The following is a 223,617-nucleotide window of genomic DNA, read 5'->3' on the forward strand; positions in this document are numbered from 1 at the left end:
GTCATCAGGCGCCAGCGCGTCCAGATCGCGACCCTTGGCGAAGGTGTCGCCAGTTTCGCAGATCGGACCGACAATGTCATAGCGCGACTTGTCTTCACCGGGCGCGTTTTCCACCACCGGGATGATATCGTGATGAGCCTCGTACATTGCGGGGCGCACAAGGTCATTCATGGCCGCGTCGACGATCAGGAAATCCTGGCCTTCGCCTTCTTTCACATAGATGACCGAGGTGACCATGATCCCGGCATTGCCCGATACCAGACGGCCCGGCTCGATCTCGATCTCGCAGCCAAGGTGGCCCACGGTTTCCTTCACCATCTGCCCGTATTCGATCGGCAGAGGCGGCGCGTCGTTTGAGCGTTCATAGGGAATGCCCAAGCCACCGCCCAGATCAAGTCGCGTGATGTCATGGCCATCTTCGCGCAGTGCTTCAGTCAGTTCAGCGACCTTTTCATAGGCCTCGCGGAACGGTTCCAGCTCGGTCAGTTGGCTGCCGATATGTACGTCGATCCCAACAGCTTTCAAACCGGGCAGGCGGGCGATCTCCGCATAGACCTCACGCGCACGCGCAATGGGGATGCCGAACTTGTTTTCCGATTTCCCGGTCGAGATCTTGGCGTGGGTTTTCGCGTCTACATCGGGGTTCACGCGCACAGTCACAGGGGCTATCACGCCCAGCTCGGTCGCGACCTTAGACAGCACGCGCATTTCTGGCTCGCTTTCCAGATTGAACTGGCGGATGCCGTTTGTCAGGGCAAGCTGCATTTCCTCGCGCGTTTTGCCAACGCCGGAAAAGACGATACGCTCGCCCGGCACACCAGCAGCAATCGCACGACGATATTCACCGCCTGACACGACGTCCATACCTGCGCCCATCTCTCCGATCAGTTTTAGAACGGCGAGGTTCGAGTTCGACTTCACGGCAAAGCAGACCAGATGATCGGCCCAGTCCAACGCTTCGTTGAACAGTCCGATGTGACGTTGCAACGTGGCGGCCGAATAGACATAGAAGGGCGTTCCGACGTCGGCAGCGATCTGCTGAATTGACACGTCCTCGGCGTGCAACACGCCGTCGCGGTAAAGGAAATGGTCCATCTTGGGCCTCGTCTGTCTGCGCTTCAACCTGCCCTAGCCGAACTGGCAGGCGCTTTCAATCGTCATGGCGATGACAAGATGGCTGTTATCAGACGTTTTGTTGTGTCGATGTCGGCATTATGCCCAAAAAGCCCACGATGCAGCATCAGTCCGTCGATGACAGACACCAATGCGCGTGCGGTTTGCGTCGGGTCGGGCATGTTGGGGGCAAGCCGGGAAAGCTCTGCCCCAAGCGCTTCGGCCAACATGTCGAAATACGCGGCCAATGGCGTGCTGATATCCGGGTTTTTCAATTCGGCCCCAAAGATCGAGAAAAACCTGAGCAGAGTGGATTCATCGGGCGAGGATGCGGTGACCATCTGCAAGATCATCTTTTGAAACGCCTCAAGCGATGGTGCGGGCGGGGCGGCGGCCAATGGGTTCTCGGCGGATTTGAAGAACCGCGTCACAAGCGCTGCGATCAGTTCCGCCCGCGATGGGAAATACAGATAGATCGTGCCCTTCGCGACGCTGAGTTCGGCTGCGATATCAACCATTCGGACCTGCGTGATTCCATCACGGTGGAATGCGTTTTCTGCGGCGTCCAGAATTCGTTCCCGCATGGCGTCTTTATCAACAATCTTGGGCATGGAACCTCCTGATTTTCTTTTAATGACTTGACGGTCAGAAAAGCAATCTCTTAATAATGACCCGAAAGTCATTAAAGGAGAATCTCATGGCACATGTCATGATTGCGGGCGCGACCGGATATTTGGGGCGCTACTTGGTTAAGGCATTTCTTGCGCGCGGCTATCACGTGTCCGCATTGGTGCGTCCGGCGTCAAAGGCGGATTTTCCCGATGGCGTTCGCGTGATTTATGGTGAAGCGACGAAGCCCGAAACGCTTTATGGCGTGTTTGATGGGGTGGAACTGGTCGTGTCGTCACTGGGGCTGACGCGGCAGACCGATAAGTTGAGCTATGACGATGTCGATTATCAAGCGAATTTGAACCTATTGCGGGCTGCAGAAGTCGCCAATGTTCAGAAATTTGCATATGTCCATGTCTTGACGCGCACAGATGCGCGGTCTGAACTGGTGCAGGCTAAGTCGCGCTTCGTTACCGCATTGCAAGCATCGTCGATTGCCTCTCTCGTGGTGCGGCCTGGTGGCTATTTTGTGGATATCGCCGAAGTGTTTAATATGGCTCGGTCCGGCCGTGTCTGGATGGTCGGAGACGGCGCGTTGAAGATCAATCCGATCCACGGTGCCGATCTGGCCAAGGCAATTGCTGACGCCGTTGAGGCCGGAGAGGTGGATATCGAGGTTGGCGGACCCGAGATCTTGTCGATGGACGATGTTGCAAAGCTGGCTTTCGCGACGCTTCGAACGACGCCGAAGATCACCTATATCCCTGCATGGATTTTGCGTGTGGTCTTACGCGTCGTAAAACCGTTCGCGCCGCGCCATATTTGGGGACCGTTCGAGCTTTTCTTGGCGGCGGCTTCTTCGGACATGGTGGCGCCACCGCATGGGCAGCGGCGCCTTGCCGATTTCTTTGCTGAACTGGCGGCTCAGCCTTCAGCCTGAGCTGTATCTTCCGGGCTGCCCGGGCGGATGGGTTCGCCATCCGCACCGCAGGCGGCAAGCCCCAGAAGCGCAGTGATCAGAAGTGCGCGGATCATGCCGGTACCTCGTTCCTCAGAGTTTCTTTCCAGCGGGCGATCTGTTTGCGCACTTCGCTGGGCGCGGTGCCGCCATAGCTGGTGCGCGATGCGACCGAGTTGCGGACGCCCAGAACGCCAAAGACGTCTTCGGTGATTTGCGCGTTGATGGTCTGCATGTCTTCCAGCGACAGGTCGGGCAGGTCGCAGCCGCGATCTTCGGCCATCGCGACCAGAGATCCGGTCACGTGGTGGGCGTCGCGAAACGGCATGTTCAGGGCGCGCACGCACCAGTCGGCCAGATCGGTTGCAGTCGAAAAACCGGATGAGGCCGCGGCTTCGAGGCTTTCGGTGTTGGCGGTCATGTCAGAAACCATCCCGGTCATCGCCGCCAGCGCCAGCATCAGGTTGTCAGCGGCGTCAAAGACTTGTTCTTTGTCTTCCTGCATGTCCTTGGAATAGGTCAGCGGAAGTCCCTTCATAACGGTCATCAGACCGATATTCGCGCCCATGATACGGCCAATTTTGGCGCGGATCAGCTCGGCTGCGTCCGGGTTGCGCTTTTGCGGCATGATGGATGATCCGGTCGACCATTTGTCCGACATGCGCACAAAGCGGAACTGGGCTGAGGACCAGATCACCAGCTCTTCCGCGAAGCGCGACAGGTGCATGGCGCAGATGGTTGCAGATGACAGGAATTCCAGCGCGAAGTCACGGTCAGCTACGGCGTCCAACGAGTTTGCGGTCGGGCGGTCAAAGCCCAACGCCTCGGCCGTCATGTGGCGGTCGATCGGGAAAGACGTGCCAGCCAACGCGGCCGATCCAAGCGGGCTTTCGTTCATCCGGGCGCGGGCGTCGCGGAAACGGGACATGTCGCGGCCGAACATCTCGACATAGGCCATCATGTGGTGGCCCCAGGTGACGGGCTGTGCGGTTTGCAGATGTGTGAAGCCGGGCATGACCCAATCAGCGCCTGCTTCGGCCTGCCCCAGCAGCGCGCGGATCAACGCTTCAAGACCATCGATCGCGGCGTCCATCTGGTCGCGGACCCACAGGCGGAAATCGGTGGCCACCTGATCGTTACGCGAGCGTGCGGTGTGCAGACGGCCCGCTGGTTCGCCGACGATCTCTTTCAAACGCGCTTCGACATTCATGTGGATGTCTTCCAGCGCGGTCGAGAAGGCAAAGTTTCCAGCTTCGATTTCGGCCAGCACGGTCAGCAGACCTTCGCGGATGACCTTGGCGTCATCTTCGGTGATTACGCCCGTTGCGGCCAACATGGCAGCATGCGCGCGCGAGCCTTCGATGTCCTGTCGCGCCATGCGCTGGTCATAGCCGATCGAGGCGTTGATCGCCTCCATGATCGCATCGGGACCCGCCGAGAACCGGCCGCCCCACATTTCATTCGCGGATTTCGTGTCGTCGCTCATGATCTGCCTTTCAGGACATATTTCTTCTGGGGAATGCTATACGCGGCAAGGCGGGTAGGTGCAATTGCTCTGACCCAGTTGCGCGTGGCGTGGATTTGCCGATCTGGCCAGATTAACTTTGAGAAGACGCACGAGCCTTCTAGTGTTAAAGAGCACCGCGTTGCCAACAGGATCTCTGATGCCCCAAAACTCTGTATTACTAAGCCGCCGCACCGCGCTGGCCACACTAGCTGTTGTGGCCGTTATGCCGGGGCGTGTGATGGCCGACAGCGGTTTTTCAGGCTGGCTGTCGGGGTTTTCGTCCAAGGCACGGACGGCAGGTGTTGGTGATGCGGCTTTGAAAGCATTGCGGCGGGCAGAGTACTTGCCCTCGGTCATCAAGTCAGACCGCCGCCCAGCAGAAACCGCGCGTAGTTTGCAAGACTATATAGGGTCTGCGGCGTCGCCCCAACGGATCAAAGGCGGCCAGCGGATGCTGTCGCGCTATCCGACGCTGCTAAAGAAAATCGAACAGAAATACGGCGTCCCGAAAGAGGTCATCGTGGCGATCTGGGGGATGGAAAGCAGTTTTGGCGCTGTACGCGGATCGGCTTCGGTTCTGTCGACACTTGCCACGCTTGCCTATGAAGGCCGCCGCCGCGATCTGTTCGAGACCGAGCTGATGGCCGCCCTGCAGATCCTAACTTCGGGCGACGTGTCGCCGTCCCGAATGAAAGGATCATATGCCGGCGCAATGGGGCATACGCAGTTCATGCCCAGTTCGTATCTGGCTCATGCCGAAGATTTCAACCGCGACGGAGCACGCGACATCTGGTCGGATGATCCTACGGATGCGCTGGCGTCAACCGCCGCATATCTGCGGGCCAAAGGGTGGGCGAATGGTCAACCTTGGGCGATCGAGGTGCAACTGCCCAAAGGGTTTGATCTGGCCCTGACCGGCCGGGTTTACCCACGTCGTTTGCGCGACTGGGGTAAGATGGGGGTCACCGATGTGGCAGGACGTGCCGTGAAGGGGGCGGGTAGCGGTGCGTTGATCCTGCCTGCTGGCCCGACAGGTCCGGTGTTCATGATTTTCCAGAACTTCCACGTTTTGAAGACATATAACTATGCAGATAGCTATGTGATCGGTGTCGGCCATCTGTCTGATCGCCTGGCCGGGGGGCGTGCAATCCAAGCGAGCTATCCCAAGAAGCCATGGGGGATGAGCGCTAAAGAGCGGCAGGCGCTTCAAAAGCGTTTGAATGAATTGGGATTTCAGGCTGGACGCCCAGACGGTGTGATCGGAGAGAAGGGCCGCGCCGCAATCCGCGCCTATGAGAAGTCGCGCGGGATGCCCGTAACCGGCGTGCCCAGTAGGCAGCTTTTGGCGGCGCTGAACTAGACCTGATCGTGCCGGTGGCAGCTGACCAGATGGTTGTTGAATAGACCGCAAGCCTCCATCCAGGCATAGACGATGGTTGGTCCGCAAAACTTGAACCCCGCTTTTTTCAGATCCTTCGAAATCTGCGTGGATAAGGGCGAGGATGTTGGCACTTCGCTTTGTGTTTTATAGCGCCCGTTCAGCGGTTTGCTGTCCACATAGGCCCACATCATGTCGCGAAACGCATCCGCTCCGCCCAGATCCAGATAGGCCTGTGCATTGGTGATTGTCGCTTCGATCTTGCCGCGATGGCGAATGATACCTTTGTCTTGCAGCAGGCGGTTGACCTGAGGCTCGCCCCACGTGGCGATGCGTTCTGGGTCGAACCCCTCGAATGCGGCACGAAAATTGTCTCTCTTTTTAAGGATCGTGATCCAGCTTAGTCCCGCCTGAAATCCGTCAAGGATCAACTTTTCCCACAATGCGCGCCCGTCCCATTCGGGGACGCCCCACTCAAGATCATGATATTTCTGATAAATCGGCTCGGACCCGCACCAGTCGCAGCGCGGAAGATCGGGGGCGGTGGGGATTGGCGTAGTCATCAAAGGGCATCCGTTACAATTTTAGACAACTTGGCGGATTTACCGCCCGTTAGCATTGAATTGCCACCTTTGGTCGTGGGGCAGCAGAGGCGACACAATGTTTAACTTTCGAAACAAAACATCTTCGGACACGCAGATGCAAGATCCAACAAGCGGTCCGGTTGGTGATCCGCTGAGCACGGCAATTGGTATGCGTGACAAAGACGCGATCAGTCTTGTGCGCGAAGCCCTACGAAAGAAGCGGGTTCGATTAGCCTTTCAGCCTGTGGTTCAAACCACTCAGCCCGATCGGCGCGCGTTCTTCGAAGGGCTGATCCGTGTGCTGGATCGAAATGGCCGCGTGATTCCCGCAAAAGACTTCATTGATTCCGTTGAGGATCAGGAAATGGGTCGCCAGCTGGACGCACTGGCGTTGGAGAAAGGGTTGGAGGCGTTGAGAGCGGAACCCAACCTGCGCTTGTCCATCAATATGTCGGCGCGATCCATTGGATATCCGGGATGGAAGACGGTGCTAGAGCGCGGCCTTGAAGACGACCCGCATATTGGCGAACGCCTGATCCTTGAGATTACAGAGCGCACGGCGATCACCATGCCTGAACTGGTGCAGGTCTTTATGGCCGAGATGCAGGGTCATGGAATCAGCTTCGCGCTGGATGACTTCGGGGCTGGATATACCTCGTTCAAATACCTCAAGGATTTCTATTTCGACATCATCAAAATTGATGGCGAATTCATCCGCGGGATCCACGGTGATCCGGACAACCAGATCCTGACCCAAGCCCTTATTTCGGTTGCGCGGCACTTTGATATGTTCACGGTCGCCGAAAGCGTCGAAACGGCCGAGGATGCGGCCTTTCTGACCCAGATTGGGGTGGACTGCATGCAAGGGTATTACTTCGGCGTCCCAACCTTGGACCCATACTGGCGCAACGCGGCCTAGGGGCCGTTGCCGGCGCTGGGCGGTCTCGCCGCTTGATTTTCTCTGCAATGCAGCACAGGATGCGGCCAGCAATGATCTTGCGAGATGGCGCGTGTGAAAGATGTTTCTGAAAACACGGCATATCGCAGATCGTCAGTCTGAAGGAAAAGGAAGCATCATGACCAATGTCGTAATCGTATCGGCTGCTCGGACCGCAGTCGGCAGTTTCTCGGGGTCGTTTGCAAACACCCCGGCCCATGATCTGGGTGCCGCTGTTTTGGCTGAAATCGTCGCTCGCGCTGGGATCGACCCGTCCGAGGTCAGCGAAACCATCTTGGGTCAGGTGCTTCAGGCTGGTCAGGGTCAAAACCCGGCACGTCAGGCGCACATCAATGCCGGTTACGCCAAGGAAGCATCGGCTTGGGGTATCAACCAAGTTTGTGGTTCTGGTCTGCGCACCGTCGCGCTGGGCGCACAGCATGTTCAGCTGGGTGACGCGGCCATTGTTGCGGCTGGCGGGCAGGAGAATATGACCCTCAGCCCCCATGTGGCGCATCTGCGCGCGGGGCACAAAATGGGCGACATGAAGTTTATCGACTGTATGATTAGAGACGGCCTGTGGGACGCGTTCAACGGCTACCATATGGGTCAAACCGCTGAGAACGTGGCCGAGCAGTGGCAGATCACCCGCGAAATGCAGGATGAGTTTGCCGTTGCGTCGCAAAACAAGGCAGAAGCTGCTCAGAAAGCTGGAAAATTTGCCGACGAGATCGTGCCCTTTACCGTGAAAACCCGGAAGGGCGAGATCGTCGTGGACCAAGACGAATACATTCGTCACGGCGCCACCATGGAGGCCATGCAGAAACTGCGCCCGGCCTTCACCAAAGACGGTTCGGTCACCGCGGCAAACGCATCGGGCATCAACGACGGCGCGGCGGCTGTGCTGCTGATGTCAGCTGACGAAGCCGAAAAGCGTGGGCTGGAGCCATTGGCGCGCATCGCGTCCTACGCCACTGCTGGTTTGGATCCGTCGATCATGGGTGTTGGTCCGATCCACGCGTCGGGTAAGGCGCTGGATAAAGCGGGCTGGAAAGCGCAGGATCTTGATCTGGTTGAAGCCAACGAAGCCTTCGCCGCACAGGCGTGCGCAGTGAATAAAGACATGGATTGGAACCCGGATGTGGTGAACGTGAACGGCGGTGCTATTGCGATTGGCCACCCGATCGGCGCCTCGGGCTGTCGTATCCTGAACACGCTTCTGTTCGAGATGAAGCGGCGTGAGGCCAAGAAGGGTTTAGCGACCTTGTGTATCGGCGGCGGCATGGGCGTGGCCATGTGCCTCGAGCGTCCATAAGGGCCGGATATATGATAAAAGGGCGCCTTCGGGCGCCTTTTTTGTTAATCAATTTGTCGCGTTCTTGTCGCAGCTGCATCATAAACTCTGCAATGCGGCAAATTGTTTGCGCAATAATATTGCGCAAGTTAAATTGAAAATGTAACAGAGTTTCAGACCCAAGATTCGAGATGGAGGAAAACATGGCCCGAGTTGCACTTGTCACCGGAGGTTCGCGCGGAATTGGCGCATCAATTTCAAAAGCGCTGAAAGCGGAAGGCTATGAGGTTGCTGCCACATATGCTGGCAACGAGGAGAAAGCCGCTGCCTTCACCGCCGAAACCGGCATCAAGACCTATAAGTGGAACGTCGGCAGCTATGAGGAAAGCCAAGCCGGCATCGCGCAGGTCGAAGCGGATCTTGGCCCGGTTGACGTGGTGGTGGCCAACGCAGGCATCACCCGCGATGCTCCATTCCACAAAATGACCCCTGAACAGTGGCAGGAAGTCATCGATACCAACCTGACCGGCGTGTTCAACACAGTGCACCCGATCTGGCCCGGCATGCGCGAGCGCAAGTTCGGCCGCATCATCGTGATCAGCTCGATCAACGGTCAGAAGGGGCAGTTTGCTCAGGTGAATTATGCTGCAACCAAGGCTGGCGATCTGGGTATCGTCAAGTCGCTGGCGCAGGAAGGCGCACGCGCTGGCATCACTGCCAACGCCATCTGCCCCGGCTATATCGCGACCGAAATGGTTATGGCGATCCCAGAGAAAGTGCGTGACTCGATCGTTGCGGGTATTCCGGCGGGTCGTCTGGGCGAACCTGAAGAAATCGCACGCTGTGTGACCTTCCTGGCATCGGATGATGCTGGATTCATCAATGGCTCGACCATCTCGGCCAACGGCGCGCAGTTCTTCGTCTAATCACGCTGGACAATCACAACGAAGGGGCTGGTCAGTTTGGTCAGCCCCTTTTGCCTTCAGGAAAGACCGCGGCTGCGCGAAAATGCCGCCGATCCAGCGCCCCACTGCCCGAAATGCCTGCGAACGTTCGGCATGCGCGCGGTCAAAGGCAATTCGCAGCGTTGGCTGGGTGGTTGCAGTTTCCAACATGATCATGATCCTCTTAAGCCATATTTTCTTGGAAAGAATATGGGGTCTTGAATTTTTGACGACAAACGAGACTTTTCAAGGTTTCAGATAAATGATACTTAACTGAAATGAGTGACCGTCTTCCCCCATTGACTGCCCTTCGTGCCTTTGATGCCGCCGCACGCCACATGTCGTTTCAGAAAGCCGCCGCCGAGCTGAACGTGACGCCTGCGGCTTTGTCGTTTCAGATCAAATCTCTGGAAGAACATTTTGGTGCTCCGCTTTTCTTGCGGCTGAACCGCGCTGTCGAGCTGACCGAAGCAGGCCGCCTGTTGGCCCCCGGTGCGGCTGATGGGTTCGAAATGCTGGCAGGCGCATGGCGGAACGCGCGGCGTAGCCTGAACAGCAACACGTTGACTGTGACGGCTGGCCCGGCCTTTACCTCGAAATGGTTGGCACCTCGGTTGTATGCGTTTGCACAAGACCATCCCGAGATCGAATTGCGCTTTGCGGCAGGTTTGAAGTTCGTCGATTTGAACCGGGACGAAGTCGATGTTGCGATCCGGTTTGGCTATGGGCCCGACGATGGGCTGTATTCCATGCCGCTGGCGGACGAATGGTTGACCCCTGTGATGCTACCATCCCTGGCCGAGAAATATCCGACGCCTGCTGAATTGATCGATGCGCCATTGATCCACAACACATCTGACGACTTTCTAAAACCGCGATGCGACTGGTCCGCTTGGTTTCGTGTCGCCCGGGTCGATGGGGCGCCGCGAATCGCATCTGTGTTCTCGCAACCCGATCACGCGCTGGATGCGGCGATGTCAGGCGTCGGCGTCGTGCTTGGCCGTCGGGCATTCGTGGTGAAATACTTGGCCGAGGGTCGGCTGGTCGCACCATATAAATTGGCCCTGACCACCAAGGCGCGCTTCCGTTTTCTGTGCCGGTTGGGGCAAGAGAACCGCCCAGCCATCGTTGCGTTTCGCGATTGGGTGCTTGCCGAGATTAAGAAAACGGCGCAAGTCTCGGCGGGTTTGGAATTTGCGACGCCCGAGGATTCGCCATGACACGCAAAACAGCCACTTTAGTTGGGTTCATCGCAGTATTGCTGTGGTCGCTGTTGGCGCTGTTCACAGTCGGAACGGCGCCTGTGCCGCCCTTCCAACTGACCGCCATGAGTTTTCTGGTGGGCGGAACGCTGGGCGTGATCTGGATTGCTGCGACGGAAGGTCTGGGCGTTCTTCGCACCGTCAGTTGGCGTGTTTATGCATTCGGAACATTGGGCCTGTTTGGCTATCACGCGCTGTATTTTTCTGCCTTGCGCATGGCGCCCGCAGCCGAGGCTGGTTTGATCGCGTATCTATGGCCCCTGTTCATCGTTCTGTTTTCGGGGCTGCTGCCGGGCGAAAGCCTGCGTCCAATGCATGTAATCGGTGCATTGGTGTCCTTTGCGGGGGCTGCGTTGATCGTGCTGGGCGGGGCTTCGGGGTTTGACACAGCCGCACTGCCCGGCTTCGTGCTTGCCTTCCTCTGTGCGCTCACATGGTCCGGATATTCAGTTTTGTCGCGGCGGTTGGGGAACACGCCCACGGCGTCGGTTGTCGTGTTCTGTCTAGCCACTGCCGTCCTGTCGACAGGGGCGCATTTGCTGTGGGAAGACACAGTCTGGCCTAGCAGCACACTGGGATGGGCATCCGTTGCGGGGCTGGGGCTTGGCCCGGTCGGGCTGGCCTTCTATGTCTGGGATGTCGGGGTGAAGCGCGGTGATATCCAGCTTCTTGGCGTCGCAAGCTATGGCGCGCCGCTTCTGTCTACGCTGGTTTTGATCTTGGCGGGTGTTGCTCAGCCTCATTCATCCCTGTTGATCGCAGGAGTGCTGATTACAGTTGGGGCATTGATGGCAGCACGGGCCAGTGCCAGTTCGTCAAAACAGACCTGACCCATGCCTTGAAGGCGTCAGGCCGTAGCCAGGCGTTCAATCTCTTCCTTGAGCTGGAGTTTTTGCTTTTTCAGTTCGGTAATCTCGGCATCGCTGGTGCCGGGCGCGCGCTGGATTTCTTCGACTTTATCCGAGAGGACCTCGTGTTTCCTGCGCAGCTCTTCAAGATGCGAACTCATGCTCATGGGGATCCTCCTATTGGTTGATAGAACATGACAAGTGCACCACAATTTTTTCGTCTTGTCACGAAATCGTTGCAAAACGTCGCGGGGAATCGCTGACGTGGTTGCGGTACACTTAACCGAACAAGCCTATCCCCAACGTAGCGTGGCCCCGTCACGCAGGATCGCCTGTATCTCGGGCGTGTAATGTTCGCGATCCGAAGTATGCACTGCGCCCTCATGCAGCACGATAGGCGGCGCCAGCCGAAAGGCGGCGCGCCCGCCCTTGCGTGCTTGCAGCAAAAGCAACTTTGCTGCGCGTCCACGGCGTGGCGCCAGTGGCTGGACCACCAACGATCCCAGCCGGTCGTCGATGGCTGACAGAATGTCAGGAAGACGCTCGACCGCATTGATCATCGTCAACGTGCCTTTGGGGGTCAGACGACGCGTCGCCTGATCCATCCAAACCGCCAGCGGGGTCTCTTCCCCCATGGCTTGCTCGCGGGCATCATCAGGCGACATACTACCTCGCGCACGGTCAAAATACGGTGGGTTCATGATCACATGGTGAAAGTTTTGCGCCCGCAATGCCTCGGGCATCCGTGCCAAATTGCCGACATGCACATTCAGCAAAATTCCGTTTGCTTCCGCATTCTTGCGCGCAAGTTCCGCGTGATCCGCCTGCCGTTCGATCGCATGCAGTGACAGCTTGGGCACCCGGCGCCCCAGACACAGCGACGCGGCCCCGACACCGCAGCCCAGCTCTAGCACCGATTGCCCGGCGTGGGCCTGAACAGCACTGGCAAGAAACACAGGATCTACGCCAGCACGATAGCCCTTACTTGGCTGGGTCAGCACCAGCTGCCCACCCAGAAAATCATCCTGTGTCTGATCATTCCCGCTCATCACACGTCCCTAGCTTTCAAACGCGATGTCATGATCGCGTAGAATTGCACGTGCGATGAACAAATCCTGATCGCGCACCATCAAGCGGCGCGGCAAAATGCCAAGGGATCCTTCAAGCGCGCTCATATGGACGTCCATCGCAAAGCAAGCTATATCCTCGCCTGCAAGAAGGGCAGAGACGAAAGGGATCATGGTTGGATCCGTGGTTCTTAGAAGCTCTTTCATGCTTTTGGACATAAGGGCATCCCCGCCCTGATGTCGAGCCGGTTGACGGGAAGGTGAATATGCTGATCGAAGCTGCACATAAACCGCATGAACGTTTGGGCCAGCATTTGGCCGACGATCTCGATTCGGTGAACACCCTGATTCGCGAGCGGATGGCGTCAAAACACGCCCCCCGTATTCCTGAAGTGACCGCGCATTTGGTTGATGCCGGTGGCAAGCGTTTGCGCCCGATGCTGACCTTGGCTGCCGCGCGCTTGTGTGGCTATGACGGCCCCTATCACATCCATTTGGCTGCAACGGTCGAATTCATTCACACCGCGACCCTTCTGCATGATGACGTGGTGGATGAAAGCGCCCAACGACGTGGCCGCCCGACGGCGAACCTTCTGTGGGACAACAAGTCCAGCGTGCTGGTGGGTGACTACCTCTTCTCGCGGTCATTCCAGCTGATGACCGATACCGGATCGATTGATGTATTGCGCATCCTGTCCAATGCCTCGGCTACGATTGCTGAAGGCGAAGTTCTGCAGCTGACCGCCGCGCAGGATTTGTCGACGGATGAAGAGGTCTATCGCCAAGTTGTTCGGGGCAAGACGGCTGCGTTGTTCTCAGCCGCGACCGAAGTTGGTGGTGTCATCGCAGGTGCACCTGATGAACAGGTAAGGGCGCTGTTCGACTACGGCGACGCGCTGGGGATCTCGTTCCAGATCGTGGATGATCTGCTGGATTACTGGGGCGGCGATGCCACAGGTAAGAACATCGGTGACGACTTCCGCGAACGCAAACTGACCCTTCCGCTGATCAAGGCCGTGGCCAAAGCTGATGACAACGAGCGTGCCTTCTGGAAACGTACAATCGAAAAGGGCCGCCAGGAAGATGGCGATTTGGAGCACGCTTTGGTGCTGTTGACGAAACACGGTGCGCTGGAAGACACCCGGGCCGAGGCCATCGCTTGGGCAGACAAGGCAAAAGCAGCACTAACCATTCTGCCCGACGCGCCAATTCGTCATATGCTGCACGACATCGCGGATTATGTGGTCGCGCGCCTGAACTAAGCGTTTTTCTTGGTTCAAATATCCTGGGGTGAGCCCGTAAGGGCGAGGGGCAACGCCCCTTTCAGGCTCACGAAGTGAGCCACCAAAACCTTAAGACAGCTTGGCTGCTTCCACCCACCAATCAGGTTGGCTTTGCGTCAGAGCCGTTGCGCCCGCTTGCGCTGCGTCCTCGGTTTCGAACAAGGCAAAACAAGTGGCACCTGACCCTGACATTCGCGCCAGCCGCACGCCGGGAAGGTCGGATAGTGTCTTCAAAACTTCCTGTATCACCGGAGATCGCGCAATCGCGGGCGCTTCCAGATCATTGCGTTGAGTGGCCAACCAGTCGATGAAGGGTCCAGTCTTCATGCCCTGCGGAATGCGTTTGGGCAAAGGTTGGTTTTGTTTGTTTTCAAGCGCTTGGAAGACCTCTGGAGTGGGCACATCCACACCGGGATTCGCCAAGACGGCATAAAGCGGCGGCAGGCCGGGGCAGGGGGCGACGTCTTCGCCAATTCCACGCATCCGGGCCGCTTGTCGCATCAGGCAGACGCGCACATCCGCCCCCAGATCGGCCACGCCTTCGGGCAGACGGGTGTCGCCCACCATGTCCGACAGCGCCAGAATAGTCGCCGCTGCGTCCGAGCTTCCGCCCCCGATCCCCGCTGCAGCAGGCAAGTGTTTCGACAGGACGATATGGACAGGTACGCCAAACAGATTCGCTGCACGGGCGACAAGATTGGTGCCATCCGTTGGTACGCCCTTGGCACGTGGGCCGATCACCTCAAGGCGGTTCTGATCCGCAGGCATTACGGTGATCCGGTCGCCTACATCGGCGAAGACCACAAGGCTGTCCAGCAGGTGATAGCCATCACGCCGCTGCCCTGTGACATGCAGGGTCAGGTTCACCTTGGCCGGGGCGAAAACCTTTGTGATGCTCATTCTGTGGCGTTCAGGGGGGCGGCCCCTTCTTCTTCCAGCACCACGTCCAGACCGACTTCGAGCTTGCGACGAATGCGATCAGGGTCAAGCTCGGTCAGGTCTGTATCATCTGTGATGAAGCTCAGGGCGCGGCTCCATTGGAATTCGGCTTCGCGCTTGCGGCCCACGGCCCAATAGGTGTCGCCCAGATGGTCGTTCAGAATGGGTTCCACTGGCTCCAGCTCGACCGCGCGCTCCATTTGCACGACGGCTTCGTCATAGCGGCCCAAGCGGTAAAGCACCCACCCCAGACTGTCGACGATATAGCCGCGATCTGGTCGGGCGGCGACGGCGCGTTCGATCATGTCCAGCGCTTCGTCCATTTTCTCGCGTCGCTCGACCAAGGAATATCCCAGATAATTCAAGACTGTGGGTTGCTCTGGGCTGAGTTCCAATGCCTTGCGGAAGTCCGCCTCGGCAGCGGTCCAATCGTCCAGTTTGTGGGCCGCAATGGCCCGCTGGAAGTAGGTTGGCCACTGTGCGGACAGGTCAACTTCGAACTGTCCGATGGCCAGATCATAGGCGTCCCGGGCTTCGTCATAGCGATCTTGCAGCATCAGCGTGTCGCCCAAAGCAACCCGGAAACGAAGCGTATCTGGAAAGGCGTCCGCCAAAGTGCGCAGCTCGCCCGTGGCTTCGTCAAACCGTTCTGCCCGGCGCAACACATCGGTGCGGCCAAGGGCGGCATGTTGATAGGCGAAGCTGTCTTGCGGTACTTTCCCATATGTCTCGATCGCCAGATCATGATGTCTCATACCCTCAAGGATCTGAGCTGTCAGGATCAAGACGCCCGCATGGGTTGGGGCAAGATGTTCGGCAAGGCGATTGTACAGAAGGATCCCGGTTTGATCGCCTTCGGAACCCAGCGATTCCGCCACAGCGAACAGCAGCTCGGCAATCCCGTCCTGCGGGGACCGGATGATGTCAAATTCCAGTGTTTTTCCCGCTTCAAGATCCGCAATGATCTGGGCAACCTCGGGGTCGGTCATGCCGGTTTGTGCCGACGTCATCAGCTCAATCGCTTTGTCCTGCTGATCGCTTTGGCTTAGGGATTGCGCGTGGGCAAACAAACCCGACCGGTTCAGGTTCAGTGTGCCTTGCTCGCCTCCAAGGATGCGCGCTGCACCTTCAAAGTCCCCGACATAGGCCAGTGTAAGCGCTTTTTGATACAGCGTGAAACCAAGGCTTGCGCTGTCTTCGCCCAGCCCATCGAAGATGGCCAGTGCATCTGACATCTTCCCTTGGCCGATCCGGATCCAGGCCTGAATCATTTGGTCGATGACGGGCGCGATGGAAACGCGTGTCCCCACAAGCCCCGAAGCGGTGTCCCAATCATCAGTGGCAAGCGCATCGCCCAGCAGAACCAACGCCGCGATCTGATTGTCTTCGCTGGCAGATGCCAGCCGGCGCGCGTATGGCAACGCGTCATCCAGTTTTCCCAACGCAATTTGGGCGACGATCAAGCCTTCAAGAACATCCAGATTCTCGGGATCTTCGGCAATTGCACGGACACCGTATTCGACGACTTCCGGAAAGTTGCGTGTCAGATCGGCGTGGCGTACGGCAAGATAGGCTCCGGCCGCGTTGTCCGCGTAAGTGGCAGTGCCGACAGCGCATTGGGCAGCAAGAAGGGCAGGAAGGGCAAGACGGCGCAGGGTCGATGGGGTCAGGCGGAACAAGGGCATGAATTCCTTAAGTCGCAGCAGGTTCAGTTGCAAAGGAACCTAATGTGCCTTCCAATTGAAAACAATGAGGGGCGGCACATGGCCACCCCTCTTTTGTCATGTTTTTAATTCCGCACGATTACATGTTCGGATAGTTGGGTCCGTCGCCACCCTGCGGAACTGTCCAGGTGATGTTCTGGCTTGGATCCTTAATATCGCAGGTTTTGCAGTGCACACAGTTCTGGAAGTTCACAACAAAGCGCGCGTCTTTGCCGTCTTCTTCAACCACTTCATACACACCTGCCGGACAATATCGCTGTGCGGGCTCGGCGAATTGCGGAAGATTGACCGAGATCGGCAGATCTGGGTTCGTCAACTTCAGGTGGCAGGGCTGGCTTTCTTCATGGTTTGTCGCCGCGAACGAGACGTTCGTCAGGCGGTCAAAGCTCAGCTTGCCATCGGGTTTCGGGTACTCGATTTCCGGATAATCCGCGGCTTTACCGGTGGCTTCCGCATCGGTCTTGCCGTGTTTTACAGTGCCAAAAGGCGAGAATTTGAAGATCGACTGAACCCACATGTCGATGCCACCCAGCATCAGGGATGCGGTCAGGCCAAACTTCGACCACAGCGGCTTCACGTTGCGAACCTTTTTCAGGTCTTTCGCGATCTCGCCGGTGCGCAGCTCTTCTTCATAGTCGCTCAGTTCGTCGCTGGCGCGACCCGCTTTGATGGCTTTCACAGCCGCATCAGCCGCCGCGATGCCTGACAGCATGGCGTTGTGGTTGCCCTTGATGCGCGGCACGTTCACCAGACCGACCGAGCAGCCCAACAATGCGCCGCCGGGGAAAGATGCTTTCGGCATCGACTGATAGCCGCCCTCGGTGATCGCACGTGCGCCGTAAGCCACGCGTTTGCCGCCTTCCAGAAGCTTCGCAATCTCGGGGTGGTGCTTGAAGCGCTGGAATTCCATGTAGGGGTGCAAATGCGGGTTCTTATAGTTCAGGTGAACCACGAAGCCGACATACACTTGGTTGTTTTCCAAGTGATAGATGAACGAGCCGCCACCCGCATTGCTGCCCAGCGGCCAGCCCATCGTGTGGGTCACGGTGCCTTCGCGGTGCTTGGCGGGGTCGATCTCCCAGATCTCTTTCATGCCGACGCCGAATTTCTGAACGTCGCGCCCGGCCTGCAGGTCGTATTTCGCGATGATCTCTTTCGCCAGCGATCCACGCACACCTTCCGAGATGAAGACGTATTTGCCGTGCAGTTCCATGCCCGGCTCGGTATTGGGGCCATAGGATCCGTCTTCTTCCAGACCAAAGACACCGGCAACAACGCCCTTCACTTCGCCGTTCTCACCATAAACCAGCTCGGAGGCCGCCATGCCTGGGAAGATTTCAACGCCCAGCTCTTCGGCCTGCTCGGCCATCCAGCGGCAAACATTCGCCATCGAGACGATATAGTTGCCATGGTTGTTCATCAGCGGCGGCATCGGCCAGTTCGGCACGCGGATGTGGCCTGCTGGTCCAAGCACAAGGAAGTTGTCTTTCTTCACTTCCGTCTTGATCGGTGCGCCTTTTTCCTTCCAGTCGGGGATAAGTTTATCCAACCCGCAGGTGTCCAGCACTGCACCCGACAGGATATGCGCGCCGACTTCCGACCCTTTTTCCAGCACCACAACCTCTAGGTCAGGGTCCTGCTGTTTCAGACGAATGGCTGCCGAAAGGCCAGCGGGGCCTGCGCCCACGATGACCACATCGTATTCCATGCTTTCGCGTTCGATGTCGCTCATATTCTTTTCCCCGGTCGATCCGTTTCGCAAGATCGTTAGCTTGACGTACAAGGCGGGTCAATCAGGACACGACGTTACAAAGGTGTGTTTCCGACAAAATTAACAATGCTTGATGATATTTGTGCCGACTCACTTGGGTCGCACGCATTCGGCGTCATTTGACATCTGATCGGCCTGCGAACAATGACGTTGCAAATCTTGGCGGATTGCTAGATTCTCGAATTGACCGAGCCGTAATGAAAACACGTTTTGGTGCCTTGGCGCCGGGCGACGATAAGATGAACAGGTTTGATGGATAAAATACCTTTGACCCGCGCGGGCCATACCGCGCTGAATGACGAGTTGAAGCAGCTCAAGACAGTTGAGCGTCCCGAGATTATCGAGGCGATCGCCAGTGCGCGCGAGCTTGGCGACCTGAAAGAAAACGCGGAATACCACTCGGCGCGTGAAAAGCAGGGATTTATTGAAGGACGGATCAAAGAGCTGGAAGGTATCTTGTCGCTGGCCGAGGTGATTGATCCTGCCAACATGTCTGGTGCGGTCAAGTTTTCGGCCACCGTGACCATCGTTGACGAAGATACGGACGAAGAGAAGACCTATCAGATTGTGGGCGAGCCTGAAGCCGACATCGAGAACGGCAAGCTGAACATCAAGTCCCCCCTGGCCCGTGCTTTGATTGGCAAGGAAGAGGGCGACAGCGTTGAAGTGCGCACGCCGGGTGGCGAAAAGGCCTATGAAATTCTGAGCATCGACTGGATCTGATCGTGGCAGAGCGGCCCCAGATCAAGGACGTCAAGACCGCGTCAAAGGGGGCAACTCCTCAGGATGTAGTAGCTGAGGTGCCGCCTTTGAGCGTGGCCGAGGCCATCGGTCTTGCCTTATCTTTCGTCTGGTTAGCTGCGTGTGCCATGTTCTTTATGGTGATGGGCACGGGCACGACGGAAGGCGGGTTTGATCCGCTTCGATTTGTGATGACAGTCGTGGCGATTGCCATGCCGGTTGCGATGATCTGGCTGGCGGTTGCCGCGATGCGCTCGGCTCGGATCATGCGCGAGGAAAGTACGCGCTTGAAAGCAGCGATTGACGGCATGCGCACCGTCTATCTGAAACAACAGCAGGGTGTCGGTGGTCCAGCCGCTCAGGCCTCAAAGGTCGAACAGAAGCTGGAAGAAATCGCCAAAGTGTCGCGACGGACAGAAACCGCGCTGGCGACGTTTGTGTCAATCCGCCCTGGCATGCCCAGCCTAGCCAACCCGCATCCCGCGCCGATTGCACCTGCAATGGGTGCTGACGAGGCGTCGAAAGAGTTGGAGGATCAGACCACGTTGGCGCTTGGAACGCGAGCCGAGGATATGATTCCCCCTCTGTCGATCGAGGATTTCATACGTGCGATGCATTTTCCCGAACATGCGCAGGATGCCGAAGGCTTCCGTGCTTTGCGACGCGCGCTCGAGGATCGTCAGGTGGCCGGGTTGGTGCAAGCCTCGCAGGATATTCTAACGCTGATGTCACAGGATGGGATTTATATGGACGATCTGCGTCCGGACAGCACGCTGCCAGAAATCTGGCGCAAGTTCGCGGCTGGTGAACGTGGAAAAGAGATTGCTTCGTTGGGGGCGGTGCGGGATCGTTCGTCCTTGGCTTTGACCGCGGGCCGGATGCGGAAAGACCCGGTTTTCCGCGATGCGTCCCACCATTTCATGCGCCGGTTCGATCAGACCTATGCGCAGTTTGAAAAGAATGCGTCAGATGCGGATCTTTCGGCCATGGCGGAAACCCGCACAGCGCGCGCGTTCATGGTACTGGGCCGTGTGACCGGGACGTTTGATTAAGGCTTAATGTCTGTTACGTGGGCTTTCCGTCGCTGCCTAACTAAGATACTTCCATCCATATTCTAAGCTTGATGACGTGCCTTCTGATTGGGGTCTCGCGTCGCCCGGCAGGTTGGTCTTGGTGTTTAAAGATAGAGTATCTGACAAAGGATCAATCATCCCGCCCGTCGTTGACTTGCGACCGCCATACCCATGCCAATTACGGCAATCGCTCCACAGATCATGATGGCACGCAGAATGGCGCCATTGGTTGCGCCCCAAAGCATGACAGATCCCACAAAGGCCAACAGCATTGCGCCTGCGGCCAGCCCGGTCACGCGAACCGCAGGCTTGGCTGCTGGGCGTGCTCGCCCGTTCCACATTCGGCGCAAGGTGGCAAACATTTTACCGATGTCGTTTTGGATGGCGATCAGCGATGGCACGATGAGCAGCACCAGTACCATTCCGAACGCCAGACCATAGATCAGCGTGATCACGGTGGGCTTCAGAAACTGTGCTTGCCGGGATTGTTCATACAGCAACGGCATCAGCCCCAGAACTGTTGTCAAAGTGGTCAATAGAACTGCACGCAGACGGTCTGCCGCCCCGTCAACGATGGCTGGAATGATCCCGCGTTCCTTTGCGTACTCGTCGATGGTTGTCACCAGTACGATGGAATCATTGATGATAATCCCCGTCATCCCGATCAGCCCCACGACCGAGAACATGGACAAGGGAACGTCCCATTGTACATGGCCGTAAATCGCGCCGACCAGCCCGAAGGGGATGATGGACATGACGACCAAGGGGCGTGTCCAGCTTGAAAAGATCCAGGCCAGCGTCAAGAAAATCCCCAAAAGCACAAGGATCAGACCTGTACGGGCATCTGACAGAAAATCGCGTTGCTGTTCCGCTAGCCCACCAATGCGGTATTCGATTGAATGGGTCTCGGCCAGGGTTGGCAGGATTTCGGTTTCGATGGTGCGCTGGATTTCTTCGGCGCGGGCCGGGTTGTCTTCGCTGACCTCGCCCGAGACATTGACCATCCGAATACCGTTTTCGCGTTGGACCGTGGCAAAGCCCGTGCGCGTCTGGACCGACACCAGATCGGCCAAGCTGACATATGCCCCCGTCTGGGTGCGCAGTTGCATCCGTTCCAGAAAATCAGCCGAACGTTCACCATCGGGCAGTTCGATCCGAATTTCGGCTGATCGGGTGCCGTCGGGATAAGTCGCGGCTTCAACCCCGTTAAGGCGATTTCGCAACACGCGGCTTAGGTCGTTAATGGTGAACCCCAACGCCTTGCCTTGTGCAGTCAGATCCAAAATCAGCTCTTCTTTGTCATAGCTTAGGCTATCCTCAAGCGCCGAGACTTCGGGATACCGGACCAGCTGGGTTTTCAAATCCTCTGCCGCAACCTTCAGCGTTTCGGACGACGCGCCAAACAAATCGACATCCAAGCTGTCCCCACCCGGACCAAAGCGCCCGCCCCGGAAAGATAGGACCTCGAGCAGGGGGTGATTTACGATTTCTTCTTGCAGGGCGGACACGACTTCAAACGTAGAATAGGGGCGCAGATCGGCGTCGATGAGCTCGATCACGATGGACCCGAGCAAATCGGCATCTTTGTTGTCCACACCTGACAGGCCCCGCCCCGCATTGCCACCGATCTGGGCCAGCGCATGTGCCACTGGGCTGTCGCCGTGCTCGGCCTCGAACTGGGCTGCAGTTGCATCGACGGCACGCTGAACGCTGTCCAACATGGCACGGGTATCAGCGCGGGTGGCGCCCTCGGCCATGGCGAAGTTCGCGGTGATCGACGACCGTTCAGGCGGGCTGAAAAAGCGGAAGGTCAGGTCGCCGCGAATAAAGATCGACGCTTGGCTGGCCAAGATCAGAATGGTTGCTGCGATCACTGGATAGCGAGCCTTGATCACCAACATCATAAAGGGGCGAAACCCTGTGTCACGCAGCCAGCGGAACCCTTTGTTGACTTGGCGCGAGGGCCAATCATACCAATGTTCCTTTGCCGTGTGTGTCAGCGCATGCGCCATGTGGTGGGGCAGGATCAGAAAGCATTCGATCAAAGATGCCGTCAGCACCACGATGACCGTGAACGGAATGTCGGTGATCAGATCGCCAAATCGCCCGCCAATCGACGTCAGCCCAAAAAAGGCAATGACCGTGGTCAATGTGGCTGAAAAGACCGGGGGAAACATCCGTTTGGCCGCGTTCTCGGCCGCGATGTGTGGTTCTTCGCCCAGCCGTCGCGCCCGGAAATCTGCGTGCTCGCCGACCACGATCGCGTCATCCACCAGGATCCCCAATGTGATGATTAGCGCGAAGAGCGAGATCATGTTGATTGTGATCCCGGCCATATACATCAGGAAAATGGCAGCCGTCATGGCGACCGGGATCCCGGCAGCTACCCAAAAGGCCGTGCGCGCGTTCAGGAACAGAAACAGCAGCAGAACGACCAGAGCCAAACCCTGCAATCCGTTTTCCATCAACATGTCCAAACGGGCTGAGATCAGGGCCGACCGTGTACGCATCAGTTCGATCTCGACTCCTTCTGGCAGGGTTTCCAGCATCTCGGCGCGGATCTCCTCCACGATGGATTGCAGCTCGATCGCATCACCCTGCGCCGAGCGTGAGACGTTCAGCGCCATCGCCGGATCGTCGCCCACAAAGTACGAGCGGTTGCGGTCAACGCCCTCTACGCGGACGGTTGCGACGTCCCCAATGGTCAGGTTCGATCCATCCGAATTGGCCCGCAAGACCAGATCGGCGATGTCATCAGGCGTGCGTTTTGGGTCACCCGTACGCACCCGTGCCGCGCCGGACGAAACATTGCCAGCGGGGTTGGCACTGACTTCGCCTGCGATCACCTCGGCGATTTGGGCCATGGTTACATCGTTTTCGATGAGCGACAGGGATGTGACCTCGACCACCGTGCGCGGGGCGGCGAAGCCTCGGATCGAGGTACGTGTCACGCCGCGTTCGAACAGGCGGATCACCATTTCGTCGGCAAAGCGGCCCAGCTGCTCGATGGCGACGGGGCCAGAAATTACAACGTCGGTTACGCTGTCGCGCCACGCGCCGCGCCTGACTTGGGGCGTGTCGGCGTCTTCTGGCAGATCGGTGATTTCGTCCACTGCGACCTGAATGTCATCGGCAGCTTGATTGACGTCCCAACCCGGTTCGAACTCCATCACGATCCGCGCGCGGCCTTCAAAGGCGCGGGAACTGACGCTGGCGACGCCGTCCACAGCCAGAAGCGAGGGCTCCATCACCTGCACGATGGCGGTATCGACATCTTCCGCCCCTGCACCTTGCCAACTGGTCGTGACGGTAACGTTTTCAACAATGACATCGGGAAAGAACTGTGCCCGCATTTGCGGATAGCTGGCGATGCCAAGCGCCATCAGGATCACCAACAATAAGTTGGCGACTGTGGCATGGCGTGTGAAATAGGACAGGATGCTGGGGGCTGGGGTCATGAGCCGCTTCCCATACGTTTCTCAAGACGTGCAAGTGTGTCGGCAGGCAGCTCGCCTTCGTCCAGTTGTTGCAGAATTCGGTCACGTGCGCGTGCGGGCATGCGTTTGCTGCTTTCCACGAAACTGCGCAACACGGCGACGCGGGCCGGGTCCAGTGCCACCATTTCTGGCTTCGCTTCTGGGGCCAGCTTGCCGTCGCGTACGGGGCGCACGCGAATGCCTTCGCCCAGAACCGGGCTGCGCTTGGTGATCGCTTCGCGCCCGTCCAGTCCAGTGGCGCGCACCAATACGTCATCGCCTTGGCGGCGCAGCAGTGTGACCTGCGCGCTTTCCAACCGATCGTCGTCACTCAAAATCAAGATATTCCCAGACGCATCCAACGCGGTTGCGGGCAGGCGCACCACTTGATCCAGCGGCGGCTCGGACAGTTCCACGGTCACGAAATCCCCCGGGCGCAATCCGGGCGTGGCGTCCAGATTGGCAAACAGCATCCGCCCCGTTTGTCCTTCGCCCACATCTGCACTTTCGCGGTCAATGCGCCCAGTGGCAGTCAGGTTCACGCCTGTGGCTTCCAACCGGATCGTCACAGGCAAATTTGCCAATGCACCATTGTCTGCCAGAAGTCGGGCATATTGCGCGGTTGAGACACGGAATCCGACCTCAAGCTTGCCCGAGTCCACAAGACGCCCCAGTTTTTCATTTGGGGCAACAAGCCCTCCGCGCAACACCGTGACGTCGGTCAAGGTCCCCGCGAACTCGGCTCGGATGACGGTCTCGTCCAGTCGGCGCTGGGCTTCGTCGCGGGCGATGCCGCGGCGTGACAGGCTTGCTTCGGCGGTGGCGACGCGCGCTTCGGCAGTGATCACGGCCTGTCGCTTGCCCAGCACAACCTGCGCGGCCGAGGCCGCAGCCAGCGCTGCGTTCTCTACGGCGGCTTCTGTGCCGACGCCACGGCTGACCAGATCATTTTGTCGCGCCAATGCCGCGTCCCGCAAACCTGCCTGACGGCGTGCGTTTTCTAAGTCATCACGCGCCAAATCACGTGCTGCCTTCGCATCGCGCAACTCGGCCTCGGACTGGGTCAGATCCGTTTCCGCAAGCGAAAGTGTGGCTTTGTAATCCGTCGGGTCGATACGCAGCAAAAGCGCGCCTTCCTCGACTTGACCACCGTTCACGAAGGTGTCCGACATCTCGACCACCGTGCCCGAGGCGCGGGCGCGGATATCCAGCCCCCGGCGTGTGGCGAGTTCCCCGAAGGAGGATAGGATGGGCGTGATGGTCGCGGGTTCGAGTGTTACAACATTGGCCGAAAACACCCGTTCGCGGCCCGATGGGGCCGCATTGTCGCGGTCTGCGCGCGCCTTAAAGGCCGATTGCACCGTCAATGCAGCCATCGCCAGCAAGCCGATTGTTGCCGCCAGCAGGAAAAGCCCAATCAGGCTGCGTCCCAGAAATCTCATCACGTTCTCCGTCTCATCCGGTGCCATCCTGACCTGCACCACAGGCCGGGGCAAGCGGTGTGTGGTCACAGTCGCGAGGGGCAAAGCTCATATGATCCATACGGATCAAACGGATGAGTGGTTCATTTCCGTCGCTTATGTTCGTCTAAACGCGGAAAAATCTCGACGAAATTGCAAGGGTGGTGACGATAGTCCAACTGATGCACCAGAATGTCGTCCCAAGCATCCTTGCAGGCGCCGGGGCTGCCGGGCAGGGCAAAGAAATAGGTGCCGTTGGCGACGCCGCCCGTAGCGCGGCTTTGCACGGCCGAGGTGCCGATCTTCTTCATCGAGACGATGGTGAACACGGTCGCAAACGCCTCGATTTCTTTTTCATAGACATCGCGATGCGCCTCGACCGAGACATCGCGGCCTGTCAGCCCGGTGCCGCCGGTCGAGATGACAACGTCAATCTCGGGATCCAAGGACCACGCCCGCAGTTGGTCGGCAATCTCGCCGCGTTCATCACGGATGATCTTGCGGTCAGCCAGCAGATGTCCGGCCTCTTCCAGCCGTTTCACCAAGGTATCGCCCGAGCGGTCCTCGTCCATCGAGCGGCTGTCGGACACGGTCAGAACCGCGATGCGGACGGGAATGAATTCGCGTTGGTTGTCAGCGGGAACTTTGGACATGAGGTGGCCTGTGCTTCTACGGGCTATGCGCCCTCGTTCAGTTTTGCTTGGATTTCCAGCAGATCCGCCCATGCCTCGCGTTTGGCGACGGGGTTGCGCAGCAGATAGGCCGGGTGGAACATCGGCATGATCGGCTTGCCCCATTGGCTGTCCCACTGGCCACGCAGGCGGGTGATGCCGCGCTTGCCTAAGACGGCCTGACAGGGGGTGTTGCCCATCAGGACAATCAGCTCGGGCGCGACCAGTTGCACGTGACGTTCAAGGAAGGGGACCATCATGGCCATTTCCTCGGGACTTGGGTCGCGGTTCTGCGGCGGACGCCACGGCATAACATTCGTGATATAGACCGCGTCCTTCGAGAGGGGCACATCGCGCCCCATGCCAATGGCGGCGAACATCTTGTCCAGCAATTGTCCGGCGCGGCCCACAAAGGGGCGGCCTTCGATATCCTCGTCCCGGCCCGGCGCTTCGCCGATGATCATCACGCGTGCGGCGGGGTTGCCGTCTGAGATCACCGTGTTGCGCGCGCCTTTCTTCAGCTCGCATCCGTCAAAGGCTTTCATTGCGGCCTTCAGCCCGTCCAGATCCGGCGCCCCGGCTGCGGCCTGTTTGGCCAGCGCGACATAGTCGATCTTGGGCTCAACAGGCGGCGGGGTCGGAGCGGTCCGTTTCGGCAGTTCGACCGGTGCGGATGTCTGGGCTTTGGGCGCGGGTTTCGGCTCAGATGGCGCCAACGCATAGCGATCTACCGGGGCGTCGGAAATTGCATCCACTGCGCCCAGCTCGATCTGCCATTCCAAAAGCGCCTTTGCGCTGTGCCAGTCTTGTGCCGATTCCATGGGGCGCAGCTTACGGGGACGACAACGGAAGGTAAACGTACTCAAGGCAATAGGAACTACCCACTCGACTGCCGGCGCCCGACCCTCTCCATGGGAGGGCGCTTCATGCCCACCCAGGCTCGTGCGCCGCCTGCGTCCATGACGCTACGATGCAGCCACTTGCACACAAGGGATAGACGAACCTGCGCCCCAACCCTATAAGCGCGTGGAACACAGGACGGAGGCCCGCATGACATTCCGCCAACGACATCTTCTGGGGATCGAACAGCTTCACCCCGAAGAGATCAAAACCGTTCTCGATCTTGCCGACAGCTATGCCGAGATGAACCGCTCATCCGTTAAGCATTCCGATGCGCTGTCCGGCCTGACGCAGATCAACATGTTCTTCGAAAACTCCACCCGCACGCAGGCGTCGTTCGAGATCGCCGGCAAGCGTCTGGGTGCGGATGTGATGAACATGGCGATGCAGGCGTCGTCCATTAAGAAGGGCGAGACGCTGATTGATACGGCGCTGACGCTGAACGCGATGCACCCCGATCTGCTGGTTGTGCGCCATCCGCATTCGGGTGCGGTAAACCTGCTGGCCGAGAAGGTGAATTGCGCCGTTCTGAACGCAGGCGATGGCAAGCACGAACATCCCACGCAGGCGCTTCTGGATGCGCTGACCATCCGGCGCGAAAAGGGGCGACTGCACCGACTGACCGTGGCGATCTGTGGCGACATTGCGCACTCGCGCGTGGCGCGTTCGAACCTGATCCTACTGGGCAAGATGGAGAACCGCGTGCGCCTTGTCGGCCCGCCGACCCTGATGCCCAGCCAGATTGACCAATTCGGGGTCGAGGTCTATGACGACATGGAGGAAGGTCTGAAAGACGCCGACGTCGTCATGATGCTGCGCCTTCAGCGCGAGCGTATGGATGGCGGCTTTATCCCTTCGGAACGCGAATATTATCACCGATATGGTCTGGACGCCGAGAAACTGGCCCATGCCAAGGATGACGCCATCGTCATGCACCCCGGCCCGATGAACCGCGGGGTCGAGATCGACGGCACCATCGCCGACGACATCAACCGGTCGGTCATTCAGGAGCAGGTCGAAATGGGCGTCGCCGTGCGCATGGCCGCGATGGACCTTCTGGCTCGCAACCTGAAAGCGGAACGTGAGAACCGGGCCGAGGGCGTCTATGTCTGAGCAAGCGCTTGATCTGGAACCGGGTGAGGCGCTGATCGAGAGCTTCTCGGGCAACTTGCCGACCTATGTGAAAGAGCACGTGATGCTGGCCGCATTGGGCGCGGTTGTGATCTCGGGCGGGTTGATGGCGATGGGTAATCCCTATCCATGGACCGGCGTGGTGGGATCAGTTGCTGCGATTGCTGTGCGTGGGCTGTATGTTGCTAAGGAACAGCTTGGCTTCACGTGGCACCTGACCAACCGCCGCTTGATCGGACCGGATGGACGCACCATCCTGCTGTCCTCGGTCGATAAGGTGAACGTGATTTTCACGGCCGCCCAAGTGGTGACCCATTCGGGTGATAAATACATGCTGAAATACCAGGCAGACGCCAAAGCCACGCAAACTTCAATTGATCGCGCAAGGGGTGCTGCATGATGGATCAGCTGCGCGCACTCGGTTGGGGTGACTATCTGGACGAAGGTGAAGGGATCATCTGGCAGGGACGGCCAGATCAAAGCGTCGCGCTCGGGCTTGATTTTCCGGTTGTCTGGTCGATCTCGGGCGCTTTGTTCGTTTGTTTCCTTGCAGTCTTTTTGACACAAGGCTTGATAAACGCGACAACGATTTCAACGCTCATATTTTTGGCATTGGTAGTTTCGGCCTGCTTGTTGACGGACACCTACCGCAGGCGCCGGACTTGGTACACGCTGACTGACCGTCGTGCTTTCATCGCAACCGACTATCCGGTTATCGGCAAGAGTATACGAAGCTATCGGATTACCCCGCAAGTTATTGTGGAGTTCCAGCCCCGTACGCCCGCATCGATTTTCTTCGCGGAAGAAGGGCGTGACTATGGAAGAGGGCGTGAACTTGTCAAAGTCGGCTTTCGACGTCTGTTCGATGGTCAGAAGGTCTATCGCCTCATTCAAGACATCCAAATGAAAGGGGGAGCGCAATGACCACCACCTTCACCAATGCCCGTCTGATCAACCCCGAGACCGGCACGGACACGCTGGGCAGTCTGACGATCGAGGGCAGTCTGATTACAGGCGTAAACGCAAGCGAGACTGGCGAGGTCATTGATTGCGGCGGAAAATGTCTGGCACCTGGTATCGTCGATATCGGTGTGAAGATTGGCGAGCCGGGCGAGCGGCACAAGGAAAGTTTCCGCACGGCTGGGATGGCCGCTGCGGCCGGTGGCGTGACCACAATGGTCATCCGACCGGATACCACGCCCGCCGTCGATACGCCCGAGACATTGGCCTTTGTCGCCCGCCGCGCGGGCCAGGTGGCCCCGGTAAACGTGCATTCCATGGGGGCTTTGACCAAGGGCCGCGATGGGCGCGAGATGGTCGAGATGGGTTTTATGCTGGACGCGGGCGCGGTGGCGTTCACCGATTGCGATCATGTGGTGACTGACAACAAGGTCTATTCCCGCGCAATGACCTATGCGCGTTCTTTGGGTGCGTTGATCATCGGTCACCCGCAGGACCCGCAGCTGTCGAAAGGGGCGGCTGTGACTTCGGGCAAGTTCGCATCCCTGCGCGGTCTGCCTGCGGTGAACCCGCTGGCGGAACGGATGGGGCTGGAGCGTGATCTGGCGCTGGTCGAGATGACGGGCGTCGCCTATCACGCGGACAGCTTGTCCTCGGCCAAAGCTCTGCCCGTGTTGGAACGCGCGAAAGCCGCCGGGCTGGACGTGTCGGCAGGTGTGAACATCCATCACCTGACCCTGAATGAATTCGACGTGGGCGATTACCGCACCTTCTTCAAGGTGAAACCGCCTCTGCGCAGCGAAGAGGATCGGCTGGCGATGGTCGATGCTGTGGCTCGTGGCGTGATCGACATCATTTCGTCGATGCACACGCCTCAGGATGAAGAAAGCAAGCGCCTGCCGTTCGAGGAAGCAGCCTCGGGCGCGGTGGCGCTGGAAACCTTGTTACCTGCCGCGATGCGTCTGGTCCATGCAGGGCTGGTGGACCTGCCGATGCTGTGGCGCGCCATGTCCCTGAACCCGGCCCGCCGCCTTGGCCTGCCGGGCGGAGAGCTGACCGAAGGCGCGCCCGCCGATCTGGTCCTGTTCGATCCAGATGCCCCCTTCGTGCTGGACCGTTTCAAGCTGAACTCGAAATCCAAAAACACGCCGTTTGACGGCACGCGGATGGAAGGTAAGGTGCTGGGCACATGGGTTGCGGGCGAGCGCGTGTTTGGAGGTGAGAATGCCTGAACTTGTCACATCATTCCCGCTGCTTCTGCTGGTCGCCGTCGCCGGCTATCTGCTGGGCTCGATCCCCTTTGGCATCGTCATGGCGCGTCTGTTTGGTCTGGGTGATTTGCGCCAGATTGGATCGGGGAACATCGGCGCGACCAACGTTCTGCGCACAGGCAATAAGCTGGCGGCCTTTCTGACAGTGATCGGGGATGCAGGCAAAGGCGGGGCCGCCGTTCTTCTGGCCCGCGCTCTGTTCGCCGAGGATGCCGCCCAACTGGCAGGTTTTGCCGCCTTCCTTGGGCACTGCTTCCCAATTTTCCTGGGCTTCAAGGGTGGCAAAGGTGTTGCCACATGGCTTGGTACGATGCTGGCGTTGGCATTCCCGTTGGGGCTGGTGGCATGCGCAACATGGCTTGTTACCGCGCTGATCTTTCGCATGTCGTCGCTTGCGGCTTTGGTTGCCGCGGCAGTGTCGCCCGTGATGGCCCTGATCATGGGGTGGAACAGCCTTATTCTTATCTCGATTGCATTGGCGGCCTTGATATTCCACCGCCACCGGGCAAATATCGCGCGCATCAAATCCGGCGAAGAGCCACGCATTGGGCGCAAGCAAAGCCAAGATTAATAGGGAATGATCCTGATGGATTTTCAAACATCTGTAAAAACCTGCTTTCAGAAATACGTAACCTTCTCAGGTCGTGCGATACGAAGTGAATACTGGTGGTTTACCTTGTTTCTCATTGTTGCATCGATCCTTCTTGGGATTGTCGACCGTACTGTTTTCGGGTGGAGTGCTACGTTCTCACCGCTGAGCGACCTGTTCTCGCTGGCGACAATTCTGCCAAGCCTCGCCGTCACGTCGCGCCGTTTGCACGATATCGATAAATCGGCGTGGTGGATGCTGCTGATCCTTGTTCCCATCGTTGGTTGGATTGTTTTGATCTATTGGATGTGCCAGCCCGGCACGCAGGGACCGAACCAGTTTGGCGGCGATCCATTCGGGAACGATCCAATTGACCGCGATGGAGGCGACTATGCTCCTTCGTCGATCCCGAGCGCTGGCAACTGATCACGCTTTGATCTGAAAAACCTTATCTTTCGATGTCGCGCCTTGGATAAGTTCAAGGCGCGATTTTGCTGTGCCAAGCGCTTCGGCCAGCAGCTTCGCGACCGCTTTGTTTGCTTTGCCGTTTTCCGGCGCGGTTGTGGTCTGAATTCGGATTTTCCCGTCGCGCAAAGTGACCTCGTTCCGCGACGCCTTGGGCGTCACCCGCACGGAAATCCGCGCGCCCTCTTTCGACAGATATGACAACTCGCCCTTCTTCATGCGCGCAGAGTGCCGCGCAGGGCTGGACGGCGCAAGGGCTGTGGGTCACTGTGCGGTCAATCATGGAGGGCAGCATGCGCAAGACTGGGTTTTTCTGGGACGAGAAGTGCTTTTGGCATTCGGGGGGCAATTATGCGGGTAATCTTCCCGTCGGCGGGTTGGTTCAGCCGATGGCGACTGGCGGGTTGCCTGAAAACCCGGAAACCAAGCGGCGATTGAAGAATTTGCTGGATGTAACAGGGCTGTCAGAAGCACTGGTTCAACGCCGTGTAAGCGGTGCCGATCTTGAGACATTGGCGCGTGTACATCCGGCCAGCTATCTGTCCGACTTCAAAGCGGCGTCAGATGCGGGCGGAGGCGAATTGGGCCTGCGTACTCCCTTCGGTCAGGGCGGGTACGAGATTGCCGCCCTGTCGGCGGGTTTGTCCGTAGCAGCGCTTGAAGCTGTGTTGCGGAGCGAGGTCGACAATGCTTATGCGCTATCGCGCCCGCCCGGCCATCACTGCCTGCCGGATTTTCCGAATGGGTTCTGTCTTCTGGCCAACCTTGCCATCGCCATTCGCAGCGCCAAAGCCAAGGGGTTGGCCAAGCGCTTTGTGGTGTTGGATTGGGACGTGCACCATGGCAACGGGACGGAGGCCGTGTTCATCGAGGATCCCGATGTGCTGACCATCTCGATCCATCAAGAGCATAATTACCCGCTGGATACTGGTGACGCCGATATACGCGGTGATGGCAAAGGGCAGGGGGCCAATATGAACATTCCGCTGCCGCCGGGTGCGGGGCATGCGACCTATTTGGAAGCGATGGAGCGGATCATCCTGCCCGCCATTCGTGCCCATGAACCCGAAGTGATTGTGGTGGCGAACGGCTATGACGCGGCGGTGATCGACCCGCTGTCTTGCATGCTGGCCACCGCCGATACCTTCCGGCAGATGACGCGTATGGTGATGGCGCTGGCTGACGATATTTGCGACGGTCGCGTGATGATGGCGCATGAAGGTGGCTATTCCGAGGTCTACGTTCCCTTCTGCGGTCATGCCGTTCTGGAAGAGATGTCCGGTGCAGATATTCACGCCCCAGACCCGCTGGCCGAGGCCTTCACCATCCGCCAGCCCAATGCCAAGGCGCAGGCATTCTTTTCCGGCCAGCTTGCAGACCTGTCTGATTTCTTCAATGTAAAGTGACTTAACATCTTGACGTCGGGCCGTGCAGCCCCGACATATCCCCAAAGCCAGCCGCCCCGCGCGGCCAAGCAAGACATTGCTCTGACCAAGGACAACAGCATGCCTGACCGCAACCAAGCCGCGCTGGATTTTCTTTTGACCCGCCGGTCCCGCCCGGCCAAAACCCTGACCGGGCCCGCCCCGGATCGCCAAACCGTCGAAACCATTCTGACCGCCGCCGCCCGCACCCCCGATCATGGCAAGCTAGAGCCGTGGCGCTTTGTGGTGCTGGAAAAACCCGCCCTGATGCGCGCCCATAGGTTGGTCGCTGAACGTGGTGTGGCGTTGGGGCTGGATCCGGCCCAGATCGAGAAAGAGCAGATCGCCTATGACCGCAGCCCGTTGGCTGTTGTCGTGGTGGAAAGCCCGGTCGAAAGCGCGAAAGTGCCAGCAATCGAACAGACCTATTCCGCCGGCGCGGTGTGCCTGGCGCTTCTGAATGCCGCTTTGGCGTCTGGTTGGGGGGCGAATTGGTTGTCCGGCTGGGCCAGTTTTGATGCGGAATTCACGCGTGCTGCCTTCGGCGTCGACAGTCACGAAAGTGTTGCCGGTATCATTCATATCGGCACCGAGACCATCGCCCCGCCCGAACGCCCACGCCCGGACCTGACCGCAAAAACCACTTGGATCGAGACATAATGCTGAACGACTTTTTTCGCGCTCTAGAGCAGCTGAGCGACCCGCGTTTTCGCAACGTGCTGTTGAAAGGGCTTGGCCTGACGATCGGCTTGCTGGTCGCGGTGACCATCGGGATGACATGGCTGGTCGGCTTTCTTGTCCCAGACACGCTGACCCTGCCCTTCGCGGGCGAGGTCGCGTGGCTGGATGGCTTGGCACTTTGGGCGTCCGCACTGCTGATGATCGTCCTGTCGGTCGTCCTGATGGTGCCCGTCGCGGGCGCCTTCACCGGCCTGTTCTTGGACGAGGTCGCCGATGCGGTCGAGGCCAAGCATTATCCCCACCTTGCCCCTAACCCGGAACAACCCCTTTTGGCTGCCATACGTGAAAGCCTTGGATTTTTCGGCGTGATTGTGGGGGTAAACCTGATCGCACTGATCTTGTTCTTCTTCGTCGGCCCGCTCGCCCCGATCCTGTTTTATGCGGTGAACGGCTATCTTCTGGGACGCGAGTATTTCACCATGGCCGCCATGCGCCGAATGCCCCGCGCGGATGCCCACGCGCTGCGCCGCCGCCACAACGCCCAGATCTGGTTCGCCGGATGCCTGATGGCGGTGCCGCTGTCTGTCCCGCTGGTGAACCTCCTGATCCCGATTTTGGGGGCGGCGAGCTTTACGCATATGTTCCACAGGCTGGCGGGGCGCTAGAAAGAAGTAGTCTGCTGAACGAGCGTGCTCTGACAGTTGATTGGGTTCAGCACTTAACCCAAAGTTTCACTCGTAAACCTTACCCAGCAAAATGATCTCGGCTGCTTGTCTCCAGGAGTTGTGATCCGAGTAAGTACCGCCGGGTTGCCCCAGCTTGTTGTCCCGTGCTCCCGCGATTGCGGCCTCAAGAAACGCTCCAATACTTGTATTCTCCCACCCATTCATAGAGCTGAAAGAACTTGAAGGAGAGACTTTTTCCGCCTTATTCGAATCTTCCCAGTCATCCATTAGGACTTCCAAAAAAACCAAGAAACTTTCCAAGTCGTGCACCTTCTCAGCAGCTGTATGTGATGCAAATTGATCCATCTTATTCTCAAGCTTCAGCTTCTCCTCCGTCGGTAAAATAGAGTTTGCGAAGTGTTCCCTTCATACCACTCACCCAGCGTCCCTACTTTACCCACGCACGTCTTCATACCTATCAAACCAGTCGATATCCTCGATCCCGATCCAACCCGAGACGATGATCCCCGCGATGATCGCCCAAACGATGGTTCCGACGACGGTCACGATGATCAGCGTACGGCCCAGTTTGAAATTGGCAGGCGCGCCGGCATGTGTGCCGGGCACGATCTCGCCCTCGTCGCCTTGGGTGCGCAAGCGAATTGGCAGGACCACGAACATGGTCAAGAACCAGATCACCACATAAAGGACGATGGCGGCGGTGATTGACATCAGACTTGTTCCAGTTCGACCAAAGTGCCGGTGAAGTCTTTTGGGTGCAGGAACAGAACTGGTTTGCCGTGAGCGCCGATTTTTGGCTCGCCCGTGCCCAGTACGCGCGCGCCCGAGGCTTGCAGCTTGTCGCGTGCGGCGATGATGTCGTCGACCTCGTAGCAGATATGGTGAATGCCGCCTGACGGGTTCTTTTCCAAGAAGCCCGCGATGGGGGAGTTCTCGCCCAGCGGATAAAGCAGCTCGATCTTTGTGTTTGGCAGTTCGATGAAGACGACGGTGACGCCGTGATCGGGTTCGTCCTGAGGGGCGTTTACCTTTGCGCCCAGCGTGTCGCGATATTGCGCGGCGGCGGCCTCTAGGTCAGGCACGGCGATGGCTACGTGGTTCAGGCGTCCGATCATCATCTCTCTCCCAATTCGATCACTGCGATGCTTATGCACAGGCCTTCGTACATGAGCAAGCGGCACGGTGACACAGTCAGAAGTGCCGCAGCGTTTCGCGACTTAACCAGTTGTTAGGCAGTTCTGCGGCAAGGTGAATGGGAAAGGAGCCTGAAGATGAGTGACGATCTGGAAACCTTCATCATGGCACAGCCACCGACACCTGATCGCCCCTTGAACGGGATAACCGTTCTGGTGGTAGAGGACAGCCGCTTTGCTTCCGAAGCCATTCGGCTTTTGTGCCTTCGATCGGGTGCACGGATCCGTCGGGCAGACAATCTGGCCGCTGCGCATCGTCATCTTCGGGTCTATCGCCCCTCGGTCGTTATCATAGACATGGGGCTGCCGGATGGATCCGGCGCGGATCTGATTGGCGAGCTGTCGGGTGATGCGATTCGTGTTCCCGTGATCCTCGGGATGAGCGGGGATGCCGGTACACGGAATGTGGCGATCTCAGCCGGCGCAGACGGGTTTCTTGAGAAACCCGTCGAAAGCCTGGCCACCTTCCAGCGCGCCATCCTGGATGTAATTCCGTCGCAAGATAGGCCAGTTGAAACGCGCGCGCTGACCAGTGGTGTTGTCTCTCCGGATGTGCTGGCCTTGCAGGATGATTTGTCTCACATGGCGCAGATCTTGCGCGACGGTGATGATGGCGCGACACAGGATTATGTGGCGCAGTTCCTTGGCGGGCTTGCTTTAGCTGCCCATGATCAGCCCCTTGCGGCAGCGGCAAAACGTCTTGCAGCTTCCCGCAGTGCAGGGCGCGCAACCAGCGCCGATATGGCTCATGTTTCGCATTTGCTGGAGGATCGATTAAGAGAGCGACCACAACTTTAGGTGCATCACGCAACGACTTGGCACGAAATCGGCAACTACCTTCCTCATTTCCGCCCTTTTTCTGGGGCAATTTAGGATTGAGGGCGGGTATAATAGTCAATTGCGAGGTTGGTATCGTGAAAGATCTGATCAAGAAATTCGCTGATGAAGAGCTTGGCAATGCTGTCATCGACTGGACCGTTTTGATTACCGGGTCGGTCATGATGATCGCTGCCGTCGTTCTTGCAGTTGTCGAACCTAATACCCCGGTGAGCGGGGCCGTGGGTGAGGTGGTCGAAACGCAACCCTTGGCAGGTTAACTCGCCTTTATCGTAATCGTTCTGTTGTGATGAGTTTTGGGTGCGCTTGAAAAAGCGTGCCCTATTTGGTGCGATGTCGCGATCCGTAGTTGCAGCGCCGGTTTCCATCTCTGATCACAGGGCCACGAAATCTAGCACCCCAAAGCAATACTGCCCGCAACAAGTGCGGGCAGCTCTGTCCAGTTTACAGCGATGAGTTTGATCATTCCTGCGGAATGACGCGCAGATGCAGTTCGCGCAGCTGTTCGTTCATCGGCTCAGAGGGCGCGTTCATCATCAGGTCTTCGGCGCGCTGGTTCATCGGGAACATTACCACTTCGCGGATGTTGTCCTGATCGGCCAGCAGCATCACGATGCGGTCGACACCTGCGGCACAGCCACCGTGCGGCGGAGCGCCGTACTGGAACGCGTTGACCAATGCACCAAAGCGCTTCTCGACTTCGTCCTTGCCATATCCGGCCAGTTCAAAGGCTTTGAACATGATTTCCGGCTTGTGGTTCCGGATGGCACCCGACACGAGTTCGTAACCGTTACAGGCCAGATCGTACTGATAGCCCAGAACCTCAAGCGGATCGCCATTCAGCGCGTCCATCCCACCTTGCGGCATTGAGAACGGGTTGTGTTCAAAGTCGATCTTGCCGGTTTCTTCGTCGGCTTCATAGATCGGGAAGTCCACGATCCATGCAAAGGCAAAGCGGTCGTTGTCGGTCAGGCCCAGCTCGTCGCCGATGACGGCACGGGCGCGGCCTGCGACGGCCTCGAACGCTTTCGGCTTGCCGCCCAAGAAGAAGGCCGCGTCGCCCACGTCCAGACCAAGCTGTTGGCGGATCGCTTCGGTGCGCTCGGGCCCGATGTTCTTGGCCAGCGGACCAGCGGCTTCCATGCCGCCTTCGACTTCGCCGGATTTCAGTTTGGCCTGAGCTTCCTTCACAGTGATGCCCAATTCCTGTGCCACCGCGTCGGCAGTTTTCTCGCGCCAGAAAATATAGCCCATACCGGGCAGACCTTCTTGTTGGGCGAATTTGTTCATCCGGTCGCAGAACTTGCGCGAGCCGCCTTTCGGGGCGGGGATGGCGCGCACTTCAGTGCCCTCGTTCTCCAGAAGCTTGGCGAAAATCGCAAAGCCCGAGCCCGCGAAATGCTCCGACACAACTTGCATCTTGATCGGGTTGCGCAGGTCTGGCTTGTCGGTGCCATACCACAGCGCCGCGTCCTTGTAAGAAATCTGCGGCCAGTCCTGATCAACCTTGCGGCCGCCGCCGAATTCTTCGAACACGCCCTTCAAAACGGGTTCAATCGTATCGAACACGTCCTGCTGTTCAACAAAGGACATTTCCATATCCAGCTGATAGAAGTCCGTTGGCGAACGGTCAGCGCGTGGATCTTCGTCGCGGAAGCACGGTGCGATCTGGAAATACTTGTCGAAGCCAGCAACCATCATCAGCTGTTTGAACTGCTGAGGGGCTTGCGGCAGGGCATAGAACTTGCCCGGGTGCAGACGCGACGGCACCAAGAAGTCACGTGCGCCTTCGGGCGACGAGGCCGTGATGATCGGCGTCTGGTACTCGCGGAAATCCGCATCCCACATGCGTTTACGCATCGACGCCACAACGTCCGAACGCAGCTTCATGTTTTCCTGCATCACCTCGCGGCGCAGGTCCAGGAAACGGTATTTCAGGCGGGTTTCTTCCGGGTATTCCTGATCGCCAAAGACGATCAGCGGCAGCTCGCCCGCGTCGCCCAGAACCTCAAGGTCACGTACGAAGACTTCGACTTCACCCGTCGGGATCTTGTCGTTCACCAGATCGGCGTCACGCGCTTTGACGTTGCCGTCGATGCGGATACACCATTCCGAGCGCACTTTCTCCATCTCGGCAAAGACAGGGCTGTCCGGGTCACACAGAACCTGCGTCACGCCATAATGGTCGCGCAGGTCGATGAATAGAATGCCGCCATGGTCGCGGACACGATGGACCCAGCCCGACAGGCGGACGGTGTCACCGACGTTGGATTTGTTCAGTTCAGCACAGGTGTGGCTGCGATAGGCGTGCATGTCAGGCTCCCACGAGCGGTTCTATAATCTCGGGCCGATACACCTGCGTTAGCGGGCAAAGTCAAGGCACAGCAGCACCAATGGCGCAAAAGAGCCCCAATAATGCGTAATTTCCTTGGCCTTAGCCGCGCGATGACAGAGAATCCCGTCTGAGCCCACGACAATGGCGGCTTCAGCGCAAACAGGGCTTGCAGAAACCCCGCTGGTGTCTATAACCCACGACAATTTGCGCACGGTTGGGATTCCCGTGCGCCCACACTGCTGATGGGGGTCGTCATGCCTAAAAGAACCGATATCAACTCGATCATGATCATCGGCGCGGGGCCCATTATTATTGGGCAGGCCTGCGAGTTCGACTATTCCGGGGCACAGGCGTGTAAGGCGCTGCGCGAGGAAGGCTATCGCGTTATTCTGGTGAACTCGAACCCAGCGACGATCATGACTGATCCGGGACTGGCCGATGCCACCTATATCGAGCCGATCACCGCAGACGTCGTTGCCAAGATCATCGAGAAAGAGCGCCCCGACGCGCTGCTTCCCACGATGGGCGGTCAGACCGGTCTGAACACCGCGTTGGAGCTGGACGATCTGGGTGTGCTGGACAAGTTCAATGTCGAGCTAATCGGCGCCAAGCGCAACGCCATCGAAATGGCCGAGGATCGGAAGCTGTTCCGCGAGGCGATGGACCGTCTGGGGATCGAAAACCCGCGAGCAACCATTGTGACTGCGCCGACCAATGAAAAGGGTCATGCGGATCTGGATGCAGGTGTGAAAACTGCGCTGGAAACGCTGGACGAGATCGGCCTGCCCGCCATCATCCGCCCCGCCTTTACTCTTGGCGGCACCGGCGGCGGTGTGGCGTATAACCGTGAAGAATATGAACATTTCTGCCGTACCGGCATGGATGCCTCGCCGGTGAACCAGATCCTTGTGGATGAAAGCCTGCTGGGTTGGAAAGAATACGAGATGGAAGTGGTGCGTGACACTGCGGACAATGCCATCATCGTTTGTTCCATCGAAAACGTGGACCCGATGGGGGTTCACACCGGTGACTCGATCACCGTCGCGCCTGCGCTGACCCTGACCGACAAAGAATACCAGCTGATGCGCACACACTCGATCAACGTTCTGCGCGAGATTGGCGTGGAAACCGGCGGCTCGAACGTGCAGTGGGCGGTGAACCCCGCTGATGGCCGTATGGTTGTCATCGAAATGAACCCGCGCGTGTCGCGCTCGTCGGCGCTGGCGTCGAAAGCCACAGGGTTCCCGATCGCGAAGATTGCTGCGAAGCTGGCCGTCGGTTATACGCTGGACGAGCTGGACAACGACATCACCAAGGTCACGCCCGCCTCGTTCGAGCCGACCATCGACTATGTCGTCACCAAGATCCCGCGCTTTGCCTTCGAGAAGTTCCCGGGTTCGAAACCCGAGCTGACCACCGCGATGAAATCCGTGGGCGAGGTCATGTCGATTGGCCGCACTATCCACGAATCGATGCAGAAGGCGCTGGCCTCGATGGAGACCGGCCTGACCGGGTTTGACGAAATCGACATTCCCGGTGCGCCTGAGCATGCTGCGCTGATCAAGTCGATTTCGGAACAGCGCCCCGACCGTATCCTGAAAATCGCGCAAGTTATGCGTCATGGTCTAAGCAACGACGAGATCCAGCGCGTGACCGCGTTTGATCCATGGTTCCTAGATCGCATCCGCGAGATTGTGGACGCCGAAAATGCCGTGAAAGTCGATGGTCTGCCCTCGGACGCTGCCGGCCTGCGCAAGTTCAAGATGCTAGGCTTCTCAGACGCGCGTTTGGCAAAGCTGACAGGCTTCAAAGAAAGCGATGTGCGCAATTCGCGTCGTAAAGCAGGCGTGAAAGCGGTCTTCAAACGGATCGACACCTGCGCGGCCGAATTCGAAGCGCAGACACCCTATATGTACTCGACCTATGAGGCCCCGATGATGGGTGAGGTCGAATGCGAGGCGCGTCCTTCTGACCGTAAGAAAGTGGTCATTCTGGGCGGCGGCCCGAACCGGATCGGGCAGGGGATCGAGTTCGATTACTGCTGCTGTCACGCCTGTTTCGCGCTGACCGACGCGGGTTACGAGACCATCATGGTCAACTGTAACCCCGAAACCGTGTCGACCGACTATGACACTTCGGATCGTCTGTATTTCGAGCCGCTGACCTTCGAACACGTGATGGAGATCCTGTCCAAAGAGCAGGAAAACGGCACGCTGCATGGTGTTATCGTTCAGTTTGGTGGGCAGACGCCCTTGAAACTGGCGAACGCACTGGAAGCAGAGGGCATTCCGATTCTTGGCACGACGCCTGATGCGATCGACCTGGCCGAAGACCGCGAGCGGTTCCAGGCGCTGGTGAACCAGCTGGGTCTGAAGCAGCCGAAGAATGGCATCGCCTCGACCGATGCGGAAGCCGTTACGATTGCAGAAGAAATCGGCTTTCCGCTGGTTATTCGCCCGTCCTACGTTCTGGGTGGCCGCGCGATGGAGATCGTGCGCGATATGGCGCAGTTGGAACGCTATATTGCCGAGGCTGTGGTGGTCTCGGGTGATAGCCCGGTTTTGCTGGACAGCTATCTGGCCGGCGCGATCGAGGTTGATGTAGACGCGTTGTGTGACGGTGAAACCGTCCATGTCGCGGGCATCATGCAGCACATTGAAGAGGCCGGCGTCCACTCGGGCGACAGCGCGTGTTCATTGCCGCCTTACAGCCTGTCGGACGATATCATCGCCGAACTGCGTCGCCAATCACGTGAGCTGGCTTTGGCCCTTAACGTGGTTGGCCTGATGAACGTGCAGTTCGCTGTGAAAGATGGCGAGATCTATCTGATCGAAGTGAACCCCCGCGCATCGCGTACGGTGCCTTTCGTTGCCAAGGCTGTGCTGTCGCCCATCGCGTCGATTGCTGCGCGTGTGATGGCTGGCGAGAAACTGGATGTCTTCGATCTGGTTGATCCCAACATCGACACCTATGCGGTGAAAGAGGCTGTCTTGCCCTTCGCCCGCTTCCCCGGTGTCGACACGATCCTTGGCCCCGAGATGCGCTCGACCGGTGAAGTTATGGGCGCAGACAAGGACTTTGCCATGGCCTTCCTGAAGGCGCAGCTTGGGGCAGGCACCCACCTGCCGCACGAAGGCAAGGTGTTCCTGTCGATCAAGGAAAGCGACAAGACGGATCAATTGACCGAGACCGCGACGATGCTGACCGAGCTTGGCTTCTCGATTATCGCGACCCATGGCACGGCCAAGTTCCTGAAGGAAAATGGCATCGAGACCGAAGAAGTGAACAAGGTCTATGAACCGGGCCGCAATATCGTTGACCACATGAAGGATGGTGATGTGCAATTGGTAATGAACACCACCGAAGGTGCGCAGTCTGTCCATGACAGCCGCAAAATGCGCAACGTGGCGTTGATGGACAAGATCCCGTATTTCACAACGCTGGCCGCCAGCCACGCGGCAGCGCGCGCCATGAAAGCGCGGGTGGAACGCGAGATCACGGTCAAGCCGCTGCAGGACGCGTAAGCCGTTTCTCAAATCACAATAGAAGGGCGCGGCAATTCTGCGCCCTTTTTCATGTCCGCACGAAATTCTCGCCCGTTTTTTCATGCGTGTGATATGCTCTGCTCAAAATTGAAGGAGAGCAGTCATGAAACTCTTTGCCCCAGTCATTATTCCCGCAGTCGCGTTCAGCCTTGTGGCCGGGTGCGATATGGGAAAACCGACCCATACGCCCACCACAAATGTCACGGATCTGCCTTTGATGGGCGGCTATCGCACCCCGGCGGACGAGTGCGAGAAGCTGGGCGAGAATGAGCTGACCATTAATTATCTGGACCACACCGCCGATCTGGTCGGCTGTCCCGAAGGTTACGAAGGTCTGGGCGTGTTCCAGGTTGACACAGGCGGGGTCGAGGTCGCCCGTATCAACGGCTGGGTTCTGTTCAGCATCCCGCGCGGCACCTGATCCGGCGCGCGCGGGCCTATCTGGTCAGCCGTAAAGCTGCTGTGCTTGTGAGAATGACATAAGCTTTTTGCTTTTCTCGTCCCACAGGTGCAGGCGCACAGTGGCAAGGCTTTCGCGGATGGTCATCCGGTTGATTGTTGCCAGATACTCGTGGTCTTTCAGGACTTCGGTCAGGCGATAGAACGGGATGCGGCTGTGCAGGTGATGCACGTGGTGGATGCCGATATTGGCACTGAACCACTGCAGTATGGCAGGCATCACGTAATGCGAGCTGCCGTGCAGAGCGGAATCATGCAGCTGCCAGTCTTCCTCGACATTCCAGTGCGTCTCTTCAAATTGGTGTTGGATATAGAAAAGCCACACACCCGCGGTGGCTGCCAGCAGAGTGGTCGGCAGGAAGATCAGCAGTACCGGCATCAGCCCGCCGAAATACCAGATCAACAGAAGAGCGACGACAATGGCGGCATTCGTCCCCATGGCGCTTACCCAGTACCGTGCGGCATTCATCAACCCAATTGGCAGGCGGTTTTGCAGAAAGAAAAGGTATCCGGGCGCAAAGCCGAACAAAGTGATCGGGTTGCGATACATCCGGTATTGAAACTGACGTAGCGGTGACAGGGCTTTGTATTCCTGGACCGTCAGCGTCATGATGTCACCGATCCCGCGCTTGTCCAGATTTCCCGCCGAATTGTGGTGGATCGAGTGCGTGCGTTTCCAGACGTCGTAGGGCGTTAGCGTGACAACGCCAATTACCCGCCCAACCCAGTCGCTGACCGTCCGGTTTTTGAAGACCGAACCATGTCCGCAGTCATGCTGAATGGCAAATAGGCGGAGAAGGAAGGCCGCGTTGAACAACGCAATGGCCAAGCTCAGCCACGGGCTGATCGACATGCAGTACCACGCCAACGCCCAAAGCAGCATGAAGGGAACCGCGCTGATGACCAGTTCAAACGTGCTGCGCAACGTGCTTGGTTCGCGGTATTTAGCAAGTGTTCTAACCCAATCGCGTGCTGTGATCGCGTCTTGCTCGGGGTGCGGGATCTTTGAAAACTCTGTCATGGGCCTGCTTTTGTGGTGTCAGGCCATTCGGATAGACTATCGGGACAACATAGCAAGTGAATAATGGAATATGTCTTAAATTCGCCCTATGGGGGAGGGTGGCGTCGGTCAAACACTTAGGCCAATGGGGGCGATGCGATAGACGCCGTTAATGCGCCAATCCCCGTCGATCTGGATCATTTCGTAAGCGAACCAATGATCCTGACCAAGCTGGTCCTGAATGCGCAAACGTTGCAGCGTTAAGCTGCCATTCGTGATCTGGTCAACATATTCAAGCTCTGCCGGATTTCGTACCATCGGATAGCCATTTTGCACCATATCGCCAAACGCTTCAGCTGTGCCGAAAAGCTGCTGAATGCTGGGCGAGGCGTATGAGAACGCCGTGTTCACGTCCTGCGCCGAAAATGCGTCGATCTGCGACGTGATTACGCCCTCGATACTTTGGTCCTGAGCATAGGTCGGCGCACACCACAGCGTGAGTCCCAGTAAAAGAGTGATAAACCTCATACCGATTGCCTCCTTCAAGGAAGATTACGGCGTGAGGGCGGGTTTGGTTCAGATTATCCAGGTGATCGGACGACCTCGCCCCTCAGCCTGTGCCGAGGGGCGACTAGAATTAGAGCCAGCTTGCAGCGACATAGCGATAGCCGTCGCCGGCTTCCAAGAAGCGCCCAAATCCCGGGAAATGCAGATGGCTGCCCGAAATCAAAATCTGATCTGTTGCGGCACGATCCAGCAGGGCGCGACGCGATTGCACGGCGAGATTGGGATCGGTGTCAAAGCCCGCCATGACATCCGGCATCGCGGTTTGCAGATCTGCGTTCAGAAGCGAATCCGCGACCATCAGGATTTGCTGATCGCCGCCATCAATATGCACGACCGAATGTCCCATCGTATGGCCGGGGGTCAGATCAAGCCGCACGCCCGGCGCAACTTCAGCCCCGTCATTTACCAAGACCAGCCGGTCCTTATAGGCCTCAAACACCGAGCGTGCGCCGGTGAACAGCCCCTGCATTTGCTCGGGTGCCTGCGCCATGATGCCGTCGTCATTCCAGAACGTGTGTTCGTCTGCGCTGGTAACCAGTTGGGCATTTGGGAACGCAGCTGCGTTCTGCTTTAGCATCCCGCCTAAGTGATCTGGGTGGGCATGTGTCAGGATCAGGGTGTCGATCATTTCGGGGGTAACGCCTAGCTGTGATAGCGCGCTCGAGACGCGCCCGACCCCCGGACCGAAGTCAATTTCACCCAAGCCGGCATCAATCAGGATGGTGTGTTTGTCCGATTGCAGCAAGAACGCATTCACCGGCGTTGCTAGGGATGCACCGGTTTGGCCAAGCCCTGACAGGGTCGCGTCAATCTCGGCTTGATCAGGCCCAAAGAAAAGCGATTTCTCCAGCGAGATTGCCCCGTCATACAGAGCCGTAATACGATAGCTGCCCATTGGGGCTTCGAACATGGCAGGCAGATATGCAGGCTGTGAAGGTTCAGCAGCGACTGGGGATGCCGCGCCAACAGTCAGCAAAGCTGGGGTGGCCAGGGCGATCCCACCGAACGCACGGCGGGAGAGTTTAGAAGATAGGTTGGGCATTTGATGTCCTATAAGAAAGATTCGTATTACGAAATAATCGTATTAGATTAATTTGAAGTCAATGCTTTCCAAAATGCGCATTGATCCCTATGTGTTTGGGTCATGACCAAGAAGATATCGGCACAGGATACCTATTTTCAGCTCTGCTTTGAGATCAGTGGCCTGCACCGCAGTATGAGTCGGTTCTATCAGCGTGCGTTCGAGGAAACCGGGCTGACCTATGCCAAATACATCATTCTTGTTGTGCTTGAAAACTCGGGCCCGCAATCCGTGTCCGAGCTGTCCCAGCGGGCAGGTGTCGAGGCGAACACGCTCTCGCCGCTTCTGAAGAAGATGGCGGGATTTGGCACACTAACCCGCCAACGCGCCGAGGATGACGAACGCCGGGTCGAGATCGCGATCTCTGATAAAGGTCAGAAGATGCTCGACCGCGCAAAGATGGTTGTGTTTCAAGGGCTTTCTGAGCTGGATATAGACGCGGATGCGCTGGACGGTGCCATTCGTTTGTTTAGCGAAACCCGCACAAAGCTGGATGCGATTGATCCTCCCAGACTGCATTTCACAGATATGCAGGACTAACCGCTGGTTCGTTTACGGCGAAGGCACCCTAAAAAGGTGTTTTGATCGCGAATAGGTTGATCTAGCTTGGCCGAAACAAGTTTCCGGACCCGAGATGACCGATTTCCTAAAAGACGTATTCGACGCCGCCCAATCCCGCATTCGCAGCCCGTTCATCGGGTCCATTGTGATCGTGTTTCTGGCGATCAACTGGCAGCCGCTATTCAACCTGCTGTTTGGCGAGACACCAGTGCTGGATCGGTTGGCGTATTTCAGTGCGAAGACCACAGCGCAGTCTTTGTACCTTTGGCCGATTTTCGGAGGCATCGCGTTTGCGCTTGCAAGCCCGTGGCTGAAATTCGCAGGGGCATGGGCGGCAAAGGTGCCCACAGCGCGGCTTAAAAACTTGCAGGATGAAGAAGCCCATCAGCGGCAAATTGCGGACATTCGCCGGTCAACCGAGCTGGAAGAACAACGGGCCGCCGAAGAAGAGGCGCGCGAGCGACGAAAGATTGACGCTGCGAAGCGCGTGAAAGAGGCTGAGGAGGCTGGTGGGGAGGACCTTGTGGAAGAGGTGAAAGATGACCGGGCGACGGCAAAGGTCAACCCACGACTGCCGCTACTAACCAGCGAACAAAACCAACTAATGATTCAAGCGTCTCAGAGTGGGACGCTACATCTTCCGATAGAGGATCCCGCTCAGCGAAATATGCTCGCCATAGGTGACTTTGATCAGAAGGCATACGCCCTTACTTCCGAAGAAGCTCAGGCCAATAAGATCAAGAGGCAAGCCGCAGATAGACTAGTCACGATGCGGTTGTTGAAAGCGATGGAGGTTGATGGCCCATGGCGTCTGACTGATCTGGGGCGTGAATATGTACAGCGGTTGGCGCAACGGGATGGTTAAGGTGCTCGCGAAATAACTGAAGGCTAGCCCCGCCGCCCCCACAAATCATACTCCCCCGCCTCGTCAACCTCGACAGACACGATATCCCCGACCGAAAGCCCCTCAGTACCTTCATCGATGAACAGGTTCCCATCAATCTCGGGCGCGTCGGTTTTGGTGCGGCAGGTGGCGATGCCGTCTTCGTCGATGTCGTCGACGATTACGTCCATCACCTGACCGACTTTTGCCGCCAGCTTGGCCTCGGAAATCGCCTGCGCCTTCTCCATGAAGCGGTCCCAGCGGTCCTGCTTGACCTCAGCGGGGACGTGATCAGGCAGGTCGTTGGACCGCGCGCCGTCGACGTTTTCGTATTGGAAGCAGCCGACGCGATCCAGTTGCGCTTCGTCCATCCAGTCCAGAAGCGTCTGGAATTCTTCCTCGGTCTCGCCGGGATAGCCGACGATGAAGGTTGAACGCAGGGTGATGTCCGGGCAGTCCGCGCGCCATGCGGCGATCTCGTCCAGTGTTTTGGACGCGGCGGCCGGGCGGGCCATGCGCTTCAGCGTATCTGGGTGGGCGTGTTGGAAGGGGATGTCCAGATAGGGAAGGATCAGCTCATCTGCCATCAGCGGGATCAGGTTGCGCACATGCGGATAGGGATAGACATAGTGCAGGCGCACCCACAGGTCTTTACCCGCACCCAGCGCGCCAAGGTCACGCGCCAGATCGGTGATATGGGCACGATGCCCACGTTCTTCCGCGTGTTTGATGTCAACGCCATAGGCCGAGGTATCTTGCGAGATCACCAGCAGTTCTTTCACGCCCGCATCCACCAGCTTACCGGCTTCGTGGATCACCGCATGGGCCGGACGGCTGGCCAGCTTCCCGCGCATATCAGGGATGATGCAAAATTTGCATTTGTGGTTACAGCCTTCCGAGATCTTCAGATAGCTATAGTGGCGCGGGGTCAGGCTGACGCCCGTCGCGGGCAGCAGGTCGATGAACGGGTCCGGGCTGGGCGGCACGGCACCATGCACAGCGTCCAAAACCTGCTCATATTGATGCGGGCCGGTGACGGCCAACACGCTGGGATGTGTGCCGCGGATATAGTCCTCTTCTGCGCCAAGACAGCCGGTGACGATCACCTTGCCATTTTCGTTCAGCGCTTCCCCGATCGCCTCAAGGCTTTCGGCCTTGGCGGAATCCAGAAAGCCACAGGTGTTCACAATGACCGCATCCGCGCCAGAGTAGTCCGGGCTGATGGCATAGCCCTCGGCCCGTAGGCGCGTCAGGATGCGTTCGCTGTCGACCAGCGCCTTGGGGCAACCAAGGCTGACCATACCCACAGTGGGCTGGCCCTCGCGCACCGGGTCTTGGAAGCGGGCTTTCGGGGCAAGGTCGGGACGCAGATCTGGCGGATTGGCTGAATTGGTCATGGCGGGCGTATATCCAATGGCGCGGTCTATGGAAAGGGTGTGCTCCCGCCCATCCCAAACGCATTTGAAATGCGTCCGGTCCGGTTGGGGCAGGCGCGCGCAGAGCGAAGCTCTGCGCGCGCCACCCGCTCACCGCAGGTGGCAAGGCATATCATGTCGCGCAGCGTCGAAGACGCGAAGCAAAAGAAAAAGCGCGCCACATTGGACGCGCTTTACGCTTTTCAAATCCGGGCAGATTACCGTTTGCGGTCACGCCGCGAGGACATCGGCTGGAACGCCACGCCCACATGCGCCTCGCAGTATGGTTTGCCTTGCTGCACGGGCAGGCCGCAGAACCAGAAATCATCGGTGGCCGGGTCGCCCACGGGCCATTTGCACGTCTTCTCGGTCAGTTCCATCAGGTTCAGGCGCTTGGCGTCTTTCTCGACTTCGCTGACCTTGGCCAGTGCTTCGGGGCTGATTTCATTGGCCGAGGGCTGCGGGGGCAGGGGCTGGCCGGCCGGGATGATGGCTTTGCGCGCCGGCGATACCGGCTTGGCTTCCGCCGCAGGTGCATCGGCAGGCTTTGGCGCGGGCTCGGCCGCCTTCTTCGGTGCCGGTTTGGGCTTGGCCGCTGCCTTAGGCTTGGGGGCCGCTTTCGCTGTGGCTTTATCAGCGGCTGGCGCCTTGGTGCCACCGCTAGAGCGGTTCGACAGGCCCAGACGATGCACTTTGCCAATCACCGCATTGCGGGTCACACCGCCCAGCTCTTTGGCGATGACCGAGGCCGATTGACCCTCGCCCCACATCTTTTTCAGGATTTCAACGCGCTCGTCGGTCCAGGACATGCTTTTTTCCCGTCTGCTTGGGGGCATGGCGTTGATACGCAAGGCACCCCGTGAATTCACAAGCCCCTATACTAATCACCCGCGCGACGGATACAAGCGCATATGCAGCGTCAGGATCGTTGTCGCCCTTCGCGCCATGCCAAAATTGCACCACCCGCGATGATGATTGCTGCGCCAAGAACACTGGTAAGTGCTGGGCGCACGTCAAAGATGCCGAAATCGTAGAGGGCCGCGAAGATCAGAGTTGCGTACGAGAACGGCACGATGAAGCTTGCATCCGCTCGTCGCATCGCTTGAATGAAGCAGGTCTGCGCCAGTGCCATCATGAAGCCCAACGCGGCCAAAGCCGCCCATTGCGCAGCAGTTGGCGATTGCCAGACAGCGATCACTGCCAGTGACGCAATGCTCAGCCCGATCGCATTGTTGATGACAAGGATCTGCAGTGGGGCTTCGCGCCCCGTCAGGCGTTTGATGAAAATCGTCTCCAACCCCAATAACATGGCAGCCCCTAGGGCCAGTAGGGCCGCCGGGTCAAAGCTGCTTGCCCCAGGGCGGATTAGGATTACCGCGCCCAAAAGCGCCAGCGCGACGGACATCCAGCGCCATGGTCCCACCCGCTCACCCAACAGGGGTATGGCAAGAAGCATCGCGAATACGGGGTTTAGAAAACTGATCGCTGTCGCATCTGCCAGCGGGATCAGCGTGGCGGCGGCAAACATCAGTGTGACGCCTGAAAACCCGGCGGCGGACCGTGCAATATGCAGCTTCACATTTGGGCGTGTGATGCGCAGCCTGCGGATCAGGGCGAAGCTTCCGATCGCTAGAAACGCAAAGGTGAAACGCCCGTGTGTGATTTGGATGGGGTGCAGCGGTTCGCCCAGCAGGTCCTTCCCCGCCAGTTTTGCCATCAGGGTTGTGCCTGCGATGAACACAGTTGCCACCAGCATGAAGCCAACAGCAGCTAAGGGAGAGTTGCGCGTTTCCATCCTTTCCCCTTATGCGTCTTGGACGTGTTTGAAAAGACTGGACAGCCCGGACCTGATCCCCTATCCCGCCCCCATGATCAAACGCCTGCATATCGCTGAGACCCGACGCCGACGCACCCGCGCCTGACGTCCCGTTCGTTTGATCCTGCGCACAGTTTGCGCAAACCCATCCAAACCCATCTGGAAATTGTTGACTCGAAGCCCGCCATCCGGCACCCAAAGGCTTCTTTTTGAAGAGGATACCACCATGATCCCGTCGCTTCTGCCGACCTATAACCGTGTAGACCTTGCTTTCGAGCGTGGCCAGGGCAGCTGGCTCGTCACGGATGGGGGCGAGCGATATCTGGATCTGGGCGCAGGCATTGCCGTGAACGCGCTCGGCCACGCACATCCCGCGCTGGTTCAGGTACTGGCTGATCAGGGCGCGAAGCTTTGGCATGTGTCGAACCTCTATAAGATCCCACAGCAGCAGACGCTGGCGGATCAACTGGTTGATCTGACCTTCGCCGACACCGTGTTCTTCACCAACTCGGGCACCGAGGCGTGTGAGTTGGCTGTGAAAATGGCGCGAAAATACTGGTCGGACAAAGGTGAAGATCGTGCGCGGATCATTGGATTTGATGGCTCGTTTCATGGCCGCTCGTCCGCGGGGATCGCGGCCGCGGGTGGCGAAAAGCTGACCGCTGGCTTCGGTCCGCTTCTGCCCGGCTTCACGCATCTGCCGTTCGGGGATATTGATGGTCTGACCAATGAATTGGCCGAGGGCGATGTGGCCGCTGTGATCATCGAACCTGTACAGGGCGAAGGCGGCATCCGCCCTGTCGCTGATGATGAGCTGAAAGCCATCCGCGCCGCTTGTAACGACGCTGGCGCGCTTCTGATCTTCGACGAAGTGCAATGCGGCATGGGTCGAACCGGCAAGCTGTTCGCGCATGAGTTCCCGGGCGTCACGCCTGACATCATGATGGTCGCCAAAGGCATTGGCGGCGGCTTCCCCTTGGGCGCTGTTCTGGCGACCGAGGACGCAGCAAGTGGCATGGTTGCCGGCACGCACGGGTCGACCTACGGCGGCAACCCGCTGGCCTGTGCCGTCGGGTCTAAAGTGACCGAGATTGTCGCCGATCCTGAATTTCTGGCCGAAGTCAGCCGCAAAGCCGGCCTATTCCGTCAGAAGCTGGAAGGCCTTGTCGCCGAACATCCCGACGTTTTTGAAAGCGTGCGCGGGTCCGGCTTGATGCTGGGTTTGAAATGCAAAGCCGCCAACATGGACGTGCTGGCGAAATGCTATGACGCGAATGTGCTGTGCGTTCCTGCAGGCGACAACGTGCTGCGCATCCTGCCCGCGCTGACCATCGAAGACGAAGATATATCCGAGGCGATTACCCGCCTTGAAACCGCTGCCAAGGCCATGGAGGGCCAGAGCGCATGACACATTTCCTCGACATCAATGCCACGGAAACGGGCGACCTGAAAACCATCATCTCGGAGGCGCATCGGATCAAAGCCGCACGTGCGGGTCGCCCGCGTGGCGCTCTGGATGATGAGCGCCCTTTGGACGGCCACATGGTCGCGCTGATCTTTGAAAAACCCTCGACCCGGACGCGCGTCAGTTTTGACGTGGGCGTGCGTCAGATGGGTGGGCAGACGATGGTTCTGTCCGGTTCGGAAATGCAGCTTGGTCATGGTGAAACTGTTGCGGATACGGCCAAGGTTCTGTCGCGCTATGTCGATATGATCATGATCCGGACCTTCGAAGAAGCGACGCTTCTTGAGATGGCCGAATATGCAGATGTGCCTGTGATCAATGGCCTGACCAACCGCTCGCACCCCTGCCAAATCATGGCCGATATCTTGACCTATGAAGAGCACCGGGGATCGATCGAGGGCAAAAAGGTTGTTTGGGCCGGTGATGGCAACAATGTCTGTGCATCCTTCCTGCACGCCGCCGGCAAGTTCGGATTTGATCTGACCTTCACGGGGCCGGAACCGTTGGATCCGGAAATGGCATTCGTGGACGAGGCCCGCGCCAAGGGCGTGAATGTCGAAATCGTACGCGACCCGGTGAAGGCCGTCGAAGGCGCGGACCTGCTTGTGGCCGATACTTGGGTCTCGATGCACGACGCGCCATCCGCGCGCGAACGTCGCCACAATCTGTTGCGGCCCTATCAGATCAATGACGAACTGATGGCCCACGCCAAGCCTGACGCGCTGTTCATGCATTGCTTGCCTGCCCACCGGGAAGAGGAAGTCACGAACGCGGTCATGGACGGCCCGCAATCGGTGATCTTTGACGAGGCCGAGAACCGCCTGCATGCACAGAAAGCCGTGATGCGCTGGTGCTTGGGGAAGTAGGACGTCCCCTGCTGTAACAGAGCCAACAGAAAAGGGCGCCTTAGCTGGCGCCCTTGTTCGTTTGTATGTGCTAACGTTTACGCCACGATGGCGTTCAGGATGTGGAAGATCACAGCCGACATCAGTGCCGCAGCGGGGACGGTGATCACCCACGCGGCCACGATGGTCATGAAGTGCGAGCGGCGCACCAGTTTGCGGCGGCGGCGTTCCTCAGGCGCGATGCGTTTGGCTTCGGGGCGGGACGCGCGCGACATGCGCAGTCGGCGCTCCATGTGAAATTCGCGATAGAAGCCCACGCCAAAGACGCCCCCCACCGCGATGTGGGTCGAGCTGACGGGCAGGCCCAGCCAGCTGGCGACGATTACGGTGATCGCCGCTGACAGCGCGACGCAATAAGCGCGCATCGGGTTCAGTTTGGTGATCTGGCTGCCGACCATGCGGATCAGTTTCGGGCCGAACAGCATCAGGCCAAAGCTGATGCCGAACGCGCCAATCACCATGACCCATGTGGGGATCGAGACCTTCGCCGCGAAATCACCGAAGCTTTCAACATGCACGATCGCGGCCAGCGGGCCGACGGCATTCGCAACGTCGTTTGCGCCGTGGGCGAAGGACAGCAATGCGGCCGAAAAGATCAGAGGCAGAGCAAACAAGGTCTTCAGCGATTTGGTGCGGTTCTCCAGCCCTTCGGCCTGACGGGCAATAAGCGGAGCGGTGACAACATAGGCGACAGCCCCAACACCGGCACCGATCAGAAGCGCGGTGCCCAGATCAATCTTCACGATCTTCTTCAGACCTTTGATCGACAGGTAAGCGCCGAACGCGGCGGCCATAATCCCGATCAGGATTGGCACCCAGCGCTTGGCGGCAGCGATCTTGTCTTCCTGATAGACAATCTTGTGCTTGATCAGGGCCAGGAACAGGGCTGCGACGACGCCACCAAGTACCGGCGAAATCACCCAGCTTGCGGCGATTTTGCCCATGGTGGGCCAGCTAACGGCGGCAAATCCAGCAGCCGCGATGCCTGCCCCCATAACCCCCCCCACGACCGAGTGCGTAGTCGAAACCGGAGCCCCCACCCACGTGGCAAGGTTGACCCACAACGCGGACGAGATCAGCGCCGCCATCATGGCCCAGACAAAGGTGCGTGACTGTTCGAACCCAGACGGGTCGATGATGCCCTTGGAAATGGTCGACACAACGTCTCCGCCAGCCAAAAGCGCGCCTGCGCTTTCAAATAGCGCAGCAATCACGATGGCCCCGCCCATGGTCAGCGCATTTGCGCCCACCGCAGGACCCATATTGTTCGCCACATCGTTTGCGCCGATGTTCAGCGCCATATAGGCGCCAAATGCGGCAGCGATCACGACGACCAATGATGTCGGGGTTTGGCCAAAGAACACCGCAGCGCCCAAAGCGGCAACCACGATGAAGGCCAAAGCGACGCCCATGCCCACCAGAGGGCGTGCGCCCAACTGGGCTGCGTACTCTACCTGAGTGATCTTGTTCAGATCTTTGTCCAGTGTCTTCCACTGATTGCCGTTTGTATCGCTGCCCATGTCCCATCCTCGCAGGCTGTCGTCATGCGGCTGTTACACAGCCGTTACAAATTCAGCGCTCGCGCTAACTGGTCAGAGGCTGAAATGCAACAGTTATAAGCCCGCAGGGCAGGGGATCGGGGAGAACAGCAAGAATAGAGTGGCCTGAAGGCGTCAGAAGGCGCGCAAGAGCTTTCGCAAACCCTTTTCATTCACCATGGTCGCGGCTTCTTCTGTCGACACCCATTTGCGGCTGCGTTCGCTGGCTTCTGGGAAGGACTTGGTCAGTTTCTCAACCCGCAACGGAAATACCTTGGCCGAGCAACGCGCCAAGCCACCGTCATCCAATTCCTTGTCATAGCTGTATTCACCAATCGGAGCACAGTCCAACTGACCGTCTTTTACGCCAGCCTCTTCCCAGGCTTCCTGCGCGGCGGCCTCGGCGTCTTGTTTGCCATCCATCGGCCAGCCTTTCGGCAGGATCCAGCGCCCAGTGCCGCGAGACGTCACAAGAAGCACTTCCTTGTCGTCCCCATGCCCACGATAGCACAGCGCCGCAACCTGCGGACGGCTGGGGCGTTGCAGCATAGGGAATAGGACTTCGTCCCAGGCATTTTTCAAAAGCGACGACATGGTGTGACTGCGGTTTTTCTGCTCTGTTTATTCTTATTGCACTGTTAAATAGTCGTTTTCGCGTAAATTGCAAGTAAACGGGCCGTGATCACGTGTACACACCAGGCAGGCGGATTACTTTCCGCGGGGTTTCGCACGCAACGTTGGGTCAGCTACAGTTGGGTCTTCGGGCCAGGGATGTTTCGGATAGCACCCACGCATATCCTTGCGCACATCGGCATAGCTTGTGGCCCAGAAGTTTGGGATATCTGTCGTGGTTTGGACCGGACGGCGTGCCGGTGACAGAAGCGTCACTCGCAACGGGGTTTTGCCCACCGTGGGGTGGCGGGTAACGCCGAACATCTCTTGCAGGCGCAGGCTGATTTCAGGTGTTTCACCGGAATAGTCGATGGGGGTTTTGTTCCCCAACGGTGTGACGAAATGGGCGGGGGCTTCGACGTCCAGTCGTGACATCTGGTTCCAGTCCAGCATTGCACGCAGCGCGTCGAGGATATCGAACTTCTTCCAGTCGGCAGAGGTTTTCACGCCGGACAGATGCGGCAGCAGCCACGTGTCCAGCGTATCCATCAAGGCGCTCTCGGTCATCGCGGGCAGGCTGTTGCCTTCTGCCCGAACAAGTTCGACGCGCGCGATGAACCGCTTGGCGGCGTCCGAGGGGCGCAACCCCAATTCCCGCACGCCATCCAGCATGGCCTTTGCGACGATATCTGACGGGGCTTCTTTCCAGTTTCGGTCATCTAGCACCACCGCACCCAAACATTCCTGCCGCCGCGCAACCACACGCCCGTCGCGTTTCGACCACGCACAACTGTCGATCCAGCGGATTTGGTCTGCGAATATGTCGCGCACTTCGCCTTCGCCGATCTGGGTTGCCTGCCGTATGCGTGCCTCGCGCGGGTTGCCATCAGTGTCTGTGATCACCAGCAAACGCGCCCCGGCAAGAGCGTCACCTTCGTCCATGACGGCCCCTTTGCCGCCTGACATAACAAAACGGGGGGCGTCACCAGGGCGGCGCAAGGCTACGCGATCGGGATAGGCCAGAGCCGCCATTTGCGCGTGGCTGAGATCCGGTCGTGCATCGCCCGCCATCCGGCGCAGGCGTTTGGCCTCGGTTCGGATACGTTCGATGCCGCCTCGATTGGCCTGAATGCCCCGAATGGAGGTAAAACCCTTCGGGTCGCGGATCGCCTCAAGTCGCAAAGCCAGATCCATCGAGGCGCCACGGGGCAGGGGGTCGCGGTCGCCCCACAGCGCGGCGAGCTCTGCGGCGTTGGGGCCAGCGGTCAAAAGCATGTGCCCAAGGCGTGGATGCAAAGGCAGGCGCGAAAGTTTTGCACCGTGATCGGTGATCCGTCCGGTACGATCCAATGCCCCAAGCCCGCGCAGAAGCGCCTGCGCTTCGGCCAAGACGCCCGCATTGGCTGGGGTCAGAAACGCCAGCCCCGCGCCGTCCGGGCTGCCCCAACTGGCTAGCTCCAACGCCAACGGGGCAAGGTCCGCGGTCTCGATCTCGGCCGGTGCGAAGGGCGGCATTCCGCCTTCCTCGCCCTTGGTCCATAAGCGGTAACAGATGCCCGGCGCGACACGTCCCGCACGGCCACGCCGCTGCTCTGCCTCGGCTTTCGAAACGCGCTCGGTCACCAGTCGGGACATGCCTGAACCGGCATCAAACCGAGCGCGCCGCGCCCGTCCCGCATCGACGACCACGCGAATGTCCTGAATGGTCAGAGAGGTCTCGGCGATGGATGTCGCAAGCACGATCTTACGCCCATTCTTTGCGGGTAGAATGGCAGCGCGTTGGGCGGCGAAATTCATGGCGCCAAAAAGCGTATGTAGGTGACAATCGCTGGGAAGCCGCCCCTTCAAGGCACTTTCACAGCGTCGAATTTCACCTTCGCCCGGCAAGAAGACCAGAACGCCCCCATCGGTGCCGCGCAGGGCGTCCAACACCAGATCGGCAGTGGCTTCAGGTAAACGGGCACCCTTTGCCAAGGGGCGTTCCAAATGCCGCGTCTCGACCGGAAAGGCCCGCCCTTCGGAACGCACAATCGGCGCATCGTCCAGAAGCAGTGCCACAGGGTCCGCGTCCAACGTCGCCGACATCACAACCAGTTTCAGATCATCGCGCAGGGCGCCCATTGCCTCCCATGCCAGCGCCAGCCCAAGATCGGCATTCAGCGAACGTTCATGGAATTCATCAAAGATCACCGCGCCCACACCCTCTAACGCGGGGTCCGATTGCAGCATGCGCGTCAGGATGCCTTCTGTCACAACCTCGATCCGGGTCGATTTCGACACCTTCGCCTCGCCCCGAATGCGATAGCCGACGATGTCGCCAGCCCGCTCACCCAAAGTCTGCGCCATGCGCTCGGCTGCACCGCGTGCCGCCAAACGGCGGGGTTCCAGCATTATCAGCCGCCCATCGAATGCGTCCGCCTTTAGCATCTCAAGTGGCACAACTGTCGTTTTCCCTGCACCCGGAGGCGCCATCAATACCGCTCGCCCCTGATCGCTTAAAGCAGACAGAAGGGCGGGAATGGCGTCGTGAATGGGCAGATGATCCGTCATGCAGCCCTTATCCGATGCCCGCGCGACAGGGTCCAGTGTTCAATCGCGCAGGATCAGGGAGACCTTACCATGCACCGTGCCGACGCGCGCCTTGCGTGCCACCATCCCGCCTGTGCGGTTTTCATAGTGGACCGAGATTGGAAACGCTCGCGCCTCGGCCAATTCCACGGCGCTGTACCCGCGCCGCCGGGTCAATGTCCCACGACAGCGCAGCGGCCCCGCCTGCTCCAATGTCAGCACCAATTCGCGTATGCCGTCGAACACCACCGCCTGCATTGCGCAGCCTGCGGACTGATCTTTTAAGGCCAGAACGCGCATCAATGCCGACAGAGGGTCCAGCCGTGGATCATGTGCCGGGATGTCGACCTGATCCGTCCGATCACGTCGCCCGGTATGCAGCGCGGCGCGGTAGGTTGTTCCCGACCGTTTCATATCAAAACGCACCTTTGCCACAGCCCCGGCCAGCCCGGTCGTGCGAAACTGCCCGATTGCATCCGCACCTTTATCCACCAGCACCATTTTCCCGATGGTAATCCCCCAGCCCCGTACATCGAATTTCAATTCATCCGCTGCCACGGGTGATGCGATAAGCAGGGAAATCAAAACGATGAACGTGCGCATTTTAACCTCGAATGCTGCGGTCTTGCGCAGCATGGCTGCAAGATGTGACAGGCCTGCGACGCTAACATGCGCACAGCCTCTGGACAGGGACGCAGCAGCGCGGCATGAACAGGAGAATAAGGCGGGAGGCACCATGGACATTCAGGATCTGGCCCAACGGGTGATTGCAGGCGAGCGCCGTGCCTTGGCGCGTGCCATCACGCTGGTCGAGAGCGGCCGCGCCGACCACCGTGCCCAAGCAGTCGCGCTGTTAGAGGCGACTGCTCCTGAAGGGCGTCAGGCTTTGCGGATTGGTCTTTCTGGCACGCCCGGTGTGGGTAAATCCACCTTCATCGAGGCTTTCGGAATGTTCCTGATCGAACAGGGGTTGAAAGTGGCCGTGCTGGCCGTCGATCCCAGCTCGGCGCGGTCAGGTGGGTCAATTCTGGGGGATAAAACCCGGATGGAAACCCTGAGCCGCCAGAAAAACGCCTTTATCCGACCCTCGCCATCACAGGCGCAGATGGGGGGCGTCGCCCGTCGCACCCGTGAAGCCGTCACTCTGTGCGAGGCTGCCGGATTCGATGTGGTGCTGATCGAAACCGTGGGGGTTGGCCAGTCCGAAACCATGGTGGCCGAAATGGCTGATCTGTTCCTGTTGTTGCTTGCCCCCGCGGGTGGGGACGAGCTTCAGGGTGTCAAACGTGGCATCATGGAAATTGCGGATCTGATCTTGGTGAACAAGGCTGATGGCCCGTTGAAAGAAACTGCAATGCGCACCTGCGCCGACTATGCGGGTGCTTTGCGCCTTCTGCGCAAGCGGGTTTATGACCCCGAAGGCTTCCCTAAGGCGCTGATGGTGTCTGCTGTCACCCATGATGGGCTGCCCGAGGCTTGGAAGGCGATGACCGAGCTTGCCGATTGGCGTCGTGCCGAAGGGCATTGGGACAAGCGCCGCGCGGCCCAGGCGATTCATTGGTTCGAAGAGGACTTGCGTCTTGGGCTTCTGTCGGTGCTGGACACGCCCGATGCCCGCGCCCAAATCAACGCATTGGGCGCGCGTGTGTCGAATGGTACCCTTTCAGCCACCCGTGCTGCCGAAGAAATGCTGGCGCATCTGAAAATCTGACGCCAGCACCGATGTGTGCTCCAAGTGCGTTACGGGGGTGGAAAACAGCAAGAACCTCCGGTTGGGGCAATGAGGGCACAAAATGTAATGCCTTTGCGATAAGGCTGCCGCTCTCTTTTTCTTGTCAGAAATATCCTGGGNTAGATGACGTGACGGCCATATGCCGAGCCAGATCGACCAGTGCGGCCACCAGACGTTCTTACGTAAGCAAAGAGAAACCACCCGCTATGATCTAACTGGCAGCGAAACGAAGCAATGCAATCCGACCCACAGGTGCATAGAATATACTTAAATTATGCCACGTTCTGTCCAGCAAATGAGGCGTAGCTTATAATGGGCTGATCGAAGTTGCCAGGCACAGGTTTGCATCGCGGCCAATGTTTGAAATTCAAAGTGTGGCTCCATTGGTGCTCGTTACAAACTTCAGCGCTCCTGGGTTTTCCCAATGATCCCCAAGATCTGATCATGCTCAACTTTGCGGCGGTCGCGCAACCCATCCCATAGAGCTCTCCACATCAGGCGCACAAAAAGGTGTCGATCTTGTGAATAGGTCCGAATTTTCAACACCCATTTCAGAAGGATGACCGGAAGAAGGGGCCAATACAACAAGCCCGCAGCTTTTTGGTAAAGAATTAAGAGGTTCCGGTGATGATAGTACAACTTCCACAATGGTCGGAACTGACCGCTTTGCTGTCCCGCGAATGTGGCCATGTCGTGCTCGAACCGAATACGCGGCTCAAAGCACATACGTCCTCCCTTGGCTGCCAAATCAAGGGTGTAGATCCCATCGTCACCATAGATGAAAAGATCTGGATCTGGGTAACCCACCATGGCGATCCCCCTACGGGAAATAAAGAAGCCAACAAATGAGCTCATTTCGATCGGGGTAGGGGCATTAAGGTCGTAGCTCTCCGGCGTCAGGTAAAGCCATCTGTGCCCTCGGACGACTTTATGCGCAAACTCTCCTAGATGCCAAAACGGATTACGGGACGGGCGATTCATCTCGCAAATCTCACCACTGGGAAAGTACACGGCTGCGGCAATTCCATCGTACGGAGATGTATCGAGCGATTGAAAGGTAGCAAGCGCATCCGGATCGGGACGTCCATCGTCGTCAGTAACCATAATCCAGTCAGGGTCGAACCGGTCAACGGCCTCGCGCATCCCTCGGCAAAACCCACCAGCACCGCCAGTATTTATGGGCTCGTGGGTGACTGTTAGCCTAGGATCGCTCAGACCGTCGAGCCACTCACCAGTTCCATCAGTTGATGCATTATTTACCACAACCACATGCGCAAGGTCCGAGCTAGGGCTCTCGAGCAGTCGAGCGATCGTCGCCTTCAACTTAGGCAAACGATTGTATGTGACTACCACTGTCGCTAGTGTTTTGTTTGCCATGTCCGCACCTGGTCCTTTTTACAGCTCTATAGACAAAGATCTGCGTTGGTTACTGCGCCAATGGTGCCACTGCACCGTCGCGCACGAAACTCTCACTCCAGGCCGCCTAACTGGTCTTTCCAGAGACCTATTTCACGCCAAGTTTACGCAACAGATCATAATCATCTTTATAGAACTCACGATGTTGGGAAAATGCAGAATGCACATCGTCCTTACTGTGGGGGGATTCTTGGTGCTCCATGGCTCGAACATCGTCAATCTCGGTGCCATATCGCTTCGAAAGCTCAGCCCGCACCTCTCCGATTTCGGACATCGTGTAGACACGGTCCAACAGCTTCCAGTTCTTTCCAATGTACCCCGTCATTGGGTCGGTATGATGTCGAAAATCGATAAACATACTACGATATTGATGAAACAGCCCAGCACAGTGGATTGGCCCAGGCAGGGTAACCAAGTTTTGCGCAGCTTGCTGTCCCTTCGAATCGCGCCGCAACGCACCGCCGACAACGTTCTTCTGGAAGTAAGAGACAACCCGAGAAATAGGATCTCGCACAACCGAAAACTTGAAATAGTCTTTGTACCGGCTCTGCAAATCTCTTGATGTGACCCATCTGTTAAGGTGCTGATGACGAAAATGGACGAACTCCCCGAAGGTTTCACCGATGGTCAGAAAGGTGAAGTAGTTCTTGATCGTGGAAGATCCGCATTTCGGCATTGGAATATATAGGATTTTTCGATCATCATCAACGAGGGCCATGGTTCTGTCGACATTGGCGTTGATGTAATGAGAGACGTGGACACTCTTTCCCTTTATTTCCGCAAACACAGAAAAGGCTTCAGCACTGAGGGTATCACCGATATTGGTGTATACTTCGCAAAGCTGGTGAGCAGCTCGATCATCACCACACTGCATAGCTGTCTTAAGAACGGGTATGAGCGAGTGCATTTCGTTAGAGAATGCTCTAACCATTGCCACCATTTCATCAATCGAAATTTCGCCGCGTTCAAACTTGCGGATAAAGTAAGTGCTTTCCATATGTATCTCCGTCCAAAGCTGATCGCACTCACACACGACCCCTGTAGGTTTCCCTCTAATGGATGGCCCAGCTCAGTGGAAGGCCTGCCGTCCAATTACTTCAGTTACATCCGCCTTATACGGATGTCGTTCGCGCCGATACTACCGCCGCCTTATACTCCGATACAAAGGTTGTTTTCGAGTAGTGTCAGCCCCGTATAGAGCGGACTTTTTTGATCAATGGGCCTCCAGCTTTTCTGAAGAGTCAGACTTATTCTGTCGTGATTTGACGCGTTGAGCACTCGCACCTGGCGTATAGTACGACAAAAGCTGATCAATATGATCAGAGATAGATGGCATTTGAAGCCCATGTTCGGCATAGTTTTCTCGAAGATCACGATCTTTCACAAGTCGATCCAGTTTCCTCAAGAAATCCTTTGTATTCTGCGCCTCAAATACAAAGTCTTCATGGTTGGCCAGAGTTTGTTTGGCTCCCACACGATCGGATACCAATGATGGCACGCCCAGCAGCCCCAATTCTACCGTCACCTGATTGAAGGTTTCCCACCAGATTGAGGGAACGATATTTAGATCGATCTGTTTGGACAACGGAACGATCTGCGACCGGGAATATCCCGACACAACCGTAACCGACTTAAACAGTGGTCGCAGATGCGTAAGCATTTTCGTGTTCCCAAGCCGCGCTACGATTTTAAGATGTACATGCTCGCGGTAATAGGGGTCGTCAATTCCGCCAAGAGCCTCGACCAGGAATGGGAGCCCCTTCGAAGGGATGCCGTACCCCACGAAGGATAGTGTTACATCTTCAGATTTCTCGCGCGTTTTGCGCAGCGCTCGACGCTCTTCCAGTGTGGTAGTAAAATCCATCGGTAACGGAAGAGATATGACCTCTGTACCCTCAGGCAAAAAACGTTCCGCGGTATCGCGCGCCAAATCAGAAACTGCGAAGACACCATCCACGTTGTACTTTAGCGCAGCGCCGTTTGACTCGCGCCAATTTTGATAGAGGTGTCCGTTCTGCTTCGATGCCTCAATCGCGATACTGCGTGGCGCAGCCGCGCGAGACGACAAATCAATAGGCTTACTTACCAGCACAGGTTCTGCACGCTTCGGACGCCATGCCTGAAACCTAGTTCGGAAGCCATGAATCAAATCCTTGATGAAGGTCCGCGCAGTGCGTGCCAACTGCTTTAGACCAGAAAACATCCCAAATATGAAATTTCCAGCAGGTGTACCAGCCAACCCACGACCGCTGAGCGCGTTGGACATACGCTGAAACGAAATCAGATTTTTCATCTGGTTGTTGTGCCCCATACAGCTAACACATCGGTTGCCGTCAAAATAGGATTCACAAAGCGTTTTTCCTTGATATAGAAGCTCGATTTGAGGGCAGACAGGCATATAGTTATGGAACGTGTAGAACAACGATTTAACGTCTTGGCCCTTTTCAAGCGACAGCACGTTGGCACTGATACCTTCAAGATTGTGGAAGTGAAGCACATCAAATGGCCCGTGCTCATGTAAGAAACCCTGCAAAACTTCGACCGAGCGATGGTCTTGTTGCCAGACGTCAATCGAATGAAAAGCGTCATGCGCAGGTGCTTTCACCGGCGAGTTCAACATCTGAAAACTTTTGACACCAAGAGCTGAGAAAGCGTTTTCGGTGGGCTCGATACGCGTTCGCCGATCAAACATTGAATAATAGCGCCCTGCGGACAAGAAGTAGACTTCTACGTTGTCCCGCTTTGCCAATTCACGGATGATGTTGCGCAAATAGAGGCTCACGCCTCCGCCTGCCATGTGCACGTCATCGAACTGGCACCAATTATAGAGTAAAACTTTCATCGATACGCCCTCGAAATCGCCCAATTAAACAGCGGGATAAGCCAGCCAACCCTAGAATGCCTTAGTGATCCCTGGGCCCATTTGTCCTCTGAAAGCACACGGGAAATGTCTCGTCTAACGCGGAACCACCGAACTTTTTGAACCGAGCTTTCTAGGTTGGTTTCAGAATTTCCCGTATCATGCAGCAATTCACGTACAAGTGTTACAGTCTGCGACGTAGGGCAGACAAAGCTATGCAACATCTTTTCGACAATCATTGCATCAAGCCGCTCGATCGAGAGATTTGCCTTCACGGACAGGTCGTAATAGTCACGGGCAGCTGCGAGAAGCTGAGCCCTGACTGTATCCGTTTCAGGCTTATCTCTACCTTCACCAAAAACCGGATCCATGGTGCCCTTTTCCCCCCCTTGGTACCCATTGAGGCTGCCCAAAGTACGATCCAGACAGAAAGGCTCTAGCCAAGAAAAGTTGACTGACGCTGCGCGCCCCTCTTTTGTGTCTGTGTTGATCACCATACCAGGGCTGACTTGGCACTTTGGGTGCAATTGACCATAATTTCCAGAAAGGAACCGATTAGATGCGAACATGCAGAGCTCTAGACGCGCGCCGGTATTCTCAATCGGAGTATGCTGTCCAAACTCAGTGTCCGAAAAATACCGCGACAGATTTTTGAGGATCGTACCCGAATACCCGACATCGACAAAAAGGAAGGAGCGATCTGGGTTCAAAATCCCTTGCTGCTCAAGATAGCGTATAGCTTTCTGACGCTTATGGTGCAGGGCGCGGTCAAGGCCATCTCTGATATTGGGATGAGCATCAAGCTCATCCATATCCATGTCACGCACCTGTGGCGTGACAAGGCAGGATTCCACTAATCTCTGCTCGTCATCAGACAACCCTTCGACCTCTGAGGTTTGAACACCAAAAGTTTGCATAATCGTTCGCAAAGAGACTGGGGTGTTGTTAAAATAACGAACATTGTGCTCCATCCAACCTCGATCAATGATGCCTGGATATTCAAGCAACACCCCGGTGCGCCGATTAAGCGCCAAGGTTTTCAGTTTAACGTTCTGTAAAAGACCCCGCCCATGAAAGCTGCTTAGAAAGTCTTTTACGATCTCCCCATAAATCGTGCCGTCGCGGGTCAGAAAGTAAATTGCATCCACACCAGTTTGCTGCGCGCGCGCCACAACTCGGCGCACGAAAACTGCAAAGCTTGCAGCCATCAACCGCTGGGCGTCCGGTTGCGATTTCCCGAGATAGCTGGACAAAAACCGATCAAAGCGCTTCTTTTCCGTGCACTCGCCCAGTCGGTATTCCATCTCAAGTGTGCGTCTATGTGCCTCTCGCTTTGGCTGGAAGTAACGCCTGGCATCCCAACCGAATTCACGAGGGCGCGTGAAATCATTGGTAAGATTATCCCCAAGATGAATGCGTCGCTCGTTGGTGAAGCCAAGTTCACGGTCAATTTCGTTAAAGAGAAGCCCGGAATTCTTGGTAACCCCTGTCGTTGCCGACACAAAGACATGATCAAAATAGGGGCGCAGCCCCTGCGCGGTCGTGATCTCAATCAGGTCATCGCGCGACAGATACATGTCTGACGTTAGAATAATGGTCTTGCCATTATCTTTGAGGAATTTAAGCAAATCGCGAAAGTCATCATGGGTTTCTAAGACCAGCTTTTCGAGGTCAACCTCGTACCCAACCAACTCGTCCACGACTTCGGCGCGTTGCGACGCATCTGCCAGATAGGGGCGCAACACACGATCGAACAAATCACGCAAATCCACCTCATTTCGGTATCGATCATGTGCGAGAGATTCATAGTACGCCTTCAATCTCTCCTGAAACCAACGTCGGCTGTTGCTCAAAAGGTGTTCAGGGATATCATCGCTGTGGCGCGCTAACACCTTCGCACCATGCCGTGCTGTCAGATCTTGTAGCGCATTCAAGGATATGCTTCGGGAGGCAAGCGTATCAAAATAGTCAAAACTGATAACGTTGTAGCCAAGCAGAAGTGTTCGCAGCTCGTTAGCATACACAAAGTCATTTTTGCCTGATTTAACTTGCCCTACCGTTTGCCGCACGCGCCGGCGCATGAACAGGTCAGGAAGCGACTTTGCCAAGAAATTACGAGCGAGGCCGGCATTCACGTCCATTTTTCTCTCCCACAAAGTTCACACATTTACCGTTACTCCTTGATCAATAGTTACATTGGCTGTTCTTCAAGCCGACCCCTTACGCGCCCCCGGTTAAGTCACTTTCCGCAAGAATGCGACCAATCCCCGCGACATTGAAGCGCTCCCCATTGTCTTGGAAAATTGATGGTGCTTTCCACCTAAAGCCCTTAACTTGATCGGACTTGCGAGAGTTTAACCGCCTTCAACCGCCCAATTCCTCTTACTCAACAGGTAACAACTCGTTTTGGTTGATAAGCTTTTCAACATTGCCTGAGCAAGTGCTAATCGCACGAAATCAAGTCGTAACACAGAGCAAAAACTGAAGTTAACTCGTTGGCGGAAGTGGTCAATCTGGGGCAGGGCGGACTTCAGATCTTCGGCGTAAAGCAGCCGAACCCGGCCTTATGCCATCAGGATTCCATAAGGGTCTTGAAATGCCTATTTAGAAGCAACAAACCGAAAAACAGGGTGATCGCTGAAACCAGAAGAATATATGGAATACTAATATAGTCCCCGTGATAGACTGGATACAGGCCCCTTCTCATCAATCCAACCAAGTGAATTATCGGATTATACCAAAGAATATCCTGCGCCAACTTTGGCATAATATCAAAAGTGAAAAATACGCCAGACATTAGAAACATCGGTCGCGTCGCAATGCTCCACAACTGCTCATACACCGGGATTGATGTCATCAGATAGCAGTTCAGAGAACCAATTCCCATTGCAAGGAACATTCCCAGAACCGTAGACGCAACGATGTAAGGAAGGTCCATCCATACAGGCAATCCGAAGATAAACATGATGCCTAACAGAACAACTGCCAAAATGAACAAATTGGTCAATAGCGCCAAGAGAAGGCGTGCAATAATGGCGTCCATGAACGTCACGCAGGGATAGGCCATAAAGGGTCTCGAAAATCGAACTGACTGCGCAATTTTGCCGATTGTTCCGAGCGTCATCGCGAACGGCATAAATCCGCTTGCGTAAAATAGGGGGAAGTTCGTTCCAAGGCCTGGGGTGGTTAACACCATGGAGAAGATTAGAGATAAGAATGCAATGCCTGCAATTGGTTCGAGTACAGCCCATAGGTACCCACCAACGGAACGACCATAGGTCGTAGCCATCTCTCTTAACATCAAAGCACCAACGGTACGTAGCATTTGAAAACGCGGACGCTTTCGCACAGTGTGGAAATCAGAGGAGAGAGGCGATTGTGCATCACGTAGCTTCGAGGTGCTCATTCCAAACTGACCCTCTAGTGTTTTGTGTTTTCGCACTGTAACAGCTACCATTACAGGAGAACAACCGAAAGCAACTTTCAATGGCGAACGGCCTGAAAAAGGAAGTGTCTGGACCTTCCAAGGATAATACACCAACTGCCGGCGGCAAGGCCGAGAAATCAGCAGCGGGTGAAAATAAGCCACAAAACGCTGCGGCGAACAAGCCCGTGCGACCAGCAGTAGCCCCCGGCGGGGTCCCAATGCGCCATCGCGTACTGGCTCTTGTATTTCTGGTTGCTGTCATACTTCCAACACTGCTGGCTTCACTATACATGTGGACATGGGCAAAAGATCAGTACGTCTCTACTGTAAGCTTCTCGGTGCGTCAGGAAGAAGCTGGGTCGAATGTTGCCCTCATGGGGGGGCTCGCTCAGCTTGGGGTTTCGGGTACATCTGCGGCCGATACCGACATTCTTTATGACTATTTGCAAAGTGAAGACCTTGTCGCCCGACTTGATGCGTCGATCAACTTGAAGGAACGCTTCTCGTCGGCATGGCCCGAGGACTTCGTCTTCGCATATGATCCCTCTGGAACAATTGAGAACCTGGCAGACTATTGGCAGCGCCAGGTTCACGTGTTGTACGACAATCAGACTAAGTTGATCACGTTACGAGTCCAGGCGTTCACACCCGATGATGCCCTTATCATCGCGGATGCGGCATTTGACGAAAGCAGTCGTACAATTAACCGCCTGTCCGACATCGCACGTCAAGATGCAACTCGATACGCCGGAGACGAGCTTCTGAAGTCGCAACAGCGTCTGACGGAAGTGCGTCAAGCTATGACTGCATTTCGTATACGTACACAGATCGTTGACCCCGTCGCAGATCTGGCGGGCCAAATGGGCGTGCTGACAAGTCTGCAGTCACAGCTTGCGCAAGCCCTTGTTACGTTGGATACACTTCTTGTCAGCGCACAAGAAACCGACCCCCGCGTAGAGCAAGCACATAGCAAGATCGACGCAATCAAAAAGCGAATCGCGGAAGAACGTGCAAAGTTCAGCGATGCCAGTCAGGGGGATAGTGACGAAAACTATGCCCACCTGATGGCTGAGTACGAAAAGCTTGCAGCAGATCTGGAATTTGCAGAGGTAACATACAGATCTGCCCAGGCAAACTACGACCTAGCCGTTGCCGAAGGCCAAAGGCAGTCCCGCTATTTGGCGGCCCACATTACCCCACGCATGGCACAAACATCCACCGTCCCAAATCGGATTCTGGTGGTCGCAAGCGTGTTTGGTGTTCTTCTGTTGGGTTGGGCAACTATGCTTCTGATTTACTACAGCGTCCGAGATCGCCGTTAGCATGATTGCACTTGATAATTTAACGAAGGTCTTTCGCAGGAACAATCAAACCACAGTGGTTGCAGACAGCATTTCTGCCGTTTTTCCAACAGGAGAATCAGTAGCGCTGATTGGCCGAAACGGCGCTGGGAAATCGACCCTACTGCGTATGATCGCTGGAACAGCGCTTCCGACATCTGGTAACGTCCGAAGCGACGGTACGGTTTCGTGGCCCGTGGGATACGCGGGCAGTTTTCACCCAGAGCTGACCGGCGCACAAAACGTCCGCTTTGTTGCTCGTATTTATGGTATCGATAGTGATGCATTGGTCGACTATGTTCAGGAATTTTCTGAGCTTGGTCACCATTATTTTCAACGTTTCGGCTCTTACTCGTCTGGAATGCGGGCGCGGCTTGCAATGGGAACGAGTATGGGCATCGACTTTGACACATATCTTGTCGACGAAGTGACCAGCGTTGGGGATGCCGTCTTTAGGAAGAAATCCCAGGTTATCTTTGCAGACAGAATGAAGAATTCCAGCGCGATCTTTGTGAGTCACTCGATGGGGCTATTGCGCAATATGTGTACAATGGGTGCCGTATTACATGACGGCGAGTTGAATATGTTCGACGACATCGAAGACGCCATCTCGTTTCATCACAAGCTGATGGGATTGAAGAAAGAAGAAGAAGGCTAAGCTTCTCGACTGCCGGGGGATATTGGCCACGCCGATTTCTTTTCGCCTTTTGGGGCGAAAGTGTCTGACGCTGACCCAGCACTTGATCCGGGCCGTTTAGATGTAGAATCCGTTCCTGTTTCTTTCTTGTGACTAGGGTGCGGCTAAGGCCTGCAGAGCGGAGCCTTTGCGCAGCTCAAGCGAAGCAGGCCGGGTTGCACGGTTCCAGCCATCGCTGATCCCCCAGTTACGGGGCAAATCTATCCGAATGTGACATCAGAGAAGGATAGAGTCGGATCAGCCATGTCGCACCTGACGGAATAGGAGAATGAGAAAATAGGGAGCCCCGATCAACGCCGTGACCGCACCAGTCGGGGTTTCCAGTGGGTAGACAGCAACGCGGGCCACGATATCTGCCTCAGGACCAAAGAAGCTCCAATCATAGGGGTAATGGTCAGCAAAGGAGCAGCTCGTAATCCAACCATGGCTCGTGCGATACTTGGCGGAATGGGGGCGTTTGTGATTGTAGAACTCGGCCCACTTCCCGACGCCTGCTTTCGCTTCTGATCCGGTTTCCCAGGCGTGTTGATAGCCGTCAGGGTGAAGGCGCGGACTTCCCCCTCGGACAATCCGATTAGACAGGGCCGAGTTGTCGGCAACGAACCGACGGTCCCCTACGAAGCGGCACGGTCATGCACCGGCCACGTCCACGCGGTCCATAGAATTGCCACCATCGCGATAAGCTCGATGACAAGGTGGAATGTGTCATCCATATCTGTCGGCGCGGACGCAAACAGAGTCCCCGTCGTGATGATCGCTGCAAGGATTGTGACGGGACGGCCGATCTTGCGGGTCAAAAGCAGCGAAAAGAGCACCATCGAAATCGGGACTTCGACGAGGAAGCCGCCCAGCAACATGAGCTCATCGGTGACCTCAATCCCGTTGTAAACGCCTGTCAACAGCATCTCTAAATGCGACGCGAGGACGTATTGGTGAATGTCGCGAAAGATTATGTTGAGCAGAATAAATAGCCATAGAGCCGAAAGTTTGGTCCTTGTGTCGATTGTTATCATCAGAATGGGTCCTTCAGTTGCGACGGATAGGAATGGTGATCGAAATGTTCATTCGGCGGGTCGGTGAGCGACGATGAACGGGCTGGTGTGGTTCTTACCAAAGTGCTTGATTTGATCTATTTCGAACCCGGCGCGGGTCAGATGGTCGGTTAATTCGACTCGGCTTATGTTGTTCACCTTTGGCGCAATCCGCGCCGTCGTGAGCAAGCGCACCATCAGTTGCATCCCGCGGGGGGCATCCATTAGGCAAACCGTTTTGGATATAAAGTAGCCACCGGGTTTCACCTGACGGAACACCGCTTCCAACACTTCGGGTATATTATCCACGAGGTGTAGGAGGCTGAAGGCGCAAACAGCATCAAAGGGATACCCTTCGATTTCTTGCGATGCCTCGGCTTGGAAGAAATCCAATTTTCCTTTGGCGAATTCATTTGACCTTGCCCGTGCGATCCGGATCATCTCAGCAGAAATATCGGTCGCGGTGACCTGTGCTGCAACTTGCACGATCCTTCTTGCCGTACCGCCTGTCCCGCAACCAATCTCAAGAACGCGATCGGTCGGGCGAAGGAGCGCCGTGATGTGTTGCAGTTTGTCTTCATATGCGGCGGAATCGGCGATGGGTTTTTGGGCGTATTTAGGGGCTTTTCGATCCCAGAAAGCTTGGGCGGTCATGATGTTTTCCTTTGTGGGTTAAATATCCGGGGCGAGGTTGAGAGCGCATGAATCCACCACTCCGCGAATGCGATATTGATGGCAAAGCCAATCGTGATGAGACTGGTTGCGCTTTGGGGCGTAAGCGGGCCGATAGCCCCCAGCCAAATCCCGATCACCAATGCTTGTGTTGATCCAGAGACGGCCAGTGCAAATGCGCGGATCATCCACGCCCGATGCCTGACCACATCACTTCGACGAATGGCTGCAACCGCCGCGATGATAGAGACAACTAATGCAGCGGCGAACCCGACACGCACAATGTCCAGCGTGAGCGTGGCAAGCTCACCCCGCGGATAGGCAAGAATGAGCCACATGCCGCTTGCCCCAGCTATGACGCCCGCCACCATCGCGACTTTACCAGCTGTGCGATGCCATGCGCGATAGCTCGCCCATAGCTCTGGTGAAAACTGGACCGCCGCTAAGAGCAGGAATAACGACCCGCAAAGAATATGTACAACTAGTATCTCCCAGGAACCATCAAAGCGCGCAACGTTCGGATCTTGTGCAGCGTCTTGGTTGCCAATCGAGATCAATCTGCTGGCGGAGGACATGAAAGGTAAGAGGCTCAGCCCGATGAGACGTAACGGTATGCGCCAAGCGCTTGGAATGGGGTTTCGCATTTGCATTTCTCCTTGGTGTGGAGAGTAAGCTATGCGCTGCGGAGATATGAATTGCGGAAAATCGTACTTTAGCTATACATACTTGTATGAACTGGAAAGCGATGTCCTTTGATTGGAACCAAGTTCGGGCATTTCTTGCAACCGCAGAGACAGGCTCGTTCAGTGCTGCTGCGCGCGTCCTAGAGACCACCCAACCGACGATCGGCCGGCAAATCACCGGACTGGAAGAGAGCCTTGGTGTTACGTTGTTCCAGCGTAGCGTCCGCGGCCCCGTCCTTACCGAGGCGGGCCGGGACCTGGTGGATCATGTGCGGCTTATGGGGGAGACGGCGACACTCATTTCGACAGTTGCCGCGGGACAATCCCAAGAAGTAACAGGCGAAGTTTCCGTCTCGGCCACCGACCTGTTTTCGGCGGCCATTCTTCCCGCTCTCCTGGGTGGCCTTCGCGAGGCTGCGCCGGGCATTCACCTTCGGATCGCGGCATCAAATGATATCTCTAACCTTCTGCAGCGCGAGGCCGACATCGCGATCCGTCATGTCCGTCCCAGTGAGTCCGATTTGATCGCGCGACACGTAGGTGACATGCGCGCGAACCTATATGCGGCAGCTGAATATCTAGACAAAGTCGGACGGCCGCGTACATCACGTTCCCTCGCCGATAATGCTTTTATTGGCGGTCGCGATTGTGACCAGCTGGTTTCGACCCTACAGGATAAAGGAATTCCCGTGCGCCGAGAAAATTTTGCGTTCTCAAGTGAAAACGGGGTTGTGCAATGGGAGTTGGTCAAGTCTGGTCATGGAATCGCGTTCATGCCAGAGTTTCTAGGGGAAACGACGCCCGGTGTGGAAAAGGTTTTTCCTGACTTGCCGTCATTAGACTTCCCAGTCTGGTTGGTGACGCATCGCGAGCTCAGAACCAGTCGTCGTATTCGCGTCGTGTTTGATCTTCTCGCGCGGGAGCTGGACAAAGCGATGTGAGCCGCGCCCAAGGAAACCGCGATCAATTGGAGCCTTTCGCCTAGTTTGCGGTGCGGCATAGCTGACGAGGCGTCAGCTAGCGTTCAGGTAGTAAGGAGCATTCGACATCCGGAACCAGAAAGGGCAGCGTTTTGAGACCTGTTGCAATCTGTCGAGAACATGACCGGGAATTAGGGACAACAAGTCGTAGATTACGTCAGTGTCCAAACATTGTAGAGTAGCTCAGCCCCCTAGCGCGCTGTGGTGTATCACACCTGCGAATGTGCCGCAGAGCACTAGATCGGATAGGAGTCATTTAAAGCCACCGTAGATATCCATCGCCTTTTGCAGAAGATCAAGCAGGGCAGCCACTAGTAAGGGATCCTGCGCGATGATTTCGCCTTGGGCCGCAAAATTGGCAAGCCGTTGATCGCCCCTTGCGACAGCCTCTAGATCTCTCCAGGAAAAGCCAAGTCGGACGGGGGCCAAAGGCATTGGACCTGCAATCATGGCGGCCTGACCTTGCGAGATGATCAATGTAAAAGGGGTTTCGTCCAGCCAAATTTCGGCGCGCAGCTCGTCCAGCGGGCCAGCAGCGCGTTCAATCGCTCCCGTCAAGATGGCAATTCGGGACGAAGGAAAACCTGTTTGGACGGCGTTTTCGGGGGTGGGAATGTCTCGTCCAAACCGTGCCAGCTCAAACAAAATTCCGCGTGTCGCCTGTCCACGTTCTGTCAGCGCATAGATGCGCCCGGATTTTGAAACTAACCCGCCCTCAACCAGTTCGGCCAGTCGGGCTGAAAGCATATTGGTGGCAATCCCGGGTAGCCCATCGCGCAGCATGCCAAAACCAGAAGGGCCTGCGTGTAACTCGCGCAGGACATGTAGAGCCCAACGGTTGCCCAGAAGATCAAGGGACAGGGAAATAGGACAGCTTAACGAGTAAGGTTTGGCACGCGACATAGCGCGCTTTTGAAGCAGCTCTTAAATGGCCGCAAGGGCAGATCCGCGCGATAGGCGAATCCGCGCCCGTTCCTGACAGTTGACGCGCGGCTACGCTCAGCACGCAGGTAAGGGATGCGGCTTCACAATCTGACTGCGCGCAAAAAGGTGACAGCCCTCCTGCCAACTGTTAGAATCTCATTATGACACGTGTACTATTTGTCTGCTTAGGCAATATCTGCCGCTCCCCAAGTGCCGAGGGAATTTTCCGCGATCTTGCTGCCGAGGCAGGGCTTGCAGTCTTGACCGATAGTGCAGGCACCTCGGATTGGCATGTGGGCAGTGCGCCCTATGCGCCGATGAAGGAAGCCGCCCTGGAACGCGGTTTCGACCTGTCCGACCTGCGCGCCCGCCAGTTCATAGCAGGTGATTTCGACCAGTTTGATCTGATCATCGGCATGGATGACAGCAATCTTGAAAATATCGAGCGTCTGCGACCCGCTGGATCCCAGACGCCGGCTCGAATCTTCACCGACTTCGCGCCTGAAATCGGTATGGACCACGTTCCCGACCCTTACTACACTCGCGATTTCACCCAGACACTGGACCTGGTGCAGGCCGCGTCACGCGGTTTGATCAAGCATTTGTCTTAACCGCAGTGGCGGGTCACGATGTCGCCGAACTGTTTATATTTCAGCCAGAACTTCTCGTCCGTACGACGGTCCGACTGGCGTGTCGCCTGACTTTTATGCGGGTCTTTGAAGAACTTTGCCACCTTCGAGCGTTCTCCGCCCGACAAGGTTGCATTGGCGACATCCTGAATACAACTGCATAGGCGTCGCGTTGCATTGGGGCGATCCGCCTTCATACATGCCCGTTCGATCGTTCCACCATAAGCCGCCGGGCCGGGCAACATCGTAGCCATCAAAGTTGCTGCAAGAACTGCTCGTCTCATTCCATTATCCCATAGATCTGCCTGTCCGGGTCTTTTGCCCGATTTTGACCAGAGCATATCGTGCTTAACAATACGTTGCAATTTTCTTAGATCGGAAAACTGCGACTAGATATCGGAAGGGGAGCGTTATCTGTAGCGTGTGGCGGCGCTTAGACTAGAACTACGCCGCCGCCGATCTCTAACGTTGGGATTCTAGCCATTGATTTGTTTTGCAACGAACCATGAAATGGGGATGGCTACGATAAATCCAGAAATCGCTGCATAGGTGATGGGCTGAGCGGTGTCCAATCCGACAGTTAGTGCCGCGACGATAAAAATCCCAGCGAGTGTTGCCCCTAGCAGGATGTAGATGACGGAAGCTAGACGTAGCATGGCATTCTCCTTTTTACACAATCGCTATTATGCGTGAGTTGTGGTCCGGTTTTTGCGACGCCTCTTTGATCCGGATCAACCGCCCATTATTACGCGCGCGACAAAATAGCTCACAGGTAACCCGACGATGAATCCAAAGGTCGCTGCGCCAATCAAGGGCCATAGACCGGACACCCCGTTCACCAGTGCGATGACCACCAGCACAGATGCCAGTGTTGATCCGATGATCCCGTAAAAAGTCATGATGATTTTGAGCAGCGGAGAGCGCATAAAGAGCCTCTTTTTGTGAGGCATAGCGGATTGTGTTTGCTGTGCCCATGCATTCTTCGCAAGCTGCGTCAGAATGACAGCCTGTATTGCATTAACTCGTCAGATGTTGTTGCAACACAAAGCAGTTTGCGACGGCTGCAGCGATCTGCCTTGACCAATCCCCAAATCCCTTTAATACGCTGAACCATGACCGACCTGAAACACATCCGCAATTTCTCGATCGTGGCGCATATTGACCACGGTAAATCCACGTTGGCTGATCGTCTCATCCAAGAGACGAACACAGTTGCCGACCGGGACATGAAAGAGCAGATGCTCGACAGTATGGATATCGAGCGCGAGCGCGGGATTACCATCAAGGCCAACACCGTGCGGATCGAATACTCGGCGGATAATGGCGAGGACTATGTCCTGAACCTGATCGACACGCCCGGCCACGTTGACTTCGCCTATGAAGTCAGCCGCTCGATGAAAGCCGTTGAGGGGTCGTTGCTGGTTGTGGACTCGACCCAAGGGGTGGAAGCGCAGACGCTGGCCAATGTTTATCAGGCCATCGACGCGGATCACGAGATTGTGCCAGTTCTGAACAAGATCGACCTGCCCGCGTCTGACTGCGACCGCGTGGCTGAGCAGATCGAGGATGTGATCGGCATCGATGCCTCCGGTGCCATTCAGGTGTCCGCCAAAACCGGGCAGGGCATCCGCGAGACGCTGGAAGCCATTGTCAACGAATTGCCCGCCCCGCAGGGCGACCCCGATGCGCCGCTGAAAGCGATGCTGGTGGACAGCTGGTACGATGCTTATCTGGGCGTGATCGTTCTGATCCGCGTGATCGACGGCAAGCTGAAAAAGGGCGAGCGGATCCGCATGCTCTCGACCAATGCCGTATACCCCGTCGACCGCGTGGGCGTATTCACGCCCGAGATGCAGCCCATCGACGTGCTTGGCCCCGGCGAGATCGGCTTCCTGACCGCCTCGATCAAACAGGTGCGTGACACCCGTGTTGGCGACACGGTCACGCACGAAAAGAAAGGCACCGAAGACGCGCTGCCCGGCTTTAAGCCGGCCCAGCCTGTTGTGTTCTGTGGTCTGTTCCCTGTCGACAGTGCCGAGTTCGAAGACTTGCGCGATTCCATCGAAAAGCTCGCCCTGAACGACGCGTCCTTCAGCTATGAGATGGAGACCTCGGCCGCGCTGGGCTTTGGCTTCCGCTGTGGCTTCCTTGGCCTTTTGCACCTTGAAGTGATCCGCGACCGGATCGAACGCGAATACAACATCGAGCTGATTACCACCGCGCCCTCGGTCATCTATCACGTCTACCAAAAAGACGGCACGATGATCGAACTGCACAACCCCGCTGATATGCCGGATCTGTCGATTGTCGATCACTTGGAAGAGCCGCGCATCAAGGCGACCATCCTTGTTCCCGACGAATATCTGGGCGACGTGCTGAAACTGTGTCAGGACCGCCGCGGCATTCAGATGGACCTGACCTATGCGGGTTCGCGCGCGATGGTGGTCTATGATCTGCCGCTGAACGAAGTTGTCTTCGACTTCTATGATCGCCTGAAATCGGTCACCAAAGGCTATGCCAGCTTTGACTACCAGATGCTCGGCTATCGCGAGGACTTCCTTGTGAAAATGTCCGTCCTTGTGAATGACGAGCCGGTGGACGCGCTGTCAACCATGGTGCACCGAGACCGCGCGCAACAACGTGGCCGCGCCATGTGCGAGAAGCTGAAAGACCTGATCCCGCGCCACATGTTCAAAATCCCGATCCAAGCGGCCATCGGCGGCAAAGTCATCGCGCGTGAGACTCTGTCCGCGATGCGCAAAGACGTGACCGCGAAGTGTTACGGCGGCGATGCGACCCGGAAGAAGAAACTGCTGGAGAAGCAGAAAGCGGGTAAGAAGAAGATGCGCCAGTTCGGCAAGGTGGATATCCCGCAGGAAGCGTTTATTAACGCTCTGAAGATGGATGATTAAGAATGAAAATGGCCGCGTCAGCGGCCTTTTTCATTCCGTGCGCGGCAGCGAATTAGGTGCAATTGAAAATTGCACCAGTGGGCGGCAGCGAATTGCGCAGCAAATCGCGTGCCCACTCCCTCACAACTCCATCCCACTAGCCTCCCACCCGGAGCGCTAACCCGTCGGCCCATCCCACCCCCCCCCGTCCGGCTGGGAAGCCGGACAACGCCCGACCTTCCCCATGGGAGGGCGTCTTGCCCACCCGGGGTCAGGCGATGTCCTCTGTACATTTGTGCTATTTGGGGTTGATTGATCTGCCCCATTTGGGTGAACTGAGCCTATGTTGACAGCATTCAAATCAATATCACCTAAACCACTCGAAGGAATTGAGTTTCCGCAAGAGTATCTCCGCCTCAAACGTTTGGGATTTTCAGATCTAGAGCCGTGGTATTTCCTAGATGGGGAAGAGCTAAACCACGCTCTGACTGGCCTAAGACAACGTTATCCGGACCGGACACTAACCCCGTTCGCCCGACGTCAGGACAATGACGATACTGCGTGTTGGGATGGGCGAGACAACAAGACTGTCTACATCATTCATGATTTCGCGTCAGTTGGATACGAAGAACGCGAAACCTATGATGGTTTCTATTCATGGCTTCGAGCGGCAATTGAAGATCTGATCGAGTTTGACAGCTGATTGTGCGTGAAAGAGTTGATCTATGGTAAAAGCATTGCTTTCGGTCTTGGTACTAAGCTTGGCGATTGTTTTTTCGCTCTACCTTTTCAACCCCGAGCCGGAAGCGTGGTCGTCAGATTTTACTCAAGACAGCTATACCGAAGCACGCACTAAATTAGGCCCACCAATCTATACACATGGTTTGCTGTATGAGGACGAGGAATTCACAGCGATCCCGCAAGACTGGGTAGGTGAACCCGGTAAGACACCGATGTTCTTCTATGACGTTTGGATCGCTGGATGGGAGGTGGGGGACTTTTTGTTCTTCCCCAAGGTGCTGGCGGTCGAGTACTCGCGTTTTCTTGAGTATTGTAAGCACAAAGATACGCCCAATCCTTGCGATGAAAAAAACATTGTCACGAGGTTAAGGTGGTTATGGATGCGGCCTGCTGATGCGGACAAGTACGAGTATGGGGTCTCGGGATTCAAAATCTAAGGCCACTCGGAGTGAAGTTGGGTGTCGTATCCCCCCGAACTCCCATCTTCCCTCCCCTCCCAATCCCCCCTATAGCTCCCTCACCCAACCCCGGAGCCCCACATGACCTGCCCCCTCTGCGCCTCAGACGCGCCTCTCTCCTCCTTCCCCGTTCCCGGCGGACCCGTTGACGCCTCGGCTGATGTCTGCGCCACCTGTGCCGCTCAGATCGACGGCACGCCCGAGGACGCCCATTGGCGCGGGCTGACGTCCTCGATGTGGTCCGAGGGTGCGGCGGGATAGGTGTTTTCTGCCCGTGCTGAAAACGATGTGGGGTTTTCTAGACGTGACCGATAGAGCGAAGAAAGTCGGTCAGCAGCGCGGCGTATTCGGCAGGCTTTTCAACCGGGGACATATGTCCAGTGCCGCGGATTAGCTCGAAGCGTGATCCTGGGATCAGACCCGCCGTTTCGCGCACCATGTCGGCGGGGGTCGAGCCGTCTTCGGTCCCTGCAATCGCCAGCGTGGGCAGACGCAGGGCAGCTGTGCTTTCGTAAAGGTCCGTGTCCGCGATGGCTTCCATGCAGCCAAGATAGCCCTGAAGCGGCGTGGCACGCATACGGGTGCGGGCGTCTTCCAGAAGCTCTGGGTGATCCCGCGCGGTCGTACGGGAAAACCAGCGTTCAATATTGGCGTCTATTCCGCCATCGCGCACCGCTTTGATGCGATCTTCCCATTGCCACGGCGTTCCGATCTTCGCGGCAGTGTTCGAAATCACCATCCCGCGCACCAGATCCAACCGCTCGGCTGCCAATCCTTGCGCGATGATGCCGCCGATTGACAGCCCGACAAAGACGCAGCCCTTCACCCGCAACGCGTCCAGCGTTGTGCCCGCATCGCCGACCAGATCGCCCATGGGATACGGGCCCTCGGGGCAAGGGCTTTGGCCGTGCCCGCGCATGTCCATGCGGATCAGGCGCAGGTGATCGGGCAGGGCGTCGACCACCGTGTCCCACATGGTCAGGTCGGACCCAAGCGCATGTGCGAAGACCACGGGGGGACCATCCTTGGGGCCGCTTTCCACCGTGTGAAGCGTGATGCCATGTGAGGCAGGAATTATGAACATTTACGCGTCCCGTAAGGTCAGATGCGCCATGATCTGCCCGTGATCTGAGGCCAGCTTGTTATAGGGGGCTTCGGGGTGCGAACCGTCGGTGATGTGGTCATTCAACACACTGAAATAGGTCATATCCGCGATGCGGGACGTGTTGTCCGGGTGGAAATGGCGGCTGAGGAAAATCTGGTCGATGCTTTCAAACACGCCCCCAAAGGCCGAGGTATAGACCATGTCACGCAGGGACTTCCGGACGAACAGCTTCTCGGCGGAATGCAGGCGCACCGCCTCGATATCTTCGGTGATCTGCGCGCTTTCTTCGCGGGAATAGCGGTCGCGGTCGGTCTTCGCGTCGTGCCGCAGCATCCATGCGTAGTTCTTGAACGGCACCTCGCCCGAGATGATTTCCGAGCTGACGGCGTGTTCGCCATCGTTGAAATCGCCCATGACGGCGACAGGGTTTCCTGCGCGCAGTTCGTCCACCACCAATTTGCGTAGAACCCACGCTTCGGCCATCCGACGCATGGCGGATCGCGCGGCCCCAAGGGCGCGGCCCACGGGATCGTAGTTGGTCAAATCCACCTCAGGCGCGAATTCGGCACCTTCTGGTCGGACGAATTCGCCCAGTTTGGACTTCAGGTGACAGTTGAAGATGGTGATGACCTGATCCCCGATGGGCACGCGAACCTTCAGGATCGGGCGTGACAGGCGGGACAGGGTGTAGTGTCCTGCGTCGCCTTCGTCCCCACGCAGGGCAGGGAAGGGGATGGTCAAAGGCTCTGGCAGATCCTGAATGATCTCAGGCGTTCCGACGAACCCAAACCGCGACAGGACCGCGACGCCGGGGCGGCGGTGGCCGGGTTCGCCGTCTGCTGCGTTGGCGGCAAAGGCCAGCCCATCCTTGGGCCAGGGTTTCACCGCCAGCTTGCGAAAGATCGCCTTGCGGTGATAGCGCTTGCTTTCATCCGGGATGGTGGCAGCGTTCAGGTCATGTGCACGGGCGTTTGCCTCGCCAATCACATCCAGCAGGGCCTCTTCTTCGAAGATTTCCTGAAAGCCGATAATGTCGGCGTCCAGCGACATCATTTGATCGGCCATCCAATCACGCTTCCATGCGTATTCCTCGGGCGTGTAACGTTGGAACTGGTAATATTCCTGGTCCGCGCCAATCAGGTTTTTGACGTTGAACGAGGCAATCGTGAAATCGGTCATCGGGGTCTCCGGTCAGGGACAAGGGTCAGGCAAAACGGTTCAGGGCATCGGCAAACAGGGGCGCGTCGACATTGCCCCCTGATACCACTACAATAACCGCGTCGCCTTTGATTTCTAGCGGTTGAAACAGGGCGGCGGCCAAGGCAACTGCGCCGCCGGGTTCGATGACCAGCTTCAGACGCGTGAAAGCCAGCGCCATCGCGCGCAAGCAGTCCTTGTCAGTTACCACAATGCCCGCACCGCATAGGCGGGTCATGACTGGGAAAGTCAGGTCACCGGGCGCGGGGGTAAGGATTGCATCGCAAATCGAGCCACTTCGTTTCTCATTGATCTCGATCTTTTCGGCGTGAAGAGATCGGGTGACGTCATCGAAGTCCGCGGGCTCCACGGGGCGAACTGTCATGTCCGGCGCGTCATGCTCGAGGGCAATGGCGATGCCTGCAGTCAATCCGCCACCGCCACAGGGCACCAGAACCTGTGCGTTGCGGATGCCTGCGTCGCGCGCTTGATTTGCGATCTCAAGCCCCACGGTTCCTTGACCTGCGATCACATCTTTGTTGTCGAAAGGTTTGATCAAGGTGAGCCGGTGTTGTCGCGAAAGGTCGGCCCCGATCTGGTCGCGATCTTCAGTCATCCGATTGTACAATACGACCTTGGCACCCAGTGCGCGTGTGTTGTCGATCTTCAATTGAGGCGCGTCCGACGGCATGACAATCGTCGCTGGTGTCTGGTTTTGGCGCGCAGCTAGCGCAATGCCCTGCGCGTGGTTGCCGGACGAATAGGCAATCACGCCCAGCTCTCGTTGCTGGGCGGATAGCTGAGAAATCGCATTATGCGCCCCGCGATATTTGAAACTGCCCGTGTGTTGCAGGCATTCTGGTTTCACAAACACTTGCCGCCCTGCGATCTCGTCCAGAAAGGGCGAGGTCAGCAGCGGTGTGCGTCGGACATGGCCCGCATTGCGGCGGGCAGCGTTGCGGATCTCGTTGATGTTCATTGCATCTTCTCTAGCCATGCGTTGAGTGTGGCAAGGCCTTCGGGTTCGTCCAGAAAGGGGACATGACCGCGATCAGGGACTTTTGCATAGCCCATATCGGGGCGCCGCCTGCGCATTTCGGCGACCGTCTTGTCGCTTAGAAGGTCCGAGTTTTCACCATGGATCAAAGCCAGCGGCAGGCCCTCCATCGCGTCAAAGAACGGCCAAAGGTCCGGGGCGGGTTGCGCGCCAGCAGCTTGAACCGCCTCGCGTAGGGCCGGGTCATAGCGATTGGTCAGGCCTTGATCGTCCTGCTCGAACAGATTGTAGCATTCCTCAACCCAGCGCTCGATTGGTACGTCATTGAAGCCGAAATTGGTCATGAGTTTCGCACGTGCATCGGCGGCGTCTTCGATGGTCTTGGCGGCGGGTTTGCGCCCCAGATACCCCATGATGTTGTCCAGCCCGTGCTGCGCAAGCTCGGGCCCAATATCGTTCATACAAACACCCAGAAGCTTGTCCTTCACAGTCGCGGCAAGCCCCATGGCGATCAGGCCCCCACGCGATGTGCCAAGGATCGCAGTTTTGTCGATCCCTAGATGGCTCATCAGGGACAGCGCATCCAGTCCCTCCTGCGGCACGGTATAGGTTGTGTGATTACCCCAATCAGACCGCCCACGCCCGCGATAATCCATGCGGATCAAACGAATACCCTTCAGGTGCGGCGCGACGAAGTTGAAGTCATCCGAGTTCCGCGTCAGCCCGGACAGGGCCAGAACAGGCAGGCCTTCGCCCTCGTCCTGAAAGGCAATTTCAAGGCCGTCGTTGGCGGTGAATGTTTGCATATTCCGATCCCTGCTGCGTGTTTAGGCGCAGTAAGCCCGAGAACCGGAATGGGGTCTAGTGGGACCTCGCATAAAAAATACCATGCTGGACGGCGGCGCGGTTGACTGCTGCGATGTCGGAACATTCCAAACAAAGGAGTTTCCAGCATGGTAAAGAAAGCAACACGCATTTCGCGCTTTGTGGCGGCAGTTGAAGATCAGCCTGTCGTCGTTGGCCTAGATGTTCACAAGAAGACCTATTCGGTTGCGCTGTTTTCCAAAGAGGACGGGTTGGTAGAGAGTTACACCTGTCCGTCAGGTGAAGCGGCACTGGCTCATCAACTGACAGAACTGGGTATTAACTTAGAGCACATAGTTTATGAATCCGGCCCTACCGGCTTCGCTCTGTCGCGGGTTTTGACGGATGCAGGTTTTGATGTGTCCATCATCGCAGCTTCGCGCATTTCTCGCGGATATGCAGCGGCAGCGAAGAATGACCGTTTGGATGCGGTGAAGCTGGCAACCTATTATGCCCGTGGGTTGCTACGCCCCATCGCGGTCCCGACTGTAGAGCAAGAGGGCTATCGCGCCTTGGTGCGACGGCGCAAACGGATCGCAGAAAGCAGGGGTAAGATCAAACAGAAGATCAAGGGTTTCTTGCTGGCGTCCGGCATTGATGAACCGGATAGCATTCAGAAGTGGTCGCTGGCGGCATCCGCCGACTTGACCGCGCTCGATGTGCCGCCGCAACATCACATGGCGCTGGCCTCAATGGTGCGCGAATACCTGTTTCTGTTATCGGAAGACAAGATGCTCCGCGCAGAGATCCGCACTGCCACCAAACGGATGCACCCCGAACCTTATAAGCGCCTGACCTCTATCGTCGGTGTGGGGGAGACTGCCGCGACAAGCTTTTTGGCCGAGCTATTCTCGCCAGAGAGGTTTAACAGGCCGGAAGAAGTAACCTCGTATCTCGGGCTGGCCCCGGTGGTCAGCCCGAGCGGTGGCAGTGCAGCCCGGGCCAGGATCAAGCCCGTGGGTCAGAAGCGTCTGCGTGGCATTCTGGTTGAAGCGGCATGGCAATGGACGTGGCGCGATCCGGAAGCCAAGGAACTCTACAATCGACATTTTGCGAAGCATGGGATCGGGCAGAAGGCGATTGTCGCCGTCGCCCGTAAGCTCGCAACCAAGCTTTGGCGCTTGGCGATGGAAGCACGGCCCGCGTCAATGGGGGATGCTGCGAGCGGGGCTCGGTCGGCATAACCGACAGTAAAAAAGGGCAGCATCCCCATCAACCGGCGCGTACCGAAAACGGTACTTGGTGACCTTACATCATCCTGTCAGGCACGAATAAGAAAAGGCTTACGCAAGGCCGGTGAACAGTTTTGGTTTGGCCTCCGAACTCGGTGCCTTTGACAGGCACCGTGAGCTTTGCTGCGGCCAATGCCCAATGTCTCAGGTGCGGGACTTTGCTGACGTTCACACCGCTGATCCGAATGGCCGGTATTATTTGGGTGAAGTTGTTTCGCTTCAATCTCTGGCTTGAGGTCGGCCTAATTCGTCTCCGACCAAGGATACGCGCCGGGGTCTTGCCCTCGCGACGCTGAGTCAAGCCGAGCAAGGAAAATGGGCCACCCATATGCATGTTTCTCAAACTCAGAATCTTGCAACCCGGAATGTGTCAGCGTCAGCGATGTGCTGCCGCCCCTGTCCTGTAGCGAAATCGAAAGCTGCGTGGAGCCCGGCGGCATTAATTCATTTCCAGCCTCACCCCAGGCTATTTCAATGAAAGTGGGACGATCGATTTTGGTGTATTCCCCGCGGATCAGGACACCGTCGATGTCCACCGAAAACAGGCCACCATCCTGTGCATCAAGGCGAGCAAACTCACCCATCCAGCGTACCATAAATTCTGGTTTTACAAAGTGATCAAAAACCGTTTCAATCGAGGCCTCAATATCGATCTGCTGAATGAACGCATCCCTCATTCTTTCTCGGCACTTTCTTTTAACGCTGCTAACTGATCCGCCCAGAAGCTAGACACAAAATCTTGGACCGGTTGAAAACCGCCAATCCTAATTGCGTATAAATGCCGCGTCCCCTCCTTGCGCGCCTCAACCAGACCAGCTTCCTCCAACATCTTGAGGTGAAGACTCACTGCCTGCTGCGTGACAGAGACGCGCTTTGACATCTCGCCGACTGACATCGTTCCTTGGTCTCTTAATAGCGTTAATAGCTCTCTGCGACGGGGTTCCGCAATTGCCTTCAGAGCGGCCTGCTCGTTCATATCGCCTCTTCCACAAGTATTCACTTGTATTTAACGTTTCGCCATCGTATATCACAAGTCACAACTTGTAGAAAGGCACGAAATGAAACTTTATAGCCACCCGTTTTCGCAACATTCCCGTCGTGTGCGCATGCTTTGCGACGAGCTGAAACTGCGGCCAGAAATAGAAAATGTTTCCCTGGAATCGGGCGAACATAGGAGTGCCGAGTTCCTAGAAAAGAACCCGACTGGTCGTGTGCCAGTGTTGGAAGATGACTCGATGGTACTGCCAGAGTCGCACGCGATCATGAAATACCTCGCATCGAAGTATGGAGGTGAACGGTTCTACGCTCAGGACAATACCACGCGCGCGCAAATAGACATGTGGCTCGATTGGAACCACACCAAACTGAACCCGCCCGTACAAACTTTGGTCATTCAATCCATGAGCAAAGATGGGGATCCTGCTCAAATTGAAGCGGCTGCGCATCAGTCGACTGATGCGCTCGAAATTCTGGAACGTGCAATGCCAATAGAAAGTGGACCAGACGGTTCTCCAACATTGGCGGACTTGTCTCTAGTGAGCACGATTGCGCTATTTGAAATGGTCGGACAATCCCTTCAGGGCTTTCCAAAAGTGGCGAAGTGGTATGCCGACATCAAGGCTAGGCCTAGCTTCGCAAATACCGCGCCGACAATGGACCAATAGTCGGCATTTGTATGCAATTTTAATTGTCGAAAATCGGAACGGAGCACATGAAACTTATCAAAGTAATTGCGGTGGGCGCGGTCATTGCCGTCGTTCTACTGATAGGGCTGTCGCAAATCGGAGGACAAATGACAACGCTTCACCATCAAATCAAAATAGACGCACCACAGGAATTGGTGTTTGCCACGCTCGCGGATCTGGAGACTGTCGACGACTACAACCCACACGTCCAAACGGCTAAATACATATCTGAAAATCGCACGGGCGTCGGTGCATCCAGAGAGTGTTTTCTGGGCGCTCAAGGAACCGTGCTGGAGCGAGTGACAGCGGTTGAAGACGGCAAATCCATTTCGATGGAAATGTACGAGCATAACTGGCCCCTGAAGTACATGCGTTGGACAACCCGCCTTGAAACCGAGGGCGACTCTACTTTGGTTAGCCAGACACTTGAATATGAGATGAAGTTTGGCCTTCTCGGCGCACTGATGGACAGACTGATGATGAGAGGGAAAATGGACAGCACAATGAACGAAGTGTTCAATTCGATGCGGGATTACATTGAAAAAATCCCGGTCTGATAGGTTCAAATACTTTAGATGCGCGGAAAAACTGCGCATCTCTGGTTTCCAACTAGTGAACTAGTTCGTGCCGATTGTGTTGAAAAACTCCGAAATTCAGACATGACAATTTGGCCGAACCCCTCGCCACGAAAATCTGACGAGCCTGTACGGTGAAGAAATCCATTGATCAGACCCAAAATCGGAGTTTTTCAACACAATCTGCCCAATGCGGCCATTCTTGCAACCTGCAGCATCGGTCAAAGTGGGCTCAGAGCAGCCATTGACAGATTGGCTTTATACTCGCAGCATTGCTGGGTGGGCTTGACAGTCGTCCACATAAGAAAGGCCCCGCCAGTTGGGGCCTTTTTAGTCGCGGCGAATTCAGATCATAGATTGTCTGGCTGAGGCATGCCCAAAACATGGAAGCCGCTGTCGACGGTGATGATCTCGCCCGTTGTGCAGTTGCCGTAATCGGAGGCCAAATAAACAGCGGTGCCGCCCACGGCTTCCAGCGTGGCGTTCTGGCGCAGGGGGGCGTTCTGTTCCGTATGGCGGAAGGTCTTGCGCGCACCTCCGATAGCCGCACCGGCCAGCGTTTTCATCGGGCCGGGCGAGATCGCGTTCACGCGGATACCGTTCGGGCCAAGATCGTTTGCCAGATAGCGCACGGATGCTTCCAAAGCTGCTTTGGCCACACCCATGACGTTATAGAAGGGCGTGACGCGGTTCGAGCCACCATAAGTCAGCGTCAGGATCGTGCCGCCGTCAGTCATTTTGGGGGCCACGCGGCGGGCCACCTCGATCAGCGAGTAGCAGCTGATATCCATCGAGTGTTTGAAATTCGCGCGGCTGGTGTCGACGAAGCGGCCAGTCAGCTCGTTTTTGTCGGAATATGCGATAGCGTGGACCAGAAAATCGATCGAGTCCCACTTGGACCACAGGTCGTCGAAGCCTTTGTCCAGTGCGGCGTCATCCGTGACATCCATGTCGACCAGAATGTCCGACCCCACAGATTCAGCCAGCGGGGCAACGCGCCCGCCAAACGCCTCGCCCTGATACGAGAACGCAAGCTCCGCGCCTTCGTTGGCCATCGCCTGTGCGATACCCCAAGCGATGGACCGCTGGTTTGCAACCCCCATGATGAGGCCGCGTTTGCCTTGCATAAGCCCTGCCATGTCAGTTCCTCACCCTTGATACTTGCTTAGGATCATCGATCCGTTGGTGCCGCCAAAGCCGAAGCTGTTGGTCATCACGCTGTCCAGCCCGACATTTTCCACCAGCGCGGTTGCAACCTCGCCTTCGTTGATGCCGGGGTCCAGATTCTCGACGTTGATTGACGGCGCGATAAAGTCGTTGTCCAACATCAGCAGGCAGTACACGGCCTCTTGCGCGCCAGTGGCGCCTTGGCTGTGACCCGTCATCGATTTGGTCGAGCTGATTGGGGGCGTGGTGCCTTCGCCGAACACGCGGCGCACGGCTTCCACTTCGCCCACATCGCCAACCGGGGTCGAGGTGCCGTGGGCGTTGATGTAGCCCACTTTGCGGCCTTCGGGCAGCATGTCCATGGCCAGACGCATGGCGCGCTCGCCGCCTTCGCCGGACGGGGCCACCATGTCGTGACCGTCCGAGGTCGCGCCATAGCCGGTGACTTCAGCATAGATCTTTGCGCCGCGTGCTTGCGCGTGCTCCAGATCTTCCAGAACCAAGATGGCACCGCCGCCACCGATCACGAACCCGTCGCGATCCGCGTCAAACGCGCGCGAGGCTTTCTCGGGCGTGTCGTTATATTTGGACGACATTGCACCCATCGCATCAAACAGGCAGGACAGCGTCCAGTCCAGTTCCTCGCCGCCGCCAGCGAACATCACGTCCTGCTTGCCCATCATGATCTGCTCGGCCGCATTGCCGATGCAGTGCAGCGACGTCGAACAGGCCGAAGTGATCGAATAGTTGATCCCTTTGATCTTGAACGCAGTCGCAAGGTTGGCCGAAATGGTCGAGCCCATGCATTTTGGAACCGCAAACGGCCCAATGCGCTTGGTCGCGCCGGATTTCAGCGCGGTCTGGTGGGCCGCAAACATTGCACTTGTCGAAGGACCACCCGAACCAGCCACAAGGCCAGTGCGCGGGTTCACCACGTCATCTTCGACAAGACCAGCGTCTTCGATCGCCTGGCTCATCGCGATATGCGCATAGGCAGCGCCCGGCCCCATGAAACGCAACGTGCGTTTGTCTACATGGGCAGCAATGTCGATATCCGGCATGCCCGCAACTTGGCTGCGGAACCCATGATCAACCATGTCCTGATTGGCGGTAATGCCGGACTTGCCAGCCTTGAGCGAGGCCAAAACCTCGTCCTTGTTGTTCCCGATGGCCGAGACAATGCCCAGACCGGTAACGACGACACGACGCATGCGTGGCCTCCCTTGAAAACGTTCAATTCTTAGTAGGGCATTGGGCAGGTGAAACGCAAGGAGGCTTGCGCACACGAAGCGGAGCGGAAACTTCAGCGTGCCGCCGCCTGCATCCGCGTCATCTCGGTGACCATCTCTGACACGCGGGCGCGATCTACGCTTTTGAAGCAAGGCAGCACGTTGTTGGTCATCAATGCTTCGACGGCGCGATAGCAGACGAGCCTCAACGGCCCATAGTTGGGGTTTTCATGGAAGTGTTCATAGTTAAGTATGTCGTAGATTGCGTCGACGCCATCTTCGGGACTAAATCCGTTGTCTTTGAATGACTTCAGGAAAAGGGCGGCCTCTGCAGGATTGTGGGCAAAGTAGCCCATGATGAGCCGCCCCGCTTGGTGCATATCAGCATCGGGGCGCTCGGCACCCGAGATGATGTCATCTTCCAACGCGCTTTCATGATAGGGGAGATCAATCGCATGCGCGAATTCAGCGAAGCGGCCTTTGAATATGCCTTCAAGCAGCGCATTCATAACATCGGCTTGCTTCAAGGCTTTACGTTTGCTGCGAAACCACACTAGCAGCCCAACGCAGAGGGCTGCTAGTACAACAAGGACGATCAGAAATGGCATCAGGGCTGCTTTAGCTTTCGCTTAGCGCGACCTTCATGTCTTTCACCTGATAGATCACTTCTCCGTCCGCCTCGACGATGCCGTCGGCAACGCCCATGGTCAGGCGGCGGGTTTGGATCGCTTTGGTGAAGTCGATCTTATAGGTCAGCATCTTACGATCCGGTCGGACCATGCCGGTCAGCTTCACTTCGCCCACGCCCAGCGCGTAACCACGCCCCAACCAGCCGCGCCAGCCAAGGTTAAAGCCGGTCAGCTGCCATAGGCCATCCAAGCCCAGACAGCCGGGCATGATTGGGTTGCCGGGGAAGTGGCAGTCGAAGAACCACAGGTCGGGGGTGATATCGAACTCGGCCAGTACGTGGCCCTTCCCATGTGCGCCGCCATCGCCCGAGATTTCGGTGATGCGGTCCATCATCAGCATCGGCGGGGCCGGAAGCTGCGCATTGCCGGGGCCAAACAGCTCGCCTGCCGCGCATTTCAAAAGGTCTTCCTTGCCAAAGCTTGTGGGATAATCCGCCATCTTCGCCCCATATCTTGTGTATTTCAGTCTCACACCCTCTAGCACCCGCGTAAAGCCCGACGCAAGGGCAGGTAAGGTCGCGCCACGGCAATCTGATCCACAAAGGCTAGATTTTATTGGCGCTTGCCGCTCAGAGCCCCTATATTCGCTTGGAAACATCCGTTTGATGTCAGAAGAGCCGGATCATGATGCAGGAAAAACGACAGACCGAAGCCGACTGGTTGTCCAGCGCTGGGCTGCGCCCGACGCGGCAGCGTTTGGCCTTGGCACATCTGCTGATTGGGGATGGTCAACACCGCCATGTCACGGCCGAAAGCCTTTATGAGGCGACCCGCGATGGTGCCGACAAAGTGTCGCTGGCGACGGTCTATAACACTTTGCGTGTGTTCTCCGAAGCTGGGCTTCTGCGCGAAATTACCGTGAATGGCGCACGCAGCTATTTCGACACCAACGTCACAAACCACCCGCATTTCTTCTGGGAAGACAGCGAAGAGCTGATGGACGCCCCCGATGAAGACCTAAAGATCGCGCAACTGCCGGAAGCGCCCGAAGGGGCTGAGATTTCCAAAGTCGACGTGGTGATCCGCCTGCGCCGCAGTTGATTAGATTCCACGCTTTTTCTTGTTTGAAATATCCTGGGGTGAGCGCCGACGGCGCGAGGGGCAAAGCCCCTAAAGACCGCGCGCTCAAGCGCGGCCCCCGGGTTCTGCATAGGCGTCAGCCGATGCCAACAACCTCGAAATCAAAGATCAGGGTTTTGCCCGCCAGCGCGTGGTTGGCGTCCAGCGTGACGGTGTCATCTGTCAGGTTCGTGACGGTGACAGGAACGGGCTGACCCTGTGGGCCAGACATTTGCAGTTGGATGCCGACTTCCAATGGGATCTCGGCGGGGATGTCACTGCGCGGAACTTCCAAGATGGCTTCGGCATGGCTTGGGCCATAGGCCTCTTCCGGGGCAATGGTGACATTTTTCTTCTCGCCAACTGTCATACCGGGCAAAGCTTTGTCGAGACCGGGAATGATCATACCCGAACCAACTTCAAACTCCAGCGGATCGCGGCCTTCCGAGCTGTCGAAAACGCTGCCGTCTTCCAGCGTGCCAGTATAATGAATGCGCACCTTCGCGCCTTGCGTGACTTCAGTCATGGAAACCTCGTTATGTCAGGAAATGAATGGACGAGGCCGAGGCGATGACGCGGCGGGTGCTCGTTGTGTGCTAGGTGTTTACTGGATGGCGTGCGCGATGGGAACGGGGGTCAAAACCACTGACCCGGTTCCATCAGGCCAAGATCCAGAAGTTGCTGCGAATTCCACTGGAATTTCGTGGTGTTGTGCCAGTTGAAGCTTCGTATGTCGTGCTTTGATCCTGCGTTTGTTTTCAGCGCTTTGGCTGTGCGAAAGCTGGCGACGGCGACTGTGATGTTGTGGTGCCACGGACAGGAATAGGTATTGTATTCTTCGTCATTGAACGTGTGGTTCGCACGAAGTTTCAGGCCGGGCTTTGCTTTGAACAGAGAGACGCGGTCGATCTTGTGGCCGTTCTGCGGGACGTGTTCCTCGAATCGCCAGCGCAACCCGCCGAAGAAATCCAACTGTCGTTCCAGTGGGTTCCCATCCGTTCCTTTGCGCCCGTTGGCATAGTATCCCGACTTGTCCAGGCAGGCGTGCTCTAGCGAGACAGCATTGGGAAATTGTTCAAGGTCGTCAGCATACAGGTCAACCACATAGCTGAGGACCGCATCGCGCCGTTCTTCGGTCTGAAAGGTCAGTAATTCGCCCACGGTGCGGGTTTCGCAGAATGGGTGGAAGAGGTACTCAGCATTGAAGCCGTAGTAGATCCAAGTGCCTGGCGCGGCCTCGATCACGGTGTTGACGGCGTCCACCACCGCCCCAGATGCCGAACAGTTAAATGTGATACGGTGAATGCTGCCTTCCAAATCGTCAGGCAGATCCAGTTCGTCCGGTGCGAAAACCAAAAGCGCACGAAAGCCTGCCTGTTGGTGGTGGCGTATGGTGCTTTCCACCTCGATCAAATCCTCTACGAAAATCAGCGCGATAGGTCCTTTGGACAACAGTTTGGCGGATGAACTAAGAAACTGGGTAAGGCTGTCGTAGCGCATGGTGTGATCCAATGGTTGGCGGCGGTCTGCCGATTACCGACAGAAATTTCATGAAACCAACCTGTTTTGCAAGCGTTGCGGGCCTGATCCCTTTGCTGTAACAGGCGGGAACTTAAGCTTGTGCTGTAAAAAACCCGGGAAACGCGTCATGTCCGACAAGAAAAAACTCTTCATCCGCACCTATGGCTGTCAGATGAATGTTTATGACAGTGAACGCATGGCCGAAGCGCTGGGCGCGGATGGGTATGAGCAGACGGATACGCCCGATGATGCGGATATGATCCTACTGAACACCTGCCACATTCGCGAAAAAGCGGCCGAGAAGGTGTATTCCGAGCTTGGCCGCTTCAAAGGTCTGAAAGCCGAGAAGCCCGATCTGAAGATCGGCGTCGCAGGCTGTGTCGCTCAGGCCGAGGGCGAGGAAATTATGCGCCGTCAGCCGATGGTCGATTTGGTTGTTGGCCCGCAGACCTATCACCGTCTGCCGACGATGATGGAACAGGTGGCCAAGGGTGAGAAGGCGCTGGACACTGATTTCCCCGAAGAAGACAAGTTTGAACACCTTCCTAAGCTGCGCGGCACCAAGGCCAAGCGCGCACCGGCGGCGTTTCTGACCGTTCAGGAAGGCTGCGACAAGTTCTGCGCCTTCTGCGTGGTGCCCTATACCCGCGGTGCCGAAGTCAGCCGCCCTGTCGAGCGCATCCTGCGCGAAGCCCGCGATCTGGTCGAACGCGGCGTGCGTGAAATCACCCTTCTGGGGCAGAACGTGAATGCTTATCACGGCGCAGGGCCGGATGGCGATTGGTCGCTGGCGAAACTGATCTGGGCGTTAGATGGCATCGACGGGCTGGAGCGTATCCGCTTTACCACCTCTCACCCCAACGACATGAGCGATGATCTGATCGAGGCGCATGGCACCTGCAAAAAGCTGATGCCTTATCTGCACCTGCCGGTTCAATCAGGCTCGGACAAGATTTTGAAGCGGATGAACCGCAGCCACACGGCGGAAAGCTATTTGCGTCTGATCGAGCGGATTCGCGAGGCGCGCCCGGATATCCTGATCTCGGGCGACTTTATCGTGGGCTTCCCGGAAGAGGATGATCAGGATTTCGAAGATACGATGAACCTGATCCGTGAAGTGAACTATGGTCAGGCGTTCAGCTTCAAATACTCGACCCGCCCCGGTACCCCGGCTGCTGAACGTGCTTTGGTGGATGACGCGGTCGCCTCCGAACGCCTGTATCGCCTGCAAGCGCTGATCACCGAACAGCAACGTGCCATTCAAAACAGCATGGTCGGCCAAGAGGTAGGCGTTTTGTTTGAAAAGAAAGGCCGCCTTGAAGGTCAGATGGTCGGCAAATCCGATCACCTGCATGCGGTGCATGTTGAATGTGACGCGGCCGTGGGCGATCTGAAGCGCGTGCGGATCACCGGAAGTGGTCCGAATTCGCTGGCGGGTGAACTTATCGGCTAAGTTGCGCTGACAATTGATGACAATCCTATGAAGTTTTGCGGATGGGGCTTGCGTGTCCCGTCTGCTCTTGGCACCATCGGGTTATAGACCTGACAGGAGACCCCATTTGGGAATAGCAGACCTGACCGCAGCACCCGAAGCTCAAGAAGCCTCCGAAGTGCTGCTGGAATTTCCAGACAACCGCCTGCTTATTGATTTGTGCGGCGAGTTTGATCGCAACCTTACTCACATCGAAAGTCATTTGGGCGTGCAGATAATCCGACGCGGCAATCAGCTGGTCGTGATGGGTGAAAGTTCAGCGCGCGAAAAGGCGGGCGAGGTGCTGCAATCGCTTTATGAGCGGCTTGAAAGCGGCAAGGCGGTCGAGCCTGGTGACATCGATGCCGAAATCCGGATGGGCGGGACACAGGACGGCACTGGCACGCGTGACGGCGACCAGATGGAGATGTTCAAAGGCAGCGATGTCGAGATCAAGACCCGCAAAAAGACCATTGAACCACGTACGGCAGCGCAAAAGGCCTATGTCCAAAGCTTGTTCAACAACGAGCTGGCCTTCGGGATCGGTCCGGCGGGTACGGGTAAGACCTATCTGGCGGTGGCTGTCGGCGTGAACATGTTTCTGGGCGGGCATGTGGATCGCATGATCCTGTCGCGCCCTGCGGTCGAGGCGGGTGAGAAACTGGGCTATCTGCCCGGTGACATGAAGGACAAGGTCGATCCGTATATGCAGCCGCTTTACGATGCGCTGAACGATTTCCTGCCCTCGAAGCAGGTCACCAAGTTGATCGAAGAAAAGAAGATCGAGATCGCCCCGCTGGCTTTCATGCGCGGGCGCACGCTGGCGAACGCTTTCGTCGTGTTGGACGAGGCGCAGAACGCCACAACCATGCAGATGAAGATGTTCCTGACTCGTCTTGGTGAAGGCTCGCGTATGGTGATCACGGGCGACCGGTCTCAGGTCGATCTGCCGCGTGGCGTGGACAGTGGTTTGCGTGACGCCGAGGGGTTGTTGAAGGGGATCGACCAGATCAGCTTTAACTATTTCACCTCGAAAGACGTGGTGCGTCACCCGTTGGTCGCGAAGATCATCGAAGCCTATGACGACGCCTCGCAAAAGGCGATGGTGCGTGCGGCCAAGCAGGCGCGCAAAGACTGAGATGTTGGTTGATATCGTATTCGAAGATCCCCGCTGGGAAGCTGCAGACCTGACCGGTTTGGCCGACGGCGCGGCATCGGCGGTGATCGATTATCTTGCACTGACGCCGCCCTTTGGTGATGCGTTCGAAATCAGCCTTTTGGCGTGTGACGACGCCCGCATCGCGGTGCTGAACGGAGATTTCCGAGACAGGCAAAGCGCAACCAACGTGCTGTCATGGCCGTCCGAGGAACGCGCAGCGGACAATGCGGGCGGCAATCCGATCCCCCCGGAAGACCCTGAACTTGGGGATATCGCCATCGCCTATGACACTTGCCTGCGTGAAGCGGGTGAGCAGGGTAAGGAATTTCCCCATCATGTGAGCCATCTTTTGGTGCATGGCGTACTGCATCTGTTGGGTTATGATCACATTAATGACAAAGATGCATGTCTGATGGAGGGGTTAGAGGTTGAAATCCTTGGCAAGATGAACATTTCCAACCCATATGAAAAGTGACGGCGCTTTTGCGCGAAACTGGAAAAGGATCAATGGGCGACACCGCAGACGGATCTTCTAATGCAGCGCAGGGCGCGCTGCAGGATGACACAAGACATCACAGGCCGGGGTTTTTCAGCCGTATTTTCGGTACGCGCAATCCCCGCGATCTGGAACAAGTAACGCTTTCGGATGCTGCGCCGCATGCTAGTGGTACGGCCCCAGTTTCGGCGCCTGGTATGGTGAACCTGCGCCGGATGCGCGTAGAAGACGTCATGATCCCGAAATCCGAAATTGTCTCGGCCCCGGTTGATATTCTGAAAGACGAACTGGTCGAGCAGTTCCGGGAAAGCGGTCTGTCCCGTTTGCCGGTCTTCGACGGAACTTTGGATAGCCCCATAGGTCTTGTGCATTTGAAAGACCTTGCCCTGAACCATGGGTTCAACGGCAAACCCGGCAATAAATCCACGCGCTTTGTGCTGCGTAAGCTGATCCGCCCACTTCTTTTCGTCCCACCCTCGATGCCGATTGGTGTGTTGTTGCAGAAGATGCAGACGGAACGGATTCACATGGCGCTGGTCATTGATGAATATGGCGGGGTCGACGGGCTTGTGACCATCGAAGACCTGATCGAACAGGTCATCGGTGAGATCGAGGACGAACATGACCTTGAAGAAGGCGCATTATGGGTCGAAGAAAAACCGGGCTGCTATCTGCTCGAGGCCAAGACTCCCTTGGATGAATTCGAGGCTGCAACCGGCGTGCGCTTGCAGCATGACCAAGCTGATGATGACGAAATCGAGACCCTGGGCGGTTTGGTGTTCGTTCTGTGCGGGCAGGTTCCTGCACGCGGCGAAGTGATCGCTCATCCAGGTGGGGCCGAGATCGAAGTCGTCGACGCAGATCCGCGTCGCATCAAGCGCCTGCGCGTGCGCATTCCTTCTAAATCTGATGGTTAATGGAATTGTTCGGACCTTGCCGGTCCAATACTGTCTTATTACTGTTCTGGGGGCCGGTTCTGCGCTTGGCCACGCCCCGTTTAATATGCCCGCCTATACCTTGGTGGGCTTTGCAATGGCCATTTACCTCATCATGAACGCGACCTCGGCGCGGCAGGCCTTTCGTCTCAGTTTGATCTGGGGCTTTGGATATTTTGCTGTCTCGTTGTCTTGGTTGGTCGAGCCGTTCATGGTGGATGCGCCGCGTTATGGATGGATGGCGCCGTTTGCCCTGATCATGATGGCCTCGGGCCTTGCTCTTTTTTGGGGGGCGGCGGCAGGCATCGCATTCTGGATGGCCCCGCGTTCACTGCATTGGGCCATGCTCGTAATTGCCTTGGCGGCTGCCGAGATGATCCGTGCGCGGCTATTTACGGGCTTCCCCTGGGCAAGCCCGGGCCATGTTTGGGCCGATCTGCCATTCGCACAATTGGCCGCCTATATTGGGGCGGGTGGATTGGGCGCGCTGACGTTTCTAGCGGCAACATTGCTTGCTCTAAGTTTTACACCTCGTGGTGCTTTGTCCATGCGCTTGCGGGCTATGATCGCTTTCATGGTGTTGACTTCAGGAGCTTATGGCCTTGGAGTATATCGGCAGAATCTGCCGCGTCCTGCCGATACCGCAACGGTTCTTAGACTGGTGCAGCCCAACGCACCGCAACACCTGAAATGGCACCGTGACCATGCTTATGGTTTTGTAGCCCGCCAAATCGAGTTTACAGCGGCTCCTCCCACGCAGGGGATGTCAAAACCAGAGCTGATAATCTGGCCGGAAACATCTGTACCCGCTTTACTGGAATACGCAGGCCCTATTATCCCGAAGATTGCGGTCGCTGCGAAGGGAAGCTCTGTAGCTTTTGGTGTGCAGCGGGGTGAGGCGCCGCGCTATTTCAACAGTCTCGCAGTGATCGATTCAGGCGGCGATATCACGGCAACGTATGACAAACACCACCTCGTACCGTTTGGTGAATACGTCCCATTGGGAAATTGGCTGGAGAAACTCGGCATTTCGGCTTTTGCGGCGCGCGCTGGTCACGGCTATTCGGCGGGGCCGGGGCCGCGCGTTTTGAATATGGGAAGGTTAGGGAAAGTTCTGCCACTGATCTGTTACGAGGCTGTTTTCCCGCGTGATATCAGGAATGCGCCTGAACGTCCCGACTGGATCTTGCAGATAACCAATGACGCGTGGTTCGGTGATTTTTCCGGCCCGCAACAGCACCTTGTCCAAGCGCGTTTCCGTGCGATTGAGTTCGGCTTGCCTGTGATCCGCGTGGCAAATACTGGAATCAGTGCAGCAATTGACGTGCGAGGGCAGATTCGATCTTCGCTTGTGCTTGGGCAGGCCGGATATCTTGATGTGCAATTGCCGGCTGCGGGACCTGCCACAGTTTATGCTGGGGTCGGAGATTTGCCGCTTGGGTTGTTGCTGATTGGCGCCGTTTTTACAGCTGTGTTGCGCCGAAAGCGCTTTTAACATTGACCTTTCGGGATAAAGGCCAGATACCAAACCGGACCACCGTCGCAACGGCTTCCTGGCGTGGCGGGTTGACCCAAATGGAGCATGTTTCATGTCACGACAGAACTATACCTTCACCTCCGAAAGTGTGTCCGAAGGACACCCTGACAAGGTGTGTGACCGCATTTCGGATGCGGTACTTGATGCGTTTTTGGCGGAAGAGCCGAACGCGCGTGTTGCTTGTGAAACCTTTGCCACAAGTGGCATGGTTGTTATCGGCGGCGAAGTTGGCCTGTCCAACCCAGAGCGCTTGAAAGTTATGATGGGCTCGATCAGCCAGATTGCACGCGATTGCATCCGCGACATCGGATACGAGCAAGAGCAGTTCCACTGGAATACCTGCCGCGTCATGAACTTCCTGCACGAACAGTCTGCCCATATTGCTCAGGGTGTGGACCGTGATGGTGCAGGCGACCAAGGGATCATGTTCGGGTACGCAGTGAACGAAACCCCCGAGCTAATGCCCGCTCCGATCCAGTATTCGCAGGCTATTCTAAAGCGTCTGGCCGAGGTGCGTAAAAACGGAACCGAGCCGTCGCTTGGCCCGGATGCCAAATCGCAGCTTTCACTGCGCTATGAAGATGGCAAGCCGGTCGAGGTGACCTCGATCGTTCTGTCCACCCAGCATCTCGACGCTGACATGACCAGCGACGACGTGCGCGCTGTTGTCGAACCCTATATCCGCGAAGTTGTCCCTACCGAGTGGATCAACGGCGGCACCGAATGGCACGTGAACCCGACCGGCAAATTCGTCATCGGCGGTCCGGATGGCGATGCGGGCCTGACAGGTCGTAAGATCATCGTTGATACCTATGGCGGCGCAGCCCCACATGGTGGCGGTGCGTTCTCGGGGAAAGATCCAACCAAGGTGGACCGTTCGGCCGCCTATGCCGCGCGCTATCTGGCGAAAAACATCGTGGCCGCTGGCATGGCCGAACGCTGCACATTGCAACTGTCTTATGCGATCGGCGTGGCCAAACCTTTGTCGACCTATGTCGACACACACGGCACAGGCGAAGTGGATGAAGCCGGGATTGAACGTGCTGTCGAGCAGGTCATGGACCTGACGCCGCGCGGCATTCGCGAACATCTGGGCCTGAACAAACCCATCTTCCAACGCACCGCGGCCTATGGTCACTTCGGTCGTGCACCCGAGGCTGATGGTGGCTTTAGCTGGGAAAAAACCGATCTGGTCGAGGCGCTGAAAAAAGCCGTCTGATCCGTCCGAAAACATGTTGATGCGCCCCGCCTTGAATTCGGCGGGGCGTTGTCGTTTTGTGGACCTCATGAAACGGCTCACCCGCATAATGGTCATTGGCGCCTCAGGCAGCGGTAAATCGACCGTCGCAAAGGCGTTGGGCGGCGCGCTGGACCTACCTGTGGTCCATGGCGATCGCTTTTATTGGCTGCCGGGCTGGGTTGCGCGCGAACGGGTCGAGGTCAAACGCCTGTTTGACGAGGCCGCCCTTGCCGACCACTGGATCATTGATGGGAACAACAGTGAAAGCATGATGATGCGGGCGGAACGGGCGCACCTGATCATCTATCTGCATCTCAACAAATACCAACGCATGTGGCGGGTCTTTCTGCGCAGTCTACGCAACTTTGGCCAAACCCGACCGGATATGGGCGACGGATGCCCCGAGAGGTTTGATCGTGAGTTCTTGTTCAATTGGGTCTGGAAATATGACCAGCGTTCGAAGCCTAAAATGGACTGGTTCGCGGATCATTGGGTCGACAAACGATCCGTCCTGCGGCTGACGAATGCCCGCGACATCTCGCGATTTACCGCAGATCCCATCACTGCACTGAAACACCTTGGGGTACTCGATGGGCTTGACGGATGCGTCGCCACGCGTCAGAAGCGCGACCCATGACAGAAAGCACGCATAAATCCGGTGCGCCATGGCGCAATTTCTATGGTCGTCTGAAGGGTAAGGGGCTGCGCGATAGCCAGCAGGCCTATCTGGATGAAGACCTGAAAGCACTCAGTCCCGGTGCGGTGGATTGGGAAGAAAACCCCGACCGCACTCCGCTGGACCTGAAGGCGCTATTTGGCGACAAACCTGTCTGGTTGGAAACCGGCTTTGGCGGCGGCGAGCATATGGTACATCAAGCCGCCACCTATCCAGATATCGGCATCATCGGATGCGAGCCTTATATCAACGGCGTTGCCATGCTTCTGGGCAAGATCCGCAAAGCTGGATGCGAAAATGTCGCTGTGCATCCCGGGGACGTGCGCGACCTGTTTGATGTGCTTCCGCCCGAAAGCATCGACAAAGCCTTCCTGCTCTACCCTGACCCGTGGCCCAAAAAACGCCACCACCGCCGCCGCTTTGTGACGCCTGAATATCTGGAACCGTTCCACAAGGTTCTGAAACCCGGTGCGGAATTCCGTGTGGCCACTGATATTCCGGATTACGTTCGCCAAACCCTGGAAGAGGTGCCGCGTGCAGGTTTCGAATGGTTGGGTGAACGGGCCGACGACTGGCGCACCCCTTGGAGCGACTGGATCTCAACCCGCTACGAACAAAAAGCGCTGCGCGAAGGTCGTACCCCGCATTACCTGACCTTCCGCCGGATCTGATCCCCGCATTTTCTTGTCGCAAATATCCTGGGGTGAGGCCGTCAGGCCGAGGGGCAACGCCCCTTTCCGCTGGCCTCGCCAAAATGTCTGCGCTATCAGAACAGCACGACAATAGGAGAACACGCATGTCCGGACACGGCCCCGCCATCCCCATGACCGCCCGCAAATCCGGCCCCCTAAAAGGCGAGGCCCGTGTGCCCGGCGATAAGTCGATCAGCCACCGGTCGCTAATCTTGGGTGCGATGGCCGTGGGCGAGACCCACATTACCGGCCTTCTGGAAGGCGAAGACGTGCTGGGAACGGCAGACGCGATGCGTGCTTTTGGCGCGGATGTGGAACGATTGGGCGACGGCGAATGGCGTGTGAACGGCGTCGGCGTCGGCGGTTTTGCTGAACCCGAGGATGTGATTGACTGTGGCAATGCTGGAACGGGCGTGCGTTTGATCATGGGGGCGATGGCGACCTCTCCGATCACAGCGACGTTTACCGGCGACGCGTCCCTGCGCTCGCGTCCGATGGGGCGTGTGACCGACCCGATCGCGCTTTTCGGCGCGCAAAGCTATGGCCGTGACGGTGGCCGCATTCCGATGACAATCGTCGGTGCGCGTGAACCGGTTGCGGTGACCTACACAACGCCCATGGCCTCGGCGCAGGTGAAGTCGGCTGTGCTTCTGGCGGGCCTGAACGTGCCCGGCAAAACCGTCGTGATCGAAAAAGAAGCCACACGCGACCACACCGAGCGGATGTTGGCAGGCTTCGGAGCCGAGATCACGGTCGAAGACACCGATGAAGGCCACAAGATCACTCTGACCGGTCAGCCCGAGTTGAAGCCGCAGACAATCACCGTCCCGCGCGATCCAAGCTCGGCTGCCTTCCCGGTCTGTGCCGCGCTGATCGTGCCAGGCTCGGACGTGTTGGTGCCGAATATCGGCCTAAACCCAACCCGAGCGGGTCTGTTCTATACCCTGCAAGACATAGGTGCGGATCTGACCTTTGAAAACGAACGCGTCGAGGGCGGCGAGCCGGTCGCAGACCTGCGTGCAAAATACTCGCCCAACATGAAGGGGATCGAGGTTCCGGCGGAACGCGCCGCGTCCATGATCGACGAATATCCCATTTTGTCCGTGGTGGCGTCCTTCGCGACTGGCAAAACAGACATGCCCGGCGTGCACGAGCTGCGCGTGAAGGAAAGCGACCGGATCGACGCTATGGCCAAAGGTCTGCGTGCCGCTGGCGTCACCGTGGATGAAGGCGAGGATTGGTGGAGCGTCGAGGGCCTGGGCCCCGACGGAGTTCCCGGCGGTTGCACCGTTGCCACCGTTCTGGATCACCGCATCGCGATGAGCTTTGCCTGCCTTGGCTTTGCATCGCGAAAGCCCATCAATCTGGACGATGGCGGCCCCATCGCCACCAGCTTCCCGGTGTTCGAGCCGCTGATGTCGGGGCTTGGCGCTCAGATCGTACGGTCGAACGGGTAGAGTGATCTCTGAAATCCGGTAGTTTCGTCAGATGAATTGCGCGCCGGATTTTTCGAGCGTGTCACGCGCCTTGGCGTTTGCTTTCGGAAGCGCTCCTAGAAGCCCATCTGAAATCAGCGAGACCTTGTAGCCACGCGCCAAAGCGGCCTGCGCGGTTTTGTTCACGCAAAAGGCAGTGTCCAGACCGGCGATCTGCAGGTGTCCGATATTCAGTTGCGCCAATAGCGTGTCGAGGCTGCCCGTTTCAAATCCGTCTTGAACGCGCTTTACGACCTCATGTTGCCCTAACTGCGCAAAGGGCGCCGCCATCTGTGTGCCGGGGTGTCCTGCAATTCCCTGACCCTTCATGAAGATCTTCGCAAACGCCTTGGTGGACGGTTGGCTCCACTCCTGACGGATCACTACGACGGGAAAGCCATTCTCTTCGGCGGCCTGTGCAGCCTCGCTTATTGCAAGGGCTGCATGTGCTTTTTGCTCTTCGGAATACTGCCCACCGTTCCAAAAATCTTCTTGCAGGTCGATCAGCAGCAGTGCGGTGCCCGGGCGGATTTCAATGGGTTGCCCCTGCGTGACGATGCCAATCCTGCGAAGGGTGAGTAAGGCCCAAAGAAAAGCAGCGATAACGATGATCGATGCGGCCCAGATATACATCATGACGGAGGTCCCAATCTGCTGTGGCAATGGCGCGCAACACGCAGGGCGGTCGCAATGTCATCGGCGCTCAATCCATCGGTCAGTTCAGACAGTATCGCGCCTTCCTTTTCGAGGATGCGAGTGATCTGATCGAGCCCGGATTTAGTCAGGGCAATCAGCGGCGATCGTGCGTGACGTGGGTTCTTTTGTTTTTCCGCCAGGCCGACCTTGATGGTGTCGTTTACCATCAGCTGAACATACTGGCGCTGGATTTCCAATTTGAAGGCAATATCGGGCACGGTTTGTGGGCCGTGTTCGGTCAATGCCTCCAGCACAGCCCGCATTCGTACAGTTAGCCCTGTGCCTTGCAGATCGGATTCTATTCTGGCTTCGATGCGCTGCATAAGGGGGCGCGATAGCCAGAGAAGGGATTTTAAGTCAGTCATGATGGGATTAATAATGTCATATTGACAGTAGTAATGTCAATATGAAGCCTTTCTTTTGCAACTCCAATTTGCGATGCAGCAATGACCAAAGGAGGAAACGCCATGCCATTTACTGTTGCAATCGACGGCCCGGCCGCAGCTGGCAAGGGTACGGTGTCAAAAGCTGTTGCCGCGCATTTTGGTTTTGCGCATCTGGACACAGGGCTGCTTTACCGCGCGGTTGGGGCAAAGGTCTTGGAAGGTGCAGATCCGGTTGAGGCCGCGCAATCTTTGACGCCCGCGGACATGCAAGGTGATCTGCGCACGCCCGATGTCGCTCAGGCGGCATCGAAGGTTGCTGTAATTTCTGAAGTTCGCGCCGCGCTTGTGGATTTCCAACGCAATTTCGCTGCCCGTGATGGCGGCGCGGTGCTGGACGGGCGCGACATTGGCACCGTGATTTGCCCGGATGCGGATGTAAAGCTGTTCGTCACCGCAAGCGCAGAGGTCCGCGCCGAGCGCCGCTTTCTGGAGCTGTCCGCAAAAGATCACGATGTCAGCCGTGACCAAGTTCTGGCGGACGTGATTGCACGTGACAAACGCGACAGCGAACGGAAAGAGGCACCGCTGAAGCCTGCCGAAGACGCAGTGATCATCGACACGTCTGACTTGTCGATCGAGGGTGCAGTGGCACTGGCCGTCGCGCAAATCGCCTCTAAGCGCTGAAACTCTCTTCACCACACTGTGCATCGCATGTGACATCCGAGGTGGCTATTGTTGACCCAATCGGAGGTCAGCTGATGCGCTTTGCCAATTTCCTTGTTCTTGCTGTATGCCTTGCAATTGTCAGTCCCATGCAATTGTCAGCGCAGGTCCAAAGCGAACCGCCCATGACATATGAGCGGATTGGACGGATTTTGGCGGCCATCGACCCCGACCTTCAGCCGCAGGGGAACGGGTTTCAGATGGTCATCGGAGGGGTGCCGATGATTGTAATTACCGACCCTGCGGCTGATCGCATGCGCGCGATGGTTCGGATCGGACCCGCTGGTGCGATGGATGACGCCTTGATGCAGCGGATGCTGCAAGCCAATTTCGACGCTGTGCTGGACGCGCGCTATGCGGTTGCGGGCGGGCAGATCTGGTCGACTTTTATCCATCCGCTATCTCCGCTTGAAACGCGGCAATTGGTATCCGCTTTGACCCAGACGGTCGTTGCCGCCCAAAGCTTTGGAACGGCATTCACGGGTGGCGGTGTGCAGTTCGGCGGTGGTGACAGCAACGCGTTGCAGCAAGAGTTGATTGATCAGCTTCAGAAGAAGGGTATCCCGCTGTAGCGCACGGAATGCCCTTGATTTACAGGCAGAATCCCCGTAAATCCCGCCCTGTCGACAAGGTGCAATTGCCGCGACACAGGGAAAGACAGGCAGGGTCGAGGTTTCGGCCCTCTTTGTTTTGCGTCTAACCTGTTGACCAAATTGGGAAATCCAAGACCGGCGGAGACAACCGCTCGGCCCGTGAAAATGACTGTAAAGGAATGAAACGCCACATGGCTAACGCAACCATGGAGGAATTCGAAGCCCTCCTTAACGAAAGCTTCGAAATGGACACCCCGGACGAGGGTTCGGTTGTCAAAGGTAAAGTCATCGCTGTTGAAGCTGGCCAAGCCATCATCGACGTCGGCTATAAAATGGAAGGCCGCGTTGATCTGAAAGAATTCGCAAACCCGGGTGAAGCCCCTGAAATCGCCGTTGGCGACGAAGTGGAAGTCTACCTGCGCGCGGCTGAAAACGCCCGCGGCGAAGCCGTCATCTCGCGCGAGATGGCCCGCCGTGAAGAAGCATGGGACCGCCTGGAAAAAGCATACGCAGACGATGCACGCGTCGAAGGCGCGATCTTCGGGCGCGTCAAAGGCGGCTTCACCGTCGATCTGGGCGGCGCTGTTGCGTTCCTGCCCGGCTCGCAGGTTGACGTACGCCCCGTACGTGACGCTGGCCCGCTGATGGGTCTGAAGCAACCGTTCCAGATCCTGAAAATGGACCGTCGCCGTGGCAACATCGTTGTATCGCGTCGCGCTATCCTGGAAGAAAGCCGTGCCGAACAGCGCGCCGAAGTCATCGGCAATCTGTCGGAAGGCCAAGCAGTTGACGGCGTGGTCAAGAACATCACCGAATACGGTGCGTTCGTTGATCTGGGCGGCGTTGACGGCCTGCTGCACGTCACCGACATGGCATGGCGCCGTGTGAACCATCCTTCCGAGATCCTGACGATCGGCGAAACCATCAAGGTTCAGGTCATCAAGATCAACAAAGAAACCCACCGCATCAGCCTGGGCATGAAGCAGTTGCAAGACGATCCGTGGGATCTGGTTGCTGCCAAGTACCCGCTGGAATCGGTGCACACTGGCCGCGTGACCAACATCACCGACTATGGTGCATTCGTAGAGCTGGAGCCCGGTGTCGAAGGTCTGGTACACGTTTCCGAAATGTCGTGGACCAAGAAGAACGTACACCCCGGCAAGATCGTGTCGACAAGCCAAGAAGTCGAAGTCATGGTTCTGGAAATCGACGGCGCCAAGCGTCGCGTGTCTCTGGGCCTGAAGCAGACCATGCGCAACCCGTGGGAAGTGTTTGCAGAAACTCACCCCGAGGGCACCGAGGTCGAAGGCGAAGTCAAGAACATCACCGAATTCGGTCTGTTCATTGGTCTCGACGGCGAAATCGACGGCATGGTTCACCTGTCGGACATCTCGTGGGACGAGCGTGGCGAAGAAGCTATCCAGAACTTCAAGAAGGGCGACATCGTCAAAGCTGTTGTTTCGGAAGTTGACACCGACAAAGAGCGTATCTCGCTGTCGATCAAAGCCCTGGACGGCGATCCCTTCGCGGAAGCTGTTGGCGGCGTGAAGCGCGGCTCGATCATCACTGTTGAAGTGACTGCAATCGAAGATGGCGGCATCGAAGTCGAGTATGAAGGCATGAAATCCTTCATCCGTCGTTCGGACCTGTCGCGTGACCGCTCTGAACAGCGCCCCGAGCGTTTCCAGGTTGCTGACAAGCTGGACGTTCGCGTGACCAATGTTGACGCGAAATCGCGTCGTCTGGGTCTGTCGATCAAAGCACGTGAAATCGCGGAAGAGAAAGAAGCCGTAGAACAGTATGGTTCGTCGGATTCGGGTGCGTCGCTGGGTGATATCCTGGGTGCAGCTCTGAAGCAGGACTAAGTCCTCACGCCTGAAAATTTTGGAACGGCCCTGCGCATTGCGTGGGGCCGTTTCGCTTTCAAGCCCTACGAATCATGGTGTCAGGGATGATGCCAAGCAGCCAGAGTTTCCAGATCAGCAACGATGTGCATTTGCAGCATCGGATTTTTCACGCAGAAAATGGCAGAAATTTGTTTAATTTCCCCCAACTTGCGTCCTAAGGCTTGTATCCACAGCTTTGGTTTGCTCCTATATTCGACAGAATAAGGATGCAAAATCCATTAGATAGGCCAATTTGGGGGGACCAGAATGATCCGGTCTGAACTGATCCAGAAGATCGCGGATGAAAATCCGCACCTTTATCAACGTGATGTTGAGCGCATTGTGAACACCATTTTTGAAGAGATCATTGAAGCCATGGCTCGTGGCGATCGGGTCGAACTGCGCGGCTTTGGCGCATTTTCTGTGAAGAAAAGAGATGCTCGTATCGGGCGTAACCCGCGCACGGGCGAGTCGGTTGAAGTTGAAGAAAAGCACGTTCCTTTTTTCAAGACCGGAAAGCTTCTGCGGGACCGGCTGAACGGCAAGTAAGAGGATCCAAATGCGGTACATCCGTTACGCCTTTTTGGCAGCCCTTGGTGTTGTGTTGATCACGGTGGCGCTGGCCAACCGTGGGTCTGTGACGTTGAATATTCTGCCTGGCGAGCTATCGGGCTTCCTTGGGTGGAGCTGGTCTATCACTCTGCCCCTATTTGTCATCATTTTCGGCAGCGTGGTCTCTGGGATTCTCATCGGGTTCGTTTGGGAATGGCTGCGCGAGCACAAGCTGCGCGCGGAAGGGGCCCGAAGCCGTCGTGAGCGCGACCAGTTGGCCCGCGAGGTGAAATCCCTGCGCGAACCTGCAACCCGCACCGGTGACGACGTGTTGGCCCTGCTGGACAAGACCAGCTAAATCGCATGAGCATTTCAGTAAAGATCTGTGGGCTGAAAGACCCCGCACAGCTTGCGGCTGCAGTTGATGCAGGTGCGCGGTATATCGGCTTTAACTTCTTTCCCAAAAGTCCACGTTCGGTAACGGTCGACCAGGCCGCTGCGCTGATGCTGGACGTTCCCATGGGGGTGGCCAAAGTCGCGCTGGTGGTGAACATGGAAGATGCCGAGATCGACAAGATCGTGAACGGGACGACGGCGGACATGATCCAGCTGCATGGCGCGGAAAGCCCAGAACGCGTGGCCGAGGTCAAGGCGCGTTTCGGTTTGCCTGTGATCAAAGCAATCGGCATTGCTGGCCCTGAGGATACAGCGCAGATTGACCTTTATGCCGGGGTTGCCGATCAGCTGTTGATTGACGCTAAGGCGCCGAAAGGTGCAGATCTGCCGGGTGGCAATGGCGTGCCTTTCGACTGGCGGTTGGTACAACGCAAATACTGGCCCTGCCCGTGGATGCTGGCGGGCGGTCTGACCCCTGACAACGTGGCCGAGGCCATCCGCCTGACGGGGGCCAAGCAGGTTGATGTGTCATCGGGCGTGGAAACCGCGCCTGGGGTGAAAGATCCCGCACTGGTAAAAACTTTCATTGCGAACGCACATACCGCAACGCCCTAATTGCACAGTCAACTCGTCCCTGTTGGGCAGAAAAACCGCTGGAAAACCACGCCCCCCCAATCTATGCAGGTGTGAAATGCGCAGAGCGGGGGGCAGCATGGCCAACGATCTTTTTAACAGCTTCATGAATGGTCCTGACGAAAAGGGACGGTTTGGCGATTTCGGTGGGCGCTTCGTGTCCGAAACCCTGATGCCGCTGATCCTTGACCTCGAGGCCGAGTACGAGAAGGCCAAGACCGACGACAGTTTCTGGGCCGAGATGAACGATCTGTGGACACATTACGTCGGTCGCCCCAGCCCGCTTTACTTTGCCGAAGGGCTGACCAAGCATCTTGGCGGCGCCAAGGTCTATATGAAACGTGACGAGCTGAACCACACAGGCGCGCACAAGATTAACAACGTGCTGGGGCAGATCCTGCTGGCCCGCCGCATGGGTAAGACTCGTATTATTGCGGAAACGGGTGCTGGTCAGCACGGCGTTGCCACGGCAACCGTCTGCGCGAAGTTCGGTCTGAAATGCATCGTCTATATGGGCGCGCATGACGTGAAGCGTCAGGCGCCGAACGTCTTCCGTATGCGTCTGCTTGGGGCCGAAGTTGTGGCTGTTGAAAGTGGTCGTGGCACATTGAAAGACGCAATGAACGACGCGCTGCGCGACTGGGTGACGAATGTGGCCGACACGTTCTATTGCATCGGCACCGCGGCGGGTCCGCACCCTTATCCGGCGATGGTGCGCGACTTCCAGTCGATCATCGGCAAGGAAGCCAAAGAGCAGATGATGAAAGCCGAAGGCCGTCTGCCCGACACGCTCATTGCGGCCATTGGCGGTGGTTCGAACGCTATTGGCCTGTTCTACCCTTTCCTTGACGATAAGTCGGTGAACATCATTGGCGTCGAAGCCGGCGGCAAGGGCGTGAATGACGATATGGAGCACTGCGCCTCCCTGACCGGCGGCCGCCCCGGCGTGCTGCATGGCAACCGCACCTTCCTGTTGCAAGACGACGATGGGCAGATTCTAGATGGTTATTCGATCTCGGCGGGATTGGACTATCCGGGGATCGGGCCTGAACACAGCTGGCTGCACGAGATTGGGCGCGCTGAATACGTGGCGATCACCGACAAGGAAGCGCTGGACGCGTTCCAGCTGTGCTGCTCGACCGAGGGCATCATTCCCGCGCTGGAACCCTGCCACGCGCTGGCCCACGTGACGAAGATCGCGCCGACGCTGCCCAAGGATCACATCATCTGCATGAATATGTGTGGACGGGGTGATAAGGACATCTTCACCGTCGCCAAGTATCTGGGGTTTGACATGTCAGATACTGAAGGCCGCGACGCGGACTAAATCTTTCCGAGAGTTTAGGTTTGTATGAAGCTGCCGCGCTGTCATGGGTGCGGCAGCTTTTCTATTTCGTATTGATTATGGACTCTGGAGCAGACCGATATGCGCCGTGGGCTATCGCGCTTCGACCTCTGCTGCGATGCGCCGGAATATTGCGATGTTGTTGTCGTTTACGCCGTCACCACGGAACCCGCGATCGGCACTGTTAAGGGCGATCACGACGCCGCGGGCCTTGTCGATATAGATATACTGTCCATAAATGCCGCGCGCGTAATATTCGCCCTCGGTTGCGTCCGGAGCCATCCACCACTGGTACCCGTATTGTTCGTTTCCGTTGGCCGTTGGCGCTGATGGGCGGGTCGATGCTGCGATCCAATCGGTAGGCACGATTTGTTGTCCGTTCCACACGCCGTCTTGGCGAAACATCTCTCCGAACCGGGCATAGTCGCGGGTCGTCAGGTTCAGCCCGCCCAAGACAAATGCGACGCCATATCCGTCGGTCAGGTAATAGGGATCCGCCTCAAGCCCCATCGGGGCGATGACATGCTCTTGCAGAAGGTCTGGAATGCTACGCCCGGTCGCGCCGCGCACCACCATCCCGATCACATGCGTGTCGATCGAAACATATTGCCATGTCTCACCCGCAGGCGCAAAACTGTCCTGAAGCCCAGCCGCAAATTGATCCATTGACCGCCCCAATGCCAATACACGGCCCATGCGGTTGATGTCGGAATTGAAGTCCAGATAATCCTCGTTAAACACGACGCCAGACGCCATGTTCAGCACGTTTCGCACGCTTGCGCCCGCATATGCGCTGCCCCTCAGTTCTGGGGCGTATGTTTCGACCGGATCGTCCAAAGATGCGATGGCACCTTGCTCTAGCATGATGCCCACCAAGGCAGACAAATAGCTTTTCGCCATGGACCAACTGATCCGCCGGTCATCCGGCCCGGTGCCAAGGTAATAGCTTTCATGGCGCAGCTGCCCGTCTTTTAGCACCACCAACCCAGTGACCGCGCGATCCTTGATCCAGGTGTTCACTGTCTCATCCGGCGACCAGTTTCCCCCCGCGGGCAATGGGGCAACCGACCCATCCCCACGTGACATGCTGCGCGTCAAAAATGCGCTATCCATGTTGGAAAAGTTGCCCACGATCTTTTCTTCCGAGAACAGAGAATTCACTGCAAGAAGCCGGGTGATCTGTTCGCGTTTCCAAAGACCCGCAAGGATCAGAAGCACGAAAAGGGCAAGAATGGTGCGGAAAAGGTATTTCAAGACAGTACGCATGTGGCCTCCGATGTTCGAAAGCTAGGGTGCCGTCCAATCCACCCAGCGTCCATGAAAATCTACCCGACCAAACGTCAACTTGCGCCCCTCGGGCCATAAGGTCAGGGTGATGGCTGCACCCGGCGCGTCTTGCTCATCCGCCTCCATCGAAAGATGAGCGATGGGCCCGCGCTGCGCGGCAGTCTCGATGGCTGCTAAGCAGCGATCTTGTGTTGCGGGTGGAAAATATTGCCAAGCAATCGTGTGATAGATCAGGGTCAGATGATCCTGCGCGACATTTTTCAACTGCGCTTCAAGCCATTCGGCCGCATCGCCCTGATCCACATGCGCGTCAAAAATCGCGGCGGCGGCGCGACTGCGCGCCAACCGCTCGGGCTGGTCCGCCCACAGGTATGACGACATGCGCAAAAGGTCGTCCGGGTCCGTGATGTCCATCGGCATCAGGTCAACGCCGCGCCGCGACAGGACTGTTGGCAATGCGCCTGTGGGCAGATCTGCCCGCCAGTCCGGCGTCAATAATACTGGTGCATCCTCTGGCCCCAACTGCCCGTCACCCACCTGCAATGCGAAGCGATCCCACATCAGGTTCAATCCTGCGCTCGCCCCCAACTCGTATACGCGCATGGGCAAGTCGTATTGCGCCGCCAACCAATGCCCCATCGAAATCATCACCGCCGCGCGTCTCACTTCATTGGTTTGCGGGGGCAAGTCCAGCCATTGGTTCAGGACATCTGCGTGATCTGACAAGGCTACGTTCAACGCCGCTGAAAGCTGATCATCGTTTGGTGTCGGATTGGCGGGATAGGCGGTCACCAGCGGGGCGCAGTTCCCGGTCAAAACAAGCGCGTGCAATCCTGCCAGAAAGCGCAGCGGCAGGGATTGCCCACTTGGCCCCAGATCCCCCGGCCAGTCGAACATCCGATCTGTCAGGGGTGTTCCGGGGCGTAGGGATTGGGCAAGCAGATCCAATACGCGCGCCGTAAACGGGGATCCCAGCTGCCGGTTGCTTTCCGCCTGATAGGTGAACGCGTCACGCAAGCTCATGAGAACTTGTCCATCAGCTTCTGAAGCGGGCTGCGTGTGTCTTCGGGCTTGGCCGCTGCAGGTTGCGGACGTGGTTGCGGTGGTTCCTTCTTCTTAGATTTCGGGGCAGCGTCGGGGGCATTGCCGCCAGAAGAACGCGGCGGGTTCACACGCCGGCCGATGGCATTCATGAACTTCCCGCTATCGCCTGCGGCCAGGTCCGCCGCTCCGTCCGAGCATCCGCGCAGCACGTCATCCAGCCAGTCCTGATCCGCCTTTGCAAAGTCACGTAGCACGAACGAGGCAACGGCCGCCTTGTTGCCGGGATGACCAATGCCCATGCGTACTCGCTGATAGTCGGCCCCAATATGGGCATGGATTGACCGAAGGCCGTTATGGCCCGCATGCCCCCCTCCGGTCTTCACGCGGCACTTGCCAGGGGCCAGGTCCAGTTCGTCGTGGAACACGACCACATCATCCGGGGTCAGTTTGTAAAACCGCATCGCCTCGCCCACGGATTGGCCCGAGAGGTTCATAAAGGTTTCCGGTCGCAACAGGATGACCTTCTGGGACCCCAGCTTGCCTTCGCTGACACTGCCCTGAAACTTGCCGCGCCATGGTGAAAAGCCGTGGTCATCTGCAATGCGCTCGACAGCCATGAAGCCAATATTGTGCCGGTTTCCTGCGTATTTAGCACCCGGGTTTCCAAGCCCTACGAACAGTTTCATTTACCGTTATTCCTTCTGGACATCGGGCCCGTAACCCGAAATTATCATTTTCGGTAATCTACTTGGCCTGATCAGGCGTGGCAAATGCCTTGATGTAATCGGTCACCCATGGGGAAACGCATGCCGCAATTCAAACTGGATGGGCTGATCCTTAAGATCCCTCGGAACTGCATGAATGACAATATTCAAGAGGCGATCAATCTTGGTCAATACGAGCAAAATGAAACGAAAGCTCTGCATCGGCATATCACACCGGATGATCGTGTTTTAGATCTTGGTGGTGGCGTAGGGTATATCGCGCTTCAAGCCGCCCGCATTGTTGGGGCTCAGAATGTAACAACAGTTGAAGCCAGCCCGGCCATGCATAAGGCCATCGGCGATAATGCCGAGAAAAACGGCCTTGATGCCTTGCGTGTCGTACACGGGGCGGTCGTGCCGGATAGCCATAAAGGTGATGCCGTGCAGTTCGAGGTTTTGCCGGGGTTTTGGGCCTCGTCTATTGCAGCCGAGGGGGGCAAGAAAAAGAAGGCGTCGACGCTGGTCGACGTTCCGGCGTTGAAATTCGGAGAGCTGCAGACGCGCTCGATGCCGACCGTGATTTCGATGGATATCGAAGGGGCTGAACTTGACTTGGCTCAATGCGTGTGGCGACCCGAGGTGCGGATTGTGATTATGGAGGTTCACCCAAATAGATATGGGCTACACGCTCTGAGACAGCTGGTCAGCAGCATGTTCGCAAATGGATTTGGCCCAATGCCTTGGGGAACTCGGGGCAGCGTTATGGTGTTCACGCGACTGGACGCTCCAACCGGGCAATAAAAAACGGGGCCCCGAAGGACCCCGTTTCACACAGTCTTTGAGGAAGATGTTTATTCTTCAGCCGCAGCGGCTTCTTCTTCGCCTGCTTCTTCGGTTGCATCACCGTCATCCGACGAACGCAGCGAGCTGGGCGCCGAGATGTTGGCGATGACGAAGTCACGGTCAACAGTGGTTTTGGCACCTTCCGGCAGGGTCACATCCGAGATGTGGATCACGTCGCCGACGTCTTTGCCGGCCAGATCAACAACGATCTTCTCGGGGATCTCGCCAGCCAGAACGTTCAGTTCAACTTCCGGACGCACGATGGTCAGAACGCCACCACGCTTCAGGCCGGGGGCTTCTTCTTCGTTCTCGAATTCGACGTGGATGAACAGGCTGATCCGGCTGGTGCGGCGCAGGCGCATCAGGTCCAGGTGGGTCGGCAGGTCTTTTACAACGTCACGCTGTACGTTGCGGCAGATCACGCGGACATCTTCCTGGCCGTCGATCTTCAGGTTCCACAGGGTCGACAAGAAACGACCGGCCTTCAGCTTTTTGAACAGCTCGTTGAAGGGGATGTTGATCGCAAGCGGCTCTTCGCCACCGCCGTAAACGATACCCGGTACCAAGCCTTCGCGGCGAGCTTGACGAGCGGCCCCCTTGCCTGTCCCCGTACGTACCGTGGCTTCAAGATTCGGAATCTCACGTGCCATTGGTTTTCTCCATATTCAATTAGGTGCGGGAATCCTCCAAGGGTGTAAGCCCCGCAGTGAAGCCGTGCCTATAGACTGGATCGGTCCAGTTGAAAAGGGAATTATGCGTCATTTGCGTGGTTTTATTGGTGTTCCACGCGCCTCTGGACCATGTTGCGTTGTTCTTGCGCCATTTTCGCTTGGATCGCGTTGATTGCAGAATTTCGCCCAAAGGCTTGCCTGGTTTCGGCCAAACGCTCTTCATGATCCGCGAGGGCTTGCGCAAGCTGCACATTCAGTTGTTTTACTTGAGCCTGAGCCTGCTTTTGCCAGTGGTCAAAGTGCCCACTGGACAAGGCTGGATTCTGACCGCTTTCAACATCATACCCTGGAAGCGCACCCAGCCGTTCGCGCAAATCCGTGATCTGTTTTTCCAGACCCGCAATCCGGGCTGACGTGTTGGACAGTTCGGCCATGGCGCGGTCCAGTATCAGCGCTGTCAGGTCGGAAAGTTGTGACGATGGCGATGACATGTCAGCTCCTGAATGATTTCTTTGCACGCTGACGCATTTTCTCGGCAAATCGGATGGCTGCGGCGACGGCCTGATATTGATCGGACGGTATCTCGCGACCGATTTCGACAGTGGCATGAAGCGCGCGCGCGGTGGGTGGATCGCGATGGATGGGCACGCCATTTTCTGATGCGATTTCGCGAATGCGGGCCGCAACTTCGTCGACGCCTTTTGCGACGCAGATTGGGGCTTCGCCCGGAAGGCGAGACCATTTCAGCGCAACAGCATAATGGGTTGGGTTGACCACAATTACGTCCGCGTCTGGGACGTCCTGCATCATCTGATTTGTCGCGATGTCATAGGCTTTTTGGCGGCGTTGGCCTTTCATATGCGGATCGCCTTCATTCTGCTTGATCTCGTCCATCAGCTCTTTGTGTGACATTCGGTTTTTGCGTAGATGTTCCTGATGCTGCCACAGATAATCGATCCCGCCGATGATCATCGCGACCAACAACACAATGGCAAAGAACTCGATCGAAAGGTCCATCAACAGGACCGAAACCATACCGGGGGTCAACGCCAGCGCGGCCAGCATTTCCGGTAGGTTGACCCAGATGAAGACGCCAAGGATGACTCCATAGATCGACAGTTTGACAAAGCTCTTGAAAAACTCGAACAGACCCGAGCGGCCGAATTTGTTTTTGGCGTTGGACAGCGGAGAGATGCGGTTCAGTTTCGGCATCAGCTTTTCCGGCGATACGACGAAGCTGCGCGTTACAATGGACAGACCCAATACGGCAATCATGGGCAACACCAGCCACGGGGTTAGCCGCCATGCGATCGAGGTCATGGCGTTCGCCAGCACCGGACCAGCCTGCCCATGAAATGCATGATGCGCCAGTTGATCCGATCGCTCGATCATACTGGCAAGTATCGTGCCAATCCCCGTCATCGTCGATGCTCCAAGGGCCGTGGCCAGCAGAAGAAGGACCATATAAGACATGGCCGTGTTCAGATCTGAAGATCGCGGAACCTCGCCTCGTTTTCGGGCATCATCCAGTTTCTTCTGCGTTGGTTCGTGTTGCTTGCTGTCGTCGTCTTCGTCCGCCATCACCACCCCGCAAATGGATTGTGAAGCAGGGCATCGAAGGCGCGCTGCCAGATGGGAAGAAGCACCGGCGTCGTAACGGCCAAAAGGATCAATCCCCCTGCCGTAATGGCGGGCGCGCCGACGAAAGCCACCATCAATTGCGGCATGGCGCGGTTGATGACGCCAAGTGCCACATTGTACAGAAGCGAAACGATGACAAAGGGCGCAGCTAAGGTGAACGCAAACCCAAACGCCCGCGCGATATGCGAGATCCCCCAGTCCGAGAACCCCTGCGCATCTGGAAGGTCTCCCACTGGAAAGATCTGATAAGACATAATAAATCCTTCAACGATCCGCACATGCAGACCCAGCATTACTGCAAGCGCTAGCCCCGCAATGGTCAGGACATGCCCGATGGCAGGTTGCGGGTCCGAACTGTTGCCCCCCATCAGTTGCGCAAGCGAAGTGGATTGCGCTGCGATGCTGCCCGCGATCTGCAGCGAGACGACCGCCAAACGAAGGGCTATTCCGAACCCCAGCCCGACGATCGGTTCACTCATCAGGTAAATTGGTGATGTCAGGGTGCCGATTGACGCGTCCACCCCGGAAGCCACGGCAGGCGAGACGATGATTGTGAAGGCCAGCCCGATGAACAGGCGGACCCGCGCGGGTACCATGGTTTCACCGAAAGCAGGCAACAAAGCCATCGCCGCGCCGACACGCAAAAACACGACGAAGCCCAGCAGGAAGAAAGCCTGAGACTGGGTCATGATTTGAGCGAGCTGTTCGTTCATGCAGGCACCAAACCAACAAGTGATGGGCGTGCTTCTGTCCCGATTTCTTCGAAGGATAGAACGGGGTTGGCAATGCCTTTGGCCGATAGCACCGTTCGCAAGAACCTGCGCCGACGCGATGATGTAACGACAGCAGGATAAATCCCGGTTTCGCCTGCGCGCGCTATCTTATCGGCCACGGCGTTGGCCAGCCGGTTGAATTCTTCTGGGGGCAGTGCCACTTCGCCGCGGTCGGGATCTAATTGATGGGATTGGAAGCAGGTTTCCCATTCCGGGGCCAGCTGGACCAAGGGAATGGTCCCGTCCTCGCGTTTTAGCTCGGCCAGAAGTTGGAAATTCAGCCGCTGCCTGACGTGGTCGCAGATGGCCTCGGGCGTGCCCAGTACCGGCCGTGCTTCTGCCACGCTTTCCAAAATAACAGGTAAGTTTCGGATCGAGACCCGCTCTTCCAACAGCAGGCGCAGGACGGTGTGCAGAAGATCAAGTGGCACCTTATCTGGCACCAATTCGTCGAGAAGGCGCCGATTGGCTTCGGCGCGGGTTGGGTCAGACAGGTTCACAAATTCGTCCAGCAACCGGCGCAGTGCCTTCAGGCCCAAAAGACGTGGGAAATTCTGTTTCATCACCTCCAGAAGGTGCGTTGCCAGTACCTCGGTTGGCGAGACGACGGCGCACCCGGCCAGCGCGGCTTGTTCCTGATCGTTTTCCGCAATCCATCGGGCAGGGGCCTGATAGACGGGTTCCAGCACATCCTCACCATCAGGAAGCAAAGCCGCATCGCCGCTGAGTATGATCAGTGCCTTATCGGGCTCCAATCTGTTGCGTGCCTGCTCGACACCCTGAATTTTAATGGAATAGGTGCCTGCAGGAAGGGCACCGTTATCCGTCAGTCGAATTTCAGGCAAGATCAAACCGAACGAGCTGGCTGTATGGTTGCGAATGCTGGAAATCCGGGCATCCAGACCCGTTGCAGGATCCAGTACCATCGCGACCAGATCGGTTGCGAACTCGACATGAATGTCATCCAAATCAAGAATGTCACCAATGCTTTCCCCGGCCGGCTCTTGGGGGGCATCTTGCGACTGCTCTGCCACATTTGACGCTGCTTGCTCTTGCTGTTTTGCGGCCCACCACGCGGCGGAGCCCAGGGCTGCAGCCCCCAGGATGAACGGGATAAATGGCAGGCCGGGGACAAGGCCGAACAGCGCCATCAGGAACGCCACCGTGGCCAGGGCGGATGGGTGTTTGCCAAACTGCGAAAACATCGCCAGATCGGTTGAACCAGAGGTGCCGCCCCGCGCGAGCAGAAGCGCGGATGCGATCGAGATGATGACGGCTGGGATCTGCGTAACCAATCCATCTCCGACAGTCAGAATGGCATAGGTTTGGAATGCAGATGACAGATCCATCCCGTGGATAACCACGCCGATGATTAATCCCATGACAAGGTTTAGAAACGTGATCAGAAGCCCTGCAACCGCATCGCCCTTCACGAATTTCGAGGCCCCATCCAACGAACCAAAGAACGTGGTTTCGGCCTGTTCTCGTTCGCGGCGCGCCTTTGCTTCGGCGTGGTCGATAGCGCCCGCCGACATGTCACTGTCGATGGCCAGCTGTTTGCCCGGCATGCCGTCCAACGCAAAGCGCGCGCCGACTTCTGCCATGCGGGTCGCGCCTTTGGTGATCACAATGAAATTGACGATCAACAGCACACAGAACACAACAAGCCCAAGCAATATACTGCCGCCCATCACGAAACTTGCGAAACCTTCGATCACGCTGCCGGCGGCGGATGTGCCCGTGTGTCCGTTGCCGATGATCAGCTTGGTGGAGGACACATTCAGCGACAGGCGAAGCATCAACGATGCCAGAAGTACCGTTGGAAAGGCCGAGAAATCCAAGGGGCGCTCGATGAATAGCGTGACGGTGAACATCAAAATGGCCAGAGCGAAGGATGCGGCTAGGCCAAGGTCCAATACCCAAGCTGGCATGGGCAAGATCATCATTACGATGATGGCCATCAAGGCCAAGGCCAATAAGATAGTCGGACGGAAAATGTCTTTGGCACTTTGCATTATCATTATCGGACGGCCATCGCCCACGGGCCTATGCTTCCGGCCCTTGGAGGTGCCGTTGGGCAGATCTGCCCTTCCGGGGCGGAGTGATGGCTCAGGCTAGTGAGCCGAATCTTGAGTGTGCCAACCAGGGTCATATAAGCGCATTTCTTGCTGCAGAATTTCTGCCAACGTAGAAGATTACACTTAACGATCAGTTACCTGAGTTCGGTGATCGCCGGGACTATGCTTAGCAGTTCATCCAATGCCGCGCGCGTTTCACCGCTGCTGTCGAGAATGTTCTGATACGTTTGCAAGTCGGTGCCTGCATCTGTCTCAGAGATCTCTGGTGTGGTGCTCAGAAGTGTTTGTATCTCTTTTGATACTGCCGACCCTGAAAGGTTGAGGTTGTATTGCATGTTTTGCGTGCGACCGACAGTCGTGACCGCCGTTGCTGCTGTTCGCCCCATTGCAATGCGTCGCAAGGAACTCGCGGACTCATTGTTTAAACCGGAGAGATATCCAATCGCTACATTCGGTTTATTCTGCTCGAGTGCAATTTCGGCCAGAAATTCGCGCGTGGCCCTGTTGGGAACATCATCATTTGACAGAACGAGACGTCGGGCTTGTTCTGTAAACCCAAGGCTTTTCATTCGGTGAGCCATCGCAAGTTTCGGCTTCGCGGGCAATGTGTCCCAGTCTTCGCGTGTCAGGCCATGCGTAAGAAATTCAGCGTCCGACCCAACCGACACGAGATAGCGGGCTGCGTCTGCAAGCAAGCTTGGAGTGGGCGTGCCTTTGCTGGAAAGATCCATCAATGAAAACGCCTGCGAGAAGCGCCCCATGTGAAATAGCGACCTAATATGAAGCCGCTGTAGCTCTGGACCTTCTTCGTTGCCTTTGTACTCGAAGGCGATAGATGCCAATAGGGAAAGCTCGGTGTCTGAAATGCCGTCACCTGTTTGTAGTTTGCTTTGGATGAGCGCGGCAATGGCTGGCTTAGTCTCTGACAGACTAGACTGGATCGTATCCGACAGTTCTTGGTGGGCTTGATCAGAGAGTCCCTGTGCCAAGCTGATATCGGCATCTAATACGGTTGTGTCATCCGGTACCGCCCGAATTGACCGTTTCGCAATGTTGCGGATTTCGATAGCGGTTTCCACGCGGCTGGCGTTTAAGAACTTTCTCGCCAAAGTGGGTGCTAAATATTTGCGCAGATGCGGCGGGAGCTCGGAGAAGCTTCTTAGAACAGCTTGGATGTTCACACGATCAGGCAGCTTTGGCTGTGCTAACGCGGACCATAGCGCCCCGCGCGTATTGCACATAATCTGAGGAGACCATATCGTGAACGACGAAGCTTCTCCGTTCTCTATTACTTCAGCCATCATGCGAAGAATGCCGGCATCCGGCAAATCGTCCCCGTAACTATCTATCAATTGCAATGCTTCCAAACCAAGCGTCAGGTAAATCATTCGGCGAATATGAGATACCAGAAGATCAGCGTCGGGCTGGTCGAACTCGCCTAGATAGTTTGATGTCTCAAACACAGGTGCATCCGTTTCGGATTTATAGATGCCCCAGCTGGCAATATCGAACTGTTCGTCAGGTAAGCAGGCTTGTTCCGTTGATGCAATCTCGCGGCCACCATTTTGATCCGAACGGGCCTGATCAATCGCAGTTTGCATGCGAACATGCTGGTCTGGGGTGGTCGGAAGCTGGGGAGCAGTGTCGATTGCTGTCTCAGAGGGTAGCGGTGCGACAATCTCTTTGATCTCTGGCAGTTCGATATCGGCGTCAACTAATCCCTGTGATGCCGCCTGCGAGAGCTGTTCTAGCAGAGCCCGACCGTCGATTGCAGAGTGATTTTGAGATGGAACAAGCTGTGTTCCTTTGTGATTCTGTGCAGTAGTTTCCGTCCTATCGTCGCTGATTGGTTCTTCGTGACTGATTGGTGCCGTGAATAGCGGCAAGCTGGCGCGCAACTTTGATGCGTCAAGCCTCCCGTTCCCGATGTGCTGCAGTGCTGCCTGCGCATGAGATCCATTCGGATCTGGCCCATCAACGATGTCGAGAACCAATTGCCCAGTTGGCAAGCGAAACTCTTTGATGTGGCAGTCACACCCCTGATGAATTGCCAGCGTCCCTGTTTCGATCACGGTCAGATCTTTGATGCGGTCCCGATCGATTAACTCGAACGCACGTGACAGATTGAAGTCGCCGGGGTCTGACGTGATGGAAAGAAGGTATCCGCCGCCTGTGTCCTCAACTACGTATGTGTCTGAAGGTTTGGTATAGATGACCAATCGCGTAAAGCCTTTGTGCTCACCCGAGCGGACGGCAATGTTGCGGGCCTGCGCAGGCAATGCCATGAACCAGACAACAGCGAGAAGCAGAGGCCAGATCCTCATGCCGCAGCTTTCTTAACTTCTTTCAGTGCGTCTTCAAGTTCAGAGAAACTGGGGCGGTGTGAGCCGGGGGTGTTCTGGCGCCCAACTTCGATGCAGATATTAACTGAGTGATTGTAAAGGTTGGCAACCAACACCTCGCGGATGAGCTGATAGAAATGCGCGTCTTCCTCGGTGACCGCCTTTACTTTGGCCGAGAATGGCCCCACCAACCCATAAGCCAGAAACACACCAAGGAAGGTGCCAACCAAAGCGCCGCCGATCATCTTGCCCAAAATTTCCGGGGGTTGGTCAATGGAACCCATGGTTTTGATAACACCAAGCACAGCCGCAACGATGCCCAAGGCGGGAAGGCCATCGGCCATGGATTGCAGGGCGTGGCTGGAATGCAGCGCATGGTGAAGATTTGCCTCCATGCGTTTCTCCAACACCTCTTCGACTTGATGGGGATCATCATAGTTCATGGATGCTGAACGCAGGGTGTCGCAAATCAGTTCAATCGCTTCCTTATCTTCAAGAATCTTTGGATAGCGTTGGAAAATCGGGCTGTCTTCCGGGGCTTCAATATGTTCTTCCAAGGCCACAGCGTTCTGACGTGCTTGGCGGATCAATTCGAACAGAAGGCACAGCAGATCGCGATAGTCCTCGTGCAACCACTTTGGGCCTTTGAACACCTTCTTCACGTCTTTAATTGTGTGCTTGATTGACGCCATGTCGTTGGAAATCACGAATGCGCCGGCAGCGGCTCCACCGATCATCGTAAACTCGAATGGAAGTGATTTGAGGATGATCCCCATTTTGCCGCCTGCGGCAAGATAGCCACCGAAGACCATTACAAAGATCAGGGCAATACCAACAAAGCCAATCATGACACACCTTTGTTATTTCAAGCTTAATCACCCTTGTCTTCGCATGACAGGGTTAATTTCTGATTATTGGATCACCGGGTTGGTGCCGCCGCATTTCGACCTGCAAGAACCACACTGATCGCATAGGAAATTTGCGGATCCAACCCAGCCAGAATTTGCGCTGCTGCTGCTGGCTTCATCTGCGCAATGAAGCCAGCAGCGAACTCGGGTTCCATGGCTTCGAACAGGGGAATCGCTTGTTTGGGCTTCATATTTTCGTAAAGCGTAGTAAGCTGCGCTAAGTCGTCTGCTGCGGCAGACTTCGCCGTCGCCATTGTTGCGGCGAGAGTTTCTTCAGCCCTGGTCAATTCTTCCAGCTTGCTGCTGACCCGCGTCTCAGCAAGATTCAACGCTTCCAACCTTTGCGAAAGCTTGGCCTCGCGTTCATTAAGGGCTGCTTCACGTTCTTGCAGCGCTGCTAAGACGACGGCCACATCTTGAGGATTTTGTGCGGCCTCATCCAAAGTCTGTTCTACTGACGTGCCAGAGAGAAGCGAGGTCAAGTCTTCTGCAAATGCTGCGGTAATGGGTCCTAGATGCAGCATGCCTGAAACCGTGAAGGTTGCCGAAAGCAATACAAGGATTCCGCGCGTGCGCAGTCGATGCATGCGGCTGCGTTTCTTGATAGCAGCTTGTGTCATTCTGCTGCCTCCATAACGCGATGGCGCAGGAATACCGGGATGTCATGCTTTGGAGCGGGGTTTGAGCTGCGGGTCGAAGTGAAATCACCCATATTCCCGGTAAGTTCCGGTGCCATCTCGGTTTGAGGCGATGGCGCCTCGGGCAGGTCGTGCAGACTAGCCATCATGAGTTCCAACTTGCGAGCAGAGTCTTCGGCGCGTTCGGTCAACGCGGTCAGCACGTCGGCGCTTTGCCCTGCGGCTGATTGCGCGTGAGCGAGAGTTTTCGTCATATCGTCGACCTGTGCGCTCAGCACGGCTACGGCGCTACCCATTCCATCCTGCAAGTTGTTAAACCGCTTCAGGCGACGTGACAAAATTAGGCAATAGTACCCAGCTCCAAAAGCGCCAAGCCCAAGGATGATGTCTGCGATGTAGTCCATATCCTTCCTCCTAGTTGAGTACGAATTCGAGGATTAAAAGATTGCGCACGCGGCCTTCTCCGGCAACGAGCTGGATCCTGCGCAGCATTTGGGCGCGCAGTTTCACCAAAGAGTGTGGATCCTCAAGCATCGCCGTGTCCACCGCGCGGAGATAAGCGTTCAGCACGTCCAACACGCGTGGTTTCAGTTTTATCACGTCTTCTTCATAGTCGGGTTCAATCTCAAGCGAGGCGCGGAACCGCAAGTGGCGATTGCGCGCGTTTGGGCCAAGTGACACGACCAACGGATCTAGCTCGACAAAACTGACGGGGGGCAGTTCTTGAACTTCGGTTTTTGGCTCAGCCGCTTCTGCTTCAGGCGCTGCCTGTCCGCCGATCAGCCCGGCATAAGTTGCATAGAAACCGCCGCCGCCCAAAAGCAGCGCGCCGATCAGTCCGAACAACAAACCCTTCTTGGACTTCTTGCCCGAACCCTCTTCCACGTCCGTCTCTAAGGCTATGTCTGCGCTCGACATTTGAACTCCGAATCCAATTTCACTGCGTTGATTTAAACCGATGGGCACTAACCAATTATTAAGGCCGATCAGGGAAAACAGGTTGACATGACGGGGGTAGAAGCCCGCTCGGATAAGGAGTTACGTCTTGCAGCAGTTGATCTCGGTTTGGGGGGCTATGGACCTGAGGAAAAGGGCCATTGTGATCGCCGCAACCCTTGCCATGTTCCTCGCAGTTATTGGCCTATCGCGCATGGCGACACGTACGCAGATGACCTTGTTGTATGCCGGGTTGGAAAGCGGCGCAGCCGGAGAGGTGGTGCAGGCGCTGGAAGGTCGCAATGTGGCCTACGAGATCCGGGGCGATTCGATTTTTGTGGATGCGACACGGCGCGATGCGCTACGCATGACGCTGGCCAGCGAAGGTCTGCCCGCAAACTCGGGGAAGGGGTATGAGCTGCTCGACGGGTTAAGCGGGTTTGGTACCACCTCTCAGATGTTTGATGCGGCCTATTGGCGGGCGAAAGAGGGTGAGCTTGCGCGCACCATTGTTGCCAGCCCCGCCGTTCGAAACGCGCGCGTGCATATTGCGAATGCGTCCTCGCGTCAGTTTCGGCAGCGAAGTGAGCCGACAGCGTCTGTCACGCTGACCACGGCCAGTGGCACCCTGCCTATGCAGCAAATCAAGGCGTTCAAGTTTTTGGTGGCGTCTGCGGTGCCGGGTCTGGCGCCCGAGAAAGTCTCTGTCATCGACAGTCGCGCCGGGCTGATGGGAGGGGAGGATCCGGCGACTGGCGGAGCCGTCGCCGCACAGGATCGGGCCGAGCGATTGAAGCAGAATGTCGAGCGCTTGCTTGAGGCGCGAGTCGGTTTCGGGAATGCAGTGGTCGAGCTGAATTTAGAGACTGCAACCGAGCAGGAACAGATTCGCGAGCGCAGGTTTGACCCGGAAAGCCGCGTCGCCGTGTCGACCGATACCTCTGAAAGTACGAATGCGGCCAAGGACAGCGATGCGGGTGGTGTGACCGTTGCATCGAACCTGCCCGACGGGGATGGCACCAGTGGTGGTGGAGCTTCATCGTCCAACAACTCGGAAACGCGAGAGCGCGTGAACTATGAAGTGTCCGAAACAACGCGTGAAATCCTGAAAACGCCGGGGGCTGTGAAGCGATTGACAGTGGCCGTTTTGGTTGATGGTATCCGTACCACAGCCGAGAACGGAACCGTCGAATGGGCGCCGCGCCCCGAGGCCGAGATGGAAAACCTGCGCGAGCTGGTCGCTGGCGCTGTTGGGTTCAATGAAGCACGCGGAGACATCATTACTCTGAAAACTATGGAATTCGAGCCTGTGGTCGCCCTGGGCAGCGATCCAGCATCAGGGTTGTTCTCAAACATCGCCATTGACGTCATGTCTTTGATCAAGCTGGTGATTTTGGCACTCGTGACATTTGGGCTTGGCCTGTTCGTGTTGCGCCCCATGTTGACCGCTCAGGCTGCGGCCGCCGTTGCGGCGCCCGGCGTTGTGCCCGCATTGGGATCCCCAAATGTAGCGCAAGCTGATGAAGAAGCAGGCCTGACTGAAGCTTTGACGGCCCCACCAGCTTTGATCGCAGACGTCCCTGCAGTCAGCGACGTTTCGACTGTTCCTGCGCTGACCGAGCCCGAGGCGGATCCGGTTCAACGCCTACGAGACCTGATTTCTGAACGCCAGTCGGAAACCGTGGAAATCCTCCGCGGCTGGATGGAAGAGGATGAGGAGGCAACAGGGTGAGTATGAGATACGCTCTAGAGGATTTTGGCGATGTTTTGTCCTCGGCCGGACAGGCAGACGCCAACCCGGAGGTTACGCTTTTCCGCTCAGAACTTGATGCACGGTTAGAGGCGCGCAAGCTTGAAGGGTACGAGGCGGGCTATCAATCTGGTTGGGACGATGCCGTGAAATCCATGGACGAAGACAACACGCGCGTTCGGACCGAATTTGCACGCAATCTTGAGGACCTCGGCTTTACCTATCAAGAAGCGCGTAGCCACGTTCTTACAGCATTAGAGCCGTTGTTGACGCAGATGCTTGAAGCCGTGCTGCCGACGGCGGTTGAGCGGTCTTTGGGCCCGATTGTTGCTGAGGCAATGATGCCCCTGGCTTCGGAACTGGCTGACGCACCCATAGACGTGCTGGTGTCACCTGGCAGTCGTGCGACATTGGAGGCCTTCCTGGCAGATGCACGTGCCGTGCCGTTTCAAATTTTAGAGAAAGACACTCTGCTAGATGGGCAAATCTACCTGCGTTCGGGTGAAAACGAGCGTCGTGTGGACCTGTCCGCCGCTATAGAGCGCATCACTCAGGCGGTGAGCGCATTGTATCATGTAAATGAAAGGGCTTTTGACCATGGCTGACTCCACTCCTCAACCCGAATTGGACACCGATGCGAGCCCTTTCGCACGCGTTCCGATCGAGGTTACGATCTCGGTCGGGGTGGCGCGCCCGACGGTGAAGGAACTATTGCACCTGAAGCAGGATGACGTTCTGCCCTTGGACAAACGCATTGAGGATCCGGTAGATCTTTACGTGGGCGATCGGCTGATTGCGCAGGGCGAGTTGGAAGAGGTCGAAGGTGATCCGAACGGTCATATTGCGGTTCGCTTGACCAAGCTAGTTGACCTGAAGTCGGGGTTTTAGCGCCGATGCGCCACAGAATGACAGTGCTTTGCGGTTTTCTGGCCGTTGTGATCTTGGTTGGGTCGGGGTCCGCAGGTCTGGCGCAGGATATCTCGATCTCGCTTGGGGATGACGGGTCGCTGGCGACCCGAACGATCCAGATCTTTGTGTTGGTGACACTGCTCAGCCTTGTTCCGGGTCTTGCGATCATGATCACCTGTTTTCCGTTCATCGTGACTGTGCTTTCGATCCTCAGGCAGGCAATTGGCTTGCAACAATCACCGCCGAATATGCTGATCATCAGTCTAGCTTTGTTCCTGACCTACTTCATCATGGAACCCGTGTTCATGGAGGCCTGGATCAAAGGTGCGCAGCCCTTTTCAGAGGGGCAGTTAGAGCTTGAACCTGCGTTCTCTGCCGCGATGGATCCGTTCCGTATCTTCATGGCCAACCGGATTGATCCTGAGACTTACACCCACCTCGCCACTCTTCGTGAGGAAACCGCGAATGTGGATCTGACAGGGACGTCGCCGCTGTCTTTGCTTGTGCCGTCGTTCCTGCTGTCCGAGGTCGAGCGCGCCTTTCAGATCGGTTTCCTGGTCTTTCTGCCATTCCTGGTGATCGATCTGGTTGTCGCCGCAATATTGATGTCGATGGGCATGATGATGGTGCCGCCCGCGATGGTTTCCTTGCCCTTCAAGCTGGCCTTCTTCGTGGTGGCCGATGGCTGGGCGCTGATCTCAGGTGCATTGGTGCGAAGTTATTTCTGAAAACTGGCCGCATGCGCAGCGGCCAGTTCGATTTTCTGCTGGGATCAATCCTCCCAATCGCCCGAGAAGCCTTTGGGGATGCGCAGAATGTTGCGTTTCACTTTGGTGATGTCAGTGTGCCCGCAGAACGCCATCGAGATGTCGAGCTCTTTGTGCAGCACCTCAAGTGCACGGGTGACACCTTCCTGTCCCATCGCGCCCAGACCATAGGTATAGGCGCGGCCGATATACGTCCCGTGAGCGCCCATCGCCATGGCCTTCAACACATCTTGTCCAGACCGGATGCCGCTGTCCAAGTGCACTTCGACCTTGTCGCCCACCGCATCCAAAATCGCAGGCAGCGCCCGGATCGAGCTGATGGCCCCGTCCAGTTGGCGCCCGCCGTGGTTCGACACGATGATCGCATCTGCGCCCGCATTCACTGCGGCGATGGCGTCTTCGGGTTCCATGATTCCTTTGACGATCATTGGGCCGTCCCACATCTTCTTGAACTGTTTGATGCGGTCCCAGTCCAACGATGGGTCAAAGGCTTCGGCGGTCCAGGTGTGCAATGATGATGGATCTTTCACGCCTTCTGCGTGCCCGACAATGTTGCCGAAGAAGCGGCGCTTGGTGCCAAGCATCCCAAGCCCCCACTGCACTTTCGTCATCATATCGGCCACAGATTTCACCGCCAGTTTTGGCGGCGCGGACAGACCATTCTTCAGATCCTTATGGCGTTGACCCAACACCTGCAGATCCACGGTCACAACAATCGCAGGGCACTTCGCTGCGCGGGCGCGATCGAAGAGGCGGCGCATGAAATCGTCATCCTTCAGGGTGTAGACCTGAAACCAGAACGGTGCTGTGGTGTTCTCGGCCACATCCTCGATCGAGCAGATCGACATTGTGGACAGCGTGTAGGGCACGCCGAACGCCTCGGCGGCCTTTGCGGCCTTGATCTCGCCATCGGCGCATTGCATTCCGGTCAATCCCACCGGTGCCAGCGCGACGGGCATTGAGACATCCTGCCCAAGCATCTTGGTTTTGGTCGAGCGGTTGTCCATGTCAACCGCGACACGTTGGCGGAAATAGATCTTGTCGAAATCTGAACTGTTTTCGCGAAAGGTCTGTTCGGTCCAGCTGCCACTTTCGACGTAGTCATAGAACATTTTCGGCACGCGCCGTTGGTAAATGCGGCGCAGATCTTCGATTTCGGTGATGACGGGCATCGGGAGCTCCTAAGGATTGGTAAGAAATTATTACCAATTACACCGATGCCGTGCAAGTGGTGGAATGCTCTTGGCGAAAAGGGCGCGCATGTATTGTTACTCGTCTGCGACAGGTTGGGGGTGTCTGTTGACAAAATCCTTATCAGGATGGCGAACCCGTGCTAGCCTTTCAAAAAACAAACAAAATGGCAGGTACATCGTTATGAACACGGGCTACGAGGGCACATTCGTTATCGGGTGGGCGCAAACCACGGTCGACGGGACCGAAGATGCGCCGTTGGGCGCACTTGTTTCAGGATCAAATTGGCATTGGAGCGGTGAAGCGCTGCGCGCAGATGGCTCGCGCGAATTGGCGTTGTTGCAAGACGCTGGCGGAGAGGCTGACTCACGGCGCCGCGCAGCAGCTTTCGTGCATCAACTGGCGGGTGCCGCCACGCTTGGCGCAGATGGTCTGGACCTACTGGCAGATGAAGATCCTAAGTTGAATGTCGGATTCGAGATCACCGATGGCTATGAGAGCTATCGTGTCTCGATGGTCGTGCCGCCCAATGGGGGTTGTCCCTTGTTGGTCTTTGCTGGCGCAATGCCGCGCCCTGACACCACGTTGCGTGTGATACGCGCCAATTTGATGGCGTCGCAAGAGGACCCATTGGCCGAATTGCCATCCGGAGTGGCTCTGCTGGCCAAGGGAACGCGCGTGCGGACCCCTTCAGGCGATTGCCCTGTCGAGGAGCTGCGCGAAGGCAGTGTAATCCTTACTCGCGAACATGGCGGCCAACCGGTGTTTTGGATCGGGCAACGTGAAGCGGCGCCGGGTCAGGCCATGGTCGAGCCTGGTGCGAAGCCGATCCGTCTGCGCGCCGGGGCGATCCGTTCCGGGCAGCCGGATGCGGATCTGCTGGTCTCGCCGCATCAACAGATTCTGGTGTCGGGCAAACGGGCGCGTCAGTTGATTGGTCAGAATGAAGTTCTGGCAAGCGCCTTGGATTTGGTCGATGGCAGCCTGATTTCTTCGGATCGTAAGGCTTCGGATATCTCATTCTATCAGGTGCTGCTTGGCCGACACGAGGTGATCTGGGCCAACGGCGTCCCGGTGGAAAGTCTGCATCCGGTATTTGCGGATCTGGATGGCACAAAGGCCGCAGATCGCGCCCGCCTGCAAGAACTGTTTCCGCAGCTTGATGATATGGTGGCGAGCGCTGCGCTGGGTCGGCAAGAAAGCCACGGAAATTCAGCGCATATTGGTGTCGCCTAGTCATTGACTCTGCCACCCGTGGCGCTATAAGCCCCCAATCCGGTCCCGCGAGGGGCCGGTTTTCATTGGTGTTGGTGGACCCCGCAAGGGGATCCCTGTCAGGCGCAAGCCAGAGGACAACGCCCTTCGACAACTTAAGAAGGAGATCAGCAGATGACGAAAAGAACTGCTGCCAAGTACAAAATTGACCGCCGTATGGGCGAAAACATCTGGGGCCGCGCTAAATCCCCGGTAAACCGTCGCGAATACGGCCCCGGCCAGCATGGCCAGCGCCGCAAGGGCAAATTGTCGGACTTCGGTCTGCAGTTGCGCGCCAAGCAGAAGCTGAAAGGCTACTACGGCGACCTGACCGAGAAACAGTTCCGTCGCATCTATGGCGAAGCCGAGCGTGTTAAAGGCGATACCGGTGAAAACCTGATTGGCCTGCTGGAGCGCCGTCTGGACGCTGTTGTTTACCGCGCCAAGTTCGTGCCGACCGTTTTCGCTGCACGTCAGTTCGTGAACCACGGCCACGTGAAAGTGAACGGCCAGAAGGTTAACATTCCTTCGTACCGCGTTAAAGAAGGCGACGTCATCGAAGTGCGTGACAAGTCCAAGCAGATGGCCTTGGTTCTGGAAGCTGTCGGCCTGGCCGAGCGCGATGTTCCTGATTACATCGAAGCCGACCACTCGAAAATGACCGCCACCTTCACCCGCACCCCCGGCCTGTCGGATGTGCCTTACCCGGTGGTGATGGAACCCAACCTGGTGGTTGAATTCTACGCGAAGAACTAATCTTCGCCGAACCACAAGAATTCAAAGGGTCGCGCCAGTCGCGGCCCTTTTTCTTTTAGGCTATGTGCAGAACGAACCCTCGGGTTGTGCGCGATGGTGGACCCGAGGGAAAGCTGTATTCGCTGTCCACTGCCAATCCGGCCTGATTGAACAGCTCAAGAATCTCGGCGCGCGCAAAGGTTCGGTGGCGCCATTGCAGCCAGATAATCGCATTGCACCAATGCGGTTTGGATACGATCAGGCGCAGGCGGCCGTCGGGCGCAATCAAATCCCGCAGGTCGCGCAGGGCTTTCAGTGGGTCGGGGCAGTGTTCGATGACATGTGCGGCCAGAACCTCGTCTGCTTGCGGCATGGGGTCACCAAGCAGGCCCGTGATTTGAACGCAGTCGATCCCGCGCACCCCTATGGTGGTGGCAGCATGTTGCAACATGACTGGGGACGGGTCCAACAAAGTCAGACTTTGCGGTGCGCCGTTGATCGCGACCCAGGCTTCGGCCAAAGCGCCAGTGCCGCAGCCGATGTCGATCACGCGCTTCTCGGACCCGACGCGTTGTCCGGATTGTGACAGGAACCCTAGATACCCATCATAGTATCCAAGAGCACGCATCTTATCACGCCATTTGGGCGCGGCGGTATCATACCTATTCGAAAGGGTGGAAGCGATCTGTGACATGCGACCATTTTGCAATCCCGTCCGAAAATATCAACGCCCATCAAACATAGCTGGTCTTGAATTTGGAGTGAGTCTAAAACCCGACATGTGAACGAAAGGCCAAGTCATGACGAAACCTGTGCCCCAACCGGGCATCATGCAGATCAAACCCTATGTCGGCGGTGCCTCAAGCATTGACGGCGTATCGAATGTGATCAAGCTCAGCTCGAACGAAAATCCGTTCGGGCCAAGCCCACTTGCCGTCGAGGCATTCCAAAAGGCCGGTCATGCCCTGCATCGTTATCCCAACACCGACCATGCCAGCCTGCGGGCGGCCATCGGTGATCTGCACGGGCTGGATCCCGAGCGGATCATTTGTGGTGTCGGTTCGGACGAGGTGATTACCTTTCTGTGTCAATGCTATAGCGGCCCCGGAACCGAGGTGATCTATACCGAACACGGGTTCTCGATGTACAAGATTTCGGCTTTGGCAGCAGGGGCGACCCCGATCATGGTGTCAGAGCGCGAGCGTACCGTGGATGTGGATGAAATCCTGAAGGCCGTGACGCCCCGAACCTCGCTGGTGTTTGTGACCAACCCCGGCAACCCGACGGGCACAATGGTCAGCCGAGCCGACCTGTCGCGCCTGGCTCGCGCGCTGCCAGATGGTGTTCTGATGGTCATTGATGGGGCCTATGCCGAATATGTCGAAGGGTTCGACGGCGGCGCCTCGCTGGTCGAGAAGTTCCCGAACGTGGTCATGACGCGCACATTTTCGAAAATGTACGGTCTGGGCGGACTTCGCATCGGTTGGGGCTATGGCTCGACCGACGTGATCGGCGTTTTGAACCGCGTGCGCGGGCCCTTCAATCTATCGATGCCGCAATTGGATGCGGCCGAAGCAGCCTTGCGTGATCGCGATCATGTCGCACGCTGTCTCAGTGAAAACACGCGTCTGCGTGCGTGGCTGGCGGAAGCTTTGGCCGAACTGGGCGTGCCGTCTGATACGTCGTGCGCGAATTTCATTCTGGCCCGATTTGCCGATGCGGATGAAGCAAATGCCTGTGACGATTTTCTGCAAAGCGAAGGCATCATTGTGCGGCGTGTGGCCGGATATGCACTGCCGAACTGTCTGCGGATTACCGTGGGGGACGAGGCATCTTGCCGACGTGTCGCGCATATGATTGGGCGGTTCAAAGGCGTTGTGCCTTCCGCCGACGAGGCGAGGCAAGATGGGGGGCGCACATGAGTGTGATCTACCAACGAGTGGCCCTTATCGGCCTTGGTCTAATCGCGTCGTCCATGGCTCATGCGATGCGGCGCGGGGGATTAGTGGGCGAAATTGTCGGCACTGCGCGTTCGGCTGAAACACGTGACATCGCGCGCGAAGTTGGGTTCTGTGACCGCATTGTGGATACTGCCGCCGAAGCCGCTGAAGGTGCGGATCTTGTTGTGCTGGCCGTGCCCGTCGGCGCGATGGGCGCTGTGGCGCAAGAAATCGGCCCGGTTTTGAAGGCCGGTGCGACTGTGACGGATGTGGGTTCGGTCAAGCGTGCGGTGATCGACGCGGTGGCGCCGCATCTTCCTGCGGGTGTTCATTTCATTCCCGGACACCCATTGGCCGGGACCGAACATAGCGGGCCGCGATCTGGGTTTGCCGAGCTTTATGACAATCGCTGGTGCATCCTGGTGCCGAATGGCGCTGAAGAGGTGGCAACCCAAAGGTTGTGCAGCTTGTGGCAGAGCATGGGCGCGAATGTCGAGATGATGGACGCGGATCATCATGATCTGGTTCTGGCTGTCACCAGCCACGCTCCGCACCTGATTGCGTATACAATGGTGGGTGTTGCTGATGATCTTGGCCGCGTAACCGATACCGAGGTGATCAACTATTCGGCGGCGGGTTTTCGCGACTTTACGCGCATTGCGGCGTCCGATCCGACCATGTGGCGCGACGTGTTTTTGACCAACAAAGACGCGACGTTAGAGATCTTGGGCCGTTTCACGGAAGAGCTGTTCGCACTACAACGTGCCATACGTACCGGCGACGGCGACCATCTGTTTGACTATTTCACTCGAACCCGTGCAATCCGACGTGGTATCATCGAGGCCGGGCAGGACACGGATGCGCCAGACTTTGGACGTTCGGTCAAGCACGACTAAGTCAAACTGAAGGTAGTATGATGCGATTTGGATGGGACGGGTTTGTCTGGCATTTAGGTGCGTTGGCAGTGGTGGCGTTTGGATTTTTCGGATCCGCCGAAGCCAGTTCGCGCCCACAACCCAGACCCGAAGCGCAGGAAACACCCCCTGCCGCTGCGCCGGCCGCACAACGCCCGGTGGCGCGCCCTGCAACAGCACCTAAAACCGTGCCAGAAGTGTCCGTCGTTCCAACCCGTCTGGCTGTGACACATTCTTTGCGACCGATGGCGCGTCCAAAGGGATTCACCCGGAAGATCGCGTCTTCGACCCCGAAACCTGCGACTTCAGGGCGTCGGGGCCGGATTTGTGGCGTGAATGAAATCAAAGGGCAGGCGATTTCCCCGATTCCCGGCAAGATCAGTGGCTGCGGGATTTCGTCTCCGGTCCGTGTGACCGAAGTGTCTGGCATAAAGCTAAGCCAATCTGCGGTGATGGATTGCACGACGGCGAAGGCGTTGAACAAGTGGGTGCGCGATGGGGTGTTTCCGGCGGTCGGTCGTATGGGCGGAGGCCCAACATCATTGCGCGTTGTGGCGCATTATGCCTGCCGCACCCGAAACAACCGTCGCGGCGCGAAGATCAGCGAACACGGCAAGGGGCGTGCGATTGACATCGCTGGGATCCGTCTGAAAAACGGGTCCGAGCTGTCGGTCCTGCGCGGCTGGCGCGATCCTGCGCAAGGCAAGGCGTTGAAAAAGATGCACAAGGCGGCTTGTGGCCCCTTCGGCACCGTTCTTGGGCCCAATGCGGACAAGTATCATCAGGATCATTTCCATTTCGATACTGCCCGCTATCGCAGCGGATCCTATTGTCGCTGATCCCTTAGCGGATCTTGATAATCGGGGCCGAGCCGATGGGGATCGGCCCAAGGAACACAGCGCCACCCGACAGACGCAGGGTCACGTCCAGTGACTTGGAATTCCCTGACAGCCCGGCCACAAATTCAAGCGCACGGGTCACAGAACTGACCAATTCCGGCGCAATTGCGCCCGAGGCTTCTGCAATCTTGATCATCTTACGCCAGTTCTTGGCCTTGATTGCGACCTCGCCTTCGGGGATGCCGCGTGGATCGACGTCAACAGTGCCCACGGCTTTCAACCCAAGTTCGCCCCATTTGGCATCGAATTCGCTGATCTCGATCCGGGTGATCTGCGGGCGGGCGTCTTCGATGGCATGACGGTCCCACGGCTTGGTGAAATCTACGCTGCCCTTCAAAAGGGCGCGCTCAAAGACCGGCGGAAGCAGATCACCACCGGCAAAACTTTGAATAAAGGACGATGCCGGTAAAAGCCCTGTTGCCTCGAAATGAATGTCGTGGCGGTTCGGCGCGACCGAGGATTTCCGCGTTGCGATCTGGCCAGACTCTAGCCCAGCAGTCCAGCCCCCGGTGGATTGCATCGACAGATTATCGATCACGATCGAGCTGCGATCCAACGGCAAATCAGTGCTGGCATCGAAAACCAGCGATCCTTTGAACGTGTCGGCAGTGAAGCTGATATTCTGTACGGGCGACGAAATCACCTGTTTGCCGGGCCAGACCGCAATCACGTGATTGGGTTGATAGGACAGGGCGAGGATCTGAAATTCGTCCGCACGCCACGCAAGCCCTGTGTCCGGGTCAGCCAGCTCCAAGCCTGTGAAAATCGTATCGAAACGGCTGGGAAACCCTTTGGTCGAGATGTCATCAGCCTGTGACACCCAACCTTCACTGCGCCGATCCTCGATCCAGGTTGTGAACGCAGTTTCAACACCCCTTGCCCCAATGAACCAATACCCGGCCCAAAGCGCTGCCAGAACCACAGCGATCACGACTAGCTTACGCATCTTTAATTCCCTTTTGCGCGACACATGCTTATAGGCAGTGTTTACTGCGGGAATGACGGAAGGGCGAGCGAAATGAGCAACGGCGATCTGTGGGTGTTTGGCTATGGCTCTTTGATGTGGAACCCCGGCTTTGACCATGACGAAGCACTGGTTGCCACGCTGCCTGATTATCACCGCAGTTTCTGTATGCGTTCGATCCACCACCGTGGCACCGAAGAACACCCGGGATTGGTTTTGGCACTGGACGAGCTGGACGGAGCACATTGTCAGGGCCTGGCCTTCCGCGCACGCCGTGGCACCCATGACCAGACAATGGCCGATCTGCGCGAGCGCGAGCTTGTGTCCTCGGCTTATCTGGAAAAGCGGCTGATGATTGATTTGTCGGACGGGCGTCAGGTCGAGGCTGTGACCTATGTGATTGATCCCGATCACGTGCAGTATTGCCAGATCGAACTTGCCGAACAGGCGCAGATTATCTCAGCGGCTGTTGGGGGCAGGGGGCCAAATACAGAGTATCTGTATAACACTTCAAACCACCTGACCGAGCTGGGCATTGAAGACGAGGATCTGTCGTGGTTATCTCAGCAGGTTCGTGCCTTGACGACAAGTTGAAATCTGTTGACAGAAAGCTTGGCAGCGGCTGAAAACCTGCCTATCCTGCCCGCAATAACACTGGCGACAAGGACTTAACCCCGCATGGATCAACCGGATCGCGGGACGCTATCTGCGCCCAAAAGAAAAAGTATCGAGCCGTCTTTCACCCATCCTGTGCGTCAGATCTTTCTGATGCTCATTGCCTTGGGCCTTGTTGGCTTTGGTACCTTCGTGGCATTGCCGCGTGTGCTGCCCGTCTTCATGGCGAACCTGTTTTTGAACGGGTTCATTCTGTTCGTGTTTGTCTTGGGGCTGTTGGCCTGCTTCTGGCAGGTCTGGCAGGTCTTTGCCTCGGTGGGATGGATCGAAGGGTTTGTACAGAAACGCGACAATCACGACCCTGAACGCGCACCGCGTCTTTTGGCGTCTCTGGCGGCGCTGATGCGATCGAATCGCGGGTCGCAGTTGCAGATCGGTGCGGCGTCGTCGCGTTCGATCTTGGACAGTATTGCAACGCGGATTGATGAAGCCCGCGACATAACGCGATATATCGTCAACCTTTTGATTTTCCTTGGACTTCTTGGAACATTTTATGGCTTGGCCACCACTGTTCCGGCTGTTGTTGATACTATCCGCTCACTTGCCCCTAGCGAAGGAGAGGGTGGAGTTGACGTATTCAACCGCTTGATGACCGGTCTGGAAAAGCAGCTAGGCGGTATGGGGACGGCATTCTCGTCCTCGCTTCTGGGTCTGGCCGGGTCGCTGGTCGTGGGCTTGATGGAGCTTTTTGCTGGTCACGGTCAGAACCGTTTCTACCGCGAGCTCGAGGAATGGCTGTCGACCATCACCAAGCTGAGCTATTCGACGGGCGATGGCGAAGATGCCGCCGAAGCCGGTGCCTATCTGGGCATTTTGGCAGAGCAGATCGAAACCATGCAAACCATGTTCGTTCAGTCAGATGCGCAGCGCACCATGATGGATGAGCGACTGCGCGTGCTGGCCACAAATGTCGAAGCGCTAACGTCTCATTTGTCGCAGGACAATGGGCAGACACAGGCGTTGATGCAGATTGCCGAAAGCCAAGAGGCCGTGCGCCAGATCCTTGAGAGCAATGCCGCAGATGAAGAGGCGCAGGTCGATGCGGAAAGCCGGATGCGCCTGCGTTCGATCGATGTTCAGCTTTTGCGCATTCTGGAAGAAATGCAGGCAGGGCGGCAAGAAAGCCTGGCTGATCTGCGCGGTGATCTTGCGACATTGACCCACGCCATTCGCGTCGCCTCTGGTCAGGAGCAAGGCTAGCCATGGCGCTGACCCGCCGATCAGTCCAACGCATGAGCGGGTCGATCTGGCCCGGCTTTGTGGACGCTATGACCGCGCTTTTGCTGGTGTTGATGTTCGTTCTGACGATCTTCATGATCGTACAGTTCATTCTGCGTGAAACGATTTCAGGGCAGGCGGACGAGCTGGACGCGCTGTCCGCTCAGGTATCTGAATTGGCCGATGCGCTGGGACTTGAGCGTAACCGAACAGAAGCGCTGGAAGGCGAAGTCGGTACATTGAGCGCCACGTTAAGCGAAGCGCGCTCGATTTCAGACGCGCAGGCGGCGCTGATCACTCAGCTGACGACTCAGACCGAAGCGCAGGCCGCTCAGATCACGAGCTTTGAGGCGCAGGTGGCAACGCTGCTATCCGAGCGCGACAAAGCGTTGGCGGAAGGCGTAGCGCTGAGCGCGACGGTCGAAGACCTTGAAAACGCGCAGGCGAAGTTGATCAGTGATCAAGAGGCGCTGAACCTTGCTTTGGCGAAAGCGCGTGATGAGATTGACGAGGGCACAGAAGCTGCACGGCTTGCCGCTGCCAAGCGCGAGGCGCTGGAGGCGTTGGTCGCTGATCTTGAGGTGAAAGTGGCCGAGGGTCAGACCGCACTCAGCAACGAAGAGGCCGATAGGCTGGCGGAGGCTGCCGCCGCAGAAGCGCTCCGCGAGCGGTTGAAAAACGCCGATAACGAATTGACCGCCATGACGCTTGCGCTGGAAGAAGAACGCAAGCAGGCCGAAGACACCCTGACGCTGTTGGCGGCTGCAAAGGCCGCAGGTGCGGATTTGGATCAGCGTCTTGCGACGGCTCTATTGCAACTGGAAGAGCAGACGGCCGGCGGCACGGATGCGAGCGATTTGCGTGATCGGTTGGAGGCCGAACTGTCTGCGCGGCTTGATGCGGAACGAGTTGCCGATGAGACACTCACACAATCCGAAGAGCGGGCGCGCCTGTTGGCGGCAGCCAATCTGGCCCTGGCAGAGGAAGAAGCGCAGAGCGCAGAAAGCCAGCGCCAGATCGCGCTGTTGAATGAACAGGTTTCCAGCTTGCGTGCCCAACTGGGCAGCTTACAGTCTATTCTGGATGCAGGATCCGCGCGTGATCAGGCCGCGCAAGTTCAGATCCAAAAGCTTGGATCCGAGCTTAACGCAGCCCTTGCCCGTGTCGCGGCCGAAGAACGTCGCCGCGCCGAGTTGGAAGAGGCCGAGCGTAAGCGGCTTCAAGCCGAGGCGAAAGAACTGTCGGCCTATCGGTCGGAATTCTTTGGCAAGCTGCGTGACGTTTTGGGTAACCGAGAAGGCGTGCAGATCGTCGGTGACCGCTTCGTGTTCTCGTCTGAGGTGCTCTTCGCCAGCGCCCGTGCCGAGCTTCAGCCAGAAGGGCAGGCGCAGGTTGCCCGCGTTGCATCCTTGCTGTCAGAGATCGCGGGTGAAATCCCGGACGAGGTCGACTGGGTGATCCGTGTCGACGGGCATACGGACAATGTACCCCTGTCTGGCCGCGGCGCATTCCGCAATAACTGGGAACTCAGCCAAGCACGTGCCTTGTCGGTGGTGGAATTCATGATCGATGCCTTGGGCTTCCCGCCCGAGCGGTTGGCTGCGACCGGATTCGGTGAATATCGCCCAGTGAACCCGGAAGACTCTCCAGATGCGCGCGCTGAAAACCGTCGGATCGAGCTGAAGCTGACCGAGCGTTAAGGTGTTTTAAGGGTGGTGGTGGCCGAAATGCGGTCGACCTCGACTTTGCCGCGAAACAATGCCGCCTCGCCGCGATAGTCACCGACAACTGTGTTTTCGGCGTGCAACTTACGTCCTGCTGCCTGCATGGCGCGTGCTTGCGTCGCGTCCAAGATCTCTTCGTGCTTGAAGAATGCGCCCTGTGGGCCAGTTATGGTCAGACGAAGCGTATCGTCCTGTTGTGCCCCGAAGAGCTGGGCCCAAAGCACAAGCGCGCCAGCCTGCGTTGACAGAGTTTCATTATGCGCTTGCCCCCATTTCACAGCGGCGTATTCGGGAAGTGCGCTGCTAAACCCAGCGCTGACGAACCCGCTGGCGCGATAAGGGATCGAGGTATCCCATAGAGTGGTCTGTTCAGTGTCGCCACAATAGGTCAGAGAGGTCGCGTTGAACGGATCGACCGTGCGCCCGTCTTTGCGCAGCGACAGATGTAGATGCGGAAACTCCGTCCGGCCGGACATGCCGATTTCCCCCAGAACGGTCTGAAGGCCGACGCGCTGGCCAACTTCGACCGCGATGCTGCGCATTCGCAGATGGCAATACTGGCTTTCCCAGCCGCCGCCGTGATCAATCAAAACCCCGTTGCCGCAATCCTGTCCCTCGGGATGTTGGAACGCAGATTCAAAGAACTGATCCTGCATTCCGTCACGCAGGCGTCGCACGATACCGGGGGCGGCCGGGGTGACGTTCACACCCATCGCAGCCGCTGCGTCCGAAATCAGCGCGATATCTGTCCCCGTGTGCCCGTCATAGGACAGCGCACCGCAGGTAAAATCGGCGACACCTTTGCTGGGGTCGACGTCGACATAATTCTGGATGAAACAGTCTTGTCCCAGGGTGCAATCCACTGGAAAGCGAAGCAAAGGATCACGCGCCGCAACCGGAGTTGCGGCGCAGGTCATAAATGCTACGGCCCATAGGGCACGCATCAGTCGGCGGGCAGAAGCGGGGGCTTCTTGCGGCGGCCAAGGCGTGGGGCTTTGGGCTCTTCGTATCGAATGTCCAGCTTGCCCGCCTTGACGCCGACCTGTACCAGTCCACCCTTCGCCAGCTTGCCAAACAGCAGCTCTTCGGCGAGGGGTTTCTTGATGTGTTCTTGGATGACGCGACCCAAGGGGCGTGCGCCCATGCGGTCATCATAGCCTTTGTCGGCGATCCACTCGGCTGCCGCGCGGGTCAGTTCGATATGCACGCCGCGATCCATCAACTGGGCCTCAAGCTGCAATACAAATTTCTCGACCACTTGCAGGATCACTTCTTTGCCCAGCGGGGCAAAGCTGATCACGGCATCCAGACGGTTGCGGAACTCCGGCGTGAAGGTACGCTCGATCGCGGCAGTGTCTTCGCCCTCGCGGCGATCACGCCCAAAGCCGATCGCGGCCTTGGCTTGTTCGGATGCGCCGGCGTTCGAGGTCATGATCAGCACCACGTTGCGGAAGCTGACAGTGCGCCCGTTATGGTCGGTCAACTCGCCATTATCCATGACCTGAAGCAGGATGTTATAGACATCCGGGTGCGCCTTCTCGATCTCGTCAAGCAGCAGTACGCAATGCGGATGTTGATCGACGCCATCGGTCAGAAGGCCGCCCTGATCAAATCCCACATAGCCTGGAGGCGCGCCGATCAGACGACTGACCGCGTGTTTCTCCATGTATTCCGACATGTCAAAGCGCAGAAGCTCGACACCCAGATTGTCGGCCAATTGCTTGGCGACCTCGGTCTTACCAACACCAGTAGGGCCAGCGAACAGATAGTTTCCGATGGGCTTTTCAGGCTCACGCAGACCAGCGCGGGCCAACTTGATCGCCGAGGACAGAGCGTCGATTGCAGTGTCTTGACCGAACACAACACGTTTCAGCGACTTCTCAAGATCGCGCAGGGTTTCGGCATCGTCCTTCGATACGCTTTTCGGTGGGATCCGCGCGATCTTGGCCACAACCGCTTCGATCTCCTTTGTTCCAAGGGTCTTGCGCCGTTTCGAGGCGACCAGCAAATGCTGGGCTGCACCCGCTTCGTCGATCACGTCGATGGCTTTGTCGGGCAACTTGCGATCATTGACATAGCGATCCGACAGCTCCACCGCTGACTTGATCGCATCTGCGGTGTATTTCACGCCGTGATGCTCTTCAAAATAGGGTTTCAGACCCTGAAGAATCTTGACCGCATCATCAACCGTCGGCTCGTTCACGTCGATCTTCTGGAAACGACGCGACAGGGCACGGTCTTTTTCGAAATGCTGGCGGAATTCCTTATAGGTGGTCGAGCCCATGCAGCGCAGCTTGCCGCCCTGAAGCGCAGGCTTCAGCAGGTTCGAAGCATCCATCGCCCCGCCAGAGGTCGCACCAGCACCGATCACCGTATGGATTTCGTCGATGAACAATACCGCGTCAGGATGTTCTTCAAGCTCTTTCATCACGGCCTTAAGGCGTTCTTCAAAATCACCGCGATACCGCGTGCCCGCAAGAAGTGCGCCCATATCGAGCGAATAAATAGTGGTTTCCGACAAGATCTCGGGTGTTTCGCCTCCAACGATCTTGGTTGCCAGACCTTCCGCAATGGCGGTCTTGCCCACGCCGGGATCACCCACCAGCAGCGGGTTGTTTTTGCGACGGCGGCAGAGCACCTGAATGGCGCGCTCGACCTCATGTTCGCGGCCGATGAGCGGATCAATGTCGCCGTCCTGCGCCTTCGCATTCAGATCAACACAGTATTTGCCAAGTGCGCTGTCGTTTTCTTCGGCCGGTTGCGCATCCTGCACATCCTCGTCATCGAAATCCGGCGAACCAGAAACCGAGCGTGCTTCGCCAAATCCAGCCTCTTTCGCGACACCATGGGCGATATAGTTCACCGCGTCATACCGCGTCATGTCTTGTTCTTGCAGGAAGAAAGCTGCGTTCGATTCGCGCTCAGCGAAAATCGCGACCAGTACATTGGCCCCGGTTACTTCGGTCCGCCCTGAACTTTGGACGTGGATCGCCGCACGCTGGATCACGCGCTGGAACGCTGCCGTCGGCACAGCTTCGTTGCCTTCGATGTCGGTGATCAGTGTCGTCAGTTCTTCGTCAATGAATTCGACCAACACCTTGCGCAACACGTCCAGCTCGACCGAGCACGCCTGCATCACCCGCGCGGCGTCCGGTTCGTCAAGAAGCGCCAGCAGCAGATGCTCTAGCGTGGCAAGCTCGTGCTTGCGGTCGTTTGCCAAAGCCAATGCCTGATGGATGGCCTCTTCGAGGGGTTTTGAAAAAGATGGCATGTTGCACACTCCTCGTAAGTTCAGCGGTGGTCATCGGTGGCGATGCCCCTGCTTTTACCGTTGCCTCATAGTATTAAGGTTCGGTTGTCCTTGCGTCGCTATCAAGACCCTTTTGGTCAATTTCTGCTCGCACAAGCGTGATTTTGCGGGATTTGACCTAAAAATCATCTTTCCGGGCGCGGATCTCAGCAAAGACCTCGGCGTCGGATGCGGTCTCTTTATGTAGGGCGGCTTTAACGGACGACAAGTGCGCGCGCAGAAAAGGGTTGGTCGCCAGCTCGTCCGAGAGCAACGAGGGGACCGTTGGTTCCCTCCGTGCGCGGGCCGCTTCCACCTGTTCGCGGCGTGCGCGCAGGGCTTCGTTTTCCGACTCGATGGTCAGCGCGAACGAGATATTGCCGGCCGTATATTCGTGACCAGAGCAGATCTTTGTATCTGCCGGCAATTTCATAAGGCGTTGCAGGCTGTCCCACATTTGATCGGGCCGCCCTTCAAACAGGCGCCCACATCCCATTGCCATCAGGCTGTCACCGGTAAAGGCAACAGTGGCGTCGGCAACATAGAATGCGATATGGCCAACTGTATGGCCGGGAACGTCCAGAACCTCGACGCGGTGACCGGCAAAGTCAAAATCCGTTCCGGGCATCAGGGCTTGATCCAATGGCGGAAGGCGGTGTTTGTCCGCGTCCGCCCCCAAAACGCGTGCGCCGGTGGCGGCAACCAGATCGGCAACCCCGTCAATGTGATCCCAATGGTGGTGGGTCAGCCAGATCTCGGACAGATTCCAGCCGCGTTTGTCCAACTCTGCCTGAATGGCCCCCGGTTCTGGCGCATCAATCAATGCCGTCTTCCCCGACTTGGCGTCATGCAGTAAAAATGCATAATTATCCGAAAGGCAGGGAATAGTGACGAGTTCAGGCATATTGGACCTCCATGTTGGTCTAACAGTCTTGCCCAAACTATCCAGAGCCTCAATACTGGTAATGCGCCCGAGGGATAAAAATGGCGGGAGAAAAACCATATTCGATCGCGCATGAGCGTGGAGACGGACGCATGTCTGCGCCCTCGGCTGCGCGTAATATGCCGCCCATTTTAGAAGCGATGACGCCGTTCGTTCCTGCACAGGGCGTTGCGCTTGAGCTTGCCTCGGGCACGGGTGAGCATATCGTCGAATACGCCAACAGCTTTCCCAACGTGATCTGGCAACCCACCGACATTGATCCTGATCGCCTGAACAGCATCGACGCGTGGCGCGCAGATAAGGGGATCCAGAATATGCGGATGGCGCAGTATCTGGACGCCAGCGCGCCGTCTTGGCGCACCGGGCCGATGGCGATGATCATGACGGTGAACTTGATGCATTTGATTGATGCACAAACGGCGCAGGCCGTGATTGCTGGTGTGGCGCGTAATCTATCCCCCGGCGCGCATTGGTTTCTCTATGGCCCGTTTCGCACCGGCGGTGCTTTTCGCAGCGCAGGGGATGAGAGTTTTCACGCCTCACTGACGGCCCACGATCCTCAGATTGGATATAAGGACCTCGAGAAGGTCGAGGCTTGGTGCGCAGAGGCGGGACTGCGACGTGCCGAGTTGATCGAGATGCCAGCAAATAATCTGGCGCTGGTCTTGCGTCGCGCCAAAGCCTGAAGATCAGGCATTCCATTTTCAAAGTGATCGGGTAGTCTCGGCCGTGAACAGCCCAAGGGTGTCGTGTCATGCATCTTGATGTACAGGATCTGAGGAATTTTTATTACCGCAGCATGTTGGGGCGCGCGGCGCAAAAGGCGATCCGGGACAAAGTGGTGCAGTTGTGGCCGCAGGCGCAAAGCAAGGGACAGACGGTCGCCGGTTTTGGATTCGCCGTGCCCTTGCTGCGTCCATACTTGCCCACCGCCCGCCGTGTGGTTGGTCTGATGCCTGCGCCGCAGGGTGTTATGCCGTGGCCTGCCGGCCTGCCGAATGTCTCGGTTTTGGTGGAAGACACGTTGTGGCCCTTGGATACCGGTGTGGTCGATCGCTTGGTCGTGATGCACGGGCTTGAGACATCCGAGACCCCCAGCCAATTGTTGGACGAGTGTTACCGCGTGCTTGGCCCCGGAGGACGCGCCCTGTTTATCGCGCCGAACCGCGCTGGGCTGTGGGCGCGATCTGATGCCACGCCGTTTGGGTATGGGCGACCCTATTCACTGGGGCAGCTTGAAGGACAGCTGCGTGAGCATGGGTTTAAAGTCGAACGCCATCTGTCATCCTTGTATCAACCCCCTTCGGCAAAACGGTTCTGGCTGAAGACCGGTACGTTTTGGGAACGGGCAGGGCTTCAATTGCCGGTGATCCTAGCCGGGGGCGTCTTGATGGTTGAGGTCACCAAACAAGTGCCCGCACCGAAACGGCCAGGTCTAGCGCAAGCCGTGCGCCGACCCTTGAAGGTGTTGGAAGGACTTGGCGTGCCCGAACCCAGTGCCTCGCGGCAGGGGAAGGCCATGACCATGGACAGAATCAGCAAGCTTTGATGCGCGCCCGCGTTGGGGGAAATTGATGGCGACGTCTGGAAAACAGGACCAAATGTGAAATTGGTATGCGATGGTATTCCGTTTGTGTTGCCCTCAGTTTCGCCCGTGAACCGTCAATTTGTCCCTAGGGTTAAGGGGTATGGGCGGATTGGTGGCGAAATCTAACGAAACCTACGCCCAGAATGTTGGCGATAAACCCGCTCAAGCCTGTTGCGAGGTGGGGTATTCCCTGCTACATGCGACGACGATTTAGATAGTACGCGCGAAAGTGCGGCTTCTGTTGGCCGCCCCGGTTTGTTCGGCAGACCACAATGGGGCTTAACATATCGGAAGGGTGGACGTGTCCGAACCAGTCTCGATCTCAACTGGCATTGCCCAACGTTATGCCACGGCTATTTTCGAATTGGCCAAAGAGGGTAAGAAACTGAAAGCAGTCGAGGCGGACGTTGTCGCCCTTGACGCTGCTCTCGCCGATAGCTCTGATCTTGTCGACCTGATCAATTCGCCGGTTTACAGCCGCGATGAACAGGCTGGCGTGATTGCAGCTGTCGCCAAAAAAATGAAACTTTCGCCAATGGTCGCAAACGCGCTGGGTCTGATGGCCCAGAAACGTCGTTTGTTTGTGCTGCCTCAGCTTCTGGACGCCATGCGCGCCCTGATCGCCGAGGACAAAGGTGAGATCACCGCAGAGGTGACCGCAGCCAAAGCAATGACCAAGGCACAGCAAGACAAACTTGCCAAGGCTCTGAAAGCCTCAACCGGCAAGGATGTGAACATCAACCTGGCAGTCGATGAGGAACTCATCGGTGGCCTGGTCGTGAAAGTGGGCTCGCAAATGATCGACACGTCGGTCAAGGCCAAGCTCGATGCACTTCAGAATTCCATGAAAGAGGTCGGATAATGGGTATCCAAGCAGCAGAAATTTCTGCGATCCTGAAAGACCAGATCAAGAACTTCGGCCAAGATGCCGAAGTGGCCGAAGTTGGCCGCGTTCTGTCGGTCGGTGACGGTATCGCCCGTGTACACGGTCTGGACAATGTTCAGGCAGGTGAAATGGTTGAATTCCCCGGTGGTATCCGCGGGATGGCTCTGAACCTTGAAGCAGACAACGTAGGTGTTGTTATCTTCGGTTCGGACCGCGACATTAAAGAAGGCGACACTGTTAAGCGTACGAACTCCATCGTGGACGTTCCTGCTGGTGACGAACTGCTTGGTCGCGTTGTTGACGGTCTGGGTAACCCGATCGACGGCAAAGGCCCAATCAAAACCAAAAAGCGCAACGTTGCTGACGTTAAAGCGCCGGGCATCATCCCGCGTAAATCGGTTCACGAACCGATGGCAACCGGCCTGAAGTCGGTTGACGCGATGATCCCAATTGGCCGTGGCCAGCGAGAGCTGATCATTGGCGACCGTCAGACCGGTAAAACTGCCGTTGCTCTGGACGCGATCCTGAACCAGAAATCGTATAACGAAGCCGCTGGCGACGACGAGAGCAAGAAGCTCTACTGCGTCTATGTAGCTGTTGGCCAGAAGCGCTCGACTGTTGCGCAGCTGGTGAAAAAGCTGGAAGAAACCGGCGCGATTGAATACTCGATCGTTGTTGCTGCAACCGCTTCGGACCCCGCGCCGATGCAGTTCCTGGCACCTTACGCCGCAACCGCCATGGCCGAGCACTTCCGTGACAACGGCCGCCACGCCCTGATCATCTATGATGACCTGTCGAAACAGGCTGTGTCGTATCGTCAGATGTCGCTGCTTCTGCGTCGCCCGCCGGGCCGTGAAGCTTACCCGGGTGACGTTTTCTATCTTCACTCGCGCCTGCTGGAACGTTCGGCCAAGCTGAACGAGGACTACGGCGCAGGTTCGCTGACCGCTCTGCCGGTTATTGAAACCCAAGGTGGCGACGTTTCCGCGTTTATTCCGACCAACGTGATTTCGATCACCGACGGTCAGATCTTCCTGGAAACCGAACTGTTCTACCAGGGTATCCGCCCTGCTGTGAACACCGGTCTGTCGGTTTCGCGTGTTGGCTCAAGCGCTCAGACAAAAGCAATGTCGTCGGTTGCTGGCCCGGTTAAACTGTCGCTGGCTCAGTATCGTGAGATGGCTGCGTTTGCTCAGTTCGGTTCGGACCTTGATGCCTCGACCCAGCAGTTGCTGAACCGTGGTGCCCGTCTGACGGAACTGATGAAGCAGGCGCAGTATTCGCCGCTGACCAACGCTGAAATCGTTTGCGTGATCTACGCTGGTACCAACGGCTACCTGGACAAGATCGACGTATCGGAAGTTGGTCGTTTTGAAGCTGGTCTTCTGAACCACCTGCGTCAGAAACACGCTGATCTGCTTGCCGACATCACCGACAACGACCGCAAGGTTAAAGGTGAACTTGAGGACAAGGTCAAAGCAGCGCTGGACGCGTTCGCCGCTGACTTCGCTTAAGGGGGCTCAGACAGATGCCCAACCTTAAGGACCTCAAAAATCGGATCGAAAGCGTCAAGTCGACGCGGAAGATCACGAAGGCCATGCAGATGGTGGCCGCCGCAAAACTGCGGCGGGCACAGGAAGCGGCCGAAGCAGGTCGTCCCTACGCAGAACGGTTTAACGCCGTTCTGGGTGGGTTGGCAGCTTCGTCGGGGGGCGACAGCGCTCCGAAACTGCTTTCGGGTACGGGTTCGGATCAAGTCCACATGCTTGTGGTCATGACTGCCGAACGCGGCCTTTGCGGTGGCTTCAACTCGTCGATCGCCAAGATGGCGCGTGCAAAAGCGGAAGAGCTGATCGCTTCGGGCAAAACGGTCAAAATGCTGACCGTTGGCAAGAAGGGTCGTGAGCAACTGAAGCGCGACTTCGAAGATACCATGGTTGACCATGTGGATCTGTCGAGTGTGCGCAACGTTGGTTACGACAACGCACAAGGCATCGCCAACGACCTTATCCATCGTTTCAACGAGGGTGAGTTCGACGTCGCGACGATCTTCTATAACAAGTTCGAAAGCGTGATCAGCCAGATCCCGACTGCCCAGCAGGTCATCCCGGCCAGCTTTGACGCCCCTGAAGAAGGTGCTGAAGAAGCCTCGACCGTCTATGACTATGAGCCGTCGGAAGAAGGCATTCTTGCAACGCTACTGCCTTCGGGCGTGGCCACGCAGGTCTTCACCGCGCTGTTGGAAAACGGTGCCTCGGAGCAGGGTGCGCGGATGTCTGCAATGGACAACGCAACCCGCAACGCAGGCGACATGATCGACAAGCTGACCATTCAGTACAACCGTTCGCGTCAGGCCGTGATCACCAACGAACTTATCGAAATCATTTCGGGCGCCGAGGCGCTCTAAGGAACCGGAGAAACAACAATGGCTAACGCTAAAGGTAAGATCACCCAGGTGATTGGCGCCGTTGTGGACGTTCAATTCGAGGATGCCCTTCCCGAAATTCTGAACGCGCTCAACACCGACAACAATGGCAACAAACTCGTTCTGGAAGTTGCACAGCACCTTGGTGAAAACACCGTCCGCTGTATCGCTATGGACGCGTCCGAAGGTCTGGTCCGTGGTCAGGAAGTAACTGACACCGGCGCGCCGATCTCGGTGCCGATCGGCAACGCAACTCTGGGCCGCATCCTGAACGTCATCGGCGAGCCCGTTGACGAAAAAGGCCCTGTTAAATCGAAAGAAAGCCGCCCGATCCACGGCGAAGCGCCTGCTTTCGAAGACCAGTCGACCGAGACTGAAATCCTGACAACCGGCATTAAGGTTATCGACCTTTTGGCCCCCTACACCAAGGGTGGTAAGATTGGTCTGTTCGGCGGTGCTGGTGTTGGTAAAACCGTTCTGATCATGGAACTGATCAACAACATCGCTAAAGTGCACTCGGGTGTGTCCGTGTTCGCTGGTGTTGGTGAGCGTACCCGTGAAGGCAACGACCTGTACCACGAGATGATTGAATCGGGCGTTATCGTTCCCGACGATCTGGAGAAGTCGAAAATTGCGCTGGTCTACGGCCAGATGAACGAACCTCCCGGCGCACGTATGCGTGTTGCTCTGTCGGGTCTAACCCTGGCGGAACAGTTCCGTGACGACACCGGTTCGGACGTTCTGTTCTTCGTCGACAACATCTTCCGCTTTACCCAAGCTGGTTCGGAAGTTTCGGCTCTCTTGGGTCGTATTCCTTCGGCGGTTGGCTACCAGCCGACCCTGGCCACCGACATGGGCGCCATGCAGGAACGTATTTCGTCGACCAAATCGGGTTCGATTACTTCGGTTCAGGCCGTGTATGTTCCCGCGGATGACTTGACCGACCCTGCACCTGCAACCTCGTTTGCCCACCTTGATGCTACGACCGTTCTGGATCGTTCGATTTCGGAAAAAGGCATCTACCCGGCGGTTGACCCGCTTGGTTCGACCTCGCGTCTGCTGGATCCGCTGGTCATCGGTGACGAGCACTATAAAGTTGCCACCGACGTTCAGGAAATCCTTCAGCGCTACAAGTCGTTGCAGGACATCATCGCCATCCTTGGCATGGACGAACTGTCGGAAGAAGATAAGCTGACTGTTGCGCGCGCTCGTAAGATCGAACGCTTCCTGTCGCAGCCTTTCGACGTGGCAAAAGTGTTCACTGGCTCGGACGGTGTTCAGGTTCCGCTGGAAGACACCATCAAGTCGTTCAAGGCTGTTGTGGCTGGCGAATACGATCACCTGCCCGAAGGCGCCTTCTATATGGTTGGCGGCATCGACGAAGTGGTCGCCAAAGCCGAGAAAATGGCGGCAGACGCTGCATAAGCTGAACCGCTGAAGGAGGGCCTCTGATGGCTGATACGATGCAATTCGACCTGGTGTCGCCCGAACGAAGCCTTGCTTCGCTTCAGGCGACTGCGGTCCAGCTGCCGGGTGCCGACGGTGACCTGACGGCGATGCCGAACCACGCACCGACGATCACGACGCTGCGTCCCGGTATCGTTCGCGTCGAGTCCCCCGAAGGCAATGCCGAGTTTGTTGTCACGGGCGGTTTCGCCGAAGTGACAGCGGCTGGCACCTCGGTTCTGGCTGAACGTGCCCTGCCTGTTTCGGAAGTGACGCAGGACATTCTTGACGGGTTCGTGTCTGATGCGGCTGCCGCATCAAGCAACGCAACCGCTGAGAACTTGGACGAACTGGCCAAACGCACGGTAGATATCGCTGCAATGGCAAGTGACCTGGGTCTGTCCGTGAAAGGCTAAGCCCACGGAACATGATTTTGAGAAGCCCCGCCATCTGGTGGGGCTTTTTGCATTTGCGCTTTCCCGCACATCACGTCACTGATGTGAGCAAAGGAGCGCGATATGAAAAAACGCGGAGCAATCTGGTTCATTCTGGCCACCATCCTTCTGGATGCGGTGGGTATTGGGATTGTGTTTCCAATCATGCCTGACCTGATGGAGCGTGTCGGTGCGGCCAACACCGCTGATGGCGCGTTCTGGGGCGGGATTCTTATGGCGTCCTATGCCGCGATGCAGTTCCTGTTCGCTCCGGTGATTGGCGGAATTTCGGACAGTCTTGGACGGCGGCCTGTTCTGCTTCTGGCGTTGGTCACATTGGCGGTGGACTATGTGGTCATGGCATTGGCGACGACGTTCTGGTGGCTGTTGATCGGACGCATTCTGGCCGGGATCGCTGGCGCGACCTATATCACGGCGACGGCCTATCTTTCTGATATTTCCAAACCCGAAGAGCGCGCTGCGAATTTCGGCTTGATTGGGGCCACGTTTGGGATCGGCTTTGTCATGGGACCTGCGATCGGCGGGTTGGTGGCAAGCTTTCACATCACGGCCCCGTTCTGGCTGGCCGCTGCGCTGGCAGCCGTAAACGTTGCGTTTGGACTGTTTCTGCTGCCCGAAAGCCTTGCGCCGGAAAAACGCCGCGCCTTCACCAAGCGTGATCTGAACCCGTTTGGCTCGATCTTGGATGCGTTCCGCTTGCCCGGAATGATGCTTCCCTTGATCCTGATCTTTGCGTTCGAGTTCGCCAATATGGTCTATCCAACGCTTTGGGCGTTCTGGACGCGCGAGGTCTTTGGGTGGGGAACTGCCCTGATCGGCATTTCTTTGGCATCTTATGGAATAGCCGTCGCGTTTACACAGGGGGTGGTCATGCGCTTCCTGCTGCCCAAGATTGGTGAATACCGCACGTTGATCTTCTCGATCATCTGTTCGATCGCCGCCTTTGTTGTTTTCGGGCTAACGGGAACTGTGTGGGTGATGTTCTCGTTCATCATCGTGGCGGCCTTGGCCGACATGGCACCGCCTACGATGACTGCGATGATGGCCAATATGGTATCGGAAGATCGACAAGGGCTGTTGCAGGGCGTCATTGCCAGCTTGGGGTCGATTGCCGCCGTGATTGCACCGATGGTTGTGACAGGCGTCTTTCAGAAGTTCGCTGACGAGGACGGCGCAATTTACCTTCCCGGCGCTCCATTTTTGCTGTCTGGATTGATTGTGCTTGTACTGCTACCCTATTTTTTGCGTTTGAAAGCGCAACCTTAACTTGTTTTAGCCATAATTATTCGGCATGAACGATTAGAATTTAATGGACTACGTTAGATTATGAAGCGAATTCGACCCCATATGTTGGGCGTAGACCGAGGGAGCAAGGTACTCTTCTCGGATTTCGAACATGACGGAGAGATGTGGACAGGTAGTGGACCACGCAAGTTACGGACAGCTATCCGTTTCTCCGAGCCCTTCGTGACCCCGCCCACCGTCACCGTTTCGATGTCGATGTGGGACATTGCCGGTGAAAGCAATCAACGCGCTGATATTCTGGCCGAGAACGTGACCGAAAACGGGTTTGAAATTCTGTTCCGCACGTGGGGGGATACGCGCGTCGCACGCGTTCGGGCGGATTGGCTGGCAATCGGCGAAGCGTCGAATGATGACATCTGGGATGTTTGAAGCCCGCGTATGGAACTAAAAAAGGGCCCCGTGGGGCCCTTTCGTATTTCTAATTTCCTGCTCTGATCAGGAATACATGCCTTCATACAGAGGCTCCAATGTGTCGTGGTCGAACAGCGAAGACACGGACGTACCGCCCCAGATGTTCAGAATGGCCTGCGCAAACATGGGTGCAGTTGGGACCACACGGATATTCTCGGCGTCCAGAACCGGCTTGGTCGGCTCGATCGAATCCGTGATCACCAGCGATTTCATGACAGAGCTCTGCACGCGCTCGACAGCGGGGCCGGACATAACACCGTGGGTGATATAGGCATGCACTTCGCTGGCACCTTGAGCCATCAGGGTTTCGGCGGCTTTGCACAATGTCCCAGCGGTATCACAAATGTCGTCCACAATGATGCAGCGCTTGCCTTCAACATTCCCGATCACGGTCATCTCGGCCACTTCACCAGCTTTTTCGCGGCGTTTGTCGACGATTGCCAGTGGGGCGCCGATGCGCTTTGCCAGCTCGCGGGCACGGGCCACACCGCCGACGTCGGGCGAGATCACCATGACTTCGCCAAGGCAGTCTTGGAAGTGGTGCTTTACATCCAGCGCAAAGATCGGGCTGGCATAAAGGTTGTCCACCGGGATATCGAAGAAGCCCTGGATCTGTGCAGCGTGCAGGTCCATGGTCAGAACCCGCTCGATTCCTGACTGAGCGATCATGTTGGCGACCAGTTTGGCGGAAATCGGAGTGCGTGCCTTGGTGCGTCGATCCTGACGCGCATAGCCAAAATAGGGGATCACAGCGGTTGTGGTTCGGGCCGATGACCGACGCAGCGTGTCGGCCATGATCAGAAGCTCCATCAAGTTGTCATTCGCAGGGTTAGACGTCGGCTGAATGATAAACATGTCCTCGCCGCGAACGTTTTCATAAACTTCGACGAAGATCTCGCCATCGTTGAAACGTTCTACGCGGGCGTCGACCAGTCCCACACTTGCCCCGCGATGCATCGACATGCGCTTGGCAACTGCTTTGGCGAGCGGGCGGTTGGCATTGCCCGAGATAAGTTTCGGTTCGGTGGTGGATGGCATGGCAGCAGACCCCAGAATTGCTCTGTATGACAGAATCGTGACGTTGACACCCAATAACACCGGGATAGATTTCGGGAAACAGCATTGGCGCAACAGGGGGCCGAAAAATGAGCCATATTGACTATTATTTCACAGTGCTATCGCCGTGGGCTTTCCTTGGCGGTAAGCGGTTCGCCAAGATTGCCGAAACGCGCGGCGGGTCGGTCACTTTCAAACCAGTGGATATCGGGCAGCTTTTTACGCGTACCGGGGGGCAGTTGCCCAAAGATCGTCATCCGTCGCGGATGGAGTATCGCATGCAAGAGCTGAAGCGCTGGTCAAAGGCGCTGGATATGCCGATCAACGTTAACCCTGCGCATTGGCCGACCAACGGGGCACCCGCTTCATACGCGATCATCGCCGCCCAAAGCGCTGGCACAGGTGATGTTGGTGCGTTGGTGGATGCGCTGATGCGCTCGATCTGGATGGACGAGAAAGACATCGCAGAAGATGCAGTCATCAAGGCCTGCCTGTCGGAGGCCGGGTTTGATCCGTCGCTGGCGGATAGCGGTCTTTTGCTAGGGGCCGAGGCCTATGCCAAGTATACTGACGATGCCGTGAATGCGGGCGTATTCGGGTCGCCCTTCTATGTCTGCGATGATGGCGAAAAGTTCTGGGGTCAGGATCGCCTTGATATGCTTGATGCACATTTGGCGGCGCAGGGCTAAGGATGTTGGACGTTCTGGGTGGATGCCCGACCTTTTGGGACACGCAAGGTGCGGGCCCGCGCGAGGCGCTCTTTATTCACTGCTCGTTGGCGCATTCCGGCGCGTGGCGCGCTGTGCGGGCCGCGTTGGGCCGCGATTTGACGTCTCTTGCCTATGACCTGCCGGGCCATGGGCGCAGTGCTGATTGGGACGGGCAGGGCGATTATCAGGACGCGGCGACCCAGGTGGCGCTGGAATTGCTTTCACGTCATGCGCAGGGGCCGGTTGATCTGGTTGGCCACAGTTTCGGGGGCACGATTGCCTTGCGCGTTGCGCAGATGGTTCCGAACAAGGTGCGCAGCCTAACCTTGTTTGAGCCGGTCCTGTTCACCGCTGCCAAGGACCATCCGGCCTATGCCGACAATCACCGTTACATGAATGGCGTTTTTGCGGATGCGATGCGTGCTGGCGACCGGATGGAAGCAGCCCGGCTGTTCAATTGCCAATGGGGCGGTGATGCAGGGTGGGATGCACTGCCTGCACGTTTGAAACAAGACATGGCAGACCGCATCCATCTGATCCCTGCCGGGCGCAGCGTGACGCATGAAGATAGGCATGGTCAGGTGGCACCCGGCGCCTTGGAAAACGTGACGCTGCCGGTCCTGTTGCTAGAAGGACAGCATTCGCCTGATCTGGTGCGTGCCGTCCACGATCAGATGCAGGCGCGGTTCCCAAACGTCCGCCGTCAGGTGATTGCGGGTGCCGGGCATATGGGGCCGATCAGCCATGCGCAAGAGGTCTCCACCAGCATTCGAGACCACATTCTGCAAACGGTCGAGGTCTAGGCCACCTTACCCATGCGCCAGCGCGACAAACCGGTCGATGTTCTCGTCCGTCATGGACCAGTCGGAGACCATGCGTGCGGTCAGGATCTCGTCCGGGTCGCTGCCCTCAAGGTTATCGTCCCAGACGTAATAGGCTGCACCTGCGTCATGCAGGCGCTGATGGCCGGCGCGGGTCCATCCAGCAAAGCTAATATTGGCCTGCGGTTCGTGCAGAAAGCTCACGCTTTCAATCTGCTTCAATCCACGAACCAAGCGCGCATTGGCCGCATTCGACTTTCGCGCCAGATCCAACCACAAATCGCCTTCGAGATAGGCCAACATCTGCGCTGCCAAATACCGGTTCTTCGAGAACAGATGCCCACCGCGCTTGCGGCGTAGTTCGAATTCCCATGCATGTTTGGGGTCGAAGAAGATCACGGCCTCGACGCCCATGCAGCCATTCTTGGTGCCGCCGAAGCTGACCACATCCACGCCTGATTTCCATGTCATCTCGGCTGGGGTGCAGCCCAAAGCCACCAACGCATTGGCAAACCGTGCGCCGTCCAGATGGACGGGCAAGTCATAGGATTTAGCAACGTCACACAGCGCTTTGATCTCGGCCCCGGAATAGACTGTGCCGCGTTCAGTCACGTTGGTAATCGACACCGGACCGCGCTGGGGGCCATGTACGCCGCGGGTTTCCTCGCTTGCGATGGCGCCGCGCAGCGTGTCGGGTGACATTTTGGCATGCTCGGCTGGCACCAAGGTCAGCTTTGCGCCGCCAGTATAGAATTCGGGCGCGTTGCACTCATCCTCGTGGATATGTGCCTCGGGCGAACAGAAGATCGTATCGAACGGCCGCGCCAGTGTCGCCAGCGAGATCGAGTTCGCTGCCGTGCCAGTCGCCACCAGATACACCGCTGCCTCGGGGGCCTCAAATATTTCGCGAATGCGGGCAGTGACCTGCGCCATGATGTCATCCGCCCCATAAGGCATGGCGTAACCTTCGTTGGCTTTGGCCAAAGCGTCCATCACATTCGGGTGCACAGGACCCGTGTTGTCAGAGGCGAAAAACATTAATGTGGCTCCTCGATCAGGTGATCTTCCCATTCGTCTTCGGGGACTTCAAATTCCGGTACTGTCCAGCCCTGCACGCTGCGCCCGGCCTTATGCACGCTGTTTGGATCGCCCGACACTAGCGGGTGCCAGTCATACAAGGGCTTGCCTTCGTGGCGCAGGCGATAGGCGCAGGATGCGGGCATGAAATAGGCGGTTTCGCCGATGTTCTCGGGCGTCAGGTGGATGCATTCGGGAACGAATTGCAGGCGGATGTCATATTGCGAGCACTGGCACGTATCGCCATCCAGAAGGCGGCATGCGACGCGGGTAAAAACGACGTCTCCGGTGTCTTCATCTTCCAGCTTGTTCAGGCAGCATTTTCCGCAGCCATCACACAGCGCTTCCCATTCCTGAGGTGTCAGCTGATCCAGCGGACGTTCCCAGAACTTCTTGCGCAGGGCCTTGCCCATCAGTCGGCCAGAAAATCGGCGGCGATCCGCATCTCGCGCAGGGGGCGGACGCGGGCAATCGATTCCTGATAGATCGGATGCGCCTTATAGGCGGCCAGCTGGGCTTCGTCCTCGAACTCTCCATAGACCACCACGTCAGGCGAGGGGCCGGGGATCGGATCTTCGAACCGGTTCTCGGCGATCTCAAGGCGGATGCAGTCGGGGATGCCTTTCAGAAGCTCTAACCCTTCGCGGACGCGGACGCGGTCTTCGGGGCGTTTGGCAGTGAAGAAAACGATGTGACGGATCATGGGCGGCTCGGCAGTTGAGAGAGAATGTCACGCGCACGGGCGCAGTCGGCGTCCATCTGGGCGATCAGGGCGTCCAGCCCGTCGAACACCTCTTCCGGGCGCAGATAGTCGATCAGGGCGACGGATAGCTGTTCGCCGTAAATGTCGCCTTTAAAGTCAAAAATGAAGCTTTCGATATTGGGCAGGTTTTCCCCAAACATTGGGCGCGTTCCCATCGAGGCAGCGCCACCATAAACGCCCTGATGCGGGCCAGTCAGGATCTCGACTTCAACCACATAGACGCCAAACTTTGGCGGATGCAGGCCCGCGATGGACATGTTGGCAGTGGGATAGCCCAGATCGCGGCCACGTTGGTCGCCCCGGATCACCTCGCCGTCAATGCGGTGCCAGTGGCCCAGCATGCGGGCGGCGTCGCGTGGGCGGCCTTCGGTCAGGGCCGTGCGGATCGCGGTCGAGCTGACCTCGCCCACATCGTCCGACATCAGGGGGGCGACGGTGACGCCAAAGCTCAGCTCTTTGCCGAGTGTTTCAAGGATCTTTGGCGTGCCTGCGCGATCCTTGCCGAAATGGAAATCAGCACCGACGAAAACATGGGTCAGGCCCAGACCCTCGACGATCACGTCGCGGGCGAATTCTTCGGGTGTCAGCGCGGACAGGGTGTCGTTGAAGCTAAGTTCAAACAGCGTTTGGATCCCCAGCTTCTCTAACCGGTGCGCGCGGGTGTCTGCGTTCATCAAGCGAAACGGAGCGGCTTTCGGTGCGAAGTATTCGCGCGGATGCGGTTCGAACGTCATTACACCCAAAGGCGCACCCAGCTCGGCCGCTTTCTGACGGGCGATGTCGATGACATACTGGTGGCCCAGATGAACGCCGTCAAAATTGCCGATGACTGCCGTGGCACCTCGGTCAGATGGATTTACAAACTGATAGTCACGAATGATCCGCATATGCTGGCCTTAGCGGTCCAGCGGGGCCTGTGCAAGCCCAAGGCGGCTTGCGGATCAAATTCGTGACGACCCTGCACAGATGGATACGCATGTGCCAGCGCGTGGCAGGTGGTGGTGGGGCATTGGAGCGATGGTTCCGATGCCTAAGGTGGAGGACGTCTCGGACTTGTCCGGGGCCGNTTTGCGCAGAGGGGCAACGCCCCTTCAAGCTTGCGAAGTGAGCTGCCAAAAGATGTCCGAAACCGGGGGTTGAACGGCGCTAACAATTCGGCTAGCGTCGCGTCAAGAACATCAAAGGGAAATGCCGATGCGAAATTTCAGGACTCCATACCGCGACTAAAGACGCCGGTCCTGAAGGGCTGCCGCCAGCCCCGCTTCTCTCATTTCAATTCCCTTTTGCGCACGAGGCGCCACTATGTTCCGTTTCTTTGAAAACCTGATCGACCCGTTTCGCTCGTCCCCTAACGCAACCCCACCTGCCAAGCTGTGGCCCTATCTGAAATCCCACTATGCGGGCTTCGGCAAGTTGATGGCATTCATGGCGCTCTCTGGCGTCATTGTTGCTCTGATCGAAACCGGCCTGATCTTTTATACAGGGCGGGTTGTCGATCTGATGACCGAGGCAACACCCCAGACCTTTTGGGCCACAAATGGCACCGAATTGCTGCTGGCCGCGCTGTTTATCCTGTTCCTCAGACCCGTTGCCATTCTGGTAAACCATCTGTTTCTTGAACAGACTCTGGCGGGCAATATGCAAGAGCAAGTCCGCTGGCGGGCGCATCGGCATATGCTGGGGCAGTCGCTGGGTTTCTTCCAGAATGATTTTGCGGGCCGGTTGTCGAACCGCGTCATGCAGCTTGGGCCTGCGGTGGAAGACAGCACCTATATGTTCTTCGAAGGCATCTTCTATGCCACCACCTATGTGCTGAGCGCGATGGTGATCTTGGGGCAGGTGGATCCTTGGTTGTCGTTGCCGCTTGCGATCTGGCTGGTGCTTTATGTGCTTTATGTGCGCTACATCGCCAAACGCGTTGGTGTTGCGTCCGAGAAATGGTCCGACGCGCGGTCTTTGGTGACCGGACGGATCGTGGATGCCTATGCCAATATCGAAAGCGTTAAGCTGTTCTCGCAGGGCGAGGGTGAAGAGCGTTACGCGTTGTCGTCTTTGCGCCGGCTGCGCCTGCGGTTCCAGCGCTTCCTGCGCCTGATGACCGAGATGAGCTTTGGTCTGAACCTGCTGAATGGTTTCCTGATCGTAGGCGTTCTTGGCACGGCAGTCTGGCTGTGGTCGCAGGGCGTCGTGTCAGTGGGCGAGGTTGCTGCCGCATCTGCCCTGGTTATTCGTCTGAACGGCATGTCCGGTTGGATCATGTGGGTCACCATCCGCTTGTTCGAGCATATGGGCGTGATCCGCGAGGGCCTGCGCTCGATCGCAGTCGAGCACGAGCTGACGGACGCGCCGGGCGCACCTGCTTTGGCGTTGAGCGACGGGAAGATCAGCTTTGAGGGACTGACGCACCACTATGGTAAGGGCGTTGGCGGTCTGGACAATGTGTCTTTGACTGTGCGTCCGGGCGAGAAAGTTGGGCTGGTCGGTCGGTCTGGCGCGGGCAAGTCCAGCCTTGTGAACCTGCTGATGCGTTTCCGTGATCCCGAAGGGGGCCGGATCCTGATTGATGATCAGGATATTCGACAGGTGACGCAGGACAGCCTGCGCGCGCAGATCGGGATGGTGACACAGGACAGCAGCCTGTTGCACCGTTCGGTGCGCGCCAATATCCTGTATGGCCGTCCAGATGCCAGTGAGGACCTGATGGTCTCGGCCGCGCGTCAGGCGGAAGCGCATGAGTTCATCCAGACGCTGGAGGATCCACAAGGGCGCACGGGCTTTAACGCACATGTCGGTGAGCGTGGTGTCAAACTGTCCGGTGGTCAGCGCCAACGGATCGCCATTGCCCGCGTCATGCTGAAAAACGCACCCATTTTGGTGCTGGACGAGGCGACCTCGGCGCTGGACAGCGAAGTCGAGGCTGCAATCCAGAAAACCCTTTATGGAATGATGGAAGGCAAGACTGTGATCGCCATCGCACACCGCCTGTCCACCATCGCCCAGATGGACCGGATTGTGGTGTTGGATCAAGGCCGGGTGATCGAGGATGGCAGCCACGACGAACTGCTGGCCGCCAAGGGCACCTATGCCGGCCTATGGGATCGCCAGTCGGGCGGTTTTCTGGCCGACGAGTAAACAATTGCGGCGGGGCAGAATTTTCCTGCCCCGCTGCCCCGCGACTCACTTGACGTCCCCCAAGAAGGCGTCTATTCACCGCGGACGGAATTCGGGGCGCTGCCGTGGCAGTGCCCGTTTGTATTGACCGGCTGGACGTGAGCGGCGCGAGGGCGCGCTGAAATCTCACCAATCTGGCCCGAGAGAGCAAGGATAAGAGCCATGTCGCGTGTTTGCGAACTGACCGGAAAAGGCCCGATGACTGGCAACAATGTCAGCCACGCCAAAAACAGAACCCGCCGCCGGTTTCTGCCGAACCTGAACGACGTGACGCTTCAGTCGGAAGCACTGGGTCGCGCCTTCAAACTGCGCATCTCGGCTGCTGCCCTGCGTTCGGTTGACCACCGCGGTGGTCTGGACGCGTTCCTGGCAAAAGCCAAGAACGACGAACTGTCGGCCAACGCGCTGAAGATCAAGAAAGAAGTTGCGAAAGCTCAGGCAGCCGCCTAAGCCCTGCGCTTTTCTGGATCGACCAGATTTTGAACCGCCCCGGCCCTTGGCTGTGGGCGGTTTTCGCGTAACTCTCGCCTGTTACATTTTGTCACTTGTCGCCCCACAGAAAGAGGCATAGCAAGGTCGCATGATCCGTGCTGTGTTTGTACATGTTGTGGCCTTTGCGCTGACCATCACCAGCTTTGCGCTGGCGGATGCCCGTGGTGAAAACCCGGATCTGAACGGTGCGTTTGATATGGTGCTGTGCACCGGCACTGGTATGACGACTATTACACTCGGCCCGGATGGAGAGCCCATCGAATCGGTGCACCTCTGCCCTGATGGAACTTCCATCTTCGCAGCCTCGTTCGCTCTTCCGTCCCTGAATAAGCCCGAAATACGGGTGATCGCGCGCATCGTCCCTTCGCGCGCTGTTGCTTTGGCGGGTCGGGTTGAATTGTCCCCGTCTGCCCGAGGTCCCCCGGCGCTGGTCTGATCCCTTCCCTCAAGACCAACTCAAAGACCTAAGGAAAAGACTATGTTCCGTATGAAGACCGTTTTGGCTGCCGGTGCAGCTGCCCTTCTTGCTATGCCTGCTTTTGCGGGCGACATCATGATCAAAGATTCTTATGCGCGTGCCTCGGGTATGAATGCCAAAGCTGGCGCTGCCTTCTTCCAGATCATGAACCATGGTGCCGAAGATGATCGCCTGATCGCTGCGAAATCTGATGCTGCCAAACGTGTGGAGCTGCACACCCACAAAGAAACCGCCGACGGCGTGATGAAAATGATGGAAGTCGAAGAGGGCTTCCCCGTGGCTGCCGGTGGCATGCATGCGCTGAAGCGCGGCGGCGATCATGTGATGTTCATGGGGCTGAACGCGCCCTTTGTGGATGGTGAAACCCTGACAGTCACGCTGGTATTTGAGAAAGCCGGCGAAATGACCGTAGAGATCCCAGTCGACCTGAACCGCAAACCTGCGATGGGTGGGCACGGACATGGTCACGGCGAAGGCCATGGTGACATGAATAAAGACGACACGTCCAACTAAGGGCTGTCCGTCGAAATTGGGGGTGCGGGGCGACATTGCGTCCCGAGCCCCGCACCCCCATTGAGGGGTTTCGCCAACCCCGAATGGCCGTAGCGTGTCGCTGCGGCCTTTTTTATGGAGCGCCTTAGCTCAGATTCGCCGCAATGGGCTTTAGATCGCAGTTACCTCGGTCAAGTATTCTTGACCGAGGTAACTGCGCCGAGCGCCTCGAGTTCGCCAGCCTTGATGTGAATTATGCTGTAGGTATCACTGCCCTCAGGCAGCTCAAGCACCAACCACGGCAATTCTGGGATGTCACTTGGCTTTTCTACGTTGCCAGTGATGGACCAGTCTTCGACAAGGAAGGCGCGAACGGCCTCGGGGTCGTTCCCGAGGTTTTCAAGCCAAAGTTGGTAGCCGTGCGCGATACCTTCGGATAGCCTGCGGCGGCCTAGGCCAGAGAACAGGCGAGAAACCTTAGTGAGTAATTCCATAACGTGTGTTCCAATTCTAAAGTTGTGAGGCCGCGGCCTGTGAACGCGTATACCCCATCAGGTAACCTTGCCCTGAGCATTTCGGAACTTGAATTCCTGAAGGAACATAGAGCGCGTGAAGTCCTGTCGGTTGCTGAATTATCTACCGAACACCAGTTCATAGCCTCAATCACCCAAGCTGGGCAATCTCGGCCTCAGAACCAGAATGAGACTTCAAGTTTGCGTGCCACATCAGCTGCTCCAGAAATCGTGGCGCAGCCCGAAATTTCGGCATCTGAGGTTTCGCGTGAGGTGACCGAGCTACACTAGGTAGAGATGAGCGCAATTGGTTGGTCTGCAGGATATACAGAGAATGCGTTTGAAAAGATTGGAAGCATAGAAGCTGAGCGGGTGTACGGTGAGTGACCACAAGAGCTAACTAATCGTTCCCCGAGCTTAGCAGGCTACACCAACTTGTGTGATGTGATTCGCGGCAAAGCCCGCTAATGGGAGAAAAAACAACTGCGGACCGATCTTGCGCCTCTTTCTTCTTACCTTTCTCACCATGGCCGCCTTTGCGGCGAACTCTCTTTTGAATCGGGCAGGGTTGGCGGAGGGCGCCATTGGGCCGGCCGGATTTGCGTTGATCCGCGTGATTTCGGGAGCGGTGATGTTGTGGGTGTTGTTGGCGTCTGGCCGGAAGAAACTGCCCCAGCGGGCCAAACCCGATTGGATCTCGGCTGGGGCGTTGGCCACTTATCTTCTGGGTTTTTCCTTCGCCTATGTCGCGCTTGATGCAGGGCTGGGGGCTCTGGTGCTGTTTGCCATCGTGCAGGTCACGATGTTCGCGGGTGCGCTTCGGATTGGAAACCCGATTCCCGCTCTGCGTTGGGGCGGCATGATCGCATCCATGTTGGGGCTAGCCTATCTGGTCTGGCCGTCCGACGATGTGCAGCTCCCTTTTCTTCCTCTGGTGCTTATGGCGGTCTCGGCGATTGGATGGGGCACCTATTCTTTAATCGGGCGACGGTCAGCAGAACCGCTTCAAGCGACTGCGTGGAATTTTATCTATGCCACACCTATCGTCGCGATCGTCACGCTTCCACTTGCCTGGGAAGAGGTATTGTCAACTTCGGGTGCCCTTCTGGCCGTCACATCGGGTGCAATCACGTCCGGACTTGGCTACGCGCTTTGGTATCGTGTCTTGCCGCAACTGACCGCAAGCGCTGGCGCCTTGGTGCAACTTTCGGTACCAGTAATTGCGTTGGGTGCAGGAGCGCTTTTTCTGGGTGAAGTTGTCGACCCACGCGAGATTACCGCCTCAGCCCTTGTACTTGGTGGCATCGCCTTCGGACTGATCGTGCGCAAATAGTGGCGAAGACTTGCGTCACTAAGAAGGCTCGTCTATATGCCCCCGGTGGCTTTACGTCACAGAATCAAAACCGAGAAAAGCCGTGTTTGGCCCCGTATCGCTTCTGGGGTCAGTTCCGGCAAAGGAGAAGCGATATGAAATTGCATGAACTGCGCGACAATCCTGGCGCAACAAAACCCCGCAAACGTGTTGGTCGTGGTCCCGGTTCGGGCACTGGTAAGACCGGTGGCCGTGGTATCAAAGGTCAAAAGTCGCGTTCGGGTGTAGCCATCAATGGCTACGAAGGCGGCCAAATGCCCCTCTACCAGCGTCTTCCCAAGCGTGGCTTCAACAAGCCGAACCGCAAGAAGTTCGCTGTGATCAATCTGGGCCTGATCCAGAAATTCATCGACGAAAAGAAAATCGACGCCAAAGACATCAACGAAGACACTCTGGTGGCTTCGGGTCTGGTCCGTCGCAAGCTGGACGGTGTGCGTGTTCTGGCCAAAGGTGAACTGACCACCAAAGCCAACATCACCGTGACCGGTGCGTCGAAATCGGCCGTTGAGGCTGTCGAGAAAGTTGGCGGCAAATTGACCGTGGCGGCGAAGGCTGCGGCTGAATAAGGCCTTGTGAGGGGCGCGCCCGCCCCTTACATGTCTAATCACGTTTTCAAGCGCCGCCGGAGCCGGGAACGGTCCGGCGGCGTTTTTCTTGATCCAAGGGGGCCTTATGGCATCTGCAGCAGAACAAATGGCGTCGAACATGAGCTGGAGCGCCTTCGGCAAGGCGACCGAGCTTCGCCAGCGAATCTTCTTCACGATCGGGCTTCTGATCATCTATCGTCTTGGCACGTTCATTCCCGTCCCGGGGATCGACGCAAACGCCTTGCGTGACTTCATGGACCAAGCGCAATCCGGCATCGCTGGCGTACTTGGTATGTTCACAGGTGGCGCGCTAAGCCGTATGGGTGTGTTTGCCCTTGGGATCATGCCCTACATTTCGGCCTCAATCATCATTCAGCTCATGTCCTCTATGTGGGAGCCGCTGAAACAGTTGAAAAACGAAGGCGAACAGGGCCGTAAGAAGATCAACCAATTTACCCGCTATGGCACCGTTCTGCTGGCTACGGGGCAGGCCTTTGCGTTGGCGAACTCTCTGCAGGCTGGTGATCTTGTTACCAGCCCCGGCATGTTCTTCATTGCATCCTGTGTGATTACGCTGGTTGGCGGCACCATGTTCCTAATGTGGCTGGGTGAGCAGATCACCGCGCGCGGCATCGGCAACGGCATCTCGTTGATCATTTTCGTGGGCATCGTCGCCGAAATCCCTGCCGCGCTGGGTCAATTCCTGGCTTCGGGCCGTTCGGGTGCCATCAGCCCTGCGGTGATTATCGGTGTGATCGTCATGATGGTCGCCGTGATTGCCTTCGTCGTGTTCATGGAACGCGCGCTGCGCAAGGTGCACATCCAGTACCCGCGCCGCCAAGTTGGCATGAAAGTGTATGACGGTGGCTCGTCCCATCTGCCGATCAAGGTGAACCCGGCTGGTGTTATCCCGGCGATCTTCGCCTCGGCGCTTCTGCTGCTGCCGACCACGATTTCGACCTTCTCGTCCGGCCAGTCCGGTCCTATCATGTCGACAATCTTGGCCTATTTTGGCCCAGGGCAACCGCTTTACCTGCTGTTTTTCTCGGCCATGATCATCTTCTTCACCTTCTTCTACACCAAGGAAGTTGCGTTCAAGACGGACGAGGTTGCCGACAATCTGAAGAACCAGAACGGTTTCGTGCCCGGCATCCGCCCCGGCAAGAAAACCGCCGAGTATCTGGACTATGTTGTCACCCGCCTGTTGACGCTTGGCTCGATTTATCTGGCCGCTGTCTGCTTGATGCCGGAAATCCTGCGCAGCCAGCTGGCGATCCCGTTCTACTTCGGCGGCACCTCGGTGCTGATCGTTGTGTCGGTGACCATGGATACGATCCAGCAAGTGCAGTCGCATCTTCTGGCCCACCAGTATGAGGGCCTGATCGAGAAGTCGCAACTGCGCGGTAAGAAACGCAAGAAGGGGCCTGCACGTCGATGAACATTATTCTTCTTGGGCCGCCGGGTGCCGGCAAAGGAACGCAAGCCGCCAAGCTGGTGGAAGAACGCGGCATGATCCAGCTGTCGACCGGTGACATGCTGCGCGAGGCGAAAGCCTCGGGCACCGAGATGGGCAAGAAAGTTGCCGCCATCATGGACGCGGGCGAGCTTGTCACCGACGAGATCGTGATTGGTCTGATCGAAGAGAAGCTGGAAGGCGACACTGGCGGAGGCTTCATCTTTGACGGCTTCCCCCGCACGCTGCCTCAGGCCGACGCTTTGGGTACACTTCTTGAGAAGCACAATCAGACGCTGGACGCTGTGATCGAAATGCGCGTGGATGACGAGGTTCTGGTTGGCCGCATCGTCGGCCGCGCCGAGGAGGCCCGCAAAGCAGGCCAGCCTGTGCGTGCCGACGACAACGAGGAAAGCCTGAAGATCCGTCTGATGGAATACTACAAAAAGACCTCGCCGTTGATTGGCTACTACTGGGCCAAGGGCGATCTGAAATCGGTCAACGGTCTGGGTACCATTAACGAAGTGCAGGGCGATATCGCCGAGGTGCTGGGCGCCTGATCCAGACGCCATTTATGAATAGTTAAGCGCCGCGGCCCTGTCGCGGCGCTTTGATTTTTCGGTGCCAAGTCGGGGTGTTCAAAAGGCTTGGTGCCATGATGGGTTGACGAACTGTTCAAACCCGAGTAACTCACCCCATCCCTAACGGGAATCGGTGTGTCTGCGGGGTCGCTCCCCAAGTCTCACCAGACCAAAGAATTCAGCGCGGCCCGCTTGGAATGATCCGGCGGGCTTACGTTGTGAAAAAAGGTTCCGGAGCTACGGAACCGCAACGAAAAGGAAAGACTACGTGGCACGTATTGCTGGCGTAAACATCCCGACCCACAAACGGGTCCCGATCGCCCTGACATATATTACTGGTATCGGCCATACTTCGGCTGCTGCTATTTGCGAAGCTGTAAAAATCGACGTAACCCGTCGCGTGAACGAACTGTCGGACGCTGAAGTCCTGGCAATTCGCGAGCACATCGACGCGACCTACACCGTTGAAGGTGACCTGCGCCGTGAAGTGCAGATGAACATCAAGCGTCTGATGGACCTGGGCTGCTACCGCGGTCTGCGTCACCGTCGCAACCTCCCGGTACGCGGTCAGCGTACATCCACCAACGCACGTACTCGCAAAGGTCCTGCAAAGGCCATTGCTGGTAAGAAGAAATAAGGGAGGGTTTGACCAATGGCTCGCGATAAGACTCGTACCAAGCGTAAAGAGCGTAAGAACATCGCATCCGGTGTTGCTCACGTGAACTCTTCGTTCAACAACACCAAGATCCTGATCTCGGACGTGCAAGGCAACGCCATCTCGTGGTCGTCGGCTGGCACCATGGGCTTCAAAGGCTCGCGTAAGTCGACGCCGTATGCTGCTCAGATGGCTGCGGAAGACGCTGGCAAGAAAGCTCAGGAACACGGTGTTAAGACGCTGGAAGTTGAAGTTCAGGGCCCCGGTTCGGGTCGTGAATCGGCTCTGCGCGCTCTGGCTGCTATCGGTTTCAACATCACCTCGATCCGTGATGTGACCCCGATCGCACACAATGGCTGCCGCCCGCCGAAGCGCCGCCGCGTATAAGAACATTTTACGGCCGGGCCCCGCACGAAGCGTGGCCCGGTTTCCGTCATTTTAACCTCGGGCGTCCTGCCCTTTGGACATGGGGACAGGACAAGTATGGAGGGACGCATGATCCACAAGAATTGGGCAGAATTGATCAAGCCGACACAGCTGGACGTAAAGCCGGGCAATGACCCCGCACGTCAAGCGACTGTTGTTGCTGAACCGCTGGAGCGTGGCTTTGGTCTGACCTTGGGCAACGCCCTGCGCCGCGTGCTGATGAGCTCGCTGCAAGGTGCCGCTATCACGTCGGTTCAGATCGACAACGTCCTGCACGAGTTCAGCTCGGTTGCTGGTGTGCGTGAAGACGTCACCGACATCGTTCTGAACCTCAAAGGTGTTGCGATCAACATGGAAGTCGAAGGCCCCAAGCGCCTGTCGATTTCGGCCAAAGGCCCGATGGTTGTCACCGCTGGTGCGATTTCGGAGTCGGCGGGCATCGAGATCCTGAACAAAGATCACGTGATCTGTCACCTGGATGATGGCGCGGACCTGTTCATGGAACTGACCGTCAACACTGGCAAAGGCTATGTGGCGTCGGATAAGAACAAGCCGGAAGATGCGCCGATTGGCCTGATCCCGGTCGATGCGATCTATTCGCCGGTCAAGAAAGTGTCGTATGACGTTCAGCCGACCCGTGAAGGTCAGGTTCTGGACTATGACAAACTGACGCTGAAGCTGGAAACCGATGGTTCGGTTACCCCTGAAGATGCCGTGGCCTTCGCTGCGCGCATTCTGCAAGACCAGCTGTCGATCTTTGTGAACTTCGACGAGCCGGAAGCCGCTGGTCGTCAGGACGAAGACGATGGTCTTGAGTTCAACCCGCTTCTCTTGAAGAAAGTGGACGAGCTGGAGCTGTCGGTGCGTTCGGCAAACTGCCTGAAGAACGACAACATCGTTTACATTGGCGATCTGATCCAGAAAACCGAAGCCGAGATGCTGCGCACTCCGAACTTCGGCCGCAAGTCGCTGAACGAGATCAAAGAAGTGCTTTCGGGCATGGGTCTGCACCTTGGCATGGATGTCGAGGAATGGCCGCCTGAGAACATCGAAGAGCTGGCGAAGAAATTCGAAGACCAGTTCTGATCCGCGGAGCATTCCCAGCAAAAGTGGATACCGGTTTTGCGGTTCGGGAATGCGACCAACGATCATTGACAAGTTTCCGGGGGCGGCGTAGAGCGGCCCCCGAAATGCCCGCGCTGGCGGGGAACATCTGGGCAATCCTGCCCCAAGGAGAGGGACCGACACGCATCGGTTCTCAGACAAAGCACCGCTCGTCCAAGAGCACCAAAGAAGGATTAAGAAAATGCGTCACGCTCGTGGTTACCGCCGCCTGAACCGCACACACGAACACCGTAAAGCCATGTTCGCCAACATGGCTGGATCGCTGATCGAACACGAACAGATCAAAACCACCCTGCCCAAGGCCAAAGAATTGCGCCCGATCATCGAAAAGATGATCACGCTGGCCAAGCGCGGCGACCTGCACGCACGTCGTCAGGCTTCGGCCCGTCTGAAGCAGGAAGCTCTGGTCGCCAAACTGTTTGATGTTCTGGGTCCGCGCTATCAGGACCGTCAGGGTGGTTACGTTCGCGTTCTGAAAGCTGGCTTCCGCTATGGTGACATGGCGCCGATGGCGATCATCGAATTCGTTGATCGTGACGTTGACGCCAAGGGTGCAGGCGACCGCGCTCGTCTGGAAGCTGAAGAATCTGGTGCAGACGCTGAAGCATAAGAACTGCGCATAACACGTTCCGAAAGCCCCGCTTTGATGCGGGGCTTTTTGTTTTTGGGCTTCCCCCTGCGATGCCGCGTGCTTAGGTTCTGCCCATGGCTGACCTTTTCGACAGTTCCACAGATCGCCCGGATCAGGGCCGCGCCGCGCCGCGCCCTTTGGCGGATCGGCTGCGTCCGCAATCCTTGTCGGATGTGATCGGCCAAGAACAAGTGCTCGGCCCTGAAGCCCCTCTGGGCACGATGCTGGCCGCAGGCAGCTTGGGATCTTTGATCTTCTGGGGCCCGCCCGGCGTTGGAAAAACCACCATTGCCCGCCTTTTGGCCCGCGAAACCGATTTGCATTTCGTCCAGATCAGCGCGATTTTTTCTGGCGTGCCTGAGCTGCGTAAAGTGTTTGAAGCTGCCAAGCATCGCCGTGCGAACGGGCAGGGGACACTTTTGTTCGTTGACGAGATCCATCGCTTTAACAAAGCACAGCAGGACGGATTTCTGCCCTATATGGAAGATGGGACAATCCTTCTGGTTGGTGCCACCACGGAAAATCCTTCGTTTGAACTGAACGCTGCTGTGTTGTCCCGTTCGCAGGTTTTGGTCCTGACCCGCTTGACCCTTGCCGATTTGGAACGCCTTGTACAGCGCGCCGAACAGGACCTAAGTCGCGCGCTTCCGTTGACAGGGGAAGCCCGCGAAGCGCTTCTTGAAATGGCAGATGGGGATGGCCGCGCGCTTTTGAATTTGGTGGAACAAGTCACCGCATGGAAGGTTGACGGAAAGCTTGATGTCGAAGGCCTGTCATCGCGCCTGATGAAGCGGGCCGTTGTCTATGACAAATCAGGGGACGAGCACTACAACTTGATCTCGGCGCTGCACAAATCCGTGCGTGGCTCGGACCCAGATGCTGCGCTTTACTGGTTTACGCGAATGCTGAATGGCGGCGAAGACCCTCGATTTCTGGCGCGACGATTGACCCGCATGGCGGTCGAGGATATCGGGCTTGGCGACCCGCAAGCCCAGCGGGTTTGTCTGGATGCGTGGGAGACCTATGAACGTCTGGGCAGCCCAGAAGGCGAGCTTGCCTTGTCTCAGGCCGTGATTTATTTGGCGCTCGCCCCGAAGTCGAACGCGAATTATGTGGCGTATAAAGCCGCCGTCAAAGCCGCCAAGAAAACCGGATCCGCCCCACCGCCCAAGCACATCCTGAACGCCCCGACCCAGTTGATGGAAGATCAGGGCTATGGTGATGGCTATGCCTACGACCATGACGCCCCAGACGGCTTTTCAGGCCAGAACTATTTCCCGGATGATATGAAGCGGGGCGTCTACTATATTCCGGTCGAGCGCGGGTTCGAGCGCGAGCTTAAAAAACGCGTCGACTATTTTGCAAAGCTGCGCGCGAAACGCCAAAGCTGACCCCCCCTTTTCTTGTTCCAAATATCCTGGGGGCAAAGCCCCCTGCCTCTCGCCAGCGCTGATCAATCATGTCAATCTACCCCCAACAGAAAGGAACGCCATGACTTCGACCGACCAGCCACCCACCGAATTGCGCCGCCTATGGGACCTACCTCTAAGGCTTTTTCACTGGGCACTTGTTGTCTGTGTCATAACCGGATTTCTTCTGGGCAAGTTTGGCCCGAATGTGATGACGTTGCATTTCTATGCCGGGTATTGCGTGGCGGGGCTTTTGGTCTTCCGCATCTTCTGGGGCTTCGCTGGATCCCGTCCGGCCCGCTTTGGCCATTTCCTGTTCGGCCCAAAGAAAACGCTTGGCTATGTCGCGGACATGTTCAAACGGAACCCAAGTTATTGGCCCGGTCACAATCCGATTGGGGCGCTGTCAGTCTTTGCGCTTCTTGGCGTTCTTCTGGCACAGGTTGGAACCGGTCTGTTCATTGACGCCGACGACTTCATCAACACTGGCCCATTTGCCAGCTGGGTCAGCTATGAGACCGCGCGCGAGGCTGCAAGTCTGCATTACCGCCTGTCTTACGCGCTATTGGCTTTGGTCGTTCTCCATCTTGGTGCGATCTTGTTTTATCGCTTTTGGAAGCGTGAAAATCTTGTCAAACCGATGGTCACTGGCTGGAAAGAGGTGCGTAAAGACCACCCGGACGTGTGACAGGGCGCTTGACAACAAAGGCGCTTGGCCTCAGTCAAGCCCCATGATGACACCCCTTTTGCAAGTTGCTTTGGGCGGCGCGCTTGGCGCCTCGGCCCGCTATCTGACCGGCACAACGGTTACACGCCTTTTGGGCCACGGCTTTCCTGCCGGGACCATGGTGGTAAACATTGTGGGCTCGTTCTTGATGGGGGTCATTGTTGTGGCCTTGGCGAAGAAGGGCGGGCAGGCAGCGGCGCCGTTCCTGATGACCGGCCTTCTGGGTGGCTTCACAACTTTCTCAGCCTTTTCGCTTGATGCGATGACCCTGCTTGAGCGTGGCCAGCCCCTAGCGGCAATGGGCTATATCCTTGGATCCGTCGTGATCTCGATTGTGGCTTTGATGGCGGGTCTGTGGCTGACCCGGATGGTGCTGGTATGAGCGTTCAACACATTACTCTTGGCCCAGACGAAGCCGAACAGCGGCTGGATCGCTGGGTTAAACGCATGTTTCCCCACGTGGGACAGGGGCGGATCGAAAAAGGCTGCCGCAAGGGCGAATTCCGGGTGAATGGCGAGAAGGTCAAGACCTCGACCCGTGTGAGGCCGGGGGACGAGGTGCGCGTGCCGCCCCTTCCGACCACCAAGGATGAACGCCCTGCGACAAAACCTAATGCACGGGTGTCAGACGCGGATGCGAAGCTGATCCAGTCTTGCGTTATCTATCGGGACGACCACGTGATCGCCCTGAACAAGCCTGCGGGATTGCCTACGCAAGGCGGATCAAAACAGACCCGCCATGTGGATGGCTTGGCCGAAGCGCTGAAGTTTGACCGCGACGAGAAGCCTCGCCTTGTGCATCGTCTGGACAAAGACACCTCGGGCGTATTGCTTTTGGCACGTACTCAGGCTGCCGCGTCCGGGCTGACCGCTGCGATGCGCCACAAGGAAACCCGCAAGATCTATTGGGCTGTGGTCGCCGGTGTGCCGACACCCTATTTGGGCGAAATCCGCTATGGGCTGTTCAAGGCGCCAGGTGGCGGACGTGGTGCGGGTGAAAAGATGATCTGTGTGCATCCACGTGCGATGAACGAATACCCGGACGCCAAACGTGCGCATACGCTTTATGCCACGCTTTATCGTGTGGCCAGCCGTGCGGCGTGGGTCGCAATGGAACCGATCACCGGACGCACTCATCAATTGCGTGCGCACATGGCCGAGATTGGTCATCCCATCATTGGTGATGGCAAATATGGCGGTTCGTCTCAGGATAATATGGGTGATGGCTGGGGTGCGATGATTGGCGGAGAGATTTCGCGCAAACTGCACCTGCATGCGCGCTCGATGACCTTCGAGCATCCGGTGACGAAGAAGCCAATCACCGTTACCGCAGACCTGCCGCCCCATATGGCGGACACGTTCGAAACCCTTGGCTGGACGCCTGATCTGGCCGCTGATGACCCGTTCGAGGCTCTGTAAATGACCACCCTTAAGCTTGCTGTGTTCGATGTCGATGGAACGCTGATCGACAGTCAGGATTTCATCGTCGAAGCCATGTACCGCGCGTTCGGTGAAATGGGCGTGGCGCTTCCAAGTCGCGAACAGGTCCTGTCAATCGTCGGGCTTTCTTTGCACGATGCCATCGCACGGTTGGTGCCCGAAATGTCAGACCAAGACGTCGATCAGGCGGCCCAGCAATACAAAGATATGTTCATCAAACTGCGGGCCGAGAAGGGTGGCGAGGCGGCAGCGCCCTTGTATCCCGGCGCGCGTGACGCATTGGAGGCCCTGCATCCGCGGGACGAGGTTCTGTTAGGCGTCGCCACCGGCAAAGCGCGGCGTGGGTTGGACCATGCATATGACGCGCATGATTTGCGCAAGTTCTTCGTGACCCACCAAACGGCAGACGATCACCCCTCCAAGCCGCATCCTTCCATGCTGCAACGGGCGTTGACGGAAACCGGGACCGAGGCCGCGCAGGCCGTGATGATTGGCGATACCAGTTTTGATATGGATATGGGAAAAGCTGCCGGCTTTCGCACCATTGGGGTTACGTGGGGCTATCACCCGCGCGAACGTTTGATCGCCGCCGGTGCAGATATTCTGATTGATGCGTTTGCGGATCTGCCCGCTGCGCTGGACGAACTTTGGGGAACAGCATGAGCGGTTGGGCAGCAAAACGGTTCTGGAAAGAAACGACGGTTGGCGAAGCAGACGGGGGATTTCAGGTCCTTCTGGATGGGCGCGCTGTGAAGACGCCTGCAAAGTCGGCGCTGATCGTGCCAGCACGCGCGCTTGCCGATGCGATGGCTGCCGAGTGGGATGCGCAGGAAGATGCGATCAATCCAAATGCCATGCCCGTAACCCGCATGTGCAATTCGGCCATCGACAAGGTCAGCGTTCAGCACGCGGCCGTTGCCGACATGTTGGCGGCCTATGGCGACAGCGATCTGTTGTGTTACCGCGCCACCTCTCCGCAAGAGCTGGTCGCGCGGCAGGCCGAGAAATGGGATCCGATTCTCGACTGGGCGGTCGATTCTCTTGATGTGCGCCTGAAAGCGGTCTCGGGGGTGATGCACGAAGAACAGGATGCGCATTCTGTTCGGAAACTGACGCATTTGGTGCATGCGCTTTCACCGTTTCAACTGACGGCATTTCACGATCTGGTGTCCATGTCTGGATCGCTGATCTTGGCCTTTGCTGTGGCTCACGGACATTTAGATGCAGCTGCAGCATGGGAATTGTCCCGTCTTGACGAGCTTTGGCAGGAAGAATTGTGGGGCAAAGACGAAGAAGCTCAGGAAATGGTTGAAAAGAAGGTCGAAGAGTTTGCGCGCGCAGCATGGTTCTTTGCGGCGATTTCACGCGAAACTTAACGCAACCAGCGCCTGTCCTGGCCTAATTATCTTGCTTTCCCCTAGGTTAAGCATCGCAATTCGCGATGTGCCCCTTGACGAAATCTGATCAATCCTTTCAAAATCTGAGGCAGTTGAAGGGGGGGACACCCTTTTGCATTACTCACTGCGAACATCAGTTCGCATATAAAGCCCTCAAAAATGGGCAAAATCAGGAAGAGGTAAATATGAAGAAATCCGCTTTTCTTGGCGCACTCACTGTTGCCAGCATCGCCGCAAGCGCCGCTGTCGCTCAGGACGTGTCGACCCTTGATCAGGTCAAAGAGCGCGGCAAACTGAACTGTGGTGTAACCACTGGTTTGGTTGGCTTTGCAGCTCCGGATGCGAACGGTCAGTGGAAAGGTTTCGACGTTGGCGTATGCCGCGCAGTTGCTGCCGCCGTGCTGGGCGACGCAAACGCAGTTGAATTCGTTCCGACCACTGGTAAGACCCGTTTCACCGCGCTTGCGTCGGGTGAGATCGACATGCTGGCGCGTAACACCACTTGGACCTTCTCGCGCGATGTCGACCTGAAGTTCGAATTCGTCGGCATCAACTACTATGATGGTCAGGGCTTCATGGTTTCCAAGGATCTGGGCGCAAGCTCGGCCAAGGAACTGGACGGCGCGACTGTTTGTATCCAGACCGGCACCACCACCGAGCTGAACTTGGCCGACTTTTTCCGTGCCAACGACATGAGCTATGAGCCGGTTCCGATCGAAACCAATGCTGAAGCTCAGCAGCAGTATCTGGCTGGCGCTTGTGACGTGTACACCACCGACGCGTCGGGCTTGGCTGCTACGCGTGCGACCTTCGAAGATCCTTCGGCACACATCCTACTGCCCGAGATCATCTCGAAAGAGCCTCTGGGCCCGCTGGTCCGTCACGGCGACAACAACTGGGGCGACATTGTTCGCTGGACCCTGAACGCTCTGATCGCAGCTGAAGAGCTGGGTGTAACCTCGGCCAATATCGGCGAACTGGGCGCATCGGCTGGTGCAAACCCGGAAGTTAACCGTCTGCTGGGTACCGAAGGCACCCTGGGCGAGATGCTGGGCCTGGACGCAGAATGGGCCAAGCGCGCCATCATGGCGGGCGGCAACTATGGCGAACTGTTTGCTAAGAACATCGGTGAAGAAACCCCGATCGCTCTGGCACGTGGCCTGAACGCTCAATGGACCGAAGGCGGCCTGCTGTACGCTCCGCCCTTCCGTTAAGACACTCATGAAAAGGGCGTGGTTCATCCACGCCCTTTTTCTTTCCATCTGAACGCACCTTGGCACTGCGGCCCAAGCCGCCCGTAAAAATAAAACGCCAAGGGCAACGGGGATGTACCACATGACATCTATGACCGACCCTCATCAGGGCCAGTTCCGGCTTTCTATGTTGTTCAACGATACGCGCTATCGTTCGCTGACATACCAAGCCATTGCCGCCATTCTTCTGGCGTTGGCAATCTGGTATCTCGCAAACAACCTTGTGCAGAACTTGCGGACCGCCGGCCTGAATATTTCCTTCGACTTCCTGCGCGATTCTGCGGGCTATGACATCAATCAGCGCCTTATCGAATACGACAGCCAGTCGACCCATGCACGCGCCGCAATTGTAGGGATCCTGAACACACTTCTTGTGTCGTTCCTGGCCTGCATTACGGCGACAATCTTCGGCGTCATCGCCGGGGTTTTGCGCTTGTCCAACAACTGGTTGGTCTCCAAGCTCATGTCCGTTTATGTCGAGATCTTCCGCAATATTCCGGTGCTGATCTGGATCATCATCATCTTCACGATCATGACCGCCGTGATGCCTGCACCACGCGCATTCCGGGGCGACACGCCCGAAGCAACCATGCTGTTGGACATGTTCGCCTTCACCAACCGTGGTGTGTACATTCCGGGCCCGTATTTCACAGCGCCGCTCTTTGCGAGCGCCTTCCTGAACTGGGTTCTGGTGTTGGCCGTGCTTGCAGGCAGCCTGTTTGCCACCCGCCGTATGGCGCGTTGGGCGACTGGCGTGCAGGAACAAACCGGCGTACGTCCGACCACTTGGTACTTCACGCTGGCCATGTGGATTGTTCCTGTTGGTTTGCTGCTTATGGTTATGGGCCTGGCATGGGAGATCCCCGCGCTGAAAGGCTTTAACTTCAAAGGTGGTATCAAAATCGGTGGTGCCCTCATCGCTCTGTGGTTCGCGTTGTCGATTTACACCGGTGCATTCATCGCAGAAAACGTGCGTGCCGGTATTCAGGCGATCAGCAAAGGTCAGACCGAAGCGGCAGGTGCCCTTGGTTTGCGTCCGCGTCGTACGATGAACCTCGTCGTCCTGCCTCAGGCACTGCGTGTGATCATCCCGCCGTTGATTTCGCACTATCTGAACATCACCAAGAACTCGTCCCTTGCGATTGCTGTTGGCTATGCCGATGTGACCGCAACTTTGGGCGGCATCACGTTGAACCAGACCGGTCGCGCCATTGAGTGTGTGCTTCTGTTGATGGCCTTCTACCTGACGATTTCGTTGCTCATCTCGGTTGGGATGAACTTCTACAACAAATCCGTGAAGCTGGAGGAGCGTTGATATGACCGACCTTTCATTTGTACGCTCTGACATGCTGCCCGAGCGGGCTCCGCCTGCAAACGAGGTGGGCATGGTCAAATGGCTGCGCACCAACTTGTTCTCGACTTGGGCGAATTCGCTTCTGACTATTGCAGCTTTCTATGTGATCTATCTGGTGCTGGCCAACGTTCTGCCGTGGTTCTCCGGAGGCGTCTGGACGACGTCCAGCCTGTCTGAGTGCCGCGAGGTTCTGCAAGGCGAGGTGGGTGGCTGTTTCTCGGTCCTGACCGAGCGGTGGAACCAGCTGATCTATGGGTTCAAATACCCTGTCGATCTGTACTGGCGCCCGAACATTGCTTTGCTGTTGCTGGCATTCGCTGCAGCTCCGGTGCTATTCTTCGATCTGCCGCGTAAACTTCTGCTGTTCACGGCGATCTATCCCTTCGTGGCCTACTGGCTGATTTGGGGCGGTCCGATCGGTGTGCCTGTAACCGCGTTTGTGGGCATCCTAGGCGCCTATCTGGTGTTTGAACGCTTTAACGCCGCGAACTTTGCTGCGGCCGGTTTGGCTGCCGTAGCCGTGGCGTTTTCGCTGTGGTTCATCGGTGGGTATCTGGTCGATATGTTAGCCAGCGATGATCCGCTGCTGACCCCTGTGGCCTCGCGCGATTTGGGCGGCTTCATGCTGAACCTGATGCTGGGTGTGACCTGTGTGTCGCTGTCGATCCCGCTGGGCATTGCCCTGGCGCTGGGCCGCCAGTCCAACTTGCCGCTGATCAAAGGCGTCTGTGTGATCTTCATCGAATTCATTCGTGGGGTTCCGCTGATCACGCTTCTGTTTGTGGCATCGGTGATGTTGGCATATTTCTTCCCGCCAGATGCAACAGTTGACCTGTTCCTGCGCGTGGTGATCATGATCACCCTGTTTTCGTCGGCTTATATCGCCGAAGTGATCCGGGGCGGTCTGGCCGCGCTGCCGAAAGGACAATACGAAGCCGCAGACAGCCTTGGGTTGGACTACCCACAGGCCATGCGCTTTATCATCCTGCCGCAAGCGCTCAAGATCTCGATTCCGGGTATCGTGAACGTTGCTGTGGGTCTGTTTAAGGACACCACGCTGGTCTCGGTGATCTCGATGTTCGATCTGGTCGGCATGATCCGCGGCCCGATCCTGGCCTCGCAGGAATGGAATGGCGTTTACTGGGAGCTTCTGGGCTTTGCCGCGCTTCTGTTCTTCGTCGTCTGTTACGGCATTTCACAATATTCGCAGTGGCTGGAGCGCCGGCTTCGCACGGACCACCGTTAAAGGAGAGACGTCATGTCTTCTATTACTCTCGATCACCACGCTGATCGCAGCAAAATGGCCGTCTCGGACGAGGTGGCAATTGAAATCCGCAACATGAACAAGTGGTATGGCTCGTTCCACGTGCTGCGCGATATTGATCTGACCGTCTATCAGGGCGAACGGATTGTTATTGCGGGGCCGTCGGGCTCGGGTAAATCCACCTTGATCCGTTGTATCAACCGTCTGGAAGAACACCAGGAAGGTCAGATCATTGTTGATGGGACCGAGCTGACCTCGGACCTGAAAAACGTCGACAAGGTACGTTCGGAAGTGGGGATGGTGTTTCAGCACTTCAACCTCTTCCCGCACCTGACCATTTTGGAAAACTGCACGCTGGCGCCCATATGGGTGCGCAAAGAGCCCAAAAAAGAGGCCGAAGAGCGTGCGATGCATTTCCTTGAGAAGGTGAAGATCCCCGAACAGGCCCACAAGTATCCGGGCATGTTGTCGGGTGGTCAGCAGCAACGTGTGGCGATTGCCCGCTCGCTGTGCATGATGCCGCGCATCATGTTGTTCGACGAACCGACCTCGGCGCTTGACCCCGAGATGATCAAGGAAGTGCTGGAAACCATGGTGGAGCTTGCCGAGGAAGGCATGACCATGCTGTGCGTGACCCACGAAATGGGCTTCGCGAAAGAGGTCGCCAACCGCGTGATCTTCATGGATGCCGGACAGATTGTGGAACAGAACGAACCGGAAGAGTTCTTCAACAACCCGCAATCGGAACGCACCAAGCTGTTCCTCAGCCAGATCCTTTGATCTTTCTGACACGAACTTCAAAAGCCCCGCCATTTTGGTGGGGCTTTTTTGTTATGATGGTGCTAGAAGGCGGCCAACACGGTCACCTTAATCACGGAATGACATCATGACTGCCATAAAACGCATCGTTCTTTCAAGCGACCACGCCGCCATCGAGCTGCGCAAAACCATTGCAGATCACATCACTGCAAAAGGGTACGAGGCAGTTGATATCGGCCCGATGACACCCGAAAGCACCCATTACCCCAAACATGGCGAAGCTGCGGCCCGCAAAGTGGCCTCGGGCGATTGTGCGCTGGGCATCATTCTGTGCGGTACGGGGCAGGGCATCATGATGTCTGCCAACCGTGTTGACGGCGTGCGCTGCGGCGTCTGCTCGGAAGCGTTCTCGGCCCGCATGATCCGCGAGCACAACAACGCCAACATGCTGTCCATCGGCGCCCGCGTCGTCGGTCAGGATCTGGCGCTGCACATCGTCGATGCCTTTCTGGCCGCCGAGTTCGAAGGCGGACGCCACGCTACGCGCGTGGACATGATGGAAGCTATCGACGGCTAAACCGGGAAGCCGGCTTTGGTCTTTGGGGCCGTATAGCTGAGAAGATATACGGCCCCGCTATCAGAGAGGCGTTGCTAGAGCGTTTGTCCGACGTCGATGCGGTTCCCATCGTGATCCGCGAACACGAAGCTGCGCAGTCCGTAGTCCTGATCCTTCAGGGCCTTGATAATGCGAAAACCCTGTGCTTCGCATGCTTTGTGCGCTTGGGCAGCATCTGACACCAGCATATGGGCGACGTTGAATTTTGGCGCATTATGGTCGGGTTGCAGCGAAAGATGCAGCTCAGCTGCACCACCTTCCAAGATCATATACCCGACGGGATCGCCGTTCTGAAAAGTCTGCTTTAACCCGAAGATGCTGCGGTAGGCGGCGGACGCGATTGTTATGTCCGAGACAGGGATGATTGCGGCCACACGGCCAGGAACGAGTTGCGTGTATTGGGGATGAGCCATTGGAAGCCCTTTCGTACTGGCGACAGATTGTAAGAACGGTCGGTGCCGTTTCCTCTTACACTCTATCAATTCCAAGGGCGGTGCCTTGGGCGTAGATTAGGGTTAGAATTTCCGCGTCACAAGCAAATAGTCATCCGCCTTGTCAAATCAGCTCGCGTGGCACAACAAACTCGACCACGCGGCCCGTGCCCCAATCCACATCGCCCCAGTTCTCGGCGTCGAATTCGATCACGGCTGTCGCGGCCGAAGGATAGTGTTGGAATTTCTGATGGGGATGCGGTTCTGCAGCCAGTCGCCGCGCCAAAGTGGCTGAACCGGGGTTGTGCGCGATCATCATAACGGTCGCGGCAGAAGCCCCACGCAACGCCGCCAGCATATCTTCATGCGACGTCAGATACAGCCCAGCGTCATAGCTGGCGTCGGGAAGCCCCACGAGTTTATCCGCGATCAATGCCCAAGTTTCACGCGTACGCTCGGCATCCGAGCACAGAACCTCGCCTGGTGTATAGCCATGGTCCGCCAACCAGCGTCCAATGGCCTTTGCTGACGCGCGCCCTCGTTTGTTCAGTGGTCGCGCGTGGTCATCCAGTGTTGGATCTTTCCAACTGGACTTTGCGTGACGGGTAAGGATCAGGGTCAAGGTCATCTTGGGTTGAACGCTTTCATGTGAAATTCAGATTGAGCGGGCAATCTGCCATAGTTCCTACTGGCGGGGCAAGAGCGGCGAACCGCGCATCCGGTGGCCATGCATTGCGCACTGTCCAATCCGTTCAGATGTTCTTTGCAAACAGGTACATCATAGCCTTCTGCGCCAAGCGCCGATACCGGGCAGGCGGATAGGCAGGGGGCCGCGCAGCTGACGCAAGGCATGGTTCCGCTTGGGGACAGGGGAAGCTCGCCCGGAATTCGGACCGCGCCACGATAGCTGATCCATAATCCTGCCGTGTCGTGAACCAACATACCCACCGGGCTGTCCCAAGCCCGACCAGATGCCCGCGCCCAAGCTTGGAATGGTGGATAAGGCGGGCCATCAGAAGGAAATACCGCCGTCCCACCCCAAGCATGGGCTAACGCGCCGATGACCCGTTTCGACCACCGATCCATCGGATCCGGGGCGCCGTCTTGGTATTCTGGGCTGCCCGTGAAAGCCGCCCAGAATTCGGGCTCGTATGGGCCCAGCAAAACGACTGTATCCCCATCGTCATGCAGCGACCCAAGCACTTGAAGATGCTGGGATTCTGCTGATGGTTCACAGGTCATTTCTGCCTCATATTATGCGCGGATGAGCGATCCAGCCCCGTGGTCCGTGTAAAGCTCTAACAAACAGGCATTCGGAGCACGGCCATCCAGAATAACCACAGCGCGCACACCACCTTCGATGGCGTCCAATGCTGTTTCTGTCTTTGGAATCATCCCGCCTGCGATCACGCTTGACGCCGTCATCTCGCGGATTTGCGTGGGTGTCAGTTCGGTCAAAACCTCGCCATCCGCACCTTTCACGCCTTCGACGTCAGTCAACAGAAGCAGACGATCCGCCTTCAGCGCAGCGGCAATTGCTCCGGCCATTGTGTCGCCGTTGATGTTGAACGTTTCGCCATTGCGACCCGCGCCAAGTGGCGCAATGACCGGGATAGCCTCGGCTGCGGCCAGATCGTGCAGGACCGAGACATCCACGTCAGACGGCGTTCCCACAAAGCCCAGCTCTGGGTCGGTCTGGTCGCAGGTTACAAGCCCGGCATCCTTACCTGACAAGCCCACGGCCTTGCCGCCTTCGGCGTTGATCGCTTGTACAATACGCTTGTTCACACGGCCCGACAGGACCATCTCGACCACTTCCACTGTCGCCGCGTCCGTTACCCGCTTGCCGTTTACAAAGCTGCTTTCGATCTGAAGTTTGTCTAGCATCGCGTTGATCATCGGCCCACCGCCATGCACAACAACTGGTTTCACACCGACCTGTCGCATCAACACGATATCGCGTGCAAAGCTGGCCATTTCTTCGTCGTTACCCATGGCGTTGCCGCCAAATTTGATGACGACTGTCGCGCCGGTATAGCGCTGAAGATAGGGCAGGGCTTGGGACAGGGTCCTGGCGGTGGCGATCCAATCGCGGTTCATAATCTGGGTCTTCATTTGCTGGTCCTTCGTTCCGACCGTGTTACGCGCTTGCGTCCGGCCTGCCAAGGGGCATTGCAGCCACTGCCCCGCCTGCTACTGTGGCGCGAACAAGAGGTGTCCCATGAACGATGACCGCAAAACGCTGCTTCTGACCGGCGCAAGCCGAGGTATCGGCCATGCAACCGTCCGCAAGTTCAATCGCGAAGGATGGCGTGTGATTACCTGTTCCCGCCACCCGTTCCCCGAAGAATGTCCGTGGGGCGGCGGCGAAGACAACCACGTGCAGTTGGATCTGTCCGATCCCGCTGACACCATCAACGCGGTTGGCGTTATTCAGGAACGCCTGAATGGGCGGCTAGATGCGCTGGTGAATAACGCGGGGATCTCACCTAAAGGGCCGGATGGCGCACGATTGAATACGCTGAACACTGATTTGATGGATTGGGGCAAAGTGTTCCATGTGAACTTTTTCGCCTCTGTCGTTCTGGCCCGCGGTCTGCGCGAGGAATTGGCCGCGGCGAAGGGCGCTGTTGTAAATGTGACCTCGATTGCTGGCTCTCGTGTGCATCCGTTCGCGGGTGCCGCCTATGCAACCTCGAAGGCCGCGCTTGCGGCACTTACCCGCGAGATGGCACATGATTTCGGACCAATGGGCGTGCGTGTGAACGCGATTGCGCCGGGCGAAGTCGAGACTGCGATCCTGTCCCCCGGCACCGACAAGATCGTCGAGAAACTGCCCATGCAACGCCTTGGTCAGCCCGAGGAAGTCGCCTCGGCGATCTATTTCCTTTGTTCGGGCGAAAGCTCGTACATCTCGGGCGCGGAAATTGAGGTTAATGGAGCACAGCACGTGTGAGCGAGGCGCCAAGACCTCGCCCTGCGGGATGCATGCGCCGTCAGTCTAGCCCAGCGATGATCGCCCGCAAGGTCTCGATCCCGTCGCCTTTTTCAGACGAGGTCAACACCAGTTCAGGATAGGCTGCGGGGTGCTTCGACAGGGCTTTGCGGACCTGCTCCAACACCTTCTCGCGGTCCTTTTCTTTGACCTTATCGGCCTTGGTCATCACCACTTGGAAGGTCACGGCGGATTTGTCCAGAAGGGCCATGATCTCTTCATCGACCTTCTTCACGCCATGGCGCGAATCGACCAGAACGAAGGCGCGGCGTAGGTTTTGGCGGCCGGACAGGTAGTTCTTCAAAAGCCGCTGCCACTTCGCGACAATCTGCACCGGAGCATTCGCATAGCCATAGCCCGGCAAGTCGACCAAATATGGGCCGCCGGTGGTGGTGAAAAAGTTGATTTCTTGCGTGCGACCGGGAGTGTTCGATGCGCGGGCAAGTTTGACACGACCTGTCAGCGCATTGATCAGGCTTGATTTCCCAACGTTCGAACGCCCAGCGAAGCATACTTCGATCCGATCGGGCGCAGGCAGCCCGTCCATCGCGACGACGCCTTTCAGAAAGTCGGTTGCCCCTGCAAACAACAAGCGGCCTTTTTCCTTGGATGCTTGATCCGGCTCTTCGGCCATGGGGAATGGAAGCATAGTCATCCGATCACCTCGACTGGTTCCTCGCGTACGATCACACCGGGCTTCGTCACCACGGCATAGATGCCACAATCCCGATGTCCCCAATGTGTGTTAAGCACGCCCAGCGTATCTGCGTCACGCTCACCTGTGCGCGTGCTGGCGGTCGTTGCCAAGCAGCGCGTGATGTGTTCGCGGACCTCAAATTCCGCCTCGCCGACGCGCAGGCGCTTGCCAATCCAGTTGCGCTCTTCCCATGGTGCAAACCCGTCCAGCAGAACGTTCCCCCGCCAGCGCAGAGGCGAGATTTCGCGGCCCAGTTTTTCTTCCACCGCACGATGAGAGGCGAGATTGATGAAGGAAATGCTTTCGAACTCTGTATCGGTCATCCCGCGCCCGACAGTCACCAGCTGTGCTGGCCGTGCGCGGTTTTCAGGCGACAAGGGCATGACCCAATCCAGAAATCTTTCGTGGTCTTCGGGACGGTCCGGGTTGATTATGATACCGGGCTGCGAAGGGTGTGTCAACGTGACCGTGTTCGTCTGCTCGTCGGAAACAGCCGAAATCGCCATCAGACTTGGCGCCTTGGCCCCACGCGAAAAATTCGTGCAGGGCACCCAGCTTTTCCCATCATCCAGTTTGGCCGCATCATGGGCGACCGCCCATTTGCGATCGAGGGGCAGGCAATGCCCCTGGGTCACAGATACGCGTAGCAGCTCTTCGCGCCCATGCGACTTGATCGGGTGTCGCCAAATGCCAGCGACAACCCCAGTCATTTCGCGTCTTTCGGGCGTTTCTTAAAGCTTTTCAACACATTGCCCAGCACATCAGGCTTGTGCCCATGGCTGCGCATGATGGTGTATTGCTGAATGAACGTGATGGTGTTGTTGGCGATCCAGTAGACCACCAGGCCCGAGGCAAAACCGCCCAGCATGAACATGAAAACCCATGGCATCCAGGCGAAGATCATCGCTTGCGTTGCGTCGGTGGGTGCCGGGTTCAGCTTCTGTTGCAGCCACATCGAGATACCCAGCAGGATCGGCAACACACCAAGCGAGATAATCGCCAAGAAGCTCTCGGGAGAGGGCGTCGCGTAGGGCAGCAGGCCGAACAGGTTCAGGATCGAGCTGGGATCGGGTGCGGAAAGGTCTTGGATCCAACCGATCCACGGTGCGTGGCGCAGTTCCAGCGTGACGAAAATCACCTTGTAGAGCGAGAAGAAGATTGGGATTTGCAGAAGGATTGGCAGGCAACCCGAGGCCGGGTTCACCTTTTCCTTCTTGTAAAGCTCCATCATTTCCTGCTGGACCTTCTGGCGGTCGTCGCCAGCGCGTTCCTTGATCTTCTCCATTTCTGGTTGAAGCTCTTTCATCTTCGCCATCGAGACATAGGATTTATACGCCAGCGGGAACAGGATCGCTTTGATAACAAGGGTAAGACCAATGATCGCCCAGCCCATATTGCCGATCAGCGCGTTCAGCCAGTGCAGAACAGCGAAGATCGGCTTGGTTAGGAAGAAAAACCAGCCCCAGTCGATCGAGTCGATGAACTTGTCGATACCTTTGTCTTTTTCATAGGCGCGGATGGTTTCCCATTCCTTTGCGCCTGCAAAGAAATACGTTGTCGCGCTTGCGGTTGCATCGGGTGCAACATCTTGCGCGCGCAGGCGGAACTGGGCCTGATAGATATCAGCCTTATCGGCATAGCGCACGACCGAGGTGAAGGGCTGACCGGGTTCCGGAATCAGCGTTGTCATCCAGTAATGATCGGTGAAGCCCAGCCAGCCATTTTCGGCCACCTGCTGGACATCGGCCAACGAGGCTTCGCGCTCGTCATAGGCCAAATCAGCGATGTCAGAGTAATCGCTTTCTTCCAGCTCGCCATCGATTTCGCGGATCAGGCCTTCATGAAGGATGAAAAAGCCTTTCTGGTCTTGCGGTTCGCCGTGGCGGGCAATCACGCCGTAAGGTGCCATACGCTGGGTGGCAGCGCTGGTATTCTCGATTGCTTGATCGATCTGGAACATGAAATCTTCATCGACCGAGATCGTACGGCGGAAAATCAAACCTGCGGGGCTGTCCCAACGCAGCGTGACCGGCGTAGCTGGGGTCAGGGTCGCGCCGTTTTCCAGCGACCAGACTGTGGTCGGCCCTGGGACGTCTTCGACTGCCGTGGTGCCGCCGGGGGTCCAGCCATAAAGGGCATAATAGGCCTCCTGTTCGCCAGCTGGGCGCAGAAGCGTAACGATGTCGCTGTCTTCCGACAATTCAACACGGTATTGTTTCAGTTTCAAATCATCGATGCGGCCACCGAGAAGAGAAATCGAGCCAGACAGCTCGGACGTATCGATATCTACGCGGCCCGCTTCTGCTTGCTGTGTCGCAATGTCTGCCGGTGCGGCGTCGGTCACGGCGGAAGAGGCGGTGGGCGTGGCGGTCGTTGCCGATTGCGATGTTTCCGTTGCCGGATCTGTCGGCACCGGAGGTTCGACCGGCGGGAACATGATCAACCACCCGGTGATGACAATAAAGCTGAGAACCGTTGCCAGGATTAGGTTCTTATTCTGGTCGTCCATCGTGCCTACCACTCATAGATTTCGGTCAGAGTGGTTCAACAGGGCAGGGGCCGAAAGGTCAAGCAGTTTATCCCATTGCGCCATGAAATGCGGGCCTTTCACCGCCTTAGGCGTGCTTTGGAACCGGCTGGATACGTGAAGATGCAGATTTATGATTGCGGATCCAAAGGCAGGTTGCATCCATCGGCATGGGCTTGGCCACCGCATAACCTTGCACGTCAGTGCACCCAAGTTCGCCCAGTTTGGTGTATTCCCCATGCGTTTCCACACCCTCCGCGAGCGCGCCGATCTCAAGCTGATTGGCCATGGTAAGGATGGCGGAAACCATGTTTTGCTGATTTGGGTCCGTATCGACATGGGTGATGAACGAGCGGTCAATCTTGATTCGATTCAACGTGAACCGCCGAATGTGAGCGATGGATGCGTGGCCGGTCCCGAAATCATCCAAATCGATACCGCAGCCCATGCGGGCCAATGCATTGATATTGCGGGCGATCACATCGTCTTCACTTTGGGCGATAACGCTTTCCAAGATTTCCAGCGTCAAACGCTCTGGTGAAACATCGAAGCGATCCAGGTCCCACCGGATTTTCTCAAACAGTTTGGGGTTCGACAGCTCGGCAGACGACAGATTGACGGACACTTTTGGGACGTCTAGCCCCTGCTGGTCCCAATCGTTTATGCTGCTCAGGCATTCGAACAACATTACCTCGCTAAGGCGTTCCAGCAATCCGGCCTGTGTCAGCGCAGGCAGGAATGCCCCTGGCGCGATCCAACCTAGTTTCGGGTGATTCCAGCGGACCAAGGCCTCCATCCCGGTAAGTCGACCGGTGCGCAGACAGACCTGAGGCTGAAACCACGGCACCATTTGTCCTGCATCCAATGCTTCAGAGAGTTCAGCTTCTGAATGTTCGGATGCGGCGGCCCGTGGTGCCATGCCGTTAGAAAAGGCGCGGATTGATCCGGGGCCCGCCGCTTGCGCGGTTTGCAGGGCGCTTTCGGCGGCTTGCAAAAGTGAATTCCCTGATGCTTCTGGAGCGCGCTGTGGCAGGGCGAAGCCTACGCTTGCGGTAAGATGAAGCCGGGTCTCATTCAGCTCGATTGGGGTCATGATGGCAGATTGCAGGCGCGTCGCGATTTGTAACACGACTTCCAGATCAGCGCGGGTGGCGCGGTCGATGGCGATGCCGAAACGGCCGCGGCCCAGAGAGCAGATCAAATCGGTGACACGTAACATCGTGCGAAGGGTTTCACCCAGATCTGCCTCGACCCGCTCTTGTGCATCTACGCCATAGTGGTCCGCCAGTTTTGGAAATGCATCCACTTCAATCACAAGGCAGGTTTTTTCTTTGATTTCAGGATCATGAAAGCCCGCATCCAGCATTTTGGTCAGGCGTCCACGCATCGGCAATCCTGTCACGCCATCCGTTGGCCAGCGATCTTTCTGAGACGTACGGGTCAAAGCGCCACACAGAACAAAGAGCCCAGGAAAAATAACGGCCGAATACAGAAGACCCGTTTCACCGCCCCACCAATACGCCAGCAGCATGGCGGCGGGCAGTAACGCCGTGAGTTGGGGGCTGGTCAGAGCATTCCGAACAGCGAATTTAAAAGTTTTTTGACCAAAACTGGCAGCCATGACGGGTTCCTAGACTTACGCTCCAAACACGCCCCGGAATCCCGGGGTGCTTTGGACAAATTAGGAACATGTGGTCAACCAGGTCTTAACGGGCCTGGTGAAAACTACTTTAAATTGACTTTATTTTCAGTCGGTCTTCGATGAATCTCGAACCAGCCCCGCAAAATCAAAGAGTTGCGGGTCCAGCAGGTGACTGGGCCGGGTATTCATAAGCGCCTTGAACATGATCTGGCGGCGCCCCGGGAAGTTGGATTCCCAACCGTCGATGATCTTTTTCACCTGCTGACGCTGCAATCCATCCTGCGATCCGCAAAGGTCACAGGGAATAATCGGATAGTTCATCTGCGTAGCGAATCTCTCGCAATCCTCCTCGGCGACATGTGCCAGAGGGCGATAGACAAAGAGGTCGCCTTCTTCGTTTACCAGCTTGGGGGGCATCGTGGCCAACCGCCCGCCGTGGAAAAGGTTCATGAAGAAAGTTTCCAATATGTCGTCACGGTGGTGGCCCAAGACCACAGCCGAACAGCCTTCTTCGCGTGCGATGCGGTAAAGGTTTCCGCGGCGCAGGCGAGAGCAGAGTGAGCAGAACGTGCGACCCTGCGGAATTTTGTCCATGACGATCGAATAGGTGTCTTCGTATTCGATCCGGTGCGGCACCTGCATTTCCTCCAGAAACTTCGGCAATACCGTGGCCGGAAAGCCCGGCTGCCCCTGATCCAGATTACAGGCCAAGATCTCGACCGGCAGGACACCCCGCCATTGCAGCTCGTAAAGTGCGGCAAGCATCGTATAGCTGTCTTTGCCGCCCGACAGGCAGACCAACCATTTGGCGCCGCGTTCGACCATTCCATATTGATCCAAGGCTTCGCGCACATTGCGCATGATGCGCTTGCGCAGCTTCTTGAACTCGGTGGTCGAGGGTGCGCCGTGAAACAGCGGATGGATATCGTCGAGCTGATCTTTCATGGGCGCGACATAGGCGAAAATGCCCTGCCCGGCAAGGGTCGGCCTGCGGGTTGCCCCGCAGCTTACAGCAGGTGCTGGCGCTGCGAGGGAAGGGTGGAGCTGCGTGTTGCCAGACCAAGGTCACGTTGGATTGCTGTGGGCAGATCCATAGTGCGATGGGCGGGTCTGCGTTTGGCAAACAGGCTTGCACGTTGAACACGCGATTGGCTGAACCAGGTGATCAGTGAAAGCAGTTGCGTTGCGCCACGACGCGCACGGGCGCGGCGTGGCGGAAGGGTCAATGAGTAGGTCATAATCGGTCTTTCCTTAGGTGTAATAGCGTTGTCGGACCTCAAGTGAACTTTAGGTCAAGCGCTTTCTGACCCGCCCCGAATATGGGGCGGGTCGTTTGCGCGGATTACAGACGCGGATCGCGGAAGCTTGGCGGAGGGTGGCCGGGCGGAAGCCCGACGTCACGACGCAGGTGGTCGGACACGTGGTCCAGCGGATAGTGCCGCGCACGCCGTGTCACCAGGCGCATCGCAAGCGCCCGCAGCACACGCATCGCGCCATGTACTGCGATCAGTTCGTCCAGCAGATCGTTCAGCCGTACGGGTTCAGAATGAAAATTCGAGTCCATCATGGGTTGGATACCGGCACGGGACCGGTCCTCTTAAAGTTTGGGTTTGTCTGAATGAAAGCTGAGATGCCTTAAGACAACGGACGCAAAGCGGCCGTGGTCAGGTTTCATATGTCAGCTAGAGGAAGGCCCGGTGTGTGGGCAGAACGGAGCCGTCAGGCGTGCGACGCAGAGGTCACGAGGTCTGAAAGGTCCATTGAGCCGCAACATAGCATGGGCGGAGAGCGCTGATATTCGTCATGTAACGCCTCCTTCTGCTTGAGCGTTGCGGATGGCGCCTGTTTAGCGCAATCAGAGCAAATCTCAAGTTTCGTGTGGAAGTTGCAGCTCCCTGTGGCCACTTGGACACGATTGTATCATTCGTGAGTGCTACAATCATGTTTTGACCCGGGCACCGGATCATATCCGCATGACCCCCACGGATTGCACCGCGCAATGCGCTTCGCGGCAAGCCAGCCCCCCTTAAAGGCACCGTGCTTTTGCAGTGCTTCCAGCGCATAGGCACTGCAGGTGGGTTGATAGCGGCAGTTCCACCCGACCCAGGGGCTGAAGATCAGGCGGTAGGCGCGGATCGGTAGGGACAGGATGAAGGCAGCGGGGCTCATGATTTCTTTCGTGGGGCGTGGATCTGGTCTATGGCGCGGGCAAGGTCCGCTTTCAAATCCATATAGTCACGCAGCACGGTCTTTTCAGCGCGACCGATGAGCACATAATCCCAGCCGGGCTTGCCCAAGCCGGGCAGAACCTCGCGCGCGATGGCGCGCAGGCGGCGTTTGGCGCGGTTGCGCACGACCGCATTGCCGACCTTTTTCGAGCAGGTGAAGCCGATGCGCGTTTGATCCGGCGTTGCCTTTTCACCGTCACGCCGTTTGCGGGCCTGCAGCAAAAAGGCAGGCGCGGGCGCGCGGCGGGCGCGGGCGGCGGCCAGAAAGTCGCGCCGCTCGGTCAGGGTGATCAGTTTGGGAACGTCCACGCAAACGGAAACCGCCGCAGACCCATCGGCCTCGGCGGTTTTCGTTTTGTCAGCCTTGGGCGCAGACATGCCTGCGACCCGAGCGCTTATGCGCTCAGCGACTTCCGGCCACGTACGCGGCGGGCATTCAGGATCTTGCGACCGGCTTTAGTAGCCATGCGCGAGCGAAAGCCGTGGCGGCGTTTGCGAACCAGGTTCGAAGGTTGGTAAGTGCGTTTCATCGCCCGTCTCCGTTAGTGCCCCCAATCCCGGTGGATTCGGAGCGTGTGTCATTCGAAGCCCGGTCTATAGGGGGCATTCAGGGGCAAGTCAAATGCCTGATGAAATATTTTCGCGTATTTTGTTACATCCATACGCGATTTCTTCACCCCTGTTCAAGCAAGCGTGAGGTGGGTGGGCAAGGCGGGTGTTTGCGCTCATGTTGCTGTCAACCACCGCGGCCTGTTTGCGAACACGCTGCATTAACCGGAAAGACCCATGATGATGACCGACCCCGACACGCAAATGTCGAAGGCCCCACAGAACGCGCTGCTGCGCCGTTTGCCCCTGATTGCAATTCTCAGCGTTGCGGTGATTGGCGCGTTTACCCTGCGTGATTACCTTAGCTTCGAGACCCTTGCACAGAATCGCGAGGCACTATTGACCTTCCGGGATGCCAATTACCTGCTGACCGTTGGGGCGTTCATCGCTGCATATGTCGTAATCGTCGGCTTTTCGCTGCCCGGCGCGACCATTGCAACCCTGACCGGAGGCTTTTTGTTCGCAACCTTCCCCGGCGTGCTGTTCAACGTCACGGCGGCGACACTCGGCGCCACGATCATCTTTCTGGCCGCCCGCTGGGGGCTGGGCGAGAAACTGGCCGCCAAGATGGAAGGCAGTGAAGGCGCTGTGAAGAACATCAAAGATGGGATCGATGAAAACCAGTGGTCGGTCCTGTTCCTGATCCGTTTGGTCCCAGCTGTGCCCTTCTTTGTCGCGAACCTGATCCCCGCCCTTGTCGGTGTGCCATTGCACCGGTTTGTCATCTCGACCTTCCTTGGCATCATCCCTGGCGGGCTGGTCTATACTTCAGTGGGGGCAGGTCTGGGCGAGGTCTTCGCCCGCGGCGAAACCCCGGATCTTGGCATCATTTTCGAGCCTCACATCCTGCTGCCCATGCTGGGGCTGGCCGCGCTGGCTGCCCTTCCAATGGTGCTGAAACTTTTCAAGAAGGACGCCTGACATGGCTGAACGTATCAAGACGGATGTCTGCATCATCGGTGCAGGCTCGGGCGGGTTGTCGGTGGCGGCGGGGGCTGTGCAGATGGGGGCATCCGTGGTGCTGCTTGAGGGCCATAAGATGGGCGGGGATTGCCTGAACTATGGTTGCGTGCCGTCAAAGGCGCTGCTGCATGCGGGTAAGTCAGGCATGGAATGGAACGCGGCACATGAGCATGTGCGTGCCACCATCGCCACCATCGAACCCCACGATTCGGTTGAGCGGTTCGAAGGGTTGGGTGTGCGTGTCATCACCGAATACGGTCAGTTCATCTCGCCCAAAGAAGTACAGGCGGGCGACTATATCATCGAGGCACGGCGCTTTGTGATCTCGACCGGCTCGTCGCCTTTCGTGCCGCCCATTCCGGGCATTGAGAATGTGTCCTATGAAACGAACGAGACGATTTTCGAGCTGAAGGAGCGTCCCGATCATCTGCTGATCATCGGTGGTGGTCCCATCGGCATGGAGATGGCGCAGGCGCATCGTCGTTTGGGCTGCGAGGTGACCGTGATCGAAGGCGCCAAGGCGCTGGGTAGGGATGATCCCGAGATGGCTGCGCAGGTGCTTACCGCTTTGCGTGACGAAGGCATCGCCATTGAAGAAGACGCCATGGCCGCCGAAATCCGTGGCAAAGCCGGCGCGGTCGAGGTTGAGGCCAAGGATGGTCGCATCTTCACAGGCACGCATCTTCTGATGGCCGTTGGACGCAAAGCCAACACAGACAAGCTGAACCTTGACGCTGCCGGGATCGAGCCTACTCGCGCGGGCATCAAGGTCGATGCCAGCCTGCGCGCCACCAACAAGAAGGTCTATGCCATTGGAGACGTCGCGGGTGGGCTGCAATTTACCCATGTCGCTGGATACCATGCGGGTGTCATTATCCGTTCGATGCTGTTCGGCCTGCCGTCCAAGCAGCGAACAGATCACATCCCGTGGGCAACCTATACCGCGCCGGAACTGGCGCAGATCGGCCTAACCGAAGCTGAGGCGCGCAAGACTCACGGTGACAAGCTGGAGGTTGCCCGGTTCGACTTCGCTGGGAATGACCGTGCCATCGCAACCCAGCAGGCCAAGGGGCTGATCAAGGTAATGATCGTCAAAGGACGCCCGGTTGGCGTCTCGATCGTTGGTCCCGGCGCGGGTGAGATGATCACCCTTTGGGCGCTGGCTATCGCCAACCGTTTGAAAATGGGACAGATTGCGGCCATGGTTGCGCCATACCCGACCATGGCGGAAATCAGCAAGCGGGCGGCGGGGGCCTATTTCTCGCCGCGACTTTTTGATAACCCTAAGGTCAAGCGGGTGGTGGGGTTCGTTCAGAAATTCATCCCGTAAACTGAACTGACAGTTTGAACTGGTGGGGGCGCGCAAGTGTTCAATACTCTTTCCGGCCGATTTCTGATCCTGACAACGCTGTTCGTCATGCTGGCCGAGATTTTGATCTTCGTGCCGTCGGTTGCGCGGTTTCGGGCCGATTATCTGCAAGACCGGCTGGAGCGCGCGCAGATCGCGTCGCTGGCGCTGCTGGCTGATGACATGATCGCGCCAGAGCTGGAAGCCGAGCTTCTGGAAAACGCCGAAGTCTATAACGTCGTGTTGCGCCGTGATGAAATGCGCGAGCTGATGCTGTCTTCGACCCCGCCAGATGCGGTGACAACAGATTTTGACCTGCGCGAAGCAAATGCGATGGTGCTGATCCGTGATGCCATGATGCGTCTGTTTAACCCAACACCCGAGGTGATTCGCGTCATCGGCGACCCGGTGCGCGAAGGTGGGTTGGTGATCGAGATCACGATGTGGACCTCGAAACTACGGGCTGCGATGATTGACTACGGCGTAAATATTCTGCTTCTGTCTGCCGTAATCTCGGTCATAACAGCGCTTTTGCTGTTCTTGGCGGTGCAAAGCCTGATCGTGCGCCCGATCAAGGGCGTCGTGGGCAATATGAAAGCCTATGCAGCAGACCCCGAGGACGCGCGGCGCATTATCGCCCCCGCCACCAGTGTGACCGAATTGCGCGAGGCCGAAGTGACCCTGCGCAGCCTTCAGACTGACCTGACAGGTGCGTTGAAACAAAAAGAACGGCTGGCACAACTGGGCGGCGCGGTTGCCCGGATCAGTCACGATTTGCGAAATGTCTTAACCACGGCGCAGCTGTTTGCTGACCGGATGGAAACCAGCGAAGATCCCTTGGTGAAACGCGTGGGTCCCAAGCTTATGAACTCGATCAGCCGCGCGGTCAGTCTGTGTGAAAATACATTGGCCTTCGGCAAGGCGGAAGAACCTGCTCCGACGATGAACCGCTTCAATCTGGCCGAGCTTACGGCCGATATTATCGAAAGCGAACGCCTGTCCGCCGGGGATCATGATCTGTCCTTTGCCGAGGATATCCCCGCTGGTCTGAACCTGCGCGCCGATCCCGAGCAACTGTACCGCGTGCTATCCAACCTTGTGCGTAACGCGCGGCAGGCCATCGTGGCCTCTGGCAAGCCGGGCGAGATTGCTTTGCAAGCCAGCGAAACGGAGACGGACTGGCTGATCCGCGTGGTCGATACCGGGCCGGGCTTGCCCAAGTCATCTCGGGATCACCTGTTTCAACCTTTTGCCGGCACCAGTCGAAAGGGCGGATCCGGTCTGGGGATGGCAATCTCGGCCGAGCTGGTGCGCGGGCATGGTGGCACGTTAGAGTTGGAACGCACAGATGAGACGGGCACCACCTTCGTGATCACACTGCCACGCGCCATCGCGGATTAGCCAGCGGGCAAAAAAGGGGCCGCCTGTGGCGACCCCTGACCTGACGTGAGTGGGGGTAATAGCCTTAGCTTTCTGGCGGCAGGATGACGCTGTCGATCACATGGATCACACCGTTCGAGGTTTCGATATCTGCGGTTGTGACGTTGGCACCCTGAACCGTTACGCCCGACATGGTGCCGATTTTCACTTCAGCGCCTTGTACGGTGGCGGCCATCATGCCGTCTGACAGGTCGCCAGACATCACTTTGCCGGGGACGACGTGATAGGTCAGGATCGACACCAGCCTGTCTTTGTTTTCTGGCATCAAAAGCGTTTCGACAGTGCCCTCTGGCAGGGCTGCGAAAGCGTCATCCGTGGGGGCGAAGACGGTGAAGGGACCTTCGCCCTTCAGGGTGTCGACCAAGCCTGCGGCCTGTACGGCGGCGACCAGTGTGGTGAAGCTGCCAGCGCTGACGGCGGTGTCGACGATATCTTTAGAGTGGCCATCCGCGAATGCCGGTGCGGCAAAGGTGGCGGCTGCGGTGATGGCGATGAAAGTACGACGAAGCATGTTGTTCTCCTTGTTGTCAGATACAAGGATTACGGGCGTGTCAGATGGGCGGATCACCTGCAATGTTAACGATTTCGTGAGAGTCGCGCCGTTCACATGTTCAGCGTGATCTCTCCATTCGGGGTTTTTGCGCGACTTTGGCACAGGATCATTGCGCCTTCGCGCTGGGCGTTGGAGAGAACAAAATCTCGGTGCTCGACATCGCCTGACAACACGTCGCATTTGCACACACCACAGATCCCGTCCGAGCATTTTACATCCACATGCAGCCCAGCATTGTTCAGCGCATCGGCGGCGGTTTGATCGGCTGAAACGTCAATCTTGCGACCGTCTTTCAGGTGCAGGGTGAAGGGGTGGTTTTCATAATCCGGCTGCTCGGGCACGCTGAAATATTCCAGATGTCGTGCGGCGTCCGGGATGCCCTGGCGTTCCGCCGCCTGCATCACGGCATCCATATAACGATCCGCCCCGCAGGCATAGACATGCGTTCCATTTGGTGCACGGCTTAGAACGGTATCGAAGTCGGCACGGCTGCCTTCATCCGAGAAATGCAAATGCACGTTGTCCGACCACGGCATTGCGGCCAGATCGTCCAGATACCCTGCATCTTTCCGGCTGCTGGCTGAGTAATGCAGTGCGAAATCCGCGCCGATGGCATGCAGGCGATGGGCAAAGGCGATCATCGGGGTGACGCCAATACCGCCGCCCATAAGAAAGGTCTTGGGCGCGTCTTCAACCAGTTCAAAATGGTTGATGGGCTTCGAAACAAAGACCTTGCGGCCCTCGGTGAAGATCCGGTGCAGAAGCGCTGAACCACCGCGCCCATCCTCTTCGCGCAGGACGCCGATCTGATAGCGTTTTCGGTCGGCGGGGTCACCGGACAGCGAGTATTGCCGCAAGAAATCGGGCGATACCAGCACGTCCAGATGCGCCCCGGCAGTCCATGCGGGAAGCTCTGATCCGTCAAGCGAGGACAGCTCGTATTTCGTCACGCCCGGCGTCATCTGCTCGACCTTGGACAGCGACAGCTGCAACACCGGGCTGTCATCGGGCACCACATAGCGATGCACCATCGACAGATCCCCGCGTGCCTTCCGAGCGCGGTATTCCTTGGCCGAGATCATCGCCTCATAAGCCGCAATTCCAGCCTCGCGATCCATTGGGAACGGGTAGGGGGCGGGCGGTGGGGCCAAGGGCGCGGGATAGGTCGCAAGGGTCTGGTCCTCGGGTTTCAGGTCAATCTCGCGCTGAAGGTCGCGGCGGTTCACCGGTGCATTGGGCGCGTGGTATCCGCCATCCGGCCCCAGCTCTAGATCCCACCACCATTTCTTGACCTCATTCAGGCCGCCATTGCCAACAACATCATCCAGTTTGGCCAAGACAGGTGCCGCGCCGGGAAGGTTCGAAGCGGCCCAGCGGAACGGGGTCTGTGCGAAAAGGCCCTCCAGATTCCACGGGCAGGTTTTCATGCAACGCCCACACATCGCGCCCCCCGGCTGGGTCACACGATAGGTGGTGCATTTCTGGCTGTCAGATTTCCAGATCTCATAGCCGTTGAACATTTTCTTCGGTCCGGCAGTGATCGCGCCTGAAGGACATTCACGTGCGCATTTGTTGCAGCTTTCGCAGAAGCGCTGCAGGCCGAAATCAATTGGTTTGTCATGGGCCAGCGGCATGTCTGTCGTCACCGCCCCTGACTTCAAACGTGGCCCCAGAAGCGGGTGCAGAATGACCTCGCCGATCCGGCTGATCTCGCCCAACCCAGCCAGCAGCAGAAGTGGTGGTTGCAACACCGTTCCATCCATCACCGTATGCGCCTTGGCCGAATAGCCGAGGTTGCGAATTTGCTGCGCGATGACGCCGCCGATCAGCGAAAACCGCAGATAGGCACGCATGGATTGGCTGACGGCGATCCAATCATCACCGGATGCGCCCTCCATCGTTTCAAAGCCCTGATCCACGATCATCGAGATGGCGTTGTCGTGGGTTGGCACGATTTCGGCCCCGGTGGCGTCGTGGCTGTACCAGACCCAATCCGGGCAGCGGCTGGTGCCAGCCGCGTCGATCCCAAGGAAATAGCTGGCGGCACGCAGCGCGGCGGCATTGGCTTCTGCGTCCGTCGGTCGCGCACCATTTGCTACGGGTCCGTCCTGCAACGGTGTGAAGGCTCCAAGCGCGCGCCGTTGTGCATAACTGGGGGCGGATTTGCGCACATACATCCCGCCCGAGGAATGTTTGTGCAAATGCTTGCCCATATCCCCGAACTGCGCACGGGCGAACATGTCGGATCGTTTCGGTACGCGGGCGACGTTTTCTTCGTCGATATAGGATGTAGGTTGGTCGACACGTTTCAGACGCTCGAACGGCAGCGGTCCTTGGGCATAGTCACGACGTGCATAAGGATCACGGTTCAGACCGGACTTGGTGCTGTCCACGCCCAGTGTCCAACGAAGCCCGGTCAAATTCGGCTGATCGGGCTGGGGCGCAAGGGGGCGGTCGGGCGTAAGTGCAATATCCGTGGTCACGACGGCAAGGCCGAACTGTTCGCCAACCCACGGCGCTTGCAGGCCGTCCGGGGTCGCCCAAGCCAGCCCGGCCTGCACAGCAAGCCGCGACATCCACACATCGCTGGCAGCCCCCGTATGGGCCTTTGCGTCAAACCCCAAAAGCCGCAGATAGTTCGCGATGACGATGGCCGTTTCCGAGGACAGAAGGCAAGCGCGATGGTCCTGCGCGTCCATGATCCAATCCGCACCCGGTTCGTCGGCACGGGGGTCACGGTGGTGTTCATACAGGAAGACAATCGCGTGGGTGTGATCTGTTACGGGGCGAATTCCGGACGACAGGCTCTCTTTCAACTCGGCCATCAGGGTGTCGATCCCAGCCGCCAGCGTCCTTACCTCGCGTGTGCCAAGAGCGGTGACCAGATCTTGAATGCCGGGGTTCTCGACCGGTGTTTCGCGCAGGGATGTTTCGTCCAGCTGCGTGATCCCAACCATCGACGCATCCGAGTAATAGCCAAACGCTTTCAAATGCCGGGAGCGTTCGTCGGGATCCGAAGGGATAGACGAGCGGGTTGGATTAACCTCTCCATCCCGGATCGCGTCCAGCGCCGCCTGATGAGGGGCCATTGCGTTGACAAGGCTTTCGGGTCGGTCGGGCCGGTGAAAGGACAAGTGCGGGTCGGGCGCAACCTGATCCAGCCCGACCGCTACGTCGCAACGGCGCAGTCGTTCAAGCGGGTAGGGGCCCAGATCTACGGGCCGATGTCGTGTCGAAAACAGGCGCATGTCGGTCGTCCAGTTTGCCGGGGCAGTCAGCATGTCCCGACTTAAGGTCGGGTGCCATCCTTGGTCCAGCTAAGGCTTTAACGTGTATGGTTACCAAAAGCACGTTTGCAAATGAGGCGCTAGAGTAAAATTGGATTCAATATCCATTCCGAGAGCGAAACCGCTTAACCTCGCGCTTTGTGGGTGATTTCCCGGTAAATAGTTCAACATATAACGGAACGCGATCGATCCGGCCGATTGGGTCTTCCGTGATCTCCATCGCGATATAGCCGACCTGCGTGTAAAGGATCGCCATCGTGCGGACCTCGGCATCACCGGGGGGATAGCCAAAGCGCTCGAACATCGACTTGATGGCGGACTTGCGCTGGGCGTCTGCGTGATCAACGCGCCGTTTAAGCGCGGCATCATGGTCGGCCCAGTTGCGGATCGCACGATCAAGCTGCGCGTCGAACAGGTCTTTCTTGAACCAGCAATCCTGAAGGTTGAACATCGCCTCGCCGATCGTTTCGGCATAGAGGGCGCATTGCGCGACCAGATTGCCGGTGTTCTTGTCCTCCCACCGTTTGATCATGGCGCCGAGCAACGCCTCGCGGTCGCGAAAGTGGTGATAGAACCCGGTGCGGGTCAGGCCAAGCCGGTTGGCCAGCGGCATGATTTTCACTCCGTCCACACCAGACGAGATCAGCAATTCAAGTGCAGCATCAAGCCACATACGTTCCGAAGCGCGAGGGCGGGCCGAGGCGCGGGGGTGGGGCGTGTCGTTTTTGGCCATAATCGCGCATCATAGGTGACTTGACACGTGTGTCAAATCAGATGTCACTTATGTCAAGTAAGCGACTCATGACAAGGGAGGATGTGATGAGCGAGCCAACAACAGCGCGGCGACGCAGCCGTGGAAGGCGGCAGGCGCGCGATGGATCGCCGGGCCAAAATCCGCATTTGGAGCGGCCCTATATCAAGCGCGGCATTCCCACCTATGACATCCTTGGCGAAGATGCGCTCGTGCAGATCGAAGCCACAGCCGACCGTATTCTGGCCGAGATCGGCATTGAATTTCGCGACGATCCCGAAACGGTCGAGATGTTCCGCAAGGCCGGTGGCACGGTCACGCCGCTGGATGATACGCGCTGGAACATCAAGTTCGCACCGGGCATGATCCGCGAGATCTTGCAGACGGCTCCGCCCGTCTTCACCCAGCACGCCCGTAACCCCGCCAACACTGTTCAGATCGGCGGGGATAACGTGGTCTTTGCGCCATCTTATGGCAGCCCGTTTGTGATGGATTTGGACAAGGGGCGCCGCTATGGCACGCTTGAGGACTTCCAGAACTTTGTGAAGCTGGGGCAGGCCAGCCCGTGGTTGCACCATTCTGGCGGGACGGTGTGCGAGCCGACGGATGTTCCCGTGAACAAGCGCCATCTTGATATGGTCTATGCCCACATGCGCTATTCCGACCGGCCGTTTCTTGGCTCGGTCACTGCGCCAGAGCGTGCCGCCGACAGTGTCGAGATGTGCCGGGTGTTGTTTGGTGCCGATTTCGTCGATCAGAACTGTGTCATTATGGGGAACTTCAATACCACCAGCCCGTTGGTGTTGGACGGGATCACAACGCAGGGCATTCGCGAATATGCACGTGCGGGGCAGGGGTCAATCCACCTGCCGTTCCTGCTGGGCGGAGCGGTGTCCCCCCTGACCATGGCGGGATCCGTAGCGCAATGTCTGGCGGAAAGCATGGTGTCTTGCGCCGTTGCACAGCTAGAGCACCCCGGCGCGCCGGTTGTGCTGGCCAGCTTCCTCAGCTCCATGTCGTTGCGGTCGGGGTCGCCTACATTTGGCACGGCGGAACCTGCGGTGGGCAGTCTTGTTTACGGCCAATTGGCTCGGCGGTTGAACCTGCCATTGCGCTGCGCGGGAAACTTCTCGACCTCGAAACTTCCCGACGCGCAGGCGATGCAGCAAGCGATGATGTCGATGATGTCTGCGGTGCAGTGCGGAGCGAATTACCTGCTGCATTCTGCCGGGTTCCTCGATGGGCTTCTGTCTATGTCCTACGAGAAATTTATGCTGGATCTGGATCTGTGTGGTGCGCTGCATTCCTATTGCGGCGGGGTGATCGTGAACGAGGACACGCTGGGCTTTGATGCCTTGGCCGAGCAGGGACCGGGCGAGCATCTGTTTTCGACCGCGCATACGATGCGCCACTATAAAACAGCCTATTACGACAGCGCGCTGGACGACAATCAACCGTGGGAGACATGGGACGAGCAAGGCGAGATTGACATGGCGGCCCGTGCGAACCAACGCTGGAAAGCGCAGCTTGCGGCCTATGAGGCACCAGAAATGGATCCTGCGATAGACGAGGCGCTGAAGGACTTCGTTGCACGCAAGAAAGCCTTGATGGAAGACGCTTGGTACTGAGGGCGGTGGGGCTTCGCCCCCGCGTCTGCGACGCTCCCCCAGGATATTTGAGACAAGAAAATGTGGGCGAAACGCCCAAAGCCGAGAAGGATGGATGATGTCGAACGATCCACTTTTGCAGCCATATCAATTGGGGCATCTGACACTGAGAAACCGGATTATGACAACGAGCCATGAACCGGCCTATCCCGAGGATGGGATGCCGAAGGAGCGTTATGCAGCCTATCACGCTGAACGGGCCAAGGCAGGTGTAGCGATGACCATGACCGCGGGATCAGCGGCGGTGTCGAAAGACAGCCCGCCGGTCTTCAACAACATCCTTGCCTATAAGGACGAGGTGGTTCCGTGGATCAAGAACCTGACCGATGCGGTGCACGAACATGGCGCGGCCTGCATGATCCAGTTGACCCATCTGGGGCGGCGGACGGGGTGGAACAAGGGCGACTGGTTGCCGCCGGTCTGTTCAACGCCGCACCGTGAACCTGCCCACCGCGCCTTCCCCAAAATGGCCGAGGACTGGGATATCTCGCGGATCATCTCGGACTTCGCAGACTCTGCCGAGCGGATGAAAGAAGGTGGCATGGATGGGGTCGAGGTGATGACCCATGGGCATCTTCTGGATCAGTTCATCTCGCCTCTGACCAACCGGTTGGACGGTCCGTATGGAGGAGACCTTGCCGGGCGGATGAAGCTGACGATGGATATCATCGAGGCTGTGCGGGCACGCGTGGGTCGCGCGTTCATTGTAGGGGTGCGTTTTGCCCCGGACGAGGTCGAAACCGGCGGAATCGATCCCGAAATGGGGCTGGAAATTGCCCGGATGCTGCGCGACTGCGGGCATGTGGACTATCTGAACATCAACCGGGGGCGCATTCATACGGACCCCGCGATGACGGACATGATTCCTATTCAGGGTGCGCCGGCGTCTCCTCATTTGGATTTCGCGGGGCGGGTTCGCAAAGAGATCGGCATGCCCACCTTTCATGCGGCCCGCATTCCTGATGTGGCAACTGCGCGCCACGCGGTCTCCTCGGGGCAGTTGGATATGGTCGGCATGACGCGCGCGCATATGGCCGATCCGCATATCGTGAAGAAAATCATCGAAGGGCGCGAAGAAGATATTCGCCCCTGTGTCGGTGCGACCTACTGTCTGGACCGGATCTATCAGGCGGGGGATGCGCTGTGTGTCCATAACGCCGCCACTGGGCGCGAGCTGACCATGCCGCACGAGATCGCCTCAGCGGCCACACCCCGCAAGGTGGTGATCGTGGGCGCTGGGCCGGGGGGGCTTGAAGCCGCGCGGGTTGCTGCCGAGCGTGGTCATGAGGTGACCGTCTTCGAGGCGCAACCCGATCCCGGTGGCCAGGTGCGTCTAACCGCGCAGACCCCGCGTCGACGCGAGATGATCGGCATCATCGACTGGCGCATGGCGCAATGTGCGGCGCGTGATGTCACCTTCCATTTCAACACATGGGCCGAGGCCTCGGACGTCACCGTCCTGAACCCAGATGTTGTGATCGTCGCCACTGGCGGTCTGCCAAATCTCGAGCTGTTCGAGACCACGGGCGAACAGGAACTGGCCGTCAGTGCGTGGGACGTGATCGCGGGTGACGTGAAATGCGCGGGAGATGTACTGATCTATGATGAAAGCGGCGATCATCCGGCGCTGCAGGCCGCCGAGATCGCTGCCGAGTCGGGTGCAAATGTCGAGGTGATGACACCGGATCGCGTCTTTGCCCCCGACATCATGGCGATGAACCTTGTGCCATACATGCGCTCCCTTCAGCCCAAAGGCGTGCGGTTCACCGTGACCGAGCGCCTGAAGGATATTCAGCGTGATGGCAATCGCCTGACGGTTACTTTGGGCACGGATTATTCCGAGTTCACCCGCGAAGCGACCTATGATCAGGTGGTGGTGAACTATGGCACGATGCCGATGGCTGATCTGTATTTTGACCTGAAAGAGCTGTCATCAAACCGGGGTGAAGTGGATCATGACGCACTGATCGAGGGCCGCCCGCAGACCATCCGCTCCAATCCCGACGGAGGGTTCCAGCTGTTCCGCATCGGAGACGCCGTGACCGCACGCAATACGCATGCCGCCATCTATGACGCGCTTCGCTTGGTGAAAGACTTGTAGACTTAAGCCTGTTGCGTGCGTTCGATATACGCGCGCAGCTCTTCTGCTTCGTGGCGGGCATCCCGAAGACCATCCATCGCGGCGCGCAGTTCGGCCTCGGTCTGGTGCAGCTGGTTTGCCATCTCGGCCTCGCGCGATTGCAGATAGGTGATCGCCTGATCGCGGGTTTCTTCCGCCTCGTGCAGGGCGTGCGCCATCTTGTCCAGCTCGCTCATTTCGCTGCCTTGCACCTGCACGAAACGGTGGATCAGCCAATGAGCAAACCAACCCAGCACGAAGGCCACGAAAAGAATGATGGCGGTGACGATGATAAACTCGGTTCTGTTCATCGGGGCTGTCCTTCGGTGTCAATCAGCGGTCCGGGCGCGGGGCCGGGCGGATGTCGTTGGCGTCTGGGGCAAAGATCTCGGGACCACTATAGGACGGTTCAGCCGGGTCTTCACTTGATTCGGGGGGCGAGGCGTCCGGCGTTTCCGTATCCGTCGCTTCGGTGTCTTGCGTAACTGGGTCAGCCGGGGTTTCAGCGGTGGCGTCATCGGTCTGCGTTTCAGCGGCATCTGCGTTCTGTTCAGCAGCGGGCGTGTCTTCAGCCGGGCTGTCGGCAGGGGCGTTCTCACCTGACGCGACCGGAGCGTCTTCGCCAGTGGGCGCCACGACGGTTTCCGGTGTTTCTTCGGCGGCGGATGCGTTTTCTGTCGCGTCTTCGGGGGGCGCGTCTGCAGCGGGTGCTTCAGCTGCCGGTTCTTCTGCTGTTGCGTCCGGATCTGTTGTGGACGGTGTCGCGCTGTCGTCTGATGGGGCGTCCGCCTCGGCCTGTGTTGTGTCACCCTCGACGGGGGCATCGACGCCCGCATCGTCAACATCGGTGTTGTCCGAGCTCACACCTTCAAGCAGGCGGAACTCGATGCGGCGGTTGGCTTCGCGGCCATCCTCGGTTCCGTTGTCTGCGATCGGGCTTTCTTCGCCATAGCCAACAGCCGACAAGTTCGAAGTCAGAATGCGGCGCGATAGAAGAGCAGACAGAACAGCTTGGGCACGGTTCTGAGACAGGGCCAGGTTCATTTCCTCGCGGCCCTGACTGTCAGTGAAGCCTGCGATTTCCATTCGAACATCCGAACACTGGCGCATAATCTCGGCGATCTTGTCGACCGTATCTGCCGCCGAGGCTTCGATATTCGCAGAACCGGGCGCGAAGGTGATCTTTTTCTCGGCCAGAACGGCGTTGATGTCGGCCGCGCATTGTTCCGGGCTGGGCAGGTTCAGGGTTGGGTTCAGGCTTTCTTCATAGGTAACGTTGACCTGAAAGTTCTCGGACGCGCCCAGCTTTTCGCCCAAAAGGCGCGAGATTTCGCCGCTGGCTTCTGGATCTCCGGTGCGACCACGAATGTCGACAATGTCCGGTTGGACGACCACAACGCCGTTGGCGACCAGCGACAGCGCCTCGAGCCCGGCCAGAACACGCGTCGGCCAGTTGCCCGGCAGGTCGGGATCAAGGCGGGTAGCGGGATAGACCGCGCCTGATCCGAATTTGGCACGTGCAAAGCTTTCCGCGGCACTGCGCAAGGCATCATCCGTCAAGCGGCCACGCAGTTGCACCTGCCCTTCGGGGCTGAGGGTCGCAACGAATTCAGGCGTTGCTTCGCCTTCCCCGGTGCCGTCGATTTTGACGGGTTCGGGCAGGACCGAATGCAGGGAATAAAGGTCTGGAAGGTTGCTTTCCAGTTCGCCCACCACACGGTCAAACGTGGCTTGCGGCGTGGTGTCTTGGGCAACCAACGTCACATCCGCATCCGAGAAGGTGACCGAGCCGCCGCCCAGCGTCGCGACTGCGTTAATGCCCATTTCCGCAGCATCAGCCCAATCGGGCGATGGTACACCAAGCCCGATAATGCAGTTTGCGACTCCGTCCAGGCCGGCCTCGGTTGCGGCCGAGATGATCTTGGCGCGCCCAATGGCGTCATGGGCTGAACAGGCGTCAAATCGCGGGCCGTTTTCGTCGATCAGGAACCGCAGCGTAAAGGGGGTGATCACCGGGCGGGGTGCTGAAATATCGATGGACAGAAGGATCGAGCGTGGCGCTTTGCGCTTCAAACGGCGTGCCCAATCTTGTTGTTCTTCCGCGCTGTCGGCCACAGCAGTGATTGCCACTTTGTCCGCATCCATCGAGATTTTCGCGCGCGGCAATTGTTGCAGCGCATAGATTGCAAAATCCAACGTACTGTCCCAGTTTGCGGGAATCGGATAGTCGGCAACTTCCAGCAGGTCAGTGACTTGCGCACGCCCTGCGATGCCAGCCACTTCGTTGATCAGGGTGTCGCGGTCAGATTCTGTTGGGATCAAACCGATCATCGATACGCCAGCATCGTTGCGTAGGACTTCGATCGAAAACCGGGGTGGCTGTATCGCTTCTGCCGCAGGAATAGTCATATTGTCGATGATCCGTGCCGCATCGACCTCGCCCCCTGCAATAGAGAGGGCGCGAAAGCGCATGGCTTCGCTTGGTGCGGTGCCCGAGAGAACCACCTGCAAGCCGTCGGCCTGAACCTCAACCCACTCATGCCCGCGCAGGGTCAGCGCATCTTGTATCGTTTCTTCCGAACTGCTTTCGATCACATCAACCGAAAGAATGGCCACCACAAGGGCGAGCAGAGCGCCGACAATCAGTGAAGCCGGTACCAGAAGGATTTGCGATGCGCGCATACGAAGTCGGGTCCGTTATATCTTTGGTTTTAAGTTTCTTATGAGGAGTTGGGTCAGGGTGCAATCAAACGATTTGGCTTGCGGCAAGAAACAGCACAAAAATTAGCCCCGCATCACGGTTTGATCGGAACAGTTTCATGCAGGTTTCTGGGTTGTCGGTGTCCAGCTTGCGCAGTTGCCATGCGAGGTGCCAGCCCATGAACCACGCACCCCCCATCGACACGACCAGCGTCAATGCGTTTGCACCTGGGATCAGAGCCAAAACCACGCCCAATGCGGCCAGCACAACAGTCACCACAAGAAACACCCGCAACCATGTGCGGCTGTTCTCGCCAAACAGGCGGGCGGTGGATTTAACGCCGATCAGCGCGTCGTCCTCGGTGTCTTGATAGGCGTAAATCGTGTCGTAAAACAGGGTCCATGCGATCCCTGCCGCGTAAAGCGCGATGGGTGCAAGACCAAGCGAACCAGTATGCGCAACCCAGCCCACCAGCGCGCCCCAGTTGAAGGCGATGCCAAGGAAGGCCTGCGGCCACCACGTAAAGCGTTTGGCAAACGGATAAATGGCTACGGGCAGCAGAGCGGCGATGCCCAGCAGGATCGTGGCCCAGTTGAAGGTCAGCAATATCCCAAACGAGATCAGCGCCTGCAGGCCCATCCACACCATCGCCTGTTTTACTGTCACCTGCCCCGATGGGATTGGACGGCTTTTCGTGCGCTCGACCTTGCTGTCGATATCGCGATCCGTGATGTCATTCCACGTACATCCTGCGCCGCGCATCAGGAACGATCCAATGGCGCAGCCCAGCATGATCCATGCGTCATACCAGCCAAAGCGCCCGGTGCTGGCGGTTGCCAAAAGCAGACTCCACCAGCAGGGAAGCAAAAGCAACCAGGTCCCAATCGGGCGATCCGCCCGACTGAGGCGCAGATAGGGGCGCGACCATGCAGGTGCACGGTGATCCACCCAGTTGCCGGTATAGGCATCAGAAACCTGTCCTGTAGGGTCTGGCAAATCGGTGTTCGGGGTCATAGGTTTCCCTCATGAAACAGGCAAAAACGCGACTCTATGTAGATCACCCCTTGGGTCAGGGGCAAACCGTTTCGCTGGACCGCGATCAGGCGCATTATCTTTTTGGTGTAATGCGGCTGGGCGAAGGCGATCTTGTTGCCCTGTTCAATGGCCGCGAGGGCGAGTTTCCCGCGCGTGTCGTCGAGGCGGGCAAGCGCAAGGGCGTGTTGGAATGTCTTGAACAATCCCGCCCGCTGCATATGCCGCCCGACCTGTGGCTGTGTTTCGCGCCGATCAAGAAGGCGCGTACAGACTTTATCGTCGAAAAAGCCGCTGAAATGGGGGCTGCCCTGATTCAGCCCATGTCGACCGAGTTCACCAACTCTGAACGCATCCGTCGCGATCGCTTGCAAGCCCACGCGGTTGAAGCCGCCGAGCAATGCGGTGGGACCTACGTGCCCGAGGTCGTCGACCTGATGCGTATGGACAAGCTGTTGGATGCATGGCCGGAAGATCGTCAGATCATGTTCTGCGACGAGACCTTGGTGGGTGCTGCAGAAACCCTGTCAGCCGCCAGTGGTCACCGTTGGGCCATTTTCATCGGCCCCGAAGGTGGGTTTTCTGACCGCGAACGCGCTCGCCTGCACGCGATGGAGAATGCTCACCCCGTCAGCCTTGGTCCCCGCATCCTGCGCGCGGACACCGCCGCTGTCGCTGCCATGACGATGTGGCAGCAAGTGCTGGGGGATTGGGGATGATCCGCAGGGCCCGGCCCGGGGACGAGGTCGCAATCGAGGTTTTCTTGGCAAATCACGCGGAAACCAGCATGTTTTTGCGGTCGAACCTGATCGAATGTGGCTTGGAAGGGGGCGAGTCGCCTCGCGCCACGACATATTGGATCTGTGAAAGTGAGCAGGGCATTCGGGCCGTGTTTGGGCGGTCGAATGCGGGATTTTTGATGATGCAGGCCCCCGATGCGTGTCAAAGGGACTGGTTGGCGTTTCGCGATTGCATTGCAGGGCAAAGCATATTGGGCATCACAGGGGATGCGCCGCAAGTGGCTTTTGGTCGCGCATTTTTGCAGCTCGAAGCCAAAGATTTCGCCTTAGATGATGCCGAGCCGCTGTATCGCTTGCCTCTTGATGGATTGATCGTGCCTGTAGGCCAAAGCCATACACGCCCGCCGGTCGAGGCGGATCGCGAGATGCTGGAGATTTGGCATCGCGACTATATTTCCGAATTGCGGATGAGCACGCCCTCGCGCATGGATGCCGAGGCAAAAGAACGTGCCGAACGGTCGATTTCGGCGGGCCAGACGCGGTTGTTGATCCAAGACGGCCAGCCTGTCGCCATGACCGCGTTCAATTCCCGATTGCCCGATATGGTGCAAATCGGGGCGGTCTATACACCGCCAACGCTGCGGTCGTACGGGTATGCCCGCCGGGCCGTGGCCTTGCATCTGGACGAGGTGCGCGCCGAGGGCGTTCAAACTGCGATCCTGTTTGCCAGCGGTGAACCCGCCTGCCGTGCCTACGAAGCCATCGGTTTCGAACGTATCGGCGCGTATCATCTGGCAATCCTGAAGGAACCCATCATTTTGGAGGCTGCATGAGCTTTGTTCGGACCGAGGCGCTGACCGCACTTACCCGCTATCGCGAGGCGCTGATCGGGGCTGGGATCATCCTTCTGGGGCTCTGGTGGGCGTGGGGATCGCTTGGGTTGATCAAATGGCTGGGGGTGGCTTTGGCAGGGCTTGGCGTGCTGGTGCTGTTGTCGGGCTTGCGCCGGTCGCGCATTCGAAGCGCCCATGGTGGCGTTGGCGTTGTGCAGATCGACGAAAGGCAAGTGACCTATCTAGCCCCGGTTGGGGGCGGCTTTGCCTCGCTTGATGATCTGCGTTTGATTGAAATCGTACAGGACCGTGCGGGGCTGTCAGTTTGGCGGTTCCATCAACCCGGTAACGTGCTTGTGATCCCGGCGCGCGCCGAAGGGGCAGAAGCAATTTTCGATGCCCTAACGGCCTTGTCTGGTGCCGATATCGACGTCGCTATTCGCGCTGTAAACACGCCACCTGCTGACACTGTCGTGATCTGGGGGCAGGCGGTCGTTAAGCTGCATTGACACCGGGCGCGGGTTGCCCCACGACTGAAGCCCCCATAAGGGCGTTTTCTATAGGAGCCGAACATGTCCATTCCTCAGTCCGGTGGTGGTCCGATCACCCATCACGATCAGTTGGCACAGTTTCTGGAAAGCGGCTGTAAACCGCGCGAGACATGGAAGATCGGCACCGAGCACGAGAAGTTCGGCTATTGCAAGGACACGCTGAAGCCGCTGCCTTATGACGGGGATCGTTCGATCCTGAAGATGCTGGAAGGGCTGCGGGATCGGTATAACTGGTCCGAGGTGCGCGAGGCGGGCAATCTAATCGGGTTGGAACGCGATGGCGCGAATATCTCGCTTGAACCGGGCGGGCAGTTTGAACTGTCGGGCGCACCTTTGGACAATATCCACCAAACTTGTGACGAGGTGAACGAACACCTGCGCGAGGTTCAGGATATCGCGGACGAGATGGGCGCGCGCTTCATCGGTCTGGGCGCCGCACCTGAATGGACGCACGAGCAGATGCCCGTGATGCCCAAGGGGCGGTACAAGCTGATGACCGATTACATGGATAAGGTTGGCACACACGGAAAACAGATGATGTATCGGACCTGTACTGTGCAGGTGAACCTCGATTTCGCATCCGAGGCCGACATGGTGCAGAAGTTCCGCGTGGCGTTGGCCCTGCAGCCGGTGGCAACCGCGCTTTTTGCAAATTCGCCCTTCTTCGAGGGCAAGCCCAACGGTCACAAAAGCTGGCGCTCGCGCATCTGGCGTGATCTGGATGGCGCGCGCACTGGCATGCTGCCATTTGTGTTCGAAGACGGCATGGGGTTCGAGCGCTACGTGGATTATGCGCTCGATGTGCCGATGTATTTCGTCTATCGTGACGGGCAGTATATCGACGCGCTGGGCCAGTCCTTCCGCGACTTTATGCAGGGCAAATTGCCCGCGCTGCCGGGCGAGACGCCGACGCTGTCGGACTGGGCAGATCACCTGACCACGATCTTCCCCGAAGCGCGGATCAAGCAATATATGGAAATGCGCGGCGCAGATGGTGGCCCGTGGCGTCGCCTGTGCGCGCTGCCCGCCTTGTGGGTCGGGTTGATGTATGACCAGACCAGCCTTGATGCGGCATGGGATCTGGCCAAAGGCTGGGATGCCGAAACCCGCGAAGCCTTGCGTGTTGCGGCATCCGTCGATGGGCTGCAAGCCGAGGTGAACGGCATTCGCATGCTCGATCTGGCCCGCGATGTGGTGAAGATCGCCGAAGGCGGCCTGAAAGCCCGCGCCCGCGTGGGCAGTGGCGGTATGGTGCCGGACGAAACCCACTTCCTGAACGCGCTGCAAGAATGTGTCGAAGAAGGCCGTTCGCCCGCCTGTGAACTGCTGGGAAAATATCACGGTGAATGGGACGGGGATCTCAGCCGGATTTATGCAGAGTATAGTTACTAAGGGCTGCTTTGCGGGACAAATCGGCCACTCGCCTGTTAGAAGGCAAGGACCGCACACAGCCCGAAGCGGAAGTTGCATTTTGCCCTCTGGCGCCCCGTGGTTACAAGCCTTGGGGACAAAAAGGTTTCACGCGTCAGACTGATCGGCAAGTAGCGAGGGTTTTAGGAAGCACGGATTGACCGCGCCATTGCACACAGCCAAGACCTCGGCTTGCTTTAAAGCAGAATTTCGCTTCATTCGTTCAGATTAGTGCTAGCCATTTTACTCCCCCAAAGAGTTCGATCATGTTATGCGCAACACTTGGTTTGCATACCGACCAAATTGGAACTGAAGACAATGAGATTACAATATGCGCTGATTGCGATCGCTATCCCTGTGCTCGCCGTATTCATATTTGGAAAAGATGAGATCACGTTGGAGACGTTTCCCGACGACATCGACATTTCAACAACCCAAACCGGCGTTGTACCCTTCCCCAAGGGAACGCCCGCGATATATACGAATGTCTTTTCCAAATACACAAAAGTCGTTGCTCCGAATGGTAAACCCATTCACATCCTGATTGAGGATGGCTGGACGGATGCGCAGGCTGTAAAGGGGCGCAACGTTCTGGAGCACTATTTAACCAGCGTTCCCGGATTACAGTACGGCAGCGACAAATCTGCTGTGGCCAACAGTATCGCAGATCAAGGCGCGGCGCTCATTTTTGCCAACAACTGGGATTCGATGGAAACTGCAGGAATGCGTGCGGTGTTTGATGCTTTCGGTGGCAAAGTTCAAAATCAACACGCAAACGAAATCACCGTTGAGGGCAGTAAAGATTATCTGGAGCACAAAACAAGGGATGCCTCATGGGAGGAAATTTTCCATTTCGTACATGATTACGGGATAAAACCCGTGCTGCCAGAATACCAAAAAGAGATTGAAGCGGCAGAAGATGCAGCGACCGCAAGAGGGTTCCTTGGATGGCCGAGATCAGAGCCGGACAACTATCCTAATGAGTATTACATTTGTGTTTACGACAATTATCTTAACCTGTGGAAGGCCAAACCAAAGGTCTACGAGGGGAAAATCTTGACCCCGGCAGATGTTCCTGAGGGCAAGAGCCATTTCTCGGCTTATCCGCTCGCAGACTCCCGGGAAGGCGTTCAAGAGAACGACCCCCTTGGATATGCAATGATTGAAAAATTCCTGCCCCCTTACATTACATTCACGGCAGCGTTACCCGCGGATTTCAACGATGTATTTTGGCTGAGGTTCCACCCAGACAAAATCTACACCCACAAATCGCAATTCCTAAAGGACATCACCTTGACCGGTGGAAATGACTCAGGCGTCGTTGGAAACCAGTACGACAATGTCTTTACCGGAAACGCTGGGAACAACGCATTTGACGGAGGTCTGGGCAACGATGTCGTTGTTTTTTCTGGCCCTCGCAGTGAGTATGAAATTACAACTGTGCAAGATCAAACGACTGTTCACGACACAACAGGCGGTCGCGATGGGACCGATATTTTGACCGGTGTGGAACGCATTCAATTTTCTGACGAAGCGCTTGAACTATAAAACCGATGTGGTGAACCATGGGAACTGACTTGACCCAAAGTCAGGCCCATGCCTTTGAAGCAGAGTATGATTGTTCTACTGCATTCTGGCAAAAATCCCAGAGTGCAGTGTTCGGCGATTGACGACGTAGGTCGCATGACTATTTTTCTTTGATTACCAATTAACGCATTCGCGGAAGTACTCTGACTCAATTGTTGTGAGCATTGGGTGGTTATCAGACACAATTCGCGCCAAAGCCTAGGCCGTTTGCTCAGCTGTGCAAAGTCTGCCATCTGCGGATTGCTGCCACAGAGGCCGGGCGCGGCATCTGTCGCTATGGGCTCAAAGCTGACCTGCTCTGAAAATCACTTCCCCGCAATTAGGCAACACCTTCCCCGGATTCATGATCCCCTTCGGGTCAAGTGCCTGTTTGATCTGGTGCATGACCGCCAGCGCAACCGGATCTTTGCGCCGCTGCATTGACTGGAGCTTGCTAACGCCGATCCCATGCTCGGCCGAGAAGCTGCCGCCCAGATTGCGAACCACATCTTCGACCAACTCCATCACGGGATCGCAAAGTGCTGGGGTGCTGGGATAGACATTGTAGTGAATGTTACCATCGCCCAGATGCGCAACCTCAAGCGTTTCGGCGCCGGGGTCCAGCTGGATCAACTCGGCTTTCATACGTGTCAGGAACGGCTCGACCTGATCCAGTGGTAGGGAAATATCGTTGTTCACAAGTGGATTACGGGAAAGGCAGACCTCGGCGGCGGCTTCGCGGCGGGTCCACATCTGACTGCGTTGAGTGTCGTTCTGGGCGATGACCGCATCTTGGATCTGCCCAGCCTCGATCGCCTCGGCCAGGATGTTTTCGAAGGTTGCATCCAGCGGCAGGCTGCCATCGGGGCCGGGCAGGGCATCCTTTGGCGCGGTCGAGGCGATTTCGGCAAGAATGGTCATGTTGGGTTCGGTGCCAAAGACGGGATTCAAACCCTCAAGATGCGTGTGAATTGCGGACATGTAATGCGCGGGCATGTATTCGAAGGCTTCAACCGCACCGCCCGTGGCCTTTTGCAGTCGGTTCAGAACCGAAAGCGCATCGGTCAGAGTGTCCAGCGCCAAAAGTGCGGTGGCGCGGGCGGCGGGGGCGGGGACAAGTTTCAGCACTGCGCCGGTGATTACAGCCAGCGTGCCCTCGGACCCAATCAGAAGGTTGCGCAGGTCATAGCCGGAATTGTCTTTGTGCAGCTCGCTCATCAGATCCAGCACGCGGCCATCGGGCAAGACGGCCTCGATCCCGATGCACAACGCGCGGGTATTGCCGAATTTCAGAACATTGGACCCGCCCGCATTGGTCGCAAGCATCCCCGCAATCATGCACGAGCCTTGCGCGCCGAAGGTCATGGGAAAGCGCAATCCATGCTCGGCCACCGCATGATGCAGGCTTTCCAGCACCACGCCCCCGTCGACGATTGCCAACCGTGCGTCAGGCTTGATCTGGCGGATCTTGTTTAGCCGGGTCAGCGACAGCATCACGCTGCCCTCGGGCGCATGGGCACCGCCTGCCAGACCGGTATGGCCTGACACAGGCACGACCGGGGTGCCTGTGTCATTGGCCAGCGCCATGATGCGAGATACCTCGTCCACCGATGCAGGTCGCAGAACGGCAAGGGGCGTGTTTTCATACTTGCCGATCCAGTCTGTTGCGAACCCCGCCGTATCAGACCCGGTCAAAACATGGTCCGGTCCAATGATGTTGCGTAGGCTGTCGAGAATGTCCATGAAATGTCCCTTGGGATATGCGTGACTTGGAATTGGCAAGGTGCTAGCGATAACTTCTAGTTTCATCTGTGCGCCATGCCAAGAAGGAGAGCCCCCCTTGCCATTGATCAGGGCACAACGTCGTCCCGCGCGATTTTGTTTGACGGGGATATGCGGCCAAGTCGCGTTGCGCAAAAGGAATTTACCCAGCATTTTCCAGCCTCGGGCTGGGTCGAGCATGACCCCGAGGAAATCTGGGAATCGGTATGCGCCACGTGCCTTGAGGCTGCCGAAGGGCAAGAGGTCGCGGCGATCGGTATCACCAACCAGCGTGAAACCACATTGGTTTGGGACCGCGCAACAGGCGCGCCTGTTTACAACGCTATTGTCTGGCAGGATCGCCGTACCGCACAGACCTGCGTCGATCTGAAAGCCGCAGGGCACGAGGGCATGGTGACGGATCGCACGGGGCTTTTGCTGGATCCGTATTTCTCGGCCACAAAGTTGGCGTGGATTTTGGACAACGTGGACGGTGCGCGCGCCAAGGCAGAAGCCGGAGAGCTGGCCTTTGGTACCGTGGATACCTTCCTGATCTGGCGCCTGACAGATGGCGCATCGCATGTAACCGATGCGACGAATGCCGCGCGGACGATGTTATATGACATCAAGAAAGGTGCGTGGGCTGCGGATATTTGTGCTCTGCTGAATATTCCGATGAACATGCTGCCCGAAGTGCGCGATTGCGCGTCTGATTTCGGGGTGACGGATTTGATGGGTTCGCCCGTGCCCATTCTGGGCGTGGCGGGTGACCAACAGGCAGCGACGATTGGGCAGGCCTGTTTCCAGCCGGGAATGCTGAAATCCACCTATGGCACGGGCTGCTTTGCCCTTTTGAACACGGGCGATACACCGGTGGCGTCAAAAAACCGTTTGCTGACCACCATTGCCTATCAACTGAATGGCAAACCGACCTACGCGCTTGAAGGCTCGATCTTCATCGCCGGGGCAGCGGTGCAATGGCTGCGCGATGGGCTGGGCATCATCGACAATGCGGCCGAGACGACGGCGCTGGCAGATGCAGCCGATCCCGAACAAGAGGTGATTTTGGTCCCCGCCTTCACCGGCATGGGTGCGCCATACTGGGATGCAGAATGCCGTGGTGCGGTGTTCGGCCTGACCCGAGGATCCGGGCCCAAGGAATTCGCCCGCGCAGCGCTTGAGGCTGTGGGTTTCCAGACCCGCGATCTGCTTGAAGCGATGCAGGCTGATATGGGCAATGCGAGTGAAACCGTGTTGCGCGTGGATGGGGGTATGGCGGCGTCAGACTGGGCAATGCAATTCTTGGCAGACATCAACGGCGCGACGGTGGATCGCCCAACGGTTCTGGAAACTACAGCGTTGGGTGCTGCATGGCTGGCTGGCATGAAAGCCGGAGTTTACCCCGATCAGACCGGGTTCGCCGACACTTGGGCGCTAGAGCGCAGCTTTGCCCCGCAGATGGATGACGGCACCCGCACGCGTCGCTATGCGGGGTGGAAAGATGCAGTGTCGCGTACGCTTAGTCGCGCTTAGGTTCCGACCGATAAATCCCTTCGGGCAGGTTCAGCGCGGCAGTCAGGTCGCGCAATTGCGCGGGTGAAAGGGTGATCTTGTGCACCTGATCGGTGCGCGGGTCCCATTGTTCCAGTGTCACGCAATCGGCAAAGGCGTTGATGGTTACGTCCTCGTTCAGATGGCGGGTGTCGGAAACCTCGCCTTCGTCCACAAGGGTAACGACGGTCGAGTCAAATTCGTGTTCGATGGTAAACATACTCCAAGTCTAATCGCTTATGCGCCAAAGGCCAGAGTGATCTGGCGAAGCGAAGGTTGGGCGGCTATACACTTCAGATGGGCAAGACAGACATGCAGCAATTCATCGGGTTCCTGACGGATCGGGGGTCGAAATACGCGGTCTCGGGTGGGCCGGTTGGCAGCCGCGCAGATGTGAAAGCGTTTCTGAAGACCCTCACGCGTGATAAACGCTATGCCAAAGCCACACATAATACATGGGCGGCGATCCTGCCCGACGAGGGCGGCGTGAAAGGCGATGATGGCGAGGCTGGCGCGGGGATGGTCATCCTGCGCATGTTGGAACGCGAGGGCGTCACTGGCCACATTATCGTCGTAACGCGCTGGTTCGGGGGGACCAAACTGGGTGGCGATCGGTTCCGCCGCGTGCAGGACGCGGTAGAGCACTATCTTGAACACGCGACGCTGACGGGGGACGCATGCTGAAAGCTTTGTGGCAACGGTTCTGGCTAAGATGCATCTGGTCCTGGGCCGGATGGCGCGCCGCATGGCGAACCGAGCCGTCCCTTTGGCAATGGACCATTGTCTGCGTGATCTCGTGTTCCGCGGCGTTGTGGATGGATTTGACCCGCGGTGAAACCGCGTTGCTTTTGGCGCTAAGCCTGCTGGTTGTGGCGTCAGAGCTGATCAACACGGCGATTGAGCGCACCGTCGATCTGGTGACCCGCGAACAGCACGATCTTGCGCGCGAAGCTAAAGATACGGCCAGCGCCTTTGTCGCGCTGACTGCACTTGCTGGCGGTGTTGCGTGGGCGGCGGTTCTGTTCGGCTGATCAGACCTGACCGTTCCCGGACTCTTCTTCCAGATGCAGCTTCATGTCGATCAGTACATGCTGAAGCGCCAGCGTTTCGCGCAGCAGACGCTTGGCTTCGTTGATCGTGATGATCCCGTCTTCAATCGACTGCTGGTATTCCGCCATCAGCATCGCAAACCGCTGAGACAGCGCAATCACATCGCTGTTCACGCCGCCCTCGGGCGAATTCTTGCGTTCTGCATCATAGGAAATGGTGATCCCTTGAAGCTCGGCCAATGCGCTGGTCACATGGGGATAGCGCGAAGCCTCTTCCAATGCGGCGACCGCGTCGATGGGCATGAAGCGGTCCGCATGTTCTTCGCTGTCTGAATAATATCGGCCCAGAGTGGCCTTAGACTTTCCGGTGGCCGCACAGGCTGCTTCCAGCCCGACATCCTTCACCAGCGCCTCGGTGTGTTTCTTCAGATAGCTTCCAACGCGCGCCATACTCAAACCCCCTTGTCTTCCCCGCATACGTGTGGGGAATTTCATATCTCTTTTCCCATTATTTTCCCCCTAAGGGAATGCCCTAATTGAAGAGTAACGAGTGACTGTTGCTGTTTGCGAGTGACCAATTTCGTTGACGAGTGCCCGATACATGGTGTGTCGGAAGGAAAATGCCTGCGGCTGCAATTCCGTAGGGTGCAGGTGAGGGGGCTGCACGAGAGAGCGAGGCTTGATGTGTTTAACCAGTGCGACGGTTGTATCCATCCCGGGGCGTTTGCCCATCGGCCGTATGTTGTTTTCGTGCTCGCTTTCTCCTTTTTGTGCCGCAAAATTCTGTTGCTGAACCTGCAAAATATCGCAAAACGAACGGTTGAACCCGACGGGCTGGCCGCGTAATTCAAGGGCATGGCAAAGCTCTATTTTCACTATTCGACCATGAACGCAGGGAAATCGACCCTGCTTTTGCAAGCCAGTCACAACTATCGTGAACGGGGCATGCAGACCTATCTGATCACCGCGCAGTTCGACAATCGAGCGGGCGATGCGCGGATTGGCAGTCGAATTGGTATCGGCGCCGAGGCAGACACGTTTGCCGAGGGCGAAGATCTGTTCCAGAAGATCGAGGCCCGGCTTGCAGAAGGCCCATGTACCTGCGTGTTTATTGACGAGGCGCAATTCCTAAGCGGCGATCAGGTCTGGCAGTTGGCCCGCGTGGTGGATGATTTGGGTGTGCCGATCATGTGCTATGGGTTGCGCTTAGATTTTCAGGGAAAGCTGTTTCCGGGATCTGCTGCGCTGTTGGCGCTGGCAGATGAAATGCGCGAGGTGCGCACGATTTGCCACTGCGGGAAGAAAGCCACAATGGTGGTGCGTCAAGACGATCAGGGTCGCGTGCTGACGGATGGCGATCAGGTGCAGATCGGCGGGAACGAGACCTATGTCTCGCTCTGCCGCCGGCACTGGCGCGAAGCGATGGGCGATCTGTAACCGCGCTTAGGGGCGTGTTGGCTTGAAAACCAAGCTCGCTAGACGGAGGTTGGCAGCGGTTTTCCCTGCGCGAACGCGTCGATATTATCCATCGCAAGCATGCCCATATCGGTGCGTACTTCCAATGTGGCTGTGCCCAGATGGGGCAGCAAGGTTACGTCCTCGCGATCGGTAAGCGCTTTCGGCACTTCGGGTTCGAACTCATAGACATCCAATCCGGCACCGGTGATTTGCCCTTCTTCTAGCGCGGTGATCAGGGCGGCCTCGTCGACAATTTCACCTCGGGCGATGTTGATCAGGATCGCATGAGGCGGCATTGCATCGAACGTGGCTTTGTCAATCAAATGGCGTGTGCTTGGTCCGCCGGGAAGGGCCAGTACAAGAATGTCAGCGGCACGGGCGACGTCCTTGATGCTGGTAAGTTGTTGTGCGGGAAGGTCTGGCGATTTGGTCGAGCGGTTGTAGAACACAACGTTCATTCCAAAGCCGAAATGGCAGCGCATCGCGATGGCCTCGCCGATGCGTCCCATGCCGATGATGCCAACGGTTTTACCGGACACGTGCTGCCCAAGAAGCTGGGTGGGATGCCAGCCTTCCCATGCGCCGCTGCGCAGCATCCGCTCGCCTTCGCCCGCACGTCGGGCGGTCATCAGAATCAGGGTCATCGCCGTGTCTGCGGTTGCGTCGGTGACAGCGCCTGGGGTGTTTGTAACCAGAAGTCCGTGCGCCTTGGCAGCGTCCACATCGATATGGTTGTACCCGACCCCGAAATTCGCCAACAGACGTGCGCGGATCGGTCCAGCGCTATCAAAAATACTGGCTGAGTAGATGTCCCCCAATGTGGGCAGGACGATGTCATAGTCCCGCAGGCTTGCTGTCATTTCACGGGGAGTCATCGGGGTTGTGATCGACCGCACGGTGGTGTCATAGGCACCGCGAGCGCGGGCCAGAACAGCATCGGGAAGCGGGCGTGTGATGAACAGTTTCATCAGCACATCCGCGCGCCGTTGGGGACCGAGTGATCTGGGCCAAGAAGAACGACGCCGTCATCCGCGTCATGCAGACCCAGCACCAGAACCTCGCTGCGCATCGGGCCAATCTGGCGGGGTGGGAAGTTCACGACCGCAATCACAGCTTTCCCGACCAGCATGTCGGGGCTGTAATGCGCAGTGATCTGGGCCGAGCTTTTCTTCTCACCAATCTCGTCCCCGAAATCGACCCACAGTTTGATCGCCGGCTTACGGGCTTCTGGGAAGGGTTCGGCGCGGGTGATGGTGCCTTTGCGGATGTCGACTTTCATGAAGTCGTCAAAAGTAATCTCAGCCATTGGCAAGCTCCTTTGAACGGTCCGCAGCGGCTTTGACCGCGCGGGCGAGAAGATCGGGAAAACCCGTGGTTTCGTCCATCAGGACAGATAGGGCAGCGGCGGTGGTGCCGCCCGGACTGGTGACATTCACGCGCAACTGGGCGGGATCTTCGTCGGCCGCTTCCGCCAATGCGCCCGCTCCGCCCACCGTGGCTTTGGCCAGTTGCAGGGCCAGCGCTTCGGGCAGTCCCTGTCGGACCCCCGCTGCGGCGAGCGCCTCGATCAAATGAAAGACATAAGCGGGGCCGGATCCCGAGACCGCAGTGACGGCATCCATTTGGTGCTCACCTTCCAAGCGGACGACCTGTCCGACAGCGGACAAAAGCGCGGTGGCCAGCGACAGATGCGCGTCGGGTGCATGATCATTGCCGCAAATCGCGGTAATTCCGCGCCCGATGGCGGCGGGCGTATTGGGCATCGCGCGGATGATGGGGGTCTTGTCACCGAGCATGCCTTCATAGGCTGAAATCGGAGTGCCCGCCGCGACAGACAGAAACAGGGTCGTGCCATTACCAAGCGCTTTCAGCGACGGAAGCGCCCTGGCCATCATTTGCGGCTTCACGGCGATCAATACGATGGCGGGATTTTCGGGAATCTGCGTGTTCAGGTTCAGCCCGTCCAGCGATTTCAACCAATCTGACGGGTAGGGGTCATTTACCCAAACTGAACTGGTTGGCAGCCCGTCTGATAACCAGCCCTCTAACATGGCCGATCCCATCTTGCCGCAGCCCAACAGCACCAGTCCGCGCGATTTTACCTGATCCATCATGGTGACGTCCCATCCCGTGTCTATTTGACGTGCGAGATTAGAGCGCAGTGCGGGCGGTGCAAGCTGAAACCGCGCCCGAGCGTGGGGCGCGCGTGAGTATACGGTATTATGCGCGGCCGTAGGCTTCGGCGATGGCGACCTGAAGGGCGTCCTCGACGCTGCGATCTGTCCATGCGACCAGCTGGAATGCTGGATAGAACCGTTCCGAAGCCGATACGGCCGAGGCGATCAGCCGGTCGATTTGTTCAGGCGCTGCAAACTGTCCGCCTGTCAGAGGCAGGCCATAGCGCCAGACCATCAGGCGTTGTTCTTCCCAATAGGTGAAAGCACCGGTCCAGCACTGGTCGTTAATACGGTTCAGCGCGTCATATATCCGCGGCATGCTGTCTTCTGGCGGCTCCATTTCGAAGGTGCAGATCAGACGCAGGGTTTCGTCATAGGGCGACCAGGCCAATGTGATCGAATAGGTGCGCCACTGGCCTTCAACCGCCATGGCTATCTGGTCTTCGGCGACGCGGTCAAATTCCCATGCGTGATGTTCCGCGATGGTTTCTACGATGTCGATCGGGTGAAGATCTTCGCTTTCGATGTACTGCTCGGTTGCGGCCATGATATGCCCCCTTGGTTTCAGCATTCGCGGCGGGTTCGTGGCAGCGACCGTAAATGGCCACAAATGCTTGATGCCTGTACAAGGTTCGGCGTTCTTTGCGCCTTGCCTTACTAGATATGGTGTCACTCGCATTCCTCGCTGTAAAGTGAAACTTTGCCTGTTCAGCAAGTTGTCCACAGAAAACTTTTGTTTCTCCACAGGTTAACGGAATTTGGGTCGGGCGGCGGTTTCAGGCCGTATATAGGGCATGTGCTTGACCTTGCCGCGCAGAAACCCCAGTTTGGCGCAAATCTTACCCGTCAGGAGCCACAGTTGCCCAAGCGAACAGCCCCGTTTTCCCGTTTCGAATGGCAGATTGCGTGGCGATATCTCCGTGCACGGCGTGCCGAAGGTGGTGTCAGCACGATGACCTGGATCAGTTTGATCGGGATTACGCTTGCCGTAGCTGCCCTGATCATCACGCTGGCCGTGCGGACTGGTTTCCGCGATGAATTTGTCGACACGATCTTGGGTGCAAACGCCCATGTCGAGGTCTTTGCGCAAAGCCGGGTCACCGCCAATGGGGGGCTGGACCGGACCATTCAGAATTATGAAGACTGGGCCGATCGGATCATGACCGTCCCGGGCGTTGTGCGTGCAGCACCTTTGATCAAGGGTCAGATCATGGCCAATCGCGGGCAATATAATGCAGGGGTCGAGGTGTTCGGGATTTCCCAAGAGGACATCATGACCATTCCTCGTATTGCTGAACCCGAAAGCTCGGCTGGGGATCTGGCGGATTTTGAGCGCGGTATTTCGATCGGGTCGGGCGTGGCGGCTGAACTGAATGTCGGCATCGGTGACAAGATCAAGATCATCTCACCCAACGGGGTGAAGACCGCGTTTGGCACCAGCCCGCGCGTGAATGCCTATGAGGTGACGTATATCTTTACTGCGGGCCGCTGGGACATCGACCGCACCCGCGTTTATCTGCCCATCGCTGAAGCGCAGAGCTTTTTCAACCGCGAAGGGTTGGCCGATGAGATCGAGGTGATGGTGGATGATCCGGAAGGGATTGATGACCTTCTTCTTCCGATCATGGAGGCCGTCGAAGATCCAAGCGGGGTTTGGACGTGGCGCGATCGGTCGGGCGCATTCCTGCGGGCACTGGATATGGAGGATAACGTGATGTTCATCATCCTGTCCGTGCTGGTGCTGATTGCATCGATGAACATCACGTCCGGCCTGATCATGTTGGTGAAGAACAAGGGGCGCGATATTGGCATTTTGCGCACGATGGGTCTGACGGAAGGGTCCATCTTGCGTGTGTTTTTCTTGTGCGGATCACTGACGGGCGTGGTCGGTACGATTGCAGGCGTGATCCTTGGCTGCCTGTTTGCCTTGAACATCGACAGCGTATTTTCACTGGTGAATTACGTCTCGGGCGGCGGGGTGTGGGATCCGTCAATCCGTGGCATTTACCACCTGCCAGCCAAGCTGGAATTCTGGGATGTGGCGTCTGCTGTCGGCCTGTCGCTGACCTTGTCATTTGTTGTGACCCTATTCCCGGCGCGTAAAGCCGCACGGATGAACCCGGTGGAGGCACTGCGCTATGAGTGACACGGTTCTTAAACTCTCGGGTATCACGAAAACCTATAACGAAGGCACACCGGGCGAAATCCGCGTGCTGCGCGGCGCAGGTCTGTCGATTGCCAAGGGTGAGGTTGTTGCGCTGGTTGCACCTTCTGGCTCGGGCAAATCTACGCTTCTGCACATCGCCGGGCTGCTGGATATGGCGGATGCGGGCGAGGTTTCGATCAACGGGCAGAAGATGGATGCGCAGTCTGACCGGCGCCGCACTGCAACGCGTCGCAACGAGGTGGGCTTTGTCTATCAGTTCCACCACCTGCTGCCGGAGTTCACCGCGTTGGAAAACATCGTGCTGCCGCAGCTGGCGAACGGTGTCGGCGAACGTGCCGCGCGTGACCACGCGATGGAATTGATGGCCCGCGTTGGCGTTGATACCCGCGCCAGCCACCGCCCAGCAGAACTGTCTGGCGGCGAACAGCAGCGCGTGGCTTTTTGCCGGGCGCTTGCCAACCGTCCAGCGCTTTTGCTGGCGGACGAACCTACTGGGAACCTTGACCCGGACACGGCAGAAACCGTCTTTGCAGCCTTGATGGAACTTGTGCGCGACACCGGCCTGTCTGCCCTGATCGCCACGCATAACCTTGAGCTGGCCGCACGCATGGATCGCACCCTGCGCCTTGAGGGTGGCGAGATCCTCTGACCGCTCGCAACCCCTGACAATCGCGTGAGACCCAATTGCGCGGTTCGGCCCAATCGGCATTCTGACCGTGTAATTTGTTCAGCGGAGAATCCGATGCGCGTTCTGACCCCGATCCTTGCCTTGATCCTGTCCGCCAGTATGGCAACTGCGGGCCCCGTGAATTTCAACGCGTGGCGCACGCATTGGTTTGCGATCTTTTCGAAGGTTAAGTTTGTGCCATCTGGGGACGCAATGGCGGTCACAGCGGATGGCGCAGTGTCCATCACCTATGACAGGTTGGGCGAACAAGAGTGGGGCGCACGCAAGGCTAGCTGGCGCTGGTCCGTCGACAGCTCGGTTCCTGCGACAGATCTGCGCCGGAAGGGCGGAGATGACCGCAATCTTGCGCTTTACTTCGCGTTCCTGCCGAACGCCGAAGCCGAACGCCTGAAAGGCACAAACAGTCTGCGCAAGCTTCTGAACCACCCAGAAGGCCGCGTGCTGGCCTATGTCTGGGGTGGCAATCACCAACGCGGCGCGGTTCTGGGGTCGCCCTATCTGGGCAATCGTGGCAAAACCATCGTTCTTCGCGGGTCGGGTACGGGCCGTTATTCGGAAAGCGTAGACCTTGCCGCAGATTACCGCCGAGCCTTCGGGTCAGAGCCCGACGCGCTGGTTGCATTGGCCCTGTCTGCCGACAGTGACGATACGGATGCCATCATGCGCGGGCAGGTCAGCAATTTTAAATTGCAGTGACACGGGTTGCGCGTGCGCGTGGGCGTGATAGAATCACGCCAAAGCAAGACCTTATACGAGGCCCGCAGGGATAGCTTATGCACCGCGCCGTTCCCCTTTTTCTGATCGCACTGGCAGCTTGCCAGCCCGACGACATCTTCAACACGCAGGCCAAGCCTAAGGCAGAGGACGTCTCGGACTTGTCCGGGGCCGAGATCTATGCCGAAAACTGCGCGTCGTGCCATGGTGATGACGCCAAAGGCGGCGTCTATCCCAGCGCTCCGGACCTGACCAACCTGACCGCCAAACATGGTGGCGCGTTCCCAGCGCGTTTCGTCATGTCGACCATCGACGGCTATGCCAAAGGCACCCAACGCGGCCCCATGCCCGAGTTCGGANTGCCAAACATGGCGGCGCATTCCCGACACGTTTCGTCATGTCGACCATCGACGGCTATGCCAAAGGCACCCAACGCGGCCCCATGCCCGAGTTCGGCGCGCTTCTGGAAAGCGAGATGGAGGTCTGGGTGGACGAAAAAGGCGTGCAAACACCGACCCCGGCTGCGTTGATCCGGTTGGCGGAGTATTTGGAATCTGTGCAGGGGTAACCCGCGCATAGCCTAGCCCCAAACCGCAACCTCCCGCGGGCATGTTTTACGCAACAGAGGGCCACGCCCGACCCTGGGTGGGCGTCGTGGGTGTCTCAGTTTCTTTGGCCCTCACCACATCCGCAGCGTTTCGTTTAGCGATCCGTTGCAATACGCCCTCCCGGGGAGAGGGTCGGGCGTGGCCCGTGCTGTGCACGCGCCAACAACATTGATCTAAGAAGAAGTTTTTTGCTTTGAGGGGATGCTTGCCTCAAGGCGTTTTGCATCTGCGCCCAAGACAAAACGATCTCTAATCAGCGCTTCCAAGATTTCGATCATTGTAGAGAGCTCTTGGCGCTCAGGTTTCCATCCACGATGAGCGGCTGCGCTACCAGCATCGATTAATATCTGAAGCATACCCTTCTGCTTGCCACTGATGTATCCATTTCTACGCAGTGCTTCCAATTTCTCGGAAAACCCGAGTGATGGATCCACACCTAGCAGTTCCGAAACTCGGTCAAGCGCGGTTCTACACCCTATTGCGGCGAATATTGGCATGTCGTTTCGCGTGCAGTTGTAAATACCGTCAAGTAAGTCCGCGAGTGTCTCGTCCGCACGCCTCAACTCAAAACCCGCCCAACTTGGCGGTGTGGAGTCTTCAACTTGAGGCCAGAACTGGCTCCGGTAGTTCCAAATTAGCTCTTCGTCGCCCGTGTCTGGATCGTAGGCGTGAAAATAGTCTTCTGAACAACTACTGGACTGTGCAAAAAAGACAGTCTCACAGCCTCTGCATTGAAAAACGTAGTATTCCTCATGACCCGAGATAGCGGCATGGCCCTCTTCCCAATAGTCTAGTTGCTCATATCGCGTATCTACCTTTCGTGGCCCCCCACAGTTGGGACAGGGCGCACTTCGATTGTCTTTTTCGCCAAAAGCACCAGCGTACTTAGACATCCAACTCCTCCACGAACTTCGCGTTCTCCTGAATATACTGGAAACGAAGTTCGGGTTTTTTGCCCATCAGTTGCTCGACCAAGGCGGCGGTTTCGCCGGGTTCGTCCTCGTCAATTGTCACGCGGATCAGTTTGCGGGTCGCGGGATCCATGGTGGTTTCTTTCAGGTCTTTTGCGTCCATCTCGCCCAGACCTTTAAAGCGGCTGACGTCGATTTTGCCTTTGCCGCCCAGACCTTTTTCCAGCCACGCGTCACGCTCTGCCTCGTCCAGGCAATAGACACGGCGCGCGCCTTGTGTCAGGCGGAACAGGGGCGGGCAGGCCAGATACAGGTGGCCGCCGTCGATCAGCGGGCGCATCTGGGTGAAGAAGAATGTCATCAGAAGCGATGCGATATGCGCCCCGTCGACATCCGCATCGGTCATGATGATGATCTTGTCATAGCGCAGGTCATCCACATTGAACTTGGTGCCCGTGCCGACGCCCAATGCCTCGCAAAGGTCGCGGATTTCGGCATTGGTGCCGATCTTGTTCGAGGCAGCCCCCAGCACGTTCAGGATCTTACCCTTAAGCGGTAGCAGCGCCTGATTTTTACGGTTGCGCGCACCCTTGCCCGAGCCACCCGCAGAATCGCCCTCGACGATGAACAGTTCGGTGCCCGCGCGGTCCTTCGAGGTGCAGTCGGTCAGTTTGCCGGGCAGGCGCAGCTTTTTCGTGGCCGTTTTGCGGGCGGTTTCCTTTTCCAGACGGCGGCGCATGCGTTCTTCGGCACGCAGCACAAGGAAATCAAGGATCGCGCCGGCGGATTTCGTGTCGGCCGCCAGCCAGTTGTCAAAGTGATCGCGCACCGATTGTTCGACCATCTTATTGGCGGATTCAGTCGACAGGCGGTCCTTGGTCTGCCCCACAAAGGCCGGGTCCGAGATGAAGCAAGACACCAGCGCACAGCCGCCGGTCAGCAGGTCATCGCGGGTGATGTTCGCGGCCTTCTTGTTGCCCACAAGTTCGCCATGCGCCTTGATGCCTTTCAGGATCGCAGCCCAGAATCCGGTGACGTGCGTGCCGCCCTCGGGCGTGGGGACGGTGTTACAATAGGACTGGATGTAGCCATCGCGCGAGGGTGTCCAGTTGATCGCCCATTCGACATATCCCGGTTCGCCAAAGCGCTCTTGAAAGGTCACTTTTCCGGCAAAGGGTTGCTCGGCATAGATCGACGCACTGCCCAAGGTTTCTTTCAGGTAATCGGACAGGCCGCCGGGGAAATGGAAGGTGGCTTCGGTTGGGGTTTCGCCGTCTTCGATTGCGGATTTCCAACGAATCTCAACGCCAGAGAACAGGTAGGCTTTCGAGCGCACCATGGTGAACAGGCGTTTGGGCTTAAAGCGGTGCTTGCCGAAAATCTCTTCATCGACGTGGAAGGTGACTTCGGTTCCGCGTCGATTAGGGGCCGCGCCAATCTTTTCAAGTTTTCCCAAAGGTCGCCCGCGCGAGAACTCAAGCGAGAACAGCTCTTTGTTTTTGGCGACCTTCACAAGCAGCCGGTCAGAAAGGGCGTTCACGACCGTCGACCCAACCCCGTGCAAACCGCCGGATGTCTGATAGGCCTTGCCCGAGAATTTCCCGCCTGCGTGCAATTCGGTGAAGATCACCTCTAGTGCAGATTTGTCGGGAAACTTGGGGTGCGGATCAATCGGAATACCGCGACCATTATCCACAACGGTGAGCGAGTAATCTGCGTTCAGCGTGACCTCGATCCGGTTGGCAAAGCCAGCAACCGCTTCGTCCATCGAGTTGTCGATGATCTCGGCCGCCATGTGATGCAATGCGCGTTCGTCAGTGCCGCCGATATACATGCCAGGGCGCTTACGCACGGCTTCCATCCCGTCGAGATGCTCGATCGAGGAGGCGTCATAGTCATCGGGGCCTTGGTCGGCCAGAAGGTCGTTGCTCATGTATTCGGTCGCCTTGAACGCTGCTCGGATTTTGTTTTGTCTGGGCATTATGTCAGAGCCACCGGGAAGGGGGAAGACCGCGCTTTCCATTCGGGTGGATTTGGATAGGCTGGGCGCGACGAATGGGGGGCCACGCCATGGCAACACAGCCTTTAGAGCCCAAAGATTGGGAAGACCTGCGCCGGGATCTGCATGGGCTTTTGGATCGTTGCGTGGATCAAATGCGCGATGCCGAGGATCATCCGTGGCAAACGCCACCACCTGATCTGGCAGATCGTTACGCGATTGGATCCGGAGGAGACGTCGTCGCACGGGTGATGGATCAGGTGCTGCCGTACCACGGCGGAAATACGCATCCGAAATTTTGGGGGTGGGTGCAGGGCAGCGGGCTGGCGTCGGATCTGGTGGCCGGAATTGCAGCGGCTGTGATGAATACCAATGGCGGTGGCAGGCATCACGGCATTAATGAAATGGAACGCGCCGTCATTGATTGGACCCGCCGCAAGATGGGGTTCGACGATGGGGCCAGCGGGGTTTTGGTGGCCGGAACATCGCAAGCCACAGTGATCGCGTTGCAAACCGCGCGTGTGCGGTGTTGCCCGGATGCGCGGACGGATGGAGGCAATACTGGTCTGACCGTCTATGCGGCCGAAGGGGTTCACAATGCCACCCGTAAGGCGGTCGAGCTGCTGGGGCTAGGGCATGAGCAGCTGAGATTGGTGCGGGCGAAAAACGGAACGATAGATCTGCACGCGCTTCAGCAGGCAATCGTGGCGGATCGTGCGTCGGGGTTGACGCCGATGGCGATTGTCGGAACAGCCGGCTCGGTCGACTTGGGCGGTTATGATGATCTGAACGGGCTGGCCGATCTGACTGCGGCCGAGGGGATTTGGCTGCATGTGGACGGCGCATTCGGGGCGTGGACCCGGTTGGCGGACAGCCCGTGGCGTGGGCTGACCGATGGGATCGAGCGTGCTGACAGCATCGCCTTGGATTTCCATAAGTGGATGTATGTGGGCTATGATTGCGGTCTTGCTCTGATTGCAGATCAGGCGGCCCACCGCGCCGCCTTTGCCGCGCGTCCCTCCTATCTGAAAGGGGCCGCGGAAGGTCTGGCG

General features: G+C 57.4%; 234 protein-coding genes, 1 pseudogene and 1 riboswitch (2 of these 236 running past the window's edge). Of the genes and pseudogenes, 124 read left to right on the forward strand and 111 right to left on the reverse strand.

All coding sequences use genetic code 11. The features are described 5' to 3' along the window. A protein-coding gene (lysA, locus tag FIL88_RS00595; protein ID WP_142851885.1) for a diaminopimelate decarboxylase crosses the window boundary here: on the reverse strand, positions 1 to 1,095 show its 5' portion. It extends 171 nt beyond the left edge of the window; only the first 1,095 of its 1,266 coding nucleotides appear in the window; it begins with the start codon at positions 1,093 to 1,095; its stop codon lies beyond the left edge, outside the window. Between the two features lie 62 nt (positions 1,096 to 1,157). After that, entirely contained in the window at positions 1,158 to 1,724 is a 567-nt protein-coding gene (locus FIL88_RS00600; RefSeq protein ID WP_185960797.1) for a TetR/AcrR family transcriptional regulator, read from the reverse strand. Positions 1,725 to 1,810: 86 nt separating this feature from the next. Here FIL88_RS00600 and FIL88_RS00605 point away from each other — a divergent pair, with 86 nt between their 5' ends. Beyond that, positions 1,811 to 2,662, forward strand: coding sequence for an SDR family oxidoreductase (locus FIL88_RS00605; RefSeq protein ID WP_142851887.1), 852 nt, complete (start codon positions 1,811 to 1,813; stop codon positions 2,660 to 2,662). Positions 2,663 to 2,753: 91 nt separating this feature from the next. On the opposite strand, the gene argH is transcribed toward FIL88_RS00605, so the two are convergent. Continuing rightward, positions 2,754 to 4,166 (reverse strand): argininosuccinate lyase, encoded by a 1,413-nt coding sequence (argH, locus tag FIL88_RS00610; RefSeq protein WP_142851888.1) that lies wholly within the window; start codon positions 4,164 to 4,166, stop codon positions 2,754 to 2,756. A gap of 178 nt (positions 4,167 to 4,344) precedes the next feature. On the opposite strand from argH, the gene FIL88_RS00615 reads away from it, so the two are divergent. Continuing rightward, positions 4,345 to 5,547: a lytic murein transglycosylase gene (locus tag FIL88_RS00615; protein WP_142851889.1), complete on the forward strand. Its 1,203-nt coding sequence runs from the start codon at positions 4,345 to 4,347 to the stop codon at positions 5,545 to 5,547. Here the strand turns inward: FIL88_RS00615 and FIL88_RS00620 are convergent. Next, positions 5,544 to 6,128 (reverse strand): DNA-3-methyladenine glycosylase I, encoded by a 585-nt coding sequence (locus tag FIL88_RS00620; protein WP_142851890.1) that lies wholly within the window; start codon positions 6,126 to 6,128, stop codon positions 5,544 to 5,546. The genes FIL88_RS00615 and FIL88_RS00620 overlap by 4 nt on opposite strands. Before the next feature lie 97 nt (positions 6,129 to 6,225). On the opposite strand from FIL88_RS00620, the gene FIL88_RS00625 reads away from it, so the two are divergent. The 5 genes from FIL88_RS00625 (at position 6,226) to yddG (ending at position 11,416) form a co-directional block, all read left to right on the forward strand. Further along, the gene (locus FIL88_RS00625; RefSeq protein ID WP_407642305.1) at positions 6,226 to 7,068 is read left to right on the forward strand and encodes an EAL domain-containing protein; all 843 of its coding nucleotides are present in this window, start codon (positions 6,226 to 6,228) and stop codon (positions 7,066 to 7,068) included. 157 nt (positions 7,069 to 7,225) lie between these two features. Further along, a complete protein-coding gene (locus FIL88_RS00630; RefSeq protein WP_142851892.1) occupies positions 7,226 to 8,401 on the forward strand; it encodes an acetyl-CoA C-acetyltransferase in 1,176 nt (391 codons plus the stop codon). A 182-nt stretch (positions 8,402 to 8,583) separates the two neighbouring features. Then, positions 8,584 to 9,306: an acetoacetyl-CoA reductase gene (gene phbB, locus FIL88_RS00635; protein WP_142851893.1), complete on the forward strand. Its 723-nt coding sequence runs from the start codon at positions 8,584 to 8,586 to the stop codon at positions 9,304 to 9,306. A gap of 296 nt (positions 9,307 to 9,602) precedes the next feature. Then, positions 9,603 to 10,544 carry a transcriptional regulator GcvA gene (locus tag FIL88_RS00640; protein WP_142851894.1) on the forward strand — a complete coding sequence of 314 codons (942 nt, stop codon included), beginning with the start codon at positions 9,603 to 9,605 and terminating at the stop codon, positions 10,542 to 10,544. Then, positions 10,541 to 11,416: an aromatic amino acid exporter YddG gene (yddG, locus tag FIL88_RS00645; RefSeq protein ID WP_142851895.1), complete on the forward strand. Its 876-nt coding sequence runs from the start codon at positions 10,541 to 10,543 to the stop codon at positions 11,414 to 11,416. Before FIL88_RS00640 ends, yddG begins: the two co-directional genes overlap by 4 nt. A gap of 17 nt (positions 11,417 to 11,433) precedes the next feature. Here yddG and FIL88_RS00650 read toward each other — a convergent pair whose 3' ends face one another. The 3 genes from FIL88_RS00650 to FIL88_RS00660 form a co-directional block, all read right to left on the reverse strand. Beyond that, positions 11,434 to 11,601, reverse strand: a complete 168-nt coding sequence (locus tag FIL88_RS00650; protein ID WP_142851896.1) for a YdcH family protein — start codon at positions 11,599 to 11,601, stop codon at positions 11,434 to 11,436. A 126-nt stretch (positions 11,602 to 11,727) separates the two neighbouring features. Further along, entirely contained in the window at positions 11,728 to 12,486 is a 759-nt protein-coding gene (locus FIL88_RS00655; protein ID WP_185960798.1) for a tRNA1(Val) (adenine(37)-N6)-methyltransferase, read from the reverse strand. A gap of 6 nt (positions 12,487 to 12,492) precedes the next feature. After that, positions 12,493 to 12,708, reverse strand: coding sequence for a putative signal transducing protein (locus FIL88_RS00660; protein WP_142853398.1), 216 nt, complete (start codon positions 12,706 to 12,708; stop codon positions 12,493 to 12,495). Between the two features lie 59 nt (positions 12,709 to 12,767). On the opposite strand from FIL88_RS00660, the gene FIL88_RS00665 reads away from it, so the two are divergent. Beyond that, positions 12,768 to 13,763 (forward strand): polyprenyl synthetase family protein, encoded by a 996-nt coding sequence (locus FIL88_RS00665; protein WP_142851898.1) that lies wholly within the window; start codon positions 12,768 to 12,770, stop codon positions 13,761 to 13,763. A 90-nt stretch (positions 13,764 to 13,853) separates the two neighbouring features. Here FIL88_RS00665 and FIL88_RS00670 read toward each other — a convergent pair whose 3' ends face one another. From FIL88_RS00670 to FIL88_RS00680, 3 genes are all read right to left on the reverse strand, one after another. Continuing rightward, positions 13,854 to 14,684 (reverse strand): 4-(cytidine 5'-diphospho)-2-C-methyl-D-erythritol kinase, encoded by an 831-nt coding sequence (locus tag FIL88_RS00670; protein WP_142851899.1) that lies wholly within the window; start codon positions 14,682 to 14,684, stop codon positions 13,854 to 13,856. Then, positions 14,681 to 16,408 (reverse strand): tetratricopeptide repeat protein, encoded by a 1,728-nt coding sequence (locus tag FIL88_RS00675; protein ID WP_142851900.1) that lies wholly within the window; start codon positions 16,406 to 16,408, stop codon positions 14,681 to 14,683. The genes FIL88_RS00670 and FIL88_RS00675 overlap by 4 nt, the downstream gene beginning before the upstream one ends. Before the next feature lie 118 nt (positions 16,409 to 16,526). After that, positions 16,527 to 18,179 carry an electron transfer flavoprotein-ubiquinone oxidoreductase gene (locus FIL88_RS00680; protein WP_142851901.1) on the reverse strand — a complete coding sequence of 551 codons (1,653 nt, stop codon included), beginning with the start codon at positions 18,177 to 18,179 and terminating at the stop codon, positions 16,527 to 16,529. A gap of 291 nt (positions 18,180 to 18,470) precedes the next feature. On the opposite strand from FIL88_RS00680, the gene greA reads away from it, so the two are divergent. Then, the gene (gene greA / locus FIL88_RS00685; protein ID WP_142851902.1) at positions 18,471 to 18,941 is read left to right on the forward strand and encodes a transcription elongation factor GreA; all 471 of its coding nucleotides are present in this window, start codon (positions 18,471 to 18,473) and stop codon (positions 18,939 to 18,941) included. Between the two features lie 2 nt (positions 18,942 to 18,943). Continuing rightward, positions 18,944 to 20,011 carry a hypothetical protein gene (locus FIL88_RS00690; RefSeq protein WP_246066573.1) on the forward strand — a complete coding sequence of 356 codons (1,068 nt, stop codon included), beginning with the start codon at positions 18,944 to 18,946 and terminating at the stop codon, positions 20,009 to 20,011. A 155-nt stretch (positions 20,012 to 20,166) separates the two neighbouring features. Here FIL88_RS00690 and FIL88_RS00695 read toward each other — a convergent pair whose 3' ends face one another. The 4 genes from FIL88_RS00695 to FIL88_RS00710 all read right to left on the reverse strand — a co-directional run bounded on the left by FIL88_RS00695 (position 20,167) and on the right by FIL88_RS00710 (position 26,460). After that, a complete protein-coding gene (locus FIL88_RS00695) occupies positions 20,167 to 23,490 on the reverse strand; it encodes an efflux RND transporter permease subunit (protein WP_142851903.1) in 3,324 nt (1,107 codons plus the stop codon). Beyond that, positions 23,487 to 24,950, reverse strand: a complete 1,464-nt coding sequence (locus FIL88_RS00700) for an efflux RND transporter periplasmic adaptor subunit (protein ID WP_142851904.1) — start codon at positions 24,948 to 24,950, stop codon at positions 23,487 to 23,489. The genes FIL88_RS00695 and FIL88_RS00700 overlap by 4 nt, the downstream gene beginning before the upstream one ends. 122 nt (positions 24,951 to 25,072) lie before the next feature. Next, on the reverse strand, positions 25,073 to 25,621 hold the full coding sequence (gene moaB, locus FIL88_RS00705) for a molybdenum cofactor biosynthesis protein B (protein ID WP_142851905.1): 549 nt from the start codon (positions 25,619 to 25,621) through the stop codon (positions 25,073 to 25,075). 23 nt (positions 25,622 to 25,644) lie between these two features. Then, positions 25,645 to 26,460 carry a uracil-DNA glycosylase gene (locus FIL88_RS00710; protein ID WP_142851906.1) on the reverse strand — a complete coding sequence of 272 codons (816 nt, stop codon included), beginning with the start codon at positions 26,458 to 26,460 and terminating at the stop codon, positions 25,645 to 25,647. Positions 26,461 to 26,689: 229 nt separating this feature from the next. On the opposite strand from FIL88_RS00710, the gene FIL88_RS00715 reads away from it, so the two are divergent. Genes FIL88_RS00715 through FIL88_RS00740 form a run of 6 tightly spaced genes read left to right on the forward strand, consistent with a single transcriptional unit; the run spans position 26,690 to position 30,916 of the window. Beyond that, a complete protein-coding gene (locus FIL88_RS00715) occupies positions 26,690 to 27,652 on the forward strand; it encodes an aspartate carbamoyltransferase catalytic subunit (protein ID WP_142851907.1) in 963 nt (320 codons plus the stop codon). Then, entirely contained in the window at positions 27,645 to 28,070 is a 426-nt protein-coding gene (locus FIL88_RS00720; protein ID WP_142851908.1) for a hypothetical protein, read from the forward strand. The genes FIL88_RS00715 and FIL88_RS00720 overlap by 8 nt, the downstream gene beginning before the upstream one ends. Beyond that, entirely contained in the window at positions 28,067 to 28,594 is a 528-nt protein-coding gene (locus FIL88_RS00725; RefSeq protein ID WP_142851909.1) for a hypothetical protein, read from the forward strand. Before FIL88_RS00720 ends, FIL88_RS00725 begins: the two co-directional genes overlap by 4 nt. Then, a complete protein-coding gene (gene pyrC, locus FIL88_RS00730) occupies positions 28,591 to 29,862 on the forward strand; it encodes a dihydroorotase (RefSeq protein WP_142851910.1) in 1,272 nt (423 codons plus the stop codon). Before FIL88_RS00725 ends, pyrC begins: the two co-directional genes overlap by 4 nt. Beyond that, entirely contained in the window at positions 29,855 to 30,472 is a 618-nt protein-coding gene (plsY, locus tag FIL88_RS00735) for a glycerol-3-phosphate 1-O-acyltransferase PlsY (RefSeq protein ID WP_142851911.1), read from the forward strand. The genes pyrC and plsY overlap by 8 nt, the downstream gene beginning before the upstream one ends. 15 nt (positions 30,473 to 30,487) lie before the next feature. After that, on the forward strand, positions 30,488 to 30,916 hold the full coding sequence (locus FIL88_RS00740) for a DUF805 domain-containing protein (protein WP_142851912.1): 429 nt from the start codon (positions 30,488 to 30,490) through the stop codon (positions 30,914 to 30,916). On the opposite strand, the gene FIL88_RS00745 is transcribed toward FIL88_RS00740, so the two are convergent. Next, complete coding sequence (locus FIL88_RS00745; RefSeq protein ID WP_142851913.1) at positions 30,917 to 31,174, reverse strand: DUF167 domain-containing protein; 258 nt, start codon at positions 31,172 to 31,174, stop codon at positions 30,917 to 30,919. It abuts the gene before it with no gap. A gap of 74 nt (positions 31,175 to 31,248) precedes the next feature. Here FIL88_RS00745 and FIL88_RS00750 point away from each other — a divergent pair, with 74 nt between their 5' ends. The 3 genes from FIL88_RS00750 to FIL88_RS00760 all read left to right on the forward strand — a co-directional run bounded on the left by FIL88_RS00750 (position 31,249) and on the right by FIL88_RS00760 (position 33,725). Then, entirely contained in the window at positions 31,249 to 32,361 is a 1,113-nt protein-coding gene (locus FIL88_RS00750; protein WP_142851914.1) for a class II histone deacetylase, read from the forward strand. 99 nt (positions 32,362 to 32,460) lie between these two features. After that, on the forward strand, positions 32,461 to 33,039 hold the full coding sequence (locus FIL88_RS00755) for a nitroreductase family protein (protein ID WP_142851915.1): 579 nt from the start codon (positions 32,461 to 32,463) through the stop codon (positions 33,037 to 33,039). Beyond that, positions 33,039 to 33,725 carry an EI24 domain-containing protein gene (locus FIL88_RS00760; RefSeq protein ID WP_142851916.1) on the forward strand — a complete coding sequence of 229 codons (687 nt, stop codon included), beginning with the start codon at positions 33,039 to 33,041 and terminating at the stop codon, positions 33,723 to 33,725. Before FIL88_RS00755 ends, FIL88_RS00760 begins: the two co-directional genes overlap by 1 nt. A 66-nt stretch (positions 33,726 to 33,791) precedes the next feature. Here FIL88_RS00760 and FIL88_RS00765 read toward each other — a convergent pair whose 3' ends face one another. The 3 genes from FIL88_RS00765 to mce all read right to left on the reverse strand — a co-directional run bounded on the left by FIL88_RS00765 (position 33,792) and on the right by mce (position 34,861). Further along, positions 33,792 to 34,091, reverse strand: a complete 300-nt coding sequence (locus tag FIL88_RS00765) for a hypothetical protein (RefSeq protein WP_142851917.1) — start codon at positions 34,089 to 34,091, stop codon at positions 33,792 to 33,794. 87 nt (positions 34,092 to 34,178) lie between these two features. Further along, positions 34,179 to 34,457 carry a DUF1467 family protein gene (locus FIL88_RS00770; RefSeq protein ID WP_142851918.1) on the reverse strand — a complete coding sequence of 93 codons (279 nt, stop codon included), beginning with the start codon at positions 34,455 to 34,457 and terminating at the stop codon, positions 34,179 to 34,181. After that, entirely contained in the window at positions 34,457 to 34,861 is a 405-nt protein-coding gene (gene mce / locus FIL88_RS00775; protein ID WP_142851919.1) for a methylmalonyl-CoA epimerase, read from the reverse strand. The genes FIL88_RS00770 and mce overlap by 1 nt, the downstream gene beginning before the upstream one ends. Before the next feature lie 156 nt (positions 34,862 to 35,017). Here mce and FIL88_RS00780 point away from each other — a divergent pair, with 156 nt between their 5' ends. Continuing rightward, positions 35,018 to 35,737: a response regulator gene (locus FIL88_RS00780; RefSeq protein ID WP_142851920.1), complete on the forward strand. Its 720-nt coding sequence runs from the start codon at positions 35,018 to 35,020 to the stop codon at positions 35,735 to 35,737. Between the two features lie 116 nt (positions 35,738 to 35,853). Next, positions 35,854 to 36,036, forward strand: a complete 183-nt coding sequence (locus FIL88_RS00785; RefSeq protein WP_142851921.1) for a hypothetical protein — start codon at positions 35,854 to 35,856, stop codon at positions 36,034 to 36,036. Between the two features lie 202 nt (positions 36,037 to 36,238). Here the strand turns inward: FIL88_RS00785 and aspS are convergent, their stop codons facing one another. Continuing rightward, positions 36,239 to 38,089 (reverse strand): aspartate--tRNA ligase, encoded by a 1,851-nt coding sequence (gene aspS / locus FIL88_RS00790; protein ID WP_142851922.1) that lies wholly within the window; start codon positions 38,087 to 38,089, stop codon positions 36,239 to 36,241. Between the two features lie 276 nt (positions 38,090 to 38,365). Between aspS and carB the strand changes: the two genes are divergently transcribed. Both carB and FIL88_RS00800 read left to right on the forward strand, forming a co-directional pair. Beyond that, positions 38,366 to 41,635, forward strand: coding sequence for a carbamoyl-phosphate synthase large subunit (gene carB, locus FIL88_RS00795; protein WP_142851923.1), 3,270 nt, complete (start codon positions 38,366 to 38,368; stop codon positions 41,633 to 41,635). A gap of 124 nt (positions 41,636 to 41,759) precedes the next feature. Further along, positions 41,760 to 42,077 carry a hypothetical protein gene (locus FIL88_RS00800; RefSeq protein WP_142851924.1) on the forward strand — a complete coding sequence of 106 codons (318 nt, stop codon included), beginning with the start codon at positions 41,760 to 41,762 and terminating at the stop codon, positions 42,075 to 42,077. Positions 42,078 to 42,101: 24 nt separating this feature from the next. On the opposite strand, the gene FIL88_RS00805 is transcribed toward FIL88_RS00800, so the two are convergent. The 3 genes from FIL88_RS00805 to FIL88_RS00815 form a co-directional block, all read right to left on the reverse strand. Then, entirely contained in the window at positions 42,102 to 43,136 is a 1,035-nt protein-coding gene (locus FIL88_RS00805) for a fatty acid desaturase (protein ID WP_142851925.1), read from the reverse strand. A gap of 108 nt (positions 43,137 to 43,244) precedes the next feature. Then, positions 43,245 to 43,643: a DUF4864 domain-containing protein gene (locus FIL88_RS00810; RefSeq protein WP_142851926.1), complete on the reverse strand. Its 399-nt coding sequence runs from the start codon at positions 43,641 to 43,643 to the stop codon at positions 43,245 to 43,247. Positions 43,644 to 43,752: 109 nt separating this feature from the next. Next, positions 43,753 to 44,724 carry an MBL fold metallo-hydrolase gene (locus FIL88_RS00815; RefSeq protein WP_142851927.1) on the reverse strand — a complete coding sequence of 324 codons (972 nt, stop codon included), beginning with the start codon at positions 44,722 to 44,724 and terminating at the stop codon, positions 43,753 to 43,755. Between the two features lie 102 nt (positions 44,725 to 44,826). On the opposite strand from FIL88_RS00815, the gene FIL88_RS00820 reads away from it, so the two are divergent. Both FIL88_RS00820 and FIL88_RS00825 read left to right on the forward strand, forming a co-directional pair. Continuing rightward, a complete protein-coding gene (locus FIL88_RS00820) occupies positions 44,827 to 45,303 on the forward strand; it encodes a MarR family winged helix-turn-helix transcriptional regulator (protein ID WP_142851928.1) in 477 nt (158 codons plus the stop codon). A gap of 94 nt (positions 45,304 to 45,397) precedes the next feature. Beyond that, on the forward strand, positions 45,398 to 46,189 hold the full coding sequence (locus FIL88_RS00825) for a hypothetical protein (RefSeq protein WP_142851929.1): 792 nt from the start codon (positions 45,398 to 45,400) through the stop codon (positions 46,187 to 46,189). A 23-nt stretch (positions 46,190 to 46,212) separates the two neighbouring features. Here the strand turns inward: FIL88_RS00825 and rimO are convergent, their stop codons facing one another. The 3 genes from rimO to FIL88_RS00840 all read right to left on the reverse strand — a co-directional run bounded on the left by rimO (position 46,213) and on the right by FIL88_RS00840 (position 49,417). Then, on the reverse strand, positions 46,213 to 47,604 hold the full coding sequence (gene rimO, locus FIL88_RS00830) for a 30S ribosomal protein S12 methylthiotransferase RimO (RefSeq protein WP_142851930.1): 1,392 nt from the start codon (positions 47,602 to 47,604) through the stop codon (positions 46,213 to 46,215). Between the two features lie 236 nt (positions 47,605 to 47,840). Continuing rightward, a complete protein-coding gene (locus FIL88_RS00835) occupies positions 47,841 to 48,431 on the reverse strand; it encodes a GcrA family cell cycle regulator (RefSeq protein WP_142851931.1) in 591 nt (196 codons plus the stop codon). A 110-nt stretch (positions 48,432 to 48,541) separates the two neighbouring features. After that, entirely contained in the window at positions 48,542 to 49,417 is an 876-nt protein-coding gene (locus FIL88_RS00840) for a DMT family transporter (protein WP_142851932.1), read from the reverse strand. Positions 49,418 to 49,664: 247 nt separating this feature from the next. On the opposite strand from FIL88_RS00840, the gene FIL88_RS00845 reads away from it, so the two are divergent. Continuing rightward, complete coding sequence (locus tag FIL88_RS00845; RefSeq protein ID WP_142851933.1) at positions 49,665 to 50,846, forward strand: aspartate aminotransferase family protein; 1,182 nt, start codon at positions 49,665 to 49,667, stop codon at positions 50,844 to 50,846. Beyond that, complete coding sequence (gene argF / locus FIL88_RS00850) at positions 50,843 to 51,769, forward strand: ornithine carbamoyltransferase (RefSeq protein ID WP_142851934.1); 927 nt, start codon at positions 50,843 to 50,845, stop codon at positions 51,767 to 51,769. Before FIL88_RS00845 ends, argF begins: the two co-directional genes overlap by 4 nt. A 77-nt stretch (positions 51,770 to 51,846) precedes the next feature. Here the strand turns inward: argF and FIL88_RS00855 are convergent, their stop codons facing one another. The 4 genes from FIL88_RS00855 to FIL88_RS00870 form a co-directional block, all read right to left on the reverse strand. Then, entirely contained in the window at positions 51,847 to 53,328 is a 1,482-nt protein-coding gene (locus FIL88_RS00855) for an inorganic phosphate transporter (RefSeq protein WP_142851935.1), read from the reverse strand. 153 nt (positions 53,329 to 53,481) lie between these two features. Continuing rightward, the gene (locus FIL88_RS00860) at positions 53,482 to 53,940 is read right to left on the reverse strand and encodes an NUDIX hydrolase (protein WP_142851936.1); all 459 of its coding nucleotides are present in this window, start codon (positions 53,938 to 53,940) and stop codon (positions 53,482 to 53,484) included. A gap of 114 nt (positions 53,941 to 54,054) precedes the next feature. Further along, positions 54,055 to 56,508, reverse strand: a complete 2,454-nt coding sequence (gene hrpB / locus FIL88_RS00865; RefSeq protein ID WP_142851937.1) for an ATP-dependent helicase HrpB — start codon at positions 56,506 to 56,508, stop codon at positions 54,055 to 54,057. 39 nt (positions 56,509 to 56,547) lie between these two features. Next, complete coding sequence (locus tag FIL88_RS00870) at positions 56,548 to 57,162, reverse strand: hypothetical protein (RefSeq protein WP_185960800.1); 615 nt, start codon at positions 57,160 to 57,162, stop codon at positions 56,548 to 56,550. 100 nt (positions 57,163 to 57,262) lie between these two features. On the opposite strand from FIL88_RS00870, the gene meaB reads away from it, so the two are divergent. Then, positions 57,263 to 58,237, forward strand: coding sequence for a methylmalonyl Co-A mutase-associated GTPase MeaB (gene meaB / locus FIL88_RS00875; RefSeq protein WP_142851939.1), 975 nt, complete (start codon positions 57,263 to 57,265; stop codon positions 58,235 to 58,237). 423 nt (positions 58,238 to 58,660) lie between these two features. On the opposite strand, the gene FIL88_RS00880 is transcribed toward meaB, so the two are convergent. From FIL88_RS00880 to FIL88_RS00900, 5 genes are all read right to left on the reverse strand, one after another. Continuing rightward, a complete protein-coding gene (locus FIL88_RS00880; protein WP_142851940.1) occupies positions 58,661 to 59,635 on the reverse strand; it encodes a glycosyltransferase in 975 nt (324 codons plus the stop codon). A gap of 127 nt (positions 59,636 to 59,762) precedes the next feature. After that, entirely contained in the window at positions 59,763 to 60,671 is a 909-nt protein-coding gene (locus tag FIL88_RS00885; RefSeq protein WP_142851941.1) for a sulfotransferase family 2 domain-containing protein, read from the reverse strand. Positions 60,672 to 60,887: 216 nt separating this feature from the next. Next, positions 60,888 to 62,516, reverse strand: a complete 1,629-nt coding sequence (locus tag FIL88_RS00890; RefSeq protein WP_142851942.1) for a glycosyltransferase family 4 protein — start codon at positions 62,514 to 62,516, stop codon at positions 60,888 to 60,890. Continuing rightward, positions 62,513 to 64,675 (reverse strand): HAD family hydrolase, encoded by a 2,163-nt coding sequence (locus FIL88_RS00895; protein WP_142851943.1) that lies wholly within the window; start codon positions 64,673 to 64,675, stop codon positions 62,513 to 62,515. The genes FIL88_RS00890 and FIL88_RS00895 overlap by 4 nt, the downstream gene beginning before the upstream one ends. 431 nt (positions 64,676 to 65,106) lie before the next feature. Next, positions 65,107 to 65,940 (reverse strand): ABC transporter permease, encoded by an 834-nt coding sequence (locus FIL88_RS00900; protein ID WP_246066574.1) that lies wholly within the window; start codon positions 65,938 to 65,940, stop codon positions 65,107 to 65,109. Positions 65,941 to 66,179: 239 nt separating this feature from the next. On the opposite strand from FIL88_RS00900, the gene FIL88_RS00905 reads away from it, so the two are divergent. Together FIL88_RS00905 and FIL88_RS00910 are read left to right on the forward strand one after the other, a co-directional pair. Continuing rightward, complete coding sequence (locus FIL88_RS00905; protein WP_142851944.1) at positions 66,180 to 67,283, forward strand: KpsE/RkpR family capsule polysaccharide export protein; 1,104 nt, start codon at positions 66,180 to 66,182, stop codon at positions 67,281 to 67,283. A gap of 1 nt (position 67,284) precedes the next feature. Then, positions 67,285 to 67,959, forward strand: coding sequence for an ABC transporter ATP-binding protein (locus tag FIL88_RS00910; RefSeq protein WP_142851945.1), 675 nt, complete (start codon positions 67,285 to 67,287; stop codon positions 67,957 to 67,959). Between the two features lie 276 nt (positions 67,960 to 68,235). On the opposite strand, the gene FIL88_RS17080 is transcribed toward FIL88_RS00910, so the two are convergent. From FIL88_RS17080 to FIL88_RS00930, 5 genes and pseudogenes are all read right to left on the reverse strand, one after another. Further along, complete coding sequence (locus tag FIL88_RS17080; protein WP_221931099.1) at positions 68,236 to 68,346, reverse strand: iron chelate uptake ABC transporter family permease subunit; 111 nt, start codon at positions 68,344 to 68,346, stop codon at positions 68,236 to 68,238. 93 nt (positions 68,347 to 68,439) lie between these two features. Further along, a pseudogene (locus tag FIL88_RS16890) lies at positions 68,440 to 68,529 on the reverse strand (integrase core domain-containing protein); the annotation flags it as partial. An 83-nt stretch (positions 68,530 to 68,612) separates the two neighbouring features. Beyond that, positions 68,613 to 69,011 (reverse strand): DUF6326 family protein, encoded by a 399-nt coding sequence (locus FIL88_RS00920; protein WP_142851946.1) that lies wholly within the window; start codon positions 69,009 to 69,011, stop codon positions 68,613 to 68,615. A gap of 48 nt (positions 69,012 to 69,059) precedes the next feature. Next, positions 69,060 to 69,683, reverse strand: coding sequence for a class I SAM-dependent methyltransferase (locus tag FIL88_RS00925; protein WP_142851947.1), 624 nt, complete (start codon positions 69,681 to 69,683; stop codon positions 69,060 to 69,062). Next, positions 69,680 to 70,345, reverse strand: coding sequence for a DUF2306 domain-containing protein (locus tag FIL88_RS00930; protein ID WP_185960801.1), 666 nt, complete (start codon positions 70,343 to 70,345; stop codon positions 69,680 to 69,682). Before FIL88_RS00930 ends, FIL88_RS00925 begins: the two co-directional genes overlap by 4 nt. A gap of 86 nt (positions 70,346 to 70,431) precedes the next feature. Here FIL88_RS00930 and FIL88_RS00935 point away from each other — a divergent pair, with 86 nt between their 5' ends. Continuing rightward, a complete protein-coding gene (locus tag FIL88_RS00935) occupies positions 70,432 to 71,325 on the forward strand; it encodes a LysR family transcriptional regulator (protein WP_142851949.1) in 894 nt (297 codons plus the stop codon). 291 nt (positions 71,326 to 71,616) lie between these two features. Here the strand turns inward: FIL88_RS00935 and FIL88_RS00940 are convergent, their stop codons facing one another. Continuing rightward, the gene (locus tag FIL88_RS00940) at positions 71,617 to 72,267 is read right to left on the reverse strand and encodes a winged helix-turn-helix transcriptional regulator (protein ID WP_142851950.1); all 651 of its coding nucleotides are present in this window, start codon (positions 72,265 to 72,267) and stop codon (positions 71,617 to 71,619) included. 179 nt (positions 72,268 to 72,446) lie between these two features. Here FIL88_RS00940 and FIL88_RS00945 point away from each other — a divergent pair, with 179 nt between their 5' ends. Continuing rightward, positions 72,447 to 72,899, forward strand: a complete 453-nt coding sequence (locus FIL88_RS00945; RefSeq protein ID WP_142851951.1) for a low molecular weight protein-tyrosine-phosphatase — start codon at positions 72,447 to 72,449, stop codon at positions 72,897 to 72,899. Here FIL88_RS00945 and FIL88_RS00950 read toward each other — a convergent pair. The 3 genes from FIL88_RS00950 to FIL88_RS00960 form a co-directional block, all read right to left on the reverse strand. Beyond that, positions 72,896 to 73,171: a hypothetical protein gene (locus tag FIL88_RS00950; protein ID WP_246066575.1), complete on the reverse strand. Its 276-nt coding sequence runs from the start codon at positions 73,169 to 73,171 to the stop codon at positions 72,896 to 72,898. The two genes, FIL88_RS00945 and FIL88_RS00950, sit on opposite strands and share 4 nt — an antisense overlap. 222 nt (positions 73,172 to 73,393) lie before the next feature. Then, the gene (locus FIL88_RS00955; RefSeq protein ID WP_142851953.1) at positions 73,394 to 73,573 is read right to left on the reverse strand and encodes a CTP synthetase; all 180 of its coding nucleotides are present in this window, start codon (positions 73,571 to 73,573) and stop codon (positions 73,394 to 73,396) included. Between the two features lie 75 nt (positions 73,574 to 73,648). After that, positions 73,649 to 73,843, reverse strand: coding sequence for a CTP synthetase (locus FIL88_RS00960; RefSeq protein ID WP_246066576.1), 195 nt, complete (start codon positions 73,841 to 73,843; stop codon positions 73,649 to 73,651). A 186-nt stretch (positions 73,844 to 74,029) separates the two neighbouring features. Between FIL88_RS00960 and lepA the strand changes: the two genes are divergently transcribed. From lepA to FIL88_RS00980, 4 genes are all read left to right on the forward strand, one after another. Then, positions 74,030 to 75,829, forward strand: coding sequence for a translation elongation factor 4 (lepA, locus tag FIL88_RS00965; protein ID WP_142851954.1), 1,800 nt, complete (start codon positions 74,030 to 74,032; stop codon positions 75,827 to 75,829). A gap of 403 nt (positions 75,830 to 76,232) precedes the next feature. Beyond that, complete coding sequence (locus FIL88_RS00970; protein ID WP_221931101.1) at positions 76,233 to 76,511, forward strand: hypothetical protein; 279 nt, start codon at positions 76,233 to 76,235, stop codon at positions 76,509 to 76,511. Positions 76,512 to 76,533: 22 nt separating this feature from the next. Beyond that, positions 76,534 to 76,986 carry a hypothetical protein gene (locus tag FIL88_RS00975; protein WP_142851956.1) on the forward strand — a complete coding sequence of 151 codons (453 nt, stop codon included), beginning with the start codon at positions 76,534 to 76,536 and terminating at the stop codon, positions 76,984 to 76,986. Positions 76,987 to 77,088: 102 nt separating this feature from the next. Further along, complete coding sequence (locus FIL88_RS00980) at positions 77,089 to 77,268, forward strand: hypothetical protein (protein ID WP_142851957.1); 180 nt, start codon at positions 77,089 to 77,091, stop codon at positions 77,266 to 77,268. Between the two features lie 37 nt (positions 77,269 to 77,305). Here FIL88_RS00980 and pcaD read toward each other — a convergent pair whose 3' ends face one another. Genes pcaD through FIL88_RS01000 form a run of 4 tightly spaced genes read right to left on the reverse strand, consistent with a single transcriptional unit; the run spans position 77,306 to position 81,112 of the window. Next, on the reverse strand, positions 77,306 to 78,091 hold the full coding sequence (gene pcaD / locus FIL88_RS00985) for a 3-oxoadipate enol-lactonase (RefSeq protein WP_142851958.1): 786 nt from the start codon (positions 78,089 to 78,091) through the stop codon (positions 77,306 to 77,308). Further along, positions 78,092 to 79,291 carry an endonuclease/exonuclease/phosphatase family protein gene (locus tag FIL88_RS00990; protein WP_142851959.1) on the reverse strand — a complete coding sequence of 400 codons (1,200 nt, stop codon included), beginning with the start codon at positions 79,289 to 79,291 and terminating at the stop codon, positions 78,092 to 78,094. 25 nt (positions 79,292 to 79,316) lie between these two features. Further along, on the reverse strand, positions 79,317 to 80,306 hold the full coding sequence (locus FIL88_RS00995) for a threonine ammonia-lyase (protein WP_246066577.1): 990 nt from the start codon (positions 80,304 to 80,306) through the stop codon (positions 79,317 to 79,319). After that, entirely contained in the window at positions 80,285 to 81,112 is an 828-nt protein-coding gene (locus FIL88_RS01000) for an alpha/beta fold hydrolase (protein ID WP_142851961.1), read from the reverse strand. The genes FIL88_RS00995 and FIL88_RS01000 overlap by 22 nt, the downstream gene beginning before the upstream one ends. 147 nt (positions 81,113 to 81,259) lie before the next feature. On the opposite strand from FIL88_RS01000, the gene FIL88_RS01005 reads away from it, so the two are divergent. After that, the gene (locus FIL88_RS01005) at positions 81,260 to 82,354 is read left to right on the forward strand and encodes an IS110 family RNA-guided transposase (RefSeq protein WP_142851962.1); all 1,095 of its coding nucleotides are present in this window, start codon (positions 81,260 to 81,262) and stop codon (positions 82,352 to 82,354) included. A 290-nt stretch (positions 82,355 to 82,644) separates the two neighbouring features. Here FIL88_RS01005 and FIL88_RS01010 read toward each other — a convergent pair whose 3' ends face one another. Further along, positions 82,645 to 83,079: an SRPBCC family protein gene (locus FIL88_RS01010; protein ID WP_142851963.1), complete on the reverse strand. Its 435-nt coding sequence runs from the start codon at positions 83,077 to 83,079 to the stop codon at positions 82,645 to 82,647. Beyond that, positions 83,076 to 83,378, reverse strand: coding sequence for a helix-turn-helix domain-containing protein (locus FIL88_RS01015; protein ID WP_142851964.1), 303 nt, complete (start codon positions 83,376 to 83,378; stop codon positions 83,076 to 83,078). The genes FIL88_RS01010 and FIL88_RS01015 overlap by 4 nt, the downstream gene beginning before the upstream one ends. Before the next feature lie 82 nt (positions 83,379 to 83,460). Here FIL88_RS01015 and FIL88_RS01020 point away from each other — a divergent pair, with 82 nt between their 5' ends. Together FIL88_RS01020 and FIL88_RS01025 are read left to right on the forward strand one after the other, a co-directional pair. Continuing rightward, the gene (locus FIL88_RS01020) at positions 83,461 to 84,066 is read left to right on the forward strand and encodes a glutathione S-transferase family protein (RefSeq protein WP_142851965.1); all 606 of its coding nucleotides are present in this window, start codon (positions 83,461 to 83,463) and stop codon (positions 84,064 to 84,066) included. Between the two features lie 47 nt (positions 84,067 to 84,113). Next, complete coding sequence (locus FIL88_RS01025; protein ID WP_142851966.1) at positions 84,114 to 84,644, forward strand: SRPBCC family protein; 531 nt, start codon at positions 84,114 to 84,116, stop codon at positions 84,642 to 84,644. A 368-nt stretch (positions 84,645 to 85,012) separates the two neighbouring features. Here the strand turns inward: FIL88_RS01025 and FIL88_RS01030 are convergent, their stop codons facing one another. The 4 genes from FIL88_RS01030 to fabA all read right to left on the reverse strand — a co-directional run bounded on the left by FIL88_RS01030 (position 85,013) and on the right by fabA (position 88,186). Beyond that, positions 85,013 to 85,801 carry an enoyl-ACP reductase FabI gene (locus FIL88_RS01030; RefSeq protein WP_142851967.1) on the reverse strand — a complete coding sequence of 263 codons (789 nt, stop codon included), beginning with the start codon at positions 85,799 to 85,801 and terminating at the stop codon, positions 85,013 to 85,015. Between the two features lie 9 nt (positions 85,802 to 85,810). After that, positions 85,811 to 87,040, reverse strand: coding sequence for a beta-ketoacyl-ACP synthase I (fabB, locus tag FIL88_RS01035; protein WP_142851968.1), 1,230 nt, complete (start codon positions 87,038 to 87,040; stop codon positions 85,811 to 85,813). Between the two features lie 92 nt (positions 87,041 to 87,132). Further along, positions 87,133 to 87,666 (reverse strand): hypothetical protein, encoded by a 534-nt coding sequence (locus FIL88_RS01040; protein WP_142851969.1) that lies wholly within the window; start codon positions 87,664 to 87,666, stop codon positions 87,133 to 87,135. Between the two features lie 10 nt (positions 87,667 to 87,676). Continuing rightward, entirely contained in the window at positions 87,677 to 88,186 is a 510-nt protein-coding gene (gene fabA, locus FIL88_RS01045) for a bifunctional 3-hydroxydecanoyl-ACP dehydratase/trans-2-decenoyl-ACP isomerase (protein ID WP_142851970.1), read from the reverse strand. Between the two features lie 185 nt (positions 88,187 to 88,371). On the opposite strand from fabA, the gene irrA reads away from it, so the two are divergent. Then, positions 88,372 to 88,788 carry an iron response transcriptional regulator IrrA gene (gene irrA, locus FIL88_RS01050; RefSeq protein WP_142851971.1) on the forward strand — a complete coding sequence of 139 codons (417 nt, stop codon included), beginning with the start codon at positions 88,372 to 88,374 and terminating at the stop codon, positions 88,786 to 88,788. 115 nt (positions 88,789 to 88,903) lie between these two features. Here irrA and FIL88_RS01055 read toward each other — a convergent pair whose 3' ends face one another. Both FIL88_RS01055 and FIL88_RS01060 read right to left on the reverse strand, forming a co-directional pair. Next, positions 88,904 to 89,332, reverse strand: coding sequence for an FKBP-type peptidyl-prolyl cis-trans isomerase (locus FIL88_RS01055; protein WP_142851972.1), 429 nt, complete (start codon positions 89,330 to 89,332; stop codon positions 88,904 to 88,906). A gap of 110 nt (positions 89,333 to 89,442) precedes the next feature. Beyond that, positions 89,443 to 90,306 (reverse strand): glycosyltransferase family protein, encoded by an 864-nt coding sequence (locus FIL88_RS01060; RefSeq protein ID WP_142851973.1) that lies wholly within the window; start codon positions 90,304 to 90,306, stop codon positions 89,443 to 89,445. A 148-nt stretch (positions 90,307 to 90,454) separates the two neighbouring features. Here FIL88_RS01060 and miaB point away from each other — a divergent pair, with 148 nt between their 5' ends. The 9 genes from miaB (at position 90,455) to aroA (ending at position 99,990) form a co-directional block, all read left to right on the forward strand. Next, positions 90,455 to 91,780 (forward strand): tRNA (N6-isopentenyl adenosine(37)-C2)-methylthiotransferase MiaB, encoded by a 1,326-nt coding sequence (gene miaB, locus FIL88_RS01065; protein WP_142851974.1) that lies wholly within the window; start codon positions 90,455 to 90,457, stop codon positions 91,778 to 91,780. Positions 91,781 to 91,886: 106 nt separating this feature from the next. Beyond that, a complete protein-coding gene (locus tag FIL88_RS01070) occupies positions 91,887 to 92,936 on the forward strand; it encodes a PhoH family protein (RefSeq protein ID WP_407642307.1) in 1,050 nt (349 codons plus the stop codon). Position 92,937: 1 nt separating this feature from the next. Then, the gene (gene ybeY, locus FIL88_RS01075) at positions 92,938 to 93,432 is read left to right on the forward strand and encodes an rRNA maturation RNase YbeY (protein ID WP_142851975.1); all 495 of its coding nucleotides are present in this window, start codon (positions 92,938 to 92,940) and stop codon (positions 93,430 to 93,432) included. Positions 93,433 to 93,464: 32 nt separating this feature from the next. Continuing rightward, positions 93,465 to 94,370: a hemolysin family protein gene (locus tag FIL88_RS01080; RefSeq protein ID WP_142851976.1), complete on the forward strand. Its 906-nt coding sequence runs from the start codon at positions 93,465 to 93,467 to the stop codon at positions 94,368 to 94,370. Beyond that, a complete protein-coding gene (gene lnt, locus FIL88_RS01085) occupies positions 94,363 to 95,883 on the forward strand; it encodes an apolipoprotein N-acyltransferase (RefSeq protein ID WP_142851977.1) in 1,521 nt (506 codons plus the stop codon). Before FIL88_RS01080 ends, lnt begins: the two co-directional genes overlap by 8 nt. Positions 95,884 to 95,922: 39 nt before the next feature. Further along, positions 95,923 to 95,971, forward strand: a riboswitch (SAM-SAH riboswitch). A gap of 6 nt (positions 95,972 to 95,977) precedes the next feature. After that, a complete protein-coding gene (metK, locus tag FIL88_RS01090) occupies positions 95,978 to 97,144 on the forward strand; it encodes a methionine adenosyltransferase (RefSeq protein ID WP_142851978.1) in 1,167 nt (388 codons plus the stop codon). Positions 97,145 to 97,211: 67 nt separating this feature from the next. Further along, positions 97,212 to 97,802: a P-loop NTPase family protein gene (locus FIL88_RS01095; RefSeq protein ID WP_142851979.1), complete on the forward strand. Its 591-nt coding sequence runs from the start codon at positions 97,212 to 97,214 to the stop codon at positions 97,800 to 97,802. After that, a complete protein-coding gene (gene trmB / locus FIL88_RS01100) occupies positions 97,799 to 98,512 on the forward strand; it encodes a tRNA (guanosine(46)-N7)-methyltransferase TrmB (protein WP_185960802.1) in 714 nt (237 codons plus the stop codon). The genes FIL88_RS01095 and trmB overlap by 4 nt, the downstream gene beginning before the upstream one ends. Positions 98,513 to 98,637: 125 nt before the next feature. Further along, a complete protein-coding gene (aroA, locus tag FIL88_RS01105) occupies positions 98,638 to 99,990 on the forward strand; it encodes a 3-phosphoshikimate 1-carboxyvinyltransferase (RefSeq protein ID WP_142851981.1) in 1,353 nt (450 codons plus the stop codon). A gap of 27 nt (positions 99,991 to 100,017) precedes the next feature. On the opposite strand, the gene FIL88_RS01110 is transcribed toward aroA, so the two are convergent. After that, positions 100,018 to 100,644 (reverse strand): cysteine hydrolase family protein, encoded by a 627-nt coding sequence (locus tag FIL88_RS01110; RefSeq protein WP_142851982.1) that lies wholly within the window; start codon positions 100,642 to 100,644, stop codon positions 100,018 to 100,020. Further along, the gene (locus FIL88_RS01115; protein WP_246066579.1) at positions 100,641 to 101,027 is read right to left on the reverse strand and encodes a MarR family winged helix-turn-helix transcriptional regulator; all 387 of its coding nucleotides are present in this window, start codon (positions 101,025 to 101,027) and stop codon (positions 100,641 to 100,643) included. Before FIL88_RS01115 ends, FIL88_RS01110 begins: the two co-directional genes overlap by 4 nt. A 144-nt stretch (positions 101,028 to 101,171) precedes the next feature. Here FIL88_RS01115 and FIL88_RS01120 point away from each other — a divergent pair, with 144 nt between their 5' ends. The 7 genes from FIL88_RS01120 to trpB all read left to right on the forward strand — a co-directional run bounded on the left by FIL88_RS01120 (position 101,172) and on the right by trpB (position 107,200). Beyond that, positions 101,172 to 101,774, forward strand: coding sequence for a (d)CMP kinase (locus tag FIL88_RS01120; RefSeq protein WP_142851984.1), 603 nt, complete (start codon positions 101,172 to 101,174; stop codon positions 101,772 to 101,774). Positions 101,775 to 101,815: 41 nt separating this feature from the next. Continuing rightward, positions 101,816 to 102,385, forward strand: a complete 570-nt coding sequence (locus tag FIL88_RS01125) for a hypothetical protein (RefSeq protein ID WP_246066580.1) — start codon at positions 101,816 to 101,818, stop codon at positions 102,383 to 102,385. 200 nt (positions 102,386 to 102,585) lie between these two features. Then, a complete protein-coding gene (rpsA, locus tag FIL88_RS01130) occupies positions 102,586 to 104,271 on the forward strand; it encodes a 30S ribosomal protein S1 (RefSeq protein WP_281281273.1) in 1,686 nt (561 codons plus the stop codon). Positions 104,272 to 104,559: 288 nt separating this feature from the next. Further along, complete coding sequence (gene ihfB, locus FIL88_RS01135; RefSeq protein ID WP_142851987.1) at positions 104,560 to 104,841, forward strand: integration host factor subunit beta; 282 nt, start codon at positions 104,560 to 104,562, stop codon at positions 104,839 to 104,841. A gap of 10 nt (positions 104,842 to 104,851) precedes the next feature. After that, positions 104,852 to 105,202, forward strand: a complete 351-nt coding sequence (locus FIL88_RS01140; protein WP_142851988.1) for a LapA family protein — start codon at positions 104,852 to 104,854, stop codon at positions 105,200 to 105,202. 5 nt (positions 105,203 to 105,207) lie between these two features. Then, positions 105,208 to 105,855, forward strand: a complete 648-nt coding sequence (locus FIL88_RS01145) for a phosphoribosylanthranilate isomerase (RefSeq protein ID WP_142851989.1) — start codon at positions 105,208 to 105,210, stop codon at positions 105,853 to 105,855. A gap of 97 nt (positions 105,856 to 105,952) precedes the next feature. After that, complete coding sequence (trpB, locus tag FIL88_RS01150) at positions 105,953 to 107,200, forward strand: tryptophan synthase subunit beta (RefSeq protein WP_142851990.1); 1,248 nt, start codon at positions 105,953 to 105,955, stop codon at positions 107,198 to 107,200. A gap of 111 nt (positions 107,201 to 107,311) precedes the next feature. Here the strand turns inward: trpB and FIL88_RS01155 are convergent, their stop codons facing one another. From FIL88_RS01155 to pth, 3 genes are read right to left on the reverse strand one after another with little or no spacing between them, the layout of a single operon-like run. Then, positions 107,312 to 108,484, reverse strand: coding sequence for a serine hydrolase domain-containing protein (locus FIL88_RS01155; protein ID WP_142851991.1), 1,173 nt, complete (start codon positions 108,482 to 108,484; stop codon positions 107,312 to 107,314). A 21-nt stretch (positions 108,485 to 108,505) separates the two neighbouring features. After that, positions 108,506 to 109,528, reverse strand: coding sequence for a DUF2332 domain-containing protein (locus tag FIL88_RS01160; RefSeq protein ID WP_142851992.1), 1,023 nt, complete (start codon positions 109,526 to 109,528; stop codon positions 108,506 to 108,508). Beyond that, positions 109,525 to 110,235: an aminoacyl-tRNA hydrolase gene (gene pth, locus FIL88_RS01165; RefSeq protein ID WP_142851993.1), complete on the reverse strand. Its 711-nt coding sequence runs from the start codon at positions 110,233 to 110,235 to the stop codon at positions 109,525 to 109,527. The genes FIL88_RS01160 and pth overlap by 4 nt, the downstream gene beginning before the upstream one ends. 120 nt (positions 110,236 to 110,355) lie before the next feature. Between pth and FIL88_RS01170 the strand changes: the two genes are divergently transcribed. Continuing rightward, a complete protein-coding gene (locus FIL88_RS01170; protein ID WP_185960803.1) occupies positions 110,356 to 111,054 on the forward strand; it encodes an FkbM family methyltransferase in 699 nt (232 codons plus the stop codon). 50 nt (positions 111,055 to 111,104) lie between these two features. Here the strand turns inward: FIL88_RS01170 and FIL88_RS01175 are convergent, their stop codons facing one another. The 10 genes from FIL88_RS01175 to FIL88_RS01220 form a co-directional block, all read right to left on the reverse strand. After that, entirely contained in the window at positions 111,105 to 111,746 is a 642-nt protein-coding gene (locus tag FIL88_RS01175; protein WP_142851995.1) for a 50S ribosomal protein L25/general stress protein Ctc, read from the reverse strand. Positions 111,747 to 111,868: 122 nt separating this feature from the next. Beyond that, positions 111,869 to 112,258: a hypothetical protein gene (locus FIL88_RS01180; protein WP_142851996.1), complete on the reverse strand. Its 390-nt coding sequence runs from the start codon at positions 112,256 to 112,258 to the stop codon at positions 111,869 to 111,871. Between the two features lies 1 nt (position 112,259). Beyond that, positions 112,260 to 113,348 carry an EscU/YscU/HrcU family type III secretion system export apparatus switch protein gene (locus FIL88_RS01185; protein WP_142851997.1) on the reverse strand — a complete coding sequence of 363 codons (1,089 nt, stop codon included), beginning with the start codon at positions 113,346 to 113,348 and terminating at the stop codon, positions 112,260 to 112,262. Further along, positions 113,348 to 114,097 (reverse strand): flagellar biosynthetic protein FliR, encoded by a 750-nt coding sequence (locus FIL88_RS01190; protein WP_246066581.1) that lies wholly within the window; start codon positions 114,095 to 114,097, stop codon positions 113,348 to 113,350. Before FIL88_RS01190 ends, FIL88_RS01185 begins: the two co-directional genes overlap by 1 nt. A 20-nt stretch (positions 114,098 to 114,117) precedes the next feature. Beyond that, positions 114,118 to 116,142, reverse strand: a complete 2,025-nt coding sequence (gene flhA, locus FIL88_RS01195; RefSeq protein ID WP_246066582.1) for a flagellar biosynthesis protein FlhA — start codon at positions 116,140 to 116,142, stop codon at positions 114,118 to 114,120. A gap of 251 nt (positions 116,143 to 116,393) precedes the next feature. Beyond that, the gene (locus FIL88_RS01200) at positions 116,394 to 118,583 is read right to left on the reverse strand and encodes a hypothetical protein (protein WP_142852000.1); all 2,190 of its coding nucleotides are present in this window, start codon (positions 118,581 to 118,583) and stop codon (positions 116,394 to 116,396) included. After that, entirely contained in the window at positions 118,580 to 119,449 is an 870-nt protein-coding gene (gene motA, locus FIL88_RS01205; RefSeq protein ID WP_142852001.1) for a flagellar motor stator protein MotA, read from the reverse strand. Before motA ends, FIL88_RS01200 begins: the two co-directional genes overlap by 4 nt. 71 nt (positions 119,450 to 119,520) lie before the next feature. Further along, the gene (locus tag FIL88_RS01210; RefSeq protein ID WP_142852002.1) at positions 119,521 to 120,129 is read right to left on the reverse strand and encodes a MotE family protein; all 609 of its coding nucleotides are present in this window, start codon (positions 120,127 to 120,129) and stop codon (positions 119,521 to 119,523) included. Next, complete coding sequence (locus tag FIL88_RS01215; RefSeq protein ID WP_142852003.1) at positions 120,126 to 120,551, reverse strand: hypothetical protein; 426 nt, start codon at positions 120,549 to 120,551, stop codon at positions 120,126 to 120,128. The genes FIL88_RS01210 and FIL88_RS01215 overlap by 4 nt, the downstream gene beginning before the upstream one ends. 10 nt (positions 120,552 to 120,561) lie before the next feature. Beyond that, a complete protein-coding gene (locus FIL88_RS01220) occupies positions 120,562 to 121,065 on the reverse strand; it encodes a flagellar basal body-associated FliL family protein (protein ID WP_142852004.1) in 504 nt (167 codons plus the stop codon). 127 nt (positions 121,066 to 121,192) lie between these two features. Here FIL88_RS01220 and fliF point away from each other — a divergent pair, with 127 nt between their 5' ends. The 4 genes from fliF to fliP are packed head-to-tail and all read left to right on the forward strand — an operon-like array spanning position 121,193 to position 124,470. Then, complete coding sequence (gene fliF / locus FIL88_RS01225; protein ID WP_142852005.1) at positions 121,193 to 122,815, forward strand: flagellar basal-body MS-ring/collar protein FliF; 1,623 nt, start codon at positions 121,193 to 121,195, stop codon at positions 122,813 to 122,815. A 2-nt stretch (positions 122,816 to 122,817) separates the two neighbouring features. After that, positions 122,818 to 123,438, forward strand: a complete 621-nt coding sequence (locus FIL88_RS01230; protein WP_142852006.1) for a FliH/SctL family protein — start codon at positions 122,818 to 122,820, stop codon at positions 123,436 to 123,438. Further along, complete coding sequence (locus tag FIL88_RS01235; protein ID WP_142852007.1) at positions 123,431 to 123,721, forward strand: FliM/FliN family flagellar motor switch protein; 291 nt, start codon at positions 123,431 to 123,433, stop codon at positions 123,719 to 123,721. Before FIL88_RS01230 ends, FIL88_RS01235 begins: the two co-directional genes overlap by 8 nt. Before the next feature lie 17 nt (positions 123,722 to 123,738). Beyond that, entirely contained in the window at positions 123,739 to 124,470 is a 732-nt protein-coding gene (gene fliP, locus FIL88_RS01240; RefSeq protein WP_142852008.1) for a flagellar type III secretion system pore protein FliP, read from the forward strand. 44 nt (positions 124,471 to 124,514) lie between these two features. On the opposite strand, the gene FIL88_RS01245 is transcribed toward fliP, so the two are convergent. After that, complete coding sequence (locus FIL88_RS01245) at positions 124,515 to 125,681, reverse strand: alpha-hydroxy acid oxidase (RefSeq protein WP_142852009.1); 1,167 nt, start codon at positions 125,679 to 125,681, stop codon at positions 124,515 to 124,517. A gap of 202 nt (positions 125,682 to 125,883) precedes the next feature. On the opposite strand from FIL88_RS01245, the gene FIL88_RS01250 reads away from it, so the two are divergent. After that, a complete protein-coding gene (locus tag FIL88_RS01250; protein WP_185960804.1) occupies positions 125,884 to 126,936 on the forward strand; it encodes a Hint domain-containing protein in 1,053 nt (350 codons plus the stop codon). A gap of 153 nt (positions 126,937 to 127,089) precedes the next feature. Beyond that, positions 127,090 to 127,710, forward strand: a complete 621-nt coding sequence (rpsD, locus tag FIL88_RS01255) for a 30S ribosomal protein S4 (RefSeq protein WP_142852011.1) — start codon at positions 127,090 to 127,092, stop codon at positions 127,708 to 127,710. A gap of 55 nt (positions 127,711 to 127,765) precedes the next feature. On the opposite strand, the gene FIL88_RS01260 is transcribed toward rpsD, so the two are convergent. Continuing rightward, positions 127,766 to 128,317, reverse strand: coding sequence for a class I SAM-dependent methyltransferase (locus FIL88_RS01260; protein ID WP_142853403.1), 552 nt, complete (start codon positions 128,315 to 128,317; stop codon positions 127,766 to 127,768). Between the two features lie 172 nt (positions 128,318 to 128,489). Between FIL88_RS01260 and hisC the strand changes: the two genes are divergently transcribed. The 3 genes from hisC to FIL88_RS01275 are packed head-to-tail and all read left to right on the forward strand — an operon-like array spanning position 128,490 to position 131,382. Then, on the forward strand, positions 128,490 to 129,611 hold the full coding sequence (gene hisC / locus FIL88_RS01265; RefSeq protein ID WP_142852012.1) for a histidinol-phosphate transaminase: 1,122 nt from the start codon (positions 128,490 to 128,492) through the stop codon (positions 129,609 to 129,611). Beyond that, positions 129,608 to 130,525 (forward strand): prephenate/arogenate dehydrogenase family protein, encoded by a 918-nt coding sequence (locus FIL88_RS01270; protein WP_142852013.1) that lies wholly within the window; start codon positions 129,608 to 129,610, stop codon positions 130,523 to 130,525. Before hisC ends, FIL88_RS01270 begins: the two co-directional genes overlap by 4 nt. Before the next feature lie 17 nt (positions 130,526 to 130,542). Further along, positions 130,543 to 131,382: an extensin-like domain-containing protein gene (locus FIL88_RS01275; protein ID WP_246066583.1), complete on the forward strand. Its 840-nt coding sequence runs from the start codon at positions 130,543 to 130,545 to the stop codon at positions 131,380 to 131,382. Positions 131,383 to 131,386: 4 nt separating this feature from the next. Here the strand turns inward: FIL88_RS01275 and FIL88_RS01280 are convergent, their stop codons facing one another. Beyond that, entirely contained in the window at positions 131,387 to 132,388 is a 1,002-nt protein-coding gene (locus FIL88_RS01280; RefSeq protein WP_185960805.1) for a DUF2125 domain-containing protein, read from the reverse strand. A gap of 72 nt (positions 132,389 to 132,460) precedes the next feature. Here FIL88_RS01280 and FIL88_RS01285 point away from each other — a divergent pair, with 72 nt between their 5' ends. The 3 genes from FIL88_RS01285 (at position 132,461) to FIL88_RS01295 (ending at position 135,999) form a co-directional block, all read left to right on the forward strand. Then, on the forward strand, positions 132,461 to 133,000 hold the full coding sequence (locus FIL88_RS01285; protein ID WP_185960806.1) for a gamma-glutamylcyclotransferase: 540 nt from the start codon (positions 132,461 to 132,463) through the stop codon (positions 132,998 to 133,000). Positions 133,001 to 133,084: 84 nt separating this feature from the next. Then, the gene (locus tag FIL88_RS01290) at positions 133,085 to 134,281 is read left to right on the forward strand and encodes a biopolymer transporter ExbB (RefSeq protein WP_142852015.1); all 1,197 of its coding nucleotides are present in this window, start codon (positions 133,085 to 133,087) and stop codon (positions 134,279 to 134,281) included. A 2-nt stretch (positions 134,282 to 134,283) separates the two neighbouring features. Further along, entirely contained in the window at positions 134,284 to 135,999 is a 1,716-nt protein-coding gene (locus tag FIL88_RS01295; RefSeq protein WP_142852016.1) for a peptidoglycan -binding protein, read from the forward strand. Here FIL88_RS01295 and FIL88_RS01300 read toward each other — a convergent pair. The 3 genes from FIL88_RS01300 to gloB all read right to left on the reverse strand — a co-directional run bounded on the left by FIL88_RS01300 (position 135,996) and on the right by gloB (position 140,216). Continuing rightward, positions 135,996 to 136,967 (reverse strand): M23 family metallopeptidase, encoded by a 972-nt coding sequence (locus FIL88_RS01300; RefSeq protein ID WP_142852017.1) that lies wholly within the window; start codon positions 136,965 to 136,967, stop codon positions 135,996 to 135,998. The genes FIL88_RS01295 and FIL88_RS01300 overlap by 4 nt on opposite strands. Next, the gene (gene clpA / locus FIL88_RS01305; protein WP_142852018.1) at positions 136,967 to 139,294 is read right to left on the reverse strand and encodes an ATP-dependent Clp protease ATP-binding subunit ClpA; all 2,328 of its coding nucleotides are present in this window, start codon (positions 139,292 to 139,294) and stop codon (positions 136,967 to 136,969) included. Before clpA ends, FIL88_RS01300 begins: the two co-directional genes overlap by 1 nt. Positions 139,295 to 139,451: 157 nt before the next feature. After that, the gene (gene gloB / locus FIL88_RS01310) at positions 139,452 to 140,216 is read right to left on the reverse strand and encodes a hydroxyacylglutathione hydrolase (RefSeq protein WP_142852019.1); all 765 of its coding nucleotides are present in this window, start codon (positions 140,214 to 140,216) and stop codon (positions 139,452 to 139,454) included. 80 nt (positions 140,217 to 140,296) lie between these two features. Here gloB and FIL88_RS01315 point away from each other — a divergent pair, with 80 nt between their 5' ends. The 9 genes from FIL88_RS01315 to FIL88_RS01355 all read left to right on the forward strand — a co-directional run bounded on the left by FIL88_RS01315 (position 140,297) and on the right by FIL88_RS01355 (position 148,729). Next, a complete protein-coding gene (locus FIL88_RS01315; protein WP_142852020.1) occupies positions 140,297 to 140,941 on the forward strand; it encodes a DUF938 domain-containing protein in 645 nt (214 codons plus the stop codon). Between the two features lie 68 nt (positions 140,942 to 141,009). Continuing rightward, on the forward strand, positions 141,010 to 141,804 hold the full coding sequence (locus FIL88_RS01320) for a class I SAM-dependent methyltransferase (protein ID WP_142852021.1): 795 nt from the start codon (positions 141,010 to 141,012) through the stop codon (positions 141,802 to 141,804). A gap of 340 nt (positions 141,805 to 142,144) precedes the next feature. Then, the gene (locus tag FIL88_RS01325; RefSeq protein ID WP_142852022.1) at positions 142,145 to 142,705 is read left to right on the forward strand and encodes a F0F1 ATP synthase subunit delta; all 561 of its coding nucleotides are present in this window, start codon (positions 142,145 to 142,147) and stop codon (positions 142,703 to 142,705) included. Further along, positions 142,705 to 144,243, forward strand: a complete 1,539-nt coding sequence (atpA, locus tag FIL88_RS01330) for a F0F1 ATP synthase subunit alpha (RefSeq protein ID WP_142852023.1) — start codon at positions 142,705 to 142,707, stop codon at positions 144,241 to 144,243. The genes FIL88_RS01325 and atpA overlap by 1 nt, the downstream gene beginning before the upstream one ends. Positions 144,244 to 144,257: 14 nt before the next feature. Beyond that, positions 144,258 to 145,136, forward strand: a complete 879-nt coding sequence (locus tag FIL88_RS01335; RefSeq protein ID WP_142852024.1) for a F0F1 ATP synthase subunit gamma — start codon at positions 144,258 to 144,260, stop codon at positions 145,134 to 145,136. 18 nt (positions 145,137 to 145,154) lie between these two features. Continuing rightward, the gene (gene atpD, locus FIL88_RS01340) at positions 145,155 to 146,579 is read left to right on the forward strand and encodes a F0F1 ATP synthase subunit beta (protein ID WP_142852025.1); all 1,425 of its coding nucleotides are present in this window, start codon (positions 145,155 to 145,157) and stop codon (positions 146,577 to 146,579) included. Between the two features lie 26 nt (positions 146,580 to 146,605). After that, positions 146,606 to 147,016, forward strand: coding sequence for a F0F1 ATP synthase subunit epsilon (locus FIL88_RS01345; RefSeq protein ID WP_142852026.1), 411 nt, complete (start codon positions 146,606 to 146,608; stop codon positions 147,014 to 147,016). 102 nt (positions 147,017 to 147,118) lie between these two features. Further along, a complete protein-coding gene (locus tag FIL88_RS01350; protein WP_142852027.1) occupies positions 147,119 to 148,321 on the forward strand; it encodes an MFS transporter in 1,203 nt (400 codons plus the stop codon). Positions 148,322 to 148,381: 60 nt separating this feature from the next. After that, positions 148,382 to 148,729 carry an H-type lectin domain-containing protein gene (locus tag FIL88_RS01355; RefSeq protein ID WP_142852028.1) on the forward strand — a complete coding sequence of 116 codons (348 nt, stop codon included), beginning with the start codon at positions 148,382 to 148,384 and terminating at the stop codon, positions 148,727 to 148,729. A 66-nt stretch (positions 148,730 to 148,795) separates the two neighbouring features. Here the strand turns inward: FIL88_RS01355 and FIL88_RS01360 are convergent, their stop codons facing one another. Next, on the reverse strand, positions 148,796 to 149,809 hold the full coding sequence (locus tag FIL88_RS01360) for a ribose-phosphate pyrophosphokinase (RefSeq protein WP_142852029.1): 1,014 nt from the start codon (positions 149,807 to 149,809) through the stop codon (positions 148,796 to 148,798). Between the two features lie 107 nt (positions 149,810 to 149,916). Here FIL88_RS01360 and FIL88_RS01365 point away from each other — a divergent pair, with 107 nt between their 5' ends. Further along, entirely contained in the window at positions 149,917 to 150,516 is a 600-nt protein-coding gene (locus tag FIL88_RS01365) for a 2-hydroxychromene-2-carboxylate isomerase (protein WP_142852030.1), read from the forward strand. A 2-nt stretch (positions 150,517 to 150,518) separates the two neighbouring features. Then, positions 150,519 to 151,340, forward strand: a complete 822-nt coding sequence (locus FIL88_RS01370; protein ID WP_142852031.1) for an alpha/beta fold hydrolase — start codon at positions 150,519 to 150,521, stop codon at positions 151,338 to 151,340. A 6-nt stretch (positions 151,341 to 151,346) separates the two neighbouring features. On the opposite strand, the gene FIL88_RS01375 is transcribed toward FIL88_RS01370, so the two are convergent. From FIL88_RS01375 to FIL88_RS01390, 4 genes are read right to left on the reverse strand one after another with little or no spacing between them, the layout of a single operon-like run. Continuing rightward, on the reverse strand, positions 151,347 to 152,396 hold the full coding sequence (locus FIL88_RS01375; RefSeq protein WP_142852032.1) for a threonine aldolase family protein: 1,050 nt from the start codon (positions 152,394 to 152,396) through the stop codon (positions 151,347 to 151,349). Next, on the reverse strand, positions 152,396 to 152,848 hold the full coding sequence (locus tag FIL88_RS01380; RefSeq protein ID WP_142852033.1) for a YcgN family cysteine cluster protein: 453 nt from the start codon (positions 152,846 to 152,848) through the stop codon (positions 152,396 to 152,398). Before FIL88_RS01380 ends, FIL88_RS01375 begins: the two co-directional genes overlap by 1 nt. Next, positions 152,848 to 153,138, reverse strand: a complete 291-nt coding sequence (locus FIL88_RS01385; RefSeq protein WP_142852034.1) for a Dabb family protein — start codon at positions 153,136 to 153,138, stop codon at positions 152,848 to 152,850. The genes FIL88_RS01380 and FIL88_RS01385 overlap by 1 nt, the downstream gene beginning before the upstream one ends. Further along, positions 153,135 to 154,085, reverse strand: coding sequence for a bifunctional riboflavin kinase/FAD synthetase (locus FIL88_RS01390; protein WP_142852035.1), 951 nt, complete (start codon positions 154,083 to 154,085; stop codon positions 153,135 to 153,137). The genes FIL88_RS01385 and FIL88_RS01390 overlap by 4 nt, the downstream gene beginning before the upstream one ends. 415 nt (positions 154,086 to 154,500) lie before the next feature. On the opposite strand from FIL88_RS01390, the gene FIL88_RS01395 reads away from it, so the two are divergent. The 4 genes from FIL88_RS01395 (at position 154,501) to FIL88_RS01410 (ending at position 157,852) form a co-directional block, all read left to right on the forward strand. Next, entirely contained in the window at positions 154,501 to 156,330 is a 1,830-nt protein-coding gene (locus FIL88_RS01395) for an ABC transporter ATP-binding protein (RefSeq protein WP_142852036.1), read from the forward strand. Between the two features lie 201 nt (positions 156,331 to 156,531). After that, positions 156,532 to 156,819: a 50S ribosomal protein L28 gene (rpmB, locus tag FIL88_RS01400; RefSeq protein WP_108855324.1), complete on the forward strand. Its 288-nt coding sequence runs from the start codon at positions 156,532 to 156,534 to the stop codon at positions 156,817 to 156,819. 130 nt (positions 156,820 to 156,949) lie between these two features. Beyond that, positions 156,950 to 157,297, forward strand: coding sequence for a hypothetical protein (locus tag FIL88_RS01405; RefSeq protein ID WP_142852037.1), 348 nt, complete (start codon positions 156,950 to 156,952; stop codon positions 157,295 to 157,297). A 51-nt stretch (positions 157,298 to 157,348) separates the two neighbouring features. Then, complete coding sequence (locus FIL88_RS01410; RefSeq protein WP_142853406.1) at positions 157,349 to 157,852, forward strand: copper chaperone PCu(A)C; 504 nt, start codon at positions 157,349 to 157,351, stop codon at positions 157,850 to 157,852. A gap of 170 nt (positions 157,853 to 158,022) precedes the next feature. Here FIL88_RS01410 and FIL88_RS01415 read toward each other — a convergent pair whose 3' ends face one another. Further along, on the reverse strand, positions 158,023 to 158,325 hold the full coding sequence (locus FIL88_RS01415) for a hypothetical protein (protein ID WP_142852038.1): 303 nt from the start codon (positions 158,323 to 158,325) through the stop codon (positions 158,023 to 158,025). A gap of 514 nt (positions 158,326 to 158,839) precedes the next feature. Between FIL88_RS01415 and FIL88_RS01420 the strand changes: the two genes are divergently transcribed. The 19 genes from FIL88_RS01420 to rpiB all read left to right on the forward strand — a co-directional run bounded on the left by FIL88_RS01420 (position 158,840) and on the right by rpiB (position 175,353). Next, positions 158,840 to 159,676, forward strand: a complete 837-nt coding sequence (locus FIL88_RS01420; RefSeq protein ID WP_221931103.1) for a DMT family transporter — start codon at positions 158,840 to 158,842, stop codon at positions 159,674 to 159,676. Positions 159,677 to 159,810: 134 nt separating this feature from the next. Next, complete coding sequence (gene rplO / locus FIL88_RS01425) at positions 159,811 to 160,281, forward strand: 50S ribosomal protein L15 (RefSeq protein WP_142852039.1); 471 nt, start codon at positions 159,811 to 159,813, stop codon at positions 160,279 to 160,281. A gap of 106 nt (positions 160,282 to 160,387) precedes the next feature. Further along, on the forward strand, positions 160,388 to 161,740 hold the full coding sequence (gene secY, locus FIL88_RS01430; RefSeq protein WP_142852040.1) for a preprotein translocase subunit SecY: 1,353 nt from the start codon (positions 160,388 to 160,390) through the stop codon (positions 161,738 to 161,740). Continuing rightward, entirely contained in the window at positions 161,737 to 162,315 is a 579-nt protein-coding gene (locus FIL88_RS01435; RefSeq protein WP_142852041.1) for an adenylate kinase, read from the forward strand. Before secY ends, FIL88_RS01435 begins: the two co-directional genes overlap by 4 nt. A 289-nt stretch (positions 162,316 to 162,604) precedes the next feature. Further along, positions 162,605 to 162,973 carry a 30S ribosomal protein S13 gene (rpsM, locus tag FIL88_RS01440; RefSeq protein WP_142852042.1) on the forward strand — a complete coding sequence of 123 codons (369 nt, stop codon included), beginning with the start codon at positions 162,605 to 162,607 and terminating at the stop codon, positions 162,971 to 162,973. Between the two features lie 15 nt (positions 162,974 to 162,988). Beyond that, positions 162,989 to 163,378: a 30S ribosomal protein S11 gene (gene rpsK / locus FIL88_RS01445; protein WP_108857342.1), complete on the forward strand. Its 390-nt coding sequence runs from the start codon at positions 162,989 to 162,991 to the stop codon at positions 163,376 to 163,378. A 108-nt stretch (positions 163,379 to 163,486) separates the two neighbouring features. Continuing rightward, a complete protein-coding gene (locus FIL88_RS01450) occupies positions 163,487 to 164,503 on the forward strand; it encodes a DNA-directed RNA polymerase subunit alpha (RefSeq protein ID WP_142852043.1) in 1,017 nt (338 codons plus the stop codon). 220 nt (positions 164,504 to 164,723) lie between these two features. Then, positions 164,724 to 165,152 (forward strand): 50S ribosomal protein L17, encoded by a 429-nt coding sequence (rplQ, locus tag FIL88_RS01455; RefSeq protein WP_142852044.1) that lies wholly within the window; start codon positions 164,724 to 164,726, stop codon positions 165,150 to 165,152. Positions 165,153 to 165,247: 95 nt separating this feature from the next. Continuing rightward, on the forward strand, positions 165,248 to 166,564 hold the full coding sequence (locus tag FIL88_RS01460) for a replication-associated recombination protein A (RefSeq protein ID WP_142852045.1): 1,317 nt from the start codon (positions 165,248 to 165,250) through the stop codon (positions 166,562 to 166,564). 100 nt (positions 166,565 to 166,664) lie between these two features. Beyond that, complete coding sequence (locus tag FIL88_RS01465) at positions 166,665 to 167,270, forward strand: cytochrome b/b6 domain-containing protein (RefSeq protein ID WP_142852046.1); 606 nt, start codon at positions 166,665 to 166,667, stop codon at positions 167,268 to 167,270. A 43-nt stretch (positions 167,271 to 167,313) separates the two neighbouring features. After that, a complete protein-coding gene (gene crcB / locus FIL88_RS01470; RefSeq protein WP_142852047.1) occupies positions 167,314 to 167,691 on the forward strand; it encodes a fluoride efflux transporter CrcB in 378 nt (125 codons plus the stop codon). Next, positions 167,688 to 168,728 carry an RluA family pseudouridine synthase gene (locus tag FIL88_RS01475; RefSeq protein WP_142852048.1) on the forward strand — a complete coding sequence of 347 codons (1,041 nt, stop codon included), beginning with the start codon at positions 167,688 to 167,690 and terminating at the stop codon, positions 168,726 to 168,728. Before crcB ends, FIL88_RS01475 begins: the two co-directional genes overlap by 4 nt. Then, complete coding sequence (locus tag FIL88_RS01480) at positions 168,729 to 169,412, forward strand: HAD-IA family hydrolase (protein ID WP_142852049.1); 684 nt, start codon at positions 168,729 to 168,731, stop codon at positions 169,410 to 169,412. It begins immediately after the preceding gene. Next, positions 169,409 to 170,125, forward strand: a complete 717-nt coding sequence (locus FIL88_RS01485; protein ID WP_142852050.1) for an ATP12 family chaperone protein — start codon at positions 169,409 to 169,411, stop codon at positions 170,123 to 170,125. The genes FIL88_RS01480 and FIL88_RS01485 overlap by 4 nt, the downstream gene beginning before the upstream one ends. 206 nt (positions 170,126 to 170,331) lie before the next feature. Further along, entirely contained in the window at positions 170,332 to 171,360 is a 1,029-nt protein-coding gene (locus FIL88_RS01490; RefSeq protein WP_142852051.1) for an amino acid ABC transporter substrate-binding protein, read from the forward strand. Positions 171,361 to 171,481: 121 nt separating this feature from the next. Then, positions 171,482 to 172,714 carry an amino acid ABC transporter permease gene (locus tag FIL88_RS01495; RefSeq protein ID WP_142852052.1) on the forward strand — a complete coding sequence of 411 codons (1,233 nt, stop codon included), beginning with the start codon at positions 171,482 to 171,484 and terminating at the stop codon, positions 172,712 to 172,714. A gap of 1 nt (position 172,715) precedes the next feature. Beyond that, positions 172,716 to 173,999, forward strand: a complete 1,284-nt coding sequence (locus FIL88_RS01500; RefSeq protein WP_142852053.1) for an amino acid ABC transporter permease — start codon at positions 172,716 to 172,718, stop codon at positions 173,997 to 173,999. 12 nt (positions 174,000 to 174,011) lie between these two features. Further along, positions 174,012 to 174,797 carry an amino acid ABC transporter ATP-binding protein gene (locus FIL88_RS01505; protein WP_142852054.1) on the forward strand — a complete coding sequence of 262 codons (786 nt, stop codon included), beginning with the start codon at positions 174,012 to 174,014 and terminating at the stop codon, positions 174,795 to 174,797. Positions 174,798 to 174,903: 106 nt separating this feature from the next. Then, positions 174,904 to 175,353, forward strand: a complete 450-nt coding sequence (gene rpiB, locus FIL88_RS01510; protein ID WP_142852055.1) for a ribose 5-phosphate isomerase B — start codon at positions 174,904 to 174,906, stop codon at positions 175,351 to 175,353. Between the two features lie 74 nt (positions 175,354 to 175,427). Here rpiB and FIL88_RS01515 read toward each other — a convergent pair whose 3' ends face one another. The 4 genes from FIL88_RS01515 to argB form a co-directional block, all read right to left on the reverse strand. Then, entirely contained in the window at positions 175,428 to 175,805 is a 378-nt protein-coding gene (locus tag FIL88_RS01515; protein WP_142852056.1) for a VOC family protein, read from the reverse strand. A gap of 142 nt (positions 175,806 to 175,947) precedes the next feature. Beyond that, positions 175,948 to 176,451, reverse strand: a complete 504-nt coding sequence (locus FIL88_RS01520; protein WP_142852057.1) for a SixA phosphatase family protein — start codon at positions 176,449 to 176,451, stop codon at positions 175,948 to 175,950. Continuing rightward, complete coding sequence (locus tag FIL88_RS01525; protein ID WP_142852058.1) at positions 176,448 to 177,065, reverse strand: ferredoxin; 618 nt, start codon at positions 177,063 to 177,065, stop codon at positions 176,448 to 176,450. Before FIL88_RS01525 ends, FIL88_RS01520 begins: the two co-directional genes overlap by 4 nt. Before the next feature lie 12 nt (positions 177,066 to 177,077). After that, positions 177,078 to 177,938: an acetylglutamate kinase gene (gene argB, locus FIL88_RS01530; RefSeq protein WP_142852059.1), complete on the reverse strand. Its 861-nt coding sequence runs from the start codon at positions 177,936 to 177,938 to the stop codon at positions 177,078 to 177,080. 106 nt (positions 177,939 to 178,044) lie between these two features. Here argB and FIL88_RS01535 point away from each other — a divergent pair, with 106 nt between their 5' ends. Beyond that, on the forward strand, positions 178,045 to 178,779 hold the full coding sequence (locus tag FIL88_RS01535) for an SDR family NAD(P)-dependent oxidoreductase (RefSeq protein WP_142852060.1): 735 nt from the start codon (positions 178,045 to 178,047) through the stop codon (positions 178,777 to 178,779). A gap of 40 nt (positions 178,780 to 178,819) precedes the next feature. Here the strand turns inward: FIL88_RS01535 and yihA are convergent, their stop codons facing one another. The 10 genes from yihA to rpmH form a co-directional block, all read right to left on the reverse strand. Continuing rightward, positions 178,820 to 179,473 (reverse strand): ribosome biogenesis GTP-binding protein YihA/YsxC, encoded by a 654-nt coding sequence (yihA, locus tag FIL88_RS01540; RefSeq protein WP_142852061.1) that lies wholly within the window; start codon positions 179,471 to 179,473, stop codon positions 178,820 to 178,822. Continuing rightward, a complete protein-coding gene (locus tag FIL88_RS01545) occupies positions 179,470 to 180,225 on the reverse strand; it encodes an MOSC domain-containing protein (RefSeq protein ID WP_142852062.1) in 756 nt (251 codons plus the stop codon). Before FIL88_RS01545 ends, yihA begins: the two co-directional genes overlap by 4 nt. After that, on the reverse strand, positions 180,222 to 182,024 hold the full coding sequence (gene yidC, locus FIL88_RS01550) for a membrane protein insertase YidC (protein WP_142852063.1): 1,803 nt from the start codon (positions 182,022 to 182,024) through the stop codon (positions 180,222 to 180,224). Before yidC ends, FIL88_RS01545 begins: the two co-directional genes overlap by 4 nt. A 106-nt stretch (positions 182,025 to 182,130) precedes the next feature. After that, positions 182,131 to 183,663, reverse strand: a complete 1,533-nt coding sequence (locus FIL88_RS01555) for a putative bifunctional diguanylate cyclase/phosphodiesterase (protein ID WP_142852064.1) — start codon at positions 183,661 to 183,663, stop codon at positions 182,131 to 182,133. A gap of 126 nt (positions 183,664 to 183,789) precedes the next feature. Next, a complete protein-coding gene (gene ttcA, locus FIL88_RS01560) occupies positions 183,790 to 184,629 on the reverse strand; it encodes a tRNA 2-thiocytidine(32) synthetase TtcA (RefSeq protein ID WP_142852065.1) in 840 nt (279 codons plus the stop codon). A 62-nt stretch (positions 184,630 to 184,691) separates the two neighbouring features. Continuing rightward, positions 184,692 to 184,922, reverse strand: a complete 231-nt coding sequence (locus tag FIL88_RS01565) for a hypothetical protein (RefSeq protein ID WP_142852066.1) — start codon at positions 184,920 to 184,922, stop codon at positions 184,692 to 184,694. Positions 184,923 to 185,026: 104 nt separating this feature from the next. Further along, positions 185,027 to 185,251, reverse strand: coding sequence for a hypothetical protein (locus tag FIL88_RS01570; protein WP_142852067.1), 225 nt, complete (start codon positions 185,249 to 185,251; stop codon positions 185,027 to 185,029). A gap of 353 nt (positions 185,252 to 185,604) precedes the next feature. Then, positions 185,605 to 185,853 (reverse strand): membrane protein insertion efficiency factor YidD, encoded by a 249-nt coding sequence (gene yidD, locus FIL88_RS01575; protein WP_142852068.1) that lies wholly within the window; start codon positions 185,851 to 185,853, stop codon positions 185,605 to 185,607. After that, complete coding sequence (gene rnpA, locus FIL88_RS01580; protein ID WP_142852069.1) at positions 185,850 to 186,290, reverse strand: ribonuclease P protein component; 441 nt, start codon at positions 186,288 to 186,290, stop codon at positions 185,850 to 185,852. Before rnpA ends, yidD begins: the two co-directional genes overlap by 4 nt. A gap of 17 nt (positions 186,291 to 186,307) precedes the next feature. Then, on the reverse strand, positions 186,308 to 186,442 hold the full coding sequence (gene rpmH, locus FIL88_RS01585; protein ID WP_133484898.1) for a 50S ribosomal protein L34: 135 nt from the start codon (positions 186,440 to 186,442) through the stop codon (positions 186,308 to 186,310). 262 nt (positions 186,443 to 186,704) lie between these two features. Between rpmH and FIL88_RS01590 the strand changes: the two genes are divergently transcribed. Genes FIL88_RS01590 through FIL88_RS01600 form a run of 3 tightly spaced genes read left to right on the forward strand, consistent with a single transcriptional unit; the run spans position 186,705 to position 190,233 of the window. After that, on the forward strand, positions 186,705 to 187,442 hold the full coding sequence (locus tag FIL88_RS01590) for a TVP38/TMEM64 family protein (RefSeq protein WP_407642348.1): 738 nt from the start codon (positions 186,705 to 186,707) through the stop codon (positions 187,440 to 187,442). Position 187,443: 1 nt separating this feature from the next. After that, positions 187,444 to 188,814, forward strand: a complete 1,371-nt coding sequence (locus FIL88_RS01595; protein WP_142852070.1) for a dihydrolipoyl dehydrogenase family protein — start codon at positions 187,444 to 187,446, stop codon at positions 188,812 to 188,814. Between the two features lie 36 nt (positions 188,815 to 188,850). Continuing rightward, a complete protein-coding gene (locus tag FIL88_RS01600) occupies positions 188,851 to 190,233 on the forward strand; it encodes a sensor histidine kinase (protein ID WP_142852071.1) in 1,383 nt (460 codons plus the stop codon). 64 nt (positions 190,234 to 190,297) lie between these two features. On the opposite strand, the gene FIL88_RS01605 is transcribed toward FIL88_RS01600, so the two are convergent. The 3 genes from FIL88_RS01605 to FIL88_RS01615 form a co-directional block, all read right to left on the reverse strand. Further along, on the reverse strand, positions 190,298 to 190,783 hold the full coding sequence (locus FIL88_RS01605) for a fasciclin domain-containing protein (RefSeq protein WP_142852072.1): 486 nt from the start codon (positions 190,781 to 190,783) through the stop codon (positions 190,298 to 190,300). Between the two features lie 92 nt (positions 190,784 to 190,875). Continuing rightward, positions 190,876 to 194,106 (reverse strand): reductive dehalogenase, encoded by a 3,231-nt coding sequence (locus FIL88_RS01610; RefSeq protein ID WP_246066585.1) that lies wholly within the window; start codon positions 194,104 to 194,106, stop codon positions 190,876 to 190,878. A gap of 103 nt (positions 194,107 to 194,209) precedes the next feature. Further along, positions 194,210 to 194,845 (reverse strand): TetR/AcrR family transcriptional regulator, encoded by a 636-nt coding sequence (locus tag FIL88_RS01615; RefSeq protein WP_142852073.1) that lies wholly within the window; start codon positions 194,843 to 194,845, stop codon positions 194,210 to 194,212. Between the two features lie 86 nt (positions 194,846 to 194,931). Here FIL88_RS01615 and FIL88_RS01620 point away from each other — a divergent pair, with 86 nt between their 5' ends. Together FIL88_RS01620 and FIL88_RS01625 are read left to right on the forward strand one after the other, a co-directional pair. Next, positions 194,932 to 196,491 carry a trimethylamine methyltransferase family protein gene (locus FIL88_RS01620; protein WP_142852074.1) on the forward strand — a complete coding sequence of 520 codons (1,560 nt, stop codon included), beginning with the start codon at positions 194,932 to 194,934 and terminating at the stop codon, positions 196,489 to 196,491. Between the two features lie 97 nt (positions 196,492 to 196,588). Beyond that, a complete protein-coding gene (locus tag FIL88_RS01625; RefSeq protein WP_142852075.1) occupies positions 196,589 to 198,631 on the forward strand; it encodes an NADH:flavin oxidoreductase in 2,043 nt (680 codons plus the stop codon). 2 nt (positions 198,632 to 198,633) lie between these two features. Here FIL88_RS01625 and FIL88_RS01630 read toward each other — a convergent pair whose 3' ends face one another. From FIL88_RS01630 to ubiA, 3 genes are all read right to left on the reverse strand, one after another. Beyond that, complete coding sequence (locus FIL88_RS01630) at positions 198,634 to 198,960, reverse strand: hypothetical protein (RefSeq protein WP_142852076.1); 327 nt, start codon at positions 198,958 to 198,960, stop codon at positions 198,634 to 198,636. Positions 198,961 to 198,982: 22 nt separating this feature from the next. Further along, positions 198,983 to 201,331: an OmpA family protein gene (locus FIL88_RS01635; protein ID WP_142852077.1), complete on the reverse strand. Its 2,349-nt coding sequence runs from the start codon at positions 201,329 to 201,331 to the stop codon at positions 198,983 to 198,985. A 64-nt stretch (positions 201,332 to 201,395) separates the two neighbouring features. After that, positions 201,396 to 202,364: a 4-hydroxybenzoate octaprenyltransferase gene (ubiA, locus tag FIL88_RS01640; RefSeq protein WP_142852078.1), complete on the reverse strand. Its 969-nt coding sequence runs from the start codon at positions 202,362 to 202,364 to the stop codon at positions 201,396 to 201,398. Positions 202,365 to 202,375: 11 nt separating this feature from the next. Here ubiA and FIL88_RS01645 point away from each other — a divergent pair, with 11 nt between their 5' ends. The 5 genes from FIL88_RS01645 to FIL88_RS01665 all read left to right on the forward strand — a co-directional run bounded on the left by FIL88_RS01645 (position 202,376) and on the right by FIL88_RS01665 (position 207,464). Next, complete coding sequence (locus FIL88_RS01645) at positions 202,376 to 203,101, forward strand: 16S rRNA (uracil(1498)-N(3))-methyltransferase (RefSeq protein ID WP_142852079.1); 726 nt, start codon at positions 202,376 to 202,378, stop codon at positions 203,099 to 203,101. Next, positions 203,098 to 203,955, forward strand: coding sequence for a GNAT family N-acetyltransferase (locus FIL88_RS01650; protein ID WP_142852080.1), 858 nt, complete (start codon positions 203,098 to 203,100; stop codon positions 203,953 to 203,955). Before FIL88_RS01645 ends, FIL88_RS01650 begins: the two co-directional genes overlap by 4 nt. Next, complete coding sequence (locus FIL88_RS01655) at positions 203,952 to 204,464, forward strand: hypothetical protein (protein WP_142852081.1); 513 nt, start codon at positions 203,952 to 203,954, stop codon at positions 204,462 to 204,464. The genes FIL88_RS01650 and FIL88_RS01655 overlap by 4 nt, the downstream gene beginning before the upstream one ends. Positions 204,465 to 204,527: 63 nt before the next feature. Then, positions 204,528 to 205,898, forward strand: a complete 1,371-nt coding sequence (locus tag FIL88_RS01660) for a glutamate--cysteine ligase (RefSeq protein ID WP_142852082.1) — start codon at positions 204,528 to 204,530, stop codon at positions 205,896 to 205,898. 321 nt (positions 205,899 to 206,219) lie between these two features. After that, complete coding sequence (locus tag FIL88_RS01665) at positions 206,220 to 207,464, forward strand: calcium-binding protein (RefSeq protein ID WP_221931104.1); 1,245 nt, start codon at positions 206,220 to 206,222, stop codon at positions 207,462 to 207,464. Between the two features lie 321 nt (positions 207,465 to 207,785). On the opposite strand, the gene FIL88_RS01670 is transcribed toward FIL88_RS01665, so the two are convergent. Then, entirely contained in the window at positions 207,786 to 209,225 is a 1,440-nt protein-coding gene (locus FIL88_RS01670; protein WP_142852084.1) for an FAD-binding oxidoreductase, read from the reverse strand. Between the two features lie 75 nt (positions 209,226 to 209,300). Here FIL88_RS01670 and glpK point away from each other — a divergent pair, with 75 nt between their 5' ends. After that, the gene (gene glpK / locus FIL88_RS01675) at positions 209,301 to 210,776 is read left to right on the forward strand and encodes a glycerol kinase GlpK (protein ID WP_142852085.1); all 1,476 of its coding nucleotides are present in this window, start codon (positions 209,301 to 209,303) and stop codon (positions 210,774 to 210,776) included. Here glpK and FIL88_RS01680 read toward each other — a convergent pair. Next, the gene (locus FIL88_RS01680; RefSeq protein WP_142852086.1) at positions 210,763 to 211,014 is read right to left on the reverse strand and encodes a hypothetical protein; all 252 of its coding nucleotides are present in this window, start codon (positions 211,012 to 211,014) and stop codon (positions 210,763 to 210,765) included. The two genes, glpK and FIL88_RS01680, sit on opposite strands and share 14 nt — an antisense overlap. 92 nt (positions 211,015 to 211,106) lie before the next feature. Here FIL88_RS01680 and FIL88_RS01685 point away from each other — a divergent pair, with 92 nt between their 5' ends. Then, a complete protein-coding gene (locus tag FIL88_RS01685; protein ID WP_142852087.1) occupies positions 211,107 to 211,478 on the forward strand; it encodes a YigZ family protein in 372 nt (123 codons plus the stop codon). Then, a complete protein-coding gene (locus tag FIL88_RS01690) occupies positions 211,472 to 211,825 on the forward strand; it encodes a diacylglycerol kinase (RefSeq protein ID WP_142852088.1) in 354 nt (117 codons plus the stop codon). The genes FIL88_RS01685 and FIL88_RS01690 overlap by 7 nt, the downstream gene beginning before the upstream one ends. Here FIL88_RS01690 and FIL88_RS01695 read toward each other — a convergent pair whose 3' ends face one another. Beyond that, on the reverse strand, positions 211,826 to 212,293 hold the full coding sequence (locus FIL88_RS01695) for a hypothetical protein (RefSeq protein ID WP_142852089.1): 468 nt from the start codon (positions 212,291 to 212,293) through the stop codon (positions 211,826 to 211,828). A 120-nt stretch (positions 212,294 to 212,413) separates the two neighbouring features. Between FIL88_RS01695 and FIL88_RS16600 the strand changes: the two genes are divergently transcribed. Together FIL88_RS16600 and FIL88_RS01700 are read left to right on the forward strand one after the other, a co-directional pair. Continuing rightward, positions 212,414 to 212,689, forward strand: a complete 276-nt coding sequence (locus FIL88_RS16600; RefSeq protein ID WP_185960807.1) for a hypothetical protein — start codon at positions 212,414 to 212,416, stop codon at positions 212,687 to 212,689. Positions 212,690 to 212,698: 9 nt separating this feature from the next. Beyond that, positions 212,699 to 213,280, forward strand: a complete 582-nt coding sequence (locus FIL88_RS01700) for a thymidine kinase (RefSeq protein ID WP_142852090.1) — start codon at positions 212,699 to 212,701, stop codon at positions 213,278 to 213,280. 38 nt (positions 213,281 to 213,318) lie between these two features. On the opposite strand, the gene FIL88_RS01705 is transcribed toward FIL88_RS01700, so the two are convergent. The 4 genes from FIL88_RS01705 to FIL88_RS01720 form a co-directional block, all read right to left on the reverse strand. Beyond that, entirely contained in the window at positions 213,319 to 214,269 is a 951-nt protein-coding gene (locus FIL88_RS01705; RefSeq protein WP_142852091.1) for a 2-hydroxyacid dehydrogenase, read from the reverse strand. Further along, on the reverse strand, positions 214,269 to 214,607 hold the full coding sequence (locus FIL88_RS01710) for a tRNA-binding protein (RefSeq protein WP_142852092.1): 339 nt from the start codon (positions 214,605 to 214,607) through the stop codon (positions 214,269 to 214,271). Before FIL88_RS01710 ends, FIL88_RS01705 begins: the two co-directional genes overlap by 1 nt. Further along, entirely contained in the window at positions 214,600 to 215,415 is an 816-nt protein-coding gene (proC, locus tag FIL88_RS01715) for a pyrroline-5-carboxylate reductase (protein ID WP_407642309.1), read from the reverse strand. The genes FIL88_RS01710 and proC overlap by 8 nt, the downstream gene beginning before the upstream one ends. Positions 215,416 to 215,521: 106 nt before the next feature. Next, positions 215,522 to 216,025 carry a type III secretion system chaperone family protein gene (locus FIL88_RS01720; protein WP_142852093.1) on the reverse strand — a complete coding sequence of 168 codons (504 nt, stop codon included), beginning with the start codon at positions 216,023 to 216,025 and terminating at the stop codon, positions 215,522 to 215,524. Positions 216,026 to 216,337: 312 nt separating this feature from the next. Here FIL88_RS01720 and FIL88_RS01725 point away from each other — a divergent pair, with 312 nt between their 5' ends. From FIL88_RS01725 to FIL88_RS16815, 4 genes are all read left to right on the forward strand, one after another. Further along, complete coding sequence (locus tag FIL88_RS01725) at positions 216,338 to 217,624, forward strand: lipoprotein-releasing ABC transporter permease subunit (RefSeq protein WP_142852094.1); 1,287 nt, start codon at positions 216,338 to 216,340, stop codon at positions 217,622 to 217,624. Continuing rightward, positions 217,617 to 218,294 (forward strand): ABC transporter ATP-binding protein, encoded by a 678-nt coding sequence (locus FIL88_RS01730; protein ID WP_142852095.1) that lies wholly within the window; start codon positions 217,617 to 217,619, stop codon positions 218,292 to 218,294. Before FIL88_RS01725 ends, FIL88_RS01730 begins: the two co-directional genes overlap by 8 nt. A gap of 93 nt (positions 218,295 to 218,387) precedes the next feature. Further along, on the forward strand, positions 218,388 to 219,029 hold the full coding sequence (locus FIL88_RS01735; RefSeq protein WP_142852096.1) for a DUF3047 domain-containing protein: 642 nt from the start codon (positions 218,388 to 218,390) through the stop codon (positions 219,027 to 219,029). Positions 219,030 to 219,106: 77 nt separating this feature from the next. After that, positions 219,107 to 219,406: c-type cytochrome (locus FIL88_RS16815; RefSeq protein WP_221931113.1), on the forward strand; the 300-nt coding region annotated here is incomplete at its 3' end. A gap of 422 nt (positions 219,407 to 219,828) precedes the next feature. Here the strand turns inward: FIL88_RS16815 and FIL88_RS01745 are convergent. After that, positions 219,829 to 220,548, reverse strand: a complete 720-nt coding sequence (locus FIL88_RS01745) for a DUF4145 domain-containing protein (protein WP_142852098.1) — start codon at positions 220,546 to 220,548, stop codon at positions 219,829 to 219,831. After that, entirely contained in the window at positions 220,541 to 222,499 is a 1,959-nt protein-coding gene (parE, locus tag FIL88_RS01750) for a DNA topoisomerase IV subunit B (protein WP_142852099.1), read from the reverse strand. Before parE ends, FIL88_RS01745 begins: the two co-directional genes overlap by 8 nt. Before the next feature lie 137 nt (positions 222,500 to 222,636). Here parE and FIL88_RS01755 point away from each other — a divergent pair, with 137 nt between their 5' ends. Continuing rightward, positions 222,637 to 223,617: the 5' portion of a pyridoxal phosphate-dependent decarboxylase family protein gene (locus tag FIL88_RS01755; protein ID WP_142852100.1), read on the forward strand. Its footprint extends 435 nt past the window's final position; the window shows 981 of its 1,416 coding nt (coding positions 1–981); its start codon is at positions 222,637 to 222,639; its stop codon lies beyond the right edge, outside the window.

The sequence above is a fragment of the Aliiroseovarius halocynthiae genome, assembly GCF_007004645.1.
In the GTDB taxonomy this organism is placed as follows: Bacteria; Pseudomonadota; Alphaproteobacteria; order Rhodobacterales; family Rhodobacteraceae; genus Aliiroseovarius; species Aliiroseovarius halocynthiae.

Bases quoted from the DNA above. Each gene is read 5' to 3' on its own strand.
- FIL88_RS00600 (WP_185960797.1), bottom strand. From the start codon at position 1,724: ATGCCCAAGATTGTTGATAAAGACGCCATGCGGGAACGAATTCTGGAC.
- FIL88_RS00605 (WP_142851887.1), top strand. From the start codon at position 1,811: ATGGCACATGTCATGATTGCGGGCGCGACCGGATATTTGGGGCGCTAC.
- argH (WP_142851888.1), bottom strand. From the start codon at position 4,166: ATGAGCGACGACACGAAATCCGCGAATGAAATGTGGGGCGGCCGGTTC.
- FIL88_RS00615 (WP_142851889.1), top strand. From the start codon at position 4,345: ATGCCCCAAAACTCTGTATTACTAAGCCGCCGCACCGCGCTGGCCACA.
- FIL88_RS00620 (WP_142851890.1), bottom strand. From the start codon at position 6,128: ATGACTACGCCAATCCCCACCGCCCCCGATCTTCCGCGCTGCGACTGG.
- FIL88_RS00625 (WP_407642305.1), top strand. From the start codon at position 6,226: ATGTTTAACTTTCGAAACAAAACATCTTCGGACACGCAGATGCAAGAT.
- FIL88_RS00630 (WP_142851892.1), top strand. From the start codon at position 7,226: ATGACCAATGTCGTAATCGTATCGGCTGCTCGGACCGCAGTCGGCAGT.
- phbB (WP_142851893.1), top strand. From the start codon at position 8,584: ATGGCCCGAGTTGCACTTGTCACCGGAGGTTCGCGCGGAATTGGCGCA.
- FIL88_RS00640 (WP_142851894.1), top strand. From the start codon at position 9,603: ATGAGTGACCGTCTTCCCCCATTGACTGCCCTTCGTGCCTTTGATGCC.
- yddG (WP_142851895.1), top strand. From the start codon at position 10,541: ATGACACGCAAAACAGCCACTTTAGTTGGGTTCATCGCAGTATTGCTG.
- FIL88_RS00650 (WP_142851896.1), bottom strand. From the start codon at position 11,601: ATGAGCATGAGTTCGCATCTTGAAGAGCTGCGCAGGAAACACGAGGTC.
- FIL88_RS00660 (WP_142853398.1), bottom strand. From the start codon at position 12,708: ATGAAAGAGCTTCTAAGAACCACGGATCCAACCATGATCCCTTTCGTC.
- FIL88_RS00665 (WP_142851898.1), top strand. From the start codon at position 12,768: ATGCTGATCGAAGCTGCACATAAACCGCATGAACGTTTGGGCCAGCAT.
- FIL88_RS00670 (WP_142851899.1), bottom strand. From the start codon at position 14,684: ATGAGCATCACAAAGGTTTTCGCCCCGGCCAAGGTGAACCTGACCCTG.
- FIL88_RS00675 (WP_142851900.1), bottom strand. From the start codon at position 16,408: ATGCCCTTGTTCCGCCTGACCCCATCGACCCTGCGCCGTCTTGCCCTT.
- FIL88_RS00680 (WP_142851901.1), bottom strand. From the start codon at position 18,179: ATGAGCGACATCGAACGCGAAAGCATGGAATACGATGTGGTCATCGTG.
- greA (WP_142851902.1), top strand. From the start codon at position 18,471: ATGGATAAAATACCTTTGACCCGCGCGGGCCATACCGCGCTGAATGAC.
- FIL88_RS00695 (WP_142851903.1), bottom strand. From the start codon at position 23,490: ATGACCCCAGCCCCCAGCATCCTGTCCTATTTCACACGCCATGCCACA.
- FIL88_RS00700 (WP_142851904.1), bottom strand. From the start codon at position 24,950: ATGAGATTTCTGGGACGCAGCCTGATTGGGCTTTTCCTGCTGGCGGCA.
- moaB (WP_142851905.1), bottom strand. From the start codon at position 25,621: ATGTCCAAAGTTCCCGCTGACAACCAACGCGAATTCATTCCCGTCCGC.
- FIL88_RS00710 (WP_142851906.1), bottom strand. From the start codon at position 26,460: ATGGAATCGGCACAAGACTGGCACAGCGCAAAGGCGCTTTTGGAATGG.
- FIL88_RS00715 (WP_142851907.1), top strand. From the start codon at position 26,690: ATGACATTCCGCCAACGACATCTTCTGGGGATCGAACAGCTTCACCCC.
- FIL88_RS00720 (WP_142851908.1), top strand. From the start codon at position 27,645: ATGTCTGAGCAAGCGCTTGATCTGGAACCGGGTGAGGCGCTGATCGAG.
- FIL88_RS00725 (WP_142851909.1), top strand. From the start codon at position 28,067: ATGATGGATCAGCTGCGCGCACTCGGTTGGGGTGACTATCTGGACGAA.
- pyrC (WP_142851910.1), top strand. From the start codon at position 28,591: ATGACCACCACCTTCACCAATGCCCGTCTGATCAACCCCGAGACCGGC.
- plsY (WP_142851911.1), top strand. From the start codon at position 29,855: ATGCCTGAACTTGTCACATCATTCCCGCTGCTTCTGCTGGTCGCCGTC.
- FIL88_RS00740 (WP_142851912.1), top strand. From the start codon at position 30,488: ATGGATTTTCAAACATCTGTAAAAACCTGCTTTCAGAAATACGTAACC.
- FIL88_RS00745 (WP_142851913.1), bottom strand. From the start codon at position 31,174: ATGAAGAAGGGCGAGTTGTCATATCTGTCGAAAGAGGGCGCGCGGATT.
- FIL88_RS00750 (WP_142851914.1), top strand. From the start codon at position 31,249: ATGCGCAAGACTGGGTTTTTCTGGGACGAGAAGTGCTTTTGGCATTCG.
- FIL88_RS00755 (WP_142851915.1), top strand. From the start codon at position 32,461: ATGCCTGACCGCAACCAAGCCGCGCTGGATTTTCTTTTGACCCGCCGG.
- FIL88_RS00760 (WP_142851916.1), top strand. From the start codon at position 33,039: ATGCTGAACGACTTTTTTCGCGCTCTAGAGCAGCTGAGCGACCCGCGT.
- FIL88_RS00765 (WP_142851917.1), bottom strand. From the start codon at position 34,091: ATGGATCAATTTGCATCACATACAGCTGCTGAGAAGGTGCACGACTTG.
- FIL88_RS00770 (WP_142851918.1), bottom strand. From the start codon at position 34,457: ATGTCAATCACCGCCGCCATCGTCCTTTATGTGGTGATCTGGTTCTTG.
- mce (WP_142851919.1), bottom strand. From the start codon at position 34,861: ATGATCGGACGCCTGAACCACGTAGCCATCGCCGTGCCTGACCTAGAG.
- FIL88_RS00780 (WP_142851920.1), top strand. From the start codon at position 35,018: ATGAGTGACGATCTGGAAACCTTCATCATGGCACAGCCACCGACACCT.
- aspS (WP_142851922.1), bottom strand. From the start codon at position 38,089: ATGCACGCCTATCGCAGCCACACCTGTGCTGAACTGAACAAATCCAAC.
- carB (WP_142851923.1), top strand. From the start codon at position 38,366: ATGCCTAAAAGAACCGATATCAACTCGATCATGATCATCGGCGCGGGG.
- FIL88_RS00800 (WP_142851924.1), top strand. From the start codon at position 41,760: ATGAAACTCTTTGCCCCAGTCATTATTCCCGCAGTCGCGTTCAGCCTT.
- FIL88_RS00805 (WP_142851925.1), bottom strand. From the start codon at position 43,136: ATGACAGAGTTTTCAAAGATCCCGCACCCCGAGCAAGACGCGATCACA.
- FIL88_RS00810 (WP_142851926.1), bottom strand. From the start codon at position 43,643: ATGAGGTTTATCACTCTTTTACTGGGACTCACGCTGTGGTGTGCGCCG.
- FIL88_RS00815 (WP_142851927.1), bottom strand. From the start codon at position 44,724: ATGCCCAACCTATCTTCTAAACTCTCCCGCCGTGCGTTCGGTGGGATC.
- FIL88_RS00820 (WP_142851928.1), top strand. From the start codon at position 44,827: ATGACCAAGAAGATATCGGCACAGGATACCTATTTTCAGCTCTGCTTT.
- FIL88_RS00825 (WP_142851929.1), top strand. From the start codon at position 45,398: ATGACCGATTTCCTAAAAGACGTATTCGACGCCGCCCAATCCCGCATT.
- rimO (WP_142851930.1), bottom strand. From the start codon at position 47,604: ATGACCAATTCAGCCAATCCGCCAGATCTGCGTCCCGACCTTGCCCCG.
- FIL88_RS00835 (WP_142851931.1), bottom strand. From the start codon at position 48,431: ATGTCCTGGACCGACGAGCGCGTTGAAATCCTGAAAAAGATGTGGGGC.
- FIL88_RS00840 (WP_142851932.1), bottom strand. From the start codon at position 49,417: ATGGAAACGCGCAACTCTCCCTTAGCTGCTGTTGGCTTCATGCTGGTG.
- FIL88_RS00845 (WP_142851933.1), top strand. From the start codon at position 49,665: ATGATCCCGTCGCTTCTGCCGACCTATAACCGTGTAGACCTTGCTTTC.
- argF (WP_142851934.1), top strand. From the start codon at position 50,843: ATGACACATTTCCTCGACATCAATGCCACGGAAACGGGCGACCTGAAA.
- FIL88_RS00855 (WP_142851935.1), bottom strand. From the start codon at position 53,328: ATGGGCAGCGATACAAACGGCAATCAGTGGAAGACACTGGACAAAGAT.
- FIL88_RS00860 (WP_142851936.1), bottom strand. From the start codon at position 53,940: ATGTCGTCGCTTTTGAAAAATGCCTGGGACGAAGTCCTATTCCCTATG.
- hrpB (WP_142851937.1), bottom strand. From the start codon at position 56,508: ATGACGGATCATCTGCCCATTCACGACGCCATTCCCGCCCTTCTGTCT.
- FIL88_RS00870 (WP_185960800.1), bottom strand. From the start codon at position 57,162: ATGCTGCGCAAGACCGCAGCATTCGAGGTTAAAATGCGCACGTTCATC.
- meaB (WP_142851939.1), top strand. From the start codon at position 57,263: ATGGACATTCAGGATCTGGCCCAACGGGTGATTGCAGGCGAGCGCCGT.
- FIL88_RS00880 (WP_142851940.1), bottom strand. From the start codon at position 59,635: ATGGCAAACAAAACACTAGCGACAGTGGTAGTCACATACAATCGTTTG.
- FIL88_RS00885 (WP_142851941.1), bottom strand. From the start codon at position 60,671: ATGGAAAGCACTTACTTTATCCGCAAGTTTGAACGCGGCGAAATTTCG.
- FIL88_RS00890 (WP_142851942.1), bottom strand. From the start codon at position 62,516: ATGAAAGTTTTACTCTATAATTGGTGCCAGTTCGATGACGTGCACATG.
- FIL88_RS00895 (WP_142851943.1), bottom strand. From the start codon at position 64,675: ATGGACGTGAATGCCGGCCTCGCTCGTAATTTCTTGGCAAAGTCGCTT.
- FIL88_RS00900 (WP_246066574.1), bottom strand. From the start codon at position 65,940: ATGAGCACCTCGAAGCTACGTGATGCACAATCGCCTCTCTCCTCTGAT.
- FIL88_RS00905 (WP_142851944.1), top strand. From the start codon at position 66,180: ATGCGCCATCGCGTACTGGCTCTTGTATTTCTGGTTGCTGTCATACTT.
- FIL88_RS00910 (WP_142851945.1), top strand. From the start codon at position 67,285: ATGATTGCACTTGATAATTTAACGAAGGTCTTTCGCAGGAACAATCAA.
- FIL88_RS00920 (WP_142851946.1), bottom strand. From the start codon at position 69,011: ATGATAACAATCGACACAAGGACCAAACTTTCGGCTCTATGGCTATTT.
- FIL88_RS00925 (WP_142851947.1), bottom strand. From the start codon at position 69,683: ATGACCGCCCAAGCTTTCTGGGATCGAAAAGCCCCTAAATACGCCCAA.
- FIL88_RS00930 (WP_185960801.1), bottom strand. From the start codon at position 70,345: ATGCGAAACCCCATTCCAAGCGCTTGGCGCATACCGTTACGTCTCATC.
- FIL88_RS00935 (WP_142851949.1), top strand. From the start codon at position 70,432: ATGAACTGGAAAGCGATGTCCTTTGATTGGAACCAAGTTCGGGCATTT.
- FIL88_RS00940 (WP_142851950.1), bottom strand. From the start codon at position 72,267: ATGTCGCGTGCCAAACCTTACTCGTTAAGCTGTCCTATTTCCCTGTCC.
- FIL88_RS00950 (WP_246066575.1), bottom strand. From the start codon at position 73,171: ATGGCTACGATGTTGCCCGGCCCGGCGGCTTATGGTGGAACGATCGAA.
- FIL88_RS00955 (WP_142851953.1), bottom strand. From the start codon at position 73,573: ATGCTACGTCTAGCTTCCGTCATCTACATCCTGCTAGGGGCAACACTC.
- FIL88_RS00960 (WP_246066576.1), bottom strand. From the start codon at position 73,843: ATGCGCTCTCCGCTGCTCAAAATCATCATGACTTTTTACGGGATCATC.
- lepA (WP_142851954.1), top strand. From the start codon at position 74,030: ATGACCGACCTGAAACACATCCGCAATTTCTCGATCGTGGCGCATATT.
- FIL88_RS00975 (WP_142851956.1), top strand. From the start codon at position 76,534: ATGGTAAAAGCATTGCTTTCGGTCTTGGTACTAAGCTTGGCGATTGTT.
- FIL88_RS00980 (WP_142851957.1), top strand. From the start codon at position 77,089: ATGACCTGCCCCCTCTGCGCCTCAGACGCGCCTCTCTCCTCCTTCCCC.
- pcaD (WP_142851958.1), bottom strand. From the start codon at position 78,091: ATGTTCATAATTCCTGCCTCACATGGCATCACGCTTCACACGGTGGAA.
- FIL88_RS00990 (WP_142851959.1), bottom strand. From the start codon at position 79,291: ATGACCGATTTCACGATTGCCTCGTTCAACGTCAAAAACCTGATTGGC.
- FIL88_RS00995 (WP_246066577.1), bottom strand. From the start codon at position 80,306: ATGGCTAGAGAAGATGCAATGAACATCAACGAGATCCGCAACGCTGCC.
- FIL88_RS01000 (WP_142851961.1), bottom strand. From the start codon at position 81,112: ATGCAAACATTCACCGCCAACGACGGCCTTGAAATTGCCTTTCAGGAC.
- FIL88_RS01005 (WP_142851962.1), top strand. From the start codon at position 81,260: ATGGTAAAGAAAGCAACACGCATTTCGCGCTTTGTGGCGGCAGTTGAA.
- FIL88_RS01010 (WP_142851963.1), bottom strand. From the start codon at position 83,079: ATGAGGGATGCGTTCATTCAGCAGATCGATATTGAGGCCTCGATTGAA.
- FIL88_RS01015 (WP_142851964.1), bottom strand. From the start codon at position 83,378: ATGAACGAGCAGGCCGCTCTGAAGGCAATTGCGGAACCCCGTCGCAGA.
- FIL88_RS01020 (WP_142851965.1), top strand. From the start codon at position 83,461: ATGAAACTTTATAGCCACCCGTTTTCGCAACATTCCCGTCGTGTGCGC.
- FIL88_RS01025 (WP_142851966.1), top strand. From the start codon at position 84,114: ATGAAACTTATCAAAGTAATTGCGGTGGGCGCGGTCATTGCCGTCGTT.
- FIL88_RS01030 (WP_142851967.1), bottom strand. From the start codon at position 85,801: ATGGCAGGGCTTATGCAAGGCAAACGCGGCCTCATCATGGGGGTTGCA.
- fabB (WP_142851968.1), bottom strand. From the start codon at position 87,040: ATGCGTCGTGTCGTCGTTACCGGTCTGGGCATTGTCTCGGCCATCGGG.
- FIL88_RS01040 (WP_142851969.1), bottom strand. From the start codon at position 87,666: ATGCCATTTCTGATCGTCCTTGTTGTACTAGCAGCCCTCTGCGTTGGG.
- fabA (WP_142851970.1), bottom strand. From the start codon at position 88,186: ATGGCGGATTATCCCACAAGCTTTGGCAAGGAAGACCTTTTGAAATGC.
- irrA (WP_142851971.1), top strand. From the start codon at position 88,372: ATGATGCAGGAAAAACGACAGACCGAAGCCGACTGGTTGTCCAGCGCT.
- FIL88_RS01055 (WP_142851972.1), bottom strand. From the start codon at position 89,332: ATGACTGAAGTCACGCAAGGCGCGAAGGTGCGCATTCATTATACTGGC.
- FIL88_RS01060 (WP_142851973.1), bottom strand. From the start codon at position 90,306: ATGCGCTACGACAGCCTTACCCAGTTTCTTAGTTCATCCGCCAAACTG.
- miaB (WP_142851974.1), top strand. From the start codon at position 90,455: ATGTCCGACAAGAAAAAACTCTTCATCCGCACCTATGGCTGTCAGATG.
- ybeY (WP_142851975.1), top strand. From the start codon at position 92,938: ATGTTGGTTGATATCGTATTCGAAGATCCCCGCTGGGAAGCTGCAGAC.
- FIL88_RS01080 (WP_142851976.1), top strand. From the start codon at position 93,465: ATGGGCGACACCGCAGACGGATCTTCTAATGCAGCGCAGGGCGCGCTG.
- lnt (WP_142851977.1), top strand. From the start codon at position 94,363: ATGGTTAATGGAATTGTTCGGACCTTGCCGGTCCAATACTGTCTTATT.
- metK (WP_142851978.1), top strand. From the start codon at position 95,978: ATGTCACGACAGAACTATACCTTCACCTCCGAAAGTGTGTCCGAAGGA.
- FIL88_RS01095 (WP_142851979.1), top strand. From the start codon at position 97,212: ATGAAACGGCTCACCCGCATAATGGTCATTGGCGCCTCAGGCAGCGGT.
- trmB (WP_185960802.1), top strand. From the start codon at position 97,799: ATGACAGAAAGCACGCATAAATCCGGTGCGCCATGGCGCAATTTCTAT.
- aroA (WP_142851981.1), top strand. From the start codon at position 98,638: ATGTCCGGACACGGCCCCGCCATCCCCATGACCGCCCGCAAATCCGGC.
- FIL88_RS01110 (WP_142851982.1), bottom strand. From the start codon at position 100,644: ATGATGTATATCTGGGCCGCATCGATCATCGTTATCGCTGCTTTTCTT.
- FIL88_RS01115 (WP_246066579.1), bottom strand. From the start codon at position 101,027: ATGCAGCGCATCGAAGCCAGAATAGAATCCGATCTGCAAGGCACAGGG.
- FIL88_RS01120 (WP_142851984.1), top strand. From the start codon at position 101,172: ATGCCATTTACTGTTGCAATCGACGGCCCGGCCGCAGCTGGCAAGGGT.
- rpsA (WP_281281273.1), top strand. From the start codon at position 102,586: ATGAAACGCCACATGGCTAACGCAACCATGGAGGAATTCGAAGCCCTC.
- ihfB (WP_142851987.1), top strand. From the start codon at position 104,560: ATGATCCGGTCTGAACTGATCCAGAAGATCGCGGATGAAAATCCGCAC.
- FIL88_RS01140 (WP_142851988.1), top strand. From the start codon at position 104,852: ATGCGGTACATCCGTTACGCCTTTTTGGCAGCCCTTGGTGTTGTGTTG.
- FIL88_RS01145 (WP_142851989.1), top strand. From the start codon at position 105,208: ATGAGCATTTCAGTAAAGATCTGTGGGCTGAAAGACCCCGCACAGCTT.
- trpB (WP_142851990.1), top strand. From the start codon at position 105,953: ATGGCCAACGATCTTTTTAACAGCTTCATGAATGGTCCTGACGAAAAG.
- FIL88_RS01155 (WP_142851991.1), bottom strand. From the start codon at position 108,484: ATGCGTACTGTCTTGAAATACCTTTTCCGCACCATTCTTGCCCTTTTC.
- FIL88_RS01160 (WP_142851992.1), bottom strand. From the start codon at position 109,528: ATGAGCTTGCGTGACGCGTTCACCTATCAGGCGGAAAGCAACCGGCAG.
- pth (WP_142851993.1), bottom strand. From the start codon at position 110,235: ATGAAACTGTTCGTAGGGCTTGGAAACCCGGGTGCTAAATACGCAGGA.
- FIL88_RS01170 (WP_185960803.1), top strand. From the start codon at position 110,356: ATGCCGCAATTCAAACTGGATGGGCTGATCCTTAAGATCCCTCGGAAC.
- FIL88_RS01175 (WP_142851995.1), bottom strand. From the start codon at position 111,746: ATGGCACGTGAGATTCCGAATCTTGAAGCCACGGTACGTACGGGGACA.
- FIL88_RS01180 (WP_142851996.1), bottom strand. From the start codon at position 112,258: ATGTCATCGCCATCGTCACAACTTTCCGACCTGACAGCGCTGATACTG.
- FIL88_RS01185 (WP_142851997.1), bottom strand. From the start codon at position 113,348: ATGGCGGACGAAGACGACGACAGCAAGCAACACGAACCAACGCAGAAG.
- FIL88_RS01190 (WP_246066581.1), bottom strand. From the start codon at position 114,097: ATGACCCAGTCTCAGGCTTTCTTCCTGCTGGGCTTCGTCGTGTTTTTG.
- flhA (WP_246066582.1), bottom strand. From the start codon at position 116,142: ATGGCCATCATCGTAATGATGATCTTGCCCATGCCAGCTTGGGTATTG.
- FIL88_RS01200 (WP_142852000.1), bottom strand. From the start codon at position 118,583: ATGAGGATCTGGCCTCTGCTTCTCGCTGTTGTCTGGTTCATGGCATTG.
- motA (WP_142852001.1), bottom strand. From the start codon at position 119,449: ATGATTGGCTTTGTTGGTATTGCCCTGATCTTTGTAATGGTCTTCGGT.
- FIL88_RS01210 (WP_142852002.1), bottom strand. From the start codon at position 120,129: ATGACACAAGCTGCTATCAAGAAACGCAGCCGCATGCATCGACTGCGC.
- FIL88_RS01215 (WP_142852003.1), bottom strand. From the start codon at position 120,551: ATGGACTACATCGCAGACATCATCCTTGGGCTTGGCGCTTTTGGAGCT.
- FIL88_RS01220 (WP_142852004.1), bottom strand. From the start codon at position 121,065: ATGTCGAGCGCAGACATAGCCTTAGAGACGGACGTGGAAGAGGGTTCG.
- FIL88_RS01230 (WP_142852006.1), top strand. From the start codon at position 122,818: ATGAGATACGCTCTAGAGGATTTTGGCGATGTTTTGTCCTCGGCCGGA.
- FIL88_RS01235 (WP_142852007.1), top strand. From the start codon at position 123,431: ATGGCTGACTCCACTCCTCAACCCGAATTGGACACCGATGCGAGCCCT.
- fliP (WP_142852008.1), top strand. From the start codon at position 123,739: ATGACAGTGCTTTGCGGTTTTCTGGCCGTTGTGATCTTGGTTGGGTCG.
- FIL88_RS01245 (WP_142852009.1), bottom strand. From the start codon at position 125,681: ATGCCCGTCATCACCGAAATCGAAGATCTGCGCCGCATTTACCAACGG.
- FIL88_RS01250 (WP_185960804.1), top strand. From the start codon at position 125,884: ATGAACACGGGCTACGAGGGCACATTCGTTATCGGGTGGGCGCAAACC.
- rpsD (WP_142852011.1), top strand. From the start codon at position 127,090: ATGACGAAAAGAACTGCTGCCAAGTACAAAATTGACCGCCGTATGGGC.
- FIL88_RS01260 (WP_142853403.1), bottom strand. From the start codon at position 128,317: ATGCGTGCTCTTGGATACTATGATGGGTATCTAGGGTTCCTGTCACAA.
- hisC (WP_142852012.1), top strand. From the start codon at position 128,490: ATGACGAAACCTGTGCCCCAACCGGGCATCATGCAGATCAAACCCTAT.
- FIL88_RS01270 (WP_142852013.1), top strand. From the start codon at position 129,608: ATGAGTGTGATCTACCAACGAGTGGCCCTTATCGGCCTTGGTCTAATC.
- FIL88_RS01275 (WP_246066583.1), top strand. From the start codon at position 130,543: ATGATGCGATTTGGATGGGACGGGTTTGTCTGGCATTTAGGTGCGTTG.
- FIL88_RS01280 (WP_185960805.1), bottom strand. From the start codon at position 132,388: ATGCGTAAGCTAGTCGTGATCGCTGTGGTTCTGGCAGCGCTTTGGGCC.
- FIL88_RS01285 (WP_185960806.1), top strand. From the start codon at position 132,461: ATGAGCAACGGCGATCTGTGGGTGTTTGGCTATGGCTCTTTGATGTGG.
- FIL88_RS01290 (WP_142852015.1), top strand. From the start codon at position 133,085: ATGGATCAACCGGATCGCGGGACGCTATCTGCGCCCAAAAGAAAAAGT.
- FIL88_RS01295 (WP_142852016.1), top strand. From the start codon at position 134,284: ATGGCGCTGACCCGCCGATCAGTCCAACGCATGAGCGGGTCGATCTGG.
- FIL88_RS01300 (WP_142852017.1), bottom strand. From the start codon at position 136,967: ATGCGTGCCCTATGGGCCGTAGCATTTATGACCTGCGCCGCAACTCCG.
- clpA (WP_142852018.1), bottom strand. From the start codon at position 139,294: ATGCCATCTTTTTCAAAACCCCTCGAAGAGGCCATCCATCAGGCATTG.
- gloB (WP_142852019.1), bottom strand. From the start codon at position 140,216: ATGCCTGAACTCGTCACTATTCCCTGCCTTTCGGATAATTATGCATTT.
- FIL88_RS01315 (WP_142852020.1), top strand. From the start codon at position 140,297: ATGGCGGGAGAAAAACCATATTCGATCGCGCATGAGCGTGGAGACGGA.
- FIL88_RS01320 (WP_142852021.1), top strand. From the start codon at position 141,010: ATGCATCTTGATGTACAGGATCTGAGGAATTTTTATTACCGCAGCATG.
- atpA (WP_142852023.1), top strand. From the start codon at position 142,705: ATGGGTATCCAAGCAGCAGAAATTTCTGCGATCCTGAAAGACCAGATC.
- FIL88_RS01335 (WP_142852024.1), top strand. From the start codon at position 144,258: ATGCCCAACCTTAAGGACCTCAAAAATCGGATCGAAAGCGTCAAGTCG.
- atpD (WP_142852025.1), top strand. From the start codon at position 145,155: ATGGCTAACGCTAAAGGTAAGATCACCCAGGTGATTGGCGCCGTTGTG.
- FIL88_RS01345 (WP_142852026.1), top strand. From the start codon at position 146,606: ATGGCTGATACGATGCAATTCGACCTGGTGTCGCCCGAACGAAGCCTT.
- FIL88_RS01350 (WP_142852027.1), top strand. From the start codon at position 147,119: ATGAAAAAACGCGGAGCAATCTGGTTCATTCTGGCCACCATCCTTCTG.
- FIL88_RS01355 (WP_142852028.1), top strand. From the start codon at position 148,382: ATGAAGCGAATTCGACCCCATATGTTGGGCGTAGACCGAGGGAGCAAG.
- FIL88_RS01360 (WP_142852029.1), bottom strand. From the start codon at position 149,809: ATGCCATCCACCACCGAACCGAAACTTATCTCGGGCAATGCCAACCGC.
- FIL88_RS01365 (WP_142852030.1), top strand. From the start codon at position 149,917: ATGAGCCATATTGACTATTATTTCACAGTGCTATCGCCGTGGGCTTTC.
- FIL88_RS01370 (WP_142852031.1), top strand. From the start codon at position 150,519: ATGTTGGACGTTCTGGGTGGATGCCCGACCTTTTGGGACACGCAAGGT.
- FIL88_RS01375 (WP_142852032.1), bottom strand. From the start codon at position 152,396: ATGTTTTTCGCCTCTGACAACACGGGTCCTGTGCACCCGAATGTGATG.
- FIL88_RS01380 (WP_142852033.1), bottom strand. From the start codon at position 152,848: ATGGGCAAGGCCCTGCGCAAGAAGTTCTGGGAACGTCCGCTGGATCAG.
- FIL88_RS01385 (WP_142852034.1), bottom strand. From the start codon at position 153,138: ATGATCCGTCACATCGTTTTCTTCACTGCCAAACGCCCCGAAGACCGC.
- FIL88_RS01390 (WP_142852035.1), bottom strand. From the start codon at position 154,085: ATGCGGATCATTCGTGACTATCAGTTTGTAAATCCATCTGACCGAGGT.
- FIL88_RS01395 (WP_142852036.1), top strand. From the start codon at position 154,501: ATGTTCCGTTTCTTTGAAAACCTGATCGACCCGTTTCGCTCGTCCCCT.
- rpmB (WP_108855324.1), top strand. From the start codon at position 156,532: ATGTCGCGTGTTTGCGAACTGACCGGAAAAGGCCCGATGACTGGCAAC.
- FIL88_RS01405 (WP_142852037.1), top strand. From the start codon at position 156,950: ATGATCCGTGCTGTGTTTGTACATGTTGTGGCCTTTGCGCTGACCATC.
- FIL88_RS01410 (WP_142853406.1), top strand. From the start codon at position 157,349: ATGAAGACCGTTTTGGCTGCCGGTGCAGCTGCCCTTCTTGCTATGCCT.
- FIL88_RS01415 (WP_142852038.1), bottom strand. From the start codon at position 158,325: ATGGAATTACTCACTAAGGTTTCTCGCCTGTTCTCTGGCCTAGGCCGC.
- rplO (WP_142852039.1), top strand. From the start codon at position 159,811: ATGAAATTGCATGAACTGCGCGACAATCCTGGCGCAACAAAACCCCGC.
- secY (WP_142852040.1), top strand. From the start codon at position 160,388: ATGGCATCTGCAGCAGAACAAATGGCGTCGAACATGAGCTGGAGCGCC.
- FIL88_RS01435 (WP_142852041.1), top strand. From the start codon at position 161,737: ATGAACATTATTCTTCTTGGGCCGCCGGGTGCCGGCAAAGGAACGCAA.
- rpsK (WP_108857342.1), top strand. From the start codon at position 162,989: ATGGCTCGCGATAAGACTCGTACCAAGCGTAAAGAGCGTAAGAACATC.
- FIL88_RS01450 (WP_142852043.1), top strand. From the start codon at position 163,487: ATGATCCACAAGAATTGGGCAGAATTGATCAAGCCGACACAGCTGGAC.
- rplQ (WP_142852044.1), top strand. From the start codon at position 164,724: ATGCGTCACGCTCGTGGTTACCGCCGCCTGAACCGCACACACGAACAC.
- FIL88_RS01460 (WP_142852045.1), top strand. From the start codon at position 165,248: ATGGCTGACCTTTTCGACAGTTCCACAGATCGCCCGGATCAGGGCCGC.
- FIL88_RS01465 (WP_142852046.1), top strand. From the start codon at position 166,665: ATGACTTCGACCGACCAGCCACCCACCGAATTGCGCCGCCTATGGGAC.
- crcB (WP_142852047.1), top strand. From the start codon at position 167,314: ATGATGACACCCCTTTTGCAAGTTGCTTTGGGCGGCGCGCTTGGCGCC.
- FIL88_RS01475 (WP_142852048.1), top strand. From the start codon at position 167,688: ATGAGCGTTCAACACATTACTCTTGGCCCAGACGAAGCCGAACAGCGG.
- FIL88_RS01480 (WP_142852049.1), top strand. From the start codon at position 168,729: ATGACCACCCTTAAGCTTGCTGTGTTCGATGTCGATGGAACGCTGATC.
- FIL88_RS01485 (WP_142852050.1), top strand. From the start codon at position 169,409: ATGAGCGGTTGGGCAGCAAAACGGTTCTGGAAAGAAACGACGGTTGGC.
- FIL88_RS01490 (WP_142852051.1), top strand. From the start codon at position 170,332: ATGAAGAAATCCGCTTTTCTTGGCGCACTCACTGTTGCCAGCATCGCC.
- FIL88_RS01495 (WP_142852052.1), top strand. From the start codon at position 171,482: ATGACATCTATGACCGACCCTCATCAGGGCCAGTTCCGGCTTTCTATG.
- FIL88_RS01500 (WP_142852053.1), top strand. From the start codon at position 172,716: ATGACCGACCTTTCATTTGTACGCTCTGACATGCTGCCCGAGCGGGCT.
- FIL88_RS01505 (WP_142852054.1), top strand. From the start codon at position 174,012: ATGTCTTCTATTACTCTCGATCACCACGCTGATCGCAGCAAAATGGCC.
- rpiB (WP_142852055.1), top strand. From the start codon at position 174,904: ATGACTGCCATAAAACGCATCGTTCTTTCAAGCGACCACGCCGCCATC.
- FIL88_RS01515 (WP_142852056.1), bottom strand. From the start codon at position 175,805: ATGGCTCATCCCCAATACACGCAACTCGTTCCTGGCCGTGTGGCCGCA.
- FIL88_RS01520 (WP_142852057.1), bottom strand. From the start codon at position 176,451: ATGACCTTGACCCTGATCCTTACCCGTCACGCAAAGTCCAGTTGGAAA.
- FIL88_RS01525 (WP_142852058.1), bottom strand. From the start codon at position 177,065: ATGACCTGTGAACCATCAGCAGAATCCCAGCATCTTCAAGTGCTTGGG.
- argB (WP_142852059.1), bottom strand. From the start codon at position 177,938: ATGAAGACCCAGATTATGAACCGCGATTGGATCGCCACCGCCAGGACC.
- FIL88_RS01535 (WP_142852060.1), top strand. From the start codon at position 178,045: ATGAACGATGACCGCAAAACGCTGCTTCTGACCGGCGCAAGCCGAGGT.
- yihA (WP_142852061.1), bottom strand. From the start codon at position 179,473: ATGACTATGCTTCCATTCCCCATGGCCGAAGAGCCGGATCAAGCATCC.
- FIL88_RS01545 (WP_142852062.1), bottom strand. From the start codon at position 180,225: ATGACTGGGGTTGTCGCTGGCATTTGGCGACACCCGATCAAGTCGCAT.
- yidC (WP_142852063.1), bottom strand. From the start codon at position 182,024: ATGGACGACCAGAATAAGAACCTAATCCTGGCAACGGTTCTCAGCTTT.
- FIL88_RS01555 (WP_142852064.1), bottom strand. From the start codon at position 183,663: ATGGCTGCCAGTTTTGGTCAAAAAACTTTTAAATTCGCTGTTCGGAAT.
- ttcA (WP_142852065.1), bottom strand. From the start codon at position 184,629: ATGAAAGATCAGCTCGACGATATCCATCCGCTGTTTCACGGCGCACCC.
- FIL88_RS01565 (WP_142852066.1), bottom strand. From the start codon at position 184,922: ATGACCTACTCATTGACCCTTCCGCCACGCCGCGCCCGTGCGCGTCGT.
- FIL88_RS01570 (WP_142852067.1), bottom strand. From the start codon at position 185,251: ATGATGGACTCGAATTTTCATTCTGAACCCGTACGGCTGAACGATCTG.
- yidD (WP_142852068.1), bottom strand. From the start codon at position 185,853: ATGAGCCCCGCTGCCTTCATCCTGTCCCTACCGATCCGCGCCTACCGC.
- rnpA (WP_142852069.1), bottom strand. From the start codon at position 186,290: ATGTCTGCGCCCAAGGCTGACAAAACGAAAACCGCCGAGGCCGATGGG.
- rpmH (WP_133484898.1), bottom strand. From the start codon at position 186,442: ATGAAACGCACTTACCAACCTTCGAACCTGGTTCGCAAACGCCGCCAC.
- FIL88_RS01590 (WP_407642348.1), top strand. From the start codon at position 186,705: ATGACCGACCCCGACACGCAAATGTCGAAGGCCCCACAGAACGCGCTG.
- FIL88_RS01595 (WP_142852070.1), top strand. From the start codon at position 187,444: ATGGCTGAACGTATCAAGACGGATGTCTGCATCATCGGTGCAGGCTCG.
- FIL88_RS01605 (WP_142852072.1), bottom strand. From the start codon at position 190,783: ATGCTTCGTCGTACTTTCATCGCCATCACCGCAGCCGCCACCTTTGCC.
- FIL88_RS01610 (WP_246066585.1), bottom strand. From the start codon at position 194,106: ATGCTGACTGCCCCGGCAAACTGGACGACCGACATGCGCCTGTTTTCG.
- FIL88_RS01615 (WP_142852073.1), bottom strand. From the start codon at position 194,845: ATGGCCAAAAACGACACGCCCCACCCCCGCGCCTCGGCCCGCCCTCGC.
- FIL88_RS01620 (WP_142852074.1), top strand. From the start codon at position 194,932: ATGAGCGAGCCAACAACAGCGCGGCGACGCAGCCGTGGAAGGCGGCAG.
- FIL88_RS01625 (WP_142852075.1), top strand. From the start codon at position 196,589: ATGTCGAACGATCCACTTTTGCAGCCATATCAATTGGGGCATCTGACA.
- FIL88_RS01630 (WP_142852076.1), bottom strand. From the start codon at position 198,960: ATGAACAGAACCGAGTTTATCATCGTCACCGCCATCATTCTTTTCGTG.
- FIL88_RS01635 (WP_142852077.1), bottom strand. From the start codon at position 201,331: ATGCGCGCATCGCAAATCCTTCTGGTACCGGCTTCACTGATTGTCGGC.
- ubiA (WP_142852078.1), bottom strand. From the start codon at position 202,364: ATGACCCCGAACACCGATTTGCCAGACCCTACAGGACAGGTTTCTGAT.
- FIL88_RS01645 (WP_142852079.1), top strand. From the start codon at position 202,376: ATGAAACAGGCAAAAACGCGACTCTATGTAGATCACCCCTTGGGTCAG.
- FIL88_RS01650 (WP_142852080.1), top strand. From the start codon at position 203,098: ATGATCCGCAGGGCCCGGCCCGGGGACGAGGTCGCAATCGAGGTTTTC.
- FIL88_RS01655 (WP_142852081.1), top strand. From the start codon at position 203,952: ATGAGCTTTGTTCGGACCGAGGCGCTGACCGCACTTACCCGCTATCGC.
- FIL88_RS01660 (WP_142852082.1), top strand. From the start codon at position 204,528: ATGTCCATTCCTCAGTCCGGTGGTGGTCCGATCACCCATCACGATCAG.
- FIL88_RS01670 (WP_142852084.1), bottom strand. From the start codon at position 209,225: ATGGACATTCTCGACAGCCTACGCAACATCATTGGACCGGACCATGTT.
- glpK (WP_142852085.1), top strand. From the start codon at position 209,301: ATGCCAAGAAGGAGAGCCCCCCTTGCCATTGATCAGGGCACAACGTCG.
- FIL88_RS01680 (WP_142852086.1), bottom strand. From the start codon at position 211,014: ATGTTTACCATCGAACACGAATTTGACTCGACCGTCGTTACCCTTGTG.
- FIL88_RS01685 (WP_142852087.1), top strand. From the start codon at position 211,107: ATGCAGCAATTCATCGGGTTCCTGACGGATCGGGGGTCGAAATACGCG.
- FIL88_RS01690 (WP_142852088.1), top strand. From the start codon at position 211,472: ATGCTGAAAGCTTTGTGGCAACGGTTCTGGCTAAGATGCATCTGGTCC.
- FIL88_RS01695 (WP_142852089.1), bottom strand. From the start codon at position 212,293: ATGGCGCGCGTTGGAAGCTATCTGAAGAAACACACCGAGGCGCTGGTG.
- FIL88_RS01700 (WP_142852090.1), top strand. From the start codon at position 212,699: ATGGCAAAGCTCTATTTTCACTATTCGACCATGAACGCAGGGAAATCG.
- FIL88_RS01705 (WP_142852091.1), bottom strand. From the start codon at position 214,269: ATGAAACTGTTCATCACACGCCCGCTTCCCGATGCTGTTCTGGCCCGC.
- FIL88_RS01710 (WP_142852092.1), bottom strand. From the start codon at position 214,607: ATGGCTGAGATTACTTTTGACGACTTCATGAAAGTCGACATCCGCAAA.
- proC (WP_407642309.1), bottom strand. From the start codon at position 215,415: ATGATGGATCAGGTAAAATCGCGCGGACTGGTGCTGTTGGGCTGCGGC.
- FIL88_RS01720 (WP_142852093.1), bottom strand. From the start codon at position 216,025: ATGGCCGCAACCGAGCAGTACATCGAAAGCGAAGATCTTCACCCGATC.
- FIL88_RS01730 (WP_142852095.1), top strand. From the start codon at position 217,617: ATGAGTGACACGGTTCTTAAACTCTCGGGTATCACGAAAACCTATAAC.
- FIL88_RS01735 (WP_142852096.1), top strand. From the start codon at position 218,388: ATGCGCGTTCTGACCCCGATCCTTGCCTTGATCCTGTCCGCCAGTATG.
- FIL88_RS01745 (WP_142852098.1), bottom strand. From the start codon at position 220,548: ATGTCTAAGTACGCTGGTGCTTTTGGCGAAAAAGACAATCGAAGTGCG.
- parE (WP_142852099.1), bottom strand. From the start codon at position 222,499: ATGAGCAACGACCTTCTGGCCGACCAAGGCCCCGATGACTATGACGCC.